At 43.9% G+C, this 230686-nt stretch carries 237 protein-coding genes, 1 tRNA gene, 12 pseudogenes, 3 riboswitches and 1 other annotated feature (2 of these 254 only partly in view); of the genes and pseudogenes, 147 read left to right on the top strand and 103 right to left on the bottom strand.

Going from position 1 to position 230686, the window contains the following annotated elements; all coding sequences use genetic code 11:
• The 5 genes from hemE to V6D42_RS09435 form a co-directional block, all read left to right on the top strand.
• Positions 1–89 carry the 3' portion of a uroporphyrinogen decarboxylase gene (gene hemE, locus V6D42_RS09455; protein WP_333513041.1) on the top strand. Its footprint begins 973 nt before the window's first position, so the window shows 89 of its 1062 coding nt (coding positions 974–1062); its start codon lies beyond the left edge, outside the window; it ends in the stop codon at positions 87–89.
• Positions 90–163: 74 nt separating this feature from the next.
• Positions 164–1096, top strand: a complete 933-nt coding sequence (gene hemH / locus V6D42_RS09450; protein WP_333513040.1) for a ferrochelatase — start codon at positions 164–166, stop codon at positions 1094–1096.
• Positions 1097–1110: 14 nt separating this feature from the next.
• Entirely contained in the window at positions 1111–2523 is a 1413-nt protein-coding gene (hemY, locus tag V6D42_RS09445; RefSeq protein WP_333513039.1) for a protoporphyrinogen oxidase, read from the top strand.
• 151 nt (positions 2524–2674) lie between these two features.
• Positions 2675–3250, top strand: coding sequence for a TetR/AcrR family transcriptional regulator (locus V6D42_RS09440; protein ID WP_229147708.1), 576 nt, complete (start codon positions 2675–2677; stop codon positions 3248–3250).
• Between the two features lie 70 nt (positions 3251–3320).
• Positions 3321–5648 (top strand): YhgE/Pip domain-containing protein, encoded by a 2328-nt coding sequence (locus V6D42_RS09435; protein WP_333513038.1) that lies wholly within the window; start codon positions 3321–3323, stop codon positions 5646–5648.
• Positions 5649–5686: 38 nt separating this feature from the next.
• On the opposite strand, the gene fabHB is transcribed toward V6D42_RS09435, so the two are convergent.
• Positions 5687–6667 (bottom strand): beta-ketoacyl-ACP synthase III FabHB, encoded by a 981-nt coding sequence (gene fabHB, locus V6D42_RS09430; RefSeq protein ID WP_333513037.1) that lies wholly within the window; start codon positions 6665–6667, stop codon positions 5687–5689.
• 120 nt (positions 6668–6787) lie between these two features.
• Between fabHB and V6D42_RS09425 the strand changes: the two genes are divergently transcribed.
• A complete protein-coding gene (locus V6D42_RS09425; RefSeq protein ID WP_333513036.1) occupies positions 6788–7564 on the top strand; it encodes a YhfC family intramembrane metalloprotease in 777 nt (258 codons plus the stop codon).
• Positions 7565–7648: 84 nt separating this feature from the next.
• On the opposite strand, the gene V6D42_RS20335 is transcribed toward V6D42_RS09425, so the two are convergent.
• On the bottom strand, positions 7649–7870 hold the full coding sequence (locus V6D42_RS20335) for a hypothetical protein (protein WP_442893202.1): 222 nt from the start codon (positions 7868–7870) through the stop codon (positions 7649–7651).
• 137 nt (positions 7871–8007) lie between these two features.
• Here V6D42_RS20335 and V6D42_RS09415 point away from each other — a divergent pair, with 137 nt between their 5' ends.
• Together V6D42_RS09415 and V6D42_RS09410 are read left to right on the top strand one after the other, a co-directional pair.
• Positions 8008–9048: a M42 family metallopeptidase gene (locus V6D42_RS09415; protein WP_333513034.1), complete on the top strand. Its 1041-nt coding sequence runs from the start codon at positions 8008–8010 to the stop codon at positions 9046–9048.
• Positions 9049–9066: 18 nt separating this feature from the next.
• Positions 9067–9474, top strand: a complete 408-nt coding sequence (locus V6D42_RS09410; RefSeq protein ID WP_333513033.1) for an ASCH domain-containing protein — start codon at positions 9067–9069, stop codon at positions 9472–9474.
• A gap of 41 nt (positions 9475–9515) precedes the next feature.
• Here V6D42_RS09410 and gltT read toward each other — a convergent pair whose 3' ends face one another.
• Together gltT and yhfH are read right to left on the bottom strand one after the other, a co-directional pair.
• Positions 9516–10805, bottom strand: coding sequence for a glutamate/proton symporter GltT (gene gltT / locus V6D42_RS09405; protein WP_333513032.1), 1290 nt, complete (start codon positions 10803–10805; stop codon positions 9516–9518).
• A 272-nt stretch (positions 10806–11077) separates the two neighbouring features.
• Positions 11078–11212 carry a protein YhfH gene (gene yhfH, locus V6D42_RS09400; RefSeq protein WP_010333618.1) on the bottom strand — a complete coding sequence of 45 codons (135 nt, stop codon included), beginning with the start codon at positions 11210–11212 and terminating at the stop codon, positions 11078–11080.
• 157 nt (positions 11213–11369) lie between these two features.
• Here yhfH and V6D42_RS09395 point away from each other — a divergent pair, with 157 nt between their 5' ends.
• From V6D42_RS09395 to V6D42_RS09380, 4 genes are all read left to right on the top strand, one after another.
• Entirely contained in the window at positions 11370–12104 is a 735-nt protein-coding gene (locus V6D42_RS09395) for an MBL fold metallo-hydrolase (RefSeq protein ID WP_333513031.1), read from the top strand.
• 12 nt (positions 12105–12116) lie between these two features.
• Positions 12117–13112 (top strand): lipoate--protein ligase LplJ, encoded by a 996-nt coding sequence (gene lplJ, locus V6D42_RS09390; protein WP_333513030.1) that lies wholly within the window; start codon positions 12117–12119, stop codon positions 13110–13112.
• A gap of 63 nt (positions 13113–13175) precedes the next feature.
• Positions 13176–13820 (top strand): SDR family oxidoreductase, encoded by a 645-nt coding sequence (locus V6D42_RS09385; RefSeq protein ID WP_333513029.1) that lies wholly within the window; start codon positions 13176–13178, stop codon positions 13818–13820.
• Between the two features lie 117 nt (positions 13821–13937).
• Positions 13938–15479, top strand: a complete 1542-nt coding sequence (locus V6D42_RS09380; RefSeq protein WP_333513028.1) for a fatty acid--CoA ligase family protein — start codon at positions 13938–13940, stop codon at positions 15477–15479.
• 39 nt (positions 15480–15518) lie between these two features.
• Here the strand turns inward: V6D42_RS09380 and V6D42_RS09375 are convergent, their stop codons facing one another.
• On the bottom strand, positions 15519–15914 hold the full coding sequence (locus V6D42_RS09375) for a hypothetical protein (RefSeq protein WP_010333623.1): 396 nt from the start codon (positions 15912–15914) through the stop codon (positions 15519–15521).
• 142 nt (positions 15915–16056) lie between these two features.
• Between V6D42_RS09375 and V6D42_RS09370 the strand changes: the two genes are divergently transcribed.
• The gene (locus V6D42_RS09370) at positions 16057–17346 is read left to right on the top strand and encodes a M48 family metallopeptidase (RefSeq protein WP_333513027.1); all 1290 of its coding nucleotides are present in this window, start codon (positions 16057–16059) and stop codon (positions 17344–17346) included.
• 42 nt (positions 17347–17388) lie between these two features.
• On the opposite strand, the gene aprE is transcribed toward V6D42_RS09370, so the two are convergent.
• Positions 17389–18534 carry a subtilisin AprE gene (aprE, locus tag V6D42_RS09365; protein ID WP_333513026.1) on the bottom strand — a complete coding sequence of 382 codons (1146 nt, stop codon included), beginning with the start codon at positions 18532–18534 and terminating at the stop codon, positions 17389–17391.
• A 442-nt stretch (positions 18535–18976) separates the two neighbouring features.
• On the opposite strand from aprE, the gene V6D42_RS09360 reads away from it, so the two are divergent.
• The 3 genes from V6D42_RS09360 (at position 18977) to V6D42_RS09350 (ending at position 21716) form a co-directional block, all read left to right on the top strand.
• The gene (locus V6D42_RS09360) at positions 18977–19426 is read left to right on the top strand and encodes a GNAT family N-acetyltransferase (protein ID WP_333513025.1); all 450 of its coding nucleotides are present in this window, start codon (positions 18977–18979) and stop codon (positions 19424–19426) included.
• A gap of 71 nt (positions 19427–19497) precedes the next feature.
• The gene (locus V6D42_RS09355; RefSeq protein WP_333513024.1) at positions 19498–20490 is read left to right on the top strand and encodes an NADPH:quinone oxidoreductase family protein; all 993 of its coding nucleotides are present in this window, start codon (positions 19498–19500) and stop codon (positions 20488–20490) included.
• A 254-nt stretch (positions 20491–20744) separates the two neighbouring features.
• Positions 20745–21716: an ABC transporter substrate-binding protein gene (locus V6D42_RS09350; protein ID WP_333513023.1), complete on the top strand. Its 972-nt coding sequence runs from the start codon at positions 20745–20747 to the stop codon at positions 21714–21716.
• A gap of 28 nt (positions 21717–21744) precedes the next feature.
• On the opposite strand, the gene V6D42_RS09345 is transcribed toward V6D42_RS09350, so the two are convergent.
• From V6D42_RS09345 to V6D42_RS09320, 7 genes and pseudogenes are all read right to left on the bottom strand, one after another.
• Positions 21745–22326: a histidine phosphatase family protein gene (locus V6D42_RS09345; RefSeq protein ID WP_284560429.1), complete on the bottom strand. Its 582-nt coding sequence runs from the start codon at positions 22324–22326 to the stop codon at positions 21745–21747.
• A gap of 70 nt (positions 22327–22396) precedes the next feature.
• Positions 22397–23491 carry an acetyl-CoA C-acyltransferase gene (locus V6D42_RS09340; RefSeq protein ID WP_333513022.1) on the bottom strand — a complete coding sequence of 365 codons (1095 nt, stop codon included), beginning with the start codon at positions 23489–23491 and terminating at the stop codon, positions 22397–22399.
• Positions 23488–24927 carry an acyl-CoA synthetase gene (locus V6D42_RS09335; protein ID WP_333513021.1) on the bottom strand — a complete coding sequence of 480 codons (1440 nt, stop codon included), beginning with the start codon at positions 24925–24927 and terminating at the stop codon, positions 23488–23490. The genes V6D42_RS09340 and V6D42_RS09335 overlap by 4 nt, the downstream gene beginning before the upstream one ends.
• 6 nt (positions 24928–24933) lie before the next feature.
• Positions 24934–25491: a biotin transporter BioY gene (locus V6D42_RS09330; protein ID WP_326192559.1), complete on the bottom strand. Its 558-nt coding sequence runs from the start codon at positions 25489–25491 to the stop codon at positions 24934–24936.
• A gap of 134 nt (positions 25492–25625) precedes the next feature.
• Positions 25626–26423: a methyl-accepting chemotaxis protein gene (locus V6D42_RS20330; protein ID WP_410034139.1), complete on the bottom strand. Its 798-nt coding sequence runs from the start codon at positions 26421–26423 to the stop codon at positions 25626–25628.
• Positions 26424–26432: 9 nt separating this feature from the next.
• Positions 26433–26807, bottom strand: a pseudogene (locus V6D42_RS20325) (protoglobin domain-containing protein); the annotation flags it as partial.
• Between the two features lie 258 nt (positions 26808–27065).
• Positions 27066–28595, bottom strand: coding sequence for an FAD-dependent oxidoreductase (locus tag V6D42_RS09320; protein ID WP_333513019.1), 1530 nt, complete (start codon positions 28593–28595; stop codon positions 27066–27068).
• 111 nt (positions 28596–28706) lie between these two features.
• Between V6D42_RS09320 and V6D42_RS09315 the strand changes: the two genes are divergently transcribed.
• Complete coding sequence (locus V6D42_RS09315) at positions 28707–29564, top strand: SDR family oxidoreductase (RefSeq protein WP_333513018.1); 858 nt, start codon at positions 28707–28709, stop codon at positions 29562–29564.
• 28 nt (positions 29565–29592) lie between these two features.
• Here the strand turns inward: V6D42_RS09315 and V6D42_RS09310 are convergent, their stop codons facing one another.
• Positions 29593–29826: an IDEAL domain-containing protein gene (locus V6D42_RS09310; RefSeq protein WP_010333637.1), complete on the bottom strand. Its 234-nt coding sequence runs from the start codon at positions 29824–29826 to the stop codon at positions 29593–29595.
• Between the two features lie 292 nt (positions 29827–30118).
• Here V6D42_RS09310 and comK point away from each other — a divergent pair, with 292 nt between their 5' ends.
• Positions 30119–30697 carry a competence transcription factor ComK gene (gene comK / locus V6D42_RS09305; RefSeq protein WP_010333638.1) on the top strand — a complete coding sequence of 193 codons (579 nt, stop codon included), beginning with the start codon at positions 30119–30121 and terminating at the stop codon, positions 30695–30697.
• A gap of 139 nt (positions 30698–30836) precedes the next feature.
• Here comK and V6D42_RS09300 read toward each other — a convergent pair whose 3' ends face one another.
• Both V6D42_RS09300 and V6D42_RS09295 read right to left on the bottom strand, forming a co-directional pair.
• Positions 30837–31256: a hypothetical protein gene (locus tag V6D42_RS09300; RefSeq protein WP_229147752.1), complete on the bottom strand. Its 420-nt coding sequence runs from the start codon at positions 31254–31256 to the stop codon at positions 30837–30839.
• Between the two features lie 191 nt (positions 31257–31447).
• Positions 31448–32347, bottom strand: a complete 900-nt coding sequence (locus V6D42_RS09295; RefSeq protein ID WP_168747353.1) for an SDR family oxidoreductase — start codon at positions 32345–32347, stop codon at positions 31448–31450.
• A 213-nt stretch (positions 32348–32560) separates the two neighbouring features.
• On the opposite strand from V6D42_RS09295, the gene V6D42_RS09290 reads away from it, so the two are divergent.
• Positions 32561–32830, top strand: coding sequence for an excalibur calcium-binding domain-containing protein (locus V6D42_RS09290; RefSeq protein ID WP_010333640.1), 270 nt, complete (start codon positions 32561–32563; stop codon positions 32828–32830).
• Between the two features lie 39 nt (positions 32831–32869).
• Here V6D42_RS09290 and V6D42_RS09285 read toward each other — a convergent pair whose 3' ends face one another.
• From V6D42_RS09285 to V6D42_RS09275, 3 genes are all read right to left on the bottom strand, one after another.
• Positions 32870–34339, bottom strand: a complete 1470-nt coding sequence (locus V6D42_RS09285) for a sodium:solute symporter family protein (RefSeq protein ID WP_333513017.1) — start codon at positions 34337–34339, stop codon at positions 32870–32872.
• Positions 34336–34536, bottom strand: coding sequence for a DUF3311 domain-containing protein (locus tag V6D42_RS09280; RefSeq protein WP_198097513.1), 201 nt, complete (start codon positions 34534–34536; stop codon positions 34336–34338). The genes V6D42_RS09285 and V6D42_RS09280 overlap by 4 nt, the downstream gene beginning before the upstream one ends.
• A gap of 225 nt (positions 34537–34761) precedes the next feature.
• Entirely contained in the window at positions 34762–35124 is a 363-nt protein-coding gene (locus tag V6D42_RS09275; RefSeq protein ID WP_010333643.1) for a hypothetical protein, read from the bottom strand.
• A 155-nt stretch (positions 35125–35279) separates the two neighbouring features.
• Between V6D42_RS09275 and V6D42_RS09270 the strand changes: the two genes are divergently transcribed.
• The 4 genes from V6D42_RS09270 (at position 35280) to V6D42_RS09255 (ending at position 38706) form a co-directional block, all read left to right on the top strand.
• A complete protein-coding gene (locus V6D42_RS09270; RefSeq protein WP_010333644.1) occupies positions 35280–35900 on the top strand; it encodes a TVP38/TMEM64 family protein in 621 nt (206 codons plus the stop codon).
• A gap of 1 nt (position 35901) precedes the next feature.
• A complete protein-coding gene (gene lepB, locus V6D42_RS09265) occupies positions 35902–36402 on the top strand; it encodes a signal peptidase I (RefSeq protein ID WP_105953786.1) in 501 nt (166 codons plus the stop codon).
• Positions 36403–36604: 202 nt separating this feature from the next.
• Entirely contained in the window at positions 36605–38101 is a 1497-nt protein-coding gene (locus V6D42_RS09260) for a monooxygenase (protein ID WP_333513016.1), read from the top strand.
• Between the two features lie 77 nt (positions 38102–38178).
• Entirely contained in the window at positions 38179–38706 is a 528-nt protein-coding gene (locus V6D42_RS09255) for a MarR family transcriptional regulator (RefSeq protein ID WP_333513015.1), read from the top strand.
• Between the two features lie 26 nt (positions 38707–38732).
• Here the strand turns inward: V6D42_RS09255 and V6D42_RS09250 are convergent, their stop codons facing one another.
• The 5 genes from V6D42_RS09250 to V6D42_RS09230 form a co-directional block, all read right to left on the bottom strand.
• Positions 38733–38927: a hypothetical protein gene (locus V6D42_RS09250; protein ID WP_010333648.1), complete on the bottom strand. Its 195-nt coding sequence runs from the start codon at positions 38925–38927 to the stop codon at positions 38733–38735.
• A 325-nt stretch (positions 38928–39252) separates the two neighbouring features.
• The gene (gene glcP, locus V6D42_RS09245; RefSeq protein ID WP_333513014.1) at positions 39253–40455 is read right to left on the bottom strand and encodes a glucose/mannose transporter GlcP; all 1203 of its coding nucleotides are present in this window, start codon (positions 40453–40455) and stop codon (positions 39253–39255) included.
• A 71-nt stretch (positions 40456–40526) separates the two neighbouring features.
• Entirely contained in the window at positions 40527–41579 is a 1053-nt protein-coding gene (ntdC, locus tag V6D42_RS09240; RefSeq protein ID WP_333513013.1) for a glucose-6-phosphate 3-dehydrogenase NdtC, read from the bottom strand.
• 16 nt (positions 41580–41595) lie between these two features.
• A complete protein-coding gene (locus tag V6D42_RS09235) occupies positions 41596–42441 on the bottom strand; it encodes an HAD-IIB family hydrolase (RefSeq protein ID WP_333513012.1) in 846 nt (281 codons plus the stop codon).
• Positions 42413–43738 carry a DegT/DnrJ/EryC1/StrS family aminotransferase gene (locus tag V6D42_RS09230; protein WP_333513011.1) on the bottom strand — a complete coding sequence of 442 codons (1326 nt, stop codon included), beginning with the start codon at positions 43736–43738 and terminating at the stop codon, positions 42413–42415. The genes V6D42_RS09235 and V6D42_RS09230 overlap by 29 nt, the downstream gene beginning before the upstream one ends.
• Before the next feature lie 105 nt (positions 43739–43843).
• Between V6D42_RS09230 and ntdR the strand changes: the two genes are divergently transcribed.
• The gene (ntdR, locus tag V6D42_RS09225; RefSeq protein ID WP_333513010.1) at positions 43844–44833 is read left to right on the top strand and encodes an NTD biosynthesis operon transcriptional regulator NtdR; all 990 of its coding nucleotides are present in this window, start codon (positions 43844–43846) and stop codon (positions 44831–44833) included.
• Positions 44834–45007: 174 nt separating this feature from the next.
• Here the strand turns inward: ntdR and V6D42_RS09220 are convergent, their stop codons facing one another.
• Both V6D42_RS09220 and V6D42_RS09215 read right to left on the bottom strand, forming a co-directional pair.
• Positions 45008–46162, bottom strand: a complete 1155-nt coding sequence (locus V6D42_RS09220; protein ID WP_333513009.1) for an AbrB family transcriptional regulator — start codon at positions 46160–46162, stop codon at positions 45008–45010.
• 107 nt (positions 46163–46269) lie between these two features.
• Positions 46270–47472 carry an MDR family MFS transporter gene (locus V6D42_RS09215; protein WP_333513008.1) on the bottom strand — a complete coding sequence of 401 codons (1203 nt, stop codon included), beginning with the start codon at positions 47470–47472 and terminating at the stop codon, positions 46270–46272.
• Between the two features lie 115 nt (positions 47473–47587).
• On the opposite strand from V6D42_RS09215, the gene V6D42_RS09210 reads away from it, so the two are divergent.
• Positions 47588–49318, top strand: coding sequence for an SgrR family transcriptional regulator (locus V6D42_RS09210; protein ID WP_333513007.1), 1731 nt, complete (start codon positions 47588–47590; stop codon positions 49316–49318).
• A gap of 34 nt (positions 49319–49352) precedes the next feature.
• Here V6D42_RS09210 and V6D42_RS09205 read toward each other — a convergent pair whose 3' ends face one another.
• Together V6D42_RS09205 and V6D42_RS09200 are read right to left on the bottom strand one after the other, a co-directional pair.
• A complete protein-coding gene (locus V6D42_RS09205) occupies positions 49353–49667 on the bottom strand; it encodes a four-helix bundle copper-binding protein (RefSeq protein ID WP_268446705.1) in 315 nt (104 codons plus the stop codon).
• Between the two features lie 117 nt (positions 49668–49784).
• Positions 49785–50150 (bottom strand): annotated as a pseudogene (locus tag V6D42_RS09200) (ferritin-like domain-containing protein).
• A gap of 222 nt (positions 50151–50372) precedes the next feature.
• Here V6D42_RS09200 and addB point away from each other — a divergent pair.
• From addB to V6D42_RS09175, 5 genes are all read left to right on the top strand, one after another.
• A complete protein-coding gene (addB, locus tag V6D42_RS09195) occupies positions 50373–53873 on the top strand; it encodes a helicase-exonuclease AddAB subunit AddB (protein WP_333513006.1) in 3501 nt (1166 codons plus the stop codon).
• On the top strand, positions 53860–57564 hold the full coding sequence (gene addA, locus V6D42_RS09190) for a helicase-exonuclease AddAB subunit AddA (RefSeq protein WP_333513005.1): 3705 nt from the start codon (positions 53860–53862) through the stop codon (positions 57562–57564). The genes addB and addA overlap by 14 nt, the downstream gene beginning before the upstream one ends.
• Before the next feature lie 71 nt (positions 57565–57635).
• On the top strand, positions 57636–58814 hold the full coding sequence (gene sbcD / locus V6D42_RS09185; RefSeq protein ID WP_333513004.1) for an exonuclease subunit SbcD: 1179 nt from the start codon (positions 57636–57638) through the stop codon (positions 58812–58814).
• Positions 58811–62203, top strand: a complete 3393-nt coding sequence (gene sbcC / locus V6D42_RS09180) for an exonuclease subunit SbcC (RefSeq protein WP_333513003.1) — start codon at positions 58811–58813, stop codon at positions 62201–62203. Before sbcD ends, sbcC begins: the two co-directional genes overlap by 4 nt.
• 13 nt (positions 62204–62216) lie before the next feature.
• Positions 62217–62519 (top strand): HNH endonuclease, encoded by a 303-nt coding sequence (locus V6D42_RS09175; protein WP_333513002.1) that lies wholly within the window; start codon positions 62217–62219, stop codon positions 62517–62519.
• Positions 62520–62552: 33 nt separating this feature from the next.
• On the opposite strand, the gene V6D42_RS09170 is transcribed toward V6D42_RS09175, so the two are convergent.
• From V6D42_RS09170 to V6D42_RS09135, 8 genes are all read right to left on the bottom strand, one after another.
• Positions 62553–62771: a spore germination protein gene (locus tag V6D42_RS09170; RefSeq protein ID WP_010333667.1), complete on the bottom strand. Its 219-nt coding sequence runs from the start codon at positions 62769–62771 to the stop codon at positions 62553–62555.
• 31 nt (positions 62772–62802) lie between these two features.
• Positions 62803–63204: a spore germination protein GerPE gene (locus V6D42_RS09165; RefSeq protein ID WP_268447685.1), complete on the bottom strand. Its 402-nt coding sequence runs from the start codon at positions 63202–63204 to the stop codon at positions 62803–62805.
• Positions 63197–63379, bottom strand: coding sequence for a spore germination protein GerPD (gene gerPD / locus V6D42_RS09160; protein ID WP_010333669.1), 183 nt, complete (start codon positions 63377–63379; stop codon positions 63197–63199). Before gerPD ends, V6D42_RS09165 begins: the two co-directional genes overlap by 8 nt.
• Positions 63376–63993 carry a spore germination protein GerPC gene (locus V6D42_RS09155; RefSeq protein WP_333513001.1) on the bottom strand — a complete coding sequence of 206 codons (618 nt, stop codon included), beginning with the start codon at positions 63991–63993 and terminating at the stop codon, positions 63376–63378. The genes gerPD and V6D42_RS09155 overlap by 4 nt, the downstream gene beginning before the upstream one ends.
• A 22-nt stretch (positions 63994–64015) precedes the next feature.
• The gene (locus V6D42_RS09150) at positions 64016–64249 is read right to left on the bottom strand and encodes a spore germination protein GerPB (RefSeq protein WP_003224438.1); all 234 of its coding nucleotides are present in this window, start codon (positions 64247–64249) and stop codon (positions 64016–64018) included.
• Between the two features lie 14 nt (positions 64250–64263).
• Entirely contained in the window at positions 64264–64485 is a 222-nt protein-coding gene (locus V6D42_RS09145; RefSeq protein WP_168747372.1) for a spore germination protein, read from the bottom strand.
• Between the two features lie 490 nt (positions 64486–64975).
• Positions 64976–65140, bottom strand: a complete 165-nt coding sequence (locus V6D42_RS09140; protein WP_010333673.1) for an aspartyl-phosphate phosphatase Spo0E family protein — start codon at positions 65138–65140, stop codon at positions 64976–64978.
• A 152-nt stretch (positions 65141–65292) separates the two neighbouring features.
• Positions 65293–66249, bottom strand: a complete 957-nt coding sequence (locus V6D42_RS09135; protein WP_333513000.1) for a CotH kinase family protein — start codon at positions 66247–66249, stop codon at positions 65293–65295.
• 156 nt (positions 66250–66405) lie between these two features.
• Between V6D42_RS09135 and V6D42_RS09130 the strand changes: the two genes are divergently transcribed.
• From V6D42_RS09130 to V6D42_RS09120, 3 genes are all read left to right on the top strand, one after another.
• A complete protein-coding gene (locus V6D42_RS09130) occupies positions 66406–67311 on the top strand; it encodes a fumarylacetoacetate hydrolase family protein (RefSeq protein ID WP_333512999.1) in 906 nt (301 codons plus the stop codon).
• A gap of 113 nt (positions 67312–67424) precedes the next feature.
• Positions 67425–67781: a YisL family protein gene (locus V6D42_RS09125; protein ID WP_010333676.1), complete on the top strand. Its 357-nt coding sequence runs from the start codon at positions 67425–67427 to the stop codon at positions 67779–67781.
• A 167-nt stretch (positions 67782–67948) separates the two neighbouring features.
• Positions 67949–70633: a peptidase S8 gene (locus V6D42_RS09120; protein ID WP_333512998.1), complete on the top strand. Its 2685-nt coding sequence runs from the start codon at positions 67949–67951 to the stop codon at positions 70631–70633.
• 29 nt (positions 70634–70662) lie between these two features.
• On the opposite strand, the gene V6D42_RS09115 is transcribed toward V6D42_RS09120, so the two are convergent.
• Positions 70663–71220, bottom strand: a complete 558-nt coding sequence (locus tag V6D42_RS09115; protein WP_333512997.1) for a DUF2777 domain-containing protein — start codon at positions 71218–71220, stop codon at positions 70663–70665.
• A 174-nt stretch (positions 71221–71394) separates the two neighbouring features.
• Here V6D42_RS09115 and asnB point away from each other — a divergent pair, with 174 nt between their 5' ends.
• Both asnB and V6D42_RS09105 read left to right on the top strand, forming a co-directional pair.
• Positions 71395–73239: an asparagine synthase (glutamine-hydrolyzing) gene (asnB, locus tag V6D42_RS09110; protein ID WP_268504839.1), complete on the top strand. Its 1845-nt coding sequence runs from the start codon at positions 71395–71397 to the stop codon at positions 73237–73239.
• An 82-nt stretch (positions 73240–73321) separates the two neighbouring features.
• Positions 73322–74148, top strand: a pseudogene (locus tag V6D42_RS09105) (phytoene/squalene synthase family protein).
• 30 nt (positions 74149–74178) lie between these two features.
• On the opposite strand, the gene V6D42_RS09100 reads toward V6D42_RS09105, so the two are convergent.
• A complete protein-coding gene (locus V6D42_RS09100; RefSeq protein WP_333512996.1) occupies positions 74179–75546 on the bottom strand; it encodes an MATE family efflux transporter in 1368 nt (455 codons plus the stop codon).
• Between the two features lie 123 nt (positions 75547–75669).
• Between V6D42_RS09100 and V6D42_RS09095 the strand changes: the two genes are divergently transcribed.
• From V6D42_RS09095 to V6D42_RS09085, 3 genes are all read left to right on the top strand, one after another.
• A complete protein-coding gene (locus V6D42_RS09095) occupies positions 75670–76533 on the top strand; it encodes an AraC family transcriptional regulator (protein WP_010333682.1) in 864 nt (287 codons plus the stop codon).
• An 18-nt stretch (positions 76534–76551) separates the two neighbouring features.
• Positions 76552–77574: a LacI family DNA-binding transcriptional regulator gene (locus V6D42_RS09090; RefSeq protein WP_333512995.1), complete on the top strand. Its 1023-nt coding sequence runs from the start codon at positions 76552–76554 to the stop codon at positions 77572–77574.
• Between the two features lie 204 nt (positions 77575–77778).
• Complete coding sequence (locus tag V6D42_RS09085; protein WP_333512994.1) at positions 77779–78819, top strand: Gfo/Idh/MocA family oxidoreductase; 1041 nt, start codon at positions 77779–77781, stop codon at positions 78817–78819.
• Between the two features lie 52 nt (positions 78820–78871).
• On the opposite strand, the gene V6D42_RS09080 is transcribed toward V6D42_RS09085, so the two are convergent.
• The gene (locus tag V6D42_RS09080; RefSeq protein ID WP_333512993.1) at positions 78872–79381 is read right to left on the bottom strand and encodes a DinB family protein; all 510 of its coding nucleotides are present in this window, start codon (positions 79379–79381) and stop codon (positions 78872–78874) included.
• A 56-nt stretch (positions 79382–79437) separates the two neighbouring features.
• Positions 79438–80046 (bottom strand): LysE/ArgO family amino acid transporter, encoded by a 609-nt coding sequence (locus tag V6D42_RS09075; protein ID WP_333512992.1) that lies wholly within the window; start codon positions 80044–80046, stop codon positions 79438–79440.
• A 125-nt stretch (positions 80047–80171) separates the two neighbouring features.
• Here V6D42_RS09075 and V6D42_RS09070 point away from each other — a divergent pair.
• Positions 80172–81607 (top strand): annotated as a pseudogene (locus tag V6D42_RS09070) (aminotransferase-like domain-containing protein).
• Between the two features lie 15 nt (positions 81608–81622).
• Here the strand turns inward: V6D42_RS09070 and V6D42_RS09065 are convergent.
• Positions 81623–82261: a pentapeptide repeat-containing protein gene (locus tag V6D42_RS09065; RefSeq protein WP_333512991.1), complete on the bottom strand. Its 639-nt coding sequence runs from the start codon at positions 82259–82261 to the stop codon at positions 81623–81625.
• A 208-nt stretch (positions 82262–82469) separates the two neighbouring features.
• Between V6D42_RS09065 and V6D42_RS09060 the strand changes: the two genes are divergently transcribed.
• Positions 82470–83273 carry an alpha/beta fold hydrolase gene (locus V6D42_RS09060; protein ID WP_333512990.1) on the top strand — a complete coding sequence of 268 codons (804 nt, stop codon included), beginning with the start codon at positions 82470–82472 and terminating at the stop codon, positions 83271–83273.
• Between the two features lie 25 nt (positions 83274–83298).
• Here V6D42_RS09060 and cysC read toward each other — a convergent pair whose 3' ends face one another.
• The 3 genes from cysC to V6D42_RS09045 all read right to left on the bottom strand — a co-directional run bounded on the left by cysC (position 83299) and on the right by V6D42_RS09045 (position 85928).
• Positions 83299–83898, bottom strand: a complete 600-nt coding sequence (gene cysC / locus V6D42_RS09055) for an adenylyl-sulfate kinase (protein ID WP_333512989.1) — start codon at positions 83896–83898, stop codon at positions 83299–83301.
• Positions 83895–85064, bottom strand: a complete 1170-nt coding sequence (gene sat / locus V6D42_RS09050; protein WP_333512988.1) for a sulfate adenylyltransferase — start codon at positions 85062–85064, stop codon at positions 83895–83897. Before sat ends, cysC begins: the two co-directional genes overlap by 4 nt.
• A 153-nt stretch (positions 85065–85217) precedes the next feature.
• On the bottom strand, positions 85218–85928 hold the full coding sequence (locus tag V6D42_RS09045; RefSeq protein ID WP_333512987.1) for a phosphoadenylyl-sulfate reductase: 711 nt from the start codon (positions 85926–85928) through the stop codon (positions 85218–85220).
• A gap of 190 nt (positions 85929–86118) precedes the next feature.
• On the opposite strand from V6D42_RS09045, the gene V6D42_RS09040 reads away from it, so the two are divergent.
• Together V6D42_RS09040 and V6D42_RS09035 are read left to right on the top strand one after the other, a co-directional pair.
• Entirely contained in the window at positions 86119–86802 is a 684-nt protein-coding gene (locus V6D42_RS09040) for a 2-phosphosulfolactate phosphatase (protein WP_333512986.1), read from the top strand.
• Positions 86799–87557 carry a phosphosulfolactate synthase gene (locus tag V6D42_RS09035; RefSeq protein WP_333512985.1) on the top strand — a complete coding sequence of 253 codons (759 nt, stop codon included), beginning with the start codon at positions 86799–86801 and terminating at the stop codon, positions 87555–87557. Before V6D42_RS09040 ends, V6D42_RS09035 begins: the two co-directional genes overlap by 4 nt.
• 45 nt (positions 87558–87602) lie before the next feature.
• Here the strand turns inward: V6D42_RS09035 and V6D42_RS09030 are convergent, their stop codons facing one another.
• The 7 genes from V6D42_RS09030 to V6D42_RS09000 all read right to left on the bottom strand — a co-directional run bounded on the left by V6D42_RS09030 (position 87603) and on the right by V6D42_RS09000 (position 94858).
• The gene (locus V6D42_RS09030; protein WP_010333695.1) at positions 87603–88232 is read right to left on the bottom strand and encodes a YitT family protein; all 630 of its coding nucleotides are present in this window, start codon (positions 88230–88232) and stop codon (positions 87603–87605) included.
• Between the two features lie 95 nt (positions 88233–88327).
• A complete protein-coding gene (locus V6D42_RS09025) occupies positions 88328–89443 on the bottom strand; it encodes a mandelate racemase/muconate lactonizing enzyme family protein (RefSeq protein WP_333512984.1) in 1116 nt (371 codons plus the stop codon).
• Between the two features lie 8 nt (positions 89444–89451).
• On the bottom strand, positions 89452–90720 hold the full coding sequence (locus tag V6D42_RS09020; RefSeq protein ID WP_333512983.1) for an MFS transporter: 1269 nt from the start codon (positions 90718–90720) through the stop codon (positions 89452–89454).
• 89 nt (positions 90721–90809) lie between these two features.
• On the bottom strand, positions 90810–91661 hold the full coding sequence (locus tag V6D42_RS09015) for a GNAT family N-acetyltransferase (RefSeq protein WP_333512982.1): 852 nt from the start codon (positions 91659–91661) through the stop codon (positions 90810–90812).
• A gap of 4 nt (positions 91662–91665) precedes the next feature.
• Positions 91666–92115: a GNAT family N-acetyltransferase gene (locus tag V6D42_RS09010; protein WP_333512981.1), complete on the bottom strand. Its 450-nt coding sequence runs from the start codon at positions 92113–92115 to the stop codon at positions 91666–91668.
• A gap of 98 nt (positions 92116–92213) precedes the next feature.
• A complete protein-coding gene (locus tag V6D42_RS09005) occupies positions 92214–94052 on the bottom strand; it encodes a bifunctional homocysteine S-methyltransferase/methylenetetrahydrofolate reductase (protein WP_333512980.1) in 1839 nt (612 codons plus the stop codon).
• A gap of 90 nt (positions 94053–94142) precedes the next feature.
• Positions 94143–94261: riboswitch (SAM riboswitch) on the bottom strand.
• A 105-nt stretch (positions 94262–94366) separates the two neighbouring features.
• Positions 94367–94858, bottom strand: a complete 492-nt coding sequence (locus V6D42_RS09000) for a YajQ family cyclic di-GMP-binding protein (protein ID WP_010333702.1) — start codon at positions 94856–94858, stop codon at positions 94367–94369.
• Between the two features lie 98 nt (positions 94859–94956).
• Between V6D42_RS09000 and V6D42_RS08995 the strand changes: the two are divergent.
• A pseudogene (locus V6D42_RS08995) lies at positions 94957–95855 on the top strand (CvfB family protein).
• A gap of 54 nt (positions 95856–95909) precedes the next feature.
• On the opposite strand, the gene V6D42_RS08990 reads toward V6D42_RS08995, so the two are convergent.
• From V6D42_RS08990 to V6D42_RS08980, 3 genes are read right to left on the bottom strand one after another with little or no spacing between them, the layout of a single operon-like run.
• Positions 95910–96494 carry a sporulation delaying protein family toxin gene (locus tag V6D42_RS08990; RefSeq protein WP_333512979.1) on the bottom strand — a complete coding sequence of 195 codons (585 nt, stop codon included), beginning with the start codon at positions 96492–96494 and terminating at the stop codon, positions 95910–95912.
• Complete coding sequence (locus V6D42_RS08985; protein ID WP_268446743.1) at positions 96491–97426, bottom strand: sporulation-delaying protein SdpB family protein; 936 nt, start codon at positions 97424–97426, stop codon at positions 96491–96493. The genes V6D42_RS08990 and V6D42_RS08985 overlap by 4 nt, the downstream gene beginning before the upstream one ends.
• Entirely contained in the window at positions 97411–97947 is a 537-nt protein-coding gene (locus V6D42_RS08980) for an SdpA family antimicrobial peptide system protein (protein ID WP_268447695.1), read from the bottom strand. Before V6D42_RS08980 ends, V6D42_RS08985 begins: the two co-directional genes overlap by 16 nt.
• A 181-nt stretch (positions 97948–98128) precedes the next feature.
• On the opposite strand from V6D42_RS08980, the gene V6D42_RS08975 reads away from it, so the two are divergent.
• The 4 genes from V6D42_RS08975 (at position 98129) to V6D42_RS08960 (ending at position 101130) form a co-directional block, all read left to right on the top strand.
• Positions 98129–98476, top strand: coding sequence for a PadR family transcriptional regulator (locus V6D42_RS08975; RefSeq protein WP_333512978.1), 348 nt, complete (start codon positions 98129–98131; stop codon positions 98474–98476).
• Complete coding sequence (locus V6D42_RS08970) at positions 98473–99060, top strand: HAAS signaling domain-containing protein (protein ID WP_333512977.1); 588 nt, start codon at positions 98473–98475, stop codon at positions 99058–99060. Before V6D42_RS08975 ends, V6D42_RS08970 begins: the two co-directional genes overlap by 4 nt.
• Positions 99061–99079: 19 nt before the next feature.
• Positions 99080–99373 (top strand): DUF3784 domain-containing protein, encoded by a 294-nt coding sequence (locus V6D42_RS08965; RefSeq protein ID WP_333512976.1) that lies wholly within the window; start codon positions 99080–99082, stop codon positions 99371–99373.
• Between the two features lie 134 nt (positions 99374–99507).
• Positions 99508–101130 (top strand): M4 family metallopeptidase, encoded by a 1623-nt coding sequence (locus V6D42_RS08960; RefSeq protein WP_333512975.1) that lies wholly within the window; start codon positions 99508–99510, stop codon positions 101128–101130.
• Between the two features lie 41 nt (positions 101131–101171).
• On the opposite strand, the gene V6D42_RS08955 is transcribed toward V6D42_RS08960, so the two are convergent.
• Positions 101172–102026, bottom strand: a complete 855-nt coding sequence (locus V6D42_RS08955) for a DegV family protein (RefSeq protein WP_333512974.1) — start codon at positions 102024–102026, stop codon at positions 101172–101174.
• Between the two features lie 138 nt (positions 102027–102164).
• Between V6D42_RS08955 and V6D42_RS08950 the strand changes: the two genes are divergently transcribed.
• Entirely contained in the window at positions 102165–103007 is an 843-nt protein-coding gene (locus V6D42_RS08950; RefSeq protein ID WP_010333712.1) for a YitT family protein, read from the top strand.
• 18 nt (positions 103008–103025) lie between these two features.
• Positions 103026–103481 (top strand): BsuPI-related putative proteinase inhibitor, encoded by a 456-nt coding sequence (locus tag V6D42_RS08945; protein ID WP_333512973.1) that lies wholly within the window; start codon positions 103026–103028, stop codon positions 103479–103481.
• Positions 103482–103511: 30 nt separating this feature from the next.
• Here V6D42_RS08945 and V6D42_RS08940 read toward each other — a convergent pair whose 3' ends face one another.
• The 3 genes from V6D42_RS08940 to yitU form a co-directional block, all read right to left on the bottom strand.
• Positions 103512–103709 (bottom strand): DUF3813 domain-containing protein, encoded by a 198-nt coding sequence (locus V6D42_RS08940; protein ID WP_003224518.1) that lies wholly within the window; start codon positions 103707–103709, stop codon positions 103512–103514.
• Positions 103710–103862: a hypothetical protein gene (locus V6D42_RS08935; protein WP_010329347.1), complete on the bottom strand. Its 153-nt coding sequence runs from the start codon at positions 103860–103862 to the stop codon at positions 103710–103712. It abuts the gene before it with no gap.
• 103 nt (positions 103863–103965) lie between these two features.
• Positions 103966–104778 carry a 5-amino-6-(5-phospho-D-ribitylamino)uracil phosphatase YitU gene (yitU, locus tag V6D42_RS08930; RefSeq protein ID WP_333512972.1) on the bottom strand — a complete coding sequence of 271 codons (813 nt, stop codon included), beginning with the start codon at positions 104776–104778 and terminating at the stop codon, positions 103966–103968.
• A gap of 119 nt (positions 104779–104897) precedes the next feature.
• On the opposite strand from yitU, the gene V6D42_RS08925 reads away from it, so the two are divergent.
• From V6D42_RS08925 to V6D42_RS08865, 13 genes and pseudogenes are all read left to right on the top strand, one after another.
• Positions 104898–105665, top strand: a complete 768-nt coding sequence (locus V6D42_RS08925) for a prolyl oligopeptidase family serine peptidase (protein ID WP_333512971.1) — start codon at positions 104898–104900, stop codon at positions 105663–105665.
• A gap of 64 nt (positions 105666–105729) precedes the next feature.
• Positions 105730–106038 (top strand): metal-sulfur cluster assembly factor, encoded by a 309-nt coding sequence (locus tag V6D42_RS08920; RefSeq protein ID WP_333512970.1) that lies wholly within the window; start codon positions 105730–105732, stop codon positions 106036–106038.
• A 62-nt stretch (positions 106039–106100) separates the two neighbouring features.
• Positions 106101–106271, top strand: a complete 171-nt coding sequence (locus V6D42_RS08915) for a YqaE/Pmp3 family membrane protein (protein WP_003224527.1) — start codon at positions 106101–106103, stop codon at positions 106269–106271.
• A 58-nt stretch (positions 106272–106329) separates the two neighbouring features.
• A pseudogene (locus V6D42_RS08910) lies at positions 106330–107761 on the top strand (FAD-binding oxidoreductase).
• Positions 107761–108300 carry an MFS transporter gene (locus tag V6D42_RS08905; protein ID WP_333512969.1) on the top strand — a complete coding sequence of 180 codons (540 nt, stop codon included), beginning with the start codon at positions 107761–107763 and terminating at the stop codon, positions 108298–108300. The pseudogene V6D42_RS08910 and the gene V6D42_RS08905 overlap by 1 nt, the downstream one beginning before the upstream one ends.
• A 204-nt stretch (positions 108301–108504) precedes the next feature.
• The gene (argC, locus tag V6D42_RS08900) at positions 108505–109542 is read left to right on the top strand and encodes an N-acetyl-gamma-glutamyl-phosphate reductase (protein ID WP_333512968.1); all 1038 of its coding nucleotides are present in this window, start codon (positions 108505–108507) and stop codon (positions 109540–109542) included.
• 19 nt (positions 109543–109561) lie between these two features.
• On the top strand, positions 109562–110782 hold the full coding sequence (argJ, locus tag V6D42_RS08895) for a bifunctional ornithine acetyltransferase/N-acetylglutamate synthase (RefSeq protein WP_333512967.1): 1221 nt from the start codon (positions 109562–109564) through the stop codon (positions 110780–110782).
• Positions 110783–110796: 14 nt separating this feature from the next.
• Positions 110797–111573 carry an acetylglutamate kinase gene (argB, locus tag V6D42_RS08890; protein ID WP_333512966.1) on the top strand — a complete coding sequence of 259 codons (777 nt, stop codon included), beginning with the start codon at positions 110797–110799 and terminating at the stop codon, positions 111571–111573.
• Positions 111570–112727: an acetylornithine transaminase gene (locus V6D42_RS08885; protein ID WP_333512965.1), complete on the top strand. Its 1158-nt coding sequence runs from the start codon at positions 111570–111572 to the stop codon at positions 112725–112727. The genes argB and V6D42_RS08885 overlap by 4 nt, the downstream gene beginning before the upstream one ends.
• Positions 112728–112797: 70 nt before the next feature.
• The gene (locus V6D42_RS08880; RefSeq protein WP_333512964.1) at positions 112798–113859 is read left to right on the top strand and encodes a carbamoyl phosphate synthase small subunit; all 1062 of its coding nucleotides are present in this window, start codon (positions 112798–112800) and stop codon (positions 113857–113859) included.
• A complete protein-coding gene (locus V6D42_RS08875; RefSeq protein ID WP_333512963.1) occupies positions 113852–116944 on the top strand; it encodes a carbamoyl phosphate synthase large subunit in 3093 nt (1030 codons plus the stop codon). The genes V6D42_RS08880 and V6D42_RS08875 overlap by 8 nt, the downstream gene beginning before the upstream one ends.
• Positions 116932–117904: pseudogene (gene argF / locus V6D42_RS08870) on the top strand (ornithine carbamoyltransferase). Before V6D42_RS08875 ends, argF begins: the two are co-directional and overlap by 13 nt.
• Before the next feature lie 85 nt (positions 117905–117989).
• On the top strand, positions 117990–118169 hold the full coding sequence (locus tag V6D42_RS08865; RefSeq protein ID WP_003245356.1) for a YjzC family protein: 180 nt from the start codon (positions 117990–117992) through the stop codon (positions 118167–118169).
• A 45-nt stretch (positions 118170–118214) separates the two neighbouring features.
• On the opposite strand, the gene V6D42_RS08860 is transcribed toward V6D42_RS08865, so the two are convergent.
• Positions 118215–118400 carry a YjzD family protein gene (locus V6D42_RS08860; protein WP_010333727.1) on the bottom strand — a complete coding sequence of 62 codons (186 nt, stop codon included), beginning with the start codon at positions 118398–118400 and terminating at the stop codon, positions 118215–118217.
• Between the two features lie 258 nt (positions 118401–118658).
• Between V6D42_RS08860 and V6D42_RS08855 the strand changes: the two genes are divergently transcribed.
• From V6D42_RS08855 to comZ, 4 genes are all read left to right on the top strand, one after another.
• Positions 118659–119396: a hypothetical protein gene (locus tag V6D42_RS08855; protein WP_168747414.1), complete on the top strand. Its 738-nt coding sequence runs from the start codon at positions 118659–118661 to the stop codon at positions 119394–119396.
• An 83-nt stretch (positions 119397–119479) separates the two neighbouring features.
• The gene (locus tag V6D42_RS08850) at positions 119480–120043 is read left to right on the top strand and encodes a hypothetical protein (RefSeq protein WP_333512961.1); all 564 of its coding nucleotides are present in this window, start codon (positions 119480–119482) and stop codon (positions 120041–120043) included.
• Between the two features lie 90 nt (positions 120044–120133).
• The gene (locus tag V6D42_RS08845; RefSeq protein ID WP_333512960.1) at positions 120134–121087 is read left to right on the top strand and encodes a BMP family ABC transporter substrate-binding protein; all 954 of its coding nucleotides are present in this window, start codon (positions 120134–120136) and stop codon (positions 121085–121087) included.
• A 14-nt stretch (positions 121088–121101) separates the two neighbouring features.
• Positions 121102–121293, top strand: coding sequence for a ComG operon transcriptional repressor ComZ (gene comZ, locus V6D42_RS08840; protein WP_003224559.1), 192 nt, complete (start codon positions 121102–121104; stop codon positions 121291–121293).
• A 29-nt stretch (positions 121294–121322) separates the two neighbouring features.
• On the opposite strand, the gene V6D42_RS08835 is transcribed toward comZ, so the two are convergent.
• A complete protein-coding gene (locus tag V6D42_RS08835; RefSeq protein WP_081638273.1) occupies positions 121323–121553 on the bottom strand; it encodes a hypothetical protein in 231 nt (76 codons plus the stop codon).
• 163 nt (positions 121554–121716) lie between these two features.
• Here V6D42_RS08835 and fabH point away from each other — a divergent pair, with 163 nt between their 5' ends.
• The 11 genes from fabH to V6D42_RS08780 all read left to right on the top strand — a co-directional run bounded on the left by fabH (position 121717) and on the right by V6D42_RS08780 (position 133793).
• Positions 121717–122655: a beta-ketoacyl-ACP synthase III gene (fabH, locus tag V6D42_RS08830; protein ID WP_333512958.1), complete on the top strand. Its 939-nt coding sequence runs from the start codon at positions 121717–121719 to the stop codon at positions 122653–122655.
• A 22-nt stretch (positions 122656–122677) separates the two neighbouring features.
• On the top strand, positions 122678–123916 hold the full coding sequence (fabF, locus tag V6D42_RS08825) for a beta-ketoacyl-ACP synthase II (RefSeq protein ID WP_106022352.1): 1239 nt from the start codon (positions 122678–122680) through the stop codon (positions 123914–123916).
• A gap of 79 nt (positions 123917–123995) precedes the next feature.
• Complete coding sequence (locus V6D42_RS08820) at positions 123996–124781, top strand: DUF2268 domain-containing protein (RefSeq protein ID WP_333512957.1); 786 nt, start codon at positions 123996–123998, stop codon at positions 124779–124781.
• Between the two features lie 190 nt (positions 124782–124971).
• The gene (gene appD / locus V6D42_RS08815; RefSeq protein ID WP_010333735.1) at positions 124972–125958 is read left to right on the top strand and encodes an oligopeptide ABC transporter ATP-binding protein AppD; all 987 of its coding nucleotides are present in this window, start codon (positions 124972–124974) and stop codon (positions 125956–125958) included.
• Positions 125955–126944: an oligopeptide ABC transporter ATP-binding protein AppF gene (gene appF, locus V6D42_RS08810; protein WP_029441207.1), complete on the top strand. Its 990-nt coding sequence runs from the start codon at positions 125955–125957 to the stop codon at positions 126942–126944. The genes appD and appF overlap by 4 nt, the downstream gene beginning before the upstream one ends.
• A gap of 88 nt (positions 126945–127032) precedes the next feature.
• Complete coding sequence (locus tag V6D42_RS08805; RefSeq protein WP_333512956.1) at positions 127033–128664, top strand: peptide-binding protein; 1632 nt, start codon at positions 127033–127035, stop codon at positions 128662–128664.
• 74 nt (positions 128665–128738) lie between these two features.
• Positions 128739–129689 (top strand): ABC transporter permease, encoded by a 951-nt coding sequence (locus V6D42_RS08800; protein WP_010333738.1) that lies wholly within the window; start codon positions 128739–128741, stop codon positions 129687–129689.
• Positions 129690–129705: 16 nt separating this feature from the next.
• The gene (gene appC, locus V6D42_RS08795) at positions 129706–130617 is read left to right on the top strand and encodes an oligopeptide ABC transporter permease AppC (RefSeq protein ID WP_333512955.1); all 912 of its coding nucleotides are present in this window, start codon (positions 129706–129708) and stop codon (positions 130615–130617) included.
• 155 nt (positions 130618–130772) lie between these two features.
• The gene (locus V6D42_RS08790) at positions 130773–131528 is read left to right on the top strand and encodes an SAM-dependent methyltransferase (RefSeq protein ID WP_326191986.1); all 756 of its coding nucleotides are present in this window, start codon (positions 130773–130775) and stop codon (positions 131526–131528) included.
• Between the two features lie 152 nt (positions 131529–131680).
• Positions 131681–132967 carry an MFS transporter gene (locus V6D42_RS08785; RefSeq protein WP_333512954.1) on the top strand — a complete coding sequence of 429 codons (1287 nt, stop codon included), beginning with the start codon at positions 131681–131683 and terminating at the stop codon, positions 132965–132967.
• Positions 132968–133040: 73 nt separating this feature from the next.
• Positions 133041–133793: a YjbA family protein gene (locus V6D42_RS08780; protein WP_029441208.1), complete on the top strand. Its 753-nt coding sequence runs from the start codon at positions 133041–133043 to the stop codon at positions 133791–133793.
• Between the two features lie 40 nt (positions 133794–133833).
• On the opposite strand, the gene trpS is transcribed toward V6D42_RS08780, so the two are convergent.
• Complete coding sequence (trpS, locus tag V6D42_RS08775) at positions 133834–134826, bottom strand: tryptophan--tRNA ligase (RefSeq protein ID WP_326194312.1); 993 nt, start codon at positions 134824–134826, stop codon at positions 133834–133836.
• A 58-nt stretch (positions 134827–134884) separates the two neighbouring features.
• Positions 134885–135096: a binding site (T-box leader), on the bottom strand.
• Between the two features lie 470 nt (positions 135097–135566).
• On the opposite strand from trpS, the gene oppA reads away from it, so the two are divergent.
• From oppA to spx, 8 genes are all read left to right on the top strand, one after another.
• Positions 135567–137204 (top strand): oligopeptide ABC transporter substrate-binding protein OppA, encoded by a 1638-nt coding sequence (oppA, locus tag V6D42_RS08770; protein WP_010333742.1) that lies wholly within the window; start codon positions 135567–135569, stop codon positions 137202–137204.
• A gap of 112 nt (positions 137205–137316) precedes the next feature.
• On the top strand, positions 137317–138252 hold the full coding sequence (oppB, locus tag V6D42_RS08765) for an oligopeptide ABC transporter permease OppB (protein ID WP_333512953.1): 936 nt from the start codon (positions 137317–137319) through the stop codon (positions 138250–138252).
• Positions 138253–138255: 3 nt separating this feature from the next.
• Positions 138256–139173, top strand: a complete 918-nt coding sequence (gene oppC / locus V6D42_RS08760) for an oligopeptide ABC transporter permease OppC (RefSeq protein ID WP_010333743.1) — start codon at positions 138256–138258, stop codon at positions 139171–139173.
• Positions 139174–139177: 4 nt separating this feature from the next.
• Positions 139178–140254 carry an oligopeptide ABC transporter ATP-binding protein OppD gene (gene oppD, locus V6D42_RS08755; protein WP_229147844.1) on the top strand — a complete coding sequence of 359 codons (1077 nt, stop codon included), beginning with the start codon at positions 139178–139180 and terminating at the stop codon, positions 140252–140254.
• A gap of 1 nt (position 140255) precedes the next feature.
• A complete protein-coding gene (gene oppF, locus V6D42_RS08750; protein WP_010333745.1) occupies positions 140256–141173 on the top strand; it encodes an oligopeptide ABC transporter ATP-binding protein OppF in 918 nt (305 codons plus the stop codon).
• A 106-nt stretch (positions 141174–141279) separates the two neighbouring features.
• Positions 141280–142497: an MFS transporter gene (locus V6D42_RS08745; protein ID WP_333513137.1), complete on the top strand. Its 1218-nt coding sequence runs from the start codon at positions 141280–141282 to the stop codon at positions 142495–142497.
• A 165-nt stretch (positions 142498–142662) separates the two neighbouring features.
• Positions 142663–143241, top strand: a complete 579-nt coding sequence (locus V6D42_RS08740; protein ID WP_010333747.1) for a GNAT family N-acetyltransferase — start codon at positions 142663–142665, stop codon at positions 143239–143241.
• Positions 143242–143419: 178 nt separating this feature from the next.
• Positions 143420–143815, top strand: coding sequence for a transcriptional regulator Spx (spx, locus tag V6D42_RS08735; protein WP_010333748.1), 396 nt, complete (start codon positions 143420–143422; stop codon positions 143813–143815).
• A 42-nt stretch (positions 143816–143857) separates the two neighbouring features.
• Here the strand turns inward: spx and V6D42_RS08730 are convergent, their stop codons facing one another.
• The gene (locus V6D42_RS08730; RefSeq protein WP_010333749.1) at positions 143858–144514 is read right to left on the bottom strand and encodes a TerC family protein; all 657 of its coding nucleotides are present in this window, start codon (positions 144512–144514) and stop codon (positions 143858–143860) included.
• Positions 144515–144701: 187 nt separating this feature from the next.
• Between V6D42_RS08730 and V6D42_RS08725 the strand changes: the two genes are divergently transcribed.
• The 4 genes from V6D42_RS08725 (at position 144702) to pepF (ending at position 148818) form a co-directional block, all read left to right on the top strand.
• A complete protein-coding gene (locus V6D42_RS08725; protein ID WP_120698858.1) occupies positions 144702–144827 on the top strand; it encodes a hypothetical protein in 126 nt (41 codons plus the stop codon).
• Positions 144794–145450 (top strand): adaptor protein MecA, encoded by a 657-nt coding sequence (mecA, locus tag V6D42_RS08720; protein ID WP_010333750.1) that lies wholly within the window; start codon positions 144794–144796, stop codon positions 145448–145450. Before V6D42_RS08725 ends, mecA begins: the two co-directional genes overlap by 34 nt.
• Positions 145451–145607: 157 nt before the next feature.
• Positions 145608–146759 (top strand): competence protein CoiA family protein, encoded by a 1152-nt coding sequence (locus tag V6D42_RS08715; protein ID WP_333512952.1) that lies wholly within the window; start codon positions 145608–145610, stop codon positions 146757–146759.
• 229 nt (positions 146760–146988) lie between these two features.
• The gene (gene pepF / locus V6D42_RS08710) at positions 146989–148818 is read left to right on the top strand and encodes an oligoendopeptidase F (RefSeq protein WP_333512951.1); all 1830 of its coding nucleotides are present in this window, start codon (positions 146989–146991) and stop codon (positions 148816–148818) included.
• A 37-nt stretch (positions 148819–148855) separates the two neighbouring features.
• Here the strand turns inward: pepF and V6D42_RS08705 are convergent, their stop codons facing one another.
• The 5 genes from V6D42_RS08705 to V6D42_RS08685 all read right to left on the bottom strand — a co-directional run bounded on the left by V6D42_RS08705 (position 148856) and on the right by V6D42_RS08685 (position 152214).
• Complete coding sequence (locus tag V6D42_RS08705) at positions 148856–149023, bottom strand: hypothetical protein (protein WP_333512950.1); 168 nt, start codon at positions 149021–149023, stop codon at positions 148856–148858.
• Positions 149024–149334: 311 nt separating this feature from the next.
• A complete protein-coding gene (gene spxH, locus V6D42_RS08700; RefSeq protein WP_333512949.1) occupies positions 149335–150234 on the bottom strand; it encodes a protease adaptor protein SpxH in 900 nt (299 codons plus the stop codon).
• Positions 150231–150629 (bottom strand): globin domain-containing protein, encoded by a 399-nt coding sequence (locus V6D42_RS08695; RefSeq protein WP_010333756.1) that lies wholly within the window; start codon positions 150627–150629, stop codon positions 150231–150233. Before V6D42_RS08695 ends, spxH begins: the two co-directional genes overlap by 4 nt.
• Positions 150630–150895: 266 nt before the next feature.
• Complete coding sequence (locus tag V6D42_RS08690) at positions 150896–151627, bottom strand: lytic transglycosylase domain-containing protein (RefSeq protein WP_333512948.1); 732 nt, start codon at positions 151625–151627, stop codon at positions 150896–150898.
• A 14-nt stretch (positions 151628–151641) separates the two neighbouring features.
• Positions 151642–152214 carry a CYTH domain-containing protein gene (locus V6D42_RS08685; RefSeq protein ID WP_333512947.1) on the bottom strand — a complete coding sequence of 191 codons (573 nt, stop codon included), beginning with the start codon at positions 152212–152214 and terminating at the stop codon, positions 151642–151644.
• 124 nt (positions 152215–152338) lie between these two features.
• Between V6D42_RS08685 and V6D42_RS08680 the strand changes: the two genes are divergently transcribed.
• The 4 genes and pseudogenes from V6D42_RS08680 to V6D42_RS08665 all read left to right on the top strand — a co-directional run bounded on the left by V6D42_RS08680 (position 152339) and on the right by V6D42_RS08665 (position 155106).
• Complete coding sequence (locus V6D42_RS08680) at positions 152339–152707, top strand: hypothetical protein (RefSeq protein ID WP_168747425.1); 369 nt, start codon at positions 152339–152341, stop codon at positions 152705–152707.
• A gap of 28 nt (positions 152708–152735) precedes the next feature.
• Positions 152736–153371, top strand: coding sequence for a GTP diphosphokinase (yjbM, locus tag V6D42_RS08675; protein ID WP_024120930.1), 636 nt, complete (start codon positions 152736–152738; stop codon positions 153369–153371).
• A gap of 19 nt (positions 153372–153390) precedes the next feature.
• Entirely contained in the window at positions 153391–154191 is an 801-nt protein-coding gene (locus V6D42_RS08670) for an NAD kinase (protein ID WP_326128099.1), read from the top strand.
• A 26-nt stretch (positions 154192–154217) separates the two neighbouring features.
• A pseudogene (locus V6D42_RS08665) lies at positions 154218–155106 on the top strand (RluA family pseudouridine synthase).
• A gap of 17 nt (positions 155107–155123) precedes the next feature.
• On the opposite strand, the gene prpE reads toward V6D42_RS08665, so the two are convergent.
• The gene (gene prpE / locus V6D42_RS08660; RefSeq protein ID WP_333512945.1) at positions 155124–155861 is read right to left on the bottom strand and encodes a bis(5'-nucleosyl)-tetraphosphatase PrpE; all 738 of its coding nucleotides are present in this window, start codon (positions 155859–155861) and stop codon (positions 155124–155126) included.
• 183 nt (positions 155862–156044) lie between these two features.
• On the opposite strand from prpE, the gene V6D42_RS08655 reads away from it, so the two are divergent.
• The 10 genes from V6D42_RS08655 (at position 156045) to V6D42_RS08610 (ending at position 165084) form a co-directional block, all read left to right on the top strand.
• Positions 156045–157889, top strand: coding sequence for a monovalent cation:proton antiporter family protein (locus V6D42_RS08655; protein ID WP_333512944.1), 1845 nt, complete (start codon positions 156045–156047; stop codon positions 157887–157889).
• A gap of 62 nt (positions 157890–157951) precedes the next feature.
• Positions 157952–158060: riboswitch (TPP riboswitch) on the top strand.
• Positions 158061–158141: 81 nt separating this feature from the next.
• Positions 158142–158849 carry a thiaminase II gene (tenA, locus tag V6D42_RS08650; RefSeq protein WP_333512943.1) on the top strand — a complete coding sequence of 236 codons (708 nt, stop codon included), beginning with the start codon at positions 158142–158144 and terminating at the stop codon, positions 158847–158849.
• Complete coding sequence (gene tenI, locus V6D42_RS08645; protein ID WP_333512942.1) at positions 158827–159444, top strand: thiazole tautomerase TenI; 618 nt, start codon at positions 158827–158829, stop codon at positions 159442–159444. Before tenA ends, tenI begins: the two co-directional genes overlap by 23 nt.
• Positions 159428–160537 carry a glycine oxidase ThiO gene (thiO, locus tag V6D42_RS08640; protein ID WP_333512941.1) on the top strand — a complete coding sequence of 370 codons (1110 nt, stop codon included), beginning with the start codon at positions 159428–159430 and terminating at the stop codon, positions 160535–160537. The genes tenI and thiO overlap by 17 nt, the downstream gene beginning before the upstream one ends.
• Positions 160537–160737 (top strand): sulfur carrier protein ThiS, encoded by a 201-nt coding sequence (thiS, locus tag V6D42_RS08635; protein WP_081720798.1) that lies wholly within the window; start codon positions 160537–160539, stop codon positions 160735–160737. Before thiO ends, thiS begins: the two co-directional genes overlap by 1 nt.
• Positions 160734–161504, top strand: coding sequence for a thiazole synthase (gene thiG, locus V6D42_RS08630; RefSeq protein WP_333512940.1), 771 nt, complete (start codon positions 160734–160736; stop codon positions 161502–161504). Before thiS ends, thiG begins: the two co-directional genes overlap by 4 nt.
• A complete protein-coding gene (gene thiF, locus V6D42_RS08625; RefSeq protein ID WP_333512939.1) occupies positions 161501–162511 on the top strand; it encodes a thiazole biosynthesis adenylyltransferase ThiF in 1011 nt (336 codons plus the stop codon). The genes thiG and thiF overlap by 4 nt, the downstream gene beginning before the upstream one ends.
• Positions 162512–162529: 18 nt before the next feature.
• Positions 162530–163345 (top strand): bifunctional hydroxymethylpyrimidine kinase/phosphomethylpyrimidine kinase, encoded by an 816-nt coding sequence (thiD, locus tag V6D42_RS08620; protein WP_333512938.1) that lies wholly within the window; start codon positions 162530–162532, stop codon positions 163343–163345.
• A gap of 136 nt (positions 163346–163481) precedes the next feature.
• Positions 163482–164258: an enoyl-ACP reductase FabI gene (fabI, locus tag V6D42_RS08615; protein WP_229147858.1), complete on the top strand. Its 777-nt coding sequence runs from the start codon at positions 163482–163484 to the stop codon at positions 164256–164258.
• A gap of 100 nt (positions 164259–164358) precedes the next feature.
• Positions 164359–165084: a CotO family spore coat protein gene (locus V6D42_RS08610; RefSeq protein WP_333512937.1), complete on the top strand. Its 726-nt coding sequence runs from the start codon at positions 164359–164361 to the stop codon at positions 165082–165084.
• An 87-nt stretch (positions 165085–165171) separates the two neighbouring features.
• On the opposite strand, the gene cotZ is transcribed toward V6D42_RS08610, so the two are convergent.
• From cotZ to cotV, 5 genes are all read right to left on the bottom strand, one after another.
• Entirely contained in the window at positions 165172–165621 is a 450-nt protein-coding gene (gene cotZ, locus V6D42_RS08605; RefSeq protein WP_326191974.1) for a spore coat protein CotZ, read from the bottom strand.
• A 127-nt stretch (positions 165622–165748) separates the two neighbouring features.
• The gene (cotY, locus tag V6D42_RS08600) at positions 165749–166237 is read right to left on the bottom strand and encodes a spore coat protein CotY (RefSeq protein WP_010333777.1); all 489 of its coding nucleotides are present in this window, start codon (positions 166235–166237) and stop codon (positions 165749–165751) included.
• Between the two features lie 150 nt (positions 166238–166387).
• A complete protein-coding gene (gene cotX / locus V6D42_RS08595) occupies positions 166388–166897 on the bottom strand; it encodes a spore coat protein CotX (protein ID WP_268449940.1) in 510 nt (169 codons plus the stop codon).
• Between the two features lie 88 nt (positions 166898–166985).
• Positions 166986–167315: a spore coat protein CotW gene (cotW, locus tag V6D42_RS08590; RefSeq protein WP_059352739.1), complete on the bottom strand. Its 330-nt coding sequence runs from the start codon at positions 167313–167315 to the stop codon at positions 166986–166988.
• A gap of 40 nt (positions 167316–167355) precedes the next feature.
• On the bottom strand, positions 167356–167742 hold the full coding sequence (cotV, locus tag V6D42_RS08585) for a spore coat protein CotV (protein ID WP_268449944.1): 387 nt from the start codon (positions 167740–167742) through the stop codon (positions 167356–167358).
• A gap of 155 nt (positions 167743–167897) precedes the next feature.
• Between cotV and V6D42_RS08580 the strand changes: the two genes are divergently transcribed.
• From V6D42_RS08580 to V6D42_RS08565, 4 genes are all read left to right on the top strand, one after another.
• Complete coding sequence (locus tag V6D42_RS08580) at positions 167898–168254, top strand: DUF1360 domain-containing protein (protein ID WP_333512936.1); 357 nt, start codon at positions 167898–167900, stop codon at positions 168252–168254.
• A gap of 286 nt (positions 168255–168540) precedes the next feature.
• Complete coding sequence (locus V6D42_RS08575; RefSeq protein ID WP_333512935.1) at positions 168541–168747, top strand: hypothetical protein; 207 nt, start codon at positions 168541–168543, stop codon at positions 168745–168747.
• 81 nt (positions 168748–168828) lie between these two features.
• On the top strand, positions 168829–168966 hold the full coding sequence (locus V6D42_RS08570; protein WP_333512934.1) for a YjcZ family sporulation protein: 138 nt from the start codon (positions 168829–168831) through the stop codon (positions 168964–168966).
• A 166-nt stretch (positions 168967–169132) separates the two neighbouring features.
• Entirely contained in the window at positions 169133–169387 is a 255-nt protein-coding gene (locus V6D42_RS08565) for a stage VI sporulation protein F (RefSeq protein ID WP_010333784.1), read from the top strand.
• 65 nt (positions 169388–169452) lie between these two features.
• Here the strand turns inward: V6D42_RS08565 and V6D42_RS08560 are convergent, their stop codons facing one another.
• Positions 169453–171732 carry an ATP-dependent helicase gene (locus tag V6D42_RS08560; RefSeq protein WP_333512933.1) on the bottom strand — a complete coding sequence of 760 codons (2280 nt, stop codon included), beginning with the start codon at positions 171730–171732 and terminating at the stop codon, positions 169453–169455.
• A 118-nt stretch (positions 171733–171850) separates the two neighbouring features.
• On the opposite strand from V6D42_RS08560, the gene V6D42_RS08555 reads away from it, so the two are divergent.
• Positions 171851–172105: a hypothetical protein gene (locus tag V6D42_RS08555; protein WP_333512932.1), complete on the top strand. Its 255-nt coding sequence runs from the start codon at positions 171851–171853 to the stop codon at positions 172103–172105.
• 71 nt (positions 172106–172176) lie between these two features.
• Here V6D42_RS08555 and V6D42_RS08550 read toward each other — a convergent pair whose 3' ends face one another.
• The 3 genes from V6D42_RS08550 to V6D42_RS08540 are packed head-to-tail and all read right to left on the bottom strand — an operon-like array spanning position 172177 to position 173871.
• The gene (locus tag V6D42_RS08550; protein ID WP_333512931.1) at positions 172177–172599 is read right to left on the bottom strand and encodes a GNAT family N-acetyltransferase; all 423 of its coding nucleotides are present in this window, start codon (positions 172597–172599) and stop codon (positions 172177–172179) included.
• Between the two features lie 5 nt (positions 172600–172604).
• A complete protein-coding gene (locus V6D42_RS08545; protein WP_010333788.1) occupies positions 172605–173120 on the bottom strand; it encodes a YjcG family protein in 516 nt (171 codons plus the stop codon).
• 28 nt (positions 173121–173148) lie between these two features.
• A complete protein-coding gene (locus V6D42_RS08540; RefSeq protein ID WP_333512930.1) occupies positions 173149–173871 on the bottom strand; it encodes an esterase family protein in 723 nt (240 codons plus the stop codon).
• Positions 173872–174037: 166 nt separating this feature from the next.
• Positions 174038–174158, top strand: a riboswitch (SAM riboswitch).
• Between the two features lie 67 nt (positions 174159–174225).
• Between V6D42_RS08540 and metI the strand changes: the two genes are divergently transcribed.
• Together metI and metC are read left to right on the top strand one after the other, a co-directional pair.
• Complete coding sequence (gene metI / locus V6D42_RS08535) at positions 174226–175347, top strand: cystathionine gamma-synthase/O-acetylhomoserine thiolyase (RefSeq protein WP_333513136.1); 1122 nt, start codon at positions 174226–174228, stop codon at positions 175345–175347.
• Positions 175340–176512, top strand: a complete 1173-nt coding sequence (gene metC / locus V6D42_RS08530) for a cystathionine beta-lyase (RefSeq protein ID WP_333512929.1) — start codon at positions 175340–175342, stop codon at positions 176510–176512. The genes metI and metC overlap by 8 nt, the downstream gene beginning before the upstream one ends.
• Positions 176513–176542: 30 nt before the next feature.
• On the opposite strand, the gene V6D42_RS08525 is transcribed toward metC, so the two are convergent.
• Both V6D42_RS08525 and V6D42_RS08520 read right to left on the bottom strand, forming a co-directional pair.
• Positions 176543–177088, bottom strand: a complete 546-nt coding sequence (locus V6D42_RS08525) for a GNAT family N-acetyltransferase (RefSeq protein ID WP_333512928.1) — start codon at positions 177086–177088, stop codon at positions 176543–176545.
• 72 nt (positions 177089–177160) lie between these two features.
• Positions 177161–178351 (bottom strand): DUF819 family protein, encoded by a 1191-nt coding sequence (locus V6D42_RS08520; RefSeq protein WP_333512927.1) that lies wholly within the window; start codon positions 178349–178351, stop codon positions 177161–177163.
• A 174-nt stretch (positions 178352–178525) separates the two neighbouring features.
• On the opposite strand from V6D42_RS08520, the gene V6D42_RS08515 reads away from it, so the two are divergent.
• From V6D42_RS08515 to V6D42_RS08500, 4 genes and pseudogenes are all read left to right on the top strand, one after another.
• Positions 178526–178598, top strand: a tRNA-Val gene (locus tag V6D42_RS08515).
• Between the two features lie 441 nt (positions 178599–179039).
• Positions 179040–179876: pseudogene (locus V6D42_RS08510) on the top strand (phage tail tape measure protein); the annotation flags it as partial.
• A gap of 122 nt (positions 179877–179998) precedes the next feature.
• Positions 179999–180622, top strand: a complete 624-nt coding sequence (locus V6D42_RS08505; RefSeq protein WP_333512926.1) for a hypothetical protein — start codon at positions 179999–180001, stop codon at positions 180620–180622.
• Positions 180623–180647: 25 nt separating this feature from the next.
• Positions 180648–181553: a hypothetical protein gene (locus V6D42_RS08500; protein WP_333512925.1), complete on the top strand. Its 906-nt coding sequence runs from the start codon at positions 180648–180650 to the stop codon at positions 181551–181553.
• A gap of 149 nt (positions 181554–181702) precedes the next feature.
• On the opposite strand, the gene V6D42_RS08495 is transcribed toward V6D42_RS08500, so the two are convergent.
• The 4 genes from V6D42_RS08495 to V6D42_RS08480 all read right to left on the bottom strand — a co-directional run bounded on the left by V6D42_RS08495 (position 181703) and on the right by V6D42_RS08480 (position 183551).
• Positions 181703–181825: a hypothetical protein gene (locus V6D42_RS08495; RefSeq protein ID WP_333512924.1), complete on the bottom strand. Its 123-nt coding sequence runs from the start codon at positions 181823–181825 to the stop codon at positions 181703–181705.
• Positions 181826–182032: 207 nt separating this feature from the next.
• The gene (locus tag V6D42_RS08490; RefSeq protein WP_333512923.1) at positions 182033–182185 is read right to left on the bottom strand and encodes a PhrK family phosphatase-inhibitory pheromone; all 153 of its coding nucleotides are present in this window, start codon (positions 182183–182185) and stop codon (positions 182033–182035) included.
• A 463-nt stretch (positions 182186–182648) separates the two neighbouring features.
• Complete coding sequence (locus V6D42_RS08485) at positions 182649–183185, bottom strand: hypothetical protein (protein ID WP_268449768.1); 537 nt, start codon at positions 183183–183185, stop codon at positions 182649–182651.
• A gap of 60 nt (positions 183186–183245) precedes the next feature.
• Positions 183246–183551, bottom strand: a complete 306-nt coding sequence (locus V6D42_RS08480) for a YjdJ family protein (RefSeq protein ID WP_199398449.1) — start codon at positions 183549–183551, stop codon at positions 183246–183248.
• 265 nt (positions 183552–183816) lie between these two features.
• On the opposite strand from V6D42_RS08480, the pseudogene V6D42_RS08475 reads away from it, so the two are divergent.
• Positions 183817–185586 (top strand): annotated as a pseudogene (locus V6D42_RS08475) (T7SS effector LXG polymorphic toxin).
• 13 nt (positions 185587–185599) lie between these two features.
• Complete coding sequence (locus V6D42_RS08470; RefSeq protein WP_333512922.1) at positions 185600–186058, top strand: SMI1/KNR4 family protein; 459 nt, start codon at positions 185600–185602, stop codon at positions 186056–186058.
• Between the two features lie 252 nt (positions 186059–186310).
• Here the strand turns inward: V6D42_RS08470 and V6D42_RS20320 are convergent, their stop codons facing one another.
• A complete protein-coding gene (locus V6D42_RS20320; RefSeq protein ID WP_442893210.1) occupies positions 186311–186415 on the bottom strand; it encodes a putative holin-like toxin in 105 nt (34 codons plus the stop codon).
• 1463 nt (positions 186416–187878) lie between these two features.
• Between V6D42_RS20320 and V6D42_RS08465 the strand changes: the two genes are divergently transcribed.
• Together V6D42_RS08465 and V6D42_RS08460 are read left to right on the top strand one after the other, a co-directional pair.
• Positions 187879–188145 (top strand): hypothetical protein, encoded by a 267-nt coding sequence (locus V6D42_RS08465; RefSeq protein WP_333512921.1) that lies wholly within the window; start codon positions 187879–187881, stop codon positions 188143–188145.
• Positions 188146–188195: 50 nt separating this feature from the next.
• A complete protein-coding gene (locus V6D42_RS08460) occupies positions 188196–188927 on the top strand; it encodes a putative immunity/bacteriocin fusion bifunctional protein (RefSeq protein ID WP_333512920.1) in 732 nt (243 codons plus the stop codon).
• A gap of 491 nt (positions 188928–189418) precedes the next feature.
• On the opposite strand, the gene V6D42_RS08455 is transcribed toward V6D42_RS08460, so the two are convergent.
• The 4 genes and pseudogenes from V6D42_RS08455 to V6D42_RS08440 all read right to left on the bottom strand — a co-directional run bounded on the left by V6D42_RS08455 (position 189419) and on the right by V6D42_RS08440 (position 191981).
• A complete protein-coding gene (locus V6D42_RS08455) occupies positions 189419–189691 on the bottom strand; it encodes a hypothetical protein (protein ID WP_333512919.1) in 273 nt (90 codons plus the stop codon).
• A gap of 517 nt (positions 189692–190208) precedes the next feature.
• Positions 190209–190564: pseudogene (locus V6D42_RS08450) on the bottom strand (T7SS effector LXG polymorphic toxin); the annotation flags it as partial.
• Between the two features lie 131 nt (positions 190565–190695).
• A complete protein-coding gene (locus tag V6D42_RS08445; protein ID WP_333512918.1) occupies positions 190696–191154 on the bottom strand; it encodes a DinB family protein in 459 nt (152 codons plus the stop codon).
• Positions 191155–191585: 431 nt separating this feature from the next.
• The gene (locus tag V6D42_RS08440; protein WP_333512917.1) at positions 191586–191981 is read right to left on the bottom strand and encodes a hypothetical protein; all 396 of its coding nucleotides are present in this window, start codon (positions 191979–191981) and stop codon (positions 191586–191588) included.
• A 282-nt stretch (positions 191982–192263) separates the two neighbouring features.
• Here V6D42_RS08440 and V6D42_RS08435 point away from each other — a divergent pair, with 282 nt between their 5' ends.
• The 5 genes and pseudogenes from V6D42_RS08435 to V6D42_RS08415 all read left to right on the top strand — a co-directional run bounded on the left by V6D42_RS08435 (position 192264) and on the right by V6D42_RS08415 (position 194663).
• Positions 192264–192707, top strand: a complete 444-nt coding sequence (locus V6D42_RS08435) for a DUF805 domain-containing protein (protein WP_326191958.1) — start codon at positions 192264–192266, stop codon at positions 192705–192707.
• Between the two features lie 116 nt (positions 192708–192823).
• Positions 192824–192954, top strand: a pseudogene (locus V6D42_RS08430) (chitosanase); the annotation flags it as partial.
• A gap of 341 nt (positions 192955–193295) precedes the next feature.
• Positions 193296–193418, top strand: a complete 123-nt coding sequence (locus V6D42_RS08425; RefSeq protein ID WP_010333835.1) for a hypothetical protein — start codon at positions 193296–193298, stop codon at positions 193416–193418.
• 77 nt (positions 193419–193495) lie between these two features.
• Positions 193496–193789: a YozQ family protein gene (locus tag V6D42_RS08420; RefSeq protein ID WP_333512916.1), complete on the top strand. Its 294-nt coding sequence runs from the start codon at positions 193496–193498 to the stop codon at positions 193787–193789.
• 460 nt (positions 193790–194249) lie between these two features.
• Positions 194250–194663, top strand: coding sequence for a YjdF family protein (locus V6D42_RS08415; protein ID WP_333512915.1), 414 nt, complete (start codon positions 194250–194252; stop codon positions 194661–194663).
• 50 nt (positions 194664–194713) lie between these two features.
• Here V6D42_RS08415 and V6D42_RS08410 read toward each other — a convergent pair whose 3' ends face one another.
• Positions 194714–195220: a GNAT family N-acetyltransferase gene (locus tag V6D42_RS08410; protein ID WP_333512914.1), complete on the bottom strand. Its 507-nt coding sequence runs from the start codon at positions 195218–195220 to the stop codon at positions 194714–194716.
• Between the two features lie 341 nt (positions 195221–195561).
• Entirely contained in the window at positions 195562–196428 is an 867-nt protein-coding gene (locus V6D42_RS08405) for a LysR family transcriptional regulator (RefSeq protein ID WP_333512913.1), read from the bottom strand.
• A 128-nt stretch (positions 196429–196556) separates the two neighbouring features.
• Between V6D42_RS08405 and V6D42_RS08400 the strand changes: the two genes are divergently transcribed.
• From V6D42_RS08400 to V6D42_RS08390, 3 genes are all read left to right on the top strand, one after another.
• Positions 196557–197528, top strand: coding sequence for a DMT family transporter (locus V6D42_RS08400; protein ID WP_333512912.1), 972 nt, complete (start codon positions 196557–196559; stop codon positions 197526–197528).
• An 18-nt stretch (positions 197529–197546) separates the two neighbouring features.
• Positions 197547–197645 carry a YrzO family protein gene (locus V6D42_RS08395; RefSeq protein ID WP_333512911.1) on the top strand — a complete coding sequence of 33 codons (99 nt, stop codon included), beginning with the start codon at positions 197547–197549 and terminating at the stop codon, positions 197643–197645.
• A gap of 172 nt (positions 197646–197817) precedes the next feature.
• Positions 197818–198585, top strand: a complete 768-nt coding sequence (locus tag V6D42_RS08390) for a MerR family transcriptional regulator (protein ID WP_333512910.1) — start codon at positions 197818–197820, stop codon at positions 198583–198585.
• A gap of 234 nt (positions 198586–198819) precedes the next feature.
• Here V6D42_RS08390 and V6D42_RS08385 read toward each other — a convergent pair whose 3' ends face one another.
• The 4 genes from V6D42_RS08385 to V6D42_RS08370 all read right to left on the bottom strand — a co-directional run bounded on the left by V6D42_RS08385 (position 198820) and on the right by V6D42_RS08370 (position 201488).
• Positions 198820–199014 (bottom strand): DUF4177 domain-containing protein, encoded by a 195-nt coding sequence (locus V6D42_RS08385; protein ID WP_024121010.1) that lies wholly within the window; start codon positions 199012–199014, stop codon positions 198820–198822.
• 322 nt (positions 199015–199336) lie between these two features.
• Positions 199337–199645 carry a YjdJ family protein gene (locus V6D42_RS08380; RefSeq protein WP_326191953.1) on the bottom strand — a complete coding sequence of 103 codons (309 nt, stop codon included), beginning with the start codon at positions 199643–199645 and terminating at the stop codon, positions 199337–199339.
• 492 nt (positions 199646–200137) lie between these two features.
• Positions 200138–201100: a heme o synthase gene (gene cyoE / locus V6D42_RS08375; RefSeq protein ID WP_333512909.1), complete on the bottom strand. Its 963-nt coding sequence runs from the start codon at positions 201098–201100 to the stop codon at positions 200138–200140.
• Between the two features lie 151 nt (positions 201101–201251).
• The gene (locus tag V6D42_RS08370; protein ID WP_326201839.1) at positions 201252–201488 is read right to left on the bottom strand and encodes a spore coat protein; all 237 of its coding nucleotides are present in this window, start codon (positions 201486–201488) and stop codon (positions 201252–201254) included.
• 275 nt (positions 201489–201763) lie between these two features.
• Here V6D42_RS08370 and V6D42_RS08365 point away from each other — a divergent pair, with 275 nt between their 5' ends.
• Entirely contained in the window at positions 201764–203164 is a 1401-nt protein-coding gene (locus tag V6D42_RS08365; RefSeq protein WP_333512908.1) for a polysaccharide deacetylase family protein, read from the top strand.
• Between the two features lie 49 nt (positions 203165–203213).
• Here V6D42_RS08365 and V6D42_RS08360 read toward each other — a convergent pair whose 3' ends face one another.
• Together V6D42_RS08360 and V6D42_RS08355 are read right to left on the bottom strand one after the other, a co-directional pair.
• Positions 203214–203687 carry a YjfA family protein gene (locus V6D42_RS08360; protein ID WP_168747468.1) on the bottom strand — a complete coding sequence of 158 codons (474 nt, stop codon included), beginning with the start codon at positions 203685–203687 and terminating at the stop codon, positions 203214–203216.
• A gap of 127 nt (positions 203688–203814) precedes the next feature.
• Positions 203815–203982, bottom strand: a complete 168-nt coding sequence (locus tag V6D42_RS08355) for a YjfB family protein (protein WP_333512907.1) — start codon at positions 203980–203982, stop codon at positions 203815–203817.
• A 125-nt stretch (positions 203983–204107) separates the two neighbouring features.
• Here V6D42_RS08355 and V6D42_RS08350 point away from each other — a divergent pair, with 125 nt between their 5' ends.
• Positions 204108–205007 carry a DUF2268 domain-containing protein gene (locus tag V6D42_RS08350; protein WP_333512906.1) on the top strand — a complete coding sequence of 300 codons (900 nt, stop codon included), beginning with the start codon at positions 204108–204110 and terminating at the stop codon, positions 205005–205007.
• A gap of 14 nt (positions 205008–205021) precedes the next feature.
• On the opposite strand, the gene V6D42_RS08345 is transcribed toward V6D42_RS08350, so the two are convergent.
• Together V6D42_RS08345 and V6D42_RS08340 are read right to left on the bottom strand one after the other, a co-directional pair.
• Entirely contained in the window at positions 205022–205414 is a 393-nt protein-coding gene (locus V6D42_RS08345; RefSeq protein WP_333512905.1) for a ribosomal maturation YjgA family protein, read from the bottom strand.
• A gap of 100 nt (positions 205415–205514) precedes the next feature.
• Positions 205515–206084: a YjgB family protein gene (locus V6D42_RS08340; protein WP_333512904.1), complete on the bottom strand. Its 570-nt coding sequence runs from the start codon at positions 206082–206084 to the stop codon at positions 205515–205517.
• A gap of 146 nt (positions 206085–206230) precedes the next feature.
• Between V6D42_RS08340 and fdhF the strand changes: the two genes are divergently transcribed.
• From fdhF to V6D42_RS08320, 4 genes are all read left to right on the top strand, one after another.
• Complete coding sequence (fdhF, locus tag V6D42_RS08335; protein WP_333512903.1) at positions 206231–209188, top strand: formate dehydrogenase subunit alpha; 2958 nt, start codon at positions 206231–206233, stop codon at positions 209186–209188.
• On the top strand, positions 209181–209741 hold the full coding sequence (locus V6D42_RS08330; protein ID WP_333512902.1) for a DUF1641 domain-containing protein: 561 nt from the start codon (positions 209181–209183) through the stop codon (positions 209739–209741). Before fdhF ends, V6D42_RS08330 begins: the two co-directional genes overlap by 8 nt.
• A gap of 197 nt (positions 209742–209938) precedes the next feature.
• Complete coding sequence (locus V6D42_RS08325; RefSeq protein ID WP_333512901.1) at positions 209939–210580, top strand: DUF4352 domain-containing protein; 642 nt, start codon at positions 209939–209941, stop codon at positions 210578–210580.
• A gap of 72 nt (positions 210581–210652) precedes the next feature.
• Positions 210653–211279 carry an NUDIX hydrolase gene (locus V6D42_RS08320; RefSeq protein ID WP_333512900.1) on the top strand — a complete coding sequence of 209 codons (627 nt, stop codon included), beginning with the start codon at positions 210653–210655 and terminating at the stop codon, positions 211277–211279.
• Positions 211280–211310: 31 nt separating this feature from the next.
• Here V6D42_RS08320 and V6D42_RS08315 read toward each other — a convergent pair whose 3' ends face one another.
• Entirely contained in the window at positions 211311–211589 is a 279-nt protein-coding gene (locus V6D42_RS08315; protein WP_326130642.1) for a hypothetical protein, read from the bottom strand.
• Positions 211590–211978: 389 nt separating this feature from the next.
• Here V6D42_RS08315 and V6D42_RS08310 point away from each other — a divergent pair, with 389 nt between their 5' ends.
• Both V6D42_RS08310 and V6D42_RS08305 read left to right on the top strand, forming a co-directional pair.
• The gene (locus V6D42_RS08310) at positions 211979–213169 is read left to right on the top strand and encodes a cytochrome P450 (protein ID WP_333512899.1); all 1191 of its coding nucleotides are present in this window, start codon (positions 211979–211981) and stop codon (positions 213167–213169) included.
• Between the two features lie 22 nt (positions 213170–213191).
• Positions 213192–214370 (top strand): macrolide family glycosyltransferase, encoded by a 1179-nt coding sequence (locus V6D42_RS08305; protein ID WP_333512898.1) that lies wholly within the window; start codon positions 213192–213194, stop codon positions 214368–214370.
• 37 nt (positions 214371–214407) lie between these two features.
• On the opposite strand, the gene V6D42_RS08300 is transcribed toward V6D42_RS08305, so the two are convergent.
• A complete protein-coding gene (locus V6D42_RS08300) occupies positions 214408–214593 on the bottom strand; it encodes a hypothetical protein (protein ID WP_333512897.1) in 186 nt (61 codons plus the stop codon).
• Positions 214594–214773: 180 nt separating this feature from the next.
• On the opposite strand from V6D42_RS08300, the gene V6D42_RS08295 reads away from it, so the two are divergent.
• Positions 214774–215586 (top strand): uroporphyrinogen-III synthase, encoded by an 813-nt coding sequence (locus V6D42_RS08295; RefSeq protein WP_333512896.1) that lies wholly within the window; start codon positions 214774–214776, stop codon positions 215584–215586.
• 43 nt (positions 215587–215629) lie between these two features.
• Here the strand turns inward: V6D42_RS08295 and V6D42_RS08290 are convergent, their stop codons facing one another.
• The 3 genes from V6D42_RS08290 to V6D42_RS08280 all read right to left on the bottom strand — a co-directional run bounded on the left by V6D42_RS08290 (position 215630) and on the right by V6D42_RS08280 (position 218224).
• Positions 215630–216382, bottom strand: a complete 753-nt coding sequence (locus V6D42_RS08290) for an ABC transporter permease (protein ID WP_326130639.1) — start codon at positions 216380–216382, stop codon at positions 215630–215632.
• A complete protein-coding gene (locus tag V6D42_RS08285) occupies positions 216382–217134 on the bottom strand; it encodes an ABC transporter ATP-binding protein (protein ID WP_333512895.1) in 753 nt (250 codons plus the stop codon). Before V6D42_RS08285 ends, V6D42_RS08290 begins: the two co-directional genes overlap by 1 nt.
• Before the next feature lie 118 nt (positions 217135–217252).
• Positions 217253–218224: a DMT family transporter gene (locus tag V6D42_RS08280; protein WP_333512894.1), complete on the bottom strand. Its 972-nt coding sequence runs from the start codon at positions 218222–218224 to the stop codon at positions 217253–217255.
• A 131-nt stretch (positions 218225–218355) separates the two neighbouring features.
• Between V6D42_RS08280 and V6D42_RS08275 the strand changes: the two genes are divergently transcribed.
• From V6D42_RS08275 to V6D42_RS08220, 12 genes are all read left to right on the top strand, one after another.
• Positions 218356–218883, top strand: coding sequence for a cupin domain-containing protein (locus tag V6D42_RS08275; protein WP_333512893.1), 528 nt, complete (start codon positions 218356–218358; stop codon positions 218881–218883).
• A gap of 356 nt (positions 218884–219239) precedes the next feature.
• On the top strand, positions 219240–219656 hold the full coding sequence (locus V6D42_RS08270; RefSeq protein ID WP_010333866.1) for a DUF1641 domain-containing protein: 417 nt from the start codon (positions 219240–219242) through the stop codon (positions 219654–219656).
• Positions 219657–219695: 39 nt separating this feature from the next.
• Positions 219696–220874 (top strand): NAD(P)/FAD-dependent oxidoreductase, encoded by a 1179-nt coding sequence (locus V6D42_RS08265; RefSeq protein WP_010333868.1) that lies wholly within the window; start codon positions 219696–219698, stop codon positions 220872–220874.
• Between the two features lie 196 nt (positions 220875–221070).
• Entirely contained in the window at positions 221071–222492 is a 1422-nt protein-coding gene (gene uxaC, locus V6D42_RS08260) for a glucuronate isomerase (RefSeq protein WP_333512892.1), read from the top strand.
• Between the two features lie 78 nt (positions 222493–222570).
• The gene (locus V6D42_RS08255; RefSeq protein WP_333512891.1) at positions 222571–223950 is read left to right on the top strand and encodes an MFS transporter; all 1380 of its coding nucleotides are present in this window, start codon (positions 222571–222573) and stop codon (positions 223948–223950) included.
• 101 nt (positions 223951–224051) lie between these two features.
• Positions 224052–225065 (top strand): ureidoglycolate dehydrogenase, encoded by a 1014-nt coding sequence (gene allD, locus V6D42_RS08250; RefSeq protein WP_333512889.1) that lies wholly within the window; start codon positions 224052–224054, stop codon positions 225063–225065.
• Between the two features lie 4 nt (positions 225066–225069).
• Positions 225070–226089 carry a zinc-binding alcohol dehydrogenase family protein gene (locus tag V6D42_RS08245; RefSeq protein WP_333512888.1) on the top strand — a complete coding sequence of 340 codons (1020 nt, stop codon included), beginning with the start codon at positions 225070–225072 and terminating at the stop codon, positions 226087–226089.
• Positions 226090–226112: 23 nt separating this feature from the next.
• The gene (gene uxuA, locus V6D42_RS08240) at positions 226113–227192 is read left to right on the top strand and encodes a mannonate dehydratase (RefSeq protein WP_333512887.1); all 1080 of its coding nucleotides are present in this window, start codon (positions 226113–226115) and stop codon (positions 227190–227192) included.
• Positions 227189–228025, top strand: coding sequence for an SDR family oxidoreductase (locus V6D42_RS08235; RefSeq protein WP_333512886.1), 837 nt, complete (start codon positions 227189–227191; stop codon positions 228023–228025). Before uxuA ends, V6D42_RS08235 begins: the two co-directional genes overlap by 4 nt.
• Before the next feature lie 45 nt (positions 228026–228070).
• Positions 228071–229339, top strand: coding sequence for an MFS transporter (locus V6D42_RS08230; protein WP_333512885.1), 1269 nt, complete (start codon positions 228071–228073; stop codon positions 229337–229339).
• 87 nt (positions 229340–229426) lie between these two features.
• Complete coding sequence (locus tag V6D42_RS08225; RefSeq protein ID WP_333512884.1) at positions 229427–230428, top strand: LacI family DNA-binding transcriptional regulator; 1002 nt, start codon at positions 229427–229429, stop codon at positions 230426–230428.
• Positions 230429–230506: 78 nt separating this feature from the next.
• Positions 230507–230686 carry the 5' end (the start) of a tagaturonate reductase gene (locus V6D42_RS08220; protein WP_333512883.1) on the top strand. Its footprint extends 1260 nt past the window's final position, so 180 of the gene's 1440 nt are visible here — the first part of the coding sequence; the start codon lies at positions 230507–230509; its stop codon lies off the right edge, out of view.

The following is a 230686-nucleotide window of genomic DNA, read 5'->3' as shown; positions in this document are numbered from 1 at the left end:
TTCCTGATGTCAGTCCGGAAGTGCTGAAAAAGCTGACTGCATTTGTACATGAATATTCTCAATCAAAGAAAATAGGCCTATACTCCTGAGCATATTTTTTGGTATCAGGATAAAAGCCTGTCAAAATTGTTTTGTGATAGATCATCTAAAGAGGGTGTAAACAGTGGGTAAAAAGAAAATGGGGCTTCTCATTATGGCGTACGGCACGCCTTACAAAGAAGAAGATATAGAGCGTTATTATACACATATCAGAAGAGGCAGAAAGCCTGAGCCTGAAATGCTTCAGGATCTGAAAGACAGATATGAAGCAATCGGGGGCATTTCGCCGCTTGCCAAAATCACAGAGGAACAGGCTTATAAACTTGAACAGCACTTAAACGAGATTCAGGATGAGATTACGTTTAAAGCGTATATCGGGCTGAAGCATATCGAGCCGTTTATTGAAGACGCTGTGGCAGAGATGCATAAGGACGGCATTACAGGGGCGGTCAGCCTTGTGTTGGCACCGCACTTCTCCACATTCAGCGTGCAGTCCTACAACAAACGTGCGAAAGAAGAGGCTGAAAAACTCGGCGGGTTAACTATTACGTCTGTTGAAAGCTGGTACGATGAGCCGAAGTTTGTGAAATATTGGGTTGACCAAGTGAAGGACACGTATGCGTCAATGCCGAAGGAAGAAAGAGAAAACGCGATGCTCATTGTTTCCGCGCACAGCCTCCCGGAAAAAATTAAAGAGTACGGAGACCCGTACCCGGATCAGCTTCATGAATCCGCGAAGTTGATCGCTGAAGGAGCAGGCGTATCTGAATACGCTGTCGGCTGGCAAAGTGAAGGCAACACGCCTGATCCGTGGCTTGGACCTGACGTGCAAGATCTGACACGTGATTTATTTGAACAAAAAGGCTATCAAGCATTTGTATATGTGCCAGTCGGATTTGTCGCGGACCATTTAGAAGTGCTTTATGACAACGATTATGAGTGCAAAGTGGTGACTGACGATATCGGCGCCAGCTATTACCGGCCGGAAATGCCGAACGCTAAACCGGCATTTATTGATGCTTTAGCAACAGTCGTTATGAAAAAATTAGGACGTTAAAGAAGGCGATGAACATGAGTGACGGCAAAAAGCATGTAGTCATCATCGGCGGCGGCATTACCGGTTTAGCCGCCGCTTTCTACATGGAAAAAGAAATCAGAGACAAAAATTTGCCGCTTGAGCTGACGCTTATTGAGGCAAGTCCGAGAGTAGGCGGAAAAATCCAGACAGTCAAGAAGGAAGGCTATATCATCGAAAGAGGGCCTGATTCATTCCTGGAACGAAAAAAAAGCGCTCCGCAGCTTGTCAAAGACTTAGGTCTTGACCATCTGCTTGTGAACAATGCGACTGGACAATCCTACGTGCTTGTCAACCGCACTTTGCATCCGATGCCGAAGGGAGCTGTAATGGGAATACCAACCAAAATCGCGCCGTTCGTGTCAACGGGGCTGTTTTCTCTGTCAGGGAAGGCGAGAGCTGCAATGGATTTCATCCTGCCCGCAAGTAAATCAAAAGAGGATCAGTCACTGGGTGAATTTTTCCGCAGACGTGTCGGGGATGAAGTTGTCGAGAATTTAATCGAGCCGCTTTTATCAGGCATCTATGCAGGTGATATCGACAAACTCAGCCTGATGTCAACATTCCCGCAATTCTATCAGACGGAACAAAAGCACAGAAGCCTGATCCTGGGGATGAAAAAAACAAGACCTCAAGGCTCCGGCCAGCAGCTGACAGCCAAAAAACAAGGGCAGTTTCAGACGCTGACAACAGGCCTGCAGACGCTTGTCGAAGAGATTGAAAATCAACTAAAGCTGACAAAGGTATACAAAGGTACAAAGGTTACCAACATTAGCCGAGAGGGCACGGGCTACTCGCTTGATCTTGATAACGGCGGATCCCTTGATGCCGAATCAGTGATTGTAACAGCACCGCATAAAGCTGCCGCGGGAATGCTTTCCGATTTGCCGGCTGTTGCAAATCTGAAAAACATGCATTCCACATCTGTGGCGAATGTTGCCTTAGGCTTTCCGGAAGGTACCGTCCAGATGGAGCATGAGGGCACGGGCTTTGTCATTTCAAGAAACAGTGATTTCGCAATCACAGCTTGTACGTGGACGAACAAAAAATGGCCGCACGCAGCGCCGAAAGGCAAAACACTGCTTCGGGCATATGTTGGAAAGGCAGGAGACGAATCCATCGTCGACCTCTCAGATAACGACATTATCAACATTGTACTGGAAGACTTAAAGAAAGTAATGAAAATCAACGGCGAGCCGGAAATGACATGTGTCACACGCTGGCATGAAAGCATGCCTCAATACCATGTCGGCCATAAACGGCGTATCAATGAGCTCCGAGAAGCGCTGGCTTCCTCCTATCCTGGTGTGTACATGACTGGTGCATCCTTCGAGGGTGTTGGAATTCCGGACTGTATCGATCAAGGTAAAGCAGCTGTGTCAGACGCGCTGAAATATTTATTCGACTAAAAACCTCCGTACCGGGTACGGAGGTTTTTTTTGTGTCTAGATGATGGCAATATTGTGTAAAAAATGTTTGAATTGTTCAGCATGGTATGATACATTTGCATATGTACTTATTGACTAAAATGTTCAAATGGTCAGTTTTGAGGTGATATAAATGTCAATAGATCGAAAAAAGCTCATTTTGGAGGCTGCCACAAAGTCTTTCACACAGTTTGGCTATAAAGCGACGACAATGGATTTGGTGGCGAAGCTTGCAAACGTGGGAAAAGGAACCATCTATACGTTTTTCAAAAATAAAGAAGAGCTGTTTGACGATATTTTCTCTACGTTATTGAGAGAAATGAAGCAAAAAGCAGACGAAGCGATGGAGCCTGATCTCCCGTTCCATGAAAATGTCCACAGGGCGCTGTTTGCCATTCTGGAATTCAGGAAAACACATCAGCTGACGATTAAAATTTTTCAAGAAAATGCTGAGATTGGTACAATGGCAGTTCAGGACGTGATTCAGAAAATGGAGCGTTCCATTCTTTCTTATATTAAAAATAAGATAGAAGAGGGTGTCGAAAACGGAGATATCAAGCCATGTGATCCTGAGCTGACAGCTTTTGTCATGTTGAAGCTTTATATCGCGCTCATTTTTGATTGGGAAAAACAGCATCCACCGCTTGATAAAGAAACGATTGCGGAACTGCTTGAATTGTATGTTGTCAAAGGATTGTCAGCCAACTAGATAATCCTTTCTCTTTACAAGAAAATGACCATTTTTTATGATGAGTCAGTTTTAGAATGGAGGCATCAGGATGAACACAATACGAAGTCAATGGAAAGACATCGTAACGAGTAAAAAATTATTGATTCCCATCATCGCCATTTTGTTTGTCCCGCTTATTTACAGCGGTGTTTTCTTAAAGGCTTATTGGGACCCATACGGCACAGTTGACCAGCTGCCTGTCGTTGTTGTCAACCAAGACAAAGGAGCAATGTATGAAGGGGAAAAACTTCAAATCGGCGATGATCTGGTCAAAGAATTAAAGGATAATGACAACTTTGATTGGCATTTTTCAACTGATCTCGACCAATCGTTAAAGGACTTATTAAATCAAAAATACTATTTAGTAGTCGAGATTCCTGAGGATTTTTCTAAGAATGCCAGCACTGTATTGGACAAAAATCCGAAAAAGCTGGATCTGAAATATCATACGAATGCCGGTTCAAACTATGTAGGGGCAACGATCGGCGAAAAAGCGATTGATAAACTGAAAGCCTCTGTTTCAAAAGAAGTGACCGAGCAATATACGAAAGTGATTTTTGATAACTTTAAAGATATCGCAAAAGGTTTGAGCGACGCGAGCAGCGGCGCGAAAAAAATTGATGACGGCACAAAGGATGCGAAAAACGGAAGCGCCCAGCTGAAAGAAAATCTGGCGAAGCTGAAGGAAAGCACCGCTACCATCAGTGACAAAACAGCGCAGCTTGCAGATGGAGCGGCTCAGGTGACGAGCGGCATCCAATCGCTTGACAGCTCGCTCGGTAAATTCCAGGACAGCAGCAACCAGATTTATGATAAATCTGGTCAGCTTGCGGCAGGATCAGGCAAGATAACGGGCAAGCTAAATGAACTGAATGCCGGCCTTCAAAAGGTGCAGCAGGGCTTGCCTAATCTGACAAACGGGCTGGATCAGCTCAACAGTAAAGCGCAAGAAGAGTCGGAAAAAGCAGCAAAAGCGGAAAAACTCATAAATGCGCTCGATTTAACACAGCTTGAAACAGCTGTGAATAACCTGGAAAAGTCAGAAACTGCGATGAAGGAATTTAAAAAACAGCTGTCTGACTTCGAAAACAGCTTAAAAAACCGTGATCAGGCATTTAAAAATCTCATCAACTCCAGTGATTTCTTAACAGCGGAGCAAAAGAGCCAGCTGATCAATTCTGTTGAAAAGCAGCTTGCGCAAGTTGATGCGCCTGATTTTGAAGAAATTTTAAGTGGGCTTCCTGCAGCTGACCAGCTGCCTGACATCGCAACGATAAAAAGCTCATTGGAAGATGTGAAAGCGGAGGTTGCCCAGGTGAAGGCATTGCCGGAAGCTACCTCTAAGCTTTATAACGGCGCAAAAGCCACTCAAGACGCGATTGACAAATTAACTTCTGGATCTGAGAAAATATACAATGCGTCACAGCAGGTGACAGATGGCCAAAATAAATTAACAGCCGGTATCGGTGAATATAATAAGCAGTTCGCAAAAGCAAAAGCGGGCTCAGAGCAATTGGTAACAGGAAGCAGCCAAGTATCCGGCGGATTGTTTAAGCTGCTAGATGGTTCTAAACAGGTCCAAAGTGGATCTTCAAAACTTGCAGACGGATCTGCTTCACTTGATACAGGTTTAGGCAAGCTATTGGACGGCACAGGAGAGCTGTCTAGTAAGCTGAAGGATGCGGCTGATCAAACAGGGGATATCAGCGCTGATGATGAAACATACGGTATGTTTGCGGATCCGGTCAAAACCAATGACGACGCGATTCATTCGGTCCCTAACTACGGAACAGGGCTGACGCCTTATATCCTATCAATGGGCTTGTATGTCGGCGGCATTATGCTGACGGTCGTATTCCCGCTGAAAGAAGCATCGGGCCGTCCGAGAAACGGATTTGAGTGGTTCTTCAGTAAATTTAATGTCATGATGCTGGTAGGAATCATTCAATCACTTATTGTGGCGACAGTTCTTCTTCTCGGAATCGGTCTCGAGGTGGAGAGCACATGGAGATTTTACGTGTTTACGATCATTACGAGTCTCGCTTTCCTTGCAATGATTCAATTTTTGGCCACGACGATGGGCAATCCGGGGCGGTTTATTGCAGTCATTATTTTAGTGCTGCAGCTCGGGGCCAGCGGAGGAACCTTCCCGTTAGAATTGCTTCCACATTTCTATCAGGTGATCCATGGCGCGCTGCCAATGACCTACAGCATAAACGGGTTCAGAGCAGTGATTTCAAACGGAGATTTCGGCTACATGTGGCAGATGGCCGGTGTCTTAATCGGCATTGCTCTTGTCATGATCGCACTGAGCATTACCTACTTTACGATCTTAAGCCGGAAGGAAGACACTTCAGAAGAACAGCCGGCTTCCTAATGAAAAAGACCTTGTTTCTCAGGAAACAAGGTCTTTTTTTATTTAACATCCCATTTGACCAGAAGTCCCGTATACGTTAACCCTCCGCCGAAGCCGAAAAGCATCAGGGTTTGGTCTTTTTTCAGCTTTCCGGCTTTCACTGCCAGATCAAGGGCCAAAACAATAGAGACTGAGGATGTATTTCCATAGTATTCAACACTGGTGAGTGTTTGTTCAATCGGAAACGGTGTTTTTTCACAAATTGATTCGATCATGCGCAAGTTGGCGCTGTGAGGAACAAACCAATCAAGATCATCACGGCTGAGCCCTGCTTTGTGTAAAAGATGTTCAAATTCACGGGGAATGGTTCTTGCGGCCCACTTGTACACTTCGCGTCCGTTTTGGACCATTTTCCCGGAATCCGCAAGCGGCATGCCGTTGAGTTCGCTCCGCAGTCCTGCCCTGTACAAAATATCTGCGCCTTTTCCATATGTTCCTTGGACGGAGGCGAGGAATCCCGATGCCTCTTCATTTCGTTCAACCAATAGCGCGCCCGCAGCATCGCCGAACAGAACGCATGTCGTTCGATCTGTATAATCAGTCACTTTTGACAATGTTTCTCCGGCGATGACGAGAATTTTTTGATGAAGACCGGATGTGATCAATCCATTTGCCACATGGAGACCGTATGTCAGTCCTGCGCATGTCGCGTTGATATCTAACGCGCCTGTGTTCTCCCAGCCGAAATATTCCTGCACTCGGCATGCCGTACTCGGAAAGGCATAATCTGCTGTTGTTGTGGCGACGAGAATCATATCCACATCTTCAAGTGTTCCTTCGTAACGGCTCTCGAGATCTTTGACTGCTTCAATGCAGAGGTCTGAAGTGAACTGCTGCTCATCGGCAATCCGCCGTTCTCTCATTCCTGTGCGCTGAACAATCCATTCATCAGACGTATCTACGATTTTTTCCAGATCCGCATTGGTTAAACGCCGGCTAGGCGCATAGGTGCCGATTGCTGTAATGTTTGCTTTTGACATCATAACAACTCCTTTTATTATCAGATTATAACGCTAGATATTAGTATCTGGTACTAAAAAAGAGGGTTTTTGATAAAAAAAGAGAAACTGTCAATAGAAAACCAGAAAAGGAGGGGGAAAATGGTCAGTCAAGGAGCGATAGCCTCTATGATTATTTCAGGCACTATTGCGTTTTTGTTGCCGATCGGACTGATGATATGGTTTAGGCGAAAGTATCATGCTTCGCTTAAGGTGTTTTTTATTGGCGCTCTCACGTTTTTTGTCTTTGCTCAGCTGTTGGAGGGCGGCGTTCATGTTTATGTACTGCAAATGAATGAAACGACAAAAGAAGTGATGAAGCATCCAGTGTGGTATGCCATTTACGGATGCTTGATGGCCGGAATTTTTGAGGAATGCGGAAGGTATATCATGATGCGTTTCTTTATGAAGCGCCGACTTTCCTGGGCGGACGGTCTGGCCTTCGGAGCGGGCCACGGCGGTCTGGAGGCGATCCTAATAACCGGCTTGTCCAGCATTACGCTTATCGTGTACGCTTTTGCGATTAATAGCGGCACTTTTGAACAGCTTTTGATTCATCATGATGTGAAGAAGGCGCTTATGCCGATTCAGGCGCAGCTGCTGAATACACCTTCGTATGAATGGCTGCTCGGCGGAATTGAAAGAATCAGCGCCATCTCTGTCCAAATTGGTCTGTCACTGCTTGTGCTATATGCGGTTAAAAGCTGCCGGCCGCTGTTTTTGCTGTATTCGATACTCTTACACGGGCTGTTTAATGTACCGGCGGTTTTATACCAAAAAGGAGTGATAGAACATGCGGCGGCTGTTGAACTCATCGTTGCTGTGATAGCCGCGGCATCAGTGGTTTGGATTGTAAAGTCAAAAAGGCTGTTTCAATAAAAAATCCAAGCAGCAGTAACAGCCTGCTTGGAAAAATATGAATGAAATATTCGTTTAGGCATGGGGTATCAGAATATTTCTAATTCAGTCCTTAGCAATGACAGCAAGAGTGGCAGCGTTTTTTGCAAGAGCAAGTTCTTTTCTTTTTCTTCTTTTTCTCGCAAGGGTCATGGCATTCTTTCTCTTTCTTGCAAGGGTCATGGCATTCTTTCTTTTTCTTGCAATGGTCGTGGAAATCTTTATCGAACCACTCGTCAAAGAACCAAAAATCATCGAACCAATGGTGACAATGACATTTCTGTTCATGTGAATGACGACAGCACATAGATATCCCTCCTCTTCCCATGCTTACTACAGCATATGAAAGATTGATAGGAAAAGATTGGACGGGTCTATCAGGAAAAGAGTATATTTTAAATAGAAAATAAAAGGAGGAATGTCCGATGACGTCCGTTCGGAAAACGATGGAGCTGATTAAAGAACTTGTTTCTATCCCAAGTCCGACAGGGAATACATATGAGGTGATCAAATACGTTGAACACCTTTTAAAAGAATGGAAGGTCGAAACGGTTCTAAACCATAAGGGTGGTTTGATTGCCACACTTCCGGGCCGCGATACATCCCGTCACAGAATGCTGACGGCGCACGTTGACACCTTGGGCGCAATGGTGAAAGAAATTAAGGCAGACGGCCGGCTGAAAATTGATCTGATCGGCGGTTTCCGCTATAACTCGATTGAAGGGGAGTATTGCCAAATTGAAACGGCCTCGGGTAAAACGTATACGGGGACCATTTTAATGCACCAAACGTCTGTTCACGTGTACAAAGACGCGGGAAAAGCGGAGCGCAATCAAGAGAATATGGAAATTCGCCTGGATGAGCCTGTACACTGCCGTAAGGATACGGAAGAGCTTGGCATTGGCGTTGGGGATTTTGTTTCATTTGATCCCCGTGTCGAGATCACATCAAGCGGATTCATTAAATCACGCCATTTAGATGACAAAGCAAGCGTAGCCTTGTTGCTTCGCTTAATTCATCAAATTAAAACAGAAGACATTGAACTGCCGTATACGACTCATTTTCTGATTTCTAATAATGAAGAAATCGGATACGGCGGAAACTCCAATATTCCTGCTGAAACTGTTGAATACTTGGCGGTGGATATGGGCGCTATCGGTGACGGGCAGGCGACAGACGAATATTCGGTTTCGATTTGTGTGAAGGATTCGAGCGGTCCGTATCATTATCAGCTGAGAAAGCATTTGGTCGATTTAGCTGAAAAGCATCATATTGACTATAAGCTTGATATTTATCCGTATTACGGGTCGGACGCCTCAGCAGCGATCAAATCAGGTCACGATATCGTGCACGGCCTGATCGGGCCGGGAATTGACGCTTCGCACGCTTTTGAGCGCACGCATAAGTCTTCCCTCCGCCATACAGCGAAGCTTCTGTATTATTATGTGCAATCACCGATGGTATAAGAAAGAGGGAGGAAACGAATGAAAATCCATGAGCTGAAAAGCACTTTCGGCTGGGAAGGCGATGAAGGTCTTGGAGAACAGCTGATCCAGCAAATCCTTGCTGGAGAAAAAACGGCCACCTGCGCGCCAAAGTCGTTATATACAAATGATGAACTGAGTGATGTATATCAGACAGCGGGACAGCTTGTAACCGTTTATGATAAACATGATAACCCGAGATGCAATATAAAAGTGACAGATGTGTTTGAAACGACCTTTGGAGCGCCTGATATGAGGTTAGTCAAAGGCGAGGGCAACGGAGAGCGAATTGATGAATTTCAGGAGGATCATCGGAGAGCATGGGCGGAGCTGATCAAAAACGGCGAAATGCAGCTGAATGAGGAGACTGTTTTGATTACAGAGCTGTTTGAGCTAGTTCAAGATTAAAAAAAGCCTGCGGGGCGATAAGAACCCCGCAGGCTTTTTGATTAACCGGAAATGGTTGCGTTTTGGTCTGCTTTAGATTGGGTCATGACAGCTTCTGCTTTTGCAGGATTAAACATGCCTTCCCATTTAGACATGACAACGGCAGCAAGTGCGTTACCAGTCAGGTTTACAACTGTACGTGCCATGTCCATAATACGGTCTACACCGGCAATAAAGGCAAGTCCTTCTGCCGGAACACCGATCGTGCCCAGTGTTGCAAGCAAGACGACAAATGAAGTTCCTGGAACGGCAGCCATTCCTTTAGATGTCACCATCAAAACTAATACAAGCGTAATTTGGTGCCAAATCGTTAAATCAATGCCATATACCTGTGCCAAAAACAGCGCGGCAATAGACTGATAGAGAACGGAGCCGTCTAAGTTAAACGTATATCCAATCGGTATAACGAAAGATACAATACCTTTCGGACAGCCGATTTTCTCCATTTTTTCCATGATGCGCGGAAGAACGGTTTCAGAGCTGGACGTACTGAACGCCAATAAAATTTCGTCCTTCATATAAGCTAGGAATTTGAAGATGCTGATGCCGGCAAGTTTTCCGACAATCCCAAAAACGACGATTAAGAAGAAAGCAAGCGCGACATATACCAATCCAACAAGCTTTCCGAGAGATAGAAGAGAACCGAGTCCGAATTTAGAGACAGTAACTCCGATTAGAGCGAAAACCCCGAACGGCGCTACTTTCATCACAAGGTTTACCACATGGAACATCGAATGGGAAACGCCTTCAAAAAAGGCTAATACTGGCTTGCCTCTTTCACCGATCGCGGAAATTCCCAACGCAAATAGTACGGTAAAGAAGATGATGGCAAGAAGATCCCCTTCGACCAAGGATTGGAAGAAGTTTGTCGGCACAATGTGCAGGAATGTTTCTGCCACTGATTTATTGCTTTGTTCTTTTTCTGTTTCAACATATTGACTGATGTCTGTTTTTTGAGCTTCGTGTATATTAACTCCTGTACCCGGGTGGAAGATGTTTGCAAGGGCTAGTCCGAGAATGATGGCAAAGGTCGTAATAATCTCAAAGTACAGAATTGTTCTGAAGCCTAATTTACCAACTTGCTTTCCATTTCCGGCTCCGGCTACACCGATGATTAAACTGGAGACAACTATAGGAATCACTATCATTTTGATTAAGCGTAAAAAGAGATCCCCGATTGGCTGCAGATAAGTAGGCAGTGCTGGGTTGCCGTACCAAATAACGCCAACAATAACACCTAGAATAAGTCCAACGAATATTTGCGTGGCTAATCCAAACCTAATTCTTTTCATAGATTACCTCCCAAAAAACAAAGTATCAACATATATCATGAATAGACATATATTTAATCTCACTATTAGATCAAATTATAATAGATAAGAAATAGGTTCGTCTATAGTAAATTATATTTCGAAAATATAGAATATTCAAAAACAGAAAGTGAATCACCAGAATTATCTAAAAACGGGTGAGCTTTGACCCAACCCTAACTATTATTTCAATATAAAGAGAAGTTAGAAGAATGAAGAAAATCTCACACTGTATGCGTGAGATTTTCGCCTCTTTACATATCGCTTACTTTTATACAGTCGTTGCAAATATTTCCATAGCACTCATGCTGCTCATCTATCTTTTTTCCGCATTCCGTGCACTTTTTCGAAGGCAGGTTTCTAAAAAATTCAGTAATTTTCCCTAGCATAACCAATCCCTCTTTCCCCTTTGTAATGTCTTCATTGTAATATAACAGAAAGTAAAATTCAATATCTGTTTTGATACAATGTTTAAAACATGCTTTTTTTTAGAAAAATGGGTATATTGAAGGAGGATCAATTTTCTATACAAAGAAGGAGGACATTATGAAAGTTACAGTTATCGGATGCTACGGCGGTTTTCCGGCCGCAAATGAAGCGACGTCGGGCTACTTGTTTCAATCGGGGGATTATTCATTGCTTGTGGATTGCGGAAGTGCCGTGTTATCTAAGCTGTTTGGATATGTCCCGGCGGAAAAGCTGAATGCTGTGGTTCTGTCTCATTATCACCATGACCATATTGCCGACATCGGGCCGCTGCAATTTGCCAAGCAAGTCGGATCGTTCCTCGGCAAAGGAGAGCACACGCTTCCGATTTACGGACATGATGCTGATATAGAACAGTTTCAAAAGCTTACATATAAAACGCATACGCAAGGGTTTGCCTATCAGCCTGATCAGCCGCTGACTGTCGGTCCGTTTACGATTACCTTTTTAAAAACGGTTCACCCGGTGACTTGTTATGCGATGAGGATTACTGACGGCAGCCATACTGTTGTGTATACTGCTGATTCGAGCTATCAGGATTCATTTATTCCGTTTGCGGAAAACGCTGATTTATTGATCTCAGAATGCAATTTTTATGCTGATCAAGATGGGACAAGCGCAGGCCATATGAACAGCTTGGAAGCAGGGCGAATTGCAGAAGAAGCGGGAGCTGGCGAGCTGCTGCTGACTCATTTGCCTCATTTCGGCGTGCATGACAATCTCCGCAAAGAAGCCAAGACCGTTTTTAACGGGGAAGTGAACATTGCGAAATCTGGTTTTGTGTGGGAAAGATAAAGGAGGAACACCATGTTATTTATTGACAATCAACATATCAATGATCCGCGGATCAATCTGGCCATCGAGGAGTATTGCCTGAAATATTTAGACCCTGAACAGCCGTATTTGCTTTTTTACGTGAATCAGCCGTCTATCATCATCGGAAAAAACCAAAATACAATAGAAGAAATCAATACAAAGTATGTAGAGGAAAACGGAATTATCGTCGTTCGCCGTTTATCAGGCGGCGGGGCTGTGTATCATGATTTAGGGAATTTGAATTTCAGCTTTATCACGAAGGATGACGGTGACAGCTTTCATAACTTCAAAAAATTCACTGAGCCGGTGATTCAGGCGTTACATCAGCTTGGAGTGGAAGCGGAATTAAGCGGCCGGAATGATATTGTGGTAAATGGACGCAAAATATCAGGGAACGCCCAATTTGCCACAAGAGGCCGCATCTTCAGCCACGGCACCCTCATGTTTGATTCAGCCATTGATCATGTTGTGTCGGCTTTAAAAGTCAAAAAGGATAAAATTGAATCAAAGGGCATCAAATCAATTAGAAGCCGTGTGGCAAACATCAGTGAGTTTCTTGATGATAAAATGACGACCGACGAATTCCGCAGTCATTTGCTCAAACATATTTTCAATACAAATCACATTCAAGATGTGCCGGAGTATAAGCTGACTGAAAAAGATTGGGAAGTCATTCGCAAAATCTCGGAAGAACGCTATCAAAATTGGGACTGGAACTACGGCCGCTCACCCAAATTTAACCTGAACCATTCGAAGCGTTATCCGATCGGGTCCATAGATTTGCGTTTGGAAGTAAAAAAAGGGAAAATTGAAGACTGCAAAATTTTCGGTGATTTCTTCGGTGTGGGCGATGTGTCGGAAATTGAAAACCTGCTGATTGGAAAGCAATATGAGCGCAGTGTGATTGCTGATGCCCTGGCTGATGTGAATCTGAAGCATTATTTTGGGAACATTACGAAAGAAGATTTTCTTGATCTGATTTATTAATGTGAAACACATTGTTTGAAAGGAAATTTGTGTTTTGAAATAATGGAGGCAGGAGGGATTCACATGAAAGTGTTTTTAATCGGAGCGAACGGACAAATCGGACAAAGACTTGTTTCTTTATTCAAAGAGAATGCTGATCATTCCGTCAGAGCGATGGTCAGAAAAGAAGAACAAAAAGCATCTTTGGAAGCGGCCGGAGCGGAAGCTGTGCTAGCAAATCTAGAAGGAAGCCCGGAAGAAATCGCAGCCGCGGCAAAAGGCTGTGATGCGATTATTTTTACGGCGGGTTCCGGGGGCAGCACAGGCTATGATAAAACGCTGCTGGTGGATCTTGACGGAGCGGCAAAAGCAATAGAGGCTGCGGAAATCGCGGGAATCAAACGTTTTATTATGGTCAGCGCCCTGCAGGCCCACCGCCGTGAAAATTGGAATGAGGCACTTAAACCTTATTACGTGGCTAAACATTATGCTGATAAAATTCTGGAATCCAGCGGCTTAGCCTATACGATTATTCGTCCGGGAGGCCTTCGCAATGAACCGGGAACAGGAACGGTTTCCGCAGCTCCAGATCTAGAGCGGGGATCTATATCACGTGAAGACGTTGCGGTAGCAGTTATTGCCTCTTTAGATGAGACCAACACGGAAAATCGGGCTTTTGATCTGACTGAAGGAGATACACCGATTGCCGAAGCTTTGAAGAATCTATAACAGTACTGACACTCGGGGCTTTTTGCTCTTGAGTGTTTTTTTGTGTTTCTCTATAATGAAGAGGAAAGTTTATCTTCAATAATGAATGACTACTCATTCACTTTAAGGGGTGGGAGAATGAATCTGGTTTCGAAATTAGAAGAGACAGCATCTGAGAAGCCGGACAGCATCGCATGCAGGTTTAGGGATCAAGTGATTACTTACAAGGAACTGAATGACAATATTCAGCGTTTTGCGGATGGCCTTCAGGAAGCGGGTATGGAAAAAGGGGACCATCTTGCTTTGCTGCTTGGCAATTCGCCTGATTTTGTCATCGCATTTTTCGGCGCATTAAAGGCCGGTATTGTGGTGGTGCCGATCAATCCGACGTACACGCCGACAGAAATCGGCTATATGCTGACAAACGGTGATGTCAAAGCAATCGTAGGAGTAGATCAGCTTTTGCCGATTTATGAAAGCATGCATGAATCTTTGCCAAAGGTCGAACTCGTCATTTTATGCCGGACGGGAGAAAATGAGCCGGAAGCTTCAGACCCCGAGGTCAGAATGAAAATGACAACGTTTACAAAATTGTTGCGTCCGGCACCCGATGCTGCACGCCATCCAGAGCTTGTACCTGATGATACAGCGGTTATTTTATATACATCAGGAACAACGGGAAAACCGAAAGGCGCGATGCTGACCCACCAGAATTTGTTCAGCAATGCAAACGATGTCGCCGGGTATTTGGGAATGGATGAGAGAGACAATGTAGTCTGCGCTCTTCCGATGTTTCATGTTTTTTGCTTAACTGTCTGCATGAATGCTCCGCTGATGAGCGGCGCATGCGTGCTGATTGAACCGCAGTTCAGCCCTGCATCTGTCTTTAAGCTTGTAAAGCAGCAGCAGGCAACCATTTTTGCCGGCGTGCCTACGATGTATAATTATTTATTCCAGTATGAAGAAGGCAAGGCAGATGATTTTTCTTCTATTCGGCTGTGCATCTCGGGTGGTGCGGCTATGCCGGTCGCGCTGCTTACAGCATTTGAAGAGAAATTCGGCGTAACCATTTTGGAGGGCTACGGGCTTTCAGAAGCATCGCCGGTCACATGCTTTAACCCGTTTGACAGAGGGAGAAAACCAGGCTCCATCGGGACAAGTATTTTGCACGTCGAAAACAAGGTCGTCGATCCGCTCGGACGGGAAGTCCCTGATCACCAGGTGGGCGAATTAATCGTAAGAGGGCCCAATGTGATGAAGGGCTATTATAATATGCCGATGGAAACGAAGCATGCCTTAAAGGACGGGTGGCTCTATACGGGAGACCTGGCAAGGCGGGATGAGGATGGTTATTTTTACATTGTTGACCGGAAAAAAGACATGATTATTGTAGGCGGGTACAATGTGTATCCGCGTGAAGTGGAAGAGGTGCTGTACAGCCACCCGGACGTAAAGGAGGCTGTTGTCATCGGCGTGCCTGATGCTGAAAGCGGCGAAGCGGTAAAGGGGTATGTCGTACCGAAACGGTCTGGTGTCACAGAAGCAGAAATGATGGCGCATTGCGAAAAGCATCTGGCAAAATACAAACGGCCTGCCGCGATCATCTTTCTTGATGACATTCCGAAAAATGCGACAGGCAAAATGCTCAGACGGGCGCTGAAAGATATGTTGCCTCATTAATGTGAGAAAAGCGAAGCAGCGGGCTTCGCTTTTTCATTTTTAATCCTTTGCTTCTTTTTTAATGATGTTTTGCAGCGCTTTGGTATCGTTTCGCGTTAATTTGTAATACGTGCCGTCTTTCAAAAAAACGGCCTGCTGGCTGTCGTCAATCCATAATCTGAATGAGTCAAATCTGTCTTTATGAAATTTTACCGTGCCTTCATAATCAGGAGCTGATGTTTTCTCAGTTTTCAGCTGTTTTCCCTGATTCATAATGTCCAGCATATCTTTGACGTGCTGTCTTTTTTCGATTTCAATCTTTTCCCGCCCGTCTGAAGACAGGGTGATCAATTCCGCATCAACCGATTGATACACATCGCCTGACCGGCTGTAAAGGTAGAAAAATGCAATAAACACAAGACCGATAACCACGATGGCTGCTACTAATTTTTTCATCTGCATCACTCCAAACATTTGCTAGTTTCTCCAGCAGTGGGTGATTCCATGCGGAAAAGTCCAAACTCACAGCTTGGTTCTAAGAAATTGAATTTATGATTACAATAGAAGTAATGGGTCTAGATGTGAGGAGTGAGGCGTTATGCGCAAGTGGATTGCGGGTGCAGGGCTTGCATATGTGCTGTATGGGATTTTTTTCTATTGGTATTTTTTTATGTCCGGCGATTCTGCTGTGCCGGAGGCCGTGAAAGGAACACAGGCTGACCCGGCTTCTTTCATGAAGCCGTCCCAATTAGCTGTCGCCGAACAGTACTCTGACATGAAGAACTTTTTATTTTTTATCAGTATTCCTCTTGATTGGTTTCTGTTTTTTGTATTGCTGGTCAGCGGCGTTTCAAAAAAAATTAAGAAATGGATGGAAGCGGCCGTGCCCTTTCGTTTTTTGCAGATAATTGGTTTTGTGTTTGTGCTTTCGCTGATCACAACGTTAGTGACGCTGCCTTTAGATTGGATAGGCTATCAGGTATCGCTTGATTACAATATTTCGACGCAGACAGCCTCCAGCTGGGCTAAGGACCAGGTCATAGACTTTTGGATCAGTTTTCCGATCTTTACGCTCTGCGTTCTCGTGTTTTATTGGCTGATCAAAAAGCATGAAAAAAAATGGTGGTTTTACGCCTGGCTGTTAACAGTGCCGTTTTCGCTGTTTCTGTTTTTTATTCAGCCGGTGATTATTGATCCTTTATACAACGATTTTTACCCATTGAAAAACAAAGAGCTGGAAAGCAAAATCTTAGCACTGGCAGAAGAAGCCGATATCCCGGCTGATCATGTGTATGAAGTGAATATGTCAGAGAAAACAAACGCGCTTAATGCCTATGTGACAGGAATTGGGGCCAATAAGCGGATTGTTCTGTGGGATACAACGCTGAATAAACTCGACGATTCGGAAATTCTCTTTATTATGGGGCACGAAATGGGCCATTATGTGATGAAACACGTGTATATCGGATTGGCCGGCTATTTAATCGTGTCGCTAGCGGGATTTTATATGGTTGATAAGCTTTACAAGCGGGGGGTACGCTTTGCACGCAATCTGTTTCATGTAGAGGGCCGGCATGATCTTGCGGCATTGCCGCTGTTATTGCTTATCGTGTCTGTTTTGAGTTTTGCCGTTACACCTTTTTCTAATGCCGTTTCCCGTTATCAGGAGAATAAGGCAGACCAATATGGGATTGAGCTGACAGGGGACAGCGAAGCCGCAGTCAGAACGTTTCAGGATTTGGCTGTTACGGGGCTGAGCCAGGTTGATCCGCCTTTTCTCGTGAAACTTTTCAGAGGGAGCCATCCTTCGATCATGGAGCGGATTCAACATGCGGAAACCGATGAAAATACGTCAGAACACCCGGCCACAGAACAGGGGGCCGATTAATAAAAAAGAAGCAGGTATGGAGTGGCCTGCTTCTCTTTTATCTTATTGTGCAGCTGCTTGTACATTGATTAAGCCTTTTCCATAGTAGAAAGAGCTTCCAAGGTATGTTGCAGTGCTTTCTAAACGATCACGGACTTGCGCGTTTGTCCAAGTCGGGTGCTTAGAAAGAATTAACGCTGCTGCTCCGGCAACGTGAGGAGTCGCCATTGACGTTCCGTTGTAAGCGCCGTAAGTGCCTCCAGGCAGTGTGCTTTGGATGGATACGCCAGGAGCCATCACATCAAGCTCAGAACCTGCGCTTGAGAATGAAGCTCTTTGGTTGCTGCTGTTTACTGCGCCTACCGCAATAGTAGAAGGATATTTTGCAGGGTAGCCGACTGTGCTTGTGCTGCCTGAACTTCCTTCGTTTCCGGCTGCGGCAACAACGACGATACCGCGTGCAACCGCTTTATCGACTACTGTTTTCAACGCTGTAGACCCAGTAGGTCCGCCAAGGCTCATGTTGATGACATCCATGTTGTTAGAAATCGCCCATTCAATGCCGTTAATAATCCAGCTGTATTGGCCGCTTCCTGTAGAATCAAGCACTTTTACTGCATATAACGATGCGCTAGGCGCTACGCCCAGAACACCAATTGTGTTATTAAGAGCGGCAACAGTACCGGCTACATGCGTGCCGTGAGAACTGCCGTCTTGGTATGGGTTTGTTTCAGAAGGTACGAAGCTTGCTCCGCCTCGAACGTTTAAGTCAGGATGAGAAGAGTCAATTCCGCTGTCGATGACAGCTACTTTTACATTAGAGCCTGTGTAGCCTTGAGAGTGAAGAGCCGGCGCTTTAATTTGAGAAATGCCGTAAGGAACAGATTGCGCATATTCATGTGCAACATGATCTTCTTCCACATAAGCAACACTCGGATCTTTTTTCAGTTCTTTTACAGCTTTTTCATCCAATGTCGCCGCGGCTGCATTTACATACTTAAATTGCTTTTGAACTTTCCCGCCTTTTTCAGAAATAACATCTTTTTTCTTGGCGGTGCTCATAGCTCCCATTGTCTGTTTAAATCCGACAATGTACTTCTTTTCTTCACTGTTTTTTCCGGCAGCCTGTGCAGACATGTTGCTGAATGCCATCGTGAAGATTAGCGTGAACGCAAACAATAAGCTGATCCACAATTTTTTGCTTCTCACTCTTTACCCTCTCCTTTTACAATTTCAGAGCAGCCTATTGATAGACTATTCTGTGAATTTATTGTAATAGATTGGATAATATTTTAGTAGACCCATTTTTTTGAGATTGTTTTATTTCTATTTAGGTATATCATCTCTCGCTATTTCTATAGAGACTCGAAATAACTGTATTCATTCAGTAAAGAATGAAAATAGACATGAGTAAATAATCATTATGTTGAAATTTCATGTTTTTTCAGGTTAAATCCTCCCGCGACCAGAAAAAAACCTGTCGAATAAATCAGTTCCAATGACCTGCATGTTTTTCTTTGAGATCAATGGATATTATCGTGATATTTTTTCCATGCATGCTGAAAAAAGTATTCTGATCAATATGGTTTACAGAAAATTCTATTAAATATAAAATGAAATTCTTAACAACATATAGAGAGAAGGAAAAGGGATGAACATTCGACAAGCTGAAACAGCAGATGCCGCAGCCGTTGCGCCGCTGTTTAATCAGTATCGGGAATTTTATAAGCAGGCGTCTGATCTGGAAGGAGCAGAGGCTTTTTTGAAAGCACGCCTGGACAATGAAGAGTCTGTTATTTTTATCGCGGAAGAAAATGGGGAATTCATAGGTTTTACACAGCTTTACCCAGCCTTTTCCTCCGTGGCTATGAAAAGAATCTACATATTAAATGATTTATTTGTCGCTCCTTCTGTACGAAAAAAGGGAGTTGGCCGGCGGCTGCTTTCCGCTGCAAAGGATTACGCCTCGGAAAACGGAGCGAAATGTGTAAAGCTGCAGACGGAACATCACAACCGGACGGCAAGAAGTTTATATGAGCAAAACGGCTATGAAGAGGAAACGGCATTTGTGCATTACAGCCTTAATGTGCCGGAGAAGTGAAAATAGATGCCTCATGATTTGTTTTTTTGGCTGATGTTCGGTTACGATAAAGATGAAAAGGAGTGTGCCGAATGTCAACGTTATTTCAAGCATTGCTGGCAGAAAAAAATGCAGATGATGTTTCAGTCAATGTCAAAACCATATCAACAGAGGATTTGCCGAAAGACGGCGTGCTGATTAAAACAGCATATTCTGGCATCAACTACAAAGACGGCTTGGCCGGAAAAGCAGGCGGCAATATTGTTAGAGAATATCCGCTTATTTTAGGCATTGATGCCGCAGGTACGGTTGTCTCTTCAAATGATCCGCGTTTTGCCGAAGGAGATGAAGTCATTGCGACAAGCTATGAGCTTGGTGTCTCACGCCATGGCGGATTAAGCGAATATGTTTCAGTGCCTGGCGACTGGCTGGTGCCTTTGCCAAAGAACCTTTCGCTGCAGGAAGCGATGGCGTACGGAACGGCGGGGTTTACAGCGGCGTTATCTGTCCATCGTCTTGAACAGAACGGACTCTCTCCTGAAAAAGGGAGCGTGCTTGTCACCGGAGCAACCGGAGGTGTCGGGGGAATTGCAATATCGATGCTCAGCAGACGCGGCTACAATGTGGTCGCAAGCACAGGAAACCGGGAGGCGGCTGACTATTTGAAGCAGCTCGGTGCTGATGAAGTGATCAGCAGGGAAGATGTCTATGATGGAAAACGTAAGGCGCTGTCCAAGCAGCAATGGCAAGGAGCCGTTGATCCTGTCGGCGGGAAGCAGCTTGCCTCCCTTTTAAGCAAAATCCAATATGGCGGATCTGTCGCAGTGAGCGGTTTAACGGGCGGGGGAGAGGTTCCTGCAACGGTGTATCCGTTTATTCTTCGCGGAGTCAGTCTGCTGGGAATTGATTCAGTGTACTGTCCGATGGATGTCAGAGCCGCTGTTTGGGAGCGCATGTCTTCTGATCTCAAGCCTGATCAGCTGCTGACTATCGTAGACAAGGAAGTCTCTTTAACAGAAGCACCTGATGCGTTAAACGATATTTTGCAAAATCACATTCAAGGAAGAGTCCTTGTAAAACTGTAAAATGAGAAGTTTCGGCTTGCAGAAAAAACGATGCTTTTTCTGCAAGCTTTCTTTGTCTAGAATATGCAAGTTCATTCAATGCTTCTGTATCACATGAAAGCATACCCGTTTTCAAACATTCCTCCCAATCATCACCCCATTCCAAATGAAACTTTCTAATCTGATTTTCAATAATAATAGTGATAATGATTATCATTCCGTGTTATACTATTTTTTGGACACCTCAATTGAGATACAGGAGAGACTGGAATATTATGAAAAAAACACTGATTATTCTTACAGTTTTACTTCTTTCTGTTTTGACTGCGGCTTGTTCTTCTTCAGCCGGCCATCAAAACAGTGAAGAAAATAAAGCAGCGGTAACACATGATTTAGGGAAAACGAACGTGCCTGAGCATCCGAAGCGGGTCGTTGTGCTTGAGCTTGGCTTTATCGACACTTTGCTTGATCTCGGCATTACGCCTGTTGGAGTGGCGGATGACAATAAAGCAAAGCAGCTGATCAACAAGGATGTACTGAAAAAAATTGACGGCTACACCTCTGTCGGCACACGGTCACAGCCAAGCATGGAAAAAATCGCTTCGCTAAAACCGGATTTGATTATTGCAGACACGACCCGTCATAAGAAGATATATGATCAGCTGAAAAACATCGCCCCGACGATTGCGCTTAATAATTTAAATGCTGATTATCAGGATACAATTGACGCTTCGCTTACCATTGCAAAAGCAGTCGGCAAAGAGAAGGATATGGAGAAAAAGCTGACAGCGCATGAAGAAAAAGTGAATGAAACAAAGAGAAAGATCAGTGCGAATAGCCAATCTGTGCTTTTGATTGGAAATACAAATGACACGATTATGGCCAGAGATGAAAATTTCTTCACATCGAGACTTTTAACACAAGTCGGCTATCAATATGCGATCAGCACGTCCGATAACAAAAAAACCGGTAATGGCGGCGACTCTGTGAACATGAAAATGACACTTGAGCAGCTGCTGAAAACAGACCCGGATGTAATCATCCTGATGACAGGAAAAACAGACGATATTGACGCGGACGGCAAACGCCCGATCGAAAAAAATGTTCTGTGGAAGAAGCTGAAGGCAGTGAAAAACGGACATGTGTACCATGTTGACCGTCAGGTATGGTCTCTGCGCCGCAGTGTGGATGGAGCGAATGCCATTTTAGATGAACTTCAAAATGATATGGCAGCGGAAAATACATAAGAAAAGACAGGCAAACGCCTGTCTTTTCTTATTGAATAAAACCGGATAAGTGGCTATTGATGTTATAATTTTTAATTTTCCATTTTTCTTCTGCAAATTCAATGTTGCTGAGGCAGGCATTGACAAGGCGCGTATTTTGAAGCTCAGGATCACCGCCGGAAATCTCTGTCAGCAGTGCGTGAATCGCTGCACCGTGCGCGACAATCAGTACCTTTTGATTTGGATATGCGTGATTTACTTTTACCAATCCGCCCATCAGCCTGTCCGTGAGCTCTTCCAGCGTTTCCATGTTTGGATAGTTCTTGTCCGGATAGCGCTTTGTCCGTTCTTCAAGCGGCATACCCTCCGCGTCCCCGTAATCACGCTCCTTAAAGTCATCCATCTCGACGATAGGAAGATTGAGGAATTCATTAATAATGTCCGCGGTTCTTCTGGCTCTTTTCAGCGGGCTGGTGACAATGATATCCCAAGAGAAATCTTTTAAGTATTCTCCGGTTTCCTTTGCCTGGCGTTCGCCTGTCGCGTTCAGCGGGATATCTGTTTTCCCTTGGCATTTTTGCTGCAGGTTCCAATCGGTTTCTCCGTGTCTTACTAAGCAAACGGCTGTCATAAAATCCCCTTCCTGACTTTGATCTTATCGTTATTATACTAAATTAGAGGCATGCATCCTATGAAAAAGCCTATGCCAACACCTCAAATAATAAAGCCAAACCGATTCCGCCGCCGCTTCCGATGGCAGCGACAGCATATTGACAGCCTGTCCGTCTTTGCGCCTCATAAAACAATCTGGTGACCAGTGCAGCCCCGGAAGTGCCGTAAGGATGGCCGAGAGCTAATGCGCCGCCCCGCACATTGATTTTCGAATAGGGAATACCAAGTTCTTGTGAGCAGACGCATATTTTAACGGCAAAGGCTTCGTTGATTTCGTATAAACCGATATCGTCAGTCGTCAGCTCGTTTGCAGCTAATAGCTTTCTGATCGCTTCAACCGGAGCGGCGGACGGATAGTTGGGATGAATGCCGCTAACGGCGCTTCCGATATAGCGCAGCACAGGTTTATAGCCGAGGGATGCAGCTTTTTTCTCTTCCATGACAAGGAGTGCAGCCGCCCCATCTGATATGCCGCTGCTGTTGGCGGCTGTAACCGTTCCGGAGCTGGTGTCAAACACCGGCTTTGCACGAGAAATGATTGCTTCCATCGGCCGTCTTTTCAAGAAAGCTTCGTCTGTTTCCAACTCCCCGAGAGGAACAATCTCTTCACGGTACAATCCTTCGGTATGAGCACTCCAGCTGCGGTGATAGCTGAGAAGCGCGTATTCGTCCTGTATGCTTCTTGGGATGGCATAGCGTGCTGCTGTATATTCGGCCGCCATGCCCATATCGGGATCACCAACAGTGTCCGGTGAAAAGCGGGCTCTCTCTGAAAAAGGCGATCGGCTGCTGCTTTCTGAGCCGCCTGCGATATAAATGCTTCCGGCACCCGCTTTGATAAGATTGCATGCGGAACGCACTGCTTCAAGCCCTGAGCCGCATTGTCTGTCAATTGTCATGCCGGGAACAGATAAAGGAAGTCCGGCTTGAAGTGCTGACAGCCGGGCGAGGTTGCCGCCTCTGCCAGTGGCGTTTCCCAACATTACCTCGTCAATTTGATCCTCTAACTTTCGGCCGAGACAGCTGATGAGAGGAGCGGCCAAGTCCTCCGGCAGAAACTGCTTCAGCAGACCGTTTTCTTTTCCGAAAATCGTTCGTTTTGCGTCTGCAATCACCGCGTTCAATCCACCACACTCCGCAGCCATTCTTTTACACTTGAACGGGCAATTTTGCCGCTGTTGGTTTCTGGAATATTGTCTGTAAATACCCATTTTTTCGGGATTTTGTAGGATGCCAGTTTGTGCCTGCACCAGGCTTTCAGTTTTTTGGCATCTGTATTCCCGCAAATGACGGCCACGGCAATTTCTCCCCAATACTCGTCCGGAATGCCCGACACAGCTGCTTTTTCAACCTCTGGGCAGGAGAGAAGCACACGCTCAACTTCTTCAGGGAATATATTTAATCCGCCATATACAATCATTCCGTTTTCCCGTCCTGCAATGTACAGAAATCCCTCTTCATCAACATATCCCATGTCATCTACTGTCATCCATTCCGATTGATCTGGTATGCGGCTGTTTACATAGCCTGAGAACTTCATCGGGCTTTTGACGAATATTTTCCCGATTTCCCCCGGCTGACAGAGGTCCCCGGCGGTGCTGCGAATCTCTATGCGGACATTATGAAAAGGGCGGCCCGCTGAATGAGGTTTTCGTTTGCTGTCTTCCGGTGAGAGATACGCAACAAAGCTAAGCTCAGATGTGCCGTAAAAATCGTACAGCTTCAAATGAGGCCATTTGGCTGCGAGATTCTCCTTGGATGCTGCCGGCCAGTCCGCTCCCGATGAAATGATTGTAACGGAGCTGTCAGGAAAAGCGTGAATGTTGGCGAGGGCATCTGTCATTGTCGGTACGGTATAAAGTACGCTGATGGATTTCTGTGTGAACCACTCCTTCGTTTGAGCGGGGATGAATTTTTTAAGCAAACAAACGGTTCCCCCGAGATACAGAGTGCTGACAGCACCGTATAAAAAGTGAGAAGACATTAGCGTTCCCGGAATCAGAACTTTGTCATTTGAGGAGACCAAAAAATCTTTTTTTGTACACTGAAAGCTTTCAACCCAAGAGCGATGAGAGCGCGTAAATGCTTTCGGCTTGCCTGTTGAGCCTGACGTAAAGCCCATATAAAAGGGAAGCTCCGGATCAACGGCGGGTGCCGGGTCAGCGGATGCCTCAGTGATATGCGCCATACAGTCTTCCAGCCAAACAACGGGTGTCAGACAATCTGTCAGTTTGTTTTTAAAAAGAGATGAAGCCACAACAAAATCAGCACCGCTTAAAGCCAGCCGCTCACCGCATTCAGCCGCACTCCAGCGTGTATCAATGGGAACGGCCGTACACCCGGCCGCGGCAGCTCCGGCAAACAGCTGTAAAAATGCAAGGCTGTTTGGGAGCAGGATGGCTACACGTTTTGGAACGTTTGGCTGTGTCCGCAGCCAATTGGCAGTTTGGGTGACGAGCCGATTCCACTCCCGATATGTAATATGTTCAGATTCAGTTTGGATCGCGATTCGACTTGGATTTTTATCGGCAAAGGATCTATATGTATGTGTAATCGTCACAGAATGTCAGCCTCCTTTTGTATACATCGTATCAGAAAGAGACAAGGCTTGGGTGATTTTAATGGCAAGCAGCGCAGATGCTGCCGCTTTTAATAAATCGCCGGGAACAAATGAAAGACTTATAAAACCCGCCTGTAACAGATCCATATGCATGATAAAAGCCTGTACAGGAATCCCAAGCAGGTAAATAAAGGTGATGCCGAATACAATATGAATGAAAAAGAGACGGAACACCGTTACCTTACGCAGTCTGTGAACGGTTAGGCTGATCAGCCATGAGGCGAACGGATAAGCCATCAGAAAACCCGCGCTCGGTCCGAAAAAAACGCCAAACCCGCCACGGCCGCCGGGCAATAACGGTGCTCCAAAGGCGACTAGCAGCAAAAAGACAAGCTGGCTTAAAAAAGCGGCTTTGGGTCTGAGGATGCTGCCGGCCAGCATGACACCGAGCGTCTGTAGCGTTATGGGAACGGGTGTAAAGGATAAGAAAAGAGGGGGGATAAAACCAAGCACTGCCATCAGTGCAGTAAAGATTGCAATGTGCATCATGTCTATTAATTTCATATGAAACCCTCCAGCTAACGAATAAAATATGGTTCTACAATAAATGCAGACAGCTTTTATGTCAACTTAATATTAATAGAGGTTTACAAAAGGAGCGTAAAAAACCGGCCCTGCGTTCGGCCGGTTTTTGATGATTATTCTTCTGTAAGTATGACAAGCGAATCAACAGAGGCAGCCACATGAGAAACAGCGCGGCTGACTTCCTGGAGCCCTCCGAGAAAGGCTTGCAGATCGACGTCAATTTTTCCGGATTGTTCTTTGCTGACTTTCATGCTGTGAACGATTTCATCGAATAAACGGTTAATTTGTGTCATTTTTTCTTTGCTTTCGCTGACAAGCCCGTTCACGTCTTTAATATGCTTCGACACGATGTTGATTTGTGTATTGGTGTTGTTCACAAGCTCGGACACTGTAGAAACGGTTTTTTTCGTATCTTCAGACAGCTTCCGCACTTCATTGGCCACAACGGCAAAGCCTTTGCCGTGTTCGCCTGCACGGGCTGATTCAATAGATGCGTTTAGTGACAGAAGATTCGTTTGTTCGGCAATGCCTGTGACGATGCCGAAGATTTTTTCAATTTGCTGTGCGATTTCATCCAGCTTGACCATTTCTTTTTCGATTTGGACGAGGCTCGTATCAATTCGATTCATCTGTTTTTGCTGGATTTCAAGCTCTTTTTTCCCGCCGATCGACTTTTCTTCAACGGTGCTGGATGTGACTGTGCCGGCTTTGGATGCTTCGGAAATGCCTTCAGATTTGTCAACAAGCTCTTGAACGGATCTGCTCGTTTCTGAAAACAGATTTGCGATCGACCCGGAGGTTTCTTGGATTTTCTGATGCAGAAGATTTTTCTTTTCCTCTTGCTCATCGCGAGTTTGGTTGTACTCAGCTTGAAACGCTTCAAGAACAAGCTGCTGTTCTAAGTTTAAGATTTTGGTTGTCGCTTTGATTGCTTTCAGCAGTTCATGGTGATCTGTAATTGATTTTTCATAAATATCAATCATTGATAGAAGCAATTCCTGAAACGCCCCCATGTACCATTTTGGCAGAAGGCCGATTCGTAAATGGATAGAAGCAATTTTATTTCGTTTTTCAATGAATTCATCATCAATGACACCGGCAAACATTTCCTGAATATGCCGTTTTAACGTTTGTTTTAAGCGGTCAACTGAGCTGTGGTCGTTAATGATATCCATTAATGAGCTTTCATGGTCGAGGTTTTTATAGAAAGCGTCAACGATGTAAACAATGTTTTCTTGGATTAAGGGCTGAAGCTCCTGCAGCACGTGCAGCTCTAGGTCTCCCAGTCTGACCATTTTGAGCTGTTTTTTCACATCTGAGAACTTGTTTGTGAGCTGAATGCGATTTTTTTGCTGGGCGTTTGAATCTGAAAAATAAGCTGTTTCTTTTTTTCTATCTTTTTTAAATAACAATACAGTGATCCCCCTTGGGAAAAATATAATTTTACTTTTGGTTTTTTAAGCCTTTTTCTTTTTTATCGGTCAAGAGGAGCACGAATGAAGACGCCAGATAGAAATTATTTATAAAAAAAACCGTTCAGTTCACTGAACGGTTTAATCAAGGTCAATTTGTTTTAATGGTTTGATGGCCGGCCCTTCGACTACCTCACCGTTTGGTTTAAAGCGTGATCCGTGGCACGGACAATCCCATGTGTGCTCTCCATCGTTCCATTCCACTTCACAGCCTAAATGGGTGCAGGTTGTATCAACAAGATGCAGGCATCCCGTTTCATCTCTGAATGCCCCCGCGCGTCTGCCGTTAATGGTGACGGCTTTTCCTTCACCTGGCGCGATCTCTTCAAACTCGACGTCGGGCTTTTCAAGCTTTCCTTTAATGAAATGCTTGGCCACATCTGCATTGTAAGAAATCACCTTTTGCAAGCCGGGATTCAGATGAAAACGCGACGGTGTAAAAATGCTCTCATATGGATTGTCTTTTTTCTCCACAAGGTCTGACAAAAGCTGAGCTGCGACAGCTGATGATGTCATACCCCATTTTTTGAAGCCGGTCGCAACGAGAATATTGTCTTCGTTTTCAGACATAGGCCCGATGAAAGGGATTTTGTCGATAGTTACGAGATCCTGTGTGGACCAGTAATAGGGAATGCTTTCGATTCCAATTGTGCTTTCTGCCAATTGTCTCAGCGTTTCGTAATGTGTCGACATATCTTTTCCTTGGCCTGTTTTATGGCTTACTCCGCTGAATAGAATCAGCTTTTCTCCGTTAGCAATGGTGTAGCGAAGCGCAACTGACGGCTGATCTATACTTACATACATGCCCTCAGGATAGTCGATCTTCGGCTTGACGGCGAGGACATAGGATCTGTCAGAATACATTCTGGTTGCATATAATCCGCCCCCGTCATAAAAAGGGAAATGGGAGCAGCATACGATAAATCGGCTTTTAATGGCGTGCCGGCTTTTTGTAACAACTTCAGGCATTTCTCCTTTTTTAATATCAAGCGCAACAGTCTCTTCAAAAATCCGTCCGCCCTTTTGCACGATCTGATCAAGGAGCGCGGTTAAAAAGTGAAGCGGGTGAAATTGGGCTTGATTCTTCATTACAAGCGCCAGCTTAGAGCCGACGGGAAGGGGAAGATCTTTTACGAGGTCTCTCTCAATCCCTAGTTTTGTATATGCCTCATGCTCAGTGCGGATTTTTTGTACAGCATCTTCACTTGTTGTGTAAAGGTAAGCATCTTGTTTGGTCCATTCGCAATCGATCTGATGTCCATCAACAATCCCTTTTATGTAATCAATTGCATTTTGGTTCGCTTCATAATAAAGCCTTGCGTGGTTCAACCCGAAGTTGCGGATAAATTCATCATAGATCATATCGTGCTGCGCTGTCACTTTTGCCGTTGTGTGGGCCGTTGTGCCATTGAGAACCTGATTCGCTTCAATCAGAACGACTCGGAAGCCTCTTTTGGACAGCTCATAGGCCGTCGTGATTCCTGTAATGCCTCCTCCAATAATGGTGACATCACATTCCGTATCCTCTTGCAGCGCCGGAAAAGAAGGCAAGTCCGCCGATGTTCTCCAATATGTTTCAGGAGCTTCTTTTGAAAAATGTTGATTAGCCAAGCCATTGTACCTCCAATATCATTTATTCTTAATTTTTCCACTTTCTATCTTTTCATACATAGGAAGCAGGCTTTATTCATAACATAATAGGGTTGAAAAGGAGTGAGTGCATTGGCGAATGAGAAAAAGAAAACATTGCCGCCGCAGCATCAGGACCAGCAGCCGGGATTCGAATATCTGATGGATCCCCGTCCGGTATTTGATAAGCCGAAGAGGGCAAAAAAACTAGCGGGCAAAACGGCCATTATTACAGGGGGAGACAGCGGGATCGGACGCGCTGTATCGGTGTTATTCGCAAAAGAAGGGGCGAATGTGGTCATTGTGTATTTTAATGAACATCAGGACGCCGAAGAAACAAAGGAGTATGTAGAGAAAGAAGGGGTGAAGTGCCTGCTGATTGCAGGAGATGTCGGAGATGAAGCCTTTTGTAACGAGGTGGTAAGACAGGCCAGCCAGGCTTTTTCATCCATTGATATTTTGGTCAATAATGCCGCTGAACAGCATGTGCAGCCGAGCATTGAAAAAATCACTAGCCACCAGCTGATCAGAACCTTCCAGACAAACATTTTCTCTATGTTTTATTTAACGAAGGCTGTTTTGCCTCATTTGAAAAAAGGAAGCAGTATTATCAATACAGCATCAATCACCGCGTATAAAGGCAATAAAACACTGATCGATTACTCAGCGACAAAAGGAGCCATTGTTACTTTTACAAGATCCCTTTCCCAATCGCTTGTCCAGCAGGGCATTCGAGTCAATGCGGTTGCGCCGGGTCCAATCTGGACACCGCTCATTCCGGCCAGCTTTGCCGCAAAAGATGTGGAAGTGTTTGGTTCGGATGTGCCGATGGAACGGCCGGGCCAGCCGGTGGAAGTGGCGCCGAGCTATTTATATCTTGCCAGCGATGATTCTACTTACGTCACCGGGCAGACAATTCATGTCAACGGGGGAACGATTGTAAATGGGTAATTAAAAAAGCCAATCCTTAAGGATTGGCTTATTCGCTCTGTTTGAGCGCTGCATATTCTTTAGAGAGCGTAAGAAACGCATCTTTATCTTTTTCGTCCAAGGCTTTGTTGATTTGGTCAGTCAGCATGGTCAACCGACGCTTAAACAAGGATTCATCGAGCACCATTTGAATGTAAATATCCATCATTGTTACATCAAATTCTTTTGTTTTTTGCGTGTTGCGGGACTTCATGAGCTCAGTGTACGACTTTTTCTCTTTCATAAAGAATCCCCCCAATGCCTTTTTTATAGTATATGGATAACGGTCGAAAAAATCAATAAATTTTTATAATTTTTAGACAACTAATACTTGGCAATCTATCGACATATCCTGCGAAGTGCTGTGTTATGAGATCATATAGTAAAGTAAAATCGGTTTATTACTAGTAAAATAGAACTAAAAAATATAAAAAAAAGATGATTTTAGTTCATTTGTTAAAAAATCCTGTCGTTTTATAAACACAGATGATAGATTATTAGTATAAAATTTGCAGAAAAAGGATGGAGGCCATAACATGAGTCAGAAAACTGACGCACCATTAGAATCGTATGAAGTAAACAGCGCAACAATTGCCGTGCTGCCAGAAGAAATCGACGGCAAAATCTGTTCAAAAATCATTGAAAAAGACTGTATGTTTTACGTCAGCATGAAGCCGCTGCAAATTGTCGACCGAAGCTGCCGATTTTTCGGATCAAGCTACGCGGGAAGAAAAGCGGGAACTTATGAAGTGACAAAAATTTCTCACAAACCGCCAATCATGGTGGACCCTTCGAACCAAATCTTTTTATTCCCTACACTTTCTTCGACTAGACCCCAATGCGGCTGGATTTCCCATGTGCATGTAAAAGAATTCAAACCGACTGAATTCGACGATACGGAAGTGACGTTTTCAAACGGAAAAACGTTGGAGCTCCCGGTCTCATGCAATTCGTTCGAGAATCAGGTATACCGGACAGCCTGGCTCAGAACCAAATTTCAGGATAGAATCGAACACCGTGTCCCGAAACGGCAGGAATTTATGCTGTATCCGAAGGAAGAGCGGACAAAGATGATTTATGATTTTATTTTGCGTGAGCTTGGGGAGCGGTATTAGAAGGAGAAAAGTGGATTTGAGAATGCTTCAGCATGAAATTTTTTAGGGAAATAAAGCTAAGGCATTCCAGAAATAAAAAAGTGTTGGTGAAATTATAGAGCTCAATACATTTTAATGTATTGAGCTCTTTATTAAATTGTTAAAGGGAAATTGAGTCACTTCCGCAAGTGTACCAAGTTCCATTTGCTGCTTGCGCCCATCCGTAAATTCTTGTTCCTGTCCCCAATTTTCTTTTTACTTCATCAAGGGATAAAGTGATAGACGTTGTATCTCCGGCTCTTTTAGTTGCTAAGATATTGCTTTTCGTGCTGTCAGGTTGGCCGCCATCAGTTGTCCAAGCTACCATATTATAGTATTTGGATGTGAACGGGTTTGATAGCCCATTGATTGATAAGGTAACCTGATTGTTGCTAGCCGTTACGGTTGTATAAGCAGCACTCATTGGTTTAATTGTGGATGCTTTTTGTGCTGGTGTGTGGTTTTCAGCTGCAAAAACATTTGTGCCTCCTGTCACTAGTAGTCCGACAGCTAATGCTCCTGAAAGGATTTTTTTATTCATTGTTATTCCTCCTTTTTTTAATACATAGTTAAATTTCTTCAATTAATTGGAAAATCCTTTTTGTCAGCAAGAAGTTAACAAAATTTACAAATTTATAAACGTGATTAATATGTAACCTCAAATTGTAGAGTCTGGATATCGATATTAAAAAGGAGCACTCCAGTAAAATAAGGAGAGCTCCTTCTAAACGATCAGGCCGTCGGAATTCCGCCGGTGATGCCATATATTTGAGATGTTACATAGCTTGAATTCTCTGAAGCTAAGAATACATAAACATCTGCCAGCTCCACCGGCTGGCCGGCGCGGTTTAATGGTGACGGCGGTGTTCCTTTGCCGAATTTCGGAATGTTTTCAGTCGGCTGTCCGCCGGAAATTTGCAGCGGAGTCCAGATTGGTCCTGGCGCAACAGAGTTCACTCTGATGCCTTTGGGCGCAAGCTGTTTTCCGAGCGCAACGGTAAAGCCGATAATGGCGTTTTTCGTCGCCGCATAATCTAACAGCATCGGACTTGGATTGTAGCCTTCCACTGAAGTTGTGGTAATAATAGACGCGCCCTCCGGCAAATACGGAAGCGCCGCTTTAACCACCCAATATAGGGAGAAGACGTTCACTTCAAACGTTTTATAGATTTGTTCGGTAGGAAGGTCTTCAATGTTTTGCACTGCTTGCTGTTTACCGGCAACGAGCGCTAACACATCCAGCCCGCCGAGTTCGTTATGCGCTTGTTTGACTAAATCCTGACAAAACGATTCGTCACTCAGATCACCTGGAATCAGGACTGCCTTGCGTCCTTCTGCTTCAATCAGTTCTTTTACTTCTTCTGCATCAGGCTGTTCCGCGGGCAAATAGTTGATTGCCACATCGGCGCCTTCCCGGGCATAAGCGATGGCGGCAGCGCGGCCAATACCGGAATCACCGCCGGTGACAAGAGCTTTTCGGCCATTTAGTTTGCCAGCTCCTTTATAGCTTTTTTCTCCGCAGTCCGGCACCGGCTTCATTTTTTGCTGCAAGCCGGGCGGTTCTTGGTATTGTTCAGGAAATTCATCATGAAAAAATGCTGTTAAAGGATTGTTTCGTTTTGTATCAGACATCATCAACGCTCCTTTTTGTGTGTGGTGTACATTCGTATGTGTACCCTTGAGCAAAGTGAGGAAAACATGTTTTGGCAGTTTGCATCTCTGCAAGACAAAGAAAGCAAAAAAACTGCCGCTCCTTCCATATTTATCTTGTAAAATAGGATGAATTGAATTAAGATAAAATTGCTATAAAACAACTAAATATTGGGTATGGGGGAGTATATTGTCATGAAAAAAGCCGCGGCGCTTTTGCTGTCACTCGGTCTCGTTTTCGGTTTTTCATACGGAGCTGACCATGTGGCGGAAGCCAAAACGAAGGTCAAGACGTATAAGAACTGCAAGGAATTAAACAAAGTGTACAAAGGCGGGGTAGCCCGTACGTCCAAAGTGAAAAATAAAGGCGGAAAAACGAAGTACAAGCCTTACGTATCTAAGGCGCTTTATGACGCCAATAAAAAGAGCGACCGTGATAAAGATTTTATCGCCTGCGAACGCTAAAGAAAAAAGCAATCTGTTGTCCAGATTGCTTTTTCTTGTTTAAGCGGCTTGATCAGCAGCAGCGTTTTTTGTTTTTCTTGTCATGAGACTGACCGCCATCATGACCGTAACATTCAGCAGCAAAGCGACAATGCCGACGTTTAAGTCTTTCGCCACTTGTGGCAGCGCCGGAAATAACGTGCCGATTGTTGTTTCCGTAACCGTAATATAAGAAACGGCTCCGACTCCGGTTATAATGCCGGCAAATGCTCCTTGTTTGGTCACGATATGATGCTTGAACAGGCTGAACAGCAGGGCCGGAAATAGCTGTGTGACGAGGCTGTAGCCCATCAGGAGAAGCGTAACGATTGTGTTCCCGCCTTTGAATGTAAAGTACACAGCAATCAGCGCAATCACAGGCACTAAACATTTAGCCAATAATGACACTTGCTGTTCCGTCGTGCGGGGAGCAAACACTTGATAAACATTTTTGGCAAACAAAGTGGAGGCCGACATTAAAATCATAGACCCCGGCACAAGCGCCGTCAGCAGTCCAGCTGCTCCGATGATTCCGACAAACCAAGGATCAAAGGTTTGAAGAGACAGTCTCAAAAGTGATAAATCCGCGTCTGCGCCTTTCAGACCGGGAACTTGCAGGATAGCCGCAAAGCCGACAAAAAGGACGAATAGAAGGACCAGCTGATATAAGGGCATAATAATGGCGTTTTTTCGAAAGACTTTTGGGTTTTCTGCTGAATAGGAAGCGGAAAACGTATGGGGCCACATGTAAAAGCCCAGCGCCGTCAGCAGCACGGTTGAACTGAACCATGCAGCACTTTGCCCTGTTTCGGGCAATGTAATAAAACCGGGATTTGCGTTTTCAATCTGCTGAAACATGTCTTGAAATCCGCCGTAGTAATGAATTGGCAAATATACGCCTAAGAATAAAACGACAGCCAATATCATGATGTCTTTGACAACGGATATCCAGGCGGACCCGTGGATGCCGGATACCATAACGTAAACTGTGATTGAAATGACGCCGATCCAAATGGCAGCAGTGGGAGAAATTTTTCCGTAAGAAGTTTCCGATACAATTAATCCAAGCCCTTTCAGTTGCAGCACAAGATAAGGAATAAGAGCGGCGATGCCGACCAGTGAGACGAGCACGCCAAGCAGCGGGCTGTTGTACTTTTTGATGAAAAAATCGGACTGCGACATCAGCTTATGCTGTTTCGCATACGACCATATCGCAGGCAGGAGCCAATAAGAAAGGATGTAAGCCAGACAGCCGTAGGCGATGATGTAAAAGGCCGGTCCGCCTTTCCCGTAGGCCCAGCCGCTTCCGCCGAGAAACGTAAATGTGGTATAAATTTCGCCTGCCATCAATAAGAACACGAACAAGGTTCCGAAGCCGCGGCCTCCGACCGTCCACTGCTCAAGATCCATGTCTTTCCCTTTTTGGGCGCGTACGCCGAGAAACATGCTGAATAGCAAGACGCCGAAAATGATGATGAGAGCTGCGTTCATTCTGCTTCCTCCCTTTTATTTTCTTTGTCCAGGACATACACGATCGCCATCAGGACAGAGGTCAGCAAAGCCCATATGACAACATACGCGAGAATGAATGGCATGCCAAACAGATAGGGTGTCACTTTGTTTGCAAAAGGGATGCCAAGCAAAAGTCCGATGAAGGGCAGAGCAGCAAGAATGTGAATCAGTTTCATAGAGTCCTCCTTTGATTAAAAGTTGGGCGGTGCGTGTCATGTGCAGGCTGCAAATCATGTCATTAATTTGGCGGCACATGTCACTTTTTGGGGAGTAAAAGGCTGTGGTACGAATTATAAATAAATTTATTTTGTTTGTATAGTGTGAATTGTCAGAAATTTATTGGTGAGGCGCCCGGAGAGTGGACGGGCGCAAGGAGGAGAGATCAGAATGATTCGAAAGACTCATGGCGCGTCCGGCGCAAATAAATAGAATGTTAACAAACTGCTTACTTGCTCCCGGATTCGCGGGTTAAAATAGCGGTGTTTTTCTTCGTAGCCATCAATGACAAATAAATAAAGTGTAAAGGCTTCATCACGCTCAGCCTCGTGGATGGCAATTTTTCTTTTCCTCAGCTCTTTTCTGACCTCAATCAGATCCTTTTGTGCTATTTTTAATGATTCGTTGATAAGTTGTATATAAGGGTGTTTTAATTTTAATGTGCTTTTCTCAATTCCGTTGAGATCACGGTTTAAAATGGTAATGACCATAGGCAAAAAAAGAGCCCGCTCTATCAATTCGTATCCTTCTGGCTGCAAATGAGGCATGGTAACTCCTTCTTTCTTAAGGGAACGTTTGTTCTTAATGTATTCTATATCGGCTGGTGAAATATTTCAAGACAGAAAAAATCACCAAAACTTTTTAGTTTTTCGCCGAGAATGTGTAGAATAAGGATAGACAAACCCGGTGAGGAGTATAAACGTTGGAGCAATTTTTATCCTATTTGACAGAGGATCGTTTAACTGAATTATTTCAAAGCTATAGGGCTTTCGGTCCGCTTATTGCTGTGCTGCTGCCTTTAGTTGAAGCATTTCTCCCGTTTTTGCCGCTTATCGTTTTTGTGGTGGCAAATACCAATTCGTTTGGATTGTGGGAAGGCTTCATCCTGTCATGGGCCGGATCAACAGCGGGGTCCATTCTCGTGTTTTTCATTGTCCGTCATTATGGACAAAGAAGAGCTCTTGGATTCATCCGCAGGCATCCGTCTGTCAGAAAGCTTATGTTATGGGTGGAAAGACACGGTTTTGGCCCGATGTTTCTTCTGCTTTGTTTTCCATTTACACCGTCTGCCGCGGTGAATGTTGTCGCCGGTTTGTCAAGGATCGGGACGCGGCCGTTTGTTTTGGCGGCAGCCTCGGGAAAGCTCGTCATGATTTTTATGATCAGCTTCATCGGATATGATCTTCACGCGCTGATCACGCAGCCGATTCGCACTGTTATTGCCGTAGTGGTGATTGCTGTCTTATGGTATGTCGGCAAAAGGGTGGAACGGCATCTGCATGTGAGAGCCAGCCAGCGTGAGCATGATGGAGGGAGACAGTAACATGAAAAAACGGTTTTGGTTTCTTGCCGGTGTTGTTTCCGTCGTTCTCGCCATTCAAGTCAAAAATGCCGTCTTTATTGATTACAAAGTAGAAGGCATAAGCATGAACCCAACTTTTCAGGAAGGGAACGAACTGTTGGTCAATAAATTTTCACATCGATTCAAAACCATCCATCGTTTTGATATTGTTTTGTTTAAAGGCCCTGATCAAAAAGTGCTGATAAAGCGAGTCATTGGGCTGCCCGGTGAATCGATCAAATATAAGGACGATCAGCTGTATGTGAACGGAAAACAGGTGGCTGAACCATTTTTGAAACCATTGAAATCTGTATCTGCCGGAAGCCATGTAACGGGAGATTTTTCTCTGAAAGAGACGACAGGGAAAAAGACGTTATCGAAGGGGCAATATTTTGTAATCGGAGATAATCGTATATATAGCTTTGACAGCCGGCATTTCGGTCCGATCAGGGAAAAAGACATTGTCGGAGTCATTTCGGATTAGGAAGCTGTAAACTGAGAAAAAGGCGCCATTTGAAAGGCGTCTTTTTTGTGCTGATTGGAAAAATGTGTTGCAAGATCATTTGTCAGCCGATATAATCATTTTTGTTACGTGTGTAACAAAAGTAAAAAATATGTTCATTCTCATCACTGTTTATCAGGGTTTTTATTAAGTTGTAAGTGAAACAAAAGGAGTGGAGCTCGTGATGAATTACGAAACAGTCATTATCGGAGGCGGACCGGTTGGATTGATGCTGGCTTCTGAGCTGGCATTGGCAGGGGTAAAAACATGCGTGCTTGAGCGGCTTGAACAGCCAATGCCGTATTCGAAGGCGTTGACGCTGCACCCCCGCACGCTTGAGCTTTTTGAAATGAGAGGGGTGCTTGAGCGTTTTGCGTCTCGTGGGAAAAAGATATCTTCCGGACATTTTTCAATGCTCGATACCCGTCTTGATTTTTCCAGTCTAGATACGAGCTGTCCTTATACGCTATTGCTTCCTCAGACCGAGACTGAACAGCTGCTTGAGGAACGTGCGCGAAGCCTGGGGGCAGAGGTGGTACGAGGGGCAGAGGTGCTAACGGTAACGCAAAACGAAGAGGGAGTGCAAACCATTTTCAAGGATCGGGAAGGCAGTGTGCGGACGTTGAGCAGCCTGTTTGCCGTTGGCGCTGACGGAGCAGGGAGCGTTGTTCGGAAACAGGCGGGAATTGCGTTTCCTGGAACAGACAGCACCGTCACCGCAGCTCTTGGTGATGTGAAGCTGCTTTCTCCGCCGCCATCAGGAGTGTTGTCGCTTTGTACGAAAGAGGGGGGAGTCATGATTGTTCCGCTTTCTCCTGACCGATACCGCGTTGTGTTGATCAGCCCTTACCGCACGCAGACGCCGAAAGATGCTCCTGTCACAGAAGAGGAGCTGAAAACAGATCTCATCCGGATGTGCGGAACTGATTTTGGCTTAAGCGAGCCTACGTGGATGTCCCGATTCGGGAATGCCTCCCGTCAAGCGAAGCAGTATCGGAGCGGCAGACTCTTTCTTGCGGGCGATGCAGCACATATTCATTTTCCTGCTGGCGGCCAAGGGCTGAATGTCGGTCTCCAGGATGCCATGAACCTTGGATGGAAGCTTGCGGCGGCTGTCGGCGGCTCTGCACCTTCATGGCTTTTGGACAGCTATCACGCAGAGCGGCATCCGGTGGCGGAAGATCTTCTTCGGAACACAGAGGCGCAGACGCGGCTGATGGATTTCACGAAGGCCGGTCTCCATTTGCGAAGCATGGTGTCCGATATGCTTGCTTTTCCCGATGTGAATCGCTTTGTAGCGGACCAAATTTCTGCAATCGATGTCGGGTATGAAGCTGACCAAAACATGCCGCCGCATCGGTTGAACGGCAAAAGACTTCCGGATGTGGCACTGCGGCTTCCTGATGGCAGTATGGAACGCCTCTATAAATGCCTGCATAACGGGGCATACGTTTTGCTGTCACTGAAACAAGGAGCTGATAATGACCATATCCCATTTAAAGGCTTACACACAGTGTGTGCTTCTCTTGCAGAGCCGCGTGAAGAGTGGAGAGACGTGCATACTGTATTGGTTCGGCCTGATGGTCATGCCGCTTGGGCAGTCGATGCCGCCGGCCCAGATGCGGCAGAAGTGATTCAATCAGGTATCAGACGCTGGCTCCCGATTGCCAGCCGTGTGTAACACAAATCGATTGTTTCATCTGTAACAAAACGTTATGATATAAGAAACAATTGATTAATAAAGGATGGAAGAGCCGTATGGATACAGAACATACTAAGCGATCACTTTTTGAATTATATACGGAACTCATTCATCAGCAGGAGAAATGGGAGGGGCTCATAAAAGCCTTTTTGGCTGATGAAATGAAGAAGCTGGATCAGGAGCACGGGCAAAAGTCTCAATTGACGATGACAGAAATTCATGTTCTTTCCTGTGTGGGGGAGGGTGAGCCGATCAATGTCACTTCGATTGCCGCCAAAATGAATACGACGAAAGCGACGGTGTCACGCATCAGCACAAAATTGCTTGGCGCCGGCTTTTTTCACAGAACACAGCTCAGCGATAATAAGAAGGAGGTCTACTTCCGTTTGACGCCGGCAGGGAAGAAGCTGCACAGCTTGCATCAATACTATCATCAAAAGGTTGAGCAGCGTTTTCTTTCCTTTTTTGACCGTTATACAGAGGAAGAGATTCTCTTTGCGGAAAGGCTGTTGCGGGATTTGGTGACAAAATGGTATCCGTCCTCAGAAGAAATGGAAGAGGGGCTTCACAACGTTTTTAAATAAAAAACACGCACTGAGGTGCGTGTTTTTCACGTTTCTTCTTTCTTTTTCAAGATTGTAAGGTAAATCAGATTTCCTCCGGCTAAAATGATAAGCGGCAGTCCAGGGGAGCTGGATGTCACCAAATTATAAATCAGCCAGATTCCTAAACATATTCCATAATATAAGTGCATTGCTTTCTCGGGGTTGTCGCGCAGCAAACTCCCTTTAAAAATCTTTTTCATTATAACGCCCCTATTAATTTTATGATTTCTCCTTTAGTTTACATGCATCTCGGTTCATCTCAAAATTTCTTTTGTTGATTCTTCAGAATATTTCGAGGAATTTTAGAATTATTTTTGATGGGGAGCAACAGGCTAGTACCTTGATTTATGGATGGATCATAAATCAATTCTGTAAATACCTTTGCTGCGTGACCTGAACGTATCTCGGACAGGTACAGAAACATAAACACTTCTATCTCCCTTGCTAAAACACTGTTTTCTCCTGATAAAAAAGAGGACATTAAGTCCTCTTCTTCCTTACGATATGATTTAATTTACACGTTTTTTACTGTGTCTTTGAAGCTTTGCTCTCAAGTGAAATAGGGTTATCTGTTTTAGTTCGCCTAATCTTTACAGAAATACCTACTAGAATGACCGCCATCGTTGTAAATATTCCCATGGTTAATAAGATTGTGTCTTGATTTAAACTCCATCCAATTAAGAAAGAGATGATTGCTCCTCCGAAACTGGCCGAAGCGATAAATAAACTTGTAACTTCGTCCACGTACTTCTGAATAATGATTGATGCTAGTGTTAAAGCAATGGGAAATATGCCCGCTATACTTAGACCAATCAAAAATGTACCACCCAATTGAAGTATGGGGTGACTTATATAAGGGAAGGCAATCAACAAAACAATTAAACAACTACAACTGAATAGGAGGTACTTAGAAAAATCGAGCCTTCTGCTTACTAAACCAATCAGTATTCTTCCTATAATGATTCCTACCCAGAAAAAGGAGACACTGATAAGACTAATTTGTTCATTGTCTTGGTTTATCATGATGGAAGGTAAAAAGTTGGCGAAATTTGTTTCAATCCCGGCATATAGGAAAGCAAAAAATACAAAAAAGCCTAATTGCTTTGATTTCTTTCTATCTCCTATAAAGTATTGAAACGCTCCTACATCTGGCAAGGCCACTTGGTTAGCATTCTTGGCGTACTTTCGGTTCTTGGATAAGAAAATGAGCCACCCTGCTAATAGGACGAACAAAAAGGTCAATATGCAGTAATACGGTAAATACCAGTTATTGATATCGATGAAGGAATTAATGAATAATGGGAAAGATAAAGCGCCTAATCCAAAGAGGACTTCCAGCTTACTCATTTTTTCTGCATTACTTTCGAAATTAGCAATAACAAATGAACCAACTGTCGTTTCTAATGTACCTGCTCCATATCCTAAGAGAAAAGCCATTACAACAATATAATACCAATCCTTAGTGAGAAAAAAGATACTTAACGCTACAAGCATTATTGTCAAAGCTAAAGTAAGTGTCCTAAAGTGACTGTATTTCTTAATCATTAACGGTGCGATTAATACTCCGCTTAGGAATCCGCTAAACTGAAAGAAAATGATGACCGAAATATCATCTGTTGTCTTGTTAAAAGACTCTAGTAGAAATGGCGTCAAACTCCCTGTTGATATATGGATAATACCTACTGTGAAAAAGAAAGCATATCCAAATAAATATGTCCCTCTTACCATTCATTACACCCCTATATGAAAAAGCAGGAACATACATTCCTGCTTTTTCAGTAACTTATCTCTTCGAAATACTAGTTGACTGCTAAAACAGACATTTTTTGAGAGTTGCTATCTTTCTCAAAGAACATTTCTAATACTTCCTGTGATCTAAAACCATCGTTAAAGGAAGGAATCTCAACCCAATCTTTCTGAGTTGAAGCAATCCAGTTGATCAACTCGCTTCTAAAAGAATCAGCCCAACCATAAAATTCGTTTGGCGGATCGTTTAATAGACTTTGCGGTACTGGGCAGTCTACCACGTTCAAGCCATCTATGAGCTTGTAAACGTAAGGGTTACCAGTGTGGTATTTAAACTCTTTTTTGTGTCCAACTACCTCAATGCTAAAACCACAGTCTTCAGGTACAGAACATTTTGATGTGATGATATTTACAAATACCTTGTTCTTCAGTTGTCCATAAATTTCTGCATAGTCATCTACAAGTACCTGTTTATCCTCTTTTGTTTTTACATTTGTGTTCATCTTTGCCATTACTGATTCTGTGATGAAATCACTCTCAAACAAATACCATACCATGTCGATAAGGTGAATACCCAGATCTCCCAATGATCCACTTGTCTTCTTACTATTAGCGTCATCTCTCCAAGTGAATTTCTTGCGTCTAAGGGCACTATTTTTCTTGAAGTGTACTTTTATGGACAGTATGTTACCTAGTTCATTATTGATAATTAAGCTTTTTAAGATATTTACGTAAGACAAATATCTATAATTAAATCCCATACTAGCTCTTACGCCTAACCTTTGAGCAGTATCTTTCATTATGCTTGCTTCCTCAAGAGAAATAGCCATAGGCTTTTCGCACAATACATGCTTATGTTTTGCTAATGCTTGCAAAGCATGTTCTTTATGGCAAAAGTTTGGTGATGCTACAATTAAACCTTCTGAGACATCTATGAGTTCATCTGCATTTTCATATGTCTTGCCACCGAAAGTTTTCACAAAGCTTTCCGCATTTTGTTGATTTATGTCATACACCCCTACTAACTCTGCGTTTTTTATTGTAGATAAAGCAGTTGCATGCGCTCTTGCAATACCACCTGCACCTATGATTCCAATCTTCTTCATATCTATTTCCTCCTCATTATCCAATTAATTTTTTTAAGGTATGAGTAATTCCTTTTGAGTACTCACTATCAGTTATCAATTGGTGCAGGTTTTTTGCTTCTTGTGTTGCATTTTTTAGTAGATATCCATTTCCTACTGCCTGTAACATACGAACATCATTTCCACTATCTCCAAATGCGATAGCTTTTTCAGTATTTAGGTTATATTTCTCTAACATAAACTTTACAATTTCATTCTTTCCTGTTCCCATGGGTATAAAATCGACATCATAGCTGTCTTCTGGATCACCTGCTAAGGGATTACACCGATTTATATTTACTGAAACTCCGTATTCCTGGCAGATTTTTTCAATTGCTAATAGGTTTTTCTTGTCGTTTATTTCATCTTGTTCCTGATAATAGAAATTATGCTTATACCGTGACGTTCCTAATTGAGTTTGAGGATTCAAAAGAATGTTATGATTTTCATGTAACTGTTTTACAAGTAGCTCAATCTTTTCTTTACTAAACTCTTCATTTATACGACTGTTCCACTCATTATCTTGCTGTCCGAAGTTATGCTCTGAAAAGTACGTAATTTCAGTTCCAAGATCACTAGCTATAAAATGCGGGAAATATCTAAATTTTCCTCGTCCCATTTTATCGAGAATAGATTCTATACTACTCCCAGTAACCCATCCGATTAGTAGTTCCCCAGCTTTACTTTTTTGTTCTAGATAGTCTTCGAGTTCATATATGTCTTGTTGTTTTTGTTCATCGATTGTGTGTGGAAAATACGTTTCATCAAAATCACAAAAAACAATATACTTAGGATGTTCGACCTTGGATAACGTTTTATACACTGACTTCTTGCTTAATAACATGAAACAGTCCCTCCATTACTCTGTCTTGTTCTTCTAAAGTAAATGACGGATATAATGGCAAATGCAGTACCTGACTATGAGCCTTTTCCGTATGAACCAATTGGAGTTTTGTATACTTGTCCTGTACTAAAGGAGTTTTTTGCATATGAGACAGGATTGGATAATATACATCTGTTTGAACACCAAACTCTTCATTTAATTTAGTCATGATATCTGTCCTATCTTCTGTTCTTACCTTAATAGGAAACAGATGCCACACATGATCTTCACTTAATTCAGGTAATTCAATAAGGCCTTTATTCTGTAATTCTGCTAATTGAGTAATGTATCTATCCGCCAAAAACAGTCTTTTGAAATTGTTTAATGAAAGATACTTCATTCTCTCTAAACCAATTGCTGCCTGTAAATTGTCCATTTTTGAATTTAATCCAAAATTGATGACTTTCTTATTTTTTACATTTACTTCAAAACCATGATAACTAAATTGAATGCATGTTTTAGCGAGTTCTTCATTATCAGTTGCTATTGCGCCAGCCTTACCGCATACACCAAAATTCTTATATGGATTAAAACTTAATGTAGTGATGTCTGCATACTTTCCTAAGTCTGTCAGTCCAATTCCTTGGCAAGCATCCTCAATTACTTTCAATTGATAACGATTTGCTATTTGACGGATATGCTTCATTTCTGAATGTTTTCCGTACAAATGCACAGGTAGAATAAACTTTGTAGAAGGGGTTATTGCTTCCTCAATTTTGTTAGGATCGATGCAGAATGTTTGTGGGTTACTATCTACATAGATAGGAACGCCTCCCAAGGCTAACACAGCATTTTCAGTAGCTGAAAAGCTATTAGCTGGCATGATCACTTCGTCCCCTCGGTTTAACCCTAAAGCCAATAATCCTATCATAATAGCATCCGTTCCACTGCTAGTTGCAATTACATACCTTTTATGTAAATATGTAGATAAAACTTTCTCGAATTGCTCTAAATAGGAACCACTCGTAAATTTTCCAGTTGGCAAAACTTTAGATAATGTATTTAAGATATCATCCACTTCATCATTGGTTATTAATCTGTCTACAGGCATAAAAGGGACTTTATTGATTTCGCGATTTTTTTGGTAGTTGAAAAGGTCATTTTCAATATCTGTATTTTCTTTTAATACTTGTCTCAATCGCTCGTTTACAATACTGTCTTCAATAACAAGTTCTTTTCCTTGTACGTCACCTTTTAAGTGTTTTAGCAGTAACATGTTTTCTTTACTTTTACCTGAAACTCTAACCTGTTTTTGCATGAACAGTACCTCCAATGATTTTTATAATCTGGAAAATTTGATACAAATTTATCCTAATTTCTGAAACCGATAACATGTCAATAACTTTTTTGAGGAAGGGAAAATATGCCTACAATTGATGAAATAGCAAAATTGTGCAATGTGTCTAAAACCACAGTATCAAGAGTATTGAATAATCATCCTTATGTATCAAAAGAAAAAAGAGATATGATCTTAGAGGCTATTAACGATCTTGACTACACTCCCAATTATTTGGCTCGTAATTTTAGGAGAAATAAGACACAAACGATCGCTTTATCGGTTCCGAGTATCGACCATCCATTTTTTGCTCGATTAATAAAAGGGGTTTCTCATGAAGCACTGTTTAAGAATTACAAGGTCATTGTATTTCAAACCTTTTATGACAAACAGACAGAGCTGGAACTATTAGAGTTATTGAAACACAAAGAAGTGGATGGTATTATTCTTGGAACTCTAGAAAATGAATGGGATAAGATATCTCCTTTCTTAAAGTATGGTCCTATCTTATTATGTAATGAATATCATCACTCAGCGGACATCACGATCATTGGGTATGATGAATTTGAAGCGACATACATGGGGGTAGTCCATTTAATTGAAAGAGGACATGAAAAAATTGGATTTTGTTTTGATACTCCATACAGCGAAGCTCAATGTCAGAGGAAAGAGGGTTACTTGAAAGCTTTACGAGATTACAACTTACATCATAGAAACGAATGGATATTCGGTGAATTGTTTAATATCGAGGATGGCTTTCGTGTTTTTCATAAGATAAAGGATCTAAAGGACAGACCCTCAGCAATATTTACAGGAAATGATCAAGTCGCCGCAGGGATTATTAAACAGGCGATAAAAAATGGCTTTAACGTTCCTGAAGACTTAGCTGTAATTGGTTTTGACAACCAATCGATTTGCCAAGTAGTGACTCCGACCATCACAACAATTGATATTCCCATAATAGAATTAGGTCAACAGGCTGTGTTGAAAATGATAGAATATATTTCGGGTAACACTTCTTTAAACAGAAGAATTATTAAACTGCCAACAAAACTTATTATAAGAGAATCAACTTAACTATAGATTTTCACTTCCTTATCATTTTATAACTTTGTATAGAAAAAAGAGGTTATTCATATATAACCTCTTTTTCTATCAGGAAATTTCACTTTCCTGCCCCATTTTGAAGTTCTCCATACTCTGCAGAATAGAGTGACTCCCCCCTTTTTATGCCTAATTCTTCCTTTTTAACTAGGCATTGCTGCCGCTTATCGAACTCTCTTTGCCTTTTTTTTCACCATGAAGATGGTGAAGCAGACGATAAAACGGCGGCAAGAGGGCAATGACAAGGATGACGCGTATGACCTGAACCGCAACGACAAAGGTGGAATCGGCATGCAATGTAACAGACGTCGTCGCCATTTCCGCGATGCCGCCGGGTGCAAATGCCAAAACAGAGGTGATCAGCGAAATTCCTGTCAGTTTGGAAACAATCACCGCGCTTAAAAGCATAGCGGCAATTAAGCCGACTGATGAAATGAAACCGACGATCATGATACGTGTAACGCCGGCAAACATGCTTTTGTACATCTTAGAACCGATTGTAGCCCCTAGAAATATCTGCGAAAGATGGTTTGCCTGTGACGGCCACCATGCAAGCATGTCATGGCCTGTTATTGAAGCGCCGCCTATGTGCACGGCCGCTACACCGAGCATACTGCCGAGCAGCCACGGAGCGGGAAATTTTAAATATTTTGCCGCTTTGCAAGCTCCCCAGGCAACGAAAATGAGAACGCCGGTCCACAGTATGGGAGCGAGCCCGATTTCTGTCGTGGCAGCGGATACCGTTTGGGTTGTTGCATTTGCGGGACCATCTTGTTTAGCGTAAATCAGGATAACCAAAAACGGAATAGACAGGACCACGAGCAGCACCCGCATCATTTGAACGAGACTCACAATAGCGGTATTGGCACCGACCTCCTGGGCAATACTCGGCATGGCGGACAGTCCGCCGGGAGCCGTGCCGACAAAGCTGGTCATCATATCCGTTTTGCTGAAACGCCAAAGCACATAGCCTGACAGCATGGCAAGGAGTATCGATAAAATCAGCATGATGCCGACCGAAAACCAATGATCTTTGAGGACAGACAGAACGGATAGGTTCAGCTTTTGGCCCAATTCAATGCCGAGGATCATCTGCCCGAGAGCGAGCCACCGGCGGTTAATTCCTTTTTGATCTGGCGCCATCATCAGCCAAGCCGGCCGTAGCATAGCGAGACAGCAGGCGACAATCAGCGTTCCGATCATCCATCCGATCGATATTCCGGTTAACGAAAGAATAAACCCCCCGGCTGCACTGATTGCGATAAACCATACATCTGTGAGGAGATTTTTGTCTTTCTTCAATATAAAACCCTTCTTCCTATTAACTTACAGCTCCAATTGTTCATGTAGTGAATGTATCATTACTATAGTATATTTTTGTTGATAATGAAATTATGAATTTTTTTCTGTCAGCCATTCACTTTTCTTATGACCTTATATTCAATCCTCTCCATGATATGAGACTGCAAGAAACCGGCGGCGAGAAGACAAGCGGAAAGACTGTAGAACATGATTTCTCCGCCAAACGAAGTCAGGATCAGTCCGCCGGCCAGCGGTCCGATTGACCTTGAAATATCCCAATGCAAGCCGTATATCGCATAGAAACGGCCGAGCATATGCGGCGGCGCCAGCCGGGAAATAAAGGTGTGGATATGAGTGAGTCCGATGCTTTCTCCAACCGTCATCACGGCAGCAGTCAGCATAAGCAGCGTCAAAGATGTTGAGACTGCAAAGCCGGCGGCCGCAAGTGAGTAGCTGATATAGGTGATGAGAAGAATCGTTTTCATCGAAAACTTTTCTGTCCATTTTACTAGAGGAACTTGAAGAACAAAGCTTAATAACGCTTTTGCCGCTGAATAGATTGCCAGCATGGACAGGTAATCAGGAAACACACTTTTGCTGAACAGCCTGTATGTCGTTTCTGTTTGCGCGTATAACATGCTGATTGGGAGAGAAAGCAGCAAAAGGATCATAACAGGCCGATATCTTGTGAAACGCACGGATAATGCTGCGGGATGATCTGCTTTTAGCGGCTTTGTTTCTGGTAATTTAAAGGCGGCGATAAGAAAATAAATGAACAGCGCCACGGCATCTAATGCAAATATCCAAACGGGATTATGAGCGTACAGCAGCAACCCAAGCAGCGGACCTGCCGTCAATCCTGCTGAGTAGATGGCATTGATGACGGCAAAAACTTCCGAACGTCTGCTTTCCGGCGTGCTTTCGGCGATCTGTGCGCGTGATGCAGGAATGTACAGGGATCTGCCGATGCCGTTGAGGATATAAAGGAAAGCGAAAAAATATGCATCATGAGCAAACACAAAACCCGCCATTGCCGCTGTTTGCAGAAGCAGGGCAGTAAGGATCGCTGTTCGCCGTCCGAGCTGATCTGTCACACGCCCCGCTATGAGTGTCAGGCAAATATCAGCGAAGGGCTGAAGACTGATGATAAGCATGGGAAGCATCACGCTTCCGTTTAATTGCTCATGCAGATACAGCACCATAAACGGCCCCATCATGGCACCTGTCAGGCTTGTCAGCATTTCGCCGAAAAACCGGAGCCAAACGGGTGCTGTGTAGCGGGATTTCATTGATTGGAAGAGGAGAAACATGTGATTTCCGCCTTTCGATGTTTGATATAGTAGTAGTGTATAAAAGGGGCGGCGGGCCAAAAAGAGAAGAAAATTAGTGAAAAAAATTCCCCTTTTTTGTCAGGAGGTGCATGGATTGAAGCTGATTGACCATTATGTGGCGCTCGCAAAAGCTGAGAGCGGCGAACCGGGACAGATGAAGGAAATGCCGCTTAGTGAGATTGCGGCTTGTTTATATTGTACAGAGAGAAATGCGAAGCTGATTTTACATAAGATGGAGAGCAAAAAATGGATCATTCGCGAGAGCGGATCGGGGCGCGGCCATAAATCAAAAATCGCTTTTCTCCGTCAGCCGGAAGATTTGCTGCTTCAAACTGCCAAGGAATATACAACAGCCGGAAAGCTTAAAAAAGCAAAAGAACTGCTTGAATATTATCAGCCGGTGTTTCCTGGAATTCAAAATGTGTATGACATGTGGTTTTCTGAGGTGTTCGGTTTTGTAACAGAAACCGGACAGGATGGTGAACAGGATGTGCTGCGCTTGTTTATAGCCCCAGCAGCGGTAAGCAGTTTTGATCCGTGCAGGATTTTTCTGCGGTCAGAGGGCCATTTTGTCAAGCAGATTTATGATACACTGCTCCGATTTGATCGGGAAAAGAGAGAGCCGCAGCCGCATTTAATCCACGGATGGAATAAAGCGGGGAAAAAACGGTGGAGATTTTTTCTTCGGAAAGGCGTTTCTTTTCATAATGGTAAGCCATTGACGTCAAGGGATGTTGTATTTACGTTTCAGCGTTTTATGGATCAGGATGAAAATCCATATAAATGGCTGCTGAAAGGTGTTGAACGGATTTCAGAGAAAGGGCCTTTTTGTGTGGACATTGAACTCGATCAGCCGAATGAGCTTTTGCCATATATTCTTTGTGATGAACGGCTGTCTATCCTGCCGGCTGAAATGAACGGCGATGTGAATGGGACGGGACCTTTTTGCCTTGTTCAGCATGACGAACACATGCTCATTCTTCAAGCCAACGAGCGTTACTTTAAGGGCCGGGCCTTCTTAGATCGTATTGAGTTTGTGTTTTCTGAGCAAGCAGATGATATGTACGGTTTTACCCTTCGAGAAAAACAGAACCCTCCTGAGCGGCAAACTGTTTTTGAAGAACGGCATGTTCAATATTTGTCACTAAACCTCAGAAAGAAAGGGCCGCTTCAGCATCCAAGCTTGAGAAAAGCCCTTCGGCTGCTGATTTCATCTGAACAGCTCGTTCGTGAGGCGGGAGGACACAGAAGCATTCCTGTATCATCTTTTTTCCACCGGGCGCCTTTTGATTGGGGAGATGATTCACCTGCGGCATTAATGAAAAAAAGCGGATATGCGGGAGAGACGTTGTCACTATTCACTTTTTCTGAAACGGATCATCGCGAGGACGCAGCATGGATTCAAGAGGTTTGTGAACGGAACGGCATTAGGCTTGACCTGGAATTTTGTACTGCCGCCGATTTGCGCCGCCCGGAGATCGTACAAATGGCTGACATCATTCATGACAGCGCAACGTTTTATGAAGAAAGTGAGTTTGGTTTTTTACATTTGCTGCTTTCGGAGAACAGCTTTTTGCATCAGCATCTTTCAGATGAACAGAAACAGACATTTTCAGAAATGATAGAACGGTTTTTCTCAATACCCGACCGGTCTTCCAGAATGAATATAGTAAAACAAATTGACCGTCAGCTTATAGGGAGTTTCAGCGCGATACCGCTGTATCAAAATGTGCTTGAGGTAGCATCGAGTGAGGCTGTTGAGGGTCTCATGCTGGATGAAGAGGGGTGGATTGATTTTTACTCTGTATGGCTGTCAAAGGAGTGAAGAGGGATCTCATTGGACCCCTCCCATGCTTCTGTTACGCAGCCATGTTGCGGCAGAGCTCAGCGCAGGCAAAGCAAGACTTCGCACACGCTTGGCAATGATCATGATCATGCTTTTCGCATTCAGTGCCGCAGGCTTCACAAATATCGGCGCAAAGTGCGCAAATTTCTTTCATAAAGGGGCTGTCCGTTTGCATGGCTTTCACTGCCAGCGCGCAAATATCCGCACATTCCCTGTCAAGCCGGATGCAGCCGCTCAGATCGTGGTGTGCACTTTCTGCCAAACATTTTGTGAAACAATGGTTGCAAGCTTCCATACATGTGATACAAGCTTCAATGGTTTGCTGCATGCTTGATTCCTCCTCATATGTTCGTGTATGATTTTATGTTTCCCGGCTGATGGTAAGAAAAACAGTGGAGTGTGTTTTCGGGGAAGGGTTATGTATTTATACCCTAATTGGGTAAATCTAACGTTTCATCAGATAGTATAGAAACCAAACATCGTGATTTTGTTCATCTCGTGAGGCGCGCGTAAAGATACCCTTTGCCTTGACATTCCTCAGCTGTGCGTAAGGAATAGTCAACGGTTTCCGGTTCATCTTTAAAAGCGGCATCAAGTCCTCTTGTGAGAGTGTCCGGGCATTCCTCTCCTTGTTTTGGCATGATATGTTTGCGTAATGGCTCCGTATATTACGTAGATGTCGGATCTCAACGCGCCTGATTTCTTTAATTTGTTTTATGTCCTAAGCAGGGTGGGAAAGTTCAGCAAGCCTGCGGTAGCAATGAACCGCGCTGAATTCTCCGTTGATGGCCTTCTGGAAATTTTGATTCAAAACAGGGTCTTCCCGAGATTGCGCTGGATTGTAATACTAGGAGTTCAACTTCATTCTTAAGGAATTGGGCTTCTGTAAAAGTATATGTGAGGCCAGGACACATGTTCGGAGAAAATCAGCTTTTTATAAGTGAAAAGGCCGTTTTTACCAATAGATCAGATTGGTCATTTTCGTCAATGTTCGATAAAATATAAACAGATAAAAAGAGAGGGGTCTTCTAATTTGGGAGCAGAGTTTTTAGTAGGCAGGTCCGGGAGTGGAAAAACGAAGCTGATCATCGACAGCATTCAAGATGAACTGCGCCGGGCTCCATTCGGGAAACCGATCATTTTTCTAGTCCCGGATCAAATGACGTTTTTAATGGAATACGAGCTTGCTAAAACGCCTGATACGGGCGGCATGATTCGTGCTCAAGTTTTCAGCTTTTCACGACTGGCCTGGCGCGTCCTCCAGCATACGGGAGGAATGAGCAGGCCGTTTCTTACGAGCACGGGCGTACAGATGCTCCTGCGGAAGCTCATTCAAGAGCACAAACAGGAGTTTAAAGTCTATCAAAAAGCAAGTGACAAAAGCGGTTTTACCGCACAGGTAGAACGGATGCTGACTGAGTTTAAGAGATACTGTCTGGAACCGGAAGATATTCGCCGGATGGCGGATAGCGGAACAGCTTCCGAGTATCGAGGGGAACGTGTTTTATCTGAAAAGCTTCATGATTTATCGATCCTGTACCAGCAGATGGAAAAAAGTCTTGAAGGTCAGTATCTTCATTCTGAGGATTATTTGACACTATTGGCAGAGCATATCCCGCAGGCGGAAGATTTGAAAGGGGCACATGTCTATGTAGACGGATTTTATCAGTTTACACCGCAGGAATTCAGGGTGTTAGAGCAGCTTATGCTTCAGGCAGAGCATATCACGTTTTCACTCACAGCGGACAAGCCGTCACATGAAAGGGAGCCGCAGGAACTTGATCTGTTCAGAATGACGGGAAAAACGTATTATCGCCTGCACCAGACGGCGAAGGAACTGAATCTGGACATCACCTATAAAGAGCTTGATGAATCAAAGCGGCACAAGCGCGCACCGGAATTAGCCCATTTGGAAGCACAGTATGAAGCGCGTCCGGTTATTCCGTTTGCTGAGAAACAAGAGGCTTTTACCGTGATGCAGGCCGCAAACAGACGGGCAGAACTGGAAGGTATTGCCCGGGAAATCCATAGTCTTGTCAGAGAGAAGGGCTACCGTTACAAGGATGTGGCGATTTTAGCGCGTCTGCCGGAAGACTACAAGGATATGGTCAAGGAAGTATTCGCAGATTACGAGATTCCTTATTTTATTGACGGGAAAACGTCTATGCTGAACCACCCGTTAGTGGAGTTTATCCGGTCAAGCCTTGACGTATTAAAGGGAAATTGGCGTTATGAAGCGGTGTTCCGCTGCGTGAAAACCGAACTGTTATTCCCGCTTAACCAGCCGAAGGCCAAGGTAAGAGAGCAGGTTGATCAGCTGGAGAATTACTGTATCGCTTACGGCATCAAAGGCGATCGCTGGACAAAGGGCGACCGTTTCCATTACAGACGTTTTGTGTCGCTAGATGATGAATTTGTGCAGACCGATCAAGAAATTGAAATGGAAAACATGCTGAATGACACGCGCGATTGGATTGTTCCGCAGCTGTTCCAGCTGCAGAAACGAATGAAAAAAGCAAAAACGGTTCAAGAGAAGGCGGAGGCGCTTTACCGTTATTTAGAAGAGACGGATGTGCCGCTGAAGCTGGATCAGGAAAGACAGCGGGCTGAGGAAGACGGCAGAATCATTGAAGCACAGCAGCATCAGCAGGCATGGGACGCTGTCATTCAGCTGCTTGAGGAGTTTGTGGAAATGATGGGCGAAGATGAAATTTCTCTTGATTTGTTTCAGCAGATGATGGAAACCGGTGCAGAGTCGCTGACATTCTCTCTCATTCCTCCGGCGCTTGATCAGGTGTTTGTCGGCAATATGGATTTATCCAGAATATATGGTACCTCATGTACCTTTGTGGTTGGGGCAAACGACGGCGTCCTGCCGGCTCGCCCTGATGAAAATGGCGTGCTGTCGGATGATGATCGTGAGTGGCTGAAGACGATAGGTATTGAGCTTTCTTCCGGCGGGCGGGAGCGTCTGCTTGATGAGCATTTCCTGATCTATATGGCGCTTTCTAGCCCATCTGACCGCCTTTATGTGACGTATCCGATTGCTGATGCGGAAGGAAAAACGCTTTTGCCGTCGATTGTCATCAAGCGGCTGGAAGAACTGTTTCCGCAGCATCGCGAGCGTCTATTGACAAATGAACCGGAGCAGGTCAGCGATGAGGAACAGCTTATGTATCTTGTCAATAAAAGCGTGGCGCAATCATACACCGCTAGCCAGCTCAGATTATGGACGAGGGAATATGAGATCAGCGACGTCTGGTGGAGCGCGTACAATGAGCTGATGAATGAACCTGACAGGCTGGAGTCGAAAAAGCTTTTCTCAAGCCTGTTTTTCCGCAATGAAGTCAAGCAGCTTGAACGTTCTGTATCGAGACAGCTCTATGGTGAACGTATTCAAGGGAGCGTGTCGAGGATGGAAACCTTTAACGCTTGTCCGTTCTCCCATTTTGCGTCCCACGGGCTGCATCTAAAGGAACGTCAATTTTTCAAGCTTGAAGCACCGGATATCGGGCAGCTCTTTCATTCGAGTTTAAAACTGATTTCAGACCGGCTGCGCGAGCAAAAAATAGATTGGCGCGACCTAACGAAGGAGCAGTGCGAGCTGTTTTCGTATGACGCGGTCGAGCGGCTGGCACCGAAGCTGCAAAAAGAAATTCTGCTCAGTTCAAACCGGCATTATTACGTGAAGGAAAAACTGCAAAAAATTGTGACACGCGTGTCCGGCATTTTAAGCGAGCATGCGAAAGCGAGCGGATTCGTGCCGATCGGGCTTGAGTTGGGCTTTGGCGGAAAGGGCCCGCTCCCGCCGCTTACCTTTAAGCTGAAAAACGGCTGTACGATGGAGCTCGTCGGGCGGATTGACCGCGTGGATAAAGCGGAAAGCTCTAAAGGCCTGCTCCTCCGGATTGTCGATTATAAATCCAGTGATAAAGGCCTTGACTTGGCGGAAGTGTATTACGGACTTGCGCTGCAAATGCTGACGTATCTGGATTTATCGATTACACATTCGTTAGACTGGCTAGGAATGAAAGCCACGCCGGCCGGGGTTCTGTACTTCCATATTCATGACCCGATGATACAATCGAATCTTCCGCTTGGACTTGATGAGATTGAACAGGAAATTTTTAAGAAATTTAAGATGAAGGGCCTCCTCCTCGGTGATCAGGAGGCGATTCGCCTCATGGATACAACCCTTTCAGAAGGAAGATCAAATATCATCAATGCGGGCTTGAAGAAAGACGGCTCTCTCAGATCGGATTCAGCAGCAGTCGGTGAAAAAGAATTTGAGCTGTTGACGAAGCATGTGCGCCGCACCTTTCAAGAAGCAGGCGAGCAAATCACTGACGGGCGCGTATCCATTGAGCCGTATAAAATGAAGAACAAGACACCTTGCACATACTGTGCGTTTAAATCAGTATGCCAATTTGATGAATCATTAGAAGAAAACGAGTATCGTCAGTTAAAGGCCGAAAAGGACAAGACGGTACTTGATTGGATAAAGAAGGAGGCTGATGGCAATGAACATTCCTAAACCGGCAGACAGTACATGGACAGATGACCAGTGGAATGCCATCGTCTCAACCGGCCAGGATATCCTTGTGGCAGCGGCGGCAGGATCCGGTAAAACCGCTGTTCTTGTGGAAAGAATGATCCGAAAAATCACGGCGGAAGAACATCCGATCGATGTAGACCGTCTTCTTGTTGTCACCTTTACAAACGCCTCAGCTGCAGAGATGAAACACCGGATTGCGGATGCACTGGAAAAAGAGCTGGTAAAACGCCCAGGTTCGCTGCATATCCGACGCCAGCTGTCTCTATTAAACCGGGCCAGCATTTCAACGCTTCATTCGTTTTGCCTGCAGGTGCTGAAAAAATATTACTATCTGATTGATCTTGATCCGGGCTTTCGGATTGCTGATCAGACAGAAGGCGAACTTCTCGGGGACGAGGTGCTTGATGAGCTGTTCGAGGATGAATATGCAAAGGGCGATAAGGCGTTTTTTGAGCTTGTCGACCGATACACAACTGACCGGCATGACTTAGATCTGCAATATCTCGTGAAACAGGTGTATGAGTATTCTCGTTCCCACCCGGATCCGGAAACATGGCTGAAAAGCTTTGTTCATTTGTATGATGTAACAGAAAAGAGCGCGATCGAGGAACTGCCGTTTTATCCATATGTCAAAGAAGATATTGCGATGGTGCTGGACGGAGCAAAGGAAAAGCTTCAGCGTGCTCTTGAGCTGACAAAAGCGCCGGGCGGACCTGCGCCGCGCGCTGAAAATTTTCTCGATGATCTCGCGCAGATAAATGACCTGATTCAGCATCAGAATGACTTCAATGAACTTTATAAGCGCGTGCCCGCTGTCTCCTTTAAGCGTGCAAAAGCGGTGAAAGGGGACGAGTTTGACCCCGTCTTGCTTGATGAAGCGACAGACTTGAGAAATGGCGCCAAAAAACTCCTTGAAAAACTCAAAACCGATTACTTCACCAGAAGCCCCGAGCAGCATTTGAAAAGTTTGGCTGACATGAGGCCTGTCATTGAAACACTCGTACAGCTTGTCATCAGCTACGGGAAACGGTTTGAAACCGCAAAACAGGAGAAATCGCTCATTGATTTTTCTGATTTGGAGCATTATTGCCTGTCCATCTTGACGGCTGTGAACGAAAAGGGTGAACGTGAACCAAGTGAGGCGGCAAGATTTTATCAGGAGCAGTTTCATGAGGTGCTCGTCGATGAATATCAGGATACCAACCTGGTGCAGGAATCCATTCTTCAGCTCGTCACAAGCGGGCCGGAAGAGAAAGGAAACCTGTTTATGGTAGGAGATGTCAAGCAGTCGATTTATCGATTCAGGCTTGCGGAGCCGCTCCTTTTTCTGTCCAAGTACAAACGGTTTACAGAGAGCGGAGAAGGTACGGGCCGGAAAATCGACTTGAACAAAAACTTTCGAAGCAGGGCTGATATTTTAGACAGCACAAACTTTTTGTTCAAACAGCTGATGGGCGGCAAAATCGGCGAGGTCGATTATGATGCACAGGCTGAACTGAAACTCGGCGCGGCGTATCCGGAAAACAATGAAACGGAAACAGAATTGCTGCTGATTGACAAGTCCGAGGAGACGGACGCAGGAGAGGAAGCGGAAGAGCTGGAAACGGTACAGTTCGAGGCAAAAGCGATTGCCAAGGAAATACGCAAGCTGATCTCATCGCCATTTAAGGTATATGACGGGAAAACGAAGACACACCGCAATATTCAATACCGCGATATTGTGATTTTACTGCGATCCATGCCGTGGGCGCCGCAAATCATGGAAGAGCTGAGAGCTCAGGGCATACCGGTTTACGCCAATTTAACATCAGGCTACTTTGATGCGGTGGAAGTATCTGTGGTGCTTTCTGTCCTGAAGGTGATTGATAACCCGTATCAGGATATTCCGCTTGCTTCCGTTCTGCGTTCACCGATTGTCGGTGCTGACGAGAACGAACTGTCTTTGATCCGGCTTGAAAACAAAAAAGCGCCGTACTATGAAGCAATGAAAGACTATCTGGCAGCCGGCGACCGAAACGATGAGCTTTATCAAAAGCTGCAAACGTTTTACGGACATTTGCAAAAATGGCGCGCATTTTCGAAAAACCATTCGGTGTCCGAGCTGATCTGGGAAGTGTACCGCGACACAAAGTATATGGATTATGTTGGCGGAATGCCGGGCGGAAAACAGAGGCAGGCTAACTTGCGCGTCCTCTATGACCGGGCACGCCAATATGAATCGACGGCATTTCGCGGCCTGTTTCGCTTCTTGAGGTTTATCGAACGCATGCAGGAACGCGGCGATGACCTGGGAACGGCGAGAGCGTTAAGCGAACAGGAGGATGTTGTCCGCTTAATGACCATTCACAGCAGCAAAGGGCTCGAATTTCCAGTCGTCTTCACAGCGGGACTTGGCCGGAATTTCAACATGATGGATCTCAACAAATCCTATCTGCTGGACAAGGAGCTTGGGTTTGGCACGAAATTTATCCATCCTGAATGGCGCATCAGCTATCCGACGCTTCCGCTCATCGCGATGAAGAAAAAAATGCGCAGGGAGCTGCTGTCTGAGGAATTGCGTGTGCTCTATGTTGCTTTAACGCGGGCAAAGGAGAAGCTGTTTCTTGTAGGCTCATGCAAGGATCATCAGAAACAGCTGGCAAAATGGCAGGCATCCGCATCCCAAGCTGACTGGCTTCTGCCGGAATTTGACCGCTATCAGGCGAAAACGTATTTGGATTTCATCGGACCTGCTCTTGTCAGACACAGAGACTTGGAGTCTTTGGCTGAGGGCGGTGCGGCAGCGGTTTCTGATATATCAGGCCATCCGGCCCGCTTTGCTATTCAAATGATCCATTCATATGATCTGCTTGATGATGAGCTGGAAGAGAGATTGGAAGAAAAAAGCGAACGTCTTGAAGCAATCCGCCGCGGGGAACCGGTTCCCGGCCCGTTTGCATATGAGGAAAAAGCTCGCGAGCGGCTGGCCTGGAAGTATTCGCATCACGAGGTGACACAAATTCGTACGAAGCAGTCTGTGTCTGAGATTAAGAGAAGAAGAGAGTACGAGGACGAATACAGCGGACGGGCACCCGTTACACCGGCTGATGGAAGCATTCTGTACAGACGCCCGGCTTTCATGATGAAAAAAGGCCTGACAGCAGCAGAGAAAGGAACAGCTATGCATACGGTCATGCAGCATATTTCGCTGACACATGTGCCGACGACAGAAGAAGCGGAGCGGACAGTGCAGCATCTTTATGAAAAAGAGCTGCTCACCGAAGAACAGCAATCCGCTATCGATATTGAGGAAATCGTTCAATTTTTCCATACGGAAATTGGCGAAAAACTGATCGGCGCTAAATGGAAGGACCGTGAAGTTCCATTCAGTTTGGCGCTTCCGGCAAAAGAGATTTATCCTGATGCGAAAGAGGCGGATGAGCCGCTATTGGTGCAGGGGATCATTGATTGTCTCTACGAAACAGAGGACGGCTTATATTTGCTGGACTATAAAACAGACCGGATTGAGGGGAAATTCCAGCACGGCTTTGAAGGAGCAGCCCCGATCCTGAAAAAGAGATATGAAACGCAAATTCAGCTGTACACAAGGGCCGTTGAACAAATTGCTCAAACGAAGGTAAAAGGGTGTGCGCTTTATTTCTTTGACGGAGGGCACATTCTGACTTTATAACGAGATCCATAGGCTCCGGGAATTCAGACGGAGCGGATCTCGTTTTCTATACAAAAGAGAGGTGAACACATTTGCGGATTTTACATACGGCTGACTGGCATCTTGGAAAAACCCTTGAAGGAAGAAGCAGGCTGAGTGAACAGGCGGATGTATTGGATGAACTGAATACAATCGTAAAGGAAGAGCAGATCGACGCCATTGTGATGGCGGGGGACGCGTTTGATACCGTGAACCCGCCGGCTTTAGCCGAGCAGTTATTTTATGAAAGCCTGTCCGCTCTCAGTGACAGAGGAAAGCGCCCGATCGTTGTCATTGCCGGAAACCATGATAATCCTGACAGATTGTCCGCTGCTTCACCGCTGACACATGAGAATGGCATTTATTTAATCGGCTATCCGACAACTGAACCGCTTCATATAGAAGTGCCCTCAGCAGGGGAGCTTTTGGCTGTCGGAGCGCTGGCATACCCGTCTGAGGCAAGGTTAAACGAAGTTCTTTCCGATACATTTGAGGAGAAACTTCTCCGTGATCACTATGACGTGAAAATCAGGCAGGCATTTGAGCAGATCACAAGCCGCTTCCGAAAAGACGCCGTAAAGATTGCCGCCAGCCATATTTATGTTGCGGGCGGCAACCAAACGGACTCGGAGCGGCCGATTGAAGTCGGCGGCGCTTATACGGTGGCCGCTGAAAGCCTGCCGGAGGAGGCCGCTTACGTGGCGCTCGGCCATTTGCATCGCCCGCAAACAATCAAACGGGCGAGGACGCTCGCGCGGTATTCTGGATCTCCGCTGGCCTATAGCTTTTCTGAGGCAGGCTACGCCAAATCGGTGACCATTGTAGACGCAAAGCCGGGCGAAGAAGCCTCTTGGCATGAGGTTTTATTATCAAGCGGCAAGTCTCTTGTAAAATGGAAAGCGGAAAATGGACTAAGCGAGGTATACAGCTGGCTCGATGAAGGCAAAGATCAGAATGCCTGGATTGATCTTGAAATCTGTGTAACGGACCAGCTGTCACTTGAAGACATTCACAGGCTCAGAAAAGCACATCCGGGTTTCGTCCATATCAGGCCGGTCTTTGAAGAACAAAACATTGAGCGCGAACGGATCGAGGTTAAGCATGTGTCCATCGAAGACCGTTTTAAGAAATTTTATGAAAAACAGACAGGCGGCGCAGTGCCGGATGCTGAAATGGTAAAGCTGTTTTTAGAGCTTGCATCAGGCGCAGAAGATGAGGAGGAAGCAAGATGAAGCCGATCGCCTTAACGATAAAAGGGCTCCACAGCTTTAGGGAGGAGCAGACGATAGATTTTGACAGCCTTTCCGGTGCAGGTGTCTTCGGTATTTTCGGGCCGACAGGAAGCGGTAAATCCTCGATCCTTGACGCCATGACCCTTGCTTTATATGGAAAGGTAGAGCGGGCGGCGAACAATACGCACGGGATCTTAAACCATGCGGAAGATTCGCTGACTGTTTCCTTTACCTTTGCGCTTCAGACGAATCATCAAACCTCTTACAAAGTCGAGCGTGTGTTTAAGAGAACGGATGAAATGAAGGTGAAAACAGCGCTTTGCCGTTTTATTGAGATCAAGGATGAACAAACCGTGCTTGCTGATAAGGCCAATGAAGTGAACAAAAGAGTCGAGGAGCTCTTAGGGCTGACCATCGATGACTTTACAAGAGCGGTTGTGCTGCCGCAAGGGAAGTTTGCTGAATTTCTGTCTTTAAAAGGGGCGGAACGCAGGCATATGCTTCAGCGTTTATTCAATTTGGAGCAGTATGGAGACCGCCTTGTGAAAAAGCTGAGACGGCAGGCGCAGGAAGCCAATGCGAAAAAGAACGAAATGCTTGCAGAGCAATCGGGTCTCGGCGAGGCGAGTTCAGAAGCGGTTGAACAAGCTGAACAAGCGCTTGAACAAGCGGAAGCCAAACTGGAATCAGCGCGGAAGAATCGTGATCTAGTAAAAGACCGGTTTGCTGAGCATCGAGAGATTTGGAATGACCAAAAGGAAAAAAACGTTTATGAAGCAGAGAAAAAGCGGCTTGAAGAGGAAAAGCCGCATGTCGACAGCATGCAAAAACGCTTGGCGGAAGCGGAAACAGCAGCCGCTCTAAAGCCGTATGCGGACCGGTACTTGGAAGCGGTACAGCATGAGGAGAAGGCTGCGAGGGAAGAAGTGCTTGCCCAAAAGGAGTTAACAGAACGCACCGCTTTCTTTCAGCAAAAGAATGAAGAATATGAAGCGTGGCGCCGGCATAAAAGCGAGAAAGAGCCAGAGCGTTTAGCTGAGCAGGAACAGCTCTTCCGCTTGCAGGAGATCGAAATCAAATGGAGAGAGGCCCAGCAGGAGGCAGAGCGCAAACAGGCTGAACTTCAGCAGAAGGCCGAAAATCTTCAATCTGTCATGAGGGAATTAGAAACCGTAACAGACCGTCTTACAAGGGGGCAAAACAGACAGGCTGAATTAAAGCAGCAGCTCAAAACCTTGCAGGTAACCACTGATGAGCGGAAAAGATGCAAGCAGGCCGCTGAAATGGCTTTGCGGATCAGACAGACTGAGGAGCAGCTAGCAAAAGAGAAAAAACGCATTGATGCATTGAACCTTGTATTACAGAAAATGAACGAGGAAAAGAACACACTCGTACAAAAGGCTGAAGCGGAAGAAAGTAAAATCATACAGGCATATGAGGCTGTTCAAGCCGTGTATCATATGGTCTGTGAGACGGAACGATCACTCACGCGAACTGCTGATCAAGCAAAACAGAGACAACACACACTTCACACTCAGCGTGAGAAAGCAAGAATGGCGGCACTTACCAAGGAGTTATCGGAAAAACTGATGGCCGGAAAACCTTGCCCGGTTTGCGGTTCAACTGATCATGATCCGTCTGCCTCAGCACATGGGACATATGAGCCGGATCACAATGTTGAAGCAGAAATCAAACAGACAGAAGATTTGCTGTCAGCAGCGGCGGCGCTCAGTCAGGAGATTCTTTCTGCCAAAATCACACTTGAAGAGCAGTCCGCCCGCTTTCTCGAGCAGTGTCCGTTTTTGAAATCGATTCAAGCGCCGACCCTTGAGGCAGCTGCTTCCTACGAGAATCAGCCGGTGCAGGAAGCATTTCATGCCGCAAAAATAGAATGGAAGCAAATCAAACAGGACATCCTGTCAGTCAAAACAAGAATGACCCAAATGATCGGCACATATCAGGAATCATTAAAAAAAGCCGAGCAGCTAAACGAAAGAATGAGTTATGAAAAAAGAGAGGCTGACCGTATTGGCAGCATAATAGCAGAGCTTCAGTCCTCGATGGACAGCCAGCAGAAGATGTTTCATGAATCATTTGAAGGCCAATCTCTGGATGAAGCGGAAAAATGGCAGCAAGACATTGAAGAAAAGGACCGGGCCGCGGAAGAATGCGAGAAACGAATTGAACGAAGCATCGCTTTTCTTTCTGAGCATGAGTCACAGAAGGAACAACTGCGGGAATCGAGCCATCAGCTTGAAAGGGAAAAGCTGGAACTTCACTATGCCGCAGAACAGGCGAAGAGCGCCATAGCAGATTATAAGAAGGAACTCGGGGACTATGTAAAAGAGGATTCTATCCAAGCGAAGCTCCGCTCAGTTCAGCAGGACCTGAAGTGTTTAAAAGAAAAAGAGCAATCTCTATATGAAGAGCTGCAAAGCGCCCAAATGATGCTCAATCAGGCAAAAAGCCGCGCTTCAGCAAGCGAGCATACACTTAAGGAAGCGGAAGATAGGTTGAAAAAAGCGGAAGCGGATTGGCTTGAACATGCGAAAAGCACCCGCTTTGTCCGGGCTGACGAGGTAGAACACAGCCTCATCCCAGCTGATGAGCTTGAAAAGATCAAAGGCAGTATTGACCAGTTTTTGGATAAATGTAAGCAAAATGCCGCAAACTTAAAACGTGTGTCTGATAAGCTTGCAGGCAGATCCTTATCCGAGAGTGAATGGAACGAAACCGTCACGTCATTAAAAAAAGCCGAGGAGGCATTCGGGAGTGCTTTGGAAGAAAAAGGGGCAGCGGCTAAAGCACTGGCTGTGATCCGCGACCAACACAAACGTTTCAATGAAATTGAGGCTGAGCTGAAGAAATGGCAGACCCATATCGACAGGCTGGACAAGCTTCAAGCAGTGTTTAAAGGCAACACGTTCGTCGAATTTTTAGCTGAGGAACAGCTTGAAAGTGTTGCAAGGGATGCGTCAGCACGTCTCGGCGTGCTGACAAGACAGCGTTACGCTATTGAAGTGGATTCAGAAGGCGGATTTGTGATGCGGGATGATGCCAATGGAGGCGTCAAGCGCCCGGTATCAAGCTTGTCGGGAGGGGAGACCTTCCTTACCTCGCTTTCTCTTGCTCTCGCACTTTCTGCGCAGATCCAGCTTCGCGGTGAATACCCGCTGCAGTTCTTTTTCTTGGATGAAGGGTTTGGAACGCTTGACCAAGATCTGCTAGATACGGTTGTCACTGCCTTGGAAAAACTGCAGTCAGACAATCTGTCTGTCGGCGTGATCAGCCATGTGCAGGAACTGCGGGCACGGCTTCCGAAAAAGCTGATCGTACATCCGGCGGAACCTAGCGGACGCGGCACAAGGGTAACACTCGAGATGATGTAAGGGGGACGCGGATGTGGCAAAACAGACTGTCGGGATATGTGAGCTATGCGGCCGGAGCGATGTCCAGCTGACAGAGCACCATCTCACACCGAAGGAAGAAGGCGGTACGTTCCTGCCGACTGCGGTGCTTTGCATCCCTTGCCATAAACAGATCCATGCCTTGTATACAAATCAGGAACTGGCAGTTCGACTGTCCGGAATTGAAGAGCTCAGAAGTGATCCGAAGCTTGCCCGGTTTGTCAAATGGATCAGAAAACAGCCGCCTGAAAAGCTGATTAAAACAAAGAAGTCCAATGAACGGAAAAAGAAAAAATAAAAAGCAGCCCTCTCTTTGCAGAGCGGCTGCTTTTTATCCGTTTCCAACCATATCCTGATCGCTGACATCGGGGTCTATATAATTTGTCGCGTTGACTGCGTTGTTTAATAGAAGGAAATCTCCCGTGTTTCCTGCTCCCGAACCGAGCGCAGATTTTGAAGAGCTTTTCGGAGAAAGGTAAAAGGAATCACCAAAGTTTACGACTCCGCCCGATATGGAATTGATAGCTATAGGCCCGACAATTGCTGGCATACACGACACCCTTTATAGAAGTCTCTGTTTATTATATGCCCGTGCCGGACGATTGTGAGTTTGGAGGAATAATCTGCCGGATATGTTTAATCCGCGCGTCACCGCGTACGACCGAAGCTGAGCCTGCATGAAAAACGGAAGAGGATGAGACCCCTTGAATTTTGATGTTGCGGACATGAATGACAGGCACCTCATGGCAAAAAGCGGTTTGCACGCCCGTTTCCGGAAGAAGCTTCACAGCGTGCTGCTCAAAAATGGGATAATCCTTTCTATTAAATGAGCCTTCATTTTCATAAAACGTTGAAAGCGAGCGCTGAACAGCGAGCACTTTTATTTTCATATCGATTTCGTTTGTATCGCCTGCTTGAAATACGCTTGCGATACCGAGAGAGTTAAATTTAATCTGTCTGATGTGGGATAGACGCTTAAGCATGATTCGACGGCAGCGGAGCAAATGGACCGATAATAAGAGATTCAGGCGGCGTATCGAAAATGGAAGATAAATAGATGGATTCTGCGTCTCCAATGTGGAAAACAGAGGAACTGGATACACCATTCATTCGGATATCTCCGACTTCGAGGCTGCGGTTGACGACGGTAAAGATCATGCTTGCTCATCTCCTTTCATCTCGGAGGGGATATGTTCGAGAAAATGTTCCACAGCACGGATCACATCACGCTTTACATGCTCAGCAATATGTTCCGCATATTGTTTGGGCGGTATGTTTTCTTCTTTTTTAATATGAGACATATAATAGTGAATTCGGCTGTCTATTTGTTTTCTGATGTCCTCAATGACATGATGCCGATTTGTATCGTCAAGCCTGCTGTCATATTGGTTTTCTAGCTGCTCCAAAACAGAAGGGATTTCCTCGGTTAAGTACATGTCGACGTTCTGCCGGATTTGCTGCATGAGCTGGGCGCTCTCTTCCTGCTGCATCATTCCGATTTCAGGTGTGGTCTGGCTCACTTCAAAGTTTTGAACGCTGTTCGGGTCTGTCGGATTTAAACCGATATTCAGCGTGCCATCGAGACGTTCGATTTTCAGCTGATCAAATTTATATTCCACACGCTCAATAGTTGTGGCCGGCCGCTGTTTCATGGTATTCATTTCAGTTTGCATCTCTTTCAGCTGCCGTTCGAGCTGCTGAATATGCAGCGCCTGCTGCTGAACGAAGGAATTCAAGTTTTGCAAGTAAGAGGAAACAGATTGATCATACATGTCTTTCACCTCTTTCATATGATTAACGGCCAGGAGGCTGGAGCGGAACCAATGAACCTGTATCGGGCTCCTGTAATTCGACTGGCTGCCCCTGAGCGGAAACCTCGGGAGCCGCTTCTACATAGCTGCCTGTATTGTACAGGTTAGAAAGCGATTTAATAGATCCGGCGCTTCCGATTTGCAGAATGGAGGAGTTGCTGATGGATTCCAGCCGGAGATAGTTAATTTGAATGGTTTGATTGATATAAAAATTCATGAAGCATCACTCCTTTACGCATTGCCTGCGATCGGCTGATCAACCACATCATTGTCGTACACATTCGTTGCGTTTTTATAATTCATCACCTTAAGGCCGTCACCGGTATTAAAGCTGCCTGCCCCGGCAAACGTTCTGACCTCAGCTTGAGGAGAAATGGTAATGCAGTCTCCGATGTGAACGACTCCGCTCGTACCGACCGCATTAATTTTAAACGCTCCGACAATTGCCGGCATACGAGCACATCCTTTGTTGTTAAATTGAAAAAAGGCAGGTGAAATAAGGACAAGATTTATTTCTGCTGGGCTATTCACGATAGCTTATGACATACGCACATTTGTGTGAGAGAAAATTAAATGGGGACATGTCGGAGAGATTATAAAAAATCTGTTTGTTTTTTTCGGGTGAAGGCTTAAACATTTCAGAAGCTGATTATTGTATAAGGCCAAGCGGAAATGCGGCAATGGTGCCGCTGTCCGCCTGCGTGATTGTATACTGTTTTGCGTTGGTGTATGGGCAATAGAGGTACAGGAAATGTCTTTCGGAGTAATTCGTGTTGCTGGAGTATTATCTGCCGTGATGTTTCATGCTGATCCAGAAAGGATCTGCTGAATTGTTCAAGTTCTGTTTTCAGGCGGCAAATTCTCGCCCAGAGGCGTGTCTCAGGATGTTGCTCAGCAATATGCGGCGGGTGATGCGGGAAGCCTTTGGATACATATCATATGATCACACACGGGCGTTTTGCCCCCAAGAGGTGATTTCTTCTTTAATTCGAATATTGAGCAGACTGTCGAGCTCTTGGCTGCATTGAATCGTTTCTTTTGAATTCATACCGTATTTTTGTGCTGTTTTAATTAGCATAACTCTCAGTTCTTCAATTTTTCTGTTCATGAAACAATCTCCAATTCTAGATTTTATTGTGGTGCATACAGGATATAGATAGTATAACCTATTTTGGCTGAAAAGGTTGCCTTTCGTCAATTTGACTAAAAAAGCGACAATTTTTGCTGCGGTCTTTTTGACTTGCTATGGTTGAGAAAGGACTATAGTCTTGCCAGATGTATTTGTAAAAAGTCCTGCCGCTCTTCGATTTCGTGCAGGATATTTGCTTGTTCCTTTTCTAACTGTAAGGGGCTTTTTTTTATGTGAGGATCATCGCCTGCTCTTTGACAAATGTCAAAAAGCCAGTCTCTGATAAACGGAGACAGACGGTCGATCGTAAATTCCCGGCTCAGCACATTTTTCATGAGTGTGTGATATTGTGCCCGGAAAGCTGGAATGGAGAGAAGTCTTGACGCAAGTGTACGGCCGTTTGTCAATAGAGGGTCCTCTTCAGTAAATCCGTATGCGGCAAGCGTTTTTGTTTCCATGGGAGCTATGTGAAAGCGGCCGGACTCGTTCAAACAAAAGCCGTAATAAAAGGCTTGGCGGGTGCAGACGCTGCCGATCAGCCACAGAAAAAACAGCTTTACATCAAGATACATTTTAATTCGTTCGGCAAATTCTTCATCCTCCGCTGTGCAGATCAGCGTGAGAAATTCACGTAAGTATGCGGTCCGTTGTTTGTTTTCAATGGAAGCTTCGTGTTTGAAAACAGACAGCGGAACCCTTGGATCGGTATCCTTCACTTCATAAATGGCTCCTTTCGGATGCCGGCGATTCATATCGAGCGCATCAATTTTTAAATAAATGCCTTCTCTTTGACCATTGATGATCAGGAAGATGTAGGAAGCATCATGGGAAGCGACGCCAAGTTGATGAAAAAAACAATAAGCAAGCCTGCGCCGCATCAGTGAAGGATCATCTTGTTCTGCATTCAGAAAAAACTTTTTTTCGCTGAGCGGAGACTGTTCACAGTTTATTTCATAGGACGCCTTTTGCAGGGTGTCACGCTGTGTGAGAAGAATGGGAGAAACGGTTCTGTCTGTCAACATCAGTCCCTTGGCAGTCCCCGTTCTGTTAAGCTGCTGCCGACGAAAAAATAAATGTATGCTTTCCATATTCTTTCCTCCTCTTCAGACGCCATTTGTATGATATGTACAGCGAGCCAGTCCCGAAACGGGAATGAAAACACGCATTTGATAAAAAGGAATTTCAGCATTCGACAGAGAATAACTGAAGTAGAACTCTGATTTAAAAGATGATGGAGGAATAACATGAAATTTGCGACAGGGGAACTTTACAACCGAATGTTTGTCGGCCTGATCATTGAAGATGATAAAATTATGGATTTGCAAAGGGCTGAAAAAAAACTGTTTGAACTTGAGACGATTCCGGGATCGCTGATTGAATGTATCGCAGAAGGGGATAAATTTGTTGCGCATGCAAGGCAGCTGGCAGAGTGGGCAAAGAAACCGAATGATGAGCTTGGATCATTTATTTACTCATTATCTGACGTGAAGCTCCATGCGCCTATTCCTAAGCCGTCAAAAAATATCATGTGTATCGGCAAAAACTATAGAGATCACGCAATTGAAATGGGCAGTGAGGCTGACATTCCGGAGCATCCGATGGTATTTACCAAATCGCCTGTAACAATCACAGGTCATGGTGATACGGTGAACAGCCATGAAGAGGTCACCTCTCAGCTTGATTATGAAGGAGAGCTTGCTGTCGTCATCGGAAAAAGCGGCACCCGCATATCAAAAGAAGACGCATATGACCATATTTTCGGATATACGATTGTGAATGACATCACGGCGCGGGATCTGCAAAAAAGACATAAACAGTTTTTTATCGGAAAAAGTTTGGATACGACATGTCCGATGGGACCTGTGCTTGTACATAAATCGTTAATTCCCGATCCGGAGCGCCTTAAGGTTGAAACGAGGGTCAACGGCGAGCTGCGCCAATCCGGCTCGGCAAGCGATATGATTTTCTCTGTCGCGGAATTAATCGAAACCCTTTCAATGGGGATGACGCTTGAAGCGGGAGACATCATTGCGACCGGCACGCCGTCCGGTGTAGGTAAAGGCTTTACACCGCCGAAATTTCTGCGGCGAGGCGATCAAATCGACATCACGATTGAACCCATCGGAACGCTGTCAAATCAAATCGGCTAATCATAAGGGGGGCGGCACAGGAACCGCCCGCTTTTTCTGTGGATCATCTTTGTGGCAAAGGACAAGTTCATGGTACTATAAGTGGGGTAATTTATCTGATAGGGGGAACCTGTATGACACATCTACATATTACGACATGGGTGGTGGCGCTGATTCTGCTTTTCGTCAGCTACTCGCTCTATTCGTCAGGAAGTGCGAAGGGCGCAAAAATCACTCATATGATTCTGCGGCTATTCTATATCCTTATTATTTTGACAGGAGCTGAGCTGTTTGTCCGTTTCGCCAACTGGAATGGAGAATACGCCGGGAAAATGATTCTTGGCATTATCACCATCGGCCTGATGGAAATGCTCCTCATCCGCAAGAAAAAAGAAAAATCAACTGGAGGCCTATGGATCGGCTTTATCATTGTCCTTGTGCTGACAGTGCTGCTCGGTCTTCATCTGCCGATTGGATTCCGATTATTTTAATAGAAAAAGCTTGAACCCGGTTCTAAGAGAGTCGGGTTTTTTTGTATGGTTCCCCCCTGATATTCCAAATCATTTAAAATAACCTTAAAATTCCCTGTAAGCGGTATCTCGGCCTATGAAATTATGATACATTTCAAAAAGATTCATTATTTTACAGGAGGGATAACATGAAACGAAGAAAATTCAGCTCTTTTTTGGCGACAGTGCTAATTTTCGCACTGATCTTCAGCCTTTTTTCTCCAGGCACCAAAGCAGCAGCTGCCGGAACCATTGATGTAGCCGGTGTGCTGGAAAAAGGCAAGGAACAAACAGGAACCATGAAGGAACCGGAACAGGCGAAATGGTATCAAGTGAATCCGGGAAAGGCAGATATTCAGAAAGACTCTCATATGGCATTGACTGTTAAGAGTGATGCTGTTCTGAATGTATCTGTCTACCCAAGCAAGGAAAAAGCGCTTAAGGATGAGACGTTTGACATGTACCGTTCCTACACAGCAGAGGATGGAAAAAGTGAAATTGTTTTTCCATACGCGTGGAGCGGTCCTTACTATGTAAAAGTTGAATACCTCGGAGAAGAAGAACCAGAGGACGGCGGAACGGCCGAAGCAGCTGAGGAAGCCAAATATACGATTGGATATACAGGCACCAAAAAGCAGCCGTCAGATCTGGAAGAGGAAGAAGCCTGCCCGGTGGAAATGAGTGTCGATCAGAAAAAATCGGGAAAAAGCATCCTGGACAAGCTGAGAACGATTCGTGATGAGCAGCTGAGCCAAACAGCAGAAGGCAAAGAACTGACAAGCCTTTACTACAAAGCGGCGCCGTTTATCGTGGCAAAGCTAGCACTCAATAAAACAGCAAGAAATGAAATCTATCAGGACCTTGTCACATTAAAGCCACTGTTTGAGGATGTGTCAGAAAACGGAGCTTCTTCTTCATATAAGATGACTGAAAAGGATCAAAAAGCGATCAATCGGCTTTACGATACAGCTTTACAATCAGTCCCGTCTTTCCTTAAAGAGGAGATGAAGAAACAGGCGGAACGATTAAATATCAAGCAGCTGCAAGGCAAAACAGCAGGAGCAATTTTAACAGAAAACAAGATTGCGGCAAAAAGCGAAGTTCAGACAACAAAGGTCATTTTCAAGGTGAAGAATAATAAAAGCCTCTCATCCGTACATAACGAAATGAAGGGCTTTACTGCCAGCGCGCAATCGAAAAAAGACATTTCTAATGTGAAAAAGGCAAAGAAACTGTTTGACAACCTGTACTCTTTTGAACTACCGAAGGATCAAAAGCAAAGCGGGACATACACGGCAAGCGCAAAACGCGTGAAAAGCGCTGCCGCGACATTATCCAAGATGTCTAACGTAGAGTTTGCGGAACCTGTGCAGGAATACAAAAGCCTGTCTAACGATGTTCAGTACTCCTATCAGTGGCCGCTTAGAAACAACGGTGAAAACGGCGGCATCAAAAATGCGGATGTCAAATACGAGCCTGCCAGCACATTGCTGTCTAAGCGCAAACTGAATGATACATTGATTGCGGTTGTGGACACAGGTGTAGACAGTACGCTTGCTGATTTAAAAGGGAAAGTAAGAACCGATCTCGGGCATAATTTTGTCGGACGGAATAACAATGCAATGGATGATCAGGGGCATGGGACACACGTCGCAGGCATTATTGCCGCCCAAAGCGATAATGGCTATTCTATGACTGGATTAAATGCCAAAGCGAAAATTATCCCGGTAAAAGTGCTTGATTCCACAGGCTCCGGAGATACTGAACAAATTGCCCTCGGCATCAAATACGCAGCTGACAAAGGAGCAAAGGTCATTAACTTAAGCTTAGGCGGAGGCTACAGTCGCGTGCTTGAATTTGCTTTGAAATACGCGGCTGACAAAAACGTCCTGATTGCGGCAGCCAGCGGAAACGACGGAGCCAATTCCTTATCTTATCCAGCTTCCTCTAAATATGTCATGTCGGTCGGAGCGACGAACCGTATGGATATGACAGCAGACTTCTCTAACTACGGGAAAGGTCTCGACATCAGTGCGCCGGGTTCTGATATCCCGAGCTTGGTGCCGAACGGAAATGTGACGTACATGAGCGGAACGTCCATGGCGACACCTTATGCGGCGGCTGCGGCAGGACTGCTGTTTGCACAAAATCCGAAGCTTAAAAGAACAGAAGTGGAGGATATTCTGAAAAAGACAGCGGATGATATTTCCTTTGAAAGCGCCGACGGCGGAGAAGAGGAAATGTATGACGATAATGGCGATCCAATTGAAATTCCCCGCATCCCAGGCGTTGACTGGCATTCCGGATACGGCCGGCTGAATGTGATGCAGGCTGTCAGTGCTGTTGATTTACAGGTGAAGGTCAATAAGCTGGAAAGCACGCAAACAGCCGTCAGAGGAAAAGCGAAGGAAGGCACGCTGATCGAGGTGATGAGCGGCAAGAAAAAACTCGGCAGTGCCAAAGCGGGAAAAGACGGTGCATTCAAAGTCAGCATCCCGACTCAGAAACAAGATAAAGTCCTGCATGTGAAAGCCTCTAAAGGCGATGCAAAAACATCCTTACAAGTGGTTGTCGTGAAAGGAAAACCATCCGGCACACCGAAAGTAAAGGCTGTCAAAACGAAAGACACAGCAGTAAAAGGCACGGCGAACAGCAAAGCAGTGATCAAAGTGAAAGACAAATCGAAAAAAGTGATCGCTTCTGGTAAAGCTGACGCCAAAGGGGCCTTTACGGTAAAAATCAAAAAACAAAAAGCCGGGACGGTGCTGTACGTCACGGCAGCTGATACGGATAAAAAAGAAAGCAAGGCTGTAAAGGTTGTTGTGGAAAAATAAAGAAAAAGCGGTGCCGAAGCACCGCTTTTTTATTTGCGTCCCCGCTGAACCGCTGAATACATAATGGAGCGCTTTCCATCGGAAGCCGTCCATTCGAACCGGTCGCCAGCCGCTCCTTTGCTGTAATGGTGCTGCAGCGCGCATTGGGCCGTGTCGTTTGAGAAGTGATAAAAGGAAACACCCTGCTCCTCTGAGATATCTAAAAAGACATCTTTATTATAAGAAAACACGCAATCGAATATCGATAAACCAAAGCTGTGCAAATGCTGCAAAAAAGCGAGAAAGGTCTCATCATCCAGCGAATCCAGAAGCGCCATGAGCGGACGTTTGACCGATTTTTCATAGCGTATGCATTCTCCGCCGGAAAGGGAGATATCCTCTCCGCAGCATGTCAGAACCAATTTGTTCTGGAAGCCGGCCAGCTCCCACTTCCCTTCACGCTGAATCCAGATCGGTCTGTTTTGAAGACTTTCCGCCAGCAGCACATCACCTTCCTGGTTTTCAATTAAGCATATGCCGTCTTCGATCAGAATGGTGCCGTATTCCCATTTCTGTTCATCTTTATATAGAAATTGTTTTCGTTTCATAAATGAAGTGCTCTCCTTTTTTCTTCGTTCCTCTCTTTTCTTTCCAATACAAGCCTGTCCCATACAACTCTTTTGTGGACAAATCAACTATCTGTCTATAGATGCATAAACTTACTAAGGTGCTGAAAGAAACGAATTTGATACCGATAGAAACGGGATTGGAGCTGATATCACATGTGTGGAATTACGGGTTGGGTCGACTTTAAAAAGCAGCTCGTCCAAGAAAAACAAACGATGAACAGAATGACAGACACTCTTTCCAAACGGGGGCCTGATGATTCTAACGTTTGGGGAGAGCACCATGTTTTATTCGGACATAAAAGGCTTGCGGTTGTCGATATTGAAGGCGGACGCCAGCCGATGGCATGCACCTATAAAGGGGATACGTACACAATTATTTACAATGGTGAGCTGTATAACACGGAAGATCTGCGCAAAGAGCTGCGGGCGCGGGGTCATCAGTTCGAGCGGACGTCTGATACCGAGGTATTGCTGCACAGCTACATTGAATGGCAGGAGGATTGTGTAGATCGCTTGAACGGCATTTTCGCCTTCGCCGTGTGGGATGAAAAGCGTGATTTGCTGTTTGCGGCGAGGGACCGTCTTGGCGTGAAGCCGTTTTTTTATACGGAGCAAGGCTCTTCTTTTCTCTTCGGATCGGAACTCAAAGCCATCCTCGCACACCCCGAGGTGAAAGCGCGGGTGGACAGAACGGGTCTCTCGGAAATTTTCGGGCTTGGACCGTCCAGAACTCCGGGTACAGGCGTGTTTAAAGGCATAAAAGAAGTCCGGCCGGCCCACGCGCTGACGTTTTCTAAAGACGGTCTGAACATATGGCGTTATTGGAATGTCAAAAGCGAGAAACATACGGACAGCTTTGAAGACAGTGTGGCCAATGTGAGATCATTGTTTCAGGATGCGGTGACGCGGCAGCTTGTGTCGGATGTTCCGGTTTGTACGTTCCTATCCGGCGGACTTGATTCGAGTGCCATTACCGCCATTGCCGCAGGTCATTTTGAAAAGGAAGGAAAAGCCCCGCTTCATACTTATTCGATTGATTACGAAGAAAACGATAAATTTTTTCAGGCGAGCGCCTTTCAGCCGAATGACGACGGGCCGTGGATTGAAAAAATGACAGAGGCCTTCGGCACGACGCACCATAAATGTGTCATCAGCCAAAAAGATCTCGTCGATCATTTGGAGGAAGCCGTTCTGGTCAAAGACCTGCCGGGAATGGCTGATGTCGACTCGTCTCTCTTGTGGTTTTGCCGTGAAATCAAAAAGGACTTTGTCGTCAGCCTGTCAGGAGAATGCGCGGATGAGATTTTCGGCGGTTATCCCTGGTTCCATACAGCAGACGTTGAGTCCGGTTTTCCGTGGATGAGATCGACAGAAGAGCGGATGAAGCTCCTCTCCGATTCGTGGCAGAAAAAATTGAATTTGAAAGAATACGTATATGCAAAATACGAAGAAACCTTGGCCGAAACACCGTTATTAGACGGTGAAACAGGTGAGGATAAAGCGAGAAGGCAGCTGTTCTATTTGAATATGCTATGGTTTATGACCAATCTTTTGGATCGTAAGGATCGCATGAGCATGGGAGCGAGCCTTGAGGTGCGGGTGCCGTTTGCTGATCATCGGCTCGTTGAATACGTCTGGAATATCCCATGGGAAATGAAAATGCATGACAACCGGGAAAAAGGTATCCTGCGAAAAGCACTTGAAGGCATTTTGCCTGATGACATCTTATATCGTAAAAAAAGCCCGTATCCGAAAACCCACCATCCTGAATATACAAAAGGAGTCAGCGAGTGGCTGAAAGCGATCAGGAGCCAAAAGGACTCCGTGCTCCATACCCTGCTGGACAGAAAACAATTGGATCAGCTTTTAGAGACGGAAGGCTCCTCCTTTCAGGTCCCATGGTACGGACAGCTGATGAAAGGACCGCAGCTGATCGCCCATCTTGCCCAAATTCATACATGGTTTGAGGCGTATCGAATTGATATTGAAGAAGCTTAAAAGAGAGGCCGATTCTGCAAAAAGGAATCGGCCTTTTCTTCATATACATTTGCGAAAAAACATAATAGACTTGAAGAAGTGAATACATAGGAGTGAATAGGAATGAAAGAGATAAAAGAAGCTTATCAGCAATGCGGACAGATTGTCAGTGAATACGCGCCAGCGTGTTTTAAAGCATTCTCATTTCTCCCGCTGAAGCAAAGACAAGCTGTTTGGGCAGTGTTGGCGTTTTGTCATACGACAGCCAGTGCGGACGAGGAGGCGTTACCTGTATTCGAAGCTGAGGCTGAACATGTTTTTCAAAGAACAAGTAACGGGAAACACGATTTGTGGAAGGCGTTTGATCATGCGTATCAAACATTTAGATTAGACAGCGAGCCTTTTCGGGAATTCCTTGCCGCAAAGAAAGAAGAACCGAAGACGCATGAAACCCTTGATGAACTGCTCATGGGTGCATATCAGACGGGCGGAAACGCGGGATTAATGCTGCTGCCGATGCTGACGCGCCGAAATCAAGATCAGCTCAAACAAGCAGCCGTCTCTCTCGGCTTGGCCATACAGCTGATTCAAATTTTAAACAATCTCGGCACAGATCAGCACCAAAAAAACTGCATTCCCCGCGAGGTGATGCAGCAATTCGGCTATACAGAGGCCGATCTTCAAAAAGGCACCGTCAATAAAGCGTTCACGATGACGTGGGAGTACATCGCTTTTGAAGCGGAGGCTTACCTTGAAGAGTGCCTGGATGCCCTGTCGCTTTTCCCTCAGTATTCTCAAAAAGCGGTAAAAGCTGCAGCACAGCTGTACCGAGCCATTCTGGAAAAAGTCCGAGCGGAGCAGTACAACGTTTTTGAACAAAAGCACGCCTTAACAGACAGCGAAGTAAAACTGATTCTGTCCAAACTGTAAAAAAAACACCCGGCTTGTTCTGCCCGGGTGTTACGCCATCCCTTTTTGAATCCAGATCCGTGAGCGCCATCTTCTGTACATGAGGATTCCCCGGACCCATTCATCCGCGATAAAAGAAATCCATACACCGGCAAGCCCGAAGCCGAGATGAATGCCGAATAGATAAGCAAGAGGAAGGCCGATGCCCCACATGGAAATCATGGCCATGTAGACTGGGAATTTCGCATCCCCCGCGGCGCGCAGGGAGTTAATGATAATCACATTAAACGAGCGGCCCGGTTCAAGGATGATGGTCATCGCAATCAAAAGGCTTGCAGTGGCAATAATATCAGGGCTTTGCGTAAAGATGCCGATAAGGTCTTTTGAAAAGATTGTCATCAGAACAGATGTGGCCGCAGCGATTCCGATCGCCCAATACAAGCTTTTCATGCAGCGCTCATATGCGGCGTCAAACTGTTTGCCGCCGATATAGCGGCCGATTAAAATTTGTGTGCCTTGGCTGATCGCAGTCCCGAAGAGCAGAATAAACATCGTAATATTTTGCGTATACACTTTGGTTGTTAAAGCCTGCGCACCCATGATGGCAATAAAATAAGTGACAATCATTTGCGAAAGGTTATAAGAAAGCTGTTCGCCTGCTGAAGGAATGCCGATTTTCAGCAGCTTGCGCAAATGGTCTTTATGCATATGAAATACCTTTCTCAACGACATCTTCAGCTGAATGCGTTTGTTTACAATGACAATCATCGCGATTAATCCGATGACACGTGCGATAGATGTAGACATGGCAACACCGGCAACGCCGAGAACAGGGAAGCCGAACAGACCGAAAATGACAACAAAGTTTCCGGCAATGTTTAAAATGTTCATGCCGATTGTGACAAACATTGTATCCTTTGTGTGGCCGTAGCTTTTTAAGATCGCGCTGAATGTCATGATTAAAGCCTGAATAAAGGACAGACCTCCGACAACTTGTAAAAAGACTTTAGCGTCAGGCATCAGCTCATTTGATAACCCCATCATTTGAAGCAGAGGAACTGCCGCAAAAAAGATGAGAACGCTGATGGCAAGGCTGATGAAGAAGTTGGCTCCGATTGACACATAAGCGACTTCCATTGCCGCTTTCTTTTGCCGGGATCCTAAAAATTGTGAGATGACAACAGTTGTACCTGTTGCGATAAAGCTGAACATCACGATAATTAAATTCAAAATCTGGTTGCTGACGCCGACTGCCGCCACACTGTTATCTGAGTATTGGCTGAGCATCAGTGTATCAGCATTACCCATAAACATATATAATGAGACCTCGATAAAGATCGGCCAAGTAAGCGAAAATAATGAGAACGATTTGTCAGCGGGTTTTTTCAAAGCAGTTGATTTGAAGACAGCTTGTTTCATAGTGTCTAACCCCTTTCGTAAATAAAATCAACGTTTTAAAGTGTACCTCCATTTCCTTATAATAAAAAGGGAGAGAAACGATACTTCTTGCAAAAATCCGACTTAAAAAGGAGGATGATCAAATTGCCTCGCATCCTGTTTACAGTCCCGCCTTTTCCGGTATTTATTGCAGCCGGAGAAGGTGTTTTTAAAAAAGGAGAAACTCATGTCAAACGTGTTTTCTCTGTATTTGATCTGATATACGTCAAGCAGGGAACGTTATATATCACTGAAAATGAAAAATCGTTCTCCGTTGAAGGGGGCGAATATATCTTGCTTTCTCCCGGTCTTGAACACTATGGGACAAAGGGCAGTGATGAAGCGACCTCCTATTATTGGCTTCACTTTGATGAACATAGATACGAATTTACCGCAAAAGGGGGCAGCAATTGGGCAGAGCTTCAGCAGGAAAAGGGGAGCTTCGAGGAACCGGCCCGCTACGGACTTGCATTGCCGAGAAAAGGCAAGGTGCAGCGCCCGCAATTTATGGCACAGCAATTTGAAAGACTTATTGATTATTCTGCAGAAAACTCCGATTTGCCGCTCAGAAAACAAATTTTGTTTGAAGAATTGATGCTGCACCTGCAAAAAGAGGCGTTCCAAATTCCATCTGCAAAAGAGCGGGTGGCATGGGAGGCGGCCCGATACTTACAGGAGCATTATAAGGAGAAAACGACAATTAAAGATCTGTCGCTCGCCCTGCACTATAATCAGGATTATGTGACCCGCTGCATGCAGCAAGTGCTTGGTGTTACGCCGGGCCAATACACAAATCGGGTGAGAATGACCGAAGCCAAGCGCCTTTTATCCTCGACAAATGATAAAATGGGCGTCATCGCGGAAACGATTGGAATGGAGGACCCGACATACTTTTCAAAGCTCTTTAAGCAAATTGAAGGCATTTCACCAATTGAATACCGGAAAATTGTCAGCCGGAAAGTTCAATAAGCAGACGAGGGGATGAAGATGAAAACGACAATTTACGATGTGGCGAGAAAGGCGGGTGTCTCGATCACGACCGTATCGCGCGTCATTAACCATACGGGCCGTATCAGTGACAAAACAAGGCAAAGGGTCATGAATGTGATGAAGGAAATGGAGTACACGCCCAATGTCCACGCCGCTGCTTTAACGGGAAAGCGAACCAATATTATCGGCCTTGTGACGCCTGATATTTCAAATCCGTTTTACGGCGAGCTCGCGAAAAGCATAGAGGAAAGAGCGGATGAGCTTGGTTTTCAGATAATCATTTGCAGTACCGATTATGATCCGAAAAAAGAAACGAAATATTTTTCTGTCCTAAAGCAAAAAAACGTAGACGGCATCATTTTTGCGACAGGAATTGAGAATCATGACAGCATGGCCGCTTTAGAGGAAATCATTAACGAACATATCCCGCTCGCCATGATTTCTCAGGATAAGCCTCTTCTTCCGATGGATATCGTCGTGATGGATGATGTTCTTGGCGGGTATGAGGCTGCCAAGCATCTTCTATCACTGGGCCACACAAAGATCGCCTGCATTGTGGGTGATGGGTCAACGACAGGTGAAAAAGACAGAATCAAAGGATTCCGGCAGGCGATGGAGGAAGCGAATGTGCCGATCGATGAGTCGCTGATCATTCCGACACGCTTCTCTTTGGAAAGCGGAAAAGAAGAGGCTGGAAGATTGCTGGACAGGGATACGCCTACGGCTATTTTCGCTTTTAACGATGTATTGGCCTGTGCCGCCATTCAGGCGGCGAGAATAAGAGGCATGAAAGTCCCGGATGACCTGTCCATCATTGGTTTTGATAACACCATACTCGCTGAAATGGTCGATCCGCCCCTGACTACAATAGCCCAGCCGATTAAAGAAATGGGGCAGCGCGTCATTGAACTGCTGACCGAAGAAATCGAAGGAAAACGAAAGACAAAACAAAAAATAGTGTTATCACCTGAGCTAGTGATCAGGCATTCTACATCACCGTTAAAGAAAAGAATCCGATAAAACAGCGGGTTCTTTTCTTTTTGACAGCGAAGGTGAAAAAGATATTGCTTGGAAAGAAAAGACATTGTAAAATGAAATCACCTTTTGAGAAAGCGCTTGCTCAATAAATATCAGCCAAATAGTGGGTAAACCGCTATTTTTTTAAAACATTTTGATGAAGCGCTTTCATCAGGCGGTAAAAAAGGAGTATGAGGAGATGAGGACATGGGGAATCGAGTAAGATGCGCGGTATTAGGGTTAGGGAGACTGGGACACTATCATGCAAGAAACCTTATGACCAGTGTTCCGGGAGCTGAGCTTGTCAGTGTCGGTGATCCGATGAAAGGGAAAGCCGAGCAGGTCGCTAAAGAATTCGGGCTTGAAAAATGGTCGGAGGATCCGCATGAGATTTTAGCAGATCCCGAGATTGATGCAGTGGTCATCGTAACGCCAACAAGCACACATGGGGAAATGATCATCAAAGCGGCGGAAAACGGCAAGCAGATTTTCGTTGAAAAACCGCTGACATTAAGCCTTGCGGAATCAAAGGCGGTTTCTGAAAAAATAAAAGAAACAGGTATTATCTGCCAGGTCGGTTTTATGAGGCGTTTTGATCCTGCATATGCGGATGCGAAACGGCGGATAGATGCAGGTGAGATCGGCAAACCCATTTATTATAAAGGCTTTACACGCGACCAGGGAGCGCCTCCCGCTGAGTTTATCAAACATAGCGGAGGGATCTTTATCGACTGTTCCATCCATGACTACGATATTGCCCGTTATTTGCTCGGAGCGGAGATTACTTCTGTTTCCGGACACGGCCGGATTTTAAACAACCCGTTTATGGAACAATACGGCGATGTTGATCAGGCGCTGACGTATTTAGAATTTGATTCCGGCGCAGCTGGGGACGTCGAGGCAAGCAGAACTTCTCCATACGGACATGACATCCGTGCAGAAATTATCGGGACAGAAGGCAGTATTTTCATAGGGACATTGAGAAATCAACATGTGACCATCCTGACCGCTAAAGGGAGCAGCTATGAGATTATCCCAGACTTTCACACTCGTTTTCATGAAGCCTACTGCTTGGAGCTTCAGCATTTTGCCGAGTGCGTCCTGAATGGAAAAACGCCGATTGTGACGGATATCGATGCAACGATCAATTTAGAAGTCGGCATCGCCGCAACCCATTCGTATCGAAGCGGCAGGCCTGTACAGTTGGATGAGAAGAGTGCTTACACTAGTTTGTCAACCTTATCATGATACCTATAGCTTCCGTATTCCTGCAAATTCCTATCAAAAAAGCAAGGACAATTTAGCCCTTGCTTTCTGTCTTTTCATATAGATAATAGACATAATCGGTTGGTACACCTGTATGGCCAAGCTGCCTCAGCATTGCGGTCACGTTCCCTCTGTGATACGTGCCATGGTTGACGACATGGAGGATGACGTCTGCATAAGTTGTCTCTAGTGTTCCATGTGTCGGATGCTGAAATGAGACTTGCTGTTCAAAGTCCGTCTGGCGGCTGAAGAAATCATGATACTGTGCCTGCAGATCAGCTACATGCTCTTTAATCGCTACCATATTACGATGTGCTGCCTCGAATTTGCCGACACTGTCTATCACCTCTTTGTAGGTTGCTCCTGAAAGAGTTTTCAGCCATATGTAGTCAGCCCTGCACATATGAAGCAGCACGTCGCTGACAGAAGGGAATACGCTCTTTACTTCTTGATAAGCCGTTTCCTCCGGCAGGTTTTCGATATGGTTCAATACTCGCTTGTTCGCCCAGCAATGGTAGTCATAAAACTGTCTTGCATCAGTCACAAACATCGCCCCCTTTTCTAAATAGAATTCGATGTTTAGGCTGTGTTTTCCTTCAGTTAACGAAAGATCGAGAACAAGAAATAGACGGCGGCAGCCCACATTACCACCGCAGAACATTTGTTTACGATTAGCATAAGCCTGCCGCTTGTATCCATTGTCTGAAACAGCCGGCCCGCTATCGCAAGACTGATAAACCAAATCCAAGACACAGCGATGCAGACGGTCATAAAGAGCCATTTCTCAAGCCCTGAATATTGGAGCGAGCTCGTGCCGATGATGCCGATCGTGTCCAGAATAGCGTGTGGGTTTAAAAGAGAAACGGCGGCCGCAAACGCAGCTTGTTTTTTAGCTGTGAACGTATGTTTCTCATTTTGGTTTGCTTTCGGACGGCTGTTCCAAGTCACCCAGCCCATATAGAGAAGAAACAAAAATCCGCCGGTCATCATGACGGTTTCAAACATAGGCAGCTGCTGCACAATGACAGATACGCCTGCAACAGCTAAAACAATTAGCAGAGTATCGCAGACAGAAGCGCTAATGATGGCGGGGAGTGCCCGCCAAATATGCCTTTGCCACGCTCCCTGCTGAAAGATAAACACATTCTGCGCCCCCAGCGGCAAAATTAAGCCGAAGGCCAGCACGATTCCGTGAATCATTGCATTCATGCTGAAAAAACTCCCTTCACATCTGTTTCTCTCATGATAATAGAGGAGATTCTACATGTCTCCGGCCATTTGGTTGGTTTTGAAACCAGCCAAATGTATAATGATGAAAAAAAGGGAGCGTAACGTTGTCACATTGGCAGCCGAGCCGTGAATCGGACATTCCGCTTCATCGGCAAATCGAGCAATATATAAAAGAAAAAATTCTCCATGGCGAGTGGGCTGTAGGGACGAAAATTCCGTCGCAAAGAACGCTGGCGGATCTGTTTCAGGTTAACCGGAGCACAGTGACAGCGGCGATTGATGAACTCGCGTCTCAAGGTCTGTTAGAGGGGAGAAGAGGCGGCGGCACGAAGGTAGTAAACAGCACATGGAGCGTGCTTGCGTCAGCTCCGCCGCTTGATTGGAGCACCTATGTCCGCTCAGGGATTCATCATCCCAATTCTTCTATTATTCAGGATATTAATAAAAACGAGGCGCGAGCGGATATCATTCGGCTGGGGACGGGGGAGCTTTCACCAGAGTTGCTGCCGGCTGAAACGATGCGCAGGATGTTTCAGCAAATCAATCAGCCTGCCCTTTCTTTAGGATACGAACAGCCGAAAGGAAATATAAACCTGCGGGAGGCGGTGGCTGAGCATTTAAAAACAAAGCATATCAATGTGTCACCTTCCGCCATTTTAATTGTATCCGGCGCACTGCAGGCGCTCCAGCTCATTTCGATTGGGCTTTTAAAGCGGGACTCAGTCATTTTGACAGAAAAACCATCCTATCTTCACTCTTTGCATGTGTTTCAATCAGTGGGGATGCGGCTTCGCGTCGTGCCTATGGATGAAGAAGGAATGCAGCCGGGACTGATTTCAGCTTATCGGAAGCAATACGGGGGCCAGCTGCTTTACACGATCCCGTCGTTTCATAATCCGACTGGCATCATCATGTCAGAGAGGAGAAGGGAAGAGATTGTCAATCTGTTAAAAAAAGAGCAGCTGCCGGTCATTGAGGATAATGCGTACGGTGATTTGTGGCTGGAAGAACAGCCGCCGCTGCCGTTAAAGTCGATGGATCGGAAGGCAATGTCCTGTATCTCGGCACGTTTTCGAAAACAGTAAGCCCCGGTCTTCGAATCGGCTGGCTGGTCGGCCCGGAACCAGTTATTGAACGGCTGGCTGACATTAAAATGCAGACGGATTACGGATCAAGCGGCCTCTCTCAATGGGCAGCGGCGCAATGGCTGTCACAAGGTTATTATGATGAACACCTCGCTTGGGTAAGAGTGGAACTGAAGAAAAGGAGAGACGCGGCACTTCAGTTTCTTCAGCAGTATGCAGGGGATATTGCCGAGTGGTGCATTCCAGCCGGCGGCTTTTATATATGGGTCACATTCAAGAAACAACTGCCTGTTAGGCAGCTGTTTCTTGAATTATTGAAACAGCATGTGCTGGTGAACCCCGGTTCCATTTATGACGGCGAAGACCGGCGCAGCATCCGGCTGTCGTATTCCTATGCTTCTCTTCAGGATCTGAAACCGGCATTAAGGCGGCTGCAGAGACAGCCCGCCGCCTGATGACACAGGCTTAAGCTAGACGATGACAGCCCCGAGCGCTCTCGCAAAGGCCATTGCGTGCTCCGGTGCAATTTTGCAGCCTTTTAATTTGTCTAGTGAGACATGGATCTGTTCAAACCTGCAGGTGCTGATGTCCACGTTTTGAAGTGACGTACCGGTAAAGTTGGCGCCCTCCAGTTCGCATGCATCAAAGTGTGTCTGCTGGATCGCCATGCTGCTGCATTCACTTTGAAGTAGGATACAATGATGAAACAGAACGTGTTTCATGTTCGAATAATAAAATGAACTGAATTGTCCATGACATTCCTCGAACGACACATTCCGCAGCGTTGAGTCCGCCAGGTTCATCCCGACCATCTTCGATTGCTTAAATAAAGTTCTGTGAAGAACAGCCCCGCTGAAATCAGCGTTCGATACATCACATTTTTCGAAAATTACATCTGTCAGCTCAATAAAACGAAAGGAAACATCGATAAACATGACATTCCGAAAGACGGTTTTTTCAATACAAAGCCTGTCTATGTCTTCACCGGAAATTGAACAATCTTCAAATAAATGCATGCTGATTACATCATCTGTTGCAGCCGCTTCATGAAAATCGGCAACTTGCAGGTTTTCTGGTACGTACGGTTTTTGAATCGCAGTTTTATTCATCATCTGACATCCTTTACATTCCTGAATGACCTAAAGCTATCAGGATCAATTTCATAGATCGTTTACGCGAATTGATACATATAGTAAAACGTGAAGGGCCTTTTCTGGGTGCTGCAAGCCCGCTTGTTTTGTAAGCATAAATGCAAAGCTTCCAGGACGTCAAGGCGTTTACAAGACCGGAAGGAAAAGGGAACAGGAGGAATGTGGAGTGGGGCATTACGTAAAAACCGAGGAGCATGTGACACTGTTTGTGGAGGATATCGGGCAGGGAAGGCCGATTATTTTTTTGCATGGCTGGCCGCTGAATCATAAGATGTTTGAATATCAAATGAATGAGCTGCCGAAAAGAGGTTTCCGTTTTATTGGTATCGATTTTCGGGGCTACGGGGATTCCGACCGCCCGTGGGAAGGCTACGATTATAATACGATGGCTGATGACGTGAAGGCCGTCATTTATACGCTGCAGCTTGAGAACGCGGTTCTTGCCGGTTTTTCGATGGGCGGCGCAATTGCGATCCGCTACATGGCAAGGCATGAGAGCGCCGATATCGATAAGCTGGTTTTATTGTCAGCGGCCGCGCCTGCATTTACAAAGCGCCCGGGCTATCCGTACGGCATGAGGAAACAGGACATTGATGACATGATTGAACAATTCAAAAGCGATCGGCCGAAGACGCTTGCTGACCTGGGAAGACAGTTTTTCGAGAAACAAGTCTCTCCGGAGTTCCAGCATTGGTTTCAGAACCTTTTGCTGGATGCTTCCTCTTACGGAACGATTCACTCAGGCATTGCGTTAAGAGACGAGGATCTCAGAAAGGACCTGGCAGACATCAAGGTGCCGACACTCATCCTGCATGGCAGAAAGGACAAAATCGCTCCGTTTGATTTTGCTAGAGAATTAAAACGCGGCATAAAGCAGTCGGAATTGGTTCCGTTTGAGAACAATGGACACGGGCTCTTTTATGAGGAAAAAGAAAAAGTCAACAGCCTGATTGCGCAGTTTGCTAAATAAAAAAACCCGATCAATGTCGGGTTTTTTAAATAATGGCTTTGCGCTGCAATTCTTTGATGATCAAATCAGCTCCGTCCGTAATGGACGTTTGGTCAGATTCAATGATCAAATCGGGAGAAAGAGGTGCTTCATATGGAGAATCAATCCCCGTGAAATGTTTAATGTCTCCGTTGCGCGCTTTTTTATAAAGACCTTTCGGATCCCGCTGTTCACAAATCTGGAGCGGGCACTTCACATAAATTTCCAGGAATTCTCCGTCGGGAAACAGCGCTCTGACCATATCCCGATCCTCTCTGAACGGAGAAATAAAAGCTGTTAAGATCATCTGGCCGCTATCGACAAACAGCTTCGCGACTTCCCCAATCCGGCGGATGTTTTCTATTCTGTCCTCAGTCCGAAAGCCGAGATCTTGATTCAATCCGTGGCGGATATTATCGCCGTCTAGCACATAACTCCGAATTCCCATGCGATAGAGCTTTTCATCTACTGCATTGGCGAGGACTGATTTTCCTGAGCCGGACAGACCGGTAAACCAAAGGGCGCAGCTTTTATGTCCGTTTAAACTTTGTCTGTCAGATTTTCGGATCGCCGCGGGATGCCAAACGATATTCGGATTGTGTGTCATTCTGATCCCTCGCTGTTTCTCTGAATGGCAACAGGCTGCTGATGGAGCCCTTTTATCAGTACGTTTGCGACCTCAGGCCGGCTGAATTCCTTCGGCGGTTTTTTGCCTTGGCGGAGAAGCTCCCTCACTTTAGTGCCTGATAAATGGATGTGATCTCTCACGCTGTGCGGACACGTTTTGGAGGTGCCCATATTTCCGCATTTCCGGCAGTAAAAGCTATGCTCAAAAAACAACGGCTTGATACCCAACTCTTCCTCGGTGAACGATCCGAAAATGGTCTGTGCGTCGTACGTTCCGTAATAGCTGCCGACGCCTGCATGATCGCGGCCGACGATAAAATGGGTGCAGCCGTAATTTTTGCGGACGAGCGCATGGAAAATCGCTTCACGCGGTCCGGCATACCGCATGGCGGCAGGGAACACCGATAACATCACCCGATCCTTTGGATAATACTGGTCAAGCAAAACTTGATAGCTTTCCATTCTGATATCACTCGGAATATCATCTGATTTCGTTTCTCCTACTAGCGGATGAAGCAGCAGACCGTCGACGGTTTCCAACGCTGTCTTTTGAATATATTCATGGGCTCTGTGAACGGGATTTCGGGTCTGAAAGCCGACAATCGTTTTCCAGCCGAGCTTTTCAAAGGCCGTTCTCGTTTCCGCCGGCGCTGCATAAAACTGTTCGAAGGACTTGTCGGGAAAGCGGCTGACAAGGATAGGCCCTCCAATATAAAAGTCCGGCCGCTCCAGCAACTTTTTCACTCCGGGGTGAGCGGGATCGTTTGTTTTATAAACAGACAGCGCCTCCTGTGTTTTATCTGGCTGATAGATATCGGTCACTGTCATCATGCCGTACGTCACGCCGTGTTTCACAAGCTTCACGTGATTTCCGACAGACAGCTGTTTTGCTGTTTCTTCGCTGACAGGCAGCGTAATAGGCAGGCTCCACGGCAAACCGTTCGCCAGCCTCATCTCTTTCACAACGGAATGATAATCTTTTTCTCCCAAAAAACCTGTTAACGGGCTGTAGCCGCCAATCCCGATAAGCTCGAGGTCGCTCAGTGCCAACTGATCAAGCTCAGCTTCGCAAGTGCAGCCATCAAAAGTGCATGCGGGATTGAAGCGGTTGATTAACACCCCTCCATGGGGCTCGATTGCATTCACGTGCCTAACCTCCATCTTTGCGATTTACATTGTTTTTAACAGTCTGGACGGGCTTCTTCTTCAATTGAAAATGTGAAATCGTAACACTACAGACTCCATTCAAGAAAAAGAATAAAATCTGCTGACGCTTCCATTCTCAGGACAAGCGTTCTTTCATTCCTGGTGCAGACCGCATTCAGTTTTCTCACGTCCGGCCCATCTACCCGCTCTCTCATCATTTGGGTTTGAAGAAGGCAATGTGCACATTTCACAGCCTATGCTCGGATAATTTTGATCGTGCAGTTTGTTGTAAGGCAAATTGTGGAGCCGGATGTACGTCCAAACATCATCCCATGTCCAGTAAATGAGCGGACAGATTTTAATAAGCTTAAATTTCTGATCCTGATTGATGAATTGAATATGCTTTCTCGTCGGCGACTGTTCCCGGCGCAGACCTGAAATCCAAGCTGTCATGCCTGATAAATGTTTTTGCAGAGGTGCGATTTTCCGTAATTGGCAGCACCGATTAGGGTTGTGTTTCCATAATTCATCGCCGTACTGCTCTGCTTGTTCCTTTAAGTTCAGTTCAGGTTCAAGCAGCTGGATCGTAAATGCCGGGTATTTTTGTTTGACGGCTTCGATCAGCTCATATGTTTCCTGAAAATGGAGCCCTGTATCTAAAAAGATGATGTGCGCATGTTTGTTGATCTTCGAAATTAAGTCGAGAAGCACCATCCCTTCAGCGCCAAAGCTGCATGCATACACGATCTTATCCCCGTATGTCCTGTAAGCCCATTTCAATACATCGAGCTCATCGATCAATTGGTCCGTTATCTCTTTTGACAGCGTTTCGTTCCATGTGTCAAACGTGATGTGTTCGTTCAATATTTTCCCCCCGTTTTGCATCTGTCTGTTTTTTATCTATTGATCGAGTTATAGGCAGACTATTCACTTTTGAGATAAAGGTTCGTGCGGTAGCCGCCTAAAATGAGCAGACGAAGGCGCGGCGGAACCAATAAGAGACCAGCTGAATATGCTTTTTAGCAAAATGGTTTTATGCCCAAGGAGAGGTATTATGCCGATTACCATTTATCAGGGGCATCATCATTCACTTGCCCCGGCAGATATTAATATCGTTATTGACGTCATTCGAGCCTTTACCGTGGCCCATTTTGCTTTTATCGGCGGGGCGAAAGAAATTCTCTTGGTCCGGGCAACTGAGGAAGCCTTCAAGCTGAAAGAATCCTATCCGGATTATGTATTAACAGGAGAGGAAAAGGGGGTCGGAATCAAGGGGTTTGATTTGGATAATTCCCCAAAGCGTATGGCTGAGCAGGATATGGTGGATAAGCGGCTGATCCAGAAAACGACAAACGGCGTCACAGCAGCGTTAGGAGCGCTTAAGGCCAAGCATCTTTTTGTGACCGGATTTTCTAATGCCAGAACAACAGCGGAATATGTGAAAAAGCTCGCTGCAAAAGATTGTGTGCTGAACATTGTGGCTTCCCATCCATCAGGTGATGATGATATGGCGTGTGCGGAATATATCAAAAGCATCATAGAAGGGACGCATGGTGCGGCGGCCGAAGTGATTGAAAGAATCAAAAACTCATCCGTTGCGGAGAAGTTTTTTGACAGCAGCCAGCCGTTATTTGATCCGGAAGACATTGCGTACTGTACAAAAGAAATAACGGGCGATTTCGTGATGAAAGTAAAACAAGAAAGAGAAGTTCCAACGATAGAGAGGGTTATGATATGAATGATTTTTCACTAGAATTGCCGATGAGAACAAGTAAACCGAGAGAAAACGGACAGACCATTTTAATCGACAACGGCTACCCCTTGCAGTTTTTCAAAGATGTGATAGGCGCGGCATCCGACTATATTGATTTTGTGAAATTCGGCTGGGGCACTTCATTACTTACAAAAGACCTTGAAGAAAAAATCAGCTCCCTGAAAGAGCATGACGTGAAGTTTTTCTTCGGCGGCACGCTGTTTGAGAAATATGTAAGCCAGAATAAAGTCAATGAATTTCATCGGTACTGTACCTACTTCGGGTGCGAATACATTGAGATCTCAAACGGCACTCTCCCGATGACGAATAAAGAAAAAGCGGTTTACATTGCTGATTTTTCTGATGAATTTCTTGTGCTCAGCGAGGTGGGCAGCAAGGATGAAGAAGTGTCAAGCTGCCAGTGCTCTGAGGAATGGCTTGAGTATATTCTCGAAGATATGGAGGCAGGCGCAGAGAAGGTGATTACGGAAGCAAGGGAAAGCGGAACAGGGGGTATCTGTTCCAGCAGCGGAGATGTCCGGTTTCAAATCGTTGATGATATCATTTCGTCAGACATTGATATCAGCCGAATGATATTTGAAGCACCGAACAAAACGCTCCAGCAAGGGTTTATTCAAAGGATCGGGCCGAATGTCAATCTGGCGAATATCTCATTTCACGATGCAATTGCTCTGGAGACTTTGCGCTTGGGGTTAAGATCCGATACTTTTTATTTGTAAAACAGAAGCTGCGGGGCTCTCTGTATCGGGAGAGCCTCTTGCCTATTACTTTTTATGACGGTACATAGGCGTAAGTATGGGAAGAGAGGTCAGGCGGATGTTATAGATGAAGTCGATGACTCTTGTTGAGATCACTTGGCAAATCAGAGCTTGAATCACAATGCCCCAGGCAATAATTGATGCGGTAATCATAAAAATGATGCAATTCATAATGAGCAAGATGGTTCCCGGGTTTCCGCCCCGGTAAATTGAGATCATGAGAGCAAGAGCTCCAAATCCTCCGTTAGAAATTTTATATTTGTATAAAAGTCCGATGCCGAGTCCTAATAAAACGGCGCCGCTTGCCAAATCAAGCCACAGGTTTGATGTAATGTCCGGAAAAATGACATCAAAAATCAATACCGAAACAGAGGTGACGGTAATCGAGGCGAGAGTGCCTGTGAATGTTCTCATCTCCAGCCATTTTAAAGCAGTAAAAAGCATTGACACATTCACAGCCCATACCGAGAAGCCGTGGGGAATGTGAAACAAATGGTGCAATAAGACCGCAATACCTGCCGCCCCGCCTGTCGGAATATCATGCGGAAATAAAAATAAGGACATGCCGAGTCCCTGTAATACACCGCCTGTGACAATCATAAACGTGAGTTTTGCTTTCATCAGCAGTTCAGCCATTAAGTCATTTGCTCCTTTATGAAAAGACTTGTCCGCTGTTACCATTTTATGAGGCTGTCCATGATTTATGTCTATAAATAAAGGGATGGGACAGCTTAAAACGCTGAACCATCCCACATATACCGATTGATGATCTCCATATTGATTTCTCTGCCGATCCCTGTTCCTTTCGGGATGTGCACGATTCCTTTTGAAGGCTGAAGGCTGATCAGTTCTGTAAAAGGATTCTCCATTACATCCCACTCAATCGGTTCAATTTGGTCGTTTTCCATTTTTGACCACGGAGGCAGGCAGGCCTGAGCAAATAAAGCATAAAGCCGGGAAAGAGCGCCGTCATAGGCATGAGCAGACGCTCTCACACCGAAATAACGCGCGAGCTGGAGGCAGTCGCGAAACTCATCGATTCCATTGACATGCATGACGTCAGGCTGAATAATATCCAAGCAGCCCTGTGAGAGGAGAGGCGCAAATTGCGCCGCGCCTTTCATATTTTCTCCGCCGGCGACAGGGACGGATAAACGGCTCCGCAGCAACGTGTAATCCTGCGGCTGGTCAAAAGGCAGAGGTTCTTCCAGCCAGCTGATATTATCCCATTTCGAAAAATGGCGCTCCCATTTGAAAGCTGCGGCTGTATCATAGCTTTGGTTTGCGTCCAAAATAATGGAAACTGAGCTGCCGGCCGTGTTTTGCAGGGCAGTGATATGCCGCACATCTTCCTCAAAGGTTGTCCCGCCGATTTTGATTTTGATTTGATTGAAGCCCTTTTTCAATTGCGCTTCAACATTCGTAAGCGAGCTGCTGATCCACTGAGGATGGTCTGAATATGATTGGAAAGAGGCATATACAGGGAGTTCTTCTCTGTACCGTCCGCCCCACATGTCGCATACGGAACAACCTGCCGCTTTCGCAGCAATCTCCGTCAATGCCATACTCACAGCCGATGCCGCCCGCTGATGCCATTTTTTAATCGTGCGCACTAAAGGCAGGCGGCTGCCTGCCTGTTTACCCAAGAGATAGGGAATGATTCGTTTTGTAAAACCGACATGCAGGGCCGGGAGCCAATCCACGCACTCTCCCCAGCCGTCAATGCCGCTTTCTGTGATAATTCTGATCAGATAGCATGTCCGATATTGTTTAAATCCGTTTGCATCTCCGTAAGGCTTCTCTAATCGGTGAAGAAGCGGGAAGGTCTCAATCCGTTCGATTTTCAAACCGGATGCTACCTTTCCTCAACCGGCTGCAGCCGATTGCTATTCATTTTAGTCTCTTCTTTTTCATTCGTATCTTCTTTATTTTGTTTGACATGAATCAGCGTCAGCACAAGAATGCCGACAACCAGCGTTAGGCCCGCAATGCTTAAAAACATGCCTGGTCTTGACCACTGCATCAAGCGCCCGAAAATAGGAGGGCCGATCGCCACCCCGAGAAAACGCACTGATCCGTACAGCGATGTCACAAAACCCCGTCTTTCTTTGCCGACAGCGCCTGTGATAAAGCTGTTAATACAAGGAAGGACAAGGCCTGAACCGATACTGCTCAGCACGAGAACGCTGATAAACAGGACGAGATTTTCAATAAATGACAGTGCCGCGTAAGACACAGTCATAAACGCTAAACCGATGACGATCAGCTTTTTCATTAACGATTGCTTTTGTCCGATTTTGCTGCCCGTCGTATAAGATGTCACACACATGACCAAAAGCGGAATCGCTAAAATCAGTCCTTTTTTGACGCCGTCTGTATCGTATGTTTTTTCCAGTACGTCTGATAAGTAAAACAAAATGCCGAATAAGGTAAACAAACAGGTAGCCCCGGCTAAATAAGCGGTAAACAGCCATCTGCCTTCATGCTTAAATACACTTAACAGCCCTTTTGCATATTTTCCGATAGGAGGCGGTTCTTCTTCTTTTTTCTTTTCTTTAATAAAAATCCAAGTCAGCACGATTGAAATGATACAAAACACAGGAAAGGCAAAAAATGCGCCATACCAAACGATCAGGGCGATAAGTGAGCCAATAATCGGCGATAGAACTTTCCCCATCCCGTTTGACGCTTCAACAAGGCCGAGCACTCTGCTTTCCTGCGCGCCTTTAAATAGGTCCGCTGACAGCGCCATCGCAATCGGTCCCGTTCCGGCTGCTCCGATACCCTGAAGAGCCCGGCCAGCCATGACCCACGGATAAGCATTGTCAAAAAAACCTGCCGCAAATCCGGCCAGCAATCCGCCTGCTCCATACAAAAATAAGCAGGGAATAATGATGATTTTTCGTGAAAACCGGTCTGCGAGATAGCCGACAATCGGAATCGCAAACGCCGCAATCAGGGAAAACACCGTGATCACGAGACTGACTTGAAATTGGGATAAATGAAGTTCAGATTTCATTTTTGGCAATATAGGAATAAGCATAGAGTTTCCAAGGGTTAATATTAAAGGGATTGAACTGATTGCTACAATCGTCATTCCGTTATTTTGTTTTGATGTTTCCATCTCAAAGCACACTCCTTTTCTTCTGCTTAGAGTGTCCCTGAAGGCATTAAAAAAACCGAACAGAATCTTCCTGTTCGGGTAAAAAAGGGTTAACCGAGCGCTTGTGAGATAACAGCGAATAATTGTCCGTTTCGTACAGGCAGTGTCTTTTTTTGGTACATCATAAGCGGGGGTTCATCGTCTAAGTGAAATCCCATTGCTTCCAGGCTGTCATGCAACGATGCGGCGTCACCAGGCACGTCGATTCGCATCGGTCCTTGTTTTCCGGCGGCCAGCCTGTTGATCAATCCGGCAGCGAGACCCGGTGACGGAGCGATAATCGGGCCTAATTTCAGATTGACCGGTGTTTGTACAGATAAACCATAGCCAATGAATTCGCCTTCCATATTTCTCGCAATTATACATTCCGCTGATTGAGAGATCAATTGATGCAGGAGTGCTGCTCTGTCTCCGCCAAAGGCGGCTTGATCAGCCGCTGTTAATTCCGGAAAATCCTTTTCTGTAAAAGATGTCAGTTCAATGTCGTGCTGCTTTGTAATCGGATTGAAGCTTTGACAGCTATATTTGCGGATTGAACCTGCTGTTTGAAAATCGGATTTTTCATAAAGCGACAAACCCTCCTTCGTGGCGCAAAGCATGATGGCGGTGTTTTCATCGACTTGACTGATGCACGCGTTCACCATCCGCCGCCCCAGGCCCCGCCGTTTGTACTCGCTGTCGACGATAACAAGTCCGATAGAAGCAAGTCGGCCATACGAAAACAAACCGATGCAGGAGATGATGTCTCCTAGGCTGTTTTGATACCCGAATAATCGTCCGTGTTTTAAGAGCAACAGCAGCTCTCGCTCGCCGTAATCCGGCCACGCGACTTGCCGGGAGAGACGCAATAGACCGGGCACATGTTTTTCTGTAAGCTGAATCAGCTCAAACGCTGAATGCATGTCATCACCTGCTTGTTTCTGGTTTTTTATACATCACAATATGGGTGCCAATGCCGGAAATCTCAAACGGCTCACCAAGTTCTTTCCAGCCAAGCTTTTCGTAATAGCCTTTCACATGGTATCTTGCGTTGCACCAGACCGCCTGCACGCCCATATCGGCCAGCTTCTGCTCCGCGTATTTGATCAGTGTGCTTCCGGCTTTTTGATCACGGTATTCTTCGAGCGTTGCCATGCCTCTAAGCCGATATGCGGGTGAATCGGTCAATAGCGGCTGATTCTCGGGAGAAAAGGAAGCGATGCTGATCAGCGTTTCTTCAAAAAAAGCGCCGAGATGGAAGGAGCCTTCAGCATGATCCTGATCATATTTGCATTGTTCAATTGATTGATGGGGACGCAAAATGCGGTTCCGAATTTCATAAGTATCCTTTGCGGGAATGGTTTTCACTTCAAGCATGATGTTCCTCCTCTTAAGTGATTTATTTTCTATATCGTAACACGAATCGGGTTTGAAAAAGACTGTCCAATTGGTTTGGGCAGTCTTAGAAAGGGTTGTTAATGCAAATAAATATTCTGACGCTGTTCATCTTTTTGCTTAATGTAAGAAGTAAGTTCCGAAGTTAAGTCGGATCTGAGAAAAGGCGTTATTAAATAGATGCCGTTAAACAGCTCGCAGGCAGTATCCAGCAGGGAGCGTGCAATCGCAAGGCCTTCCGCCTTTTGTCTCTCTTTATCTTCGCCTGCACGCGCCATTTTTTCGCGAATGGAATCGGACAGTTTGATGCCGGGAATTTCATTATGGATAAACTCAGCGTTCCGGCTGCTTGTCAGCGGCATAACGCCGATATAAATCGGAGTCTTCAAATGCTTGGTTTCATTATGAATATCGACAAGCTGCTGCTCCGAATAGACGGGCTGTGAGATAAAATAATCAGCGCCGCAGTCAATTTTTTTCTCCAGCCGTTTTACGGCTTTATCGAGATGGCGGACGTTTGGGTTAAAAGCAGCTGCCACTGAGAAATTGGTTTTCTTTCCGAGCGGTTTTCCGGACAGAGACAGCCCTTCATTGAACTGTTTAATCAGCCTGATTAAATCAAAGGACGTTAAGTCATAGACAGACGTTGCACCCGGGAAATCACCGATTTTAGAAGGATCGCCGGTAATCGCCAGCACATCATGCAGCCCTAATGTGTCGAGTCCCATGAGATGTGACTGGAGGCCGATAATGTTTCGGTCCCGGCATGTAAGATGGACAAGAGACCGCATATCGAGCTGCTGCTTAACAAGGGCCCCGCAGGCAACATTGCTGATCCGCGGGGTTGCCAGTGAGTTATCGGCGAGCGTCAGGGCGTCGATTCCCGCTTCTTTTAATTCAGCAGCGGCGGACAGAAATTTGTCAAAGCTCAATTTCTTCGGCGGGTCCAGCTCAACAATAATGGAGCGCTTTTCCGCAGCGATTTCATTTAATCCCGGCTCTGTCCGTTCTTGCTGGACAGTCACCAATTCCTTTGCCCGAACCTTTACATGCTTTTCGGTAATGGGAGCGAGCCCGCCCACAGCCTCTGCCATGGCCCGGATGTGGTTTGGCGTTGTGCCGCAACAGCCACCGATAATCCGCGCGCCTTGCTTGCGGAACTCAGCTGCGCTGTTTTGAAAATACGTATCGTCAGTTTCATATACGAGCCGCCCTTCTTCGAGAGAGGGGAGGCTGCTGTTCGGGTAGACAGATAAAAACACGTCATCAAAAATCGGCACTTCACTGAGCGCTTCAATCATGTGGTAAGGGCCGAGCCGGCAGTTAATGCCGACGATATCTGCACCGAGATCCGCAATCGAGCGCAACGCATCAGAAAGCGGCGTTCCGTCCTGAAGCACACCCTGCTCATGCATGGATACATTTAGCATAATCGGAAGATCGGTTTCTTTCCGGGCGATTTTCAGCACTTCACGGGCTTCTTCCAAATCATAATACGTTTCTAACAGCAGCCCGTCCGGCTCTTCATGCAGCAGTAAATACAGCTGTTCGCGAAAGCTTCGTTTGATTTCGTCAAGGCTGTATGCGTTTTTGTTAAACGTGCGGATGCCTCCCATTGTCCCGAGCACATACGCATCGCCGGCGGAAGCCCGCGCGATTTTTACTGCTTCCTGATTCATTTTTTTGATGTCATCTTCAAGGCCGTGTCTTGATAATTTGATATAATTCGCTCCGTACGTGTTGGTTTGAATGATGTTTGCTCCCGCCTCGACATAAGCTTTATGTATACGCTGAATTTCCTCGGGTTTAGAAATATTAAGCTCCTCAAAGCATCTATCTATTCCGTAGGAGTAAAGCAGCGTGCCCATTGCGCCGTCACCGATTAACACCTGTTTCTTTACATCTTCTAAAAGTCCCATTGTCTGCCTCCTTTATTCACATTCAGCAAGGAAAAAAGAGAAATAAAAAAAGTCCTCTTAAGAAGAAGACTTTGTCAGTGATATTGTCTCTTCTTATCTTCCAAGCTGTTCGAGCTTGCTGGATTTAGCACCTTGGTTATGGCAAAAGCGCCATTACACCGGTTGCTGAAGCTTCGTCGGGCCAGTCCCTCTGCTTCTCTTGATAAGAACGGATATGAAATTTTAATGTTCAGGAGCTGCCAAAGATGCCTGGCATTTTCCCTTTCTCCAAATTTACCGAAAATAAAGACAATAATCAATAGGAATCAAAAAATTTATCTGAAATTTATAAATTGAACGTCAATTGGCAGATCAGCACCTCGAACTGCTGCGATAACCTGCTGAAGATCATCCTTGTTTTTTCCGGTGACACGCACTTGATCATCCTGTACCTGAGATTTCACTTTCAGTCCGGAGTTTTTGATGATCGTATTGATTTTTTTTGCGTTGTCTTTGTCAATCCCTTGAACGAGCTTTGCGCGCTGGCGCACGGTGCCGCCGGACGCATTCTCAATTTTGGCGTAATCAATATTTTTTGTCGGCACGTTGCGCTTAATCAATTTGCTGACAAGCACATCCTTGAGCTGGCTTAATTTAAATTCGTCATCGGAAACAAGAACAAGCTCTTCTTTATCTAATGAAATGTCGCTTTTGCTCCCTTTAAAGTCATAGCGTGTGCTGATTTCCTTCAGTGCGATTTGAATTGCGTTTTGTACCTCAGGGAGTTCCACCTTGGATACAATATCAAAAGAACTTTCTTTTGCCATATGAAAACCTCCATAACATTTAACTTATGTGTTGATTATAGTAGAATAAAGAGAAACTTCCAACAGAACAAAGAATCAATTTGTGATGATTGGAAAAAATGTTAACAAGATCCGCAGTGAAATCAGCGGGAAGAGGAAGGACGATAGCATGAGACCAGGGCAGCAGTTAACCTTGAGTATAGATCACGAAACTGACTTCGGTTACTTTTTAACCGATGGAGAAGATACGATTCTCTTACATAACAGTGAAGTGACAGAGGATATAGAAGACAGAGATGAGGTAGAGGTCTTTATATACGTTGACCAGCAGGAACGGCTCGCAGCAACGATGAAAATCCCTGTCATCAGCGCGGATGAATACGGTTGGGTAGAGGTAGTGGACACGGTAGAGGATATGGGCGTATTCGTCGATGTCGGCCTCTCGAAAGACGCGCTTGTCGCAACAGAGCATCTGCCGCCGTATGAAGATGTTTGGCCGCAAAAAGGGGATAAGCTCTACTGTATGCTGAAGGTGACGAATCGTGGGCGCATGTTTGCCAAACCCGCACCGGAGGATATCATCAGCGAGCTGTTTACGGACGCTTCAGACGACCTGATGAATAAAGAGCTGACCGGAACGGTGTACAGGCTGATCGCTTCAGGATCGTTCATCATTACGGATGACGGAATCCGCGGTTTTATTCATTCATCAGAAAGAAAAGAAGAGCCAAGACTCGGCTCAAGAGTGACAGGACGAGTGATTCAAGTGAAGGAAGACGGCTCAGTGAATATGTCGCTACTTCCGAGAAAGCAGGATGCGCTGTCTGTTGATGCCGAGTATATTCTTACGTATATAAGAACGAGAAATGGCGCCATGCCGTACAGCGACAAAAGCCAGCCTGATGATATCAAAGAACGTTTTAACATGAGCAAGGCCGCCTTTAAACGGGCGCTCGGCCACTTAATGAAAAACGGGAAAGTGTATCAGGAAGACGGCTGGACATACGAGAAAAAATAGCGCATGAAAATGGCTCGCCTGCAGCAGAACTGCGGAGCGAGCCGTTTTTTATTTCTAATTTAATTCATCAACCAGCGTTCTGATTGCCATTTCGCGATCCACATTGTCTGAAATTGCGATCGGAGTAATATCAATGGCAAGAATGACAAGAATCAGCGCACCGGCTGCTGCAACATAAGAAACATAATAGAAATAGTTAGCGGTTTCGACCGTGTTGACGAGTTCAGCTTGAACTCTGGACGTATCATCCTTGGAAGCGGCAATTTCTTTTGCAGCTTCTACTTTTTCTTCAACGATTTGACCCGCTTTTTTCAGCAGTTCATCCACCTTCATTGCATCTTTGCTGTAAACAGCTTTCTTCAGATTGTCAAAAAAGTCAGCATCCTCTTTTTTAATATCAGCAACAACCTGATTGGCAAAAGCCTTTGCCTGTTTTGTGTTGAGTTTGTCAGACATGGCTTTATTAAATACCTCTGGAAGCTGTTTGCCCACTTCACCCTGAGCGAACACAAACCCTTTAAAAATCTCTTCACCCGAATACTGAAGCTGCTTTGCCTGTGCTACACTTTCCTGCTGCTTCACCATAAACACTGTCGTCACCAATACAACCGACAAAAATACGAGAAACGCCTTCTTCAAACTGAAACCTCTCCCTTCTTTTCTTTTTTATTCCACTTCAGTCTGCGAATATATGTAAATTGAAACGTGGAATCAATTGGAGTGAGATACAATATCAAAATGCCGGCCATGATGACTGAAAAGCTGATTAAACCCAGCATAACCGCGAATATCTCATGCATAAAAACAGCGATGATTAAAATCAATCTCCAATGCTTCTTCGGCGCGAACAGTGCCGCAAAGATGACAATCTGGACGAGAAGCGTCCCCCATGTCGGAATCACCACAAACGGACTAGTCACAAACGGCTTCGTTAATGCTTGAAAAAAGCCGTTGAAGCCGATGGTTTTTTCCTGGGCGAAATAATAGACGGCTGTACCATCCACCCATTCCTGCTGAGACAGCTTAGCGACAGTAGAGTGAAAATAAAGCACTGCCACTTGGAGCCTGATGACAAAATAAGAAATAAATGCTGTGATTTTTCCAATTGTTCTTTGGCCCTCTGCATCATCAGGCCTTCCGCTCCAATGCCATTTTCTCGGATCGGTCAGCGTGATAGGAATGAGCAAAAATGTCATAACCGCGGCTGCCTGCTCGCCTCCGTCGATGACAATTAACGACGACTGGAGGCTGTAACTGACATACCAATGAAGAATCCCGGTGATTCTGGGGCGCCACCCGATCACAACAAGCACCAGAATGGCAATGCAGATCCACCTGACCAGATTTAACATCATATAGTTATTTTCGCCGAGGCAAAAGAGACTGAGGTTCATTTTACAAGCAGGATAACTGCTGATTCCGCTGGCGGGCTTCATAATGAGGCTCGGATGATTGACGAGCAGCGTCAGCAGGCTGGATAAAGCAATGATGCTTCGCGCGAGTCCGTATACATTTGTCCACGGGTTTCTCTCGTCCCATCCGGTGATGGTCTGTTTTATGTTTTCGAGCATGAGATCACAACCTTGACTATGCTTTTTATCTGATAAGACGAAGCGGTGTATTTAGAATAACTCCACGGAACGATATCCTCTTTCGTTAAATAATAGCTGCCGCAAAGCAGCGGGCGGGGTGCCGGTGTTTGCAGTTGAACGGTTTTGGCTTTGCTTTTGCAGGCACTCAGGTCCGTTTCTTTACATTCTGTCCACTGTTCCTTGCCGACTTGGCTGTAGATAACGCCCATTTCTACACCCTGTGATCGCCCATAACGATACAGGCCGAATAGGTTATCAGCCCTCATATTGGGCCATCTGACCTTGGCGCTGGCATTTCCATCCTCATATAAGCCGATGGCGGTATCACGGGGGTTTTTGCTGAAAAAGCCCCAGCCCTGAGGAATGACGCTGGACATGAGAAATTTGGAGTCCTTCGTCAGCGGAATCGGGGTTGTCCCTAAGCTGCCAATGATTGAAAACAGAAATAAAGACCCCCAGAGGACCGAAAAAATGATAAAAAATGATATCGATTTCTGCATTCGACTGCTCCTTTTTAAACTAACGAAATTCACTTTTCTTACTTTTCATCATATAAAAACATTTTTGTAATAAAAAGGTTATAAAGTAGGAGAAATTCCATTTTTGTTAAAAGAAAAAACAGGACATTTTTCACTGCTATATGTCATTGATATATAGTGGTTTTTTCGATATATTTAAACCATGAAAACGAATCAAATTAACGACCGCTGGATTGTTCAATTTCGCAAAGGAATTTTCGAGCTGGCCATTTTATCCCTGCTGCGCTCAAAGCCGATGTATGGTTATGAATTGACATCGTCCTTAAAAACAACTCCGGCACTGGCTATTTCGGAGGGTGCGATATATCCGATTTTAAAACGGATGACGGAGAAGGACTGGGTCGATTTTTTTTGGCAAGATTCTTTGGACGGCCCGAAAAGGAAGTACTACAAAATAACGCAAAAAGGAGAAGAGATGTTAAAAGAACGGCTGGAGAAATACCTAGAAACCCATCAAGCTTTATTGTCCTTATCGGGGGATTTGCTATGAATGCACAGCACATCATTGACAGCTATACGGAGGAACTAAACGCTGAGCTGACGAATATGCCTGAAGTAGAGAGAGAAAACACGATAGCCGAATTGAAGGGCCATTTAACCGCTTTTGTACAAGACAGAATGAATGCCGGCCATAGTGTAGAGGATCTGCGGGAAGCTGTCGAAACTGAGTTTTCTCATCCGAAAGAGCTTGCCGAAGCGATGATGGGTGAAGGGGAGGAACAGAAACGGAGGGGTTCTGTGTTAGGGAAAAGCGGACTTTCAGTCTTTCTTATTGCTGTAATCATACTCCTGCCGCTGCTGCCGCCCTCATACAGATATGTGCCATTGGCTCTTTATTTGGCGGTGCTCGCAGGCTATGTGTGGAAACGGAAGAAGGTAATGATGTTTGCGGGTGTAAGAAAAAACAAAATGCGCTCTCAACATGAGATTGTCACGATTTCCAGGGTTGGTGCGGCGTATCTGCTGTTTTTGGCTGTTCTGCTTCTTGTGCAGCCGCTCATCAATGCATTCGTCGTCCTTCTGCTGATTGTGGTTAGCTGTGCCGCTTATTTTCTTTTTTTAAACGTCAAGTAATGTTGTAGGAGGCTGTAATATGGAAATCAGCATCAATTATCTATTAATTGGCATTTCGCTTTTATTCTTTGTGGTAGCTTATTTGGTCGGGATCAAAAAACAGACGTGGATGCTGGCGGGGTTTAATGAGGCACGTATCCGGGATAAGGATCGGCTGGCCAGAATAGCAGGCTATTTTTTCTTGAATTCCGGTTTGTTCATTCTGCTGAACAGCTTTATCTCATTTCAAGGCCAGGAGCAGCTGATTCCGCCGCTTATTTTGGCATATGGTGCAGGGGTTATTATTTATGTAAATAAAAAACTGGTAGAATAGGAGCTGAAGGACGGAGCGAATCTCTGTCCTTCTTTCTTTTTCCTGAAAATAGGAACGAAGCACCACATACAAGTTTCGGTTTTTTTGTTAGGATGAACGAAAAATAAGTTCCAACTCAGGAAGGATGTGGTGTTTTGCCTACACTGTTCAAGACATCTCTGTTCATGGCCGGCTTATGCACGGCGGCTCAATGTGTTTTTGCATCAAATGCCTCAGCAGATCAAAGCATCAAATACGACCATACGTATCAAACCCCTTCATACATCATCGAAAAATCACAGCCATCATGGCAGCCAGCTCAAAACCTAACGCAGAAAGAAGCGCTATTTTCATATCTGGACAAGCAACAAACGCATTTTAAGCTAAAAGGAAATGCCAACAGCCATTTTCGCATTTCGAAATCCATAAAGGATCCAAAGACAAAACAAACGTTTTTTAAATTAGAGGAAGTGTATAAAGGAATTCCTGTTTACGGCTTTGGACAGGCGGTCGCGATGAAGGAAAACAAACAAGTGAAAAGTTTCTTCGGGAAGGTGCACCCGCAACTAAATGACATAGCTGTCACACCGTCTGTATCCAAGAAAAAAGCCATACATACAGCGCGCCGTGCGCTTGAGGCATCGATTGGAAAAATCGAGTATGTTGACGGGGAACCGCAAGCCGAATTATTTATTTATCCGCACGAAGGCGCATATGATCTTGCCTACCTTGTGAGACTTTCGACGTCTGAACCTGAGCCTGGATATTGGCATTATTTCATTCATGCCAAAAGCGGAAAGGTCATTGATTCTTTCAATGCCATTCATGAAGCAGCAGGTACAGGAATTGGCGTATCAGGCGAAGAAAAAAGCTTTGAAGTAACTGAACAGAATGGGCGTTATTATTTGGCTGATGAAACAAGGGGAAAAGGGATAAATACTTTTGACGCAAAGAACTTGAACGAAACCTTATTTACCCTTTTGTCTCAATTGATCGGGTATACAGGCAAAGAAGTGGTCAGCGGCACGTCCGTATTTAAAGACCCGGCGGCTGTAGATGCCCATGCAAACGCGCAAACGGTTTACGACTATTATAGCCGCACGTTTGGCCGCCATTCCTTCGATCAAAACGGAGCAAGAATTACGTCTACCGTACATGTGGGAAAACAGTGGAACAATGCGGCGTGGAACGGTGTGCAGATGGTGTACGGGGATGGTGACGGCGCAAAGTTTAAGCCGCTTTCCGGATCGCTCGACATTGTGGCGCATGAAATGACACACGCGGTCACCCAGTATTCTGCCGGCCTTTTATATCAGGGAGAACCTGGCGCGTTAAACGAATCTATTTCTGATATTATGGCGGCGATGATAGACCGGGATGATTGGGAAATCGGCGAGGATGTATATACGCCGGATGTACGCGGGGATGCTTTACGTTCGTTAGCGGACCCTTCCAAGCAGGGGAATCCGGATCATTATTCAAACCGTTATACAGGCACAGAGGATTACGGCGGGGTGCATATCAATTCGTCGATCCACAATAAAGCGGCATATCTTCTCGCGGAAGGCGGCGTGCACCATGATGTTCGGGTAGAGGGGATCGGGCGTGAAGCTTGTGAGCAAATTTATTATCGGGCTTTGACATATTACGTCACGCCTTCTTCAGACTTCAGCATGATGAAGCAAGCGGCAATCGAAGCTGCCAAGGATTTATACGGTGAAGGCTCGAAGCAATCAGCTTCTGTCGAAAAGGTTTATGACGCAGTCGGAATCCAATAAAAATGAAAAAACAGCCAGGGCTTTTCAGCCTGGCTGTTTTTTTATGATCTTCCCAGAAAAAATATCGCCAGTGTGCCGGGTCCGGAATGGGATCCGACAGCAGAGCCGATGGAGTGCATGATGATATCTTTCGGCTTGAAGGCGTCTTCGATCAATTGTTTCATTTCATTGGCTGTTCCTTCGTTAGCGGCATAGCTGATTCCTACGGTTTGATCGCTCCAATTGTCTCCTCGCTCTTTCATTAATTCGATAATCCGTTTGAACAGCTTTTTCTGTCCGCGGATTTTTTCAAGAGGCACAAGCTTGCCGTCCTCCATATGAAGCAGTGGTTTAATATTGAGCAGACCGCCGACAAAAGCGGACGTTTTTGAAATTCGGCCGCCCCGGGCGAGGTACGTTAAATCATCGACTGTAAAAATGTGCTCAAGCTGTGCGCAAAAGTTCTTTACAGACGTTTCGATTTCTTGTATTGTATTTCCGTTGATACAGAGTTCGCGTGCATGCCGGACGGCCAGACCGTAGCCTAATGAAGCGCATTTGGAATCAATCACCCGCAAATCAAAATCGGGGAATTCTTCCTTCACTTCATTGGCGATCATGACGGCTGTCTGATAGGTGCCGGAGAGCCCTGAGGAAAAAGCAATGTAAAGAGCGGGCTCTCCTGTTTCGGCATATTGCAAAAATACATTTTTAATGGTTTGCGGTGAGGCTTGGGACGTCTTGGGCGCTTCCCCATTTTGCATCGCTTCAAATATTTGTTCCGCATGGATCGTGACTGCATCTTCATATTCTTTGTCGCCGAGAGAAACTCTAAGCGGGATAAAGCCAAGGCCGTTTTCCTCAAAATAAGAACGAGGCAGATCAGCCGCGCTGTCAGCAATGAGGTGAACTGTCATTTTGCTTCCCTTCTTTCCGTTTATCGCTCGTTATCATGTGATTTAAGCCAACTATATCATATTAATTACTCAAAATCGTGTTCAAATATTTGTTTTAAGGGAAAACATAATAAAGAAGAATGAGCGGAGGAACATGCCATGGTACTAGATCAAACAAAAAAATTACTCATCGTCATCATCGGGGCTTTACTCAATGCGGCCGGGCTGAACTTATTTCTGATTCCAGCAGATGTATATGCCAGCGGATTTACAGGTGTCGCCCAGCTTTTATCAAGCGTCGTTGACCAATATGCCCCCTTCTACATATCGACGGGAACGCTCTTGTTCCTCTTAAATATTCCGGTCGGTATTTTAGGGTGGCTGAAGGTCGGAAGATCGTTTACGGTGTACAGCATTTTGAGTGTCGCACTGACCACGTTGTTTATGGGAATCCTGCCGGAAATGAGACTGTCTCATGACATCCTGCTGAACGCGGTATTCGGCGGCGTAATTTCCGCGGTCGGCATCGGTTTAACATTAAAGTACGGCGCTTCGACAGGCGGTCTTGATATCGTTGCTATGGTACTGGCCAAGTGGAAGGATAAACCCGTCGGCACGTATTTCTTTATTCTGAACGGGATTATCATTCTGACGGCAGGATTATTGCAAGGTTGGGAGAAAGCTTTATATACCCTTGTTACTTTGTATGTGACAACGAGGGTGATCGACGCGATTCATACCCGCCATATGAAACTGACAGCGATGATTGTGACGAAAAAAGCGGACGAAATTAAAGAAGCCATTTATGGAAAAATGGTGCGGGGCATAACGACTGTCCCAGCCAAAGGCGCTTTTACAAATGAGCCCAAAGAAATGATGATTATCGTCATCACGAGGTATGAATTGTACGATTTAGAAAAAATCGTAAAAGAAGTGGACCCGAAAGCATTTACAAACATTGTCCAAACGACCGGGATTTTTGGTTTCTTTAGAAAAGACTGACGAAAGCAGGTGGAAGTCGTGAAACGGCTGCTTGTGATGCTCTTGCCTGTGGTGCTTTTAATGGGCTGCGGGAAACATGAGCGGACAGAACCCGAAAAGGAGGTATCAGGCGGAATGGAGAATCAAGAGGTTGTTTTATCTGTTGACGCAATTCAGGAGCCTGAACAAATTAAGTTTAACATGTCACTGAAGAACCAAAGCGAACGCAGTGTGGAGTTTCAATTCAGCACGGGACAAAAATTTGAACTTGTCGTGTACGATTCAGATCACAAAGAAAGATACCGTTATTCAAAAGACAAAATGTTTACACAGGCTTTTCAAAACCTGACGCTTGAACCGGGAGAAACCTATGATTTCACTGATGAGTGGAAGGAAGTCCCTGAGCCGGGAACTTACGAGGTGAAGGTAACATTTAAGGGCAAAGCGGAAAATCTCAAGCAGGTTCAGGCTGTTCAGCAATTTGAAGTCAAATAAGAGGCTATGGCGATTCGCCATAGCCTTTTTTTATTGCAATTTATCCAGTTGATCTTGAAATTGATGAAGCTGTTGACGTTCCGCATCTGTCGAATTGGCATACGCAGAAGACACAGCATTTTTGGCCCTCAGAATCGCTTGCTCCTGATCGCCTTCCTCAAAGCCGTTTGTCACCATGACAGCCTGTTGAACAAATGATTTCGCCTGCTGAAACAGTTCGTTTCTCATTTAATATTCATACTGCCTTTCAGCCGAGTCTCGTGCCGCGGCATGCTGGTGAGCTTCTTCTAATGTAGACCGATATGGAAATCTTGCGGCGTGTTGCCCGATGGAGTCTTTACCCTGGTGAATAAACCTTCTGGATTTGCTTCGTTTACCCATTGTGAGAATGCCCCCTTCCATACTTTGACGAGATGAGTCGTCTTCAATAGTATGGTGGGGCGAAGTAACGTTTATGAGTGGGAAAAATTAAAATGGGCGGTCTTTAAAGTAAGAAATATTCTTGTAAAAATCTTGCCACGCCGTCCTCTTCATTTGTAGCCGTTGTCCGGTTGGCAATCTGCTTGACCTCATCAATTCCATTTCCCATCGCAACGCCGCAGCCTGCGAATTCAAGCATCTCCAAATCGTTATCCTCATCTCCGAAAGCGATGATCCGCTCCCTCGGCACACCGTAATAATCACTGATTTTTTGCAGGCCGACCGCTTTATTCATGCCGCTTTTAATAATTTCTATGACATGCCACGGCGCAGCCCATCTTCTATGATCGATCACCTCGGCGTGCACATCCGATAAATAGGAGCGTATGGCCGGTACATCTTCTTCTTTTGCGTGAATGAGTACGGATGTAACATCTTCACCGAGATTTTCCCGCAAGTCTCCAACCGTCACATTTGTTGTATTCATGTTAAAGGCATCAATCAAGTGCTCGTCATGGTAATGAAAGTACACGTCATCAATGACTTCGGCAAGCACATTATGTACGTTATAGCTCTCGCTGATATCCACTAATTGTTTGACAACATCAAGCGGCAGCGAGGTATGATACCGTCCCCAGCTGTCGTCCTGCGGATGATGGACAAAGGCTCCGTTAAAATTGACAATTGGCGTTGTCAGCTTCATCTGCTCATAGTACATGGAACTTGAACGGTACGGCCGGCCGGTGGAGATGCAGACGTAATGTCCGTCCTTTTTTAGGCGTTGTATCGTTTGAAGGGTGTTTTCTGATATCGTTTTATCGTCCTTTAATAATGTTCCATCTAAATCTAATGCGATTACATAGGGTTTTGTCTCCATGAAAAGCTCCTTTAACCTTAGATTTTGCGTAAGCTGCCTTAATGACAGTGTAGCTTTTTACCATCTTTATTGTCTACATGTTACACTTATGATTATGGTTATCCTAAGGAGGGGACATTGTGATTCAAATTGAAAATCAAACCGTTTCCGGCATTCCGTTTTTACATATTGTAAAAGAAGAGAACAGGCACCGTGCCGTTCCTCTTGTTTTCTTTATACATGGCTTTGCAAGCGCCAAGGAACACAACCTTCATTTTGCTTATCTTCTTGCAGAAAAAGGTTTCAGAGCTGTTTTACCGGAGGCGCTGCACCATGGCGAACGCGGAGAGCATATAGCTGTTGAGAAGCTGGCCGGCTATTTTTGGGACATCGTGCTAAACGAGATTGAAGAGCTTGATGTACTTAAGAATCATTTTGAGAAAGAAGGCCTGATAGACGGCGGCCGTATTGGGCTTGCGGGTACATCTATGGGCGGCATTACAACGCTTGGCGCCTTAACGGTTTATGATTGGGTAAAAGCCGGCGTCAGTCTGATGGGAAGCCCGAATTATGTTGAACTGTTCCAGCAGCAGATCGACCACATCAAATCTCAGGGCATTGATATCGATGTGCCGGAGGAAAGGGTGCTGGAGCTCATGGAGCGCCTTAAAATGCGGGATCTCAGCCGCCAGCCGGAGAAACTGCAGCAGCGTCCGCTTTTATTTTGGCATGGTGTTAAAGATCAAGTCGTGCCTTACACGCCGACCCGGAAATTTTATGACACGATTAAATCTCATTATCGCGAGCAGCCGGAACGTCTCCAGTTTATTGCGGATGAACGAGCGGATCATAAAGTGCCGCGGGCGGCTGTGTTAAAAACCGTTGAATGGTTTGAAACGCATTTATAAAGCACAAAGGTATTAACACTGTCCGGATTTACGTTATACTGTATAAAAAAAGGAGTGAGGGAACGTGGAAGAAGCATTAAAAGAAAACATTATGGGCGCCCTGGAACAGGTTGTCGATCCTGAGCTTGGCGTTGATATCGTGAACCTCGGGTTAGTATACGATGTTGATATGGATGAAGACGGCTTAACGCACGTTACGATGACACTGACATCAATGGGCTGCCCTTTAGCGCCGGTTATCGTGGATGAAGTGAAAAAAGCGTTAGCGGACCTTCCAGAAGTGAAAGAGACGGAAGTTCACATCGTGTGGAACCCGCCTTGGACTCGTGACAAAATGTCAAGATATGCAAAAATCGCGCTTGGCATACAATAAAACAAAAGAGGACAGCCTTACTGTGAGGCTGTCCTTTTTAAAACTGAAAGGAGTGAAGCGAAATGATGTACCTGCTTGCCGTTCTATGCCCGCCGCTTGCTGTTTTGTTTACGGGGAAGCCGTTTCAGGCACTGCTCAATCTCATTTTGACATGTATCTTTTGGCTGCCGGGCGCCATTCACGCTTGTTTTATCGTGGCTGACCGCCGCGCTGAAAAACGGGCAAGACGTTAATCTGGAAAAAAGAGGACGCAAACATGGTATAATGGCCATAAAAAACAGGGAGAGCGCCATGAAAAAGAAATTGCTTGCATTCGCGCTGTGCACTGGTGCGTATGCTGCCCTGTTTGTGTACTCTGTTTTCTCGGAGCAAAAAAACGACTCCAGCGAGATGACGGATGTCAGCCGTTTGATGCCGGTGAAAATTAAGCAGACAGTGAAAGGGCAGGAAGACAATAACCTCATTGACACAGTCAAAGAGGCCAATCGAAAAAACATAAAAATCTCAATTGCCGGAACCCAGCATTCAATGGGCGGCCATACATATTACGAAGACGGCATCGTTCTCGACATGACAGGCTACAACAAAATCCTCGCTTTCGATAAAGAGAAAAAAACCATCAGGATCCAAAGCGGGGCGACGTGGAATGACATACAGAAATACGTGAATCCATACGGGCTTGCGGTAAAAGTTATGCAGTCACAAAATATTTTTACAATCCGGAGGATCTCTCAGCGCCAATGCCCACGGGCGTGATATCCGCTACGGATCGCTGATTGATACAGTCAAATCATTCCGTCTATTAAAAGCCGACGGCTCATTTGTCACCGTCACTCCAAAAGATGACTTGTTTTCAGCAGTCATCGGCGGGTACGGTCTTTTTGGCGTGATTCTTGATGTTGAGCTTGAATTAACGGATGACGAGCTGTACGTCATGCAAACAGAAAAAATGAACTACAGTACATACACCGACTATTTTGCAAAGCATGTCAAAGGCAATCCCGGTGTCCGCATGCATCTGGCGCGCATCTCAACAGCAGAAAAAGGATTTCTGAAAGACATGTATGTCACAAATTACGCATTAGCAGAGGAGCAGAATCAGCTGACATCTTACAGCGATCTCAAAGAAGACGAGCATACACAAGTGACGAAATTCGCGCTCGGCCTGTCAAGACGGTACGAGTGGGGCAGAAACTGGCTCTGGAACACCCAGCAATCCTATTTTCTAAGCCAAAATGGAACAAAGGTCTCACGCAATAACGTCATGCGGTCAGAATCAAAATTTCTCGAATACGAAAACAATGAAAATACAGACGTGCTGCAGGAATACTTTGTGCCGGTAAAGGAGTACGCTTCCTATATTGATGACCTGAGACAAACGCTGTCACATGAAGACCTGAATCTGCTTAATATCACGATCCGATATGTGCAAAAAAACGAAAAGGCTGACCTGTCTTATGCGAAGGAAGATATGTTTTCGCTCGTGCTCTTAATCAACGAGGGCTTTTTAAAAGAAGACCAGGCTGACACTGCTCGGATTATCAGGCGCATGACAGACGTTGCGCTCAAACAGGGAGGAAGCTATTATCTGCCGTATATGACATATCAGACAAAAGCGCAAATGAGACAGGCGTACCCGAAAACCGAAGCGTTTTTTCAGAAAAAACGCACGTACGATCCGGATGAGCGGTTTATGAATTACTTTTATCAGAGGTATAAATAATGGGGAAAAACAAATTAAAATGGTTGACACTTTCACAAAGCAGCGTGTTTTTCGCAAGCAGTTTGATTTTTCCGTTTTATATTCTGTTTGTGAAAAATATCGGCTCAAGCTACACGCAGTTCGGGTTTTCCTATGGATTATTCGGACTGAGCGGAGCGCTCATTTACCCGCTCCTCGGCCGGCTGTCTGAAAGGATCGACAGCCGCTATTATCTGCTTGCGAACTCATGGGGCATGGCGTTTCTGCTTTTGTATGTCCCGCATGTTAACAGCGTTCTTCAAGTGTACATCGTGCAAGTGCTGTTAGGTCTCTTTGGGGCGATGCAAAAACATGGAGAAAAAGTATTAATCGCCGACTTTACAGACACTGGGGAACGCGGAAAAAAGATTGGGCATTATCATTTTTGGACCGCTGTTTTTTCAGCGGCTGCTATTATGCTCGGCGGTTTTCTCGCCGACTTTTTTACGGTGCAAATGATTTTTTATACAAGCTCTATTCTATATTTTCTAAGCGGATTGATGATGATGAAAACAGGCTGACACGGTCAGCCTGTTTTTTTATGCAGCTGCAAAAGGCGCTGGATCAACAATTTGAAGTGGTTTCTGTTTGCTTTTTAAGAGTGGATTTTTTTGTTGAACAGAAAATTTATAAATGAATAAAAATATTAAATATACGATTGAATTAATTTTTATTCATGTTATAATGTTAAATAATTTCACAAAGACCAAGAAGGTGAATTCGTTTTGAAAATAGGAATTGTAGGTGCTACGGGTTATGGGGGCGCCGAACTTGTCAGGATTCTTACACATCATCCTCATGCAGAAGAATGTATACTTTATTCATCCAGCGGAGAAGGAAAGGTCTATAGTAATGTTTACCCTCATCTAACCGGCTTGGCTGAGCAGAAGCTGAAGCCTATTGATATGAATACAATCAAACAGGAAATCGATGTCATGTTTCTTGCTGCGCCCCCGGGAGTATCAAGTGAACTGACTCCGCAGCTTGCAGAGGCGGGAATTCCGGTTATTGACCTGTCAGGTGATTTGAGGATACAAGAGCCTGCTGTATATGAAAAGTGGTATAAACGGACAGCGGCACCAAAAGAAACAATTCAAGAGGCGGTTTACGGCCTTTCAGAGCTGAATCAAAAAAGCATACAGCAGGCGAAGCTCATCGCCAATCCAGGTTGCTTCCCGACGGCTGTACTGCTTGGCCTCGCGCCTTTGGCACAAAAAAAGCTGCTTGATGAATCGTTCGTTATTGTTGATGCGAAAACAGGTGTTTCCGGTGCGGGAAGGAAAGCGTCCATGGGAACTCATTTTTCTGAGCTTAACGACAATTTTAAAATTTATAAAGTAAATGAACATCAGCACACCCCCGAGATTGAACAGATGTTAAAAGAATGGCAGCCAGAGTTGAAGGCTATTACATTCTCTGCTCACTTGGTTCCAATGACAAGGGGAATCATGGCGACGATGTATACGCAATTAACATCTGATCTATCTGCAGAAGATCTGCACGATTTATATTCGGAATTTTACCAAGATTCATATTTTGTGAGAGTGAGGCCTATGGGGCATTATCCGCAAACGAAGGAAGTGTTCGGCAGCAATTTCTGCGATGTATCCGTTACCCTCGACGAAAGAACAAACAGGGTCACGATCGTATCTGTGATTGATAATCTGATGAAGGGTGCCGCCGGGCAGGCAGTACAAAATTTCAATATCATGAATGGCTGGAACGAAGAGACAGGTCTGACCATGACACCAATTTATCCATAGAACAGGAGAGAATCGAACCATGATTCAGTTGAGTGAAGATCAAATAGTGAAAGTAAAAGGTGATATATCCTCGCCGAAAGGATTTCAGGCAAAGGGTGTGCATTGCGGACTGCGCTACTCGAAAAAAGACCTTGGCGTCATCATCAGCGAGACACCGGCAGTGAGCGCGGCAGTTTATACGCAAAGCCACTTTCAGGCGGCTCCGATTAAAGTCACACAGGACAGCTTAAAGCATGGATCAGCTCTGAAAGCAGTCATTGTCAACAGCGCTATTGCCAATGCTTGTACAGGGGAACAAGGCTTAGAGGACGCATACAAAATGCGGGAGAGCCTCGCTTTACAGCTGGGTATTGAGCCGGAGTTTGTCGCTGTTTCATCAACGGGCGTCATTGGCGAACATTTAGACATGGAAAAAATTCAGGCGGGCATCGAGCTCCTGAAACAAACACCTGCGGGATCGGGAGATTTCGAGGAAGCGATTTTAACCACAGATACCGTCATCAAGCAAACGTGCTATGAACTGACTATCGGCGGTCAAAAAGTCACCATCGGCGGAGCGGCTAAAGGCTCCGGAATGATTCACCCAAACATGGCCACCATGCTGGGGTTTGTGACAACAGACGCGGCAATCGAAGAAAAAGCGCTGCAAAAAGTGCTTTGCGACATCACGGACGTCTCTTTTAATCAAATTACAGTTGACGGAGAAACCTCCACCAATGACATGGTATTAATCATGGCAAATGGCTGCGCCGAAAATGAGTGCCTTACGGAAGATCACAAAGACTGGCCGCTCTTTAAAAAAGCGCTTCTTATGACTTGCGAGGATTTGGCTAAGGAGATTGCAAGAGACGGAGAAGGCGCGACAAAACTAATCGAAGCCCAAGTAAAAGGGGCAAAAAATAATCTTGATGCAAACGTAATTGCCAAGAAAATTGTCGGTTCGAACCTCGTAAAAACAGCTGTGTATGGAACAGACGCAAACTGGGGGCGCATTATCGGGGCTATCGGGCACAGCGCGGCCCAGGTGAAGGCTGAAGAAGTAGAGGTTTATCTCGGGGGCCAATGCCTGTTTAAAAACAACGAACCTCAGCCATTCTCTGAATCTCTCGCGAAAGAATACCTCGAAGGAGATGAGATTGCCATTGTCATCAAGATGCATGAAGGGGACGGGAACGGAAGAGCATGGGGCTGTGATCTGACCTATGATTATATCAAAATTAATGCGAGCTATCGCACGTAATAAAGGGGAGCACAATGAAGAAAACAATCGTTTTTAAATGCGGGGGAAGTGTCATCCGTGAGCTGTCGGAAGAATTTTTTCAAAACCTGAAAGAATTGATGGAATCAGGATGGAAATTGGCAATCGTGCACGGCGGGGGACCGGAAATTACACATATGCTGAAACGGTTAAACATCAAAACAGAGTTCTCAGGCGGACAGCGGAAAACAACCAAACCGGTATTGGAAGTGGCTGAAATGGTCCTGTCCGGCTCAGTCAATAAATTTTTCGTTGCCGAGCTTGCCAAACACGGGCTGCTGGCTGCGGGAGTGTCCGGCAAGGATGGAGGCCTTCTCGAGGCAGACTATCTCGATCCGGACACATACGGCGAAGTCGGAGAAATTAAAAAGGTTAATGCCTCTATGGTAAATGCGCTGATGGATGAAGGCATTATTCCGGTTATCGCGCCCCTGTCCTTGACGAGCGACTACAAAACACTGAATGTCAATGCTGATCTTGCGGCTTCGGCAGTCGCCGGGGCGCTGAAAGCCGATAAGCTGATGTTCGTCACAGACGTAGAGGGAATCATGAAGGAAAAACAGCGTCTCGACATCCTGACCCCTGAGGAAATTCAGACTCTCATCAAACAGGAAGTGATCACAGGCGGGATGATACCGAAGGTCAATTCAGCATTGTCAGCTTTATCGGATCAGGTTTCAGAAGTGATGATCGTAAACGGAAAAGGATCGTTTTTCTCAAATCAAACATTTGAAGGAACAAAAATCGTCAAAGCAAAGGAGGCTGTTTCATGAGCAGCTTGTTTCAAACCTACGGTCGGTGGAACATCGAGATAAAGAAAGCGAAGGGAACTTGCGTTGAGGATCAAAACGGCAAAACATACCTCGATTTCATTCAAGGCATTGCGGTTTCCAACCTAGGCCACTGCCATGAAGCGGTCACAGAAGCGGTTAAAAAACAGCTCGACAGCGTATGGCACGTATCCAATCTGTTTGAAAACAGTCTTCAAGAGCAAGCAGCACAGCAGTTAGCGGCAAACAGTGCCGGTGATCTCGTTTTTTTCTGCAACAGCGGAGCGGAAGCGAATGAAGGCGCGATTAAGCTGGCACGAAAGGCAACTGCAAAAACGAAAATCATCACGTTTCTCCAATCATTCCACGGCCGCACCTATGCAGGGATGGCAGCTACCGGACAGGATAAAATCAAAACAGGCTTCGGCCCGATGCTGGAAGGCTTTCACTACCTCCCGTACAATGATCCTGCCGCTTTTGACGCTCTTGGGGGGGAAGACGACATAGCCGCGGTCATGCTTGAGACCGTACAGGGAGAAGGCGGAGTCAATCCGGCCAGTGCTGCATTTTTAACAGCCGTACAGTCGTTTTGCAAGGAAAAGCAGGCGCTTCTGATCGTAGATGAAATTCAGACCGGCATTGGACGGACGGGAAAGAGCTTCGCATACGAACACTTCGGCCTCTCACCTGATATCATCACGGCTGCAAAAGGATTGGGGAACGGCTTTCCAGTCGGTGCGGTAATCGGAAAGAAAGAGCTGGGAGCAGCGTTTACTCCTGGGTCTCACGGAACGACTTTCGGAGGGAATATGCTGGCGATGGCCGCCGTCAATGCAACATTGCAGGTTGTATTCCAGCCTGACTTTTTGCAAGAGGCTGCTGACAAAGGAACATGTTTAAAAGAACAGCTTGAGGCTGAGCTAAAGAGCCCGTTTGTCAAACAAATACGCGGGAAAGGATTAATGCTTGGAATTGAGTGTGATGGCCCGGTTGCAGACATCATTACTGAATTGCAGACATTAGGCTTACTTGTATTGCCGGCCGGCCCGAACGTCATTCGGCTGCTGCCGCCGCTCACCGTGACAAAGGATGAAATAGCAGAAGCTGTCAGCAAGCTGAAACAGGCAATCACTCATCATTCCGCTGTAAACCAGTAATTTTTTTTCGGTATGGAAGTATAAAAATTCATTTTTATAATTAATTATTCATCAAGAGGTGGGCTGTTAGATGGAAGGTTATTTAGTGTTAGAAGATGGAACAGCGTTCAGCGGCGAACTGGACGGTCATGAAAACTGCACGGGAGAAGCTGTTTTTTTTACAGGAATGACAGGCTACCAGGAAGTGCTGACAGATCCATCATATAAGGGACAGATTATCGTATTTACCTACCCGCTAATTGGCAACTATGGCATTAATGAAAAGGATTTTGAAAGCAAGAAACCGCAAGTGAAAGCCGCTGTTGTCTACGAGGCATGCGATCATTTTTCTCATCATGAAGCGGTATACAGCCTTAAGGAATATCTGAAAAAATGGAACATCCCGCTTTTATCCCATGTCGATACGAGGGCTGTCGTCAAAAAAATCCGTGCGAACGGAACGATGGGGGCGTCTGTCACTGCCTCTAAAGAAGCGGCTGAAATTGCTCTGCAGCCTGAGAACGTCGCAGAACAGGCGGCAGCACAGGACATCAGCACAATGGGCGAAGGAAATAAACATATCGCTCTCATTGACTTTGGCTATAAAAAATCAATTGCATCATCACTCGTGAAACGAGGCTGCAAGGTCACCGTTATACCGTATCAGCAAATGGAAACTGTTTACGGCATAAAGCCGGACGGTGTCGTGTTATCCAACGGACCTGGAGATCCGAAAGCCATTACACCGTATATGGAACAAATCAAAAACATCGTCAGCCGTTTTCCGACGCTCGGCATATGTCTCGGCCATCAGCTGATTGCGCTCGCTTTTGGCGGAAATACGTTTAAGCTGCCGTTCGGACACAGAGGCGCAAACCATCCGGTCATCGACCGTGAAACGAAGCGGGTTTTCATGACCAGCCAAAATCACAGCTATGTGGTTGATGAAAAATCCATCAACCAAGAAGAGCTGACGATCAGATTCCACCATGTCAATGACACGTCAGTTGAAGGGCTTTCCCATAAAAAGCTGCCAGTCATGAGTGTGCAATTCCATCCGGAAGCCCATCCCGGACCGGCGGAAAGCGAATGGATTTTTGATGATTATTTAAAGAATGTGATACCAGCAAGGAGAGAAATCGCCCATGCCTAAAGACACCAGTATTTCAAGCATATTAGTAATCGGCTCAGGCCCGATTATCATCGGCCAGGCGGCAGAATTTGATTATTCAGGCACTCAAGGGTGCATCGCGCTCAAGGAAGAAGGCTATCGGGTTATTCTCGTCAACAACAACCCGGCCACAATTATGACCGATGAAGCTTTCGCGGATGACATTTATTTTGAACCGCTGACGGCGGAAAGCTTAACAGACATTATTAAGAAAGAAAAGCCCGACGGACTTTTGGCCAATTTAGGCGGTCAGACTGCACTGAATCTAGCGGTTGAACTTGAAGAGGCGGGTATCCTAAAGGCGCACGGCGTCAAACTTCTAGGTACATCCGTGGATACAATCCAAAAAGGAGAGGATCGGGAGAAATTTCGTTCTTTAATGAACGAGCTGAATCAGCCAGTTCCAGAGAGCGAAATTGTCGATAACGAAACCGACGCCATTCGCTTTGCGGAATCGATCGGCTTTCCGGTCATTATCCGCCCTGCTTACACGTTAGGCGGAAAAGGCGGGGGCATCGCGCCTACGAAAGAAGCATTTACCGCCATGATCAAGCAAGCCCTTTTGGCTAGCCCGATCAATCAATGTCTGGTAGAAAAGAGCATTGCCGGCTTTAAAGAAATTGAATATGAAGTGATGCGTGACAGCAACAACACATGCATTACCGTCTGTAATATGGAAAACATCGATCCTGTCGGTGTGCATACAGGCGATTCGATCGTAGTGGCGCCTTCACAAACCTTAACTGATGAAGACTATCAAATGCTCCGGACGGCAAGTCTGACGATCATTTCGGCACTTGATGTCGTAGGCGGCTGCAACATTCAGTTTGCGCTTGATCCGTTCAGCAAGCAATACTACGTCATAGAAGTGAATCCGCGTGTGAGCCGTTCATCTGCTCTCGCGTCAAAAGCAACAGGTTATCCCATTGCGAAAATGGCTGCGAAATTGGCGGTTGGATACACGCTTGACGAATTAAAAAACCCGCTTACAGGCTCCACTTATGCGAGCTTTGAACCGGCATTGGACTATGTCATCGTCAAGTTTCCGCGCTGGCCGTTTGATAAATTCAAAAACGCGGACCGCAAGCTCGGCACGAAAATGAAAGCCACCGGAGAAGTGATGGCGATTGAACGTAATATAGAAGCGGCTATCCAAAAGGCGGCAGCCTCCCTTGAGCTGAAAACCGTCGGCACGCATCTGCCCGAGCTCGGCGGCTTATCAATTGAAGCGCTCTGGGAGCTGGCAATCACACCTGACGATCGAAGATTTTTCGTTGTGATGGAGCTGTTAAGCCGAAGTATATCGATAGAAGAAATCCATGCAAAAACAAAAATCGACCCGTTTTTCCTTCATACCTTTAACAATATCATCAAGCTGGAAAATCAGATCATGGAAGCGGGGAGCGACCTCTCTTTTGATTTATTAAAAAAGGCAAAGGAAAAAGGGTTTTCAGATGCAACGATTGCCTCGCTTATCGGCAAGACTGAGGAAGAGGTACGCGCTCTTCGCAAAGAAAAGGGGATTACGCCTTCCTTCAAAATTGTTGATACTTGCGCAGCTGAGTTTGATGCGAAAACCAATTATTTTTACTCCACTTATTTCGGAGAAACCGATGGAGACATCAGCCGCAAAGAGAAAAAACGCGCGCTGATTATCGGCTCAGGACCGATCCGCATCGGCCAGGGCGTTGAATTCGATTACAGTGCTGTTCATGGGGTGTTAACACTGCAAAAGCTTGGGTTCGAAACCATTATGATTAACAACAACCCGGAAACCGTGAGCACAGATTATGAAATTGCGGATCGCCTGTATTTTGAACCGCTGACAACGGAGCACATATTAAACGTGGCGGAGCAGGAAAGCATTGACTTTGCGATCGTGCAGTTCGGCGGCCAAACCGCGATCAATGCTGCTGAAGCGCTCGAAAAAGCCGGAATCACGCTTCTCGGCACATCGTTTGAAACGCTTGACGTGTTAGAGGATCGCGATCAATTTTATCAGCTTCTTGATGAACTCGGATTGCAGCATGCTAAAGGAGAAATTGCCTATACAAAAGAAGAGGCTGCAGAGAAAGCTAACGGCATCGGCTATCCGGTATTAATCCGTCCTTCTTATGTCATTGGCGGGATGGGTATGATTATCGTTGACTCGGAAGCTGCGCTATCTCAGCTGCTGGACGGAGAAGACAGCATGCCGTACCCCATTTTAATTGATCAGTACGTGTCAGGAAAAGAAGTCGAAATTGATTTGATTTCCGACGGTGAAGAAGTCTTTATCCCGACATATACCGAACATATTGAGCGGGCGGGCGTCCACTCAGGGGACAGCTTTGCCGTTCTCCCGGGGCCTTCCGTCACAAACAAATTGCAGCAAGGAATGAAAGATGCTGCACAAAAAATTGCCCGAAAGCTTTCGTTTAAAGGCATAATGAACATCCAATTTGTGATCGATAACGAAAACATTCTCGTCCTTGAAGTGAATCCGAGAGCGAGCCGTACAGTTCCGGTTGTCAGCAAAGTCATGGGCGTTCCGATGATTCCGCTCGCCACAAGGCTTCTGGCGGGGGCATCTCTAAAAGATGTAAACCCGGCAGTTCAAAATCACCACGGTGTTGCTGTAAAGTTCCCGGTCTTTTCAACACATGCGATTCAAGATGTAGATGTGAAGCTTGGACCGGAAATGAAATCGACGGGAGAAGGCATGTGTGTTGCATACGACGCCGACAGCGCCTTGAAAAAAATCTACACGCGTGTTTGGAATCAAAAAGGAAGCATTTATTTGCAAAACGGACCCGAAGATTTGAAGACATTAGCGGAAAACGCCGGTTTTACGGTTCATGAAGGTACATTCGCCTCATGGATGGAACAGGATGAAAAAGCTCTTCATATCAATTTAAACGGCTCTGAAGAAGCACGCAAAGAGCGTCTGGAAGCCATGACACACGGCATTACCGTCTTTACTGAAGAGGAAACCGTACGTGCGTTTTTGCAAAGCGGATCAGGCAGTCCGCACCCTGTTTCCCTCAGAGATCTTTATAAAAAGGAAGTGGCATCATGCACACAGTGAATATGGGAGAAACGCAAACCAGTCTATTCGGAAAAGACCTATTAACGCTAAAAGATCTCAGTGAACAGGATATCAGCGCGTTGCTTGCTGAAGCCAGTGAACTGAAACAAAACAAAATTCAGTCTATTTTTCAAGGCAAAACCCTTGCGATGATTTTTGAAAAATCATCCACGCGGACTCGTGTTTCATTTGAAGCCGGGATGGCCCAGCTTGGCGGAAATGCCCTCTTTTTAAGCCAGAAAGATCTGCAGCTGGGCCGCGGTGAAACGGTGGCTGATACGGCAAAAGTGCTCTCGGGCTATGTAGATGCAATCATGATCCGCACCTTCGAGCATGAAAAGGTGGAGGAGCTTGCTGAACACGCTGATATTCCAGTTATCAACGGGCTTACCGATAAATATCATCCTTGCCAGGCGCTTGCGGATCTATTGACGATCAAGGAAATCAAAGGCGATCTCAAAGGTGTGAAAGTCGCATATATCGGTGACGGAAATAATGTGGCGCACTCCCTGATGATCGGCTGCGCAAAAATGGGCTGTGATATTTCGATTGCTTCACCTGAGGGATACGAAGTGTTAGACGAAGCGGTGGAAGCAGCCAAGGCAGCGGCCCTTCAATCAGGTGCTTCCATTACACTTACAGCTGATCCGATTGAAGCCGTAAAAAATGCGGACGTCATTTATTCAGATGTATTCACTAGCATGGGACAGGAAGCGGAAGAGCAAGAGCGTCTCGCAGTCTTTTCGCCTTACCAGGTGAATGCATCGCTTGTCAGCCATGCTAAACCTGACTATACATTTTTGCACTGTCTTCCTGCACACCGTGAAGAAGAAGTGACGGCGGAGATTATTGACGGTCCGAATTCCGCTGTATTCCAGCAGGCCGAAAACCGCCTCCATGTGCAAAAAGCGCTGTTAAAGGCGATCCTATACAACGTAGAATAACCGAAAAAACTGCTGAGCCGGCTCTCAGCAGTTTTTTTATGGAAACATATTCACACCCGCTTAGGCGCATACTACACGAAAAAGGAAAAGGAGGAAAAACAGTGGGACAGCAGCATCAATTCCGGCCCGGGCAGAAAGCGCCCAACAACGGCGTTTACGTAGAAATCGGTGAGACGGGGAGTATGGTCAAAAACCCGCAAAAGGTCCATCTGTCAGCAGGAGAGATGTTTCCTGAAACATCTAATCACAACCGCCTGTGGACGTATAAAAGAAAACCGTGATCACGAAAAAACCCAAAACAATACATGTTTTGGGTTTTTGGCTTATTAATGCTGGCTGGCATTGTTGTTCATAGGCATGATTGCTGCTAGCGCCATGATCAGCACATATAAAACGACAGCAATTACGGATGATGTTGTGAAGTTATACGCTACACTGTTCATGCTGGCAATCAAATAGCATGCCATATGCGATAAAAGGAACGTCCAAATAAAAGCAATAATAAATCGCACGTTTCCACCTCGTCCTTCTCATTCTATTCTAGAAGTTATCATACCATACATAAAGCCAAGGGGGAATCTAATTTTAGAAGAATGTGAGGTGACAAAAGAGTCTGATTCGTCACATTTTTAATGGTAAAATATAAAAAATAAATATCGTCAATTGGTATAATAGCCAAAACATAGAAAGGCTAGGACTTTACCTTATTCGTTTCTTTTCTTTTTACATAAGATAGCGTGAGATGAAGTGTGAAAGGAGGCGGGCAAGCGATGGGAATAACGGAAAGGTATTTTCAATTGGGAACGGAGCATAACGTGATTCATCTGCCCTATCGTCCGAACGGCTTTGGTATCTTTGTCCTCGGAGACAGAACCCACTTTGTCGGTAATGATTCGAGCTTTTGGCTTCAGCATTACGGCAGAAATCAGCTTTTAAATATGCTGAGGGACGAAGGCTATACCATTTTTAACAGCAATCTGTTCGGAAGGCACTGGGGCGCGGAAAAAGCGGTCACCTATGCCAAGCAGCTGATACATTTCGTGTTGAAGCAGGAAATACTCAATCCGAAGATTCATATATTAGCAGAAGGAATGGGCGCTCTCGTGGCCGATGAACTGCTTCGTTTTTCCCCGGATCATATCCGATCAGCCGCGATGTTGAATCCTTGTCTCGATCTTCAGGCACATTATGAATCAGAAAAAGAAAATAAATTTTTCTATAAGCAATTTTTGAAAGAAGTATCGGAAAGCTACGAAATCCCCGAAAAAGAAGCGGCTTCACTTCGTTATAAAACAATCGAAACCTATCCGAGCAGCGTACCGGTTCATATATGGCAGAGGATGACCGGATCTCCGTATCCGTACAGCCTGCATGCGGAGGTATTTAAGGAAATGCAGCAGCGAAAACAAGGCTGTCCGGTTGACATAACGTTTCATTTATTTGAGCACCCAAGCAGGATCTATGCATCAATCTGCAAATTCTTTCACAGTCATGAAAAAGAGCTATAAAGAATACAATAACAATAGCCTTCTCTTTTGCGGAGGCTGTTTTGCTTTGGATAAAATGAAAAACCGGAAGGGCGGCAGATGAAATGAAATCAACGCTGATTGTAGGGGCGGATGAATTTTTCGGCCTTTCTTTATGTGAGCGAATGATGGATGAGGGCATATACGTCGATGTCGTTTTGGCTGAAACAGATGATGAAAGCAGACAAATGTACTTAGAGGAAAGACTTATGTGGCTTGGGAGAAATGAGCACTTTCGGAAGCTTGAGCACATTGAGGATCAATTATATGATACAATTTGTATCCAATATGGCGGCGGCTTTTTGCCTTTGGATCAATATAAATCAGCTTATGTTTTGGTATATGAACAAGACCGAAAAGAGTGGGAGAAATGTGAAAAGACAGGTTCAGAAAATGCGGTGATTCTTCCGAAAATGTATGGGCCGTGGAAAGAAGAACAGGAGGAAGAGGGCTTTTATACAGAAGATGTAGCTGACGAGCTGTTGAGATTCCTGCTAGAACCCGGCCGTGATCCCGGCAAAAGAACCATTTTTGATTTGCAAATCACTAAGAAAACCTCCAGAGATGAAGCGAAAACAAAAATTCTCGAGTGGAAAAGACAATTTCCATCAATTTTCGACAAATATTAAGAAAAACCTTCCATGTTTCGAGTTTTCTAGATACAATAAACATATCATTTTAATACATGTTATAGCTTGTCAAAAGGAGTTGAACATGACTTGATCACAAGGCTTGTCATGATCTTTTCTGTCCTCCTTTTATTAAGCGGATGTGGACAAACTCCGTTTAAAGGAAAAATTGAGAAGGTCGGCATGCTCTTTCCTGATACGATTAATGACCTCGTATGGGGCACAAAAGGGTATAAAGGATTACTGAATATACAGTCTAAATACAATGTGGACGTCTACTATAAAGAAGGCGTAAAAACAGATGAAGATATTATAAATGCGATTGAAGATTTTCATAAGCGCGGCGTCAATCTCCTCTTTGGCCATGGAAGTGAGTTTGAAGAAGTATTTAACTTGGTCAGTGAAGACTATCCGGATATGCAGTTTGTGATTTCAAATGCAAAAGCAAAAGCGGATAATGTCACAAGCGTCCATCTCAGCGGGGAAGCAATCGGCTTTTTCGGGGGAATGACCGCTGCCCATATGTCAAAAACCAATCAGGTCGGAGTTATCGCTTCTTTTACATGGCAGCCAGAAGTTGACGGCTTTATAAAAGGGGCTAAGTATGAAAATCCTAATATAGAAGTGAATACAAAATATACGGATCACTGGGATGATGATTCGACTGCGGTTAACCTTTATCAAAAAATGAAGAACGAAGGCGCGGATGTTGTGTATCCTGCCGGAGATGGGTATAATGTTCCTGTCATTCAGCAAATCAAAAAAGACGGCCTATATGCGATCGGCTATGTCACAGATCAATCCGATCTTGGCGAGAACACCGTGTTAACCAGCACGGTGCAAAATGTGGACAAGGCCTATGAAATTGTAGCTGAACAATTCGACAAAGGCACTTTAAAAGGCGGCGATCACTATTACGATCTGAAAAGCCGAGTTGTCGAAATGGGAACCTTCAGTCCGCTTGTGGACAAAGCCTTTCAGAAAAAAATCGCCAAACTGGTCAAAACGTATAACAAAACTGGCGAACTGCCAAAAAACGAGTAATGGAGTGACGTCACATGCAGCACGAAAAATCACTGGAGTTTTTGCAAATTGCAATGAAATATCTGCCTGAGGCGAAAGAGCAGCTAGAAAAATCGGGAATAGAGCTGTCGATGGAGGCCATTCAGCCGTTTATGAATTTATTTACAACGGTAATGGCGGAAGCCTACGAGCTGGGTAAATCCGACGCGAAATCTGAAACCGAATAAGAAGAAGCCACTTTCTCGAAAGTGGCTTTTCACATGATTTTCTTTTTAATAGCGGATACCATAGGTGCGAGCTCCTTCAGAGCGGGCTTGATTTGATCGAGAGAGTTCATAATCGAACCGATTTGGTTCATGATATACATGTAATCAATCGTCTCTTCTTCGTTTGTCGGGGAAACCTCCTCCTCCTGCACTTCTTCTTTTTCTGTTTTTTGTTTGGCGTTATCGCCGAACATCATTTTGGAAAACACATCCACCTGCATACGCCTCCTTTTCCATATACCATACTCTATGAGTAAGTTGAACTGATAGTTTAGACGAATATATTGCCATGTGAAAAAAAATAGGATAGAATTAGTACCTGATACTAATAATTGATCATAACCTGATTGATCTTAAATTAACTATATAAAGGAGTCTTCCCTTATGAAAGCTGGAATACTTGGAGTTGGACGTTATATCCCTGAGAAGGTTTTAACAAATCATGATTTAGAAAAAATGGTTGAAACTTCTGACGAGTGGATTCGTACAAGAACAGGAATAGAAGAAAGAAGAATTGCCGCAGATGACGTATATTCATCACATATGGCTGTTGCAGCAGCGAAAAAAGCGCTGGAACAAGCTGAAGTGTCCGCTGAGGATCTCGATATGATTCTCGTTGCGACTGTCACACCTGATCAGTCATTTCCTACAGTTTCTTGTATGATTCAAGAGCAGCTCGGCGCAAAGAAAGCATGTGCCATGGATATCAGCGCGGCTTGTGCAGGCTTTATGTACGGGGTTGTAACCGGTAAACAATTTATTGAATCTGGAACCTATAAGCATGTCCTTGTTGTCGGTGTAGAAAAGCTCTCAAGCATTACAGACTGGGAAGACCGCAACACAGCCGTTCTGTTTGGTGACGGAGCGGGCGCTGCGGTAGTCGGGCCAGTCAGAGATGACAGAGGAATTCTTTCATTTGAACTAGGAGCAGACGGCACAGGCGGTCAGCACTTGTATCTGAATGAAAAAGGACATACAATCATGAATGGACGTGAAGTTTTCAAATTTGCGGTCCGCCAAATGGGTGAATCATGCGTAAACGTCATTGAAAAAGCAGGGCTCTCAAAAGAGGACGTCGACTTTTTGATTCCGCATCAGGCGAACATCCGCATCATGGAAGCTGCACGTGAGCGTTTAGAGCTTCCTGTCGAAAAGATGTCTAAAACTGTTCATAAATATGGAAACACTTCTGCCGCATCCATTCCTATTTCTCTCGTAGAAGAATTGGAAGCCGGTAAAATCAAAGATGGCGATGTGATCGTCATGGTAGGATTCGGCGGAGGATTAACTTGGGGCGCCATTGCAATCCGCTGGGGCCGATAAAAAAAGGTGAGGTGCACACAAGATGAGTAAAAAAAGAGTAGTTGTTACAGGACTCGGAGCATTGTCTCCGCTTGGCAACGATGTTGATACAAGTTGGAATAACGCAATCAACGGTGTGTCCGGAATTGGTCCGATCACTCGTGTTGATGCTGAAGAATATCCGGCTAAAGTAGCCGCTGAATTAAAAGACTTTAATGTTGAAGATTACATGGACAAAAAAGAAGCAAGAAAAATGGACCGTTTCACTCAATATGCGGTTGTCGCTGCGAAAATGGCAGTTGAAGACGCAGGTCTTAAAATTACTGATGAAATCGCGCCGAGAGTCGGTGTTTGGGTTGGTTCCGGAATCGGAGGACTTGAAACGCTTGAGTCTCAATTTGAAATCTTCTTAACAAAAGGCCCAAGACGGGTAAGCCCATTTTTTGTGCCGATGATGATTCCTGATATGGCGACAGGCCAAATTTCTATTGCTTTAGGAGCAAAGGGAGTTAACTCTTGTACGGTAACTGCATGTGCAACAGGGACAAACTCTATCGGTGACGCGTTTAAAGTCATTCAGCGCGGCGATGCAGACGCTATGATCACAGGCGGAACAGAAGCGCCGCTGACTAGAATGTCATTCGCTGGCTTCAGTGCCAACAAAGCGCTTTCTACAAATCCGGATCCGAAAACAGCAAGCCGTCCGTTTGATAAAAACCGTGATGGATTCGTCATGGGTGAAGGTGCGGGAATTATCGTTCTTGAGGAACTTGAGCACGCACTTGCACGCGGCGCTAAAATTTACGGAGAAATCGTCGGTTACGGCTCGACGGGAGACGCTTATCATATCACAGCGCCTGCCCAAGACGGGGAAGGCGGAGCGAGAGCGATGCAAGAAGCCATTAAAGATGCGGGCATTGCGCCTGAAGAGATTGACTATATCAATGCACACGGCACAAGCACGTATTACAATGACAAATACGAAACAATGGCGATTAAGACTGTTTTTGGCGAGCATGCCTACAAACTTGCGGTAAGCTCTACAAAATCTATGACTGGCCACCTTCTAGGCGCGGCGGGCGGTATTGAAGCCATTTTCTCTATCCTTGCCATTAAAGAAGGCATGATCCCGCCAACAATCAATATTGAAACGCCTGACGAAGAATGCGATTTAGATTATGTGCCTGGTGAAGCACGCAGACAGGATCTCAGCTATGTTCTCAGCAACTCACTGGGATTCGGCGGACATAATGCAACGCTAATCTTCAAAAAATATCAGTAATCATGACGCCAAACCGGCTGCCCTAAAAGGGTAGCCGGTTTTTTTCGTGCGCATAGGATAAAAAAGAGGAGGCGATAGCATGAGCGTGGAACAAACATACAAATGGTTTGAAAAAGCCGCTTCAATAGATGATCTGGCGCAATACATTGTCCCGTACTTTTCAGGAACGGAGAAAGTTGACTGGAAAGGCATCTTGAGACATTTGCAGCATCACGGAATGTTTAAAAACATAGAAGAGAGTATAAGCACGTCTTCCATTCTGAAAGAAAAAGGACTTTTCCAGCATATACAAAAAGAGGAGCAGTATCTCAAAAAGAAGTGGCAAGGACCTGACGTGCCAATCGTAGCACTGCCGGTTGATGAAAGAAACAGAAGAATCCGTTTAGAATTCGGATCAAAATCAGGGCTCGCCTTTCCAGATAAAATGTTTCTCTTTCTCTCGTCAGATATCGAATTATCCTCGGTTTCAGCCCTTATGACACATGAATATCATCATGTTTGCCGGTTAGATCATATGACAAAAGAGGAAAAAGACGTCACATTACTTGATACAATCATCATGGAGGGGCTGGCAGAATATGCTGTTTATGAGAGGTTAGGCCAGAGTCAAACGGCTGACTGGACCAACTGGTATACCCCTCTGCAGCTTGAGGTTTTTTACAAAAAAAAGATTGCGCCCCATCTGAACATCAAACGGGAACATCGATTGTTCGATCAGCTTTTATACGGCAAAGGATACCAGCCGAAAATGCTTGGATACGCAGTCGGATTCAATATTGTAAAAAAATATTTAACAGAGAACAAAGCCAATACAGCAGACGGGCTTTCCATCTCTCCTGAAGCCTTTTTGAAAGCAACGCTTTAATAGAATAAAATAATGGAATTTCGTTAATAATATTACATTTATCCTAAAAAATTCTTGATTTTGCAAAATGATTGTAATAATATACAACTATAAAATTTTTCGATAATTCAATATTATTTATTATTTCTGAATAAATGGATTGCTTTCTCTTGAAAACGTTTGGCGACAAGAGGGGGAAAGGGGAGCTAGCATGAGCACACTTTTAGAAGTGAATAATTTAAAGACTTATTTTTTTAGAAAAAAGGAGCCGATCCCTGCGGTGGACGGAGTCGATTTCTACATCAAAAAAGGCGAAACCGTCGCGCTTGTAGGCGAATCCGGCTCCGGCAAAAGTATTACTTCATTGTCTATTATGGGTCTTGTCCAGAGCTCAGGCGGGAAAATCATGGACGGTACGATTAAACTCGAAGACAAGGACCTCACCTCATTCACTGAAAATGACTATTGCAAAATCCGCGGAAACGAAGTATCCATGATCTTTCAAGAACCAATGACCTCCCTTAATCCGGTGTTAACGATCGGAGAACAAATTACCGAAGTGCTGATTTACCATAAAAACATGAAGAAAAAAGAAGCGTATCAAAGAGCCGTCGAACTCTTGAAGATGGTTGGGTTCTCAAGAGCGGAGCAAATTATGAAGGAATATCCGCACCGTCTATCTGGCGGCATGAGACAGAGGGTAATGATCGCCATCGCGCTCAGCTGTAATCCAAAACTGCTGATTGCCGATGAACCGACAACGGCGTTAGACGTGACGATACAAGCCCAAGTGCTGGAGCTAATGAAGGATCTCTGCCAGAAGTTTGATACGTCAATTTTGCTGATTACACATGACTTAGGTGTCGTATCGGAAGCAGCCGACAGAGTGATTGTCATGTACTGCGGACAAGTCGTAGAAAATGCCTCAGTCGATGAGTTATTTTTAGAGCCCCTTCATCCTTATACAGAAGGACTGCTTATGTCGATTCCCGTCATAGATGGAGAGATTGATAAATTAAATGCGATTAAAGGCAGCGTGCCGACTCCAGATAATTTGCCGCCGGGGTGCCGTTTTGCTCCAAGGTGCCCAAAAGCCATGGATAAATGCTGGACCCATCAGCCTTCACTTTTGACACACAAAAGCGGAAGGTCAGTGAGATGCTTTTTATATGAGGAAGAAGGTGCCGAACAATCATGACAGCAGCTAATCAAGAAACAATTTTAGAACTTCGGGACGTGAAAAAATATTTCCCGATCCGCTCAGGCTTTTTTCAAAGAAAAGTTGGTGATGTAAAAGCGGTGGACGGTGTTTCGTTTTCCTTAAAAAAAGGAGAAACACTCGGAATCGTTGGAGAATCGGGCTGCGGAAAATCGACTGCCGGCCGGACGATGATCAGGCTGTACAAACCGACTGAAGGCCAAATTTTCTTTAAGGGGCAGGATATTTCCAATCTGTCAGAGGAGAATTTACGAAAAAACGTCCGCAAAAATATCCAGATGGTCTTTCAAGACCCATTCGCTTCGCTGAATCCAAGAAAAACGCTGCGTTCTATTATTAAGGAGCCTTTTAACACGCACCATATGTACACGATGCGAGAACGAAATGAGAAAGTCGAAGAGCTGCTTGCGAGAGTAGGTCTTCATCCGTCGTTTGCCTCCCGCTATCCTCATGAATTTTCCGGCGGACAGCGTCAGCGGATCGGCATTGCGAGAGCCCTCACGCTGAATCCGGAGCTTATCATTGCAGACGAACCGGTTTCTGCACTTGATGTATCGATTCAGGCCCAGGTCATCAACTTAATGGAAGAATTGCAGGAAGAATTTAATCTGACGTATCTATTTATCTCTCACGATTTAAGTGTCGTCCGCCATATCAGCGACAGAGTCGGGGTAATGTACCTTGGCAAAATGATGGAACTGACCGATAAGCACGAGTTATATGACAATCCGCTCCACCCATACACCCAAGCCCTTTTATCATCTGTCCCGGTTACAAGAAAAAAAGGATCTGTCAAACGCGAACGCATCGTCCTGAAAGGAGAACTGCCCAGCCCGGCCAATCCGCCAAAAGGCTGTGTTTTCCATACGAGATGTCCCGTTGCAAAACCAATATGCAAGGAACAAATACCAGAATTCAAAGAAGCTGCTCCCAGCCATTTTGTGGCTTGTCACCTTTATAGCTAACTGTCGCCCGCACAGCTTTGAGAGGGGGTATGCATACTACATAAACAGCAGCTAAGAAGAACGACCATTTCAAGAGGGGGAATATTGAATGAAAAGACGTAAAACCGCACTGATGATGCTAAGTGTATTGATGGTGATGACCATCTTTTTATCGGCCTGCTCGGGATCAAAATCGAGCAGCAGCAGTGAGAAAAAATCAAACGGAAAACCGCAGCAAGGCGGGGATTTGGTTGTGGGTTCAATCGGTGCTCCGACACTTTTCAACTCATTATATTCAACTGATGAATCGAGTACGGATATCGAACAAATGATTTATAGCTTTTTAACAAAAACAGATGAAAAATTAAATGTCAAAATGTCATTGGCTGAGAGTGTCAAAGAGCTGGATGGCGGACTGAAATATGATGTGAAAATCAAAAAAGGCGTGAAGTTCCATGACGGAGAAGAACTTACTGCCGACGATGTAGTATTTACGTTTAACATCCCGCTGAACAAGGATTACAAAGGTGAGCGTGGCTCTAACTTTGAGATGCTGAAATCAGTGGAGAAAAAGGGAGATTACGAGGTTTTATTTACCCTGAAATACAAAGACCCTAACTTCTATAACAATACGTTGGACAGCTACGGCATTCTTCCGGAGCATATTTTAAAAGACGTACCTGTTGCGCAGCTTGAAGATAATGAATTTAACAGAAAAAATCCGATCGGCTCAGGACCTTTCAAATTTAAAGAATGGAAAGATGGACAATACGTGAAGCTCGTTGCCAATGATGATTACTATGACGGGCGTCCGTATTTAGACAGTGTCACGTATAAAATCATTCCTGATGCCAATGCTGCGGTTGCGCAGCTTCAAGCGGGGGATATTGATTTCTTTAACGTTCCGTCAACTGATTATAAGACAGCTGAATCGTTTAATAATGTCAAGGTTGTAACAGACTTGGCGCTGAGCTACTCATATATCGGCTGGAATGAGAAAAACGAGCTCTTTAAAGACAAAAAAGTGCGCCAGGCGCTTACCACAGCGTTAGACCGTGAAACGATGGTTGAAACTGTATTGGATGGCGACGGAGAGGTCGCTTATATCCCGGAAAGTCCGGCTTCTTGGAACTATCCGAAAGGCGTAGAAGTTCCTAAATTTAAATACAATGTGAAGAAAGCGAAGAAGATGCTGAAAGAAGCCGGCTGGGAAGATACTGACGGTGACGGCATCTTAGATAAAGACGGCAAAAAATTCGAGTTCACCCTGAAAACGAACCAAGGAAATAAGGTGCGTGAAGATATTGCAGTTGTTGTTCAAGAGCAGCTGAAGAAAGTCGGTATTAAAGTAACGCCGCAAATCGTGGAATGGAGTGCGCTTGTTGAGCAAACCAGCGCCCCTAATTGGGACTATGACGCAATGGTATTAGGCTGGAGCCTGTCCACATTCCCGGATCATTACGATATTTTCCATTCAAGCCAGTCTGAAAAAGGCTTAAATAACATGTGGTATAAAAATCCAGAGGTCGATAAGCTTCTGAAAGCTGCAAAATCGATCAGTGACCGTGAGGAATACTCTAAAGCCTATGAGAAGATTTACCAAAAGCTTGCTGAAGATCAGCCGTACACCTTCCTTTATTATCCGAACAACCATATGGCGATGCCAGCTAACTTAGAGGGTTATGTGTATCATCCGAAACGTGAACTATATCAGATTGAAAAATGGTGGCTTGCCCAATAATTTTCCCTTGAAGGGGAGGGAGCGAATTTCCTTCCCCTTCTATATTGAAAAAGAACCACAAAGGGGACAAGAATATGGTTACATATATCATTCGAAGAACATTAGCTTCGATTCCTATCTTATTAGGAATTACAATTTTGTCTTTTGTCATTATGAAAGCGGCTCCCGGAGACCCGATGACGCTTATGATGGACCCTACCATCAGCCAGGCAGACAGAGCGCAGTTTATTGAAAAATACGGCCTGAATGACCCGGAATACGTTCAATATTTAAAATGGCTCGGCAATATGGTTCAAGGGGATTTCGGAACGTCCATTATCAGAAAAGGAACGCCTGTTTCAGAGCTGATTATAGCAAGGCTGCCTAACACACTCCTCCTTATGCTGGTGTCGACGATTTTGGCGCTGATCATTTCAATCCCATTTGGTGTGATTTCTGCAAAAAAACCTTATTCAAAACTGGATTATGGCATTACATTTACTTCATTTATCGGTTTAGCCATTCCGAACTTTTGGTTCGGTCTGATTTTAATTATGGTGTTTGCTGTGAACCTCGGCTGGTTCCCAACTGGGGGAGTCGCTACTCTTAACACAGATTTTAGCTTATTAGACCGGATTCATCATTTGTTATTACCTGCATTTGTGTTAGCTACGGCAGATATGGCTGGCTTAACGAGATATACAAGGTCAAACATGCTTGATGTGTTAAATCAAGACTATATCCGAACAGCCAGATCAAAAGGCTTTAAAGAAAATCGCGTGCTATTTAAGCATGGCTTGCGGAATGCGCTATTGCCTGTTATTACGATCTTCGGTTTAATGATTCCCTCATTTATCGGCGGAGCGGTTGTTGTAGAGCAGATTTTCACTTGGCCGGGGCTGGGAAAACTGTTTGTCGATTCGGCATTCCAGCGTGATTATCCGGTTATTATGGCAATGACCGTGATTTCGGCAGTGCTTGTCGTGATCGGAAACCTCATTGCCGACATCCTTTACGCGATTGTTGATCCGCGGATCGAATATTAAGAGGAGGGAAACTGAGATGTCAGAGCTGCAAACCACTCCCTCGCCGGAGATTAGACTGAAAGAAAACATTTCGAAAAAACCAGAGACGATGTCCAAGATCTTCTGGGAGAAATTCTCGAAAAACAAGCTGGCCATTCTAGGTGCCGTCATTCTGTTTATCATTGTTATGTCGGCTGTTTTCGCTCCTTTGATTGCACCTTATCCCCAAGAGCAGCAAAGCCTGCTTGATAAGTATAAAGCGCCGGGCCTTGAACATTTGATGGGAACGGATAAATTCGGCCGCGATATTTTCAGCCGGATTTTGTATGGAGCGCGCGTCTCTTTATTGGTCGGTTTTGCTTCTGTAGTCGGTTCTATTTTAATCGGAACTGTATTAGGTGCGTTAGCAGGTTATTTCAGAGGAATTGTCGACGCTGTCATTATGCGTTTAGTCGACATTGTATTATCTATTCCGGATATTTTCTTGCTGATCACGCTGGTTACCATTTTCAAGCCTGGCGTGGACAAACTAATTTTAATTTTCTGTCTCACCGGCTGGACAACAACGGCACGATTGGTAAGAGGAGAGTTTCTATCGCTTCGTTCAAGGGAATACGTTCTGGCTGCTAAAACAATCGGAACGAAGACGCACAAAATTATCTTTTCACATATTCTCCCCAATGCGTTAGGACCGATTATTGTGTCAGCAACATTAAAGGTAGGCTCAGTCATTCTCGCTGAGTCCGCGCTGAGCTACTTAGGCTTCGGGATTCAGCCGCCAATCGCAAGCTGGGGAAATATGCTTCAAGACGCACAAAATTTCACAGTGATGATTCAAGCATGGTGGTACCCATTATTTCCCGGGCTATTTATTTTAATTACCGTGCTGTGCTTTAACTTTGTCGGAGATGGCTTGCGGGATGCTCTGGATCCTAAAAATATTAAATAAATAGCCTCCTAAAAGGCTTAACATTATATCAATTTAGAGAATCTTATATTAAATATTCAGAAAAATTCAAAAAAGTAATTGAAACTCACTGTGGTTGATAATATAATATAAGTAAATATAATACATTTATATAAAAAAATTGGAGGTGTAATTAAGTGATTCGAGCCATAGAGAAACCTATATCAGATGAAGGTACTGATTTTTTCAACTCTACTTATCAAGAAGTATACTCGCAATTACTTGATACAGACCTTGATAATGAAATAAATTTTATTAAAAATAATATATTGAGTAATTTTGAAAATCCTAAAATTATGGATTTTTGTTGCGGACATGGGAGACATTTACTAAAACTGTGGGAAGATGATTATGACATTCACGGCCTGGATATTAATCATACTTTCCTGCAACATATAAATAATAAGTCAAATGGTCAAGTTTCTACTTTTTTAGCAGATGGTAGATACTTTGTCCCGAAACAAAAATATGATGTTGTCCTTAATATGGAAACGTCTATTGTTTATATGAGTGATGAAGAAAACATAAAAATGCTAGAAACGATGAATTCATGCTTAAAGATTGGTGGAAAGCTATTGTTGCATCTCGCCAATAGAGAGTATTTAATTAAAAATTTTAATCCTCGTATTTGGTTTGGAAATGATGAAACTGGTTACGCATTAGAACGGAGAGCGCTTGATTTAATTAGTGGAACATTAAAAATAAATCAAACAAGGATCATAAATCATGCAACAAGTCATCATGTAGTTACAATGAGATTATATAGCGTTACAGAAATCAAGAAAGTATTAGAACAAACAGGATTTAGAATTGAGCATGTTTATGGTGATTTTAAAGCAAGCAATTATACGATTAATTCTCCTAGTATTCTAGTTGTCTGTTCTAAAGAATAACTTGAAAGGGGGTGAACTAAATGAAGAGAGGAATCAAAATTATCATTGAAGACTAAAAATCATCAAACAGGAAGTGCGTGTTATTTAGTAGCACGCACTTTTCTCTTTGCAGTTAGATTTCTTATTAAAATAATAAGGTAGGGTCAAAAAAGATGCTCTCACTTCTTAAAAAACCTTCATTTCTCACTTTTTGTCTGGCTCAGCTTGTTTCTCGTTTTGGAGATGGATTAACAACTGTTGTTATTTTATATTTAGTGGGTACGGCTTCTAAAGATCCTTTATTAATTGGATTAGTTCTTTTTTGTCAATACACTCCTATGATCTTATTCGGTTTAATTGGGGGATCAATTGCAGACCGCTTTAGAAAACACACGGTTATGATCTGCGCTGATTTGTATCGCTGTTTTATTTTAATTCTAATGGTGTTTTCAGCACATTATCCTTTTTTACTAATCATATTAGTATTTTTATCAGGCGTAGGATCAGCGCTATTTTATCCAGCGCGTTCATCTTATGTCCCAATTGTGGTTGGTGAAAAACATATTTCTGAAGCTATGGCTGTGTCACAAAGCATATATTCAATTATGCAGATTGCAGGCCCCGGTATCGCAGGGCTTTTATTAGTTTTTTTATCACCTTCATCTCTTCTTTTAATTGACGCCGCTACTTATTTCATTTCAGCTTTTTTCATCGCATTGACTGCTTTTATTATAAAAAAATCGGGTGAATCAGAAGGAACTAACTCTAAAGGTGTAAATTGGCTTATGTCTATTAAAGATGGAATTCAGATAGTGATAAAAACTGCGCCGCTTGCCTTTTTAATCCTGTTGTTGGCGCAAGTGATGTTTGCAGCAGGCATTTTTAATACAACTTCAAATTCATTGTTACTACATATCTTTAGAGTGCCAGGGTTTCACTTTGGCATGATAGAGGCATCTGCTGGTATTGGTGCTGTTTTAGGCGCGATGATGGGGCCAATTCTTTTGCGATATATAAAGCCTGGGCATTTACTTTTAGCAACGACGGTTGTAATGGGTTTGTGGATGCTTGCGGTGGTCCCGTTGGAACAATTAGAGCAACGGGGTGGTTTAATACCTGTTTATTTGTGGGTGTTTGGCATTGGGTTGATGAATGCTTTTCTCAACGTGCCAATAAGCAGTTTGTTTCTTGGGTTATCATCAGCTGAATATAGAGGCCGTGCAATGTCTATATTACAGATGTCTTCAAATTTTGGACTTATAGCAGGGGTTCTTATAGCAGGTCTTTTATCAAAGTATTTTGGTGTTGTTTTGATAACGGCTCTCTCAGGCGGTCTGCTGGTGTTGGTATCGATACTGACGATAAAAATGAGAGGATACAAAGCATTATTATCAATTGATAAAAGAGCAAAACAACCTACTAGCAAACCGGTGCGTTCAGCAGCTGAAGCGGATTTATAAGAATGATTGGAATAATTTCTCTGCACCTTGCCTATACTGTGGACAACAGTTTTTATAAAGTGAGGGGTTAGAGATGTTATTTCTTCATGATGTGTGGGTCAATTGGTTTGAAGGGGAAGAAAATGGCTACAATGTATGCCACTTTCATGAATGGCGCAAGGAAGATACGGTTGAGCTTTTGGATCAGGTGCCTCTCTTAAGGGTGCCGTCAGTACTGTTTCATTACATAGAAAATGATTTGTCAGAGCTTCCGAAAGATTTGCTTGAAGAGGTTCATCAAAAATCGTACATTCGCAAAAATCATGAACGCACAAAGCTGGAGTATTGTTTTGTTGTGACAGACGGAATCGGCATTTTGGCTGTTGATACAATCGGCTACACGATCCCTGTCAGAAAAAGCCGCCTTATCCCGCGGCAGGAGCAGCTCGTGTATGAAATGGTGAAAGATGTAGAGCCGGAAACGTATGAATTTGAGCCGAAGAAGCTGGAGTCCTCAAAAGAATATCATATCTTATCATTGGCACCAGAGCACGTCAGAGGATTAACGAGAAAAGAGCGGCAAATTAAGCAGCTTATGTTTATGGCGCTGGATCAATTAAAAGGGCTGAAAAACCGTGCGGAAATCGGCTACTGGTACACAGAGTGGAACCCGCATATGTATGAACAAATCAAACGGATGAGCTTTGAAGAGATTTGGGACATGCTGTATAACGAAACGATTGAAGGCTGGTCGGACAAGCATTTGGCTTTTTGCGAAAACCTGATCAAAGGACAGCCTTTTTTCGAGAAGCTCTGGGAAATGGAAAATGAATCAAAGGTAAACTAAAAAAAGCCGCTCTTTGCAAATCGCAAGAGCGGTTTTTTGATTAGCGTCTTTTTCGGCCAAGACCCATGGCGTTTTCCATTTTTTTGAGCATTTTGTTTGCTGTCCGGTTCGCCCGCTCAGCGCCTTCATCAAGAATCCGGTCTAATTCTTCGGATTCAATCAGTTCATGATAACGATCTTGAATTGGCTTCAATGCACCGACTACCACTTCTGCCAAATCACCTTTGAACTCGCCATAGCCTTTTCCTTCGTATTTCGCTTCAAGTTCTTCAATCGTCGTATTGCCGAGAATTGAATAGATCGTAAGAAGATTGGATACGCCAGGTTTGTTTTCTTTATCAAATTTTACAATACCTTCAGAATCAGTCACAGCGCTTTTGATTTTCTTTTCAAGCAGCTTTGGTTCATCCAGCAACGTAATAAAAGATTTCTGGTTCGGATCAGATTTACTCATTTTCTTCAGCGGGTCCGTCAGAGACATGATCCGAGCGCCTACTTTTGGAATCTTTACTTCCGGAATCGTAAAGATGTCGTTATATTTTTTGTTAAATCGCTCTGCAAGGTTTCGTGTCAGCTCAAGATGCTGCTTTTGATCCTCGCCGACAGGCACAAGATCTGTTCCGTACAGCAGAATATCTGCAGCCATCAGCGGCGGGTACGTTAACAGGCCCGAGACAACTGCTTCTTTTCCATTTGATTTGTCCTTAAATTGAGTCATTCGCTCAAGCTCGCCGATATAAGCGACGCACTGCATCATCCAACCGGCCTGTGCATGTGCGGGAACCTCTGATTGAATAAACAGCGTTGCCTTTTCAGGGTCGAGACCGACAGCTAGATAAAGCGCCGCCAAACTGCGGATATTTTTTCTCAGCTGAAGCCGATCCTGAGGAACTGTGATCGCATGCTGGTCTACGATGCAAAAATAGCTGTTATAATCATGTTGGAGTTCGACAAACTGCTTCATTGCACCGATGTAGTTGCCGAGTGTAACGGAACCGCTCGGCTGGATGCCTGAAAAAATCGTCTGTTTCATTGGAAAATCAACCTCATTTCTTAAAACATAATAAAAAAGGCTCATTCTTCCCCTGTAAAAAAGGGACGAATGAACCGTGGTACCACCCTGATTATTCCATTAAAATGGAATCACTCTGGCGTTTGTAACGGAGACTTCTCCGGCTGAGCCTACTTTTTGGTTCGGTCAGCTGCTCCAAAGTCCATTCCACATTGCCCGTTATCTGCTCCCAGCACCGCAGACTCTCTTCAAACGGGTGAAATGTGTACTACTCTTTTTCATAGCAAGCTTTTCTTTTGATTGCTTCATTATAAATCAATTATAACCAATTGTCATCCTGAAAAAACATTCTTTTTGCATGAAAATTGTAATGATATAAATAAAAAAACAGCCGTAAATCGCCCAAATGATAACTGCTCTCAGCGGTTAAACAGCTAGATATTATATGTATAAAGCAATATGGATTGGAAACTCCTACAATAGTTTTTAATCAATTTATGCTTTAAACGGTAGAAGGATATCGCGTTATTGGCAGAAAAACTAACGAAGTTTAAAAATTTTAAATTGATAAAATAATATTGCAATAAAGAATTTGTTTCATTATAATGAACTTGTTCACTCTATTGTTACAGCTTTTTTACAAAAATAATCAGAAAAGACGGAACAGAATAAAAGTTATGCAAATTCAGGTTCATTTGTCTGATATTTCTGAGGATTTAGCCGTAAGGAGCTGAAAAATGATTATTAGGGGGTTTGTGGATATGAAAAAACGTTGGTCGATTGTCACGTTAATGCTCATTTTCACTCTCGTACTGAGCGCATGCGGCTTTGGCGGCAGCGGTTCAAACGGTGATGGGAAAAAAGACAGCAAAGGGAAGACAACTCTTAACATTAATATTAAAACTGAGCCGTTCTCCTTACATCCGGGATTGGCAAATGACTCGGTATCAGGCGGTGTTATCCGTCAGACTTTTGAAGGATTGACACGTATTAATGCAGATGGTGAGCCTGAAGAAGGCGCTGCATCTAAAATTGAAACAAGCAAAGATGGAAAAACCTATACGTTTACGATTCGTGATGGTGCGAAGTGGTCAAATGGCGACCCTGTCACAGCGCAAGATTTTGAATATGCATGGAAATGGGCGCTTGATCCTAATAACGAATCACAATACGCTTACCAGCTCTACTACATAAAAGGTGCTGAGGCGGCAAATACCGGTAAAGGCAGCCTTGATGATGTGGCAGTGAAAGCTGAAAACGATAAGACATTAAAGGTTGAACTAAACAACCCGACTCCATACTTCACTGAATTAACAGCATTTTATACTTATATGCCGATTAACAAAAAAATTGCAGAGAAAAATAAAAAGTGGAACACAGATGCCGGAGATGATTATGTATCAAACGGACCATTCAAAATGACGGCATGGAAACACAGCGGATCTATCGATCTTGAAAAGAATGATCAATACTGGGATAAAGACAAAGTCAAACTGAAGAAAATCAATATGGTTATGATCAACAACAACAATACGGAACTGAAAAAATTCCAAGCTGGTGAACTTGATTGGGCCGGTATGCCGCTCGGACAGCTTCCGACTGAATCTCTGCCTAGCTTGAAAAAAGACGGTTCTTTACATGTTGAGCCGATTGCAGGTGTGTATTGGTACAAATTTAACACTGAAGCGAAGCCGTTAGACAACATAAATATCCGTAAAGCTTTAACATATGCAATTGACCGCCAATCGATTGTTAAAAACGTTACACAAGGTGAGCAAATCCCGGCTATGGCCGCGGTTCCGCCGACAATGAAAGGATTTGAAGATAACAAAGAAGGCTACTTCAAAGACAACGATGTCAAAACGGCAAAAGAATACCTTGAAAAAGGCCTGAAGGAAATGGGCTTAAGCAAGGCATCTGACCTGCCGAAAATCAAATTATCTTATAACACGGATGATGCACATGCAAAAATCGCTCAAGCAGTGCAAGAAATGTGGAAGAAAAATTTAGGCGTTAATATTGAGCTTGATAACTCAGAATGGAATGTCTATATCGATAAGCTTCACAGCCAAGATTATCAAGTCGGCCGTATGGGCTGGCTTGGCGACTTCAACGATCCGATTAACTTCCTTGAGTTGTTCCGTGACAAAGACGGAGGAAATAACGATACCGGCTGGGAAAATCCAGAATTCAAAAAGCTTCTGAACCAGTCACAAACTGAAACAGACAAAACAAAACGTGCAGAGCTGCTGAAAAAAGCAGAGAATATTTTCATTGATGAAATGCCGGTTGCCCCAATCTATTTCTACACTGATACATGGGTACAGGATGAAAACCTAAAAGGTGTTATCATGCCAGGTACTGGTGAGGTTTATTTCAGAAACGCATATTTTAAATAAGGCTTTATCTGAAAATAAAAGACCTCAAGGTATATGGGGAAAAAAGCCCCATATACCTTTCTTTCTTACTGATGGAATATAAAAAAAGTAAAAACCATGGAGGTGTTCCCCCTTGCTAAAATATATCGGAAGACGTTTAGTCTATATGATCATCACATTATTTGTGATTGTAACCGTGACATTCTTCTTAATGCAAGCAGCACCGGGCGGGCCATTTTCAGGTGAGAAAAAGCTTCCGCCTGAAATTGAAGCAAACTTAAATGCGCATTATGGCTTGGACAAGCCGCTGTTTGTACAATATGTAAGTTATTTGAAATCAGTTGCAATGTGGGATTTCGGACCGTCATTTAAATATAAAGGTCAGAGTGTCAATGACCTGATCAGTTCAGGTTTCCCCGTTTCATTCACTCTTGGAGCAGAAGCTATTCTCCTCGCTTTAGCGTTTGGTGTATTGTTTGGGGTCATTGCAGCCCTTTACCATAATAAGTGGCAGGATTATACCGTCGCGATTTTAACGATCTTTGGTATTTCAGTTCCGAGCTTTATCATGGCGGCTGTGCTGCAATATGTGTTCTCCATGAAGCTTGGGCTGTTTCCGGTCGCGGGGTGGGAGTCCTGGGCATACACCTTTCTGCCTTCCATCGCTCTTGCTTCCATGCCGATGGCGTTTATTGCCAGACTTTCCCGTTCAAGCATGATCGAAGTGTTAAACAGTGATTATATTCGCACAGCGAAAGCAAAAGGACTGTCACGTCCTGCAGTTACAGTGCGACATGCCATCCGAAACGCGCTGTTGCCTGTCGTTACATATATGGGCCCGATGGCCGCTCAAGTTTTAACCGGAAGCTTTATCATTGAAACCATTTTTGGTATCCCGGGGCTTGGTGCACACTTTGTTAACAGTATTACAAACCGTGATTATACAGTCATTATGGGTGTAACGGTGTTCTTCAGTGTCATCCTGCTTTTATGTGTATTAATCGTAGACGTGTTATACGGCATTATTGATCCAAGAATCAAGCTTTCCAAAGCAAAGAAAGGAGCCTAGGCCATGCAGAACATTCCAAAAAACATGTTTGAACCAGCCGCAGCGAATGCCGGCGATGCTGAGAAAATAAGTAAAAAGAGCCTTTCCCTCTGGAAAGATGCGATGCTACGTTTCCGCAGCAATAAGCTTGCGATGGTCGGGCTTGTTATTATTATTCTCATTATTCTAATGGCGATTTTTGCGCCTATATTCTCAAAATATGATTATTCGACTACCAATCTCTTAAATGCGGATAAGCCGCCTTCGAAAGATCACTGGTTTGGGACTGATGATCTTGGAAGGGACATTTTCGTCCGTACATGGGTAGGTGCCCGAATTTCAATCTTTATCGGTGTCGCAGCCGCTGTTCTTGACTTGCTGATTGGCGTGATTTGGGGCAGTATCTCAGGATTCCGCGGAGGCAGAACAGATGAGATTATGATGCGTATCGCAGATATCCTTTGGGCTGTTCCTTCATTATTAATGGTTATCCTGCTGATGGTCGTTCTTCCGAAAGGGCTGTTAACGATTATTATTGCCATGACGATTACGGGCTGGATTAACATGGCCAGAATCGTCCGCGGACAAGTGCTGCAGCTGAAGAATCAGGAATACGTGCTTGCGTCGCAGACACTCGGGGCGAAAACATCCCGTCTGCTGTTTAAACATATCGTGCCGAACGCAATGGGCTCTATTTTAGTCACGATGACACTAACTGTTCCAACCGCGATTTTTACAGAAGCCTTTTTAAGCTATTTAGGACTCGGTGTTCCGGCTCCTCTCGCAAGCTGGGGAACAATGGCTTCTGACGGATTGCCTGCATTGACCTATTATCCGTGGCGTTTGTTTTTCCCTGCCGGTTTTATCTGCATTACCATGTTTGGTTTTAACGTTGTCGGCGACGGATTAAGAGACGCATTGGATCCTAAGTTACGTAAATAAGGGAGTGATACGGGTGACACGCCTATTAGAAGTAAAAGATTTAGCGATTTCATTTAAAACATACGGCGGAGAGGTACAGGCGATCCGCGGAGTGAATTTTCATCTGGATAAAGGCGAAACATTGGCAATCGTCGGGGAGTCAGGCTCTGGAAAAAGTGTGACATCTCAAGCAATCATGAAGCTGATTCCAATGCCCCCGGGTTATTTTAAACGCGGTGAGATTCTATTTGACGGCAAGGATTTAGTGCCTCTTTCCGAAAAAGAGATGCAAAATGTACGGGGGAAAGAGATCGGAATGATATTCCAAGATCCGATGACCTCTTTAAATCCGACAATGAAAGTCGGCAAGCAAATTACAGAAGTGCTTTTTAAACACGAAAACATTTCAAAGGAAGCTGCGAAAAAGCGTGCTGTTGAGCTACTGGATTTAGTAGGTATCCCAATGCCGGAAAAACGGGTCAACCAATTTCCGCACGAGTTTTCAGGCGGGATGAGACAGCGTGTCGTCATTGCGATGGCACTTGCGGCGAATCCGAAACTGTTAATTGCCGATGAGCCGACAACTGCTCTTGACGTGACCATCCAAGCGCAGATTCTTGAATTGATGAAAGAATTGCAAAAGAAAATTGACACGTCCATCATCTTTATCACTCACGATCTCGGTGTTGTTGCTAACGTAGCCGACAGAGTTGCCGTGATGTATGCGGGACAGATTGTAGAAACCGGAACGGTAGACGAAATTTTCTACGATCCGAGACATCCGTATACTTGGGGGCTGCTGGCGTCCATGCCGACACTTGAAAGCTCAGGAGACGAACAGCTGACAGCAATCCCTGGCACACCGCCTGATTTGACAAATCCTCCAAAAGGAGATGCCTTTGCGCTCCGGAGTCCATATGCGATGAAAATTGATTTTGAACAGGAGCCGCCAATGTTTAAGGTTTCCGATACTCATTATGTGAAATCGTGGCTGCTTCATCCTGATGCGCCAAAGGTAGAGCCGCCTGAAGCGGTAAAAGCGAAAATGCGGACGCTGGCGAATACGTATCAAAAACCTGTCTTAGTGAGAGAGGGTGAATAAATTGACTGAGAAACTATTAGAAATCAAACATTTAAAGCAGCACTTTGTTACGCCGAGAGGAACGGTTAAAGCCGTAGATGACCTGTCGTTTGATATCTATAGAGGCGAAACATTAGGTCTGGTTGGTGAATCTGGCTGCGGTAAATCGACAACAGGTCGAAGTATCATTCGGCTATACGAAGCAACAGATGGCGAGGTGCTGTTTAACGGTGAAAATGTTCACGGTAAAAAATCCCGCAAAAAGCTGCTCGAATTCAACCGCAAAATGCAAATGATTTTCCAGGACCCATATGCATCGCTGAATCCGAGAATGACAGTCGCAGATATTATTGCAGAAGGTCTCGACATTCATAAGCTGACGAAAACGAAGAAAGAGCGTATGCAGCGGGTTCATGAGCTCCTGCAAACAGTCGGTTTAAACAAGGAGCATGCCAACCGTTATCCGCATGAATTTTCCGGCGGTCAGCGTCAAAGAATCGGGATTGCCAGAGCTCTTGCTGTAGATCCGGAATTCATTATCGCAGACGAGCCAATTTCCGCTTTGGATGTATCCATTCAAGCGCAGGTCGTGAATTTAATGAAAGAACTGCAAAAAGAAAAAGGGCTCACATACCTGTTTATTGCCCACGATTTATCGATGGTCAAATACATCAGCGACCGTATCGGAGTGATGTATTTCGGTAAGCTGGTTGAACTTGCACCGGCAGATGAACTTTACGAAAACCCGCTACACCCGTATACAAAATCATTACTTTCTGCCATTCCGCTTCCTGATCCGGATTATGAGAGAAATCGTGTCCGCCAGAAATACGATGTATCCGTGCATCGGTTAAAGGATGGAGAAAAGATGGAATTCCGTGAAGTAAAACCAGGTCATTTTGTGATGTGCACGGAAGAAGAATTTAAAGCCTATTCATAAGTTGAAAATCCTTCAAAACAAAATGTTTTGAAGGATTTTTTATATAGGATGATAGAAAGTAAGAGTCATATCTTTTACAATTAGAGGAAAAACGGAGGCGGACACTATTCAATTTCTTCGTCAGAAAAATGTCTTTGCACTGCTTCTGTCGCAATCTCTGCAATCTTTAGCTGGAGTCCTGGTGACAATCGTTTTAATGGTAAGGGTCTATCAAATGACCGACTCTGTCTTTTTTTCGGGTCTTGTTTTATCCTTCATGTCGTTTGCAAGTGTTGCGGCAAGCTTTTGCATTCCGGGTGTACTCCATAAGCTTGGTTTTAAAAAGGTGCTTGCCGGTGCAAGTCTGCTGAGAGCGGTCTTTGCATTGCTAATCGCATACAGTGTCAGCCAAGATGGAATTGCCTTCTATATCATGACGCTGCTGTTTGTTTTTTGTTTTTCATTTTCTGGCGCCTTTTTTCAGCCGGCAAGGTTTGCGCTGCTGCCTGTTATTGTTTCAAAAAAGCATTACGTGAAAGCAAACGGTGTGATTTCACTCGCTAATCAATTGTTTTTAACAGCTGGCTGGGGACTTGGAGGTCTTCTGACATTTGCTGCACCTTTTGAGTTTGTTGTCGGCAGTGCCATTTGCCTGTTTGTCTTTTCCGGAGCTGTCATCAGCCTGCTTCATGTGAACGATGCAAGAACGAAAAGAACAGCTGAAACAGCATCTGCAAGAAGTGTATGGAAGGAATTGATGACAACCCCGATTGTAAGAGACATCACTGCAATGGACATGATAGAAGCTCTTGCCGGCTCAGTTTGGTCATCCGCTATTCTTTTGGCTTTTACAGTGGCGGTTCTGCATGAAACAGAAGTGTGGTGGGGAATCTTTAACGCTTCTTATTTTATTGGTGCTATGATCGGCAGTGTCATCGCCATCCATTTTTCTGCATTTTTTGAGCAAAACATGGGGTACGCGATTATATTCAGCTCACTTGTGATGGCAGTGCTGACATTCCTCTTTGCGGTTTCTCCCTTGCCGTTTTTATGCGCCCTGGCTTGCGCGGCGATGGGGCCTTTTTATCAAGTTAGAGATATTTGTCAGGAAACCGTATTGCAGGAGGTCATTCCGGCACATAAGCGCATCGGGATGATGGCTGCCAAAAACGCGCTGTTGACTCCTTGGTCTGGTGTTACCTATTCCATCATGGGGCTGCTGACTGATGCTGCCGGTGCAAAAACAGCTTTTATTTCGGCGGCTGTATTATATGGCATGACTTTTTTGATTGCGTTGGCGCAGCCCGGCCTGAGCCATTATAAACGGGAGAGACACGCGAATTGAGCATGATCAAACATCTCCGGTGGAACGACGAATTGCCTTACTTGCTGAAAAAAATGAAACCATGCGGAAAGTTCGTACGTCTTTATAGATGTAAGGCTGTTTAAACAGGAAGAAATGGGGTATATCTAAAAGTATGAAGACAACGAACTCATAAGGAGCAAATCAATGAACTGGTACGAAAAGCTTAGCGAGTACTTTCCAATTGAAGAATTGAAATCAAAAGCGCATATGGAAGCTCTTTTGAAAGAGAGAAGCGATATTTATCATAAAGATGAAGGCAAGCATCATATTTTAATGTTTGCGGAATTTGAATCTTTTATCTTCGTTGATTATCTGTATGTGTCAAAAGATGCAAGAGGGCAAGGGCTTGGCGGCAAACTGATTGCCAAGCTGAAAAAGAAAAATAAGCCGATATTGCTTGAGGTGGAGCCTGTGGATGAAGATGATGCTGATACAGAAAAACGCCTGAGATTCTATCAAAGAGAGCATTTTAAGCATGCTCAGTCAATTGGGTACCGGCGCCGGTCATTGGCTACGAATGAAGTCAATAAGATGGAGATTCTGTACTGGTCACCGAAAACAGAATCAGAAGAAGAGATTCTTGAAGCCATGAAACAGACATATGAAAACATTCATACTTATAAAGATGAGAAATGGTACGGGGAATCATACGAAAAAACGGATGAAGTCCTGACACTCATTGATGAAGAAAAGCAAAAAAATATTTTCGATGAGTTAAGCTAATTGAGAATGCAAACACATGAATAAAATAAAATTTGCTGGATTGACACATTTTTTTCTTAGGACACTGTTCACACTTACTTTTTTATAGTATAATACCTATAAAGATTCCTTTTTTAGAGTAATTTCAATTTAAGAATAAAATAGATGTTCATCCTACTAATTAGAGGAGTGAAGATGAATGGTTACATTATACACATCACCAAGCTGTACTTCATGCAGAAAGGCGAGAGCGTGGCTCGAGGAGCATGAGATTCCGTACGTAGAAAGAAACATTTTCTCTGAACCTTTATCAATTGATGAAATAAAACAAATCTTAAGAATGACTGAGGACGGAACAGATGAGATTATCTCAACCCGTTCAAAAGTATTCCAAAAATTGAATGTGAACGTTGAATCAATGCCGCTCCAAGACTTGTACCTCTTGATCAACGAGCACCCAGGCTTGCTTCGCCGTCCGATCATCATCGATGAAAAACGTTTGCAGGTCGGATACAACGAAGACGAAATCAGACGTTTCTTGCCAAGAAAAGTCCGCTCTTTCCAATTAAGAGAAGCACAGCGTTTGGCAAACTAATAGATCGCACGTTAAAAAGAAGGCTGAGACATCAGCCTTCTTTTATTTTTCAACCTGCTGATAATAAATGCTGGCAAGAATCACAAAGACGACAGTTAAAATGGGGAGAAGCGCTTCAACCGTGCCGTGCTGAGCCATAAAAAAAGACAGCTTTTGATCCCGGACAATCATTTCTCCGCCTGTATAAGCCAATAATCCGCTTCCCGCATAAATCAATAATGGTATTTTCTCAAGCGCGATGTGGATGAGTTTGCTGCCCCAAATTATAACCGGCACCGATACACACAGACCTATCATAACGAGAGAAAGCTCACCGTGCGACGCTCCTGCGACAGCAATAACATTGTCCAGTGACATAAACAGGTCTGCGAGTACAATCGTTCGTATGGCTTTCCACAGAGAGGTGCTGCTTTTGACGTGCTGGGCGTCTTTCTTTTCAATTAATAGCTGGTATCCCAAATATAGAAGGAATATTCCTCCAGTACATTGCAGGAAAGGAATATTCAAAAGATAAACCGCTGCACTTGTTAATCCGATTCTCATCGCAACGGCGATAAATGTTCCGAGAATAATGGCTTGCTGTCTTTGCTTGTCCGGTAAATTTCGGCTGGCCATGGCGATCACGACTGCATTATCGCCGCCGAGAATCAGATCAATTCCGACGATAAGCAGCAGTGAAATCAGATAGTCATGCTCCATGCATCGGCACCTCGCTTTCGTTCCATCGCTTGTACCACTAATATATGAAGCGGGACCCAATTTATGATAGCGGTGCCGGAAGACAAGCCATTTTTTGGGCGAAGATGCATTTTTATTTCTTTTGTGTCTGATTTATCATAAAATAGAAATACAAAGGAATTCACACTTGCCTTGGTTCAAGGTTAAGATGTGGACGGAATGGGTAAAGTGTAGTAAAGTACTATTAATCGGGAGCTTAGATGTCCCTTCAACATCTTATATAGAAGGGAAGGTTGGCAAATGGAAATTGAAAGAATTAACGAGCATACAGTAAAATTTTATATGTCTTATGGAGATATTGAAGATCGCGGTTTTGACAGAGAAGAAATTTGGTATAACCGTGAGCGCAGTGAAGAACTGTTCTGGGAAGTTATGGATGAAGTTCATGAGGAAGAGGAATTCGCTGTTGAAGGTCCTCTTTGGATTCAAGTTCAGGCAATGGACAAAGGATTAGAAATTATCGTCACCAAAGCCCAGCTTTCCAAAGACGGACAAAAGCTCGAACTGCCGATTCCTGAGGATAAAAAGCAAGAACCAGCATCTGAGGATCTTGACGCCTTGCTGGATGATTTCCAAAAAGAAGAGCAAGAAGTCAATCAGGAAGAGAAGGAGCAAAAGCTACAATTTGTCTTGCGGTTTGATGACTTCGAAGATGTAATTTCTCTATCTAAATTAAACGTTAACGGAAGTAAAACGACTTTATATTCGTTTGAGAACCGATATTATTTATATGTGGATTTTTACAATTTGACTGATGAAGAGGTTGAAAATCAGCTAAGCATCCTGTTGGAGTATGCGTCTGAATCCTCAATCAGCATACACCGACTTGAAGAATACGGCAAGCTGGTTGTGTCAGAGCACGCTCTTGAAACGATAAAAAAACACTTTGCATCATAGCAGACCGATTTCTTGCCGGAAATCGGTTTTTTTCTATTTCAAAACAAAATATTGAAGCTGGAAAATCAAAAACATACATATAGGCAAAACATCAGCAAACAGGAGTTCATCGGTCATTTCCAGAAAGAGTGATGAATCTGGAAAGGAGAGATGACAATTGTTTAGTGCTGTGACAGAAGGCGGTCAAGTTTTTCACCTCATAGGCAGGCAGAGCAGAGAAAAATTAAAGCAGACCAGATTTTTTTGCCCGGTGTGTGCAGAGGAGCTCGATGTGAAGCTAGGGTCTCAGAAAGCGCCGCATTTTGCCCATAAACAGAACAAGTCCTGCACGATAGACATAGAACCTGAGAGCGCCTATCACTTAGAAGGAAAACGGCAGCTATATGTATGGCTGAAAACGCAAAAGGCTTCACCGCTCTTAGAGCCGTATGTGAAAGAGATTCAGCAAAGGCCCGACATCTTGGCGAAAGTTAAGGGGAATACGCTTGCTGTTGAATACCAATGCGCGACTCTCCCTCCTGATGTCTTTCAAAAAAGAACAGCCGGTTTCAAACAAGCAGGAATGATACCGCGATGGATTCTTGGGGGCAGCCGCTTAAAACGGACATCTTCATCCTTTTACCAGCTGTCCGCTTTCCATTGGCAGTTTATCAATACCAGTCAGAACAGCGATCTGTTATGTTACTGCCCCAAAACACATTCTTTCCTGAGGCTCAGCCACATGATCCCGTTTTACACAACCCATTTTTACTGCTCCGTCCAAACGATTCCAGTCCGTCAGGCAGCGGCAGAAGATCTATTTTTCACTGAATCGGATTCATCGTTTAAGCACACAGATTGGACAGGAGCCATTCTCCGTTTTCGCCGCAAAACTCATCGGTTTCTCTCTAAAGATATAAATCGGCTTAGGCTTCTGTTTTATGAAAAACGGCAAACGCCTCTCTCTTTTCTTCCGACAGAGGTGTTTGTTCCTGTACAGAAAGGAGCCGTTTTCAAGAGTCCCGTTTTTGTATGGCAGGGTTATCTTTATTTATTTATTACGGATCTTGGATATAAACATGCACCCATTCGCTTTTCAGCCATTTTGCAGCACTGCAAACTACACATTCATAAAAAGAACATTCTGCTAAGAGGCGTATACAGGGAACTGGATTTCATTGAGGCGGTCAAACAGTACATTGAATTTTTGTGCAAGAAGGGATTTTTAAGAGAGACTCAGAAAGAAGTATATGTGCTGAATCAGCCCGCAAAGCGCAGCCAATCATTACAGGATCTCATTGAAAAAGACAGAAGCTGTTTTATCGAATGAGTTTTCCTGATTTGGCTCACCCTAAGATAAAGGTGGTGGGCTGGTTGTGAGAAGCACAAAAGGAAAGGTTTTTCGTGTTTTTACTGCTTTTTTGGCATTCGTTCTCTTCATAACTGCATATGATTTGACAAATGGCAGTGAAAAACCGGAAGATATTCACAACACAAGTTTATTGAGAAACAACCGTTTTTTCAATTGGCTTGAATTAAAGAAAACGAGGGGGATCACCATGGCTGAGGAAAAAAAAGCAAATCAACTGCCTGACCGAAGTGAGGTAAAGGTAGAGGACACATGGAGACTTGAGGATATTTTTCCTAGTGATGAGGCCTGGAATAAAGAATTTCAAGCTGTTAAAGAATTAATACCTAATTTATCTAAGTATAAAGGCAAGCTAGCTGATTCAGCCGATCATTTATACGAAGCCCTTACTTACCAGGATAAGGTGATGGAGCGTTTGGGCAAACTTTACACATACGCGCATATGCGCTCAGACCAAGATACAGGGAACTCCTTTTATCAGGGACTTAATGATAAGGCTGGAAATCTGTATACACAGGCCGCAAGCGCAACAGCTTATCTTGTTCCGGAAATTTTATCCATAGAAGAAGACAAACTGCAGCAGTTTATTCTTGAAAAAGAAGAGCTGAAGCTTTACTCACATGCGATTGAAGAAATCACAAAGGAACGGCCGCACGTGCTGAGCGAGAAGGAAGAAGCGCTGCTGGCTGAAGCTTCTGAGGTGCTGTCATCGTCGTCAAATACGTTCAGCGTGTTAAATAATGCCGATATAACATTTCCATCTATTAAAGACGAAGAGGGAAATGAAAAACAGATCACTCACGGCAATTTTATTAATTTCTTAGAAAGTGAAAACCGTGAAGTCCGCAAAAATGCGTTTGACGCTGTATATAAAACATACGGACAATATAAAAATACAATGGCGACTACCTTGAGCGGGACTGTGAAAAAAGACAACTTCTACGCAAGAATGAAAAAATACAAGTCAGCACGTGAAGCTGCGCTTTCTAACAACAGTATTCCTGAAGAGGTATACGACAATCTCGTCAAAACGATTAACAAGCATCTTCCGCTACTGCACCGCTATATTGCACTGAGAAAGAAAGTGCTTGAGCTGGATGAAGTGCATATCTACGATCTGTATACACCGCTTGTGAAGGATGCGGGGATGAAGGTTACGTACGAGCAAGCTAAGGATTATATGCTGAAGGGGCTTGCACCTTTAGGAGAGGAATATCGCTCTATCTTAAAAGAGGGGCTTGAAAACCGCTGGGTTGATGTTTATGAGAATAAAGGGAAACGCAACGGCGCTTATTCTTCAGGAACATACGGCACAAATCCGTATATTTTAATGAACTGGCATGATAACGTCAATAATCTCTTTACGCTAGTGCATGAGTTCGGCCACTCTGTTCACAGCTACTATACGAGAAAACACCAGCCATATCCTTACGGCAATTACAGCATCTTTGTCGCAGAAGTTGCTTCTACGACAAACGAAGCACTGCTTGGTGAATATTTGCTGAACAATTTAGAGGATGAAAAACAGCGTTTATATATTCTCAACCACATGCTTGAGGGCTTTAGAGGAACCGTCTTCAGACAAACGATGTTTGCAGAATTTGAACATCTTATCCATATAAAAGCGCAAGAAGGGGAGCCGCTGACACCTGAGCTTCTGACCAATGTATACTATGATCTGAATAAAAAGTATTTCGGAAACGACATGGTGATTGATAAAGAAATCGGACTCGAATGGTCACGGATTCCGCATTTCTATTACAACTACTATGTGTATCAGTATGCGACAGGGTACAGTGCTGCACAGGCGTTAAGCAGCCAAATTTTGAAGGAAGGCAAGCCTGCGGTTGACCGTTATATTGACTTCCTGAAAGCGGGCAGCTCACAATATCCGATCGACATCCTGAAAAAAGCTGGCGTTGATATGACGTCACCAGAACCGATTGAAGCTGCGTGCAAAATGTTTGAGGAAAAGCTTGATGAGATGGAAGAACTGCTGCTGAAAGTAAAGCAGTCTTAATAAAAAATGGCCTGTGCATAAATGATGCACAGGCTTTTTAAAATCCTTTAAAGGTTTTCCGATGATTCAGACGGTACAAGGTAAGCAGAATAGACAGAAACAGCAGAGGGGACGTAATGTAAAGAGGCAGCATATGCATCATAGCTAATAAATTTAAACAGAAAAAAACAACAATGCATACAATTGAGATCACATTAAATAGCATGGCGATCCTCCTCGTCCTTGTTCCTTACAAGCATATGAATGAAACCTGTCAGTTATGTTTTGTGACAAAAATATGAACATTAAACTTAATGGTTGTCAACAGTCGACAACTTTTGATATGATAAGGATGTGAAATTGATCACAAACAAACATTACCCCTTTGTTTGACCGTGAAAAATTTCTCCCATCCCCTTTGTTGTCGTTAAGACATATGAAACCGCGCTTATCCCGGCGCGGTTTCTTTAGTGCTTCGAACAGAACGTATGTTTGATTTTTGTGCGAGAAAATAGCCTCAAGCATATATGCCTAAGGCTATTTTTCACATGATTGGTATTCATCAGAACTGCTGGTGAGGGATTGCCAAAACATTCCGTGCTTGGCCTCTACTTTGGCAACTTTTTTAGCAAACGCCAATTTTTTCATTTCCTTTTCTACCTCTTCAAGACTTAAATCATATACAAGAGCGATTTCCTTAGAGGCAACGAAACGGAAATATTCAATAAAACATTCCAGAGGCGGTGTTTCCGAGGGCTTCGGCTCGTCGCCAAGCATCTCGAATAAGATTTCTTCATACACATGGTATGAATAGCTGCCGGGGACTTTAAGTCCTTCGTCGTCATGCTGCGTATTAAAGAACGTCAGCGTCGGAGTGGCTGTAACATCCATCTCAGCTGCAATTTTCATGTCGCATTGAAGCGCCTTGACCGCGCTTTGGGAATGGAGGTCTTTTTGAAATTCCTCTAGATCCAGGCTTGTTTTTGACGCTATTTCCAAAAGCACGTTTTCATCCGTAATGTTCTTCTTCGAAACGAACAGACTCTCCTGCATATTCCGAAGAAATTCCATACCGGCTCTTCTTCCTTGAAGTTCTGCTGCCTTAAATGCGAGAGCAGCCATATATGGAGAAGAGAGCGGCTGATCTTGCTCAAACCATACACTGCCGTCACAAGGCATACCGGAGCGGCTTGCAATCTTTTCCCAGGCTTCTGCCAGAAGATGCTTTTTACGTTTCTTATTTAACGCTGTAAGGCTTGCGGAAGCTATGATGCGTAAGGTAAAAAAACGTCCGTATCTGATTTTCATTTTTTTTATGACAGGCTCTAAGGACCAGCATTCGGGACATAAAGGGTCAACAAACATGTAGATTTCCAGCGGTTTTTTTGGATGGCCGTGGCAATGGGCGAAGTATTGCTCATGCTGATAGTTTGTCAATATGATCGATCCTCCGCTTCTGTTTGATTCACCATATGCCTTGCTGTCAACTCCAGCCGGCCAAACAAAAACTCACGAATGTCGCCCTCAAGTCCTACATGGTCCATTGCGTCTTTCATACAGCTGAGCCACGCATCGGCCCTCTCGTTTGTAATCGGAAAGGGGAGATGCCTTGCCCTGAGCATGGGATGGCCGTGTTCCTCGGTATAAAGGGGAGGCCCGCCTAAATACTGTGTCAAAAATTGCTTCTGTTTTCTGGCCGTTTCTGTTAAATCGCTCGGAAATATGGGCTTAAGCAAAGGATGAGACGCGACACGCTCATAAAAAGTATCAACAAGTTGCGATAGAAGTTCTTCTCCAATCGCTTCATAAGGTGCGTTAAACGATTGTCCCATGTTGACTACTCCTTTAAATATGGCTAATAGGAATCATAATTCCTATTGCAAAAAGTTATTTTCTGTATTTATTTCAATTCATCTATGAATTATTTTAGCAACAAGGCATCATTTCTACAAACAAACTGCCTTTTAAGCGCTTTTTATGCGCTTGAAGACAGGGTTCGGCTGAGCGCCGGGTTTGTATTTCATATCATATCACATACAAATCATGAATGTATAAGATTTCACTCCGCAAAAAAACCGGAGGGCAAGTGCCGCTCCGGTTACGCGTAATAGGTTGCTGTTATTTTTTTTACATAGTTTTGAGTTTCTCTGAAAGGCGGAATGCCTCCGTATCGATCAACGTTTCCCGGGCCGGCGTTATAAGCTGCTAACGCCATGGATACATTGCCATCGTATTTATCCAGCATTTGTTTTAAATATTTCGTTCCACCCTCAACATTTTGCTGCGGATTAAGCGGATTGGAAACGCCAAGTGAGGTTGCTGTTGACGGCATCAGCTGCATTAAACCCATTGCGCCTGCACCGCTGACGGCTTTTGCATTAAAGCCGGATTCCTGTTTGATGACAGCGCGAATTAGTTTTTCATCGACTCCGTATTTGTCAGAGGCTTTTTTTATAGCGCTGTCGATTGAGAAGTCACCCGAGCTGATGTTTTTATCCTCTTGTTTGTTTGAGGAGGCATCAACAGCAGCTGTTTCAGTGCTTTCACTCGCTTTTGTAAAATGGCCGACATTGTCGTTTGAATAGGAGTTAAGCCCGTAAGCTGAAAGCAGTGACGGCGATGTCCCGTAAGCGCTGTTCAGCTGGCTGAGGGGGCTTGAAGATGCTGTTGACACAGGTGTTTGCTGTGACAGTCCATTTGTATATTGGCTGAGCAGGGAGCTGAAGTTTGACAGCGGGCTCTCAGCGCTCTGACTGCCCGTGCTGCTTGCATTTGATATAGACTGTAATGCCTGAAGCTGAAGGAGAGCCGCCCAATTCGTTACGTTCACTATGTCATTCCACCTTATATAGACTTTCGTTTTTCTTCATAAAAACGCTGAATTTTATTTTTGGTTTCTCGCAGAGGAATACTGAATTGCTGAAGAAGCTTTTCAAAGGCCAATTTGCCTTCATTCCAGTCAGCCGCCTCAAATTCGATTTCATAATCCTCTTTATTTAAATATCGGCTGTGATCTAAAACTATTAAACCTTTTTCTGTTTCTTTTTCTGCGCGATTTGTTGCTAAAGATCCAAAATAATGAATGGCGTCTGTATCGATGTGAAGCTTCTTCAGCTGGTCCTTGACAGGGCCTTTCGGAATCGTGAAACGTGTAAAGTCGGAGACGCCGGAAAGCTTCTGGTGGGTTTCCAGAAGTCCAACTTCAGCCGGTTCTTTTAATGTCAGCACATATTCGTCATTTTTCTTGCGGATTCGAAGCGCCGCCTGTTTCTGTTTCAATGCGAAGCTGTTTGTATCAAAATAGTGATTCTCTTGATTTGTAAATTCTTTTTCTGCCAATTGCAGTGCCGCAGCTATGTTTTCAAATTCCTGTTTTGTAAGCAGATTTTTAAATTCAATTTCAATTTCTTGGCTCATTGATGGTCTTCCTTTCAGCTCTGTAAATCTCATTTTTACTATTATCTCTTTAGATGTTAGGTTTATCAATATCAAGCTTGATATGATAAAATGAATCTGTACTTTGTTTATAAAGGAGAGCATTATGCAAAACAGAATCGAAATTTTAAATGCAACACTATCGGATGATGAGCTTCGCCTTACCTGTGAGACAGAAGGAAACGAAGCAGAACGCAAGCCGTCAGGTCAAATGCTAGTTGATTCTGACAACATTGCTTTTGTATACATACTTGAATTAGCTGATTCTTTTGAATATGTCATGATAAAGGAACATATATGGCCTGAACTGAAGCAGGCTCATGATCAAAGAAAACCGATCGTTTTAGAGGCAGGGAATGAAAGCATTGAGCTGTCAGGCCTGCATGAGGAGCTGGAGTATCTTTTAGAAAATATTAAAGATAATGCGAACTACGGAGAAGAAATGGAAGAAACAGTGAAACGCGTATTTCTATAGAAACTGGTGCTGAATTGGGGGATGTATGATGGATGACAAGCAATGGGAGCGTTTTTTAGTGCCGTACCGCCAGGCTGTTGAAGAATTAAAAGTGAAGCTCAAGGGGATCCGCACGCTTTATGAATATGAGGATGACCATTCACCGATTGAGTTTGTGACAGGACGCGTCAAGCCTGTGGCGAGTATACTCGAAAAAGCCAGACGGAAAAGCATACCATTACATGAAATTGAAACCATGCAGGATATCGCAGGCCTTAGGATCATGTGCCAATTTGTCGATGACATCCAATTTGTAAAGGAAATGCTGTTTGCCCGAAAAGATTTCACCGTTGTGGATCAGAGAGATTATATTGCAGAACATAAAGAGAGCGGGTATCGGTCATATCATCTTGTCGTGATGTATCCTTTGCAGACGATATCCGGAGAGAAACATGTTCTTGTTGAAATACAGATCCGTACGCTGGCGATGAATTTTTGGGCGACCATTGAGCATTCATTAAATTATAAATACAGCGGAAACATTCCTGAAAAAGTAAAACTGAGGCTTCAGCGCGCTTCTGAAGCAGCTTCACGGCTTGATGAAGAGATGTCGGAGATCAAGGGTGAAATACAGGAAGCTCAAGCTGCCTTTTCTAGAAAGAAAAAAGGAAGCGAGCATCAATAGGTAAAGGGGAAGAAAAAGCATGAAATTTGCCGTATCGTCAAAAGGAGATCATGTTTCTGATACGCTGAAAAGCAAAATACAGGCGTATTTATTGGATTTTGACATGGAACTGGATGAAAATGAACCGGAAATCGTCATTTCAGTGGGGGGCGACGGGACGCTTTTATACGCTTTTCACAGATACAGCGACAGATTAGATAAAACAGCTTTTGTCGGCGTTCACACGGGTCATCTGGGGTTTTATGCGGACTGGGTTCCTCATGAAATTGAAAAACTCGTGCTCGCAATTGCGAAAACACCTTATCACACTGTGGAATATCCGCTCCTTGAAGTAATAGTAACCTATCATGAAAATGAGCGGGAAGAAAGATATTTGGCGCTAAATGAATGTACGATTAAAAGTATAGAAGGAAGCCTTGTGGCGGATGTGGAAATCAAAGGGCAGCTTTTTGAAACGTTCCGAGGCGACGGCCTTTGCCTGTCTACGCCTTCCGGGAGCACAGCCTACAATAAAGCGCTGGGCGGAGCAATTATCCACCCATCCATCAGAGCGATTCAGCTGGCGGAAATGGCATCTATCAATAACCGCGTATTCCGGACGGTCGGATCACCGCTCCTTCTCCCTTCCCATCATGATTGCATGATTAAACCGAGAAACGAAGTTGACTTTCAAGTGACAATTGACCATTTAACCCTGCTTCATAAGGATGTAAAGTCCATCCGCTGTCAGGTGGCATCCGAAAATGTAAGATTTGCAAGATTCCGTCCGTTTCCGTTTTGGAAAAGAGTCCAGGATTCATTTATCGGAAAAGGTGAGTAGAAAGAGGACGTATCGTGAAGCAATTTATGATTGAAAAGAAGATCACTACCGCTGAAGACGGAATGACCTTAAAGGAATATACGGTCGATCTGGGAATTTCGAAGCGTCTACTGACCGACATCAAATTTGGCGGAGGAGATCTTCTCATTAACGGTGAACATGTGACTGTTAAATACGTATTGAAAGAAGGAGACTTTCTTATTGTAAAGTTTCCTGAGGAACAGGTGAGCGAGACGCTTTTGGCCGAGCCTGTTCCGCTCGATATTATGTATGAGGATGAACACGTGCTTGTGATAAACAAACAGCCGTATGTGTCATCTATTCCGTCGCGAGAGCACCCGGCGGGAAGCATCGCGAATGGCATCATCCATCACTACCAAAAAAACGGAGTGCGGGCCACGGTTCATCTTGTCACCCGGCTAGACCGGGATACGTCAGGTGTCATGCTTGTTGCCAAGCACCGCTTTGCCCACTCCATTTTATCGTCGGCGCAAAAAAACGGCCTTGTGAAACGCAGATATGTTGCCATTGTGCATGGACGTATGACAGAGACAGAGGGAAAGGTAGACGCCCCGATTGGCAGACATCCTGACAGTATCATTGAACGGATAGTGACACCGGGCGGTCAGAAGGCTGTTACTCACTTTCGTGTCACCCATCTTACGGATGATTTAACCACGGTGGCATTGCAGCTTAAGACAGGGCGTACCCATCAAATTCGCGTCCATATGAGCTATCTCGGCCACCCGCTGTGCGGCGATACGTTGTACGGCGGAACGAGACAGAAGATTGACAGGCAGGCGCTGCACAGTGAGCAGCTGTCGTTTATCCACCCGCTGACGCAGGAAAAAATGACGTTTCATGCGGCTCTGCCGCACGATATGTTAGGAATTATGTAAAGGAGAGAATCATTAAAACGATTCTCTCCTTTTTTATATGGGGCGAAATCTAGTTTCGTCATAAGGCATAGAGCTTGGAACGGAGACGGTCTCCAGTTCGGGAAAACGGAAGGCCGTCAGTTCATTTCCAAACACACAGCCTGTATCAATGTTAATGGTGCGATTTTTTATGCGGGGCTCTTTAACAGGTGTGTGTCCGTATACAACCCAGGCTGTCCCGTTATAAGCAGCGGCCCAATCCCGCCTGACGGGTCTGCCGTCCGCATACGTTTCACCTGTCACATCGCCGTAAAGCACAAAGTCCTTTACTCTCCTCGTGTTTTTGCCGATATCGTCAGCCTTTATGCCAGCATGGGCGACAACCAATTCTCCATTATGTAAGATGTCGTAAAGCGGCGCAGTTTCATAAAGCTTCATAAATTGTTCGCTGACTTTTCTTCTTTCTTCTTCAGAAAGTGCTTTAAGCTCTGCTGCAGTTGTTTCAAGACCGTGCATCACTTTAACTGGATTTCCTTTTAAGTAGCGGTACAGCTTGTTGCAATGATTTCCCGGGACATAGCGCACTGCTCCTTGTTCATAAGCTCCGGCTACAAAGCGGATGACTTCAATTGATTTAGGGCCTCGGTCTGTCAAATCCCCGGCAAAAACAAGCACCCTGCTTTCATCATGTACAGGCAATCCATTTTTTATTGTGTATCCAAGTTTTTCTATTAGGGCTGTCATTTCATTGTAGCAGCCATGAATATCGCTGATGATATCGTAGTAGGCCATGCGGCATCCTCCTTACTCATGATTTTATTTATTATGAAGCAAATTGCTGTGAGTCATCACCGGCTTTTATGTGCAAATTATAGAAGAATCATTTTCTAAAAAAAAATGAGACCTTATTACTTTATTTTTCATCATCACCCTTGTTAAAATCGCGTTATGTTTTTTTAAAAGGAGGTTCAGATTATGGCGCATACATCTGTCGCATCATTAGTTGTCGTACTTATCGTTGCATTTTTGACTCCCATCCTTTTGCATCGGTTTAAACTCAGCATCCCTGTTGTTGTTGCTGAAATTATTATGGGATTGATTATAGGAAAAAGCGGTCTTAATTTAGTTGTGGAGGGTGATACTTGGCTTCAGACGCTCTCTATGCTCGGATTTATCTTTTTAATGTTTTTAAGCGGTCTTGAAATTGATTTTTCATCCTTTGAGAAGGGAAAGAAAAAGCAGTTTCTGCAAAACGGCAAGGAAGCACCCAATACATTTGCTACAGCATCCATTATTTTTATTGGTATTTTTATTTTATCATTGCTGCTGTCTTATGGGTTCGTCGTGGCCGGATTTATTCAAAATGCTTTCTTAATGACGCTTATTATTTCTACGATTTCGTTAGGTGTTGTCGTTCCAACCTTAAAGGAAGAACGGCTCATGAATTCAAACATCGGGCAGATCATCCTGCTTGTTGCTGTAATTGCTGACTTGGTCACTATGATTCTTCTTGCTGTATTTTCTTCTTTGTACGGAGAGGACAGCGGAAACATGTGGCTCTTAATGATCTTGTTTGCAGCGGGAGTAGTGCTCTACTTCTTTGGTCGGATCTTTAAACACCGTTCTTTTGTTCAGTCCATGTCTAAAGGGACAATACAGATCGGCACCCGTGCTATTTTCACCTTAATTATCGTACTGGTGGCTCTGTCTGAATCACTGGGGGCAGAAAATATACTCGGCGCTTTCTTAGCGGGCGTGCTTGTTTCCCTGCTCTCGCCGAACAAGGAATTGGTTCAGCAGCTCGATTCCTTCGGCTACGGGTTCTTAATACCGATTTTCTTTGTGATGGTCGGCGTAAAATTGGATATTTGGACACTTTTTCAGGACCCGAAAATTTTAGTGATGATTCCGCTGCTGCTTATGGCACTGTTAGTAAGCAAGATTCTTCCTATCCTGTACTTGAAGAAATGGTATGATAACCGCACAATATTGGCGTCTGGTTTCCTGCTGACATCAACGCTTTCTCTTGTGATTGCCGCTGCGACAATCGGCCAGCAGCTTCATGTCATCAGTGCGAATATGTCAGGAGCGCTTACGCTGGTGGCGGTTATTGCAAGCATTTTTACGCCGGTCGGATTTAAAAAGCTGTACAAAAAACAGGAGCAGCCGGAGGAGAAAAAGAAGATCACATTTATCGGAGCTAATCAAATGACACTGCCTGTTACACTTGAATTGCCTGAGAGTGAGTATGAAGTGCGTGTCGTGCACGTTTATCAAGAAAACGCTGAGGAAAAGCTGTCAGACTCAGTATTTTCCGTCGAAACGCTTCCTGATTATGAGCATCAAACCCTTGAATCACTCGGTATATTTGATACAGATATCCTTGTAGTGGCGACAGGGGATGAAGACATGAATACGGACATCGCATTATACGCCAAAGAAAAGGGAACAGAAAGAGTTATCGCCAGCACCGGATCACCGAAGAACGAAGCGAAATTGAAGGAGCAGGGCATCGGCATCTTTTCCATCTTGCTGTCGACCAAAACACTGCTTCGCGCGCTGATAGAAGCACCTGGCGTCATGAAACTGCTCACGAACCAAGAGTCCTCGCTGTATCAAATTAATATGGAAAACAGCAAATACGACGGCGTAATTCTCCGTGAATTCCCTTTCACAGGCGATGTGATTTTTGTCAGGATTTTCAGAGGTGTGGACAGCATCGTTCCTCACGGCGATACAAGGCTGAAAATCGGAGACCGCTTGATTGTCACTGGATCACGCGGGTATGTAACGGATCTTAAGAAAACATTGGAAGGATAAAATCTTGACCAAATAAGGATTCGTGTTAATATAGAGGTGCAGAACAATTCAATATATTTTCGTAAAACCACTAGGGGTGTCCTTTATAAGGGCTGAGATAAAAGTGTGACTTTTAGACCCTCATAACTTGAACAGGTTCAGACCTGCGTAGGGAAGTGGAGCGGTATTTGTGTTATATAACTATGCCAATTCCAAACCACTTTTCCTTGCGGGAAAGTGGTTTTTTTTATTATCAGACAGGGGGAATGACGTGTGAAGTTTTCAGAAGAATGCCGCAGTGCAGCCGCAGAATGGTGGGAGGGGAGTTTTGTCCATCCGTTCGTTACGGGAATAGGTGACGGAACTCTTCCGATTGACCGTTTTAAATACTACGTGCTTCAGGATTCTTATTATTTAACGCATTTTGCGAAGGTGCAATCGTTCGGCGCCGCTTATGCGAAGGACCTTTATACAACAGGACGGATGGCGAGCCACGCCCAAGGTACATATGAGGCGGAAATGGCGCTTCATCGCGAGTTTGCAGAGCTTTTGGAAATTAGTGAGGAAGAACAGAAGGCATTTAAGCCATCTCCTACCGCTTACTCTTATACATCTCATATGTACCGTTCGGTCTTGAGCGGGAATTTTGCAGAAATCTTGGCAGCTCTTCTCCCGTGCTATTGGCTTTATTATGAGGTTGGTGAGAAATTGCTGACATGTGATCCGGGGCATCCGATCTATCAGAAGTGGATTGGTACCTACGGCGGTGACTGGTTCAGACAGCAGGTGGAAGAACAAATTAACCGTTTGGATGAGCTGGCGGAAAACAGCACCGAGGAAGTGCGTGCCAAGATGAAAGAGAATTTTGTTATTTCCAGCTATTATGAATATCAGTTCTGGGGAATGGCTTATCGAAAAGAAGGCTGGTCAGACAGCGGCGTAAAAGAGGTGGAAGGACTTGGAGCTGCACGCCATAACTGATGACCGCAAGCCGGTTGAAGATCTAGTGAGATCCATTATAGCCATTCAGGATGAGGTTGATTTCATCCATATTCGTGAACGGTCTAAATCGGCGGCTGACATTTTGAAACTGCTGGAGCTTATTTCTGAAGGCGGTGTTGATAAGCAAAAGCTGGTGATGAATGGCCGGGTTGATATTGCACTTTTTTCAAATATTCATCGTGTGCAGCTGCCGAGCTGCAGCTTTTCGCCGAAACAAGTAAGAGCGAGATTTCCTCACCTGCACATTGGGCGATCAGTGCATTCACTGGAGGAAGCGCTTCAGGCAGAAAAGGAAGACGCTGATTATGTTTTGTTCGGTCATGTGTTTGAAACGAATTGCAAACAAGGCCTTGAGGGCAGAGGTGTGTCTTTGCTTTCAGAAATCAAACAGAGGATCTCGATTCCGGTTATTTCAATTGGAGGGATGACACCTGCCAGATTAAGAGAAATAAAACAAGCAGGTTCAGACGGTATTGCTGTCATGTCCGGAATTTTTTCTTCCGATGATCCTTTGGAAGCAGCCAGAAGATATTCCCGCAAGCTAAAGGAGATTCAGTATGAAAAGGCATTATGATGCAGTTGTCATTGGAGGCGGAATTATTGGTTCCGCGATCGCTTATCAGTTGGCAAAAGAAAAGAAAAACACCGCATTGATTGAAAGCGGAACAATAGGCTGCAGAACAACAAGCGCCGCAGCAGGGATGCTTGGCGCCCATGCCGAGTGCGAGGAACGGGATGCGTTTTTTGATTTCGCCATGCACAGTCAGCGTATGTACCGAGGTCTTGGAGAGGAGCTATTTGCATTATCCGGCATTGATATCAGAAGGCATGATGGCGGTATGTTTAAGCTTGCATTCTCGGAAGAAGACGTGTCACGCCTCAGACGGATGGACGATTTGGATTCTGTCAGCTGGCATACAAAAGAAGAAGTGCTGGAAAAAGAGCCGTATACGGCCAGGGAGATTTACGGGGCGAGCTTTATTCAGGATGATGTTCATGTTGAGCCTTATTTTGTATGCAAGGCATACGCTAAATCGGCTAAAGCGCTTGGTGCGGATATTTTTGAGTATACTCCTGTTCTCGATGTGACACGTGGCGGTGAATCCATTTTGGTCAAAACAGCGTCCGGTGACATGCATGCGGATTATGTCGTGGTTGCCAGCGGGGTCTGGAGCGGGATGTTTTTTAAGCAGCTCGGGCTGAATCAGTCATTTTTTCCTGTAAAAGGAGAGTGCTTGTCTGTTTGGAATGATGACATTCCGCTGACAAAAACACTTTATCATGATCATTGCTATATCGTACCGAGAAAAAGCGGCAGACTGGTTGTCGGCGCGACGATGAAGCCTGGTGACTGGAGCGAGAAGCCGGATCTTGGCGGACTTCAGTCGGTTATGGAAAAAGCGAAAACGATGCTGCCGGCGATTCAGAATATGAAGGTTGATCGTTTTTGGGCGGGACTGCGTCCGGGGACAAAGGACGGAAAGCCATACATCGGCAAGCACCCTCAGGACAGCCGCATTTTATTTGCGGCGGGCCATTTCAGAAACGGGATTCTGCTTGCTCCTGCAACGGGTGCTTTAATTGGTGATCTCATTATGAATAAAGAGGTCAAGGCAGACTGGCTGCACGCCTTTCGAATTGATCGCAAGGAGGCGGTTCAGATATGATGCTTCAGCTGAACGGTAAACAAGTTGAGTGGGATAGAGACACAGGTACGATTCAGGATCTGCTTGCGTCTTATCAGCTTGAACATAAAATCGTTGTCGTTGAAAGAAATAAAGAAATTATAGGCAAAGAACAATATCACGAGGTAGAGCTGTGTGATCGTGATGTCATCGAAATTGTCCATTTTGTAGGAGGCGGTTGAGAATGTTAACAATTGGCGGGAAAGAATTTCAATCAAGGCTGCTGTTGGGCACGGGAAAATATCCATCGTTTGACATTCAAAAGGAAGCGGTGGCTGTTTCAGAGTCTGATATTTTAACATTTGCTGTGCGGAGAATGAATATTTTTGAAGCGTCTCAGCCTAATTTTCTGGAGCAGCTTGATTTATCCAAATATACGCTTCTGCCAAATACAGCTGGCGCCAGTACGGCGGAAGAAGCAGTTCGAATTGCACGGCTCGCGAAAGCATCCGGGCTTTGTGACATGATTAAAGTCGAAGTCATCGGGTGCAGCCGTTCCTTGCTGCCCGATCCTGTGGAAACGTTAAAAGCGTCTGAACAGCTTCTGGAAGAGGGATTTATTGTGCTGCCGTACACCTCGGATGATGTGGTGCTGGCGAGAAAGCTTGAAGAGCTTGGTGTTCATGCCATTATGCCGGGGGCTTCTCCGATTGGATCGGGACAGGGGATTTTAAATCCTCTGAATCTGTCATTTATCATTGAACAGGCCAAAGTGCCGGTCATCGTGGATGCCGGAATCGGATCGCCAAAAGATGCGGCATATGCAATGGAGCTTGGAGCGGACGGCGTACTGCTGAATACGGCCGTATCAGGTGCGAACGATCCGGTGAAAATGGCGCGCGCCATGAAGCTCGCAGTAGAAGCAGGGCGTCTATCTTATGAAGCAGGCCGCATTCCAGTCAAGTCATATGGAACGGCAAGCAGTCCGGGAGAAGGTCTTCCTGTATGACGGACAGGTACTCCAGACAGGAGCTGTTTGCTCCAATCGGCCCCGAAGGCCAGAAGAAACTGAGAGAGGCGAGCGTTGTGATCATCGGCGCCGGCGCACTGGGAACGGCCAGCGCAGAGATGCTGGTAAGAGCGGGAGTCGGATCGGTGAAAATCGCCGATAGAGATTACGTCGAATGGAGCAATCTGCAGCGCCAGCAGCTTTACACAGAAAATGATGTCAGAAAGGAAATGCCGAAAGCAGCGGCTGCTGAGCGGCGTCTTCGTTCCATTAACAGTGATGTGGATGTGACAGGACTTGTCATGGATGTCACAGCAGAAAACGTATCTGAGCTGATTCGCGGCGCATCAATCATTGTAGATGCCGCCGATAATTTTGAAACCCGGCTTATTGTTAACGATGCTGCAGTGAAAGAAGGCATTCCGTTTCTTTACGGCGCTTGTGTGGGTAGCTACGGCCTTACGTTTACTGTATTGCCGGGGGTAACCCCTTGCCTTCATTGTTTACTCGATACCCTTCCGATTGGCGGTGCGACATGCGACACAGCCGGCATTATCAGCCCGGCTGTTCTGCAGGTTGCTGTCCTTCAGGTGACAGACGCTCTGAAACTGCTGACGGGAGAGGAATGCGAGCCCGTACTGCGCTCCTTTGACCTGTGGAAACATGAGCGGTCAGAAGTAAGAGCAGCGGGACTGAAAGATGACTCGTGTCCAAGCTGCGGCACAAAGGATTTTCCGTTTTTATCATACGAAAACCAAACGAAAGCAGCAGTATTGTGCGGCAGAAACACGGTGCAAATCAGATCCTCTTTCACAAAAGAAGCAGATCTTGACGTGATGGCGGGGCAGCTGAGGCAGGCGGGGCTGGAAGTAGCAGCGAATCCGTATTTAATATCCTGCCGCTCGGATGACATGAAAATGGTGCTGTTTCGGGATGGCAGAGCATTGATCCATGGAACAAATGATATTGCCAGGGCAAAATCCATCTATCATAAATGGATCGGGTAATAAAAGGAGTGTAGTTTAATGAGTATATATAAAGCCTTGACGATCGCCGGCTCTGACTCAGGCGGCGGCGCGGGGATACAGGCAGATATTAAAACCTTTCAGGAGCTTGGTGTATTCGGAATGTCTGCCATCACGGCGGTAACTGCACAGAATACACTTGGCGTCCACGGCGTGTATCCGCTGACTGCAGAGGCACTGAGAGAGCAAATTGATGCTGTGGCGGAGGATTTAAGACCGGACGCCGTAAAAACAGGAATGCTTTGGAATGCAGAAATGATTGAAGAAGTGGCAAGGAAAATTGATCAATACGAATTAAGCCGGGTGATCGTTGATCCGGTTATGATCGCGAAGGGCGGGGCGTCCTTGCTGCGCGATGAATCAATCGCTACGCTGAAGGAGCTGCTGATCCCACGAAGCTATGCGATCACGCCGAATGTGCCGGAAGCAGAAGCGCTGACGGGTATGGAGATTCGTTCGCTTGATGACCGGAAGAAAGCTGCGGAACAGCTGGTGAAGATGGGTGCGCAGCATGTGATTATCAAAGGCGGGCACCAGCCTGAGGACAATCATATTACTGACCTTCTTTTTGATGGAAACATGTTTATGCAAATCAGCCATCCTTATATCGATACGAAGCATACGCATGGCACTGGTTGCACCTTTGCTGCGGCTTTAACAGCCCAAACCGCTAAAGGAGACAGCATCCATCAGGCATTCGAGGTTGCTGCCAACTTTGTCCGCGAAGCCGTAGAAAATACGCTAGGCATTGGATCGGGCCACGGACCGACAAATCATTTCGCTTTTAAACGAAACAGTATAAAAATAAACCGATGAGACCACCTGCTTATGGTGGTCTCTTTCATGTTTGACTTTGGTATGCGCTTTTCATCTGGACAAGGTTATGATATGATAGGTATTAAGATCAGGTACTAATACTATGTCTTTAACAAATATAGGAGGCTTTATACATATGAATTTTTCACTTGAAGGCCGCAACATTGTTGTTATGGGAGTAGCCAACAAACGCAGTATCGCTTGGGGAATTGCGCGCTCTTTACATGAAGCGGGCGCACGATTGATTTTCACATATGCAGGTGAACGCCTGGAGAAATCTGTTCATGAACTCGCTGGAACTTTAGAGCGAAACGATTCCATTATCCTTCCTTGCGACGTAACAAATGACACGGAAATCGAAACTTGTTTTGCAAGCATTAAGGAGCAGGTCGGTGTGATCCATGGTATCGCACATTGTATCGCGTTTGCCAACAAAGAAGAGCTTGTCGGCGAATATTTAAACACAAATCGTGAGGGCTTCCTTCTAGCTCACAACATCAGCTCATACTCACTGACCGCTGTCACAAAAGCGGCGCGTCCGATGATGACTGAAGGCGGAAGCATCGTAACGCTGACTTACCTTGGCGGAGAGCTCGTTATGCCGAACTACAATGTGATGGGTGTAGCGAAAGCTTCTCTTGACGCAAGTGTGAAGTACTTAGCTGCTGACTTAGGAAAAGAAAATATCCGCGTTAACAGCATTTCTGCTGGTCCGATCAGAACATTATCTGCTAAAGGCATCAGTGACTTCAACTCAATCTTAAAAGACATCGAAGAGCGTGCGCCGCTTCGCCGCACGACTACACCTGAAGAGGTGGGAGATACAGCTGCATTTTTATTTAGCGATATGTCCCGAGGCATTACAGGTGAAAATCTTCATGTTGATTCAGGTTTCCATATCACTGCCCGCTAAGCAGTTTCACCTTCAAGCAGTCCCAAACAGGGATTGCTTTTTTATTTCTTCTGATTTTCAGCATTCTGTCATATAGATAGAATATGACAGAATCGGAGGGATGAAGATGTCTAATAAGAAAAGAAACGCGGATAAAAAACCGCTCATGTATATTGTTCAGCCGGACTATGTGGAAACACGCTCGTCCATGCAGGAGATCGTCATTAAAAGAAAGGCTAAACCGGCTCCGCCAAAAGCAGAGGAACAGCCGGTTAACCATGAAAAAGAGCGGCAAGACATTCAGGTAAAAGATGCTGTGGAAACAGAGGAAAAACAGCGGGAAGACATTCAGGCAAAAGGTGCTCAGCAAACAGAGAAAAAACAGGCAGAGGAACCAGTGCGTCAGCAAAAACAAGAGGTAAGAGAGCCGGAGAACCAGAAAAAGCAGCAGGTACCGTTAGAAGAGCCGCAGGCAATTGAAGACACCGCCAAACAGCAACTTCAGGAAGCAGAAAAAAAGAAAGAGCCTGCACCTGAAGCCCGTAAGCCTGAAAAGGAACCGGAGGCCGTGCATAATACAGCTAAAGCTGAAGAAAAGGCACCGCCGGCCAGAAAAGTGAAAAAACCGATGAGCAAGATGTCCATCCATGAAAAAATCGACTTTTTAACAAAACTGCCGCATAACATGCCGAGAGCGCTTTGTCTGATTGAAGCCAATGGAAAAACGTACAGAGGCGTGATTGTCGGAAGAAGAAATGATTCCGTCCTGCTTCGGACGACCGGAAATGGTGCTCCGACTGAGCTGGCGATCGATGAGATAACATCTCTGCACCCGTTAGGTTTTTAATGAAAGCAAAAAGCTGCCCGGCAGATCGTTCCGGCAGCTTTTTTACATAGAGAAAAGCCTGCAAATCTTGCAAGCTTTTCCGTTCTATCATGAATGATGATGTGTGCGATTGATTAAACGAGGATTTAAGCAATTGATCGCGCAGAAGCAGTCTAAATCCACTTCAATGCAGTAGTTCGTTTTTTCAAGTCGGAACACTTCACAAACCGTGTCTTTATCGGTGAAGTCCAAAATGTGTTTGTGTTCGTCAAAAGCGATTAATAAGGATAGCGTTGCGCAGCTGCCATGAACTTTTTCCACTCTGAAAAATACTGTATTAAAGCAAGGTCCGTTATCCAGCTCGCCGACATTACCGAAGGCGACCAAAGGCTTTGATTTTGATGTAAATATTGCAAAAGGCACTGTATCGCCTAATGAATGGTTTACTGACAAAAGCTTGGAGTGGCAGCCGGTCGGGCAATCCTCTTCAACCGCGTTTTGCAGATCTTCAATATGTTCTACTGCTTCACGCACGCAGCTTGATGTTTTCTGGCTCATATTATCCCTCCTGCCTTGTAATTTTGAGACTGGCGAAATGATGGAGAGTCAGCTGCCTCACTTTCGAAGCAGCTGAATGATTTGCACCTGTAATAGAGTTTGGAAGGGGATTCCTCTTTACAAGTGTTTATCCATTGTGATGATGCTTTTTATCTCTGTTAGGGGATGTTCTGTCAACTAACTCTGGTGACAGGCATTGAATCGCACAGAAGCATCCGAGATCCACTTCTATGCAGAAATCTGTTTTTTCAAGCCCGAAGAAATCCGGGTCGCAAGGATGGCAAACACTTAAGGTTTCGCCTTTAACATCGACCGGGCGTAAAATAGACAGTGTAGCGCAGCAATCGCATAATTTCTCGACGCGGAAGAAAATGGATTCAAAGCATTGCATATCATCCACAAATCCCCCCACGTTTCCGAATGTGGAGAACAACCCGCCTTTTTTATCAAAAACGAGAAACGGAATTGTGTCTTTTCCAGCAATCGTAGGGTTTAAAAGGTTTGTATAGCAGCCAGTCGGACACTGTTCTTCAACTGCCTCCTGCTCTGCTAAAATCTTTTCCACTGCATCACATACACAGTTCTCATGTCGGCCATGGGTTTTTCCGCAGCTCATTGATTTCAGCTCCTTCTTTATAGGGTATTTGACTTTAGTCCTTAACAACATATGTACTCGTGCCTCACTTGGTGTGGGTGAACGTCTATATATTCATCATATGCGGGAAAATAAGAAAAAGCAGAGCGTTTTTAGCTCTGCTTTTAGGTCCTAGAGGACGAGAGTGATAACTAGGATGGCTACGAGAGTGTTTGTTGCTGTAGAGATAAGTGTTGCGATATCGGCATCTACTGTTGAGACGTTTACGCCGCGGGAGCATTCGATGAGAAGTTTTTGGCGGTTAACTTGCTTGTTAGCTGTCAGCTGCAATAAATCTTGTGCGACTAATTCGGCGATTACTCCGTCTGCAATGGATGTGAGTGTAGCTGTAACTACAGCGGCATTAAGCGCTGTTACAACTGATGTTACGGCTTGAACGTCTGTAGATGTAACGTTAATGTCACAAGAATCTCTAATAATAATCGTCTCATCGGAGACTTGTTTGTTGAGATTTGCCTGAGCTAGATCTTGGTCGATGAAGGCATTGTCGTTGCCAAAAACCCCATTGCCATTACAGCAAATATCGCAATTGCATTTTCTTTCTTCTTTTTTATCTTTTTCGTCTAACGGATGGTCACAGTCAGGATCAAGTGCAACCCAAGAATATGGTCTGCTTTCCATATCTATTCCTCCTTTTCTTTTACTGTTATTAGATGAGCGAGCCTCTTACTTTGACTGAGGCATATATCCTGATGAAAGACCCTATTTTTTATGATTGGTTTGAATTGTTATTGTTTTTCCGTCTTTGTCTGAGTTGCTCAATTAATTGTTCTCTGCGGCTTAACGGTTTTTCGTTCTTTTGCTCTTGCGCCGTTCCTTCTTCTTTTTTCTTCTTTTGGTTTTCAATTAACGCTTCTGATTTAGCCTGCAAGTCTTTGACCAGATTCAAGAGCATTTCTTTTTCTTCATCTGATACTTTTTTCATTTTGTCTTTGGTCACGCCGTGTTTCAGAAAGATATTGTGGACCAGCATTTTCGTCATCGGATCAACTTCCGGAAGCTTTGCAAGCTCTTCTTTAATTTTATCGTTATCTGACATTTGTTTTCACCTCGACTTTTAAGTTTGTGAAAAGAAAGGGTTAAAGGACGTCAAGTTCATTGAGAATGCTGTTAAGCACCTGAAGCAAAATTTGTACAAAGGTTATTATTTCGTCGGCAGATAAAGTGATTTTGATATTTCGGCTGTTGATAATTTTAATGATGGTTCTTTTTTTGATTTGGGAGCTGTCAAGAATAAGAATTTCGCTTGCTACTGCGTCAGCTAAGTCCTCGTCGGCGATGACGAGCTGTGTTGCCAGGATAATCATTGTTGTAACCAAGGCTTGTATAGAAAGGGCAGATGTTATATGTGACGTATCTATTGTGATATTTTCGCAATCAATGACTTCGATCTGCTGTTCGAATTCGCTTGATAATTGCTCAAATATTTCAGGATGCAGGGATTCAACTTTTTCTTCAAATGACATAACCTTCACTCCTTTCTTATCCATACTGTATATAATGCAGAACAAGTGCAGAGCGGAATAAGAAAAACAACCAATTTTCAACAGGACAAGATACAAATTCATGAAAGCTAGGGTTTCTGCATATATGTGAAGGGGATGATGAAAGGAGTGAACAAGTGGTTATCAATTGGCTGTCTCTTTTCCTTCTTTCGCTTGCGGTCTTCCGGCTCGCGCGTCTTTTCGTGTTTGATACGATTATGGCGCCGCTTCGCAGCCTTTTTCATGAAGAGAAGGAGGAAAAGGATGCGGACGGGAACATTGAAACGTATATTGTCATAAAGGGAACAGGTGTGAGGGCGTTTATCGGTGAATTGCTGAGCTGCTATTGGTGCACAGGCGTGTGGTGCGCCGGCTTTTTGATTTTGTGCCAGGCATTCATTCCAGAGGCGGCCCAGTGGCTGGTTTTGCTGCTGGCGATCGCCGGGCTGGCCGGTATGATTGAAACCCTTGTATCAAAATGGCTGCAGGAATGAGGCATTCCCACCAGCAACTTTCCGTCAGTATCCGCATAAAGTAGCATATATGACATAAGGAAAGGAAGGGATCAAAGTGAATCAAATTAACAAACCTTCCCAAAAAACTCCATATACAGATTCATCGTATCAAACAAAAAAGATCAAAAAGAAAGGCTGCGGGTGCGGCAGTAAAAAGAAAAAACCTCAATAGCCTGACCCTGACAAGAGACCGGAGATGTCCGGTTTTTTGTTTTTTTTTAACAATGCTGATTCGCTCAGCATATGTCATGAGAGGGGGGATCTCATGAATGAGTTTGAAAAATTCATAGAGGGCAGGTATGAACCGCACGATCAAAAGCAAAACAAGCATGACAAGATGATCAAACATATTGAAAAGGAGTTGGCTTTATTTGACGAAGCCGGCCTGTCGTTTGAACAAGAAATTGAAGAATTGGCTGAAAAGACGGAAGTCTTACTGAGAAAACGGCAGGCTCAGCATGATCCAAGATAAATCCGCAAGCGCCCTATGCGGATATCCAAGCCAATCATGATGTCTCGCATAGTGTATAGAGAGTAAAGGAGGTGCTTAGTTATGGGATTTGGTTACGGAGGCGGCTGCTACGGCGGCGGTTATGCTGGAGGATATTCAGGCGGTTACGGTTCAACATTCGTTCTTGTGGTCGTACTGTTCATTCTTCTCATCATCGTAGGTGCATCTTTTTTTAACTAATAAGAAATGAATGAAGGAGGAAGTACGGATGATTTCCGTGCTTCTTCCTCCTTTATGTATCCTTTGCTGCTATTTAAATCAGTAACTTATTTTTGCTTGCAAATCATCACATTATGCGTAAAGCGTTCATACAATACTGTATTACTCCGCCAAAAGGAGGCGTATTATGGATAATCAATTTTTTAAGAACATTGAAAAGAAAACAGGCGTAAACATGCAGGATGTCATGAATCTTGCAGGCTCACTTCAAAACGCCAATTTTAAAGATGAAAACACCGTCCGCAGCGTCATTAAGCGCGTGGCGCAGCTGGCAAACAGACGCGTGCCGAAAGAAATGGAAGATAAGATTGTCCAGTCTATTACAAGCGGAAAAGAAAAGCTTGATTTTGGAACAATTTCTAAAATGTTGGATAATAAATAAGCGGATGGCCTGGGCAACGGGCCTTTTTTACAGTGAAAAACCCGGCAGTATGGCTGCCGGGCTGTTTATTTGGGCAAGAGCTGTCTCGTTTGCTGCAAAAGAGGATACAAAAACCTTGATCGGTGGGCTGTTTTGCCGCGCCTGTTTGCGGGACAAGACAAATATAAATGCTGTTTGGCCCGTGTCATTGCAACATACAGAAGACGTCTTTCTTCCTCAAGCGGAGCTTCGTCTCCCTTTCTCGCTGTTTCTAATGAGAAATCATGCGGGATGGAGCCGTCTACCGTGCCTAATACATAGACGGTTTTAAATTCAAGGCCCTTTGATCGGTGAATGGTCATCAGCTGTACACCGTTTTCATCTGTTTTGTTTTTCTCAGCAGCCCGCATGTGATCCACATGGGCGAGAAAGTCAGGGATGGTTTTGAATTTTTTTGCGACTACCTTGACGTCACGCAAGTCATCAGAGCCTTTTTCAAGCTTATTTCCTTCGTTGCCCCGTTTTTTTAAGTATTCGGAGAAGCCCATTTTTCCTTCAGCAAAGGTAATGGCTTCCACCGGCTTCATGGTGCGGATGCTTGCGAAAAAGGGTACGATTTTTTTGATTTTATCCAACTGGAACGGCTTCAGATCCGGCAGTTTGGCCAGCGCCTTAATCATGGAGCAGTCCTCGGTAATCGAGAGCGCCTTCAGCGTGTTTAAAGCAGACTGCTTTAGAAATAAGGCAGGCAGCAAGTGTTTAATCGCTTCAGTATCATCCTCGTTTTGACTCGCGTACAAGTATGCGAGTATCTGGCGGACGATTCTTCTGCTGTAAAAGGACTGGACGCCGCGATCAGCGGTATACGGAATTGATGATTGATGAAGCCTTTCATAAATGGCGCGGCCGGCGCTGTTTGTCCGGTAGAGAACCGCAAAGTCTTCAGGTTTTGCGCCGTTTTGAATTTTTTCTTTCATATCGGAAACCACCATTGTCGCTTCTTCTTCTTCGTCATAAGGATAAAACAGCACAGGAACCTGAGTGTCGTCGCGAGCTGCTTCCAGCATCTTGGCATACCTGTTTTTGTTCTTTTTCACAACAATATCAGCACTGGAAACGATCGGATGTGTTGAACGGTAGTTCGCTGTTAAGTAGATTGTTTTGGCACCAGGATAATCCTTTTGAAACTCCAGAATAAAAGAAGGGCTGCTGCCGCGAAACGCATAGATCGACTGATCGTCGTCCCCAACACAGCATAGGTTTTGTTCGGGACTCGCCAGCATTTGCATGATTTTATATTGGACCGGATTAATGTCCTGAAATTCATCAATTAAAATATACGTAAACCTAGATTGATATTGCTCCAGAAGATCAGGCCGCTCTATGAACAGTTCATAGCAGGCAGACGCCATATCATCAAAATCAAATTGGCGTTGTTCTTTTTTCTGGCGCTCATAATATTCGTACAGGCGGTAGACTTGTTTTTCCCAGTCATCCTTTAAAGGAATACGTTCATTCGGCAAATAAGAGTTTTTCCAAAAACCGATTTGCTGCAAGGCCTGATCGACGGGGAACTCTTTCTCATCTACGCCTTCTTCATAGAGTGCTTTTTTAATATATTGTTCCTTTTGCCATTCCATTTTCAACAAATGCTCGCCATTCCACTTGGCAGAATCATAATGATACAGGATTTTATAAAACAAGCTGTGGAAGGTTCCGGTGACAAGTCTTCTGACTTTTGACGGCTGTAATCCATACTGCTTCGCCATGCGATCTTTCATTTCCGCGACGGCCTTTGTTGTAAAGGTGACAAGCAGCATATGTTCCGGCGGTACGTCTAGGTGTTCGATCATGTGGGCAGCGCGCGCGGTCAGCACACGTGTTTTTCCGCTTCCTGCACCGGCAAGCACCAATAATGGGCCTTCCGTTTCCGTGACAGCTTTCAGCTGATCTGTGTTTAAGCCGACAGTCGGAAAAAGGCTCGTATCAGGTGTTTCCGATCTTTTTATAAAAGGTGTACCAGGTTTAATATGTCTTGGAGTCTGCCAATCCGTGACACCGGGTACCGGATCAGCTGATATCGCTTTTCCTTTAGGCAAACGAAAGACGCCGGATTCCTGAAAGTCTTCTTTTCTCTCTTCTTTCGCCGGTTTCGGTTCGCAGGCTTCCTCACACGCCGGGAAATCACCAGGCTGCCGGTGAATAAATGCAGGCGGTTCAGCGATGTTGAGCCTTAACAAAACAGGCTCTCCGCAATGAGAACAAAATAAATTCTCTTTTATTCCTTCTTCATAGAGGAATTGATAATGTTCTCTCGAATATGTATGTAAATGTATGGTTCGATCATTCAGTCGGGCGCATTTCAAAAAGGGGTCCTCCCAATCAAAAAAAGGTGTTCAATACAGACAAAGACTATCATATCAAAAGAAACGTGTTTCAAAAAGTAAGTTTAAGGGAAAAGAACAGCAGAAGGGTGGGGATCGTATGATATATGCAGGTCAAATTCAGAACCAGCAATACGCTCAATATGCAAATCGCACAATAGGCCATAAACAGGATTATGCCGGAACAGAGAAGATCAGATACGTCCCGTTTCAGCGGATGTACAAGGAACTTGAAAAACAGCAGGAGATTCAGACAGCCGCTGAAAGAAAAGTAAACGAGGCAAAACGTAAGCGCTCTCTTTATAAAAGATTGCGAGAAAAAGGGATAGGCACATCTATTAATCGATATGTATAAAAAACCGTTCACATGAGAGAGCGGTTTTTTATATGCGAAAAAATCCGGATCTCAGAAGACCCGGATGGTGTTTAATCCTTAATCATTTGCAAATGGGGTATGCCGGCATCGAGAAATTCCTCTTCAGACAGTAGCCGATAGCCATGTTTTATGTAAAATGGCACTGCTTGTGTTTGCGCATTTAACATAAAACCGGAAGCGCCGCCGTCTGCTGCCGCTTTTTCCAGCGCTTTCATAATGATGCCGCCGACACCGGCTGAGCGGTGGCTTTTTAAGACACAAATTCGTTCTAATTTGCCGTATCCGTTCTTTAGCCGCCATCTTCCGGCGCCGACCGGCTGATTTCCGTCATACACCACGATATGCTCTGCTTCGTTTTCAAGCTCATCAATTTCTTCTTCAGCTGGTACGTTTTGTTCTTTGACAAAGACTTCTTTTCTTACATAAAATGCATCTTTCAATTGTTCTTCATTTTTTGCGATAACTGCTTCCAAATCGTTTATTCTCCTCCGCCTAACAGGAACGTTTCATACACCGTCCATGAACCGTTTTCCAATTGATACAGCAGATGAAAACGGTCAACGATTTCTTCATGAGATACTTCCTGCATTTTTAACTGCCCTAATACATCAGAATGCTCATCGTCGGAAAGGTTTTGGCCGACCGTCACATGAGGAACAAAATTGTATTCCTGATTACCGGCTAATACACCGGTGTAAAGTTTTTCATTCAGTGTTTTTAATTCTTCTGTCGGCTCTGCTTTAATGTAAATGACATTATTGACAGGCGCAAAAGAACTGTATTTGGTCATTTTGAGAACAATCGGATGAGATTCTTTAGCGATTTCTCTCAATTGTGATACCAATTCACCGGCTTCCTCTTCTGTAAATTCAAATGAAGATCTCAGCGTCAAATGAGGCGGGATCAGGGAATAGCTCGGATCATAGCGCTTTCTGTAAGAGTTCGCGAGATCTTGCAGTTTTTTTGATGGAAATAAAACGATACCGTATTTCATAGTATGTCCCTCCTGAAAATAAAGTATGTTAGAGCATTTTTTTCAGAGCCGGCGTAATGAGCGGCTGCCAGTATGTCCACTTGTGGTCTCCATCAAATGGCTCATAATAATAATCGGAAAGCTTCTCCTCCAAGAGCATTTTCAGCTCCTGATTTGGTTGTGTGAAGTCCAAAATATTGCCGTCTGTCGTATGGACGTCTGTTTCTTTTGTTCCGATTTGGTGGTAAAGAGAGAGGTGTTTGATGTCGTCTGACTGTCTCACGGCATCTAATACATGTTGATCAACATAGGGAGACTGCATGATGATGTTCCCAAACATATTTGGATAATCAAGCGCTGTCATAAGAGAAACGGTCGCTCCGAGAGAATCACCGATCAGTGTCCGCCCGTAGCCGACTTGATACGTCGGAAATTCATGATCTGCAAAAGGAACTAGCTCGTGGGCAATAAATCGTTTATATGCCGAAAACTTAGAACCTTCTGGATGATAGGTTTTTCTGCGTTCTTTTACATCCTTGTAAGGAACACCGATAATAATGCTTCGGTCTATTTCTCTTTTAGACAGCAATTCCTCCACTTGTCTGCCGATTCTCCCCAGCCTGAAATAATCGTGGCCGTCCTGCGCGATAATAAGATGATATTTATAAAGAGGGGAGTAGTTTGACGGCAGATAAACGAGTACTGTCATTTCCTCGTTAAGCTCTTTTGAAAAGAGCTTCTTTTCTTGAACTGTGCCGTTTTTCGGTGCCATAATACATTCCTCCAGGACATCACTAGACTTTCTTGCGTTTGAAATTATTGTACCATGAATTATTAGAAATTTCTCTCTTTAAACCGTTCGGAACTCGAAGAAAAAAGTATTGAAATAAACTGCAAATTGCGCTAATATAAAACAATCAGAAAATTGAAACCGATATTTCTTATCGTGAGAGGTGGAGGGACTGGCCCTTAGAAACCTCAGCAACCGGCATGCTTTGCATACGCAAAGCGCCAAGGTGCTAAATCCAGCAAGCGTTTTTTATGCTTGGAAGATAAGAAGAAGCGTTAAACCCCTTCTTCTTATGAAGAAGGGGTTTTTATTATGAAAAGGGAAGGTGTCAGCTATATGTCACAGCACGTTGAAACGAAATTAGCCCAAATCGGAAACCGAAGCGATGAAGTAACAGGAACAGTGAGTCCCCCTATTTATTTATCAACAGCATACCGCCACAGAGGGATCGGTGAATCAACCGGATTTGATTATGTTCGGACAAAAAACCCGACACGCCAGCTTGTTGAGGACGCGATTGCCAGTTTAGAAAATGGAGCGAGAGGGCTTGCCTTCAGTTCGGGAATGGCAGCAATTCAAACGATTATGGCGCTGTTTAAAAGCGGGGATGAACTGATCGTTTCATCGGATTTGTATGGGGGCACGTACCGTCTGTTTGAAAATGAATGGAAAAAATACGGCTTGACCTTTTATTATGATGATTTCAGCGATGAGGACTGTTTACGCTCCAAGATTACACCAAATACAAAAGCGGTGTTTGTGGAAACACCGACAAATCCGCTGATGCAGGAGGCAGACATTGAAAAGATCGCCCGGATTTCAAAAGAGCACGGCCTTCTGGTGATTGTTGACAACACATTTTATACACCGGTTTTGCAGCGTCCGCTTGAGCTTGGAGCCGACATTGTCATTCACAGCGCAACCAAATATTTAGGCGGCCATAACGATTTGCTCGCGGGTCTTGTTGTTGTCAAGGATGAACAGCTTGGAGAAGAAATGTTTCAGCATCAAAACGCCATCGGCGCCGTCCTGCCTCCGTTCGATTCATGGCTTCTGATGAGAGGAATGAAGACACTCAGTCTCAGAATGCGCCAGCATCAGACGAACGCTCAGGAGCTTGCGGCCTTTTTAGAGAAGCAAGAAGAAATCAAGGATGTGCTTTACCCGGGAAAAGGAGGCATGCTGTCCTTCCGTCTGCAAAAAGAAGAATGGGTGAATCCATTTTTAAAAGCGCTGAAAACGATTTGCTTTGCGGAAAGCCTCGGCGGGGTGGAGAGCTTTATTACATATCCTGCCACACAGACACACATGGATATTCCTGAAGAGATCCGCATCGCAAACGGCGTCTGCAACCGTTTGCTGCGCTTCTCGGTCGGAATTGAGCATGCGGAAGATTTAAAAGAGGACCTAAAACAGGCGTTATGTCAGGTCAAAGAGGGAGCTGTTTCATATGAGTAATCATAATTGGACGCTGGAAACCCAGCTCGTGCACAATCCATTTAAAACAGACGGCGCAACCGGGGCGGTCAGTGTACCGATCCAGCACGCCTCGACCTTCCACCAATCTTCATTTGAAGCGTTTGGCGCATATGATTACAGCCGCTCAGGCACGCCGACAAGAACAGCGCTCGAAGAAACAATTGCCGCACTGGAAGGCGGAACGAGAGGATTTGCTTTCAGTTCAGGCATGGCTGCGATCTCAACAGCATTTTTACTTCTCTCACAGGGCGATCACGTTCTTGTGACAGAAGATGTATACGGCGGAACCTTCCGCATGGTGACAGAGGTTTTGACCCGTTTTGGCATTGAGCACACGTTTGTTGATATGACAGATATCAACGAAGTGGCGCGGAGTATCCAGCCAAACACAAAGGTCATTTACATGGAGACACCGTCAAATCCGACACTTGGGATTACTGATATTAAAGCGGTTGTCCAGCTTGCAAAAGAAAACGGCTGTCTGACCTTTCTGGATAATACATTCATGACACCGGCACTGCAGCGTCCGCTTGATCTCGGCGTGGATATTGTGCTTCACAGTGCAACAAAATTCCTGAGCGGACACAGCGATGTGCTGTCAGGCCTCGCTGCTGTCAAGGATGAAGAGCTTGGGAAGCAGCTGTATAAGCTGCAAAACTCGTTCGGCGCCGTCCTTGGTGTGCAAGATTGCTGGCTCGTGCTGCGCGGCTTAAAAACATTACAGGTCCGTTTAGAAAAAGCGAGCCAAACAGCGCATCGGCTTGCGGAATTTTTCCAGAAGCATCCGGCGGTGAAACGCGTGTATTACCCGGGGCTGTCTGATCATCCGGGCGCTGAAACTCATAAAGGCCAGTCGTCGGGAGCGGGTGCTGTGCTTTCCTTTGAGCTAGAAAGCAAGGAAGCTGTTCAGAAATTAGTAGAGAACGTGTCGCTGCCGGTCTTTGCTGTGAGCCTTGGCGCCGTGGAATCGATTTTGTCCTATCCGGCAACGATGTCTCATGCGGCAATGCCTAAGGAAGAACGCGAAAAACGAGGTATTACTGACGGCTTGCTCCGTCTCAGTGTGGGAGTTGAACATGCAGATGATTTAGAGCGCGATTTTGAACAAGCGCTGAAAGAAATCGCGCCAGTGGCGGTCCGTTAAAAAAGAAGCCGGCGATAGCCCGGCTTCTTTTTATTTTTCATCATCAGGATTGAGAATCGCCAGTACTTGATGATCCTCCCATTTTCCGTTGATTCTCACGTTTTTTCGGGCAATGCCCTCTTTATGAAATCCCGCTTTTTCTAATACGCGCATGGACCCCAGATTGCGAGGCATGACACCGGCTTCAATACGATGCAGTTTCAAATCGTGAAACGCATAATCAACAATCAGTCTGACCGCCTCAGTCATCAGGCCCTTTCCGTTATGGTCTTTATCTAAAAAGTATCCAATAAACGCGCATTGCAGCGCCCCGCGGATGATTTGAAAGAGCGAAACCGTCCCGATTAATGTATGGTCTTTATTTGTGAAGATGCCGAAGTGATACTCTTGGTCATTCTCCTGCCTTTGCTGATATTGTTCGATCCTTTTTCTCTGCCCTACAATCGTATAGTAATCGTCTGCGCGAATCATGGAGAACTGTTCAAAAAACTCCCGGTTTTCGCTTTGCAGCCGAAGATTCTGTTCAGCATCTTCTGTTTCTAAAGGTCTTATATAAATAGTATGTCCTTTTAACATACAGTAATCTCTCCGTTCTCTCGTCAGCAATTTCTTTTACATAATATTCTAAGGAAAGTGTGAAAATCCTTTTTATAAAAAGGAAGAAAACCAATTTCCCAGAAAGGTGCCAACATAATTGCCAATCAAGTAGCCGAGTGTGCCGACCAGCATAATTGGCGCAACAAGCTCCCGCCACCCTTTGGCAATCGCCATCGCAGCAGCTGTCGTGGGGCCGCCGACTGTGGCGTTTACGGCAAGCAGAATTTCCTCAAGGCGCACGCGGAACAATTTACCGACAGCTAAGGAAACCGCTAAATTGCTGATGGCAATGATAAAGACAAATAAGAGAATAAGAGGCGCATTTGTGATGATTAATCGGAGATCTGCAGGAATGCCAATTACCACAAAAAACAAATAAATCAAGTAGGTGCCAAGTTCCTGGGATCCATTGAGCCCTTCAAAAAAACGAGGGAACAGAAAGATGATGAGAACAGATAGAGACGTCAACACAAGGTACTGATCGCCAAGCGTCCCGGTCAAAAGAGGATGGGAAAACGTAATTTTAAAATAGCCGGAAATCTTAACACTTACCGCAACAAGGGCAAAAGCAGCTCCGGTATTAAAGGCAATATCCTTTAATGAAATGTCCCTCCGCTTCCAATAGCTTTCCGCGCTGTTATCACTGTTTCCTTCTGCTTTTGCCTTATCTTCAAACGGCATCGTATAATGCCGGCGAAACCATTTGAGTACGGGAATGCTGATTAAAATAAAAAACAACAGCGCCATCATAAAGTTATCTGCCACAACCGTCGCCGACACATATTCGCCCGGTGTCTCAAATTTTGCAGCCATCGCCGCAAAATTAATCCCTCCGCCGATATAAGAGGCACTGATCATTCCGCCGATCTTGTCTAGATAGGGAATATGCTGTTTTAATAGAAAAAAAGCGGCGATGCTGCCAAACACTGTCCCTAAGGAACTTATAAGAAAAATAAAAAGCAAACGCCTGCTTTCCTTAAATATCTGCCGCACATTGATCTGAAACAACAACAAAGGAATCGCAAGCGGCACCACATAAGACCACACAGTATCATATACAGGCGATTCAACAGGAAGCACTCCGATATTTGTAAACACCATAGCACCTAAAAGCGCGATAATAGCGCCAGACACAGCGGACGCCCACTTAAAGCGCTGCTCCAGCCCGATGCTCACCGCTGCCCACACCGCAATAAACCCCCACAGCACCCAAACATCATCAGAAGAAATCAAAGAATGCAAAACTCATCACCTCAATTATTAGAAAATTAAGACATATTATAAAGGCCTGAGGAAAGAACAGCAAGTCCGGAAAAAAAAGTTTTTCTGAAAAAGCAGTTGACGAATAGAAGGGAAGGTAATATAATAGAACTTGTCAGAAAGACAACAACATACCCAGCAACACATACATATCATGATTCCGTAGCTCAGCTGGGAGAGCGCTACCTTGACAGGGTAGAGGTCGCTGGTTCGAGCCCAGTCGGAATCATAGCTTAAACCCTTGCGTAGCAAGGGTTTTTTACTTTTCTTATTTAGTGATTTTGTTATCTTTCATTGGCTAGGGGACGAAACTGTTTTTTTAAGTTGATTTGAAGAAAATTCAAAATCAACTCTCTGTTTCTTTAGGTTCATTGATTATAAAGTATTAATATTCATTTTTATTTTTTGAATAATTTGGACGAATTATAATATTGGAGTACTCCGTAAACTAAGAATGTCTGCCCTGCAAACAACTTCATCGAGTTTAAATTCTACAACTAATAATTGCTGTTAATAAATTCTTTCGCTATATCAGTTTTTTGATCTTCTCTTGAGATCACCTCTAAGTATTCGTCCATTGCTGATTCTGGAGTTTCTATATATGTATGAAAAAATTTCTCCTAGAAGTTGAAATGCAGGTTTAGAAACTAAGATTTCACTCATTACTTAGATCAAAAAGCTGTTTATGGATGATTTAAATGGAGAGAAAGCTCAAAATAAAAGGTAGAGAAACAACTTCAAGAACAACAGGTAGCTTTGTATGAGTACATATAGACCGCAGTAACACAAAACGGAAAGAAGCTCTACAAGATCGGCTTGAAAAAGATCAGTTGCCATAAATGATAAGTACGACAATTTAACGAAAGACGAAAGAGCATTTAAGAAGATTGAAGACAAACTCATGAATGGAAAGATAACTGATATCACCAAGCAATTGAACGAGTTTTCAAAGTTTATTAACAGCAATATGGAGTCTATCGGTAAGAGTATTTCAAACAACCTTATTGATAAGCTAAAAGAGGCTTCAAATGCCCTCTCCACAGTAGTTAAGGGGAACACAACCGGTAAAAAAGTATCGTCATTTGATACAGGTGGATACACAGGAACAGGCTTAGGTGCTGGCAAGCTCGCATTCCTGCATGACAAAGAATTGATCTTAAATAAGACAGATACTGAGAACATGCTTCAAGCTGTAAAAGAAGTACGTAAGCTATCTAATAGTGATTTAGAAGCTGAAAAGCAAGTTAAACCCGACCTAAGCAAGTACAAAGATATTCTAAGTTCTGTATCGTTTGCAGCTGGGAAACTTGGATTGCCAAACCTAAATGCAAATGTAAAAACAAATGTACCAAATTCCATAGTGAACAATAACACTGAAAACTCAACGGTTAATAATGATGTAAAACTCCAATTTACAATCACTGAAGCCAACAATGCAAAAGAGACAGCAAACTTAGTGTATAAACAGATCACAAATGGTCTGAAAAATAAAGGGCTGAATTTTTAACATGGTATAACAGAGGCGTATTTCTCATTCGTATATTGAGTGGGAAGTACGTCTTTTTTTGTTTATTTTTGTCTGATAATACCCGATAATGGTAAATATAATAATTGTTAGGGGGATTTAATATGAGCACACAGGAAATGCTAATTTTGTTTAAATCAAAAAAAGAAAGAATGTTTAAATCACTTTCTGAAAAACGGATTGCTTTAACGAAAGAACTAGGGCTGTATACGAAAACTTGGTATGAAAACAAGATATTACAAATATTGAATGAAGATCCTAATAAAATCCTAGGTTTAGGCGAAGAAAAAGCTAAAGAATTAAAAATTAAAGTCAATAAACTTCAAAATAATGCTGTTGCAATTGTAGATGAATATTTAAGTGATGATTCAATTTGGTGGGAACATAATCAAGATGATAAAACATATAATGACTACCAACTTCCAGAAAAAATCAACAATCAGTTTAAGTATGTTCTAGGTAAACTAGGTGAAATCTTATCTGAGTATCAATTGATTCGGGTAACATCTGAATCTTCAACCTCAGGAATGTGGGTATATGATAAGAATAAAAAAATAAAATATGCTTATAATGCTTTGTATACTTCAGTGGAAACTGAGAATTTAGATAACGCTATTAATGAATATGTGTCTACAATTACTGATTGTCAAAAGATTAACCAGGAGATTAAAAATATAGAAAAAGAGTTGAAAAAAGAGAATATCGTTGGTTGGTGGAATGAATTGTAAAGTCATCTTGAGAGGAGAAATTTAATTGAATCGTAGGAATTTGCAGGAAAAGAAATATGAATCATCAACATCTATAAATACTATTTTAAACTCATCATCTATTATGCCGACTTTAAAATTGGGCATAAGCCTTAATGAGGAGAAAGAGAAAATAAAACAGTCATTTAAGAGAATTATAGAGGAAGCAGAAAAATCAGAGGAAGATTTTAAACGGTTTAAGGAAGTAATACTTTTTTTGGGGTATCCCCCTTCTGACAATATGGATATCAGATTAATAAGAAAAATAGGCAAGGTATGTATTGAAGAGGGAGTAAATCATCTCAAAAAGATCATAGATGATTTAATGAAGGAGTTTTACTCACCTGAAAGAATTGATCACTTAATGAAGGAATGGGAAAGTTATAGTTTTCTAAAAGATAGATTGCCTTTATTAGGACAAGCGCTTAAAGCTCATAATTTAGGCATGTATTCTGTTGCCGTACCATCACTTCTTTCGCAAATGGAGGGTATTATTATTGATGGTTTTGACGTTAAGGGAGAGGTTCCAGGATATCTTTTTAAACGCTTAATTAGTTTGCTTTTTGATAATGAAAGTATCAGTAATAAAACGGATAAATCTAAGGCAGAAGAACTTGCAGAACTTCTTCGATTTGAAAAATTGATTTGTGATTATTATTTCAACTTTTTATTGGAACATTTTGAGCATGGGCAAGAGGAAGTTTCTAATGTAAGTAGGCATGCTATACTTCATGGAGGGGCAAGGCCTATAAGTTATAATCACGAACATATTTCTTTAAAAATGATAATAATGATGGATAATATTATTTACCAAGTGAGTTTGTTAAATGCGGACAAAAAAGAAAAAGCTATACCAATATTAGAAAAGATTCAACAAATTACGAAAAAAAATAGGGAGAAAAGAAAAGCATGAAGCTCTATCCTAATGGGATAGAGCCATTTTTGGTTTAGAGTTTTCTTATTGATGTACTCGATAGCCACACTCGCAAATAAAGTGTACATGCTTATTCCCATTCCAATTACAGACATAATTTGTTGATTTTTTTTGACATGAAGGACAAGTTACACCAGGTTTAATATTAGGTTCGCCTTCATACTTTTCATAATCTCTAATACATCATCAAACATTTTAAGAGCTCTTTTTAGTTCCTCATCAAGTTCTTTTGTATTTTTTTCTTTGCTCATCTTTTTCACCTCGCACTTAATAGCCTAAGTTCTTATCTAATACAAAAAAGCCCATTATAGGGCTGTTCTTTAGAGATCTGCTTTTTTACGCTGATGGGGTCTGATAATAAGCTACAACTCCTATTATTGCTAACACGATAAATACGGCTAGGATGCTCCACAAGGTTATATTAACGCCTTTTGTCATCTTATGCCCCTCACTTTTTATTAAGTTCCAACAGGTCTTTCTGCGATTTGAATATCAGTTTCGACTGGTTTTTCACTAAATTGAATGTCTGAATGAGTAAACAAACTAGCACCAGCAGCTAACCCACTTAAGATAATAGCTGTAACAGACACACGAAGTATTAATCTTTTCATCCTATTCCCTCCAACTGCCTCATTTTCTTTTCGGCTAAATAGCTCGCTTAGAAATTCAAGAGCATCCTTATAACATTCTTTCTCCTCGCAGTACTGAGAGATAATCAAGGAAAGATCAAGAACACTGTCTAAGTCATTCTTTTCTTGAAGGAAATGAATGTAACTCCAACATTGCTCAATGGTTTCCTTTTGATTATCTTGAAGAAGTTCATAAATGAATGTTTATTTTACCCTCATACACTTTATTCTCTTTCTAGGTTAAATTTCCCTGTCCTTTTTTGTAATTATATACAGCTTTATTTTTTGGACCCATGAGGAATAACTCTTTGGTAGCCATGTAAAGAGAGTTAATGTAATAAACTGATTGTCTCCACTCTTTATTTCTTAAAATAAAATTTCCGTTTTACAATAAAAAAAGAATAGCAAGCACAGTGCCTACCATTCTTTATAAAATATTTGATTATTAATTTACGTTATATTCTAACGTACCACCAATAACTTTAATTTTACCTGAAGAACCATTAACTAATTTAAAAGTATAGGAACTACCTTTCTTGCGTAATGGTCTCCAATCAAAAGGAACCCACCCTGATGCGTTTTTAACTACGCCTTTACCTATGTAACTCTTCTTATTAGAACTATACATCCAAACTTCAAATTTCTTCGCTCTATTAGCTAATTCCACACTCATTGCACCTGGGTTTTTAAAAGCTTTGCCGCCTTTAACCCAAACGAAATTGGAAAATGTTGATGGCCCAAAATCATAAGATGAAATTCTAGATGCTTTAACAGCCATTACTGAAAACTGAGTTGATTGAGTCGTGACATTTCCATCACTATAGTTCTCAGTACCTATAAGCTTACCATTTGCATCATAGTATTCAACTTGATTTGTGTTTTGAGAAATACTACCTTTTTCTTGTGCATTAACTTGAGGTGTGTATAAAGATGAGACTAACAAAACCCCTATAAATGCAATAATAAATGAAACTTTCTTCACTGTCCTACCTCCACTAGCAAATTGTTACATGGAGAATTATAGGACAAAAGTTTATTTCTTTCAACCCTTTTTGATGGATTTTACCAGAAGTATAACTGATATAATCATATAAACTAGGGATAAAATCATTAAAGCAGAGTAAATAGGATAGTGTTTAGCTGAGTAGATAAAAAAGTCCAATTGAGAAATTTGTTTTGAGCTCGTTACAGAATCAATACTGTTAAAAAGTTTCGTAAACTTCGCAGTATAATTCCATTCAAATTTGTCTGTTATCAGCTCACTACCTTGATACCAGTTTACTGCAATAAAAAAAATTAATAGCATAAACGAAAATCCACATTGTGAAGCCAAAAGAACTCTCTTCATTAGAACCTGTACTCCTTCACGTATCTTTGTACCTTTTTTGCTTGCGCATAGTTATTTTAAAAAAATTAACGTTATTTTACAACTAAAATCCTTTAAATGATTCAATACTTTTCTCTTGAAATGAAGTGACATGTCTAATATGAAAAAATGAAGATTAGTGGGCATTTATCTGAAAATCTTTAGTTTTTTTGTGCAGTTTTTTTATTGTTTCTCCTAAACTATGGTAAAATTTTGAGTATTGAGTGTCAGAAAAAAGGAGAATGATATGAAGGTATTTGAGGCTGATTGATTACTCTCTGAAGCAGATAAAAGAGCCAAAGAGTATAAGGAACTAAGGTCGCAAATGGTGAAGCTACGAAAAGCGTTTAAAGACGTAGCTGGCCTGGATGACAGCGAGTTTTCAGGTAAGGGTGCTAACAATATCAAAGCGTTTTATCATGATCATGTGGGCGTTACAGATCAATGGATTGATCTTATCGATATGAAAATTGCTTTCCTTACAAGTATCTCTGGAGTTGTAGAGGAAGCTAGCTTATCAGATGCATACGTCGAGGAGTCTTTTTTAGAGCATGAACTTGCAAATGCATATAAAAAATCAAAGGCTATTATGTCCGAACAGAAGAAAGCAATGAAGGACATTCTGAACGATATTGACGATATCCTACCACTTGACTTGTTTTCAACAGAAAACTTTAAAGATGAACTTGCCAGTGCAGATAAGAAACGTGAAAAAACAATTGATAAAGTTGGGGAAGTCGATGATGATTTAACAACTGAATATGCACTAACAGAACCAAACGAACAATTCATTCAGCAAGATTTTAAAAAGCTGCAGGAATCAACAGGGAAAGGAAAAAATGCTACACCGATTCACTACAATGCCAAAGCGTATAGAGAAAGCGACATACATAAGAAAAAAGGCGATATTGAAAAACGTACTGAAGCTTATTTGACGATTAAGAAGAAGGAAGAAAAAGAACGGGAAATCGAGAAGCTGAAGGAAAGACTGAAGAATTACGATTATGCAGATGCTGACGAATTCTATTCAATGGCCAAAACCATTGGTTATGAAAATCTTACAGCAGATCAACAAAGATATTTCACACAGATTGAAAACACTCGTGAGCTAATGGCTGGAGCCAAAGGTACAGTTACAGCTCTTTATGATATGACAGCTGAAACATTAGACTATATGGCACACAATCATCCTGTCGACATGCTTATTAATTCTGCAAGTGCAGTTTATCCCTATGATTCCACATTTAATTCAATTAAAGATGCAATTACAACCTCCTATGTAAGAGACGTAAAGAACGGTGACACAGAATCAAAGGCTCATTGGTTTACATATGCAGCAGTAAACATCTTTGGCTTAAAAGGTGCTGGTTCAGTTGCTAAAATAGGAGTGAAAACAGCCGGAAAAGCTGCAGTCAAAAAAGTGTCTAAAAAACTGGATGAAACTCCTGATCCACTAACAGCAATTAAACCGTTTGTCATGCGTGAAGATGTAGTTGTAGCAGGTGGCATGCCTTATAATGTCATCAATGATATGAGCGCTAAAGACAGGCTGCTTCATCTTGCTAAAAAATTAGATGAAACAAGAAAGCCATTTACAGGGAAGAAAGTAAATGTCCCTTGGTTAAATAAAGAAAAATATGAAGCATACGAAATAGGTGGCAAGGTCAAAGTTAAAGGACAACCTAGAGATGTAAGTCGTAGAGTATATACAATGAAAGATATTGATCTTAATCAAAAAAATCGTAAAGGCCTTACGAATCTTCAACTGATGAAGAATGGTAATGCTCCGTTTGCAAAAGATGGAACCCAAATTAATTTGCATCATTTGATTCAAGAAGAACCTGGAAACATGCTCGAGATACCTGAAAGCTGGCACAATAAATACAGTGATGTTTTGCATGGATTAAAAGAGAATGGACAGAGTTTTAGAAATGATCCAGTACTTGATAAACAATATAAAAGTTTCAGAAGAAGGTATTGGAGATGGAGAGCTCAGCAATTTGAGAACCAAGAATAAGAGGTGAAGTTTAATGGATTATTCAAAAGTGAAAACTTTTTTTGATGATAATAAAGAAAATTCAATTCTAACGGGGGGAGTCACTGAAGTTCAGATTAGAGAAATAGAAGAGGATCTCAATGTAATCCTTCCAGATAGCTATAAATGGTTTTTAACTGAGTATGGTTCAGGAGGAGCATACGGAACTATGATACTCGGATATGACTCTCAAGGTGCTGAAGTTGTCGAACAGACCAATGAATATAAAAAATATTATAACCTTTCGGATGGTCTTGTAGTGATCGAATATGTTGATGAATTTTCTTATTGTCTTGATACTAACAAGATGAAAGAAGGAGAATGTCCTGTCATCCTTTGGGATAACCAAGAGGGATATGGTAAACAAGTTGGTAGCACATTCCTAGAGTTTTTAATAGAAGAGCTTGAAGAAGCGAAAGACGACTGGATCGATGATGAAGACTGGGACGATTAAGCAATAGCATTGCAAGTTAGAATTTAGCACATTCCTTGCCTTTTTTTAAAAGAAATATGTTTTTTGACGAAAATTAAAAAATCAAAAAATGATATATTTATGATATATTTATGATATAATAAATATACATTGCAACAGTGCACCTTTACAACATGTAAAGTGGGCGTTGCAAAAAGAAAAAGACCCGGGTGCCACCGGGCCATGAAAATATTGTGTACTATTAATTAGACTTATCCTTTGCAGTGGATAGGTCTATCCCTTAATACCAAGGATAATTAAGGAAACAACTAATGCAATAAGACTAACGGTAAACATACCGAAAGTAAGCATTAGATGAATAGCTTGATAATTATTCATCTTATTCATGATATTCTCCTTTCTATTTTTTCTGTTACAGACTAATTATACAATACAATAAGTAGAATGTCTTTGAATTTTTAGAATAATTTACTAGATGATATATAAGAACCCCTTCACTTTTTTGTGAGGGGGTTCTTATATATCATCTATTTTCTTTAATTTCCTTTTTTATTCTTATCTTCAAGATATTTTTCAAAAAGCAGCTGTGCAAATTGTTTGTAAAACTGATCTAAATCTTCATTGGCACCAGTTTGTTCTACATACCTTATTGAATAATTCTTCTTATTAATAACCTTAATTGTTTTCTTTTTTTAATTCTTCATACCTTTCAAAGGACTCTTTTTCATTAGACATCTTAAGTCACCTCTTATCTTCAAATCGACTGATGATTATCGTCAATTCTTAATACTCTTGAGTATCATTATTCTTCAATTTAAAATCTACGTTTAAATTTCTCCAAGAAAAAAGAGCCTTAATCAGGCTCTAGATGAATAAAACTGAGGTACATAACGATTGGTTCTGCAAAGTGGCTTTTGGAGTATTGTTAGTAGCTGTACCGGCTGTATGTATCCAGTTTGTAGCATGGTTTGGGTGATTAGGGAGTGCTGGCACACTCTCCTAATCAGTAAAAGGGTTGATACCTTCCCATTGTATTTAAACATAACAGAATATTCAAGGGGTTTAGCGTATAGCAAGCCCCTTACAATCAAATATAGTCAGTCTTATACTCCTGAATTAAGGTGTTGTCTTTAGTGATGTCTTTTTTAAGGATCAGACTGCCGTGGAATGCGCTAACACACGCAAAACTTGACAGGGGAGTGACTCAGCTGCCGCAATAAATGAGGATAGGATGCCTTCTGTGTTCACTGTTTACATATGCATCTGAAAGGCGAAAGCTGCCATTAAGTGCGACGAAGGATGGGTGTATCGTTTCTGACGATACAGGACAAGCCACAAGTATACGAACCCAATTTTGGGTTGGTTGAACCTGTTAGGGACACTTGACACAGTAGGCTTGTTTGGGGAATATCCAACGGCAAATAGGGTGAACACACGGATACCACAAGTGGATATACAATCAAGTTTCAGTCGCCTGCCTGAGTTTGTTTTTTACAAGCAAATTCAGGCAGACAACTTGTCCATCCGTTGTCCACAGTCTCAAGCAATCAAGCAAAAAATCAAAAGAAAAGTCAAGACAAATAACAAAGAAATTTGTGAGGTTCATGGTGAACCTGGCAAGGTAACATACTACTATAAACCTGTCAAACAGTACTTAAAGATAAGACATTACTTAAGCTATTACCAATTGTGAGAGTGGCGCAGAAGTAAGACCTATTAATATGTAGAATGTCTCAATCTTAAAATAGAAAATAAGTAACGAAGTTGTATAGAAATTGATCCTTAATATTCATTTTTTTGGAAAAATAGTTTGTGTTAACCTAATTAAAGAGGTGATGAAAATGGCAAAAAAAAAATTAACTATCGAACAAATGAAAAAGAATTTTACAACATGGGTTAGAATTTTACCTCTAATTACGACAGGAATGTCAGTGGTGTTTGTTCTTGGACAACTGTTAGTAGGTTATTTAAAAGGCAAGCCTGTATTTACCGTTGAATTTCTTATTTTCTCAATTGGATTTGTGATCTTTGGAATTGCTTTAGGTTTTACTTTAAAATACTTCTATTCAAAGATTGGAGATGTTTGGATAGATGATAGTAAGGATTAAAATACGGTTTTGCGTATTTTAAATATATTAATTGAAAGGAAGGAAAGCGTATGAAAAGGTTTGTGCTGATGTTTTTAATTGCTATAGTATCTATCATGCCAATAAATGCTTTAGCGATTGGAAATGGAAGTAATGCCAAAACAGAATGTACAACTTGTTCGAAAGAGAGAGACAGAGAACAAATCATCGAGGAAATTAAAGATGTTTACAATGTCGAAACTGAAGTACTGAGTGAGCAAGAGGTAAAAAATGTAGAGCAAATAGCTCTAGATAAGAAAGAAACGTTTAAAAAGTACATTGGAGAATACAAAAATGCTGGATACAAAAAAGTAGATTTAAAGGATAAGAGTCTTTTATTCAAAGGTGCTCAAATTGACAAAGAAGGTACAAAATCTGATTTAGAATTTGTTTATGGGGCTTATAAAAATGAAGAAGGCGACTCCATAATTTATACTTTGGGTTATAGCAAAGAGACTAAAGAGTTTTTTAATTTTAGCTTATTAGGAATGCCTAAAGATTTTAGCGGCGATTCTGATGAACTTGATGTATTGATCCAAGATAACGATAACTCTTTTAAAATTTATGGAAAAAATTTAGATGGTCTTCAGGAGGGTGACTTTTACACAAATGGTTTTAGTGTTTGGGGAAAGAACTTTGCCTGTGGAGCGCTAGGTTTATTGGCTTGTATCAACTATTGTGGGGTTATTGGTTTGATTAATGCTCCAGCTGGTGTAACTTGTGGAGTTGTTTGTGATTTAGCAATGGTTGCTGCATGTGCATAGGATATCAGCTTTGAGGGATGGACAATTGTCTATCCTTTTTTTGAATTGGTTTGCAACAGGAGTATACACCCTTAACTAAACGATTGTTAGGCACTCTATATATTGCAGATAGACGCTAAGGGAGTAAGTAATGTTTACACCCTTAGAACTAATGGTCAAATTGAGGACTTGTGCAGCTGGTCGTCGATGGTGTCACATCGGAGTCACAAAAACTTTAAAAACTACTTAGTAACAACAAATATCAATCGGGAAACTAAATCCGATGACCCCTTATGTGACAAGGGTTTAGGCGATTTTTTAGATTGTTAAAGATTAGTCAGAATACGTGTCTCGTCCTTGACAGGGTAGAGGTCGCTGGTTCGAGCCCAGTCGGAATCATAGCTTATCAATTTTCTAAGAAAAGCTCCCACAGAATAGGGAGCTTTTCTATTTTTACATCACTTGCCATAAAGCGTATTAATTATATAAAACTTTTATAGGTGTTAAGAGATTTAGTGATGTTTTTTATACGATTCGACAAAATCATAATAATGATCATCGTCATCATAATACTTTTTATCGTAATGATAATCGTGATCATCATCATAATACTTCTTGTCATGATCAAAATCATAATGCTTTTTGTCGCAATCATAATGCTTCTTATCCCAGTCATAATGCTTCTTGTCGCAATCATAATGCTTTTTATCGTGGTCGTAATACTTCTTGTAATAAGTTTTTTTCCAAGTGTAATACTCTTCTTTATATTTTTTATAATAACCCAATGTAAACCCTCCTATTGTTTTGATCAAAATTAATATATGAAGTTTATATTATATGGTATGGTCAAATTCACTGATCATTTATTAATAGGGCTGTTTAAAATAAGTTAGGTGAAAAAATTCGATCACAGTAATTAGACGAAAGTTATGAAGACGAACATCTTTTAGACCGTACCTCTTTTTAATGTTAGCTCACTTTGCGTTAGGGCTTGTATAGTAGTAAGCTTTCCTTAACCACTGTTGATTTTTATTCTCAGGATACTACTGTTTCAACTAATAGGATGCGGCTTTGGGATATATATCCAAAACGATTAGCCCAGGCATGAGAGCGAACCCTACTTTGATTGGGGAATCATTTCATTCACGCTGGGGCTTACTTAAGAGATGTTGAAAGTGAGAAGAGGGAGGACAAATGAACGGATTTTTAGAAATCAGAACATGCTTTAGTATTGAACCAGATCCGTTCAATTTACAAAAAGCTCCTAATCCAGAGAGAGTAGTCAGGGGGATTGCTTTTCCAGCTGCTTAATAGGTCAAGCGGAAGGATATCGTTTATAGCACTTAAGATATCTTTCATGGCTTTCTTCTGTTCAGACATAATGGATTTTGATTCTGTGTAAGCGTAAGCAGCTTGTGTTCTAAAGAGGGTTCTTCGATGTATGCACAGATAAGCTGGCGTCCTCTAAAGAACACTCACATAATCTTTATAAAATGGTTTGATGTTATTGGCACCTTTGCCGGAAAACTCACTGTCATTTAAATCTGCTCCGGCATTGAAGGCTTCATGAGATTGACCATCTGGCTTCTTCTTCTCTTGAATTCTCTTGAGCAGCTCTCAGCTTCAGATAGCAATGTTTTAGCTTCAAAGACTTTCATGATCATATCCTTACCTTTTTGAGTCCTGTGGCACGAAAAAGTTCATTTGATAACGATGCAGTGTTTCAATTGTTTGAAGGCATCTCATTATGTCCACCATTTAAATCTCAGTTCCCACACATATCTTTAAATTATATCCCTCTCCCAATAAAGTTAGCAGATACTGGCTTTAAGTTTAATTCTCTTGCCCAAACAGATAGTTGTCCAATGTGATGAATTTCGTGAGCAATTATATGATGTAATATCTCGCTCCTTTTGAACATTTCTTTCATCCATGGAATTGAAACAAGTTCATCTTCTAAATTGTCTAAGTCTGTGTAAACAAACTCCTTAATTTCAGTGCGCAGAGTAACTGAGAGGGATTTAAGTTTTTGAATGGTATTGTAATCACTAAAATTCACTGCAATGTCTTTCTTGCCTTGAATGGCACGAATCCAACTATATTCCACGTCAATGATATGAAAGAGGGTATATAAAATGCTTTCAACTCCTCCAATGCGGTTTATTAATAATTCCTCAGTAGTTAAGTGATTGCACAATTCAAACCATTCATCTCTTACCTGCCAGTTATACTCAAAAAATTTAATCATTGTAAACACTCCAATATAATATTTGTTCTCCTGATAAAAATTAGCGTTTTATGCCTAAACTCCTTTCCTGCCACTAATATATCATCCTCTATTAAAAGGCGTTCCCGCCGTTTTTTGTTTTGTCTGCTTGTATAGCGAATTGTACAGAGGATGGGAGGGAAATGAAATCAAAAAAGTAAGATATACGTTCAATACTGGGAGGAATAGAAGGACAAAAAACATTGCTCATGCTCTGATTATGCTGGTACTCAAAATACAGTGAGCACTGGAACGTACAATTCAAGAAAAAAATAAGGATAGGCAAACAGCTCAAGAATGATGCAACTTTACAAAATCAAACATCAACGTGTTGGTACATGTAAAAACAGAAAAAGAAATGAGCATCCCGATTTCAATATCATCTGGATGCTTAATGTGTGCAATGTTTTGTTTTATCTTTTCGCAATGAGATAAAGTGATATGGCTCTTTGGGTTTGAAGAGGATTATGAATCGTAATCACCCACTGGTTTCTTCTCCTTGGATAGCTGCCTATTGCATACAATGGAGCATAATCACGTGGAGTAAACCCGCCATTAATGACCTTTATCTCTCTTCCTTCAAGATAACAAACAAGGTATTCACCAGGATCTATGACCTGTTGGTTAGTCCATGCGTAAGAATAAAAGCCGTCTCCAAGATCCTCGGTGGAAGATGGCGGTATAAAGCCATCTACATTCAATGTGATTTCTCTTCTTCGCTGTCTTTCTGAAAAGTCTTGATTTCTTTGCATGTCATGAGCAGGTGGTAAGTGAGGAATTAACGCAGGAACATAATAGTAATGATACAAAGTAACCACTCCTTCGTTTACATTCATACAAAGTGTATGTTGGCATATTTCGTTAATTCCTGTTTTGTTTTACGTTGACTAAGAATGGAACTAAAGGAGTGAGGATCATGAACTTGTCTATTTCTGTTTTACGCCTGCCTCCATTTTCTGTATAGCAAGTTCTTTGATAATGAGATCTTTTTGCCATTGACTAGTTTTATAGACCTCCTATTTTTCATTGTTTTTATGATATAATGGATATGTTTTGCAGTAAACTATAGTATTGGTAACGGAGTAAATGATATGAAGTGGTATTGGAATGGCTTAAAGAACTATGTCAATTTTGAAGGCAGAGCTCGGCGAAAGGAATACTGGATGTTTCATCTTTTTAATGGCATCATTTGTGTTATTTTATTACTATTATCATTAATACTAGTTGGATTATTTACATCAGGCCCATTGGCTGCAGAAGGATATGCCAGTTCTCAAGTAGGATACGTAATTGGATATGGCGGGGGATTACTGGCATATATTCTTATTTTTCTTTATCAGTTAGCTGTTTTTCTTCCGTCGCTTGCTCTGAGCATCCGCAGATTGCATGATATCGGCAAAAGTGGCTGGTGGATATGTATAGGCTTTATTCCGGTAGTCGGTCCTATTATCATGCTTGTCTTTAACTGCCAAGATAGTGAAACAAAAGTTAATCAATATGGAGAAAATCCTAAGGCTGTTATAAATGAATCGTAAATTGCACCCCAATTGTTAGACAATGAGTTTAACAATTGGGGTGTTTTTTTTAGCCTGAAAATCTCATAAGGAAACCTAATCTAAAACCTCAAAGCTAGAGAGCAAGTTCATCAAAGATGAACCCAACAGATCCGGACACCCTGAGGAGTGGAGTGAATCGGTTGCCCGTTTGGACGTGCTTCGCTCTATTGCCAAGTCGAACAACTACAATCTAAACGGACCGATTAATATCGATTCAACAGAATAAGGTGATTTTCGTTAGCCAATAAGCAGCGGATGTAAAGAAACCGGCTGCACCCTTTGCGAATACACACGCCTTGGCTGATCCCCTAATAAAGAGTGTTTCTCTACAGTAAATGGAACAGTTTCTCTCATATTAAAATGAATAACATCATCTTTGAACTTATTGTATTGACTGAAAGTTAAATTATACTTTGGCAGATACAGAACGAGTTCTTATGATGAAGGTTCCTCTTAAGTTAAAGGGGATTTTTTGTTATTGGTCAAAAGGTATGAATGAATGCCTGCTCAAAAGACAGAATAAGGGTGGAGCTGATATTCCAATGTTTTTAGAAAAGAGGTGAAATGATGACGAAAAAAGGGATTCAAAATTCAAGTATTGAACAAATAAGAAATGATCATGAGACTGAAACAGCATTTAAAGTGGATGACCCTAAAAAACATGGCACAGGTTCAAAGAGGACCAAATAAGTTTTAGCCTAATATCAAGAACTAGCCAATTGTTTTTGGCCTGTCGTATTGATTGATAAGGAATGGGAGTGGATGATGTGACTCAAAAAAATGGAGCAGACAGACCTGATGATTATAAAAGATTTTCTGAAATCGACAAGGACTTTGATTTTAATCAAACCCTACATGGCAATCCTAAGTCGGAGACATTAGACAAGAACGAACAAACCAATAACAAAGAAGATGTAAACGAAAATATGAATGTGGCAGGAAGATATTTTGAACCGTCAGATTACAAAGGAAGCACGCAATTGGAACGGGGTTTGGCAGAAACGCATGAACAAGTCAGTGATGACTATTTTGAGGGAACCATCGACCAAAACTTGGACTAATCATCAAGCGGAGCTGACTCGAATGAACTTGAGTTAGTTCCGTTTTTATTTTTATCTGATCGCCGGCTACTTCTGAGGCCTTTTTCAAAAGAGGTGTGAAAATAATGGCATTCACGGTTTATGTGAACGGGCCTGACAGCTGCCGGCATTTGCGAAACGAAAAGAAACCGAAGTCTGATAATCTTTTGAAAGAAGAGAACCCTTCTCATTACAAGAGGGGCTATAATAAGCACTTATATTTAATCTTTTTTAGGCTTCTTTGGATTTCTTAATTTTGAATAGAGAAAAAGGTTCATGCTCTCAATCTCTTTTCTCTAAATGGAAAAATTGATAAAATTTATGCAGAAGAATGAAAAAACACGATTCGGTTGGTAGTCCGGATGCATTTTACATGTCAGTCACCTTCCCCTCCTCGGGATGTCCGTCATTCTTTCATCATTTAAAAGAGGGGGGAATCGTTATGAAATTAACGATTTACTACGATGGTCAGTTTTGGGTAGGCGTTATCGAGGTTGTGAAAAACGGAAAACTAAAGGCCTCTCGGCATTTGTTTGGCAATGAGCCGAAGGATTCTGAAGTATTCGATTTTGTTAATAGACAGCTCTTAAAGACTATGTCTCAGTCTGACCAGAAAGGAGTTCGCGTAAAAGCCCAAGATCAGAAAAAGATAAGTCCGAAAAGATTGCAACGTCAGGTATCGAAGGAATTAAAACGTGCCGGAGCATCCTTAAAGGCACAGGAAGCCATGAAACAAGAGTTTGAAGCGAACAAGCAAAAGAAAAAACAAATAACCAAAGAACAGAGAGAAAAAATAAAAGAACAAAAGTATCTCCTCAGAAAGCAAAAAGCTAAAAAAAAGCATAGAGGAAAATAGCTTAAAAAAGCAGGCATATAGCCTGCTTTCTAATAAGTAAGTATATGTTTTTACACTTTAGCGTATCTCCAATGGATAAAGTCTTTTTCTTCACGGTCCAGTTTAAACCCTAAATTCTTCAAAATATGTTGTGAACCAATATTACCATGCTCACATCTTGCCGTAATACAGTTAACATTCTGTTGGCTTAATGCCCAGTTTATTAACTTTTGAGCAGCCTCAAAACAATAACCTTTATGGCGGTGACTTTTATTTGTTGCAAAACCGAATTCAACCATGCCATCCGTATCAGGGTCACCTAAAAATCCAATTCCTCCAACAATTTCATAATCATCCTTCTTTAAAATGATCCAAGAATCAAATCCTTTTGTTCCTTTGTTTTTCATTAAAATCTCGCGGAAATAAGGAATTGCTTCAAAAAAATCGGAGTTTGGCCATTCCCCATTTGTTTTATAACCCAGGTCTATAATAGCCTGATGATCCCGTGTAGATGCAGCGTCTAGCAGGTTAACATCAACCGTTTTTAATAGTAACCGACTCGTTTCAAGGAGAACCATCTCTTTAGCCTCTCTTCTGCTTGATATCCATACTTGTGAATCCTTTTTTTACGTTAATCTATCCCGAGAATGAATTGGTACTTCATAACATAATTTTCTCTCTCTTTAAACGTATCCGTCATATGTGCCACACCAGAAAAATTCATTAACTAGGTACAGACACGATAAAGAAATCAGTATTCAAAATGGTAAGAAAAAACCGTCTGCATCTAAATACTAAATAGAAAAAACGAATGACACGAAGTAAAGGGGGAGCAGAGTTGGTGCTTGCTCTTGATTATTTACCGTTCACAGGAATATGCATCAGTTAGGCGGTGAGAACAAAGCAGTCGCAGATGTCCTTAAGACATACTCATCTTTTGATGCTCACTAATCGTCTTCAGCAGGCTGCGCATCGAATGTGTCATGTAAGCGTCTTTGTGACGAATAAAGATGGTTGAGATCATGCTATACTTCTCAGGCAGCGGGTGACAATAAACCTTACCTGCGGCTGAAAGATGTGTAATGGCAGATTCGGGTACGACTGTGATTCCAAGACCAAGTGCAACACTGTTTAAAATGGTCTCTAGAATGTTAAATTCCAAAATTCTTTTTGGAAGTAAACCTTCATCTTTGAGCCAATGTTCTAGCCTGGAACGATATCCGCATCCTTGATTAGACACAAGGATCGGCGTCGTTATAAAATCCTCTATTTGAAACGTTTTATTTGCTGTTACTAGAGTAAGTTTTTCAGTATTGACATCATATTGTTCGAGAATGGAGTGCTTAATTGGCCCTGATATAAAAGCCCCGTCTAATTCGTGGTTAGTTACCTTCTCAATCAGTTCCTCTGTTAAGCCAGCCTGCAATGATAAATCAACGTTAGGATACTTTTTATAATAGGAGGCTAAGATGGTCGGCAGTATCCTCACTGTTTCCACTGTCCCGATTTTTAATATTCCCGACGGTATATCACTATCAAGAAAGACTTGTTTTAGCTCCTCAACATCTATCAAGATTTTGTTCACGTATTCAAGCATTTTTCGGCCCTCGGGATTTAATGTTACCCCTTTTTTATGCCGATTGAAAAGAGGTGTTTTGAGTTCGTTTTCTAATTGCTTAATACGTGCTGTTACATTGGATTGTACATAGGTTAATTCCTTTGCAGCGCTGGTAATACTTTTGTGATGGGCAACGCTTTGGAAAATTTGTAAGTCTCGCAGCTCCATTTGGTATCCCTCCTTCATTTAAAATATCATTATAAATGATGGTTTTCATCATTTTTATTCATTTTACATGATGTCATTCCTCTTTTTATAATTCTCATTGTCAATACAAGAAAAGGAGGGGAATGACAATGAAAAACGGCCAATTATTCATTGGTGTCCTCACATGTTTAGTAGCAAGTATGTCGTGGGGCGCAATGTTTCCAGTTGCAGATCACGCATTAGCATTTGTTGATCCATTTTATTTTTCATCTATTCGATACGGTGTGGCAGCAGTTATCTTAGTGATTTTATTATGGGTGAGGGAGGGGAAAAAATCATTTCGTTTAGAGGGTAAAGCAAAATTGCTCATTTTTTTTGGTGTGATGGCGTTTACTGTATACAATGTTTTTATTTTTTGGGGCCAAAGATTGATGGGGAAGTCTGGAATCATGACTGCGTCAATTGCAGAGGCACTGATGCCAATCATTTCTATTTTTATCCTTTGGGGGTATAAACATGTGAAGCCGAAAAAATATAAGATTCTATCTATTATGATTGCTTTTTTTGGTGCCGCATTTGTTATTACCAAAGGTGATATGAGTTTCTTTTATACATTGAGAGATAATCTGTTTCCGCTAAGCTTTATTTTAATGGGTGTTGTGGGATGGGTGATTTATACAATGGGAGGACAGATGTTTCAAGAATGGTCTACACTGCGCTATTCAACATTGACATGTTTAATTGGTACAGCTATAACGGGTATTCTAACAGCTGCGCTCACCGCTCAAGGATACGTGTCTATACCTAGTATAAATGTGATTGCTGAAATTAAGTATGACTTATTCTTTATGATTACTTTACCAGGTATCGTAGCTCTCCTTAGCTGGAACTATGGTGTTAAAATTTTATCACCCATTAACGGGATTTTATTTATTAACTTTGTTCCCATTACTACATTGTTGATCATGATGATACAAGGATCTAAAATCACCATTTTTGATGTAGCAGGAACACTGCTTGTCATGACAGCACTTATTCTAAATAACATTTTTCAGCGTAGGGAAGATAAAAATGATAAGCAGTCTTTAGAAAATGAACAAACACAGTTGACTATTTCTTAAAACGTTGGAGGATGCTATATGTTTGAAGGTTTATTGTTTTTTATTTCGGCTGGAATTGTTTGCGAACTAGCAGCAATTAATCGAAATGGCCGCAAAAATATAAAACAACAGGATTAGTTCAATCAACTTTTAAAAGAACTTCTTAATAAAGACACCAAATAATTCGGTATATGACAAGTTGTAGATACATCATCTCCTTGAAACATTCAAGGAGATCTTTTTTTAAAAAAAAGCTTTGACATTCACGTTACGTTAAAGTGTACGGTTACTGTATAAGGAGGGAGAAGAAATGGAATATACCGTTCAGAAGTTAGCCAAATTAGCGGGAGTCAGCACAAGAACGCTTAGGTATTATGATGAGATTAACCTTCTACAGCCAGCACGGATTAATTCATCTGGATACCGAATTTATGGGGAAAAAGAAGTCAACCAATTACAGCACATTTTATTTTATCGAGAGTTAGGCTTCCAATTAGAGGAGATAAAAAAATTAATCTTTTCCCCATCTTTTAATCGTCAGAAAGCATTAAAGGATCATCATGCAGAGCTTTTAGAAGAAAGAGCCCGGATTGATAGCCTTATCGAAAATGTAGAGAAAACAATTCATGCAGAGGAGAGAAATGAAAAGATGAGAGATGAAGAGAAATTTACCGGATTTAAAAAAGAGCTTGTGGAAGAAAACGAAAGGAAATACGGAGCGGAAATACGTCAAAAGTACGGCGAAGAAGTGGTGGAAGAAGCTAATCAAAAAGTGTTGAATATGACAAAGGAGCAATATGAAGAGCTGACCGCTACAGAAAAAGAAATGTTTGAAAAACTTAAAAAAGCATTTGAAGAAGGAAATCCAAAAAGTGAAGATGCATTGAAAGCGGCGGAATTGCACAAAAAATGGCTTCTTTATCATTGGAGCGACTATAGCAAAGAAGCGCATGCAGGTCTAGGGGAGATGTATGTATCAGATGAGCGCTTTAAACGATATTACGATCAACATGGTGAGGGATTAGCTGAATTTCTAAGACAGGTGATCTATGTATATACGGGGAAAGTAAATGATTAAGCATGCAACTGATGCATGGACGTTATCGGGCGAAAACGATAGCGAAGTTTGAAGCACTTTTGAAATAAACAAGAGTATTTCCTTGGTAATGATGGGGAATCCTCTTGTTTACTGGCTTCAAAAAGTTTGAAATGTAAGGTAGCACGGGACCTGAAAAATGTAAAAAGCTTACTAATTGTAAGCTTTTTTGAATTTGTCTTTATCAATGTATGTAAGAATACTTAGCCATAAAGACTAAGCATCCTCGACATCTCTTTCAAATATCATTTCAAAATAAGCAGCTGCTCCATACCCGTCTATACTAGGGGCGAAAATCTGAATAAACTTCCATCCTCTTTGAGCATAATCACGGATGATTTGTTGGTAGTCTTCTTTGGGTCTTCTTCTCATGGTACTAAGTTCGACTCTAACGAATTCATACTCTTTCATCATGTGATACCTCCTCTAAGGTTATACGAAAGAGCGAGAGAAAAGTTTCCGAAAGATGGGAAAACAAAAGATGAACATACCGAAAATAACTAACGGCTCAAGAACATTCGAGTTCTGATCATATTCACGCAGTTCTAATTGACCAGCACTAATCGTGTGATGCTGATTTTCAAAAAAAGCCAATGGTCGGAATCAAGGACGAGAGCGAGGTACGCCTTGTCCTATCATCTAGATGAACTGGCGATTTAGAAAAAAGGGGGAGAGGATCATAACGGTGCTCCTTTTATGAAGTTTCAATGGGGCATGTGAAATGACATATTTTTTACCGAGCCGTGTGGCAATCGCGGATTAGCAAAACAAGTGATAATAACACATATAAAAACGAACAGATCATCAGCATACTCATGACTGGATAGTGTTTCGCAGAGTATATGAAAAAGTCCAGCTGTGAAATTTGTGTGGGGCTGGTGATGGTGTCAATGCCGTTAAGCAACTTTGAAATTTTGGCTGTGTAATTCCAATCGAATTGATCTGAAACAAGCTCGCTTCCCTGATACCAATTGACAGCGGCTAAAAACAGAAAAGCCATAAATGAAAATCCAAGCTGAACAACTAAAACAATCCCTTTCATCGTATGCCTCCAAATCAATGAACATGAGAAAAGCAAATCATATATTACCATAATGTAGGCAGTTCGACAATTTTTTCTTTATTTCCGGATTGGGACTGATAGTGGAAAAGACCTTAGTCTGGTTTAGTTTCATATCTTAGAATAGATAGACATTATGTATTTCATTGGAATTTTGGTTCAGCCTGGGTGGTGCTTTTTTACTCTTTCGTCTTTTGTGGCTCTCAGCTATGTGTTATTTTGGATATTGGTGATCATATCCAGAAAGTGATGGTGTCCATGAAAAAAGAATCTCTAAAATACATACTTATTATTTTTTCAATATGTGCAGCTCTTCAGGAAACCGATGATATGAGTATTGCCCATAGCTGGATTTTGACGGAAATCGTACGATTTTTGATTTGCACGGCTGTGTTTTTCATCATGACATTTCTATTAGATACTGTTTTTCCAAACAAAAAAGAGTCACATTAATGTGTGGCTCTTTTTGCAACATCATCTGATTAAAAACATTACTAAGGAATCGATCGTCATGACAAAAAACAGCAAGCAAAAATAAATGAGCGAGTAGACAAACATATCCTTTGCCCACTTTACGTCATCGTCTGCTTTGAATCCATGGACGCCTTTTTTGATCCATATACCTCCGAGAACCAAGGCAGTTAAAAAATAAAATGGGCTTATATGGCCGGTGCCGAGAGAAAAAGGAAATAATAGCGTAACCGGCACCAGGACTACAATATATTGAATCATTTTTACTTTCGTTACATGGTTTCCTTTTACAACAGGCAAGAGCGGGACACCAGCCGCTCGATATTCCTCTTTGCGTCTTATCCCAATGGCCCAAAAATGCGGGGGCTGCCACAGAAACATAATGGCATATAACATGACAGCGGTTACACTGATTTCTCCTGTGATGGCACAATAACCCATTAGCGGCGGAGCAGCTCCCGGAAAGCTTCCGACAAATGTGCTCCATACCGAGGCCCGTTTCACCCATACTGTATAGAAGATGGCATAAAAAATAAAGGCGGCCAGTCCGAGAATTGCAGGTAAAGGATTGAGGGAATACAGCATGGCAAGACCTGCTATTCCTAAAACAGAGCCATACGTTAAGATTAAAGCCGGCGGCATTTTTCCTGTAACTGAGGCCCTGCTGCGGGTGCGCTCCATTTTTGCGTCCATATGCCGATCAAAATAGTTGTTGTAGACAGTGCCGGAAGCCATGACAAACGCGGTCCCAAGCATTGCCATCACCATTGTCATGAAAAAAGCGAGTCCCGTTAATGGTTTTTCTGAGCTCACAAATGCGATCCAAAATCCGCCGAAGGCTGCTATTGAGTTTGATATGATAATGCCGGGTTTTGCAAGCTTTATAAAATCGTAAATAGATACGCGGTTCGAGGCTTTTATGTATGTTGTTTCAGAAATCGGAGCAGAAACTCTTGAATTCTCCAAAAATAGACGCCTCCCCTAAACTGCATGCTTTTGTTATCGTACCAAGAGGCCAGCCAGATCACAATTATTTCCTGTATTTGTCATGATATTGTCAATATTTATACAAAAAAAGGGGAGCTGGACTGCCCCCATTTTCGGTACATAACGCCTGCTATCTGTTGTATCCTCCATATCCGCCGCCGTATCCGCCGCCGTATCCGTACCAAGGGTAGTAAGGAGGGCGCGGGTAGTAGTAAGGCGGACGTGGATAAAACGGATAAAACGGTCTTGGGTAATAATAAGGCGGATAAAAGGGCGGTCTAGGGCGCGGACGCGGGTAGTAATAGGGCTGTCTTTCATCAAAAGGGGAAACTTGGTCATACTGGTCGTAATTCACAGGAAATTCCAAGAGGGTTACCTCCCTAGCATTTTTTATTCTGTTTACCTTATTCCTGATATGACAAATGGGTGTATGTCCATTGACCAGATTGTTTTTTTTTAATGAGTAAATCCTTAGAAAGGGATTGACAAGAACTTCTAAATCTCCTAATATTACAAATGTGAAATAAATGTTACTTTAATGTTACAAAAACATTTCTTATTGGGACGAAAAAGCCTAAAGAACATTATCTGAATCTATTGATGGAATATAAATCGAAGTGATTACGAAAGAAGGAATTTGTTTTGTTGGGGAAAAGAATCAAATGGTTTCAATTATTACTAGCAGTCGTTTGTGTGGCAGGGGTCATAGGCTTTTGCCATAATACATCAAAAAAAGAAACGGTCATGAATCAAGTGAAAACCGATTCTCAGTATGGAGATGTAGAGATCGCTACGCTTGTGAATGACGGGAAAACATTTAATTACGCGGTCAACTACCCTGTTTTTAAAAATAAAAAAATGGATGCGGCATTAAAGCGTTTCGCAGAGAAAGAGGTTCAGCAATTTCAAAAGGAAACGAGAGATGCTGATCAGGAGCATACAAAAAAGCGCAATGAACTCAACATCGATTACGAAATCGTTCATTACGCCAAGCAGACAGCGGCAGTGGTCTTTACTGAATATAAATACATAGGCGGCGCTCATGGACAAACCGTGAAAAGAACATTTAACTTTGATTTTAGTAAGGAAACCTTTCTTTCTATTGATGATATTTTTAAAAAGGAATCGGATTATTTACAAAAGCTTTCGCTGATCGCTTATCATGAGCTTAAAAAGAATAAGGACATTGCAGCGGACGACGAACTGTTAAAAGAGGGAACTGCACCAGCAAAAGACAATTTCAGCCGTTTTGCCGTCAAGGAAGATTATATCGAGTTTTATTTTGATACATATCAAGTCGCTGCGGGCTATCTGGGAGAGCAGTCGATTGCGATTAAGAAACATCTTTTAAAAGATATATTGAAAGAACAATATATTGATAAATCGAAAAACAAAAATAAAATCAAAGAACAAAAACCGAAGCACGAAGTCATTTCATTACCCAAAGAAGAAACAATTGATCCGAATAAAAAAGTCATTGCGCTTACTTTCGACGACGGCCCGAATCCTGCGACAACAAATCAGATACTGGACTCCTTGAAGAAATATGAGGGGCATGCAACGTTTTTTGTGCTGGGCAGCAGGGTTCAATATTATCCGGAAACGTTAAAAAGAATGCTGAAAGAAGGGAATGAAGTGGGGAACCACTCATGGAGCCATCCGCTTCTCACAAGGCTTTCAGTGAAAGAGGCATTAAAGCAGATCAATGACACGCAGGACATAATTGAAAAGATAAGCGGGTATCGTCCGGCGCTTGTGCGGCCTCCATATGGGGGAATTAATGATGAACTGCGTAGCAAGCTGAAAATGGATGTCGCGTTATGGGACATTGATCCGGAAGATTGGAAAGACCGAAATAAAAACACAATTGTCAACCGAGTCATGAGCCACGCGGCTGACGGTAAGACGATTTTAGTACACGATATTTACGGCACTTCTGCTGATGCGGCCGATGAAATTATTAAAAAACTGACAGATCAAGGCTATCAATTGGTGACGGTCACTCAGCTTGAAGAGGTAAAAAAACAAAGGGAAGCTAAATAAATGTGGAAAGGCTGTCGCGGGAAATGCCCGTTGGACAGCCTTTTTCTTTTTAATAAGAGCCTGTGGTTGCCCATACATTCAGGTTGGGGCCTGAATATTTACCGAAAGCGTAGGAGGTTCTCGGGTCTAAGTCATAGACCATAGGCGTATAACAAGATTTTTGGCCTGCCACTGCTTTGCCATTGCCGCCTGCAGAGTCACAGTTATATCTCTTTTTGTCTGTGTTCCGGGTTATTTCCGCATTTGCTTCATAGCCTGTTGTCAAGGTGTTGTTCATCGTGATTTTTGCCCATGCCGTTTTGCATGTACTGCTGAACTTGAGCTCGACGACTCCGATGACTTGATTGTTTGCGTTCACTAAGTTAGAAGATTTTTTTGTGGTGGCACTGGACGCACAATCATTGTAATAAGGGCTTTTTCCATCGTAGGCATGCGTTTCCGCATGAGCGGGTGCTCCCTTAACGGCAAAAATAAATACGAATGCAAACAACGCCAAAGACACCTTTTTTACCATTCTTTTCATTTTTCCTGACCTCCTTAAAATGACAAACAATAAATCATACGGAGGAAAGAGAAAAACATGCATGCTTTTTTTTGAAAAACAAAGGCGGCCGGGAGATGGTGTTCTTGGCCGCCTTTAGCGTGAAGTTCTAAGCTTTTAAGTCAATGGTTTGTCCAAGCGTCGGATGCTGAATCAGTTTAAGGGTTTGATCCGCATTTTGCTGGGCAGTGTCCAGCATCTTTTTCGTTAAAGCAATATTAACATTTTGGTCCAGATTTGCTTGATGCATGGCAACTGATAATGCAGGAATATCCATTGCTACACCTCCTATGCCTTTCCTATCGGCGGCCCGCTTTGGTTTTATAGGGCAGAAAGGCTTAATTTTTTCTGTTGACCCTTACGCTGCGGCATACTGTATCTTTTTCGTAAGGAGGGATTAGGATGAATATCGTAATAGAACAGACCTTTCAGCAATATGAAAAGCTGTTTTCGATGGAAGAACACGAAAGAGAGGACGAGTTTCGGTATACGATGATGGGACCGTTTGAAAAAATGTGGCGCGCCATACAGGTTCCGCTAAAAGCGAAGACACCGAATGGATATGATGTGATGATGGCGGTAAAGATGCTTGGTTATTTGGATGTGTGTGATGCTGAAACCGGACAGAAAGCATTGAGAAAACTGCAGCAATTGCATATTGCCGAGACTGCTGCCTCTGCGCTGCAGCAGTGTATACATTTTGCCGAGCGTGAAAAGCTGCGAGTAAATGCGGAAGAAATGAGGTTCGGGCTTTACATTGCTGATCCAAACAAGCTGAAGCTGCAAAAAGGGTATTGCGGGTTTGGGGGAATTCCAGGTTTTATTCACGTTTGGATGTATCCGAACAGCTATAACCTTCTGAGGGTTTCATCGATTATTGCCCATGAATTTCACCATAATCTGCGGTTTTCGTATTTTGATTTTCACCGGGGGTCTGTGTCAGTCGGGGATTATCTTGTCATTGAAGGGCTGGCTGAGTCATTTGCGCGGGAGTTCTTTGGCGAAGAACAATTAGGCCGTTGGGTTACTCGCTTTGATCGGGACGATTTGCAATATTCCATTGAAGTTATAAAAGAGGTGATTGATGTAAAAGGCTTTTCGGAGGTGAGCCGTTACATGTTTGGAGATCAAATAGCAAAAGCGCAAGGCTTTGAGCCGGCCGGACTATCTGCTTTTGCCGGATATGCGGTTGGATATCACGCTGTTCAGTCTTTTATGAATAAACACCGGGTCGATATAAAGGAGGCCACGCTCTTGGATACAGAGACGATTCTGTCTCAGTGCGGACTGTTCTCGACATAAGAAAAAGCGTCACGTCAGCGGCGCTTTTTGATGTTTTGATGGATCAGCTCTATGAGTGTGCAGGTGACAATTCCCATCGTATAAGCTATGATATCGCTCCATAAAAATCCGTATCCCAGCACGAGGCCGCCGAGCGAAGTGTCCCTGATCCGGTCGATCCACTCAGCATGGTACAGCTGGCTGCATTCAATGAGAACGCAAAATGAAAGGCTGATAATGCCTGTCGTGATGGTTTTCATCGTCTGAAACAGAAAGCCGCAGCCCGTAAAAATCATTACGGCCCACAGCGCATCTCCGAGATAGGCATTGGCGATAGCCGGAAGAAAACTGGAGAACGCTCTTGACCCCAGTCCCAACCCAATGATGAGTATTGCAAAGGCCGCATATATGAACCGGTTCCTTCTCATTAATGATTGATACCTCTTCTCGCATTTTTCCTCCCATGTATTGTAAGGAATCCATCCTCACTTTGTCCATAAAAAAAGCGGCTGAACAGCCGCAGGTACTTTATCTTGCTCTTAGATTGACATGGTTGGCTGTCTGATCTTCGCCAATGACGAAATGAAGCTCATAGCGGCCAGTATCATAGATATAGTCGATTTCATCCGAGAATGGGACAGTTAAAATTCGATCGGCGGGGCCAATTTGATCGCTCAGTACATCCGGTGTAACCCCTCCAAGATTCAGACGGCGTTCTACTCCTGTTCCAAAGTAACGGATTTCTGAAATGGTCATGTCTTTGTTATAGGAAAAGCCGTAGCCGGGATTTCCCATATTCCAGCTGTATAAATCAAACATATTGTTTCCTCCTCCAGCTGGTCTTTCCGGTTCTCCCATCTTGGCATGGACATCCCCTTTTGTGCTTTTGTTTATCGTAAGACCTTGTACCTGCTGCGGCATTTCACCTGTAAAAGCGGTGTTATAAAGACTTTTTACAAGCTCAGCGGATGATGAGGTTGTTTCTTCAGCAGGCGGATTTGCCTGAGCGGCAGCTTTCGCCGGAATTGCCGTCCCAAAGCCAAAAACAGTGCCTGACAGTGCTGCCGCCGCTGTTAATGCGGAAATGGTTTTCTTCATGGTTATCCCTCCCTTTTTGTCTATCATGTCGTTTCCCGGTGTTCGTGCATTAAAACATTCCTATGCGCTCTGTATGTTTTAATCAGCACATGTAAGGGAACTGAAATGGGTAATTCGGTATATAAACGCAAGAAAGGGGAATGGAGATGGCGGACACAAAAAAAGTTACCATAAACGGCGTTGAAATGGAGACAGCCGGAGACCAGACGGTGCTGCAGTTGTTGAATAACAGTTCAATCGAAGTGCCGCAAGTATGCTATCATCCGAGCCTTGGGCCGATTGAAACATGTGATACGTGTATCGTCAGCATCAATGGTGAGCTGAAGAGATCATGCTCTGCTGAAATAAAGGATGGCGATGTCATTGATACGCTTTCGTCTGATGTGAAAAAGGCACAGGTCATCGGAATGGATAAAATCTTATATAATCATGAGCTTTACTGTACAGTTTGCGATTACAACAATGGAGGATGCGAAATACATAATACGGTGAAGGAAATGAAAATCAATCACCAAAGCATCCCGTTTGATCAAAAGCCTTATCATAAGGATGAATCCCATCCGTTTTACCGCTATGATCCTGATCAATGTATTTTGTGCGGCCGCTGTGTCGAAGCATGCCAAGACGTACAGGTGACAGAAACACTGACGATTGACTGGGAGCGGGAACGCCCGCGCGTCATTTGGGATCATGACGTGCCGATTAACGAGTCATCATGTGTGTCGTGCGGCCATTGTTCAACCGTATGTCCGTGCAACGCGATGATGGAGAAAGGAATGGAAGGGGAAGCAGGATATTTAACAGGCATCAATAACAAGTCACTGCGCCCGATGATTGAGATCACGAAAGGCGTAGAGACAGGTTACGGCTCGATTCTCGCCATTTCTGACATGGAATCTGCCATGCGTGATGAACGAATCAAAAAAACCAAAACCGTCTGCACCTATTGCGGTGTCGGCTGCAGTTTTGATGTTTGGACAAAGGGAAGAGATATTCTGAAAGTGGAGCCGCAGGAGGAGGCGCCTGCCAATGGCATTTCCACTTGTGTAAAAGGCAAGTTCGGCTGGGATTTTGTAAACAGCGAGGAGCGTCTGACAAAACCGCTCATCCGCGAAGGTGACCATTTCCGGGAAGCAGAGTGGGAGGAAGCTTTAACACTGATCGCCGGCAAGTTCACTGAATTGAAAGAAGAATGTGGCCCTGACTCACTTGCTTTTATCACGTCGTCTAAATGTACGAATGAAGAATCCTACCTGATGCAAAAGCTGGCCAGAGGGGTTATCGGCACAAATAATGTGGATAACTGCTCGCGCTATTGCCAGTCTCCGGCTACTGCCGGCCTGTTCCGGACAGTCGGATATGGCGGTGACTCAGGATCGATTACAGATATCTCCCAGGCAGATCTAGTTTTGATTATCGGTTCGAACACGTCAGAGTCGCACCCGGTATTGTCTACCCGTATTAAACGGGCTCACAAGCTGAGAGGGCAGAAGGTCATCGTGGCCGATATCAGAAAACACGAAATGGCTGAGCGTTCTGATCTATTTGTCCAGCCGCGTGCCGGGTCAGATATCGTCTGGCTGAATGCTATCGCCAAATATCTGATTGAAAGCGGCAAGGCCGATGAACGCTTCTTGCAGGAAAGGGTCAACGGCCGGGATGAATACGTGAAAAGCCTTGCGCCGTACACACTTGAATATGCAGAGGAGAAAACCGGAATTGATAGACAAACCCTGATTCAAATGGCTGAAATGATTGATGAGGCTGACAGTGTGTGCGCGTTGTGGGCCATGGGTGTGACACAGCACATTGGAGGCAGCGATACAAGCACTGCGATTTCAAATTTGCTGCTTGTCACAGGTAACTACGGAAAACCGGGTGCGGGTTCTTATCCATTACGCGGCCATAACAACGTTCAGGGAGCAAGTGACTTCGGAAGCATGCCTGACAGCCTGCCGGGCTATGAAAAAGTGAAGGATGAACAAGTCCGCAAGAAATACGAACAAGCCTGGGGTGTGCAGCTGCCGAAGGAGCCGGGCATGACCAACCATGAAATGATTGAAAAAATCCATTCCGGACAGCTGAAAGCGATGTATGTAAAAGGGGAGGAAATGGGTCTTGTCGACTCAAATATCAATCATGTGCACGCCGCATATGAAAAGCTTGATTTCTTTGTTGTGCAGGACATTTTCCTATCTCGGACGGCAGAATTTGCAGATGTTGTTCTTCCTGCGAGCCCGAGCCTCGAAAAAGAAGGATCCTTTACAAATACTGAACGCCGTATTCAGCGTTTATACCAGGTATTTGAACCTCTGGGTGAATCAAAGCCGGACTGGCAGATTATTATGGAAGTAGCGAATAAGCTTGGGGCCAATTGGAATTATGAGCATCCTTCCGACATAATGGAAGAAGCTGCAATGCTGTCACCAATTTACGCAGGAGTAACCTATGAACGTCTTGAGGGCTACAATTCCCTGCAATGGCCTGTAAGTGCTGATGGGAAGGATTCGCCTTTACTCTTTACAGAGCGTTTTCCTTTCCCGGACGGCAAAGCGATTCTTTATCCGGTTCAATGGACTGAGCCCGAGGAGTTCAGTGAAGAATATGATATCCATGTAAATAACGGCAGGCTCTTGGAGCATTTCCACGAAGGAAACCTGACGTATAAATCAAAAGGCATTTCTGAAAAAACGCCGCATGTATTCTTAGAAATTTCTCCAGAGCTAGCGGAAGAACGGGGAATTCAGGACGGAACCCTTGTCAGACTCACATCGCCTTTTGGAAATGTGAAGGTGAAATGCCTGATCACCGATCGTGTCAAAGGGAAGGAAGTGTATCTGCCAATGAACGATTCTGGGGAAGCGGCGATTAACCTGTTAACAGGCAGCCACGCAGACAAGGATACCGACACGCCTGCTTACAAAGAAACATCAGCGAAGATGGAAATCTTGAAGCAGGATGGAATCAATCCGCTGCCTAAAATCAATCACCGCAACGGAAACCCGCAGCCGCAAATTGGTGTGCAGGTTCATAAGAAATGGGCGCGGAAGGATTACATTTTCCCTGGCGACGCAGTGAAAAGGGGGCTTGGGCACAATGGCTAAAGCGATTAAACGCATTCAGAAAGTACAGGTGACCGAAGAAGATCAGCGCAAACGTGATTTAGAAGAAATCGAAGATGCCTTAGTCGACAACAAAGAAGCCATTCTTGAGACACTTCATATGCTTGGGCATATGAACGAACGGGGCGTGCTGCCCTTGCTCAGGGGGCTTTTTGGCCAAGGTGATAAAGTCCTTGACATCCTAGTGAAAAAGGCAGATACAGAGGAAACGGCCAATACGCTTAAAAACCTGCTTCTCTTGTTTGGAACGCTTGGCATGCTGGATGTCAAACAGCTGGAGCCACTCATTTTGAAAGTGAATGCCGGTGTGGCAAATGCAGTAGAACAGAAAGACGGCCAAGAAAAAACAGGTTATTTTGATCTTCTCCGTTCGCTCAAAGATCCGGAAATCAACAAAGCGGTAACGCTGCTGTTCTCCTTTTTAAAAGGAATGGGACAAGATACAAAGGAGCTGGAACGCACAACTCAGCCTCCGGAGCATCAAAAACATCATCAGGAACCCCGAGAGAAAAGGGGAATGGATAAGCGAGATTGACCACCCACCCGAGCCGGCTGCTGCCAGCTCGGGTTTTTTGATGAAAAGGTCTAATGGACTAGTGAAAAATGTTTAAATACTAGAAAGAAGTGACTTTGTAATGAATGATGTAGATAAATTTGCTACTTTCTTACCTGTTAAGAAAAGGGAAAATATGATTATAATAGAAAATGATTACTTTAGATGGGGGATCAGCCGTGAGAAAAGTCTTATTACTATTATTTGTACTGACGATCGGGTTTGCGCTTTCAGCGTGCAGCCAATCGAGTAATGCGTCAGAGAAGGAAAAACCGAAGGAAAAAACGCAAGAAGAGCTTGAAAAGGAACTTGATAAGGAACTGAAAAAAGGCGGGGAGCCAAAGATCAAAAAAGATGATCAAATACATAAAATAGGCGAAACAATTAAAGTAAATGATATTAATTTCACGGTGAATAAAGTGGATCGTGATCAGGATGGCAAATATGGAGATTTAGGTGGAAAAGAATCTGAAAAAATAAAAACAGTAAAAGGTGATGAAGAGCGGTTAATTATAGAAGTGACCTTGGAATACGTGGGAAAAGGTTCAATGGAATACAACCGATTCGGATTAGATCTGAAAGACAAGAAAAATAAATCAGTTCGTACTGTTATTTCGTTGGAGGATAAAGGAAGAATGTTTTTGGGGGGGAATCTGGCGTCAGGAAAAAAGGTGACAGGAGTAGTTAGTTATGTAATACCTAAAGGGGAACAGAGAAATTACACATTGGTGTATAACCCTTTTTTAATAGATACTAGAAGTGATAGAATTGAAGAAAGCGCAAAATACAATATAGATTATTTGATAAAATTAGATAATTAACATTAAAAAAAGCACGTTTTCATCAAGGGAGAAACGTGCTTTTTTATAGTGACAAATAACGTGAAGGGACGAATGATAAACGTGCAAACCAAGTGGCTTGAACGGGCCCAGCGGATTCAGGCGATCGCACAGTCGGGGCTTGCTTTTTCCAAGGATGTGTATGACAGGGAAAGGTACGAAGAGCTGATGAAGCTCAGCTCAGAGATGATGGCGGATTACTCGAAGAAGGACATTGAAGTCATCACTGATTTATGGAAAGGCGAGAAAGGCTATCCAACACCGAAGGCGGATGTTCGCGGCGCGGTATTTCGAGAGAATCGCATATTGCTTGTCCGCGAGAAGCATGATGATTTGTGGTCACTCCCGGGCGGGTTTTGTGAGATTGGATTATCGCCCGCTGAAAATGTGATCAAGGAAATCAAAGAAGAGTCGGGGTACGATACAGTGCCTTCTCGATTACTGGCCGTGCTGGACAGCCATAAGCATCCTCACCCCCCTCAGCCTTATCATTACTATAAGATCTTCATTGAATGCAGCATAACGGGCGGGCAGCAGAAAACCGGGATTGAGACGAATCATGCCGCTTTTTTTCCGGAAGACAGGCTCCCGCCGCTTTCTCCGAAACGAAACACTCAGTCACAGCTCAGCATGCTTTTTGACTTTCAGCGTTATCCGGATAAGAAAATCGTATTTGATTAAACAAAAAAAGAGCCTCTGGCTCTTTTTTGTTTTACAAGACAATATGTTTTTGGCTGGCAAGCTTCAGAAGGGTTAGTACCGAATCAGCTTGTTTATGGCCGAGCCTTTGTTTTAGTTTGCTTTCTTCAACTAAACGGCTTCCATATATGTCGACAGAGGCTTTGTCAACGACAGTATGCCAGTTTTCCTGTTTTGTTCCCTCAACGAGCGGTTTTGAATGTCTCTCAGAAAAAGAGAACACAAACAATACAAATGCAAGTGAAAGTACGATGCCGACAACGAGTTTCTTGCGGTTGATCTGTGCTGTCATTTGTTCTCTCCTTCACCATTTTACTTTCTATTTAATCATATCTTGCGCTTGGATTACATAATGGAAAAGTCATCTTTTAAAGTAGTGCTTATGTTGCGAATGAGGATGGCGTGTGAGATTTTCATAAGCTATTGATTGCGGTTCTAATATGGATGGGCATGCCTAAGGTCACATTGTGAACCAAATCGGGTGTGCGTAATAGAAAAAAATTGAAAGATTATGGTAAGATGAACAACATTCGAGGGGGATTATATGATGCCTGCATCGGCATCTTGAAAACCTGCCTGCTGTTTCAGACGACAAAATGGATGTCCCTCTTTTTTTCGATAGCAGGAGGTGATGAAGTTCGTCAATTGCTGAATCTTTTCTTTTATGGGGAGGGAAAACGCATGAATGTGGTAAATCGGCGACAAGCTTTGCAGCGTGCATTGATGAACGGAAAAAATAACCAGGATGCTTATCATCCGTTTCCGTGGTACGAATCGATGAGAAAGGAAGCGCCTGTTTCCTTTGATGAAGAAAATGAAGTGTGGAGCGTTTTTCTTTATGATGATGTCAAAAAAGTCATTGGGGATAAAGAGCTTTTCTCCAGTTATATGCCGGAGCAGACAAGTTCTATCGGGAATTCGATCATTAATATGGACCCGCCAAGGCATACGCAAATCCGTTCTGTTGTGAATAAAGCGTTCACACCGCGCGTGATGAAGCAATGGGAACCGAGAATTCAGGGAATCACAGATGAACTGATCCAAAAGTTTCAGGGACGAAGCGAGTTTGATTTGGTTCAAGATTTCTCATATCCGCTTCCTGTCATTGTGATATCCGAGCTTTTAGGCGTGCCTTCAGAGCATATGGATGCATTTAAGACATGGTCTGATATATTGGTGAGCACACCAAGGGATGGAAGTGAGGAGGCGGAGAAAGTCTTTCTGGAAGAGCGAAACAAGTGCGAGGAAGAACTGGCCGCGTTTTTTGCCGGCATCATAGAAGAAAAACGGAAGAAACCGGAACAAGACATCATCTCCATTTTAATTAAAGCGGAAGAAACCGGCGAAAAGCTTTCCGGAGAAGAGCTGATTCCGTTTTGTACATTGCTGCTGGTGGCGGGAAACGAAACGACAACGAACTTGATTTCAAACGCGATGTACAGCATTTTAGACACGCCGGGCGTCTATGACGAATTGCGGCGGCATCCAGAGCTGGTGCCTCAGGCGGTGGAGGAAGCTCTGCGTTTCAGATCGCCCGCACCTGTTTTGAGACGCATTGCCAAGCGGGATACGGAGATCGGGGGCCATCAGATGAAAAAAGGTGATATGGTTCTGGCTTTTGTGGCATCAGCAAATCGTGATGAAGCGAAGTTTGACAGGGCGCACATGTTTGATATTCACCGCCATCCCAATCCGCATATTGCGTTTGGCCACGGCATTCATTTTTGTCTCGGGGCTCCGCTTGCCCGTCTTGAAGCAAAGATCGCGTTAACATCCTTGATTTCTGCTTTTCCTCATATGGAATGCGTCAGTATCACTCCGATTAAAAACAGTGTGATATACGGATTAAAAAGCTTCCGAGTGAAAATTTAATAGATAAGGAGACTGGAGATTTATGAAAAAGCACCATATTTCGATTATCAACATCCCGGCGTACGGGCATGTCAATCCTACGCTTGCATTAGTGGAGAAGCTTTGTGAGAAAGGGCATCGTGTCACATATGCGACGACTGAGGAGTTCGCCGCCAGTGTTCAGCAAGCCGGTGCAGAAGCATTGATCTATCATACATCCTTGAATATTGATCCTAAGCAAATCAGGGAGATGATAGAAAAAAATGAGACGCCGATCAGTCTCTTAAAAGAATCACTTAGCATTCTTCCGCAGCTTGAGGATTTATATCAGAATGATCATCCTGATCTGATTATCTATGATTTTATTGCGCTAGCGGGAAAATTGTTTGCTGACAAGCTTGATATACCGGTCATCAAGCTTTGCTCCTCATATGCCCAAAATGAATCCTTTCAGCTCGGAAGTGAAGACATGCTGTTAAAAATGAAAGAAGCAGAGGCTGAATTTAAAGCCTATTTGGAGCAAGAGCAATTGCCGGCTGTTTCATTTGAACAGTTAGCTGTGCCGGAAGCATTAAATATTGTCTTTATGCCGAAGTCTTTTCAGATTCAGCATGAGACGTTCGATGACCGTTTCTGTTTTGTCGGCCCATCCCTTGGGAAACGGACGGAACAAGAAAGTTTGGAAATTGAAAAGGGTGATGGCCCGCTTATGCTGATTTCATTAGGAACGGCGTTTAACGCATGGCCGGAGTTTTATAAGATGTGCATCGAGGCATTTCGGAATTCTTCATGGCAAGTGATTATGTCTGTCGGGAAAACGATTGATCCTGAAAGCCTGGATGAGATCCCTGCTAACTTTACCATTCGCCAAAGCGTGCCGCAGCTTGAGGTATTGGCGAAAGCCGATTTGTTTATTTCTCATGGCGGGATGAACAGTACGATGGAAGCGATGAATGCCGGTGTGCCGCTCGTCGTCATTCCGCAAATGTATGAGCAGGAGCTCACTGCAAAGCGTGTCGATGAATTAGGCCTTGGCGTTTATTTGCCGAAAGAGGAAGTGACAGTTTCCAGGCTGCAGGAAGCGGTTCAGGCGGTATCCGGTGATCAAAAGGTGCTCAGCCGCGTCAAGAATATGCAGAAGGATGTAAAAGAAGCAGGCGGAGCGGAGCGTGCGGCAGCTGAGATTGAAGCGTTTATAAAAAAATCCGCTGTACCGCAGTAACATAAAAACCGAAATCAATTTGATTTCGGTTTTCTGTTTAAATGTTTTTTTTCATCCCGCATCTCCGGCATTCTCTCAAAAACTTTCCGCCTTTTACGGAGCTTTTGAACAGTGTGTAATCACAGTTATCACAGCGTCCGCTATGGACGTCGGGATATTCGTTGAATTCGTAAATAACCGATGTGTCGTAGCCTTTTGTATCGTATTCTTCTTTTGTTTCCATGATCGATCCTCCGTTAAAAAACGTGTCTATTGTTTATATTATAGCATGCACCCGGTGTATTCAACGGGTAATGAGAGACATTTGGTTCATCTTGATTTCTCCTTTGATTTGCGACACAATAGCTTTATTAAAGGTTATATACATATAAAGCCTAAGCTGGCAAAGAGGAGAGGAACGGATATGGGGAAAGGTTTACATGGAAAACGCGTTGCGATCGGCGGTTCTCGGAAAACGGAAGAAATCAGCACAATCATTGAAAAACAGGGCGGAATTCCTGTCGTCCGTTCTCTCCAAGGAACGGTATATTTGGCAGAGGAACAGGTGGAGCCGGAGCTGCGCAAATTTGCGGAAGAAAAAGCCGACTGGGTGATCTTTACGACAGGCATCGGTACGGAGACGCTTGTGAAGATGGCAGAGAAAATCGGCGTAAAGGACGAGTTCCTGCTGGCGATTCGCCAGGCTAAAGCGGCATGCCGAGGGTACAAAACATTGTCTGCGTTAAAAAAGCTCGGAATCATAGCAGAGGCTTCTGATGAAGATGGGACAACCAGCGGATTGATCCGGTCCTTGGAGCCTTACGATTTTTCAGGAAAAAAAGTAATGGTGCAGCTTCACGGAGAAAACGCGCCTGCCCTCATAGCATTTTTGAAAGAAAAAGGAGCTTCAGTTTTGCCAATCCTTCCATATCAGCATATCCCGCCAGAGAAGGAAACGGTGGAACAGTTATGCCGGGAACTGCTGAATGGTGAATTGGATGCTGTTTGTTTTACCACGGCAATTCAGGTTCGTTCTCTGTTTGATTTTGCCAAGGAGCGCGGGTTTATCAATGAAGTGAAGGCTGTATTCGAAGAGCGTGTCATCGCAGCGGCTGTCGGAAAAGTGACTGCTGAAGCGCTGCGGGAAGTAGGCATCACAAGGCTGCTAGCACCGGAGATTGAGCGGATGGGCGCGATGATTATTGAGCTGTCCAAGTATTATGAAGAAAAGGAATAACCAGTACTAAAAGCCGCTTTCCAAATGGGAAGCGGCTTTGTCGTTATCCATTTTCCTTCAATTGCTGATGCGCGGTGAATAATGACGGGTATGTCAGCACGCTTAAGATCACACATGTCAGCGCGGCGGACGCCATCGTTGTAAAAACAATCAAAAGCTGAAAGCGAACCGCCTGAATCGGATCGGCGCCCGCTAAGATTTGGCCGGTCATCATGCCGGGAAGCTGGACGAGCCCTAATGTTTTCTGGCTTTCGAGCGTTGGGATCATACTCATTTTCATAGCGGAAGTCAGGATATGCTGTATGGATTGTTTTGGTGTGCCGCCAAGCGACAAAATCAATTGAATTTCTTCCTTGCGCACCCCGACCTCGGAGCTGAGCCGGTTTAAAAACAGGCTCGCGAGCACCATCGAATTTCCGATGACCATTCCGCTGATCGGGATGACATACCGTGCGGTAAGCGGGATGATGTGAAGCGCCAGAAGAATGCCTTGGGTGACGATTTCTACAATCGCTAAGGCCAGAAACACCCTCCAAAAAGAACCGATTTTCATTTTCTTTCGTTTGACGACGTTTTGGGCCGCCACCCCCAGCATTAACAGCACCATCAGCAGGATAAACACAGGGTGGTCTCCATGAAATATCAGCGACAGCACATAACCGATCACAAGCAGCTGTACCGCCGCCCGGATCGTTGCGATTATCATATCTTTTTCAACGCCGGCTTTAAAGGATTTTGATAAAAACAAGGCAATCAGCACAAAGATCATGGTTAATGAGAGAGAAAGGTAATCCATTACCGTGTGCCTCCCTTCAAAAATTCACGGGCTGCTTCATGCTGAGGACGCGAGAAAAATGTGTCTGTCTCCGCGATTTCCAACAGCCGGCCATCAGCCATAAACCAAATGGTATCGGCTACTCGTTTCGCCTGCTCCATGTTATGGGTCACCCACATCACCGTCAGTTTTTTCTCTTGATGCTGCCTTTTGATCAGCTCTTCAATCTCCAGAGCAGCAACAGGGTCCAGGGCAGATGTAATTTCGTCCAATAATAGGATGGAGGAAGGGTTTGCGAGTGTTCTAGCAAGTGACAGCCTTTGCCGCTGTCCGCCGGATAAATCCTTGGCGCTCCTGTCTAACAGCTCTGGAGACAGGCCTGTCAGTGAGGCGAGCTCTTCAGGAGAGTAAAGCTGGGTTTGATGCAGCTTCTGTACCAGACCCAAATTGTCACGCACCGTTCCGTCAAGGACGGGAGCCGATTGAAAGGCGAGTGCGGCCGTCCGCCTTAGTTTATTCACATTCCAGTCTCTGACTTCCTTTCCGTATATCTTCACTTCACCGTGATCCGGTGTTTTCATCAAATTACACATTGACAGCAGTGTGCTTTTTCCTGAACCGGAAGGGCCCAAAACGGCCACGATTGCTCCCTGTTGAATGTCTCCGGTGACATCCTTCAATACGTCATAGGTTTGTCCCTCATGTTCATAGCTTTTTCGCACAGATGTGAATGAGATCGCTGGTATATCGTCTTTTTGATTGTTTGCTTCCATTAAAATATCACCTTTCAGTTGGGCTTAGACTCTACATAAATATAACGTGAAACAGGTCTCTTTTGGAAGGAGTTAAAAAAGAAAGGAGAACGGGTTTTCGCCCATTCTCTAGCCGCTGCTAAGCAGTCAGATTTGACTGCGTTTTCTTTTTGGGTTTTTGTTGGGAAGCGAAGGTATGTAGCACCATTCCGGCAATAATGATCATTAAGCCGGCAAACGATAATATAGAAGGGAAAACTCCTGACAGCAGGATTATTTCACCAAGCAAAGCGAATATCACTTCCCCGGATTGTGTTGCTTCAACAGCAGCGAGCTTTTGCGGGTGATCCCTTACCATATCCGTTGCCCAGAAAAATAAAACGGTCGCAATGATGCCTGAGCTGACGGCAACGATAAAGGATTGAACGGTTTGCCCCGCTGTCGGAAGGCCATCTGACCACCAGCCGTAAGCTGCCAATACAAGCCAGAATGGAAGGCTTGCAAGGGTCATTCCCAGCACGCGTTGAAATGTATCAAGCCTGCCTCCATATTGCTCAAGCATTCTCCGATTTCCCAGCGGGTAGGCGAAAGCCGCGATGACAACCGGCAGCACGCTGAAGACCAGCATTTTTCCGGAAAGCGACTCTGCATGCTGGAGCTGAATCAGCGCTGCCCCAATCAGAATGACGACGGAAGTGCCCAGTGAAACAAGGGGAATCTTTTGCCGAACGAGCAAAGTGCCTCCAGGCGTGTCTTTTTTCTCATAGAAAAATGGAGACAGCAGCACACCGGCTACAATGGTAATTTGCCATGTTCCGGCTACCAGCCAGCCCGGCCCGAATGCGGCGGCAAACGTGATTGGAGCATAAAAAAGCACAAAGCCGACGAAGCTCCACTTTATCCAAAAAAACGGCTTTTTCCGCATCTCTTGTAAAAGAGGAACGAACTTCCCTTTCATTATGACAATCAGACATAAAAACGGAACCATAAATATAAAGCGTAACGAGGCGCTCCAAAGCCAGCTGCCTCCGGATAATTCCATTGCCCTGTTTAAAATAAAGGTAACGGCGAAAAAGAGAGAAGCCAATATTCCGATTACAATTGCTTTCATCAAATCCCTCATTCTGGCATTATTTTTTTATACTATACTATCCGGGATGATACAGATCAACGGAATTGTAAGAAAATAATGATGTTTTACAGATCAATAGATGTGGAAGACAGAAATAGGGAGGCGAAATGATGGAAACAGAAACGTACTTTTTTCAGGATGACGGAAGGATTCCAAATCACCCTGATTTTCCGCTCGTTATCTATAAAAGTGTTTTTATCGGTCGTGCTGAACAGGCAGAGCGGATCGTCAACCGGCATGGCTGGCTAAACAGCTGGTCGGGCAGTGTTTTTCCGTACCATCATTATCATAGCAACACGCATGAAGTCCTAATCGCAGTCCGAGGGGAGGCTGTTATTCAATTTGGGGGAGAAAAAGGAGCTGCTATGCCTATCAAAACGGGCGACGCAGCGGTCATTCCAGCCGGTGTCGGGCATAAAAAGCTAAGCGCGAGCCCGGATTTTACCGTGATCGGCGCTTATCCAGAAGGTTCTCGGTATGATCTAAAGACGGGAAAGCCCGATGAAAGAGCGGCTGCAATAGAGAATATAGAGCAAGCAGTACTTCCGGCATTGGATCCAGTTACAGGAAAAAGAGAACCTCTATTGGACATATGGGTAAGTCGCAGGGGAGAAAATTGTTGGATTGTCAATAACTAGTGCTGAAGAAATGTTATGACACGGGCACCATATAAATTAATTTCATAATCGAAGCAATTCACGTTCAAATTTTGTTCAAAAAGTGTTATCATATAGAAGGTAATCAAATTGGAGTTTTTTATGTTTGCTATTTTCAGAGAGAGTAAAGGATTTTGACTTATTCAATGGTTTATTTTTGAGATAAAAATAATACTGAATATGGCAAGATGAAAAACTGGGTAGTAAACATTTATTTTTGCGAATGATTGTGCATGAATTCACAATCCTTCTTCTCATGCTTTCAAACATGAGATCAGGGAGAGGCACTACCCTTTCCAAAAAATCAGCATACTGCTTATAGTAAAGGAGAATTGGATATGCCAGAAACAATCGATCAAACAAATGCGTCTGTCAGCCAAAGCCAGCAAGATCTTATTGATCAGCTGTTAAAGCCAGAAGTTCAAGAATCACTGACTGTTTTAGTTGACCAGCTTCCAAAGCTGACTGAGTTAGTGAATATTTTAACGAAGTCTTATGATTTCGCTCAGTCTGTTGCGACTGACGAAGTATTGAAAAGCGATACAGTCGGTGCGATCACTGAAATCCTTGAGCCTGTAAAAGAAACAGCAAAAGAAGTGGCTGCGACTGCAATCGAAGCGAAAGACCGCGCGGATGCTAGCAACGAAACGATTGGACTTTTCGGCCTGTTGCGCATGCTGAAAGATCCTCAAGCTCAAAAGCTGTTCCGTTTTGCTAACAGCTACCTTGAAATCATGAACGAAAAACAAAAATAATCTCAGATTCAAATTGATATAAAGGACGGAGGATATACGATGTCAAAACATATTGTCATTTTAGGCGCTGGTTATGGCGGTGTTCTTTCTGCTTTAACAGTTCGCAAACACTACACAAAAGAACAAGCACGCGTGACAGTGGTAAACAAATACCCAACTCACCAAATCATTACGGAATTACACCGTCTTGCAGCAGGCAACGTGTCTGAAAAAGCGGTTGCAATGCCGTTAGAAAAACTTTTCAAAGGCAAAGACATTGATCTTAAAATCGCGGAAGTCAGCTCTTTCTCTGTTGATAAAAAAGAGGTTGCGCTTGCTGACGGTTCTACATTAACTTACGATGCGCTAGTTGTAGGCCTTGGTTCTGTCACTGCTTACTTCGGCATCCCAGGACTTGAAGAAAACAGCATGGTTCTTAAATCTGCTGCTGATGCGAACAAAGTCTTCAAACATGTTGAAGACCGTGTGCGTGAGTACTCTAAAACGAAAAACGAAGCAGATGCAACAATCCTTATCGGCGGAGGCGGCTTAACAGGCGTTGAGCTTGTCGGTGAGCTTGCTGACATCATGCCGAACCTTGCGAAAAAATACGGCGTAGATCATAAAGAAATCAAATTGAAACTGGTTGAAGCAGGTCCGAAAATCCTTCCTGTTCTTCCGGATGATCTTATCGAACGTGCTACTGCAAGTCTTGAAAAACGCGGCGTTGAGTTCTTAACAGGCCTTCCTGTTACAAATGTAGAAGGAAACGTAATTGATCTGAAAGACGGATCAAAAGTGGTTGCCAACACATTTGTTTGGACTGGCGGCGTACAAGGTAACCCATTAGTAGGTGAATCAGGCCTTGAAGTGAACCGCGGACGTGCGACAGTAAATGACTTCCTGCAATCTACATCACATGAGGATGTATTCGTTGCTGGAGATAGCGCAGTTTACTTTGGTCCAGACGGCCGTCCATATCCGCCAACTGCACAAATTGCATGGCAAATGGGTGAGCTGATCGGTTACAACCTATTCGCTTACTTAGAAGGAAAAACACTTGAAACATTCCAGCCAGTAAACTCTGGTACACTTGCAAGTCTTGGACGCAAAGATGCGGTTGCCATCATTGGTGCTAATTCTACACCGCTTAAAGGTCTTCCTGCTTCCTTGATGAAAGAAGCAAGTAACGTTCGCTACTTAACACACATTAAAGGACTATTCAGCCTGGCTTACTAATCCTTTGTTGTGGTTCAGACATTGCCAAAGCGTTCCTTTCGGGATGCTTTCCGGCAATGTCTTTTTTATTTAGTTTGCTACCGTTAACATTTCATTTTCAAAAAGAGATTGATCCCAGAGGAATATAAAGGTAAAATAAAATCATATCAAAATGTTAACGTTAACATTTTGAAATAGAATGAAAGACGGTGAGGACATGGAACCCTTTATGGGCGAACATTTTTTGCTGAAAAATGAAACCGCTGTCAGCCTTTATCATCATTATGCGAAAGACATGCCGATTATTGATTACCACTGCCACTTAAGCCCGAAAGAAATCTATGAAAATAAGAGGTTTCAAAACATCACAGAAGCCTGGCTGTATGGAGACCATTACAAATGGCGCATCATGAGAGCCAATGGGATTGATGAGACATACATTACAGGCGATGCGACTGATGAAGAGAAATTTATGGCTTGGGCGAAAACCGTGCCAATGGCGATCGGCAATCCGCTCTACAATTGGACTCACTTAGAACTGCAGCGTTTTTTTGGGATTTATGAGATTTTAAATGAGCAATCCGCGCCGGCTATATGGAAACGGACGAATGAACTGCTCCAAGGAGAAGGCTTCGGGGCAAGGGATTTCATTGTGAAATCCAATGTGAAAGTAGTATGCACAACCGATGACCCTGTCGATTCTCTCAAATACCACCTCTTATTAAAAGAGGAAAAAGATTTTCCTGTCAGTGTGCTGCCGGGATTTCGGCCGGATAAAGGGCTGGAAATCAATCGCGAAGGCTTCCCGGATTGGGTGCAGGCGCTTGAAAGGGCTGCGTCACTGTCGATTACAAACTATGATGAGTTTTTGAAGGCTCTTGAAGAACGAGTGCGTTTCTTCCATTCAGTCGGCGGCAGAGTATCTGATCATGCGATTGATTCAATGGTGTATGCCGAAACAGACAAAGAGGAAGCGGGCCTCATTTTTACCGCAAGATTAAACGGGGATCAGGTTTCTTGCGAAGATGAGAAGAAATTCAAGACATATACGCTTCAATTTCTTTGCGGATTATATGCTGAGCTTGACTGGGCGATGCAGTTTCATATCAATGCACTCAGAAATACGAATACGAAAATGTTGAAGAAATTGGGACCGGATACAGGCTATGATTCTATGAATGACGAAGAAATTGCGAAGCCTTTGTACAGGCTGCTGAACTCCGTCGAATTGAAAAACCAGCTGCCGAAAACGATTTTATATTCGCTCAACCCAAATGATAACTATGTCATTGCCAGCATGATAAATAGCTTTCAAGACGGCATCACGCCTGGAAAAATACAATTCGGCACAGCATGGTGGTTTAACGATACAAAAGACGGGATGCTCGACCAAATGAAAGCGTTGTCAAACGTTGGGCTTTTCAGCCGTTTTATCGGCATGCTGACTGATTCCAGAAGCTTTTTGTCGTATACACGCCATGAGTACTTCAGGCGGATTGTCTGCAATCTGATCGGCGAATGGGCTGAAAACGGTGAAGTGCCGAAAGATATGGAGCTTCTTGGCGGTATCGTACAAGGCATTTGCTATCACAATGCGAAACAATATTTTCAATTTCAAGAAGAAAAGGCAAACGTATAAAAGAGGTTCCGCTCAGAATAGCCTGGGTCATACTGAGCGGATATCTCACCGAAAATTCTTAAGACACAGAGGTGGAAGATGCGAGCAGAACTGGAAAATAAGGTTGTGTCGATTGAAACGGAGAAGAGGCTACCGCTGAAGGAGAAAATTTCCTATGGTTTTGGTGATTTTGGAAACGGTTTTATGTTTGATTTGGGCCAAATCTATTTATTGAAGTATTTTACGGATGTTGCGGGAATTCCAGCTGCGATGGCGGGAGGTATTTTTTTAGTCAGCAAGCTCTTTGCGGCTGTAACAGACCCCATTGTCGGCTCATCAATTGATTATCGCAAAAATATCGGCAGGCGGGGGAAATTCAGGCCTTATTTATTAATCGGCAGTATTGTTCTTGCTGTGCTTACTGTTCTTATTTTTCTGTCCCCGAATGTATCAACGACAGGCAAGCTGATTTATGCGTATGCATCCTATATGCTGTGGGGCGTGGGCTATTCATTTGTAAACATTCCCTACGGCTCATTAGGAGCAGCGATGACTCAAAATACGGAAGATCGGACATCTATCTCTACTTTTCGCCAAATCGGCTCACTCGGGGCTTTGTTTATCACAAGCGTAGCCGTCATGCCGCTGCTCGTCAAGTTTGATAACCCGAAGGTAGGCTACCCTGTGGTCATGGGATTGTTTGCTGTTCTCGGTGTGCTTTGGTTTTATATTTGCTATCGCAACTGCAAGGAACGTATTGTTATTGCGGAAGCGCCAAAAGAGAAATTAACATTTTCATCTGTCGTCAAAACGTTTATAACGAACAAACCGCTGCTAACCCTTGTCCTGATGACCATTTTTTCGATTTCCGCATACAACATTAAATCCGCAATGCTCGTATACTTCGCACAATATAACCTAGGCAATGTCGAACTGATGGCTTATATGAACTTTATCATTATTGGATCTTCCTTTTTGGGCGTCGTGTTTCTGCCAAAGCTCGTCAAGATGTTTGGAAAGAAACAAACCGCAATGATTGGTTTCGGCATCAGCGTTGCCGCGGACCTGATCAACTTTATGCTTCCTTCAAATGTATATGTGTTTACCATCCTTGCAAGCATCGCGTTTATCGGAATCAGTATTCCCAATGGCATTACGTGGGCGCTTGTCTCAGATATCATTGACTATGGCGAGTGGAAATCCGGTGAGCGGAAAGAAGCAACGACATATTCCCTCTTTAACTTCTCCCGGAAGCTTGCCCAGTCATTGTCTGGATTTCTCTCGGGGGTCGGATTGGGACTTGTCGGATATATGCCGAATGTAGCCCAGACGGCACAGGCGCTGATCGGCATTAAAGCGCTTCTTCTTCTGTACCCCGCCATTGCTTTGGCATTAGCTATGATTATTATCGGTTTCCTTTATAAACTGACAGATCAGCAGCATGCCCAGATTGTCGAGGAGCTTCAGCATAGAAACTGAACAAACAATCATATATAGAATATTTTGAATAGTTTGCAAGTAAAAATAATGTGTAAGGGTTTTCGCTAAGTGATGAAACTGACAAGAAAGGAGGCTCTTTATTGAATACGGTAACGATTTCCGCTGAAGAAGCGAAGGAAATGGTTCAGCAAAAGCTGATTGGCGTCAATTTGAATGAACGAGATGCCGAAAAAGTAGCAGACGTGCTCGTACACGCCGATTTACGCAATGTAAATTCTCATGGTGTTTTGCGAACAGAACATTATGTGAACAGGCTCAGGGCTGGAGGCATCAATCCAAAAGCGCGTCCCGTTTTTAAAGAAACGGGACCGGTGACAGGAGTGCTGGACGGTGATGACGGGTTCGGCCATGTGATTGCCGATAAGGCGATGGCTCATGCCATTGAAATGGCAATGAAAAATGGTGTTGGCATGGTCACTGCGACAAACAGCAGCCATTGCGGAGCGTTAAGTTATTTTGTGCAAAAAGCGGCTGAGAAAAAACTGATCGGAATCGCTATGTCTCATACTGACAGTATTGTAGTCCCGTTTGGCGGGAGGTCTCCTTTTTTAGGCACGAATCCAATTGCTTATGGGGTGCCGGCAAAGCATAAAAAACCGTTTATCCTAGATATGGCGACGTCAAAAGTGGCATTTGGTAAGATTCTGCAGGCGCGTGAAGAGGGCACAGAAATACCAGAAGGATGGGGAGTCGATGAAAACGGAGAGACGGTAACAGACCCTCACAAGGTCGTCTCACTTTCAACGTTCGGGGGTCCTAAAGGGTACGGGCTATCTGTTGTGGTGGATGTGTTTTCAGGCTTGCTGGCTGGGGCGGCTTTTGGGCCGCATATCGCTAAAATGTACGGCGATCTTGATCAAAATAGGAAACTTGGACATTATGTTTGCGCGATCCATCCGTCCTATTTTACCGGACAAGATATGTTTTTAGAGCAGATGGACGCTATGCTTGATGAACTGCAGCAATCGCCTCCGGCTAGAGGAGTTGAGCGCGTATATGTGCCTGGCGAATTGGAGCAGCTGCATGAGGAAAGAAACAGGAAGCACGGGATTTCAATTGCTCGGAGCGTGTATGAATTTTTAAAAAGCAGGTGAGAAAATGAAAGCGGTTCAAGTGCGAAAAGCGTATGATTTGGTGACAGCAGACATGGGAAAGCCTGTTCTTTCAAAGGGTGATGAGGTGCTCGTCAAAGTAAAACGAGTCGGAATTTGCGGTTCTGACATGCATATTTATCATGGCACGAATCCGCTTGCGACCCTTCCGAGAGTAATCGGACACGAGGTAACGGGAGAAGTGGAGGAGGTTGGTGCGAATGTTAAAGGTCTGAAAGCCGGCGACCATGTTGTGATTGAACCGATTTCTTATTGCGGAAACTGTTATGCCTGCCGTAAAGGCCGGCCGAATGTTTGCGCGAAGCTTTCTGTGTTTGGCGTTCATGAAGATGGCGGGATGCGGGAATATGTTGTGCTTCCTGAAAAGCAGCTTCACGTCGTTTCAAAAGAGCTGCCCTGGGAGGAGGCAGTGATGGCCGAGCCTTATTCGATAGGTGCCCAAGCCGTTTGGCGTGGACAGGTAGAAAAGGGCGATCGCGTTCTGATTCAGGGAGCGGGGCCTATCGGCATCTGTGTGTTAAAAATGGCAAAGCTTGCGGGTGCTTCCGTCATGATAACCGACTTAAATAATGAGCGGCTGGCATTTGCCACTGAAAACGGTGCGGACGCTGTTGTGAATGTTCAAGCAGAACATGCGGCTGAGCGGGTTCGGAAATGGACGGGAGGTGAAGGAGCCAATGTAGTCATTGATGCAGTCTGTCTCCCTGCGACTTTTGAGCTTTCTGTTGATGTCGTTTCTCCGGCAGGGCGTGTGGTGGTGCTTGGATTTGATGAGAGAGCGTCACATATTCCTCAGCTCCCCATTACAAAAAAAGAAGTTACGATTACCGGCTCAAGACTCCAGACAAATCAGTTTCCGAAGGTTGTAAAGCTGCTGAATGAAGGACGGTTAGCGCATAATGGGCTCGTCACCCATACGTTTTCAGTTGATGATGTCCATCATGCTTTTCAATTTATCAAGGAGCATCCCGACCAGGTGCGGAAGGCAGTTATCACATTTGATTAAAAGGCTCAATTCGGAGGTGCAGGATGAATTTGACATTTCGATGGTATGGACGAGGCAATGATACCGTCACACTTGAACATGTGAAACAAATTCCCGGGGTGAAAGGCATCGTCTGGGCCCTCCATCATAAACCTGTCGGGGAAGTGTGGGAAATAGAAGAAATCAAAGCCGAGACGGAATATATACAATCCCATGGTTTTCATGCGGAGGTTGTCGAAAGCGTGAACGTTCATGAAGCGATTAAACTGGGCAGCGAAGAACGCGGCCGGTACATTGAACATTATAAGCAGACCATCCGCAATCTGTCTGCTTTTGGCGTGAAAGTGATTTGCTACAATTTTATGCCGATTTTCGACTGGACGCGCACCGACATGTTCCGTCCGCTGGAAGACGGCTCAACCGCTCTGTTTTTTGAGAAAGCCAAAGTAGAGAGCCTGGAGCCTCAAGAGCTGATCCGGACGGTGGAAGAAGCGTCTGACCTGACACTCCCGGGGTGGGAGCCTGAAAAAATGGCTCAGATCAAAGAACTGTTTGAGGCCTACAGGGCGGTCGATGAAAAACAGCTCTGGAACAATTTATCGTTCTTTTTGAAGGAAATTCTGCCGGTTGCTGAAGCGCACGGCATTCAAATGGCCATTCATCCGGATGACCCGCCTTGGCCGATTTTCGGATTGCCGCGTATTATCACAGGAGAGGCAAGCTATGAGAAGCTGCGGGCCATATCAGATTCACCTTCTAACTGCATCACCTTATGTACCGGTTCAATGGGGGCCGATCCCTCCAATGACATGGTGGAAATTGCTAAAACATATGCCGGGCTTGCTCCATTTTCACACATCCGCAATGTGAAGATCTTTGAAAATGGCGATTTTATTGAAACATCTCATCTGACAAAGGACGGTTCGATTAATATTCAAGGTGTTATGGCAGAACTGCACAAGCAGGATTACAACGGATATGTCAGGCCGGATCACGGTCGCCATATTTGGGGAGAACAATGCCGTCCAGGCTACGGCTTATATGATCGCGCTTTAGGCATTATGTATTTGAACGGGCTGTGGGACGCGTACGAATCAATGGCGAAAAAAGAGGTGGAATTATGATTCCTCTTCATCATCGGCTGGCAGGTAAAGTTGCTGTTATCACAGGCGGTAGCGGTGTGCTCTGCTCGGCAATGGCCAGGGAGCTTGCCCGCCATGGCATGAAGGTGGCGATACTGAACCGGTCAGCAGAAACAGGACAAGAGGTTGTGAGGGACATTACAGAAGCTGGCGGCACGGCATATTCCGTTTCTGCTGATGTACTGGACAGGACGTCGCTAGAGAGGGCGAAGACTGATATCCTTGACCGATTTAGCGCTGTTCATCTCTTAATCAATGGAGCAGGAGGAAATCATTCCGCTGCGATTACTGATGTGGAGACATATGAAGAAGAGGGAGAAGGGCAATCATTCTTTGATATGGATGAAAACGGATTTTCAACTGTTTTCTCAACCAACTTCACTGGGGCTTTTCTGGCTGCCCAAGTGTTTGGAAAGGAACTGCTAAAGGCAGATTCACCGGCCATTGTGAATATCTCATCAATGAGCGCTTATTCTCCTATGACGAAGGTTCCGGCGTACAGTGCGGCCAAGGCATCAATCAATAACTTTACAATGTGGCTGGCTGTTCATTTTGCGGAAACCGGACTGCGGGTTAACGCAATCGCACCAGGCTTTTTTCTGACAAAACAGAATCACGATCTGCTGATCAATAAGGATGGAAGCTTTACAGACCGCTCTAAAAAGATTATTGCGGGAACACCGATGAAGCGCTTTGGAAAACCAGAGGACCTGCTCGGCACGCTTCTTTGGCTGGCGGATGATTCCTATTCAGGCTTTGTCACCGGCATCACTGTTCCTGTCGATGGAGGATTTATGGCTTATTCAGGAGTGTGACGAAAGCAGCTACAGATACTGAACCAACATAGGGGTGAGGTTGAGATGTTTTCAAAAGATAAGCTTCCAGTCATCCTTTTTTTGTTCCTGGCTGGTGTAATTAATTATCTGGACCGTTCGGCATTGTCCATTGCAGCTCCATTCATTCAGGATGATCTCACACTGTCCGCTACACAAATGGGCTTGATTTTCAGCAGTTTTTCGATTGGATATGCCGTCTTCAATTTTCTTGGCGGTGTGGCATCTGACCGCTATGGAGCAAAACTGACCTTATTTGTGGCCATGGTCGTTTGGTCGCTGTTCAGCGGAGCAGTTGCTTTGGCTTTTGGCTTTGTCAGCCTGCTGATCATACGAATTTTGTTTGGCATGGGGGAAGGGCCGCTTTCGGCGACCATCAATAAAATGGTCAATAACTGGTTCCCGGCGACTCAGCGGGCGTCTGTTGTCGGAGTCACAAATAGCGGAACGCCCCTTGGCGGAGCCATTTCCGGCCCAATTGTCGGCATGATCGCCGTTGCATTCAGCTGGAAGGTTTCCTTCGTTCTGATCATGATCATCGGATTGATTTGGGCATTTCTCTGGTTAAAATGTGTAAAAGAAAAGCCAGCTGAGCCAATGGGCAATGCACCTGCGATGAAAGTAGAAGCTGCTCCCGAGGAAAAAATTCCGCTGACCTTTTATCTGAAACAAAAAACAGTTCTGTTCACGGCGTTTGCTTTTTTCGCTTACAACTACATCCTTTTCTTCTTTTTGACGTGGTTTCCGAGCTATCTTGTCGAGGAGCGGGGATTAAGTGTTGGGTCAATGAGTGTCATTACAGTCATTCCGTGGATTTTAGGATTTATCGGCCTGGCAGCCGGGGGATTTGTTTCTGATTATGTATACAAAAAAACAGTCCGGAAAGGCGTGCTGTTTTCGCGTAAAGTCGTGCTTGTCACGTGTTTGTTTTCTTCCGCGGTATTGATTGGTTTGGCTGGGCTTGTCACCACAACTGTAAGCGCTGTTACGCTCGTGGCTCTGTCCGTCTTCTTTTTATATTTGACGGGTGCGATCTACTGGGCTGTTATTCAGGATGTAGTCGATCAAAAGAATGTCGGTTCTGTTGGCGGATTCATGCATTTTCTCGCCAACACCGCAGGCATCATCGGTCCCGCTTTGACCGGCTTTATTGTTGACCGGACGGGTACTTTTTCTGGCGCATTTTTACTTGCCGGAGGGCTGGCCGTATTCGCTTCGCTGGCTGTCATCCGTTTTGTGCGGCCGATCATCGGCAGCACTGCCGGAACGCATGCTGATGATACGGTTTCTTATTAATCTGGAAATATGGTGGGAGAGGCGGTGTGTTTGATGATACAATATGTAATAACTAATCGCAGCCGGAATGATAAGGAAGGGAAATAGATGGTAACCATTAAAGATATCGCAAAACTTGCAAATGTATCCCACACAACCGTTTCCAGAGCACTCAATAACAGCCCTTATATTAAAGAACACACGAAGAAAAAAATATTGGAGCTTGCATCACAGCTCAACTATACACCGAATGTGAATGCGAAAAGCCTTGCAATGCAAAAATCCCATACGATCGGGCTTTTCTTTACAAGCATCACAAACGGAACCTCACACAGTTTTTTCGCTGATACCATAAAAGGCGTAAACCAGGCGATCAGCGAGGAGTACAATCTGTATGTGCGCGGCATTGATGATCTGAAAAGCTATGATTCTGTAACACCAATGAGATATGACGGCATTATTTTAATGAGTCAAAGTGATATTGATAATTCTTTTATTTATCATATTCAGGAAAAAAAGATCCCGCTCGTCGTGCTGAACCGGGATATCGATGACAGGGGCATTACCAACATATTGTCCAATGACAAGGAAGGTTCTCAGGAAGCTGTAGAATACTTGATTGAAAACGGACATCAAGACATCGCAATCATTGAGGGAATCGAAGGATTTAAATCCTCTCAGCAGCGAAAGGAAGGCTACTTAGCGGCGCTGATTCGCCATCATATCCCGATTAAACATGAATACAGTGTAAAAGGGCAATACGATATGGAGAGCGGCTTTCAGGCGATGGAACGTTTGCTGGCGCTTCCTAACACGCCAACCGCTGTCTTTTGTTCGAATGATGACATGGCGATCGGAGCAATGAATGCCATATTTGCCAAGGGGATGCGCGTGCCTGATGATATATCTGTCATCGGATTTGATGATATTGGTTTTTCACAATATATTACGCCAAGGCTTTCAACAGTGAAACGTCCTGTCGAGAAAATCAGCGTGCTCGGTGCAAAAAAATTATTGGCGCTGATCAGCACACCTGATACAAAAGCAGAAAAAATCTTTGAAAACACAGAGTTTATGGTGCGTGACTCTGTAAAAAATGTCACGACATGATGCCCCGTTTTTCCAGCGGGCATTCTTTATACAGAAAAATGTTAACGTGTGCATAAATCTGAAAGGGAGGCAATGACGGTGCAAAAGCTGAATAAAAAATTGTACGAAGGCTATACACAGTATCCAGAAAGGATTCTCCAATTTGGGGAAGGGAATTTTCTGCGGGCGTTTGTCGATTGGCAAATTGAACAATTAAATCGACAAACTGATTTCAATGGAAGTGTCGCAGTTGTACAGCCGAGAGGCTCAGAGAAAATC

It is taken from the genome of Bacillus sp. 0909A, from assembly GCF_036765115.1.
GTDB lineage: Bacteria > Bacillota > Bacilli > Bacillales > Bacillaceae > Bacillus > Bacillus mojavensis.
This window is presented reverse-complemented; position numbering and strand designations above follow the sequence as displayed.

Bases quoted from the DNA above. Each gene is read 5' to 3' on its own strand.
- hemY (WP_333513039.1), top strand. From the start codon at position 1,111: ATGAGTGACGGCAAAAAGCATGTAGTCATCATCGGCGGCGGCATTACC.
- V6D42_RS09440 (WP_229147708.1), top strand. From the start codon at position 2,675: ATGTCAATAGATCGAAAAAAGCTCATTTTGGAGGCTGCCACAAAGTCT.
- V6D42_RS09435 (WP_333513038.1), top strand. From the start codon at position 3,321: ATGAACACAATACGAAGTCAATGGAAAGACATCGTAACGAGTAAAAAA.
- fabHB (WP_333513037.1), bottom strand. From the start codon at position 6,667: ATGTCAAAAGCAAACATTACAGCAATCGGCACCTATGCGCCTAGCCGG.
- V6D42_RS09425 (WP_333513036.1), top strand. From the start codon at position 6,788: ATGGTCAGTCAAGGAGCGATAGCCTCTATGATTATTTCAGGCACTATT.
- V6D42_RS20335 (WP_442893202.1), bottom strand. From the start codon at position 7,870: ATGAACAGAAATGTCATTGTCACCATTGGTTCGATGATTTTTGGTTCT.
- V6D42_RS09415 (WP_333513034.1), top strand. From the start codon at position 8,008: ATGACGTCCGTTCGGAAAACGATGGAGCTGATTAAAGAACTTGTTTCT.
- V6D42_RS09410 (WP_333513033.1), top strand. From the start codon at position 9,067: ATGAAAATCCATGAGCTGAAAAGCACTTTCGGCTGGGAAGGCGATGAA.
- gltT (WP_333513032.1), bottom strand. From the start codon at position 10,805: ATGAAAAGAATTAGGTTTGGATTAGCCACGCAAATATTCGTTGGACTT.
- yhfH (WP_010333618.1), bottom strand. From the start codon at position 11,212: ATGCTAGGGAAAATTACTGAATTTTTTAGAAACCTGCCTTCGAAAAAG.
- V6D42_RS09395 (WP_333513031.1), top strand. From the start codon at position 11,370: ATGAAAGTTACAGTTATCGGATGCTACGGCGGTTTTCCGGCCGCAAAT.
- lplJ (WP_333513030.1), top strand. From the start codon at position 12,117: ATGTTATTTATTGACAATCAACATATCAATGATCCGCGGATCAATCTG.
- V6D42_RS09385 (WP_333513029.1), top strand. From the start codon at position 13,176: ATGAAAGTGTTTTTAATCGGAGCGAACGGACAAATCGGACAAAGACTT.
- V6D42_RS09380 (WP_333513028.1), top strand. From the start codon at position 13,938: ATGAATCTGGTTTCGAAATTAGAAGAGACAGCATCTGAGAAGCCGGAC.
- V6D42_RS09375 (WP_010333623.1), bottom strand. From the start codon at position 15,914: ATGAAAAAATTAGTAGCAGCCATCGTGGTTATCGGTCTTGTGTTTATT.
- V6D42_RS09370 (WP_333513027.1), top strand. From the start codon at position 16,057: ATGCGCAAGTGGATTGCGGGTGCAGGGCTTGCATATGTGCTGTATGGG.
- V6D42_RS09360 (WP_333513025.1), top strand. From the start codon at position 18,977: ATGAACATTCGACAAGCTGAAACAGCAGATGCCGCAGCCGTTGCGCCG.
- V6D42_RS09355 (WP_333513024.1), top strand. From the start codon at position 19,498: ATGTCAACGTTATTTCAAGCATTGCTGGCAGAAAAAAATGCAGATGAT.
- V6D42_RS09350 (WP_333513023.1), top strand. From the start codon at position 20,745: ATGAAAAAAACACTGATTATTCTTACAGTTTTACTTCTTTCTGTTTTG.
- V6D42_RS09345 (WP_284560429.1), bottom strand. From the start codon at position 22,326: ATGACAGCCGTTTGCTTAGTAAGACACGGAGAAACCGATTGGAACCTG.
- V6D42_RS09330 (WP_326192559.1), bottom strand. From the start codon at position 25,491: ATGAAATTAATAGACATGATGCACATTGCAATCTTTACTGCACTGATG.
- V6D42_RS09310 (WP_010333637.1), bottom strand. From the start codon at position 29,826: ATGAAAGAGAAAAAGTCGTACACTGAGCTCATGAAGTCCCGCAACACG.
- comK (WP_010333638.1), top strand. From the start codon at position 30,119: ATGAGTCAGAAAACTGACGCACCATTAGAATCGTATGAAGTAAACAGC.
- V6D42_RS09300 (WP_229147752.1), bottom strand. From the start codon at position 31,256: ATGAATAAAAAAATCCTTTCAGGAGCATTAGCTGTCGGACTACTAGTG.
- V6D42_RS09295 (WP_168747353.1), bottom strand. From the start codon at position 32,347: ATGTCTGATACAAAACGAAACAATCCTTTAACAGCATTTTTTCATGAT.
- V6D42_RS09290 (WP_010333640.1), top strand. From the start codon at position 32,561: ATGAAAAAAGCCGCGGCGCTTTTGCTGTCACTCGGTCTCGTTTTCGGT.
- V6D42_RS09285 (WP_333513017.1), bottom strand. From the start codon at position 34,339: ATGAACGCAGCTCTCATCATCATTTTCGGCGTCTTGCTATTCAGCATG.
- V6D42_RS09280 (WP_198097513.1), bottom strand. From the start codon at position 34,536: ATGAAACTGATTCACATTCTTGCTGCTCTGCCCTTCATCGGACTTTTG.
- V6D42_RS09275 (WP_010333643.1), bottom strand. From the start codon at position 35,124: ATGCCTCATTTGCAGCCAGAAGGATACGAATTGATAGAGCGGGCTCTT.
- lepB (WP_105953786.1), top strand. From the start codon at position 35,902: ATGAAAAAACGGTTTTGGTTTCTTGCCGGTGTTGTTTCCGTCGTTCTC.
- V6D42_RS09260 (WP_333513016.1), top strand. From the start codon at position 36,605: ATGAATTACGAAACAGTCATTATCGGAGGCGGACCGGTTGGATTGATG.
- V6D42_RS09255 (WP_333513015.1), top strand. From the start codon at position 38,179: ATGGATACAGAACATACTAAGCGATCACTTTTTGAATTATATACGGAA.
- V6D42_RS09250 (WP_010333648.1), bottom strand. From the start codon at position 38,927: ATGAAAAAGATTTTTAAAGGGAGTTTGCTGCGCGACAACCCCGAGAAA.
- glcP (WP_333513014.1), bottom strand. From the start codon at position 40,455: ATGGTAAGAGGGACATATTTATTTGGATATGCTTTCTTTTTCACAGTA.
- ntdC (WP_333513013.1), bottom strand. From the start codon at position 41,579: ATGAAGAAGATTGGAATCATAGGTGCAGGTGGTATTGCAAGAGCGCAT.
- V6D42_RS09235 (WP_333513012.1), bottom strand. From the start codon at position 42,441: ATGTTATTAAGCAAGAAGTCAGTGTATAAAACGTTATCCAAGGTCGAA.
- V6D42_RS09230 (WP_333513011.1), bottom strand. From the start codon at position 43,738: ATGCAAAAACAGGTTAGAGTTTCAGGTAAAAGTAAAGAAAACATGTTA.
- ntdR (WP_333513010.1), top strand. From the start codon at position 43,844: ATGCCTACAATTGATGAAATAGCAAAATTGTGCAATGTGTCTAAAACC.
- V6D42_RS09215 (WP_333513008.1), bottom strand. From the start codon at position 47,472: ATGTTTCTCCTCTTCCAATCAATGAAATCCCGCTACACAGCACCCGTT.
- V6D42_RS09205 (WP_268446705.1), bottom strand. From the start codon at position 49,667: ATGCAGCAAACCATTGAAGCTTGTATCACATGTATGGAAGCTTGCAAC.
- addA (WP_333513005.1), top strand. From the start codon at position 53,860: ATGAACATTCCTAAACCGGCAGACAGTACATGGACAGATGACCAGTGG.
- sbcC (WP_333513003.1), top strand. From the start codon at position 58,811: ATGAAGCCGATCGCCTTAACGATAAAAGGGCTCCACAGCTTTAGGGAG.
- V6D42_RS09170 (WP_010333667.1), bottom strand. From the start codon at position 62,771: ATGCCAGCAATTGTCGGGCCTATAGCTATCAATTCCATATCGGGCGGA.
- V6D42_RS09165 (WP_268447685.1), bottom strand. From the start codon at position 63,204: ATGCTTAAGCGTCTATCCCACATCAGACAGATTAAATTTAACTCTCTC.
- gerPD (WP_010333669.1), bottom strand. From the start codon at position 63,379: ATGATCTTTACCGTCGTCAACCGCAGCCTCGAAGTCGGAGATATCCGA.
- V6D42_RS09155 (WP_333513001.1), bottom strand. From the start codon at position 63,993: ATGTATGATCAATCTGTTTCCTCTTACTTGCAAAACTTGAATTCCTTC.
- V6D42_RS09150 (WP_003224438.1), bottom strand. From the start codon at position 64,249: ATGAATTTTTATATCAATCAAACCATTCAAATTAACTATCTCCGGCTG.
- V6D42_RS09145 (WP_168747372.1), bottom strand. From the start codon at position 64,485: ATGCCGGCAATTGTCGGAGCGTTTAAAATTAATGCGGTCGGTACGAGC.
- V6D42_RS09140 (WP_010333673.1), bottom strand. From the start codon at position 65,140: ATGAACAGAAAAATTGAAGAACTGAGAGTTATGCTAATTAAAACAGCA.
- V6D42_RS09135 (WP_333513000.1), bottom strand. From the start codon at position 66,249: ATGGAAAGCATACATTTATTTTTTCGTCGGCAGCAGCTTAACAGAACG.
- V6D42_RS09130 (WP_333512999.1), top strand. From the start codon at position 66,406: ATGAAATTTGCGACAGGGGAACTTTACAACCGAATGTTTGTCGGCCTG.
- V6D42_RS09125 (WP_010333676.1), top strand. From the start codon at position 67,425: ATGACACATCTACATATTACGACATGGGTGGTGGCGCTGATTCTGCTT.
- V6D42_RS09120 (WP_333512998.1), top strand. From the start codon at position 67,949: ATGAAACGAAGAAAATTCAGCTCTTTTTTGGCGACAGTGCTAATTTTC.
- V6D42_RS09115 (WP_333512997.1), bottom strand. From the start codon at position 71,220: ATGAAACGAAAACAATTTCTATATAAAGATGAACAGAAATGGGAATAC.
- asnB (WP_268504839.1), top strand. From the start codon at position 71,395: ATGTGTGGAATTACGGGTTGGGTCGACTTTAAAAAGCAGCTCGTCCAA.
- V6D42_RS09100 (WP_333512996.1), bottom strand. From the start codon at position 75,546: ATGAAACAAGCTGTCTTCAAATCAACTGCTTTGAAAAAACCCGCTGAC.
- V6D42_RS09090 (WP_333512995.1), top strand. From the start codon at position 76,552: ATGAAAACGACAATTTACGATGTGGCGAGAAAGGCGGGTGTCTCGATC.
- V6D42_RS09085 (WP_333512994.1), top strand. From the start codon at position 77,779: ATGGGGAATCGAGTAAGATGCGCGGTATTAGGGTTAGGGAGACTGGGA.
- V6D42_RS09075 (WP_333512992.1), bottom strand. From the start codon at position 80,046: ATGAATGCAATGATTCACGGAATCGTGCTGGCCTTCGGCTTAATTTTG.
- V6D42_RS09065 (WP_333512991.1), bottom strand. From the start codon at position 82,261: ATGAATAAAACTGCGATTCAAAAACCGTACGTACCAGAAAACCTGCAA.
- cysC (WP_333512989.1), bottom strand. From the start codon at position 83,898: ATGACACACAATCCGAATATCGTTTGGCATCCCGCGGCGATCCGAAAA.
- V6D42_RS09040 (WP_333512986.1), top strand. From the start codon at position 86,119: ATGCCGATTACCATTTATCAGGGGCATCATCATTCACTTGCCCCGGCA.
- V6D42_RS09035 (WP_333512985.1), top strand. From the start codon at position 86,799: ATGAATGATTTTTCACTAGAATTGCCGATGAGAACAAGTAAACCGAGA.
- V6D42_RS09030 (WP_010333695.1), bottom strand. From the start codon at position 88,232: ATGGCTGAACTGCTGATGAAAGCAAAACTCACGTTTATGATTGTCACA.
- V6D42_RS09020 (WP_333512983.1), bottom strand. From the start codon at position 90,720: ATGGAAACATCAAAACAAAATAACGGAATGACGATTGTAGCAATCAGT.
- V6D42_RS09015 (WP_333512982.1), bottom strand. From the start codon at position 91,661: ATGCATTCAGCGTTTGAGCTGATTCAGCTTACAGAAAAACATGTGCCC.
- V6D42_RS09010 (WP_333512981.1), bottom strand. From the start codon at position 92,115: ATGCTTGAAGTGAAAACCATTCCCGCAAAGGATACTTATGAAATTCGG.
- V6D42_RS09005 (WP_333512980.1), bottom strand. From the start codon at position 94,052: ATGGGACTTTTAGAAGATGTAAAGAAACAGGTGTTAATCGGTGACGGC.
- V6D42_RS09000 (WP_010333702.1), bottom strand. From the start codon at position 94,858: ATGGCAAAAGAAAGTTCTTTTGATATTGTATCCAAGGTGGAACTCCCT.
- V6D42_RS08985 (WP_268446743.1), bottom strand. From the start codon at position 97,426: ATGCTCGAAAACATAAAACAGACCATCACCGGATGGGACGAGAGAAAC.
- V6D42_RS08980 (WP_268447695.1), bottom strand. From the start codon at position 97,947: ATGCAGAAATCGATATCATTTTTTATCATTTTTTCGGTCCTCTGGGGG.
- V6D42_RS08975 (WP_333512978.1), top strand. From the start codon at position 98,129: ATGAAAACGAATCAAATTAACGACCGCTGGATTGTTCAATTTCGCAAA.
- V6D42_RS08970 (WP_333512977.1), top strand. From the start codon at position 98,473: ATGAATGCACAGCACATCATTGACAGCTATACGGAGGAACTAAACGCT.
- V6D42_RS08965 (WP_333512976.1), top strand. From the start codon at position 99,080: ATGGAAATCAGCATCAATTATCTATTAATTGGCATTTCGCTTTTATTC.
- V6D42_RS08955 (WP_333512974.1), bottom strand. From the start codon at position 102,026: ATGACAGTTCACCTCATTGCTGACAGCGCGGCTGATCTGCCTCGTTCT.
- V6D42_RS08950 (WP_010333712.1), top strand. From the start codon at position 102,165: ATGGTACTAGATCAAACAAAAAAATTACTCATCGTCATCATCGGGGCT.
- V6D42_RS08940 (WP_003224518.1), bottom strand. From the start codon at position 103,709: ATGAGAAACGAACTGTTTCAGCAGGCGAAATCATTTGTTCAACAGGCT.
- V6D42_RS08935 (WP_010329347.1), bottom strand. From the start codon at position 103,862: ATGGGTAAACGAAGCAAATCCAGAAGGTTTATTCACCAGGGTAAAGAC.
- yitU (WP_333512972.1), bottom strand. From the start codon at position 104,778: ATGGAGACAAAACCCTATGTAATCGCATTAGATTTAGATGGAACATTA.
- V6D42_RS08915 (WP_003224527.1), top strand. From the start codon at position 106,101: ATGATGTACCTGCTTGCCGTTCTATGCCCGCCGCTTGCTGTTTTGTTT.
- V6D42_RS08905 (WP_333512969.1), top strand. From the start codon at position 107,761: ATGGGGAAAAACAAATTAAAATGGTTGACACTTTCACAAAGCAGCGTG.
- argJ (WP_333512967.1), top strand. From the start codon at position 109,562: ATGATTCAGTTGAGTGAAGATCAAATAGTGAAAGTAAAAGGTGATATA.
- argB (WP_333512966.1), top strand. From the start codon at position 110,797: ATGAAGAAAACAATCGTTTTTAAATGCGGGGGAAGTGTCATCCGTGAG.
- V6D42_RS08885 (WP_333512965.1), top strand. From the start codon at position 111,570: ATGAGCAGCTTGTTTCAAACCTACGGTCGGTGGAACATCGAGATAAAG.
- V6D42_RS08880 (WP_333512964.1), top strand. From the start codon at position 112,798: ATGGAAGGTTATTTAGTGTTAGAAGATGGAACAGCGTTCAGCGGCGAA.
- V6D42_RS08875 (WP_333512963.1), top strand. From the start codon at position 113,852: ATGCCTAAAGACACCAGTATTTCAAGCATATTAGTAATCGGCTCAGGC.
- V6D42_RS08855 (WP_168747414.1), top strand. From the start codon at position 118,659: ATGGGAATAACGGAAAGGTATTTTCAATTGGGAACGGAGCATAACGTG.
- V6D42_RS08850 (WP_333512961.1), top strand. From the start codon at position 119,480: ATGAAATCAACGCTGATTGTAGGGGCGGATGAATTTTTCGGCCTTTCT.
- comZ (WP_003224559.1), top strand. From the start codon at position 121,102: ATGCAGCACGAAAAATCACTGGAGTTTTTGCAAATTGCAATGAAATAT.
- V6D42_RS08835 (WP_081638273.1), bottom strand. From the start codon at position 121,553: ATGCAGGTGGATGTGTTTTCCAAAATGATGTTCGGCGATAACGCCAAA.
- fabH (WP_333512958.1), top strand. From the start codon at position 121,717: ATGAAAGCTGGAATACTTGGAGTTGGACGTTATATCCCTGAGAAGGTT.
- fabF (WP_106022352.1), top strand. From the start codon at position 122,678: ATGAGTAAAAAAAGAGTAGTTGTTACAGGACTCGGAGCATTGTCTCCG.
- V6D42_RS08820 (WP_333512957.1), top strand. From the start codon at position 123,996: ATGAGCGTGGAACAAACATACAAATGGTTTGAAAAAGCCGCTTCAATA.
- appD (WP_010333735.1), top strand. From the start codon at position 124,972: ATGAGCACACTTTTAGAAGTGAATAATTTAAAGACTTATTTTTTTAGA.
- appF (WP_029441207.1), top strand. From the start codon at position 125,955: ATGACAGCAGCTAATCAAGAAACAATTTTAGAACTTCGGGACGTGAAA.
- V6D42_RS08805 (WP_333512956.1), top strand. From the start codon at position 127,033: ATGAAAAGACGTAAAACCGCACTGATGATGCTAAGTGTATTGATGGTG.
- V6D42_RS08800 (WP_010333738.1), top strand. From the start codon at position 128,739: ATGGTTACATATATCATTCGAAGAACATTAGCTTCGATTCCTATCTTA.
- appC (WP_333512955.1), top strand. From the start codon at position 129,706: ATGTCAGAGCTGCAAACCACTCCCTCGCCGGAGATTAGACTGAAAGAA.
- V6D42_RS08785 (WP_333512954.1), top strand. From the start codon at position 131,681: ATGCTCTCACTTCTTAAAAAACCTTCATTTCTCACTTTTTGTCTGGCT.
- V6D42_RS08780 (WP_029441208.1), top strand. From the start codon at position 133,041: ATGTTATTTCTTCATGATGTGTGGGTCAATTGGTTTGAAGGGGAAGAA.
- trpS (WP_326194312.1), bottom strand. From the start codon at position 134,826: ATGAAACAGACGATTTTTTCAGGCATCCAGCCGAGCGGTTCCGTTACA.
- oppA (WP_010333742.1), top strand. From the start codon at position 135,567: ATGAAAAAACGTTGGTCGATTGTCACGTTAATGCTCATTTTCACTCTC.
- oppC (WP_010333743.1), top strand. From the start codon at position 138,256: ATGCAGAACATTCCAAAAAACATGTTTGAACCAGCCGCAGCGAATGCC.
- V6D42_RS08740 (WP_010333747.1), top strand. From the start codon at position 142,663: ATGAACTGGTACGAAAAGCTTAGCGAGTACTTTCCAATTGAAGAATTG.
- spx (WP_010333748.1), top strand. From the start codon at position 143,420: ATGGTTACATTATACACATCACCAAGCTGTACTTCATGCAGAAAGGCG.
- V6D42_RS08730 (WP_010333749.1), bottom strand. From the start codon at position 144,514: ATGGAGCATGACTATCTGATTTCACTGCTGCTTATCGTCGGAATTGAT.
- V6D42_RS08725 (WP_120698858.1), top strand. From the start codon at position 144,702: ATGTGGACGGAATGGGTAAAGTGTAGTAAAGTACTATTAATCGGGAGC.
- mecA (WP_010333750.1), top strand. From the start codon at position 144,794: ATGGAAATTGAAAGAATTAACGAGCATACAGTAAAATTTTATATGTCT.
- pepF (WP_333512951.1), top strand. From the start codon at position 146,989: ATGGCTGAGGAAAAAAAAGCAAATCAACTGCCTGACCGAAGTGAGGTA.
- V6D42_RS08705 (WP_333512950.1), bottom strand. From the start codon at position 149,023: ATGCTATTTAATGTGATCTCAATTGTATGCATTGTTGTTTTTTTCTGT.
- V6D42_RS08695 (WP_010333756.1), bottom strand. From the start codon at position 150,629: ATGGGACAATCGTTTAACGCACCTTATGAAGCGATTGGAGAAGAACTT.
- V6D42_RS08685 (WP_333512947.1), bottom strand. From the start codon at position 152,214: ATGAGCCAAGAAATTGAAATTGAATTTAAAAATCTGCTTACAAAACAG.
- V6D42_RS08680 (WP_168747425.1), top strand. From the start codon at position 152,339: ATGCAAAACAGAATCGAAATTTTAAATGCAACACTATCGGATGATGAG.
- yjbM (WP_024120930.1), top strand. From the start codon at position 152,736: ATGGATGACAAGCAATGGGAGCGTTTTTTAGTGCCGTACCGCCAGGCT.
- V6D42_RS08670 (WP_326128099.1), top strand. From the start codon at position 153,391: ATGAAATTTGCCGTATCGTCAAAAGGAGATCATGTTTCTGATACGCTG.
- prpE (WP_333512945.1), bottom strand. From the start codon at position 155,861: ATGGCCTACTACGATATCATCAGCGATATTCATGGCTGCTACAATGAA.
- V6D42_RS08655 (WP_333512944.1), top strand. From the start codon at position 156,045: ATGGCGCATACATCTGTCGCATCATTAGTTGTCGTACTTATCGTTGCA.
- thiO (WP_333512941.1), top strand. From the start codon at position 159,428: ATGAAAAGGCATTATGATGCAGTTGTCATTGGAGGCGGAATTATTGGT.
- thiS (WP_081720798.1), top strand. From the start codon at position 160,537: ATGCTTCAGCTGAACGGTAAACAAGTTGAGTGGGATAGAGACACAGGT.
- thiF (WP_333512939.1), top strand. From the start codon at position 161,501: ATGACGGACAGGTACTCCAGACAGGAGCTGTTTGCTCCAATCGGCCCC.
- thiD (WP_333512938.1), top strand. From the start codon at position 162,530: ATGAGTATATATAAAGCCTTGACGATCGCCGGCTCTGACTCAGGCGGC.
- fabI (WP_229147858.1), top strand. From the start codon at position 163,482: ATGAATTTTTCACTTGAAGGCCGCAACATTGTTGTTATGGGAGTAGCC.
- V6D42_RS08610 (WP_333512937.1), top strand. From the start codon at position 164,359: ATGAAGATGTCTAATAAGAAAAGAAACGCGGATAAAAAACCGCTCATG.
- cotZ (WP_326191974.1), bottom strand. From the start codon at position 165,621: ATGAGCCAGAAAACATCAAGCTGCGTGCGTGAAGCAGTAGAACATATT.
- cotY (WP_010333777.1), bottom strand. From the start codon at position 166,237: ATGAGCTGCGGAAAAACCCATGGCCGACATGAGAACTGTGTATGTGAT.
- cotX (WP_268449940.1), bottom strand. From the start codon at position 166,897: ATGGAAAGCAGACCATATTCTTGGGTTGCACTTGATCCTGACTGTGAC.
- cotW (WP_059352739.1), bottom strand. From the start codon at position 167,315: ATGTCAGATAACGATAAAATTAAAGAAGAGCTTGCAAAGCTTCCGGAA.
- cotV (WP_268449944.1), bottom strand. From the start codon at position 167,742: ATGTCATTTGAAGAAAAAGTTGAATCCCTGCATCCTGAAATATTTGAG.
- V6D42_RS08575 (WP_333512935.1), top strand. From the start codon at position 168,541: ATGAATGAGTTTGAAAAATTCATAGAGGGCAGGTATGAACCGCACGAT.
- V6D42_RS08570 (WP_333512934.1), top strand. From the start codon at position 168,829: ATGGGATTTGGTTACGGAGGCGGCTGCTACGGCGGCGGTTATGCTGGA.
- V6D42_RS08565 (WP_010333784.1), top strand. From the start codon at position 169,133: ATGGATAATCAATTTTTTAAGAACATTGAAAAGAAAACAGGCGTAAAC.
- V6D42_RS08555 (WP_333512932.1), top strand. From the start codon at position 171,851: ATGATATATGCAGGTCAAATTCAGAACCAGCAATACGCTCAATATGCA.
- V6D42_RS08545 (WP_010333788.1), bottom strand. From the start codon at position 173,120: ATGAAATACGGTATCGTTTTATTTCCATCAAAAAAACTGCAAGATCTC.
- V6D42_RS08540 (WP_333512930.1), bottom strand. From the start codon at position 173,871: ATGGCACCGAAAAACGGCACAGTTCAAGAAAAGAAGCTCTTTTCAAAA.
- metI (WP_333513136.1), top strand. From the start codon at position 174,226: ATGTCACAGCACGTTGAAACGAAATTAGCCCAAATCGGAAACCGAAGC.
- metC (WP_333512929.1), top strand. From the start codon at position 175,340: ATGAGTAATCATAATTGGACGCTGGAAACCCAGCTCGTGCACAATCCA.
- V6D42_RS08525 (WP_333512928.1), bottom strand. From the start codon at position 177,088: ATGTTAAAAGGACATACTATTTATATAAGACCTTTAGAAACAGAAGAT.
- V6D42_RS08505 (WP_333512926.1), top strand. From the start codon at position 179,999: ATGAGCACACAGGAAATGCTAATTTTGTTTAAATCAAAAAAAGAAAGA.
- V6D42_RS08495 (WP_333512924.1), bottom strand. From the start codon at position 181,825: ATGAGCAAAGAAAAAAATACAAAAGAACTTGATGAGGAACTAAAAAGA.
- V6D42_RS08490 (WP_333512923.1), bottom strand. From the start codon at position 182,185: ATGAAAAGATTAATACTTCGTGTGTCTGTTACAGCTATTATCTTAAGT.
- V6D42_RS08480 (WP_199398449.1), bottom strand. From the start codon at position 183,551: ATGAAGAGAGTTCTTTTGGCTTCACAATGTGGATTTTCGTTTATGCTA.
- V6D42_RS08470 (WP_333512922.1), top strand. From the start codon at position 185,600: ATGGATTATTCAAAAGTGAAAACTTTTTTTGATGATAATAAAGAAAAT.
- V6D42_RS20320 (WP_442893210.1), bottom strand. From the start codon at position 186,415: ATGAATAATTATCAAGCTATTCATCTAATGCTTACTTTCGGTATGTTT.
- V6D42_RS08465 (WP_333512921.1), top strand. From the start codon at position 187,879: ATGGCAAAAAAAAAATTAACTATCGAACAAATGAAAAAGAATTTTACA.
- V6D42_RS08460 (WP_333512920.1), top strand. From the start codon at position 188,196: ATGAAAAGGTTTGTGCTGATGTTTTTAATTGCTATAGTATCTATCATG.
- V6D42_RS08445 (WP_333512918.1), bottom strand. From the start codon at position 191,154: ATGATTAAATTTTTTGAGTATAACTGGCAGGTAAGAGATGAATGGTTT.
- V6D42_RS08435 (WP_326191958.1), top strand. From the start codon at position 192,264: ATGAAGTGGTATTGGAATGGCTTAAAGAACTATGTCAATTTTGAAGGC.
- V6D42_RS08425 (WP_010333835.1), top strand. From the start codon at position 193,296: ATGACGAAAAAAGGGATTCAAAATTCAAGTATTGAACAAATAAGAAAT.
- V6D42_RS08415 (WP_333512915.1), top strand. From the start codon at position 194,250: ATGAAATTAACGATTTACTACGATGGTCAGTTTTGGGTAGGCGTTATC.
- V6D42_RS08410 (WP_333512914.1), bottom strand. From the start codon at position 195,220: ATGGTTCTCCTTGAAACGAGTCGGTTACTATTAAAAACGGTTGATGTT.
- V6D42_RS08405 (WP_333512913.1), bottom strand. From the start codon at position 196,428: ATGGAGCTGCGAGACTTACAAATTTTCCAAAGCGTTGCCCATCACAAA.
- V6D42_RS08400 (WP_333512912.1), top strand. From the start codon at position 196,557: ATGAAAAACGGCCAATTATTCATTGGTGTCCTCACATGTTTAGTAGCA.
- V6D42_RS08395 (WP_333512911.1), top strand. From the start codon at position 197,547: ATGTTTGAAGGTTTATTGTTTTTTATTTCGGCTGGAATTGTTTGCGAA.
- V6D42_RS08390 (WP_333512910.1), top strand. From the start codon at position 197,818: ATGGAATATACCGTTCAGAAGTTAGCCAAATTAGCGGGAGTCAGCACA.
- V6D42_RS08385 (WP_024121010.1), bottom strand. From the start codon at position 199,014: ATGAAAGAGTATGAATTCGTTAGAGTCGAACTTAGTACCATGAGAAGA.
- V6D42_RS08380 (WP_326191953.1), bottom strand. From the start codon at position 199,645: ATGAAAGGGATTGTTTTAGTTGTTCAGCTTGGATTTTCATTTATGGCT.
- V6D42_RS08360 (WP_168747468.1), bottom strand. From the start codon at position 203,687: ATGAAAAGAATGGTAAAAAAGGTGTCTTTGGCGTTGTTTGCATTCGTA.
- V6D42_RS08355 (WP_333512907.1), bottom strand. From the start codon at position 203,982: ATGGATATTCCTGCATTATCAGTTGCCATGCATCAAGCAAATCTGGAC.
- V6D42_RS08350 (WP_333512906.1), top strand. From the start codon at position 204,108: ATGAATATCGTAATAGAACAGACCTTTCAGCAATATGAAAAGCTGTTT.
- V6D42_RS08345 (WP_333512905.1), bottom strand. From the start codon at position 205,414: ATGAGAAGGAACCGGTTCATATATGCGGCCTTTGCAATACTCATCATT.
- V6D42_RS08340 (WP_333512904.1), bottom strand. From the start codon at position 206,084: ATGAAGAAAACCATTTCCGCATTAACAGCGGCGGCAGCACTGTCAGGC.
- fdhF (WP_333512903.1), top strand. From the start codon at position 206,231: ATGGCGGACACAAAAAAAGTTACCATAAACGGCGTTGAAATGGAGACA.
- V6D42_RS08330 (WP_333512902.1), top strand. From the start codon at position 209,181: ATGGCTAAAGCGATTAAACGCATTCAGAAAGTACAGGTGACCGAAGAA.
- V6D42_RS08320 (WP_333512900.1), top strand. From the start codon at position 210,653: ATGATAAACGTGCAAACCAAGTGGCTTGAACGGGCCCAGCGGATTCAG.
- V6D42_RS08315 (WP_326130642.1), bottom strand. From the start codon at position 211,589: ATGACAGCACAGATCAACCGCAAGAAACTCGTTGTCGGCATCGTACTT.
- V6D42_RS08310 (WP_333512899.1), top strand. From the start codon at position 211,979: ATGAATGTGGTAAATCGGCGACAAGCTTTGCAGCGTGCATTGATGAAC.
- V6D42_RS08305 (WP_333512898.1), top strand. From the start codon at position 213,192: ATGAAAAAGCACCATATTTCGATTATCAACATCCCGGCGTACGGGCAT.
- V6D42_RS08300 (WP_333512897.1), bottom strand. From the start codon at position 214,593: ATGGAAACAAAAGAAGAATACGATACAAAAGGCTACGACACATCGGTT.
- V6D42_RS08295 (WP_333512896.1), top strand. From the start codon at position 214,774: ATGGGGAAAGGTTTACATGGAAAACGCGTTGCGATCGGCGGTTCTCGG.
- V6D42_RS08290 (WP_326130639.1), bottom strand. From the start codon at position 216,382: ATGGATTACCTTTCTCTCTCATTAACCATGATCTTTGTGCTGATTGCC.
- V6D42_RS08285 (WP_333512895.1), bottom strand. From the start codon at position 217,134: ATGGAAGCAAACAATCAAAAAGACGATATACCAGCGATCTCATTCACA.
- V6D42_RS08280 (WP_333512894.1), bottom strand. From the start codon at position 218,224: ATGAAAGCAATTGTAATCGGAATATTGGCTTCTCTCTTTTTCGCCGTT.
- V6D42_RS08275 (WP_333512893.1), top strand. From the start codon at position 218,356: ATGGAAACAGAAACGTACTTTTTTCAGGATGACGGAAGGATTCCAAAT.
- V6D42_RS08270 (WP_010333866.1), top strand. From the start codon at position 219,240: ATGCCAGAAACAATCGATCAAACAAATGCGTCTGTCAGCCAAAGCCAG.
- V6D42_RS08265 (WP_010333868.1), top strand. From the start codon at position 219,696: ATGTCAAAACATATTGTCATTTTAGGCGCTGGTTATGGCGGTGTTCTT.
- uxaC (WP_333512892.1), top strand. From the start codon at position 221,071: ATGGAACCCTTTATGGGCGAACATTTTTTGCTGAAAAATGAAACCGCT.
- V6D42_RS08255 (WP_333512891.1), top strand. From the start codon at position 222,571: ATGCGAGCAGAACTGGAAAATAAGGTTGTGTCGATTGAAACGGAGAAG.
- V6D42_RS08245 (WP_333512888.1), top strand. From the start codon at position 225,070: ATGAAAGCGGTTCAAGTGCGAAAAGCGTATGATTTGGTGACAGCAGAC.
- uxuA (WP_333512887.1), top strand. From the start codon at position 226,113: ATGAATTTGACATTTCGATGGTATGGACGAGGCAATGATACCGTCACA.
- V6D42_RS08235 (WP_333512886.1), top strand. From the start codon at position 227,189: ATGATTCCTCTTCATCATCGGCTGGCAGGTAAAGTTGCTGTTATCACA.
- V6D42_RS08230 (WP_333512885.1), top strand. From the start codon at position 228,071: ATGTTTTCAAAAGATAAGCTTCCAGTCATCCTTTTTTTGTTCCTGGCT.
- V6D42_RS08225 (WP_333512884.1), top strand. From the start codon at position 229,427: ATGGTAACCATTAAAGATATCGCAAAACTTGCAAATGTATCCCACACA.